This window comes from Micromonospora sp. NPDC048170 (genome assembly GCF_040652795.1).
Lineage (GTDB): Bacteria > Actinomycetota > Actinomycetes > Mycobacteriales > Micromonosporaceae > Micromonospora.
Genome location: NZ_JBEZMR010000003.1, coordinates 215,605 through 442,861 on the forward strand (window position 1 = coordinate 215,605; position 227,257 = coordinate 442,861).

Annotated in this window: 204 protein-coding genes, 3 pseudogenes and 1 riboswitch (1 of these 208 cut by a window edge); of the genes and pseudogenes, 104 read left to right on the top strand and 103 right to left on the bottom strand. The window is 73.5% G+C overall.

Annotation, left to right across the window (positions count from 1 at the left end; translation table 11 throughout):
• Positions 1-201 precede the first annotated feature (201 nt).
• The 3 genes from AB0D32_RS07515 to AB0D32_RS07525 all read right to left on the bottom strand — a co-directional run bounded on the left by AB0D32_RS07515 (position 202) and on the right by AB0D32_RS07525 (position 3,409).
• Complete coding sequence (locus AB0D32_RS07515) at positions 202-1,530, bottom strand: solute carrier family 23 protein (RefSeq protein ID WP_357086119.1); 1,329 nt, start codon at positions 1,528-1,530, stop codon at positions 202-204.
• Between the two features lie 119 nt (positions 1,531-1,649).
• Entirely contained in the window at positions 1,650-2,285 is a 636-nt protein-coding gene (locus AB0D32_RS07520; protein WP_357086121.1) for an alpha-ketoglutarate-dependent dioxygenase AlkB, read from the bottom strand.
• 80 nt (positions 2,286-2,365) lie between these two features.
• Positions 2,366-3,409 carry a hypothetical protein gene (locus AB0D32_RS07525; protein ID WP_357086123.1) on the bottom strand — a complete coding sequence of 348 codons (1,044 nt, stop codon included), beginning with the start codon at positions 3,407-3,409 and terminating at the stop codon, positions 2,366-2,368.
• Positions 3,410-3,763: 354 nt separating this feature from the next.
• Between AB0D32_RS07525 and AB0D32_RS07530 the strand changes: the two genes are divergently transcribed.
• The 3 genes from AB0D32_RS07530 to AB0D32_RS07540 all read left to right on the top strand — a co-directional run bounded on the left by AB0D32_RS07530 (position 3,764) and on the right by AB0D32_RS07540 (position 7,383).
• Complete coding sequence (locus AB0D32_RS07530) at positions 3,764-4,984, top strand: acyltransferase (RefSeq protein WP_357086125.1); 1,221 nt, start codon at positions 3,764-3,766, stop codon at positions 4,982-4,984.
• Positions 4,985-5,321: 337 nt separating this feature from the next.
• Positions 5,322-5,462: riboswitch (cyclic di-AMP (ydaO/yuaA leader) on the top strand.
• A gap of 230 nt (positions 5,463-5,692) precedes the next feature.
• Entirely contained in the window at positions 5,693-6,532 is an 840-nt protein-coding gene (locus AB0D32_RS07535) for a C39 family peptidase (protein ID WP_357086127.1), read from the top strand.
• Positions 6,533-6,639: 107 nt separating this feature from the next.
• Positions 6,640-7,383 (top strand): alpha/beta fold hydrolase, encoded by a 744-nt coding sequence (locus AB0D32_RS07540; protein ID WP_357086130.1) that lies wholly within the window; start codon positions 6,640-6,642, stop codon positions 7,381-7,383.
• A 57-nt stretch (positions 7,384-7,440) separates the two neighbouring features.
• On the opposite strand, the gene AB0D32_RS07545 is transcribed toward AB0D32_RS07540, so the two are convergent.
• From AB0D32_RS07545 to AB0D32_RS07560, 4 genes are all read right to left on the bottom strand, one after another.
• Positions 7,441-9,147, bottom strand: coding sequence for a CDP-glycerol glycerophosphotransferase family protein (locus AB0D32_RS07545; protein ID WP_357086132.1), 1,707 nt, complete (start codon positions 9,145-9,147; stop codon positions 7,441-7,443).
• The gene (locus AB0D32_RS07550) at positions 9,137-10,708 is read right to left on the bottom strand and encodes a bifunctional cytidylyltransferase/SDR family oxidoreductase (protein ID WP_357086134.1); all 1,572 of its coding nucleotides are present in this window, start codon (positions 10,706-10,708) and stop codon (positions 9,137-9,139) included. Before AB0D32_RS07550 ends, AB0D32_RS07545 begins: the two co-directional genes overlap by 11 nt.
• Positions 10,709-10,814: 106 nt before the next feature.
• Positions 10,815-11,672 carry an ABC transporter ATP-binding protein gene (locus AB0D32_RS07555; protein WP_357086136.1) on the bottom strand — a complete coding sequence of 286 codons (858 nt, stop codon included), beginning with the start codon at positions 11,670-11,672 and terminating at the stop codon, positions 10,815-10,817.
• Positions 11,629-12,525, bottom strand: a complete 897-nt coding sequence (locus AB0D32_RS07560) for an ABC transporter permease (RefSeq protein ID WP_357086138.1) — start codon at positions 12,523-12,525, stop codon at positions 11,629-11,631. Before AB0D32_RS07560 ends, AB0D32_RS07555 begins: the two co-directional genes overlap by 44 nt.
• A gap of 190 nt (positions 12,526-12,715) precedes the next feature.
• Here AB0D32_RS07560 and AB0D32_RS07565 point away from each other — a divergent pair, with 190 nt between their 5' ends.
• The 4 genes from AB0D32_RS07565 to AB0D32_RS07580 all read left to right on the top strand — a co-directional run bounded on the left by AB0D32_RS07565 (position 12,716) and on the right by AB0D32_RS07580 (position 18,281).
• Positions 12,716-13,351 (top strand): TetR/AcrR family transcriptional regulator, encoded by a 636-nt coding sequence (locus tag AB0D32_RS07565; RefSeq protein ID WP_357086540.1) that lies wholly within the window; start codon positions 12,716-12,718, stop codon positions 13,349-13,351.
• 85 nt (positions 13,352-13,436) lie between these two features.
• On the top strand, positions 13,437-14,549 hold the full coding sequence (locus AB0D32_RS07570) for a DegT/DnrJ/EryC1/StrS family aminotransferase (protein ID WP_357086140.1): 1,113 nt from the start codon (positions 13,437-13,439) through the stop codon (positions 14,547-14,549).
• The gene (locus AB0D32_RS07575) at positions 14,546-15,580 is read left to right on the top strand and encodes a Gfo/Idh/MocA family oxidoreductase (RefSeq protein ID WP_357086142.1); all 1,035 of its coding nucleotides are present in this window, start codon (positions 14,546-14,548) and stop codon (positions 15,578-15,580) included. The genes AB0D32_RS07570 and AB0D32_RS07575 overlap by 4 nt, the downstream gene beginning before the upstream one ends.
• A 94-nt stretch (positions 15,581-15,674) precedes the next feature.
• On the top strand, positions 15,675-18,281 hold the full coding sequence (locus AB0D32_RS07580; RefSeq protein WP_357086144.1) for a glycosyltransferase: 2,607 nt from the start codon (positions 15,675-15,677) through the stop codon (positions 18,279-18,281).
• 86 nt (positions 18,282-18,367) lie between these two features.
• Here AB0D32_RS07580 and AB0D32_RS07585 read toward each other — a convergent pair whose 3' ends face one another.
• The 8 genes from AB0D32_RS07585 to AB0D32_RS07620 all read right to left on the bottom strand — a co-directional run bounded on the left by AB0D32_RS07585 (position 18,368) and on the right by AB0D32_RS07620 (position 26,320).
• On the bottom strand, positions 18,368-19,003 hold the full coding sequence (locus AB0D32_RS07585; protein WP_357086146.1) for a hypothetical protein: 636 nt from the start codon (positions 19,001-19,003) through the stop codon (positions 18,368-18,370).
• Complete coding sequence (locus tag AB0D32_RS07590; protein WP_357086148.1) at positions 19,000-20,394, bottom strand: glycosyltransferase; 1,395 nt, start codon at positions 20,392-20,394, stop codon at positions 19,000-19,002. Before AB0D32_RS07590 ends, AB0D32_RS07585 begins: the two co-directional genes overlap by 4 nt.
• 32 nt (positions 20,395-20,426) lie before the next feature.
• Positions 20,427-20,978 carry a hypothetical protein gene (locus AB0D32_RS07595; protein WP_357086150.1) on the bottom strand — a complete coding sequence of 184 codons (552 nt, stop codon included), beginning with the start codon at positions 20,976-20,978 and terminating at the stop codon, positions 20,427-20,429.
• Positions 20,978-22,219, bottom strand: a complete 1,242-nt coding sequence (locus AB0D32_RS07600; RefSeq protein ID WP_357086152.1) for a glycosyltransferase family 4 protein — start codon at positions 22,217-22,219, stop codon at positions 20,978-20,980. Before AB0D32_RS07600 ends, AB0D32_RS07595 begins: the two co-directional genes overlap by 1 nt.
• A gap of 123 nt (positions 22,220-22,342) precedes the next feature.
• Positions 22,343-23,431, bottom strand: coding sequence for a UDP-N-acetylglucosamine 2-epimerase (non-hydrolyzing) (gene wecB, locus AB0D32_RS07605; RefSeq protein ID WP_357086154.1), 1,089 nt, complete (start codon positions 23,429-23,431; stop codon positions 22,343-22,345).
• Positions 23,432-23,653: 222 nt separating this feature from the next.
• Positions 23,654-24,436, bottom strand: coding sequence for a hypothetical protein (locus AB0D32_RS07610; RefSeq protein ID WP_357086156.1), 783 nt, complete (start codon positions 24,434-24,436; stop codon positions 23,654-23,656).
• An 11-nt stretch (positions 24,437-24,447) separates the two neighbouring features.
• Entirely contained in the window at positions 24,448-25,089 is a 642-nt protein-coding gene (locus AB0D32_RS07615; protein ID WP_357086158.1) for a methyltransferase domain-containing protein, read from the bottom strand.
• Positions 25,090-25,186: 97 nt separating this feature from the next.
• Positions 25,187-26,320, bottom strand: a complete 1,134-nt coding sequence (locus AB0D32_RS07620) for an acyltransferase family protein (RefSeq protein WP_357086160.1) — start codon at positions 26,318-26,320, stop codon at positions 25,187-25,189.
• Positions 26,321-26,638: 318 nt separating this feature from the next.
• Here AB0D32_RS07620 and AB0D32_RS07625 point away from each other — a divergent pair, with 318 nt between their 5' ends.
• The 4 genes from AB0D32_RS07625 (at position 26,639) to AB0D32_RS07640 (ending at position 32,772) form a co-directional block, all read left to right on the top strand.
• The gene (locus AB0D32_RS07625; protein WP_357086542.1) at positions 26,639-28,192 is read left to right on the top strand and encodes a glycosyltransferase family 4 protein; all 1,554 of its coding nucleotides are present in this window, start codon (positions 26,639-26,641) and stop codon (positions 28,190-28,192) included.
• 160 nt (positions 28,193-28,352) lie between these two features.
• Positions 28,353-29,930 (top strand): glycosyltransferase family 4 protein, encoded by a 1,578-nt coding sequence (locus AB0D32_RS07630; protein WP_357086162.1) that lies wholly within the window; start codon positions 28,353-28,355, stop codon positions 29,928-29,930.
• Positions 29,927-31,483: a glycosyltransferase family 2 protein gene (locus tag AB0D32_RS07635; RefSeq protein WP_357086164.1), complete on the top strand. Its 1,557-nt coding sequence runs from the start codon at positions 29,927-29,929 to the stop codon at positions 31,481-31,483. Before AB0D32_RS07630 ends, AB0D32_RS07635 begins: the two co-directional genes overlap by 4 nt.
• A gap of 5 nt (positions 31,484-31,488) precedes the next feature.
• Complete coding sequence (locus AB0D32_RS07640) at positions 31,489-32,772, top strand: nucleotide sugar dehydrogenase (RefSeq protein ID WP_357086166.1); 1,284 nt, start codon at positions 31,489-31,491, stop codon at positions 32,770-32,772.
• A 60-nt stretch (positions 32,773-32,832) separates the two neighbouring features.
• Here the strand turns inward: AB0D32_RS07640 and AB0D32_RS07645 are convergent, their stop codons facing one another.
• A complete protein-coding gene (locus AB0D32_RS07645) occupies positions 32,833-33,384 on the bottom strand; it encodes an acyltransferase (protein ID WP_357086168.1) in 552 nt (183 codons plus the stop codon).
• A gap of 279 nt (positions 33,385-33,663) precedes the next feature.
• Between AB0D32_RS07645 and AB0D32_RS07650 the strand changes: the two genes are divergently transcribed.
• From AB0D32_RS07650 to AB0D32_RS07660, 3 genes are all read left to right on the top strand, one after another.
• Complete coding sequence (locus AB0D32_RS07650) at positions 33,664-33,975, top strand: hypothetical protein (protein WP_357086170.1); 312 nt, start codon at positions 33,664-33,666, stop codon at positions 33,973-33,975.
• Between the two features lie 129 nt (positions 33,976-34,104).
• Positions 34,105-34,773, top strand: coding sequence for a response regulator transcription factor (locus AB0D32_RS07655; protein ID WP_357086172.1), 669 nt, complete (start codon positions 34,105-34,107; stop codon positions 34,771-34,773).
• A 7-nt stretch (positions 34,774-34,780) separates the two neighbouring features.
• Positions 34,781-36,289, top strand: a complete 1,509-nt coding sequence (locus tag AB0D32_RS07660; protein ID WP_357086174.1) for an ATP-binding protein — start codon at positions 34,781-34,783, stop codon at positions 36,287-36,289.
• A gap of 294 nt (positions 36,290-36,583) precedes the next feature.
• Here AB0D32_RS07660 and AB0D32_RS07665 read toward each other — a convergent pair whose 3' ends face one another.
• The 4 genes from AB0D32_RS07665 to AB0D32_RS07680 all read right to left on the bottom strand — a co-directional run bounded on the left by AB0D32_RS07665 (position 36,584) and on the right by AB0D32_RS07680 (position 40,919).
• Positions 36,584-37,549, bottom strand: coding sequence for a TAXI family TRAP transporter solute-binding subunit (locus AB0D32_RS07665; RefSeq protein ID WP_357086176.1), 966 nt, complete (start codon positions 37,547-37,549; stop codon positions 36,584-36,586).
• A 109-nt stretch (positions 37,550-37,658) separates the two neighbouring features.
• Positions 37,659-38,333: a hypothetical protein gene (locus AB0D32_RS07670; protein ID WP_357086178.1), complete on the bottom strand. Its 675-nt coding sequence runs from the start codon at positions 38,331-38,333 to the stop codon at positions 37,659-37,661.
• Between the two features lie 101 nt (positions 38,334-38,434).
• Complete coding sequence (gene yaaA / locus AB0D32_RS07675; protein ID WP_357086180.1) at positions 38,435-39,232, bottom strand: peroxide stress protein YaaA; 798 nt, start codon at positions 39,230-39,232, stop codon at positions 38,435-38,437.
• Positions 39,233-39,299: 67 nt separating this feature from the next.
• Positions 39,300-40,919, bottom strand: coding sequence for a hypothetical protein (locus tag AB0D32_RS07680; protein WP_357086182.1), 1,620 nt, complete (start codon positions 40,917-40,919; stop codon positions 39,300-39,302).
• A gap of 136 nt (positions 40,920-41,055) precedes the next feature.
• On the opposite strand from AB0D32_RS07680, the gene AB0D32_RS07685 reads away from it, so the two are divergent.
• Entirely contained in the window at positions 41,056-42,096 is a 1,041-nt protein-coding gene (locus AB0D32_RS07685; protein ID WP_357086184.1) for a phosphatase domain-containing protein, read from the top strand.
• 486 nt (positions 42,097-42,582) lie between these two features.
• The gene (locus AB0D32_RS07690; protein ID WP_357086186.1) at positions 42,583-44,607 is read left to right on the top strand and encodes a family 10 glycosylhydrolase; all 2,025 of its coding nucleotides are present in this window, start codon (positions 42,583-42,585) and stop codon (positions 44,605-44,607) included.
• A 161-nt stretch (positions 44,608-44,768) separates the two neighbouring features.
• Here AB0D32_RS07690 and glgB read toward each other — a convergent pair whose 3' ends face one another.
• The 3 genes from glgB to glgA form a co-directional block, all read right to left on the bottom strand.
• The gene (gene glgB, locus AB0D32_RS07695; protein ID WP_357086188.1) at positions 44,769-46,871 is read right to left on the bottom strand and encodes a 1,4-alpha-glucan branching protein GlgB; all 2,103 of its coding nucleotides are present in this window, start codon (positions 46,869-46,871) and stop codon (positions 44,769-44,771) included.
• Entirely contained in the window at positions 46,859-48,952 is a 2,094-nt protein-coding gene (locus AB0D32_RS07700) for a maltotransferase domain-containing protein (protein ID WP_357086190.1), read from the bottom strand. Before AB0D32_RS07700 ends, glgB begins: the two co-directional genes overlap by 13 nt.
• A 105-nt stretch (positions 48,953-49,057) precedes the next feature.
• The gene (gene glgA, locus AB0D32_RS07705; protein ID WP_357086192.1) at positions 49,058-50,260 is read right to left on the bottom strand and encodes a glycogen synthase; all 1,203 of its coding nucleotides are present in this window, start codon (positions 50,258-50,260) and stop codon (positions 49,058-49,060) included.
• A 71-nt stretch (positions 50,261-50,331) separates the two neighbouring features.
• Between glgA and glgC the strand changes: the two genes are divergently transcribed.
• Entirely contained in the window at positions 50,332-51,564 is a 1,233-nt protein-coding gene (gene glgC, locus AB0D32_RS07710) for a glucose-1-phosphate adenylyltransferase (RefSeq protein WP_357086194.1), read from the top strand.
• Positions 51,561-53,207 carry a phosphoglucomutase (alpha-D-glucose-1,6-bisphosphate-dependent) gene (gene pgm / locus AB0D32_RS07715; protein WP_357086196.1) on the top strand — a complete coding sequence of 549 codons (1,647 nt, stop codon included), beginning with the start codon at positions 51,561-51,563 and terminating at the stop codon, positions 53,205-53,207. The genes glgC and pgm overlap by 4 nt, the downstream gene beginning before the upstream one ends.
• A 30-nt stretch (positions 53,208-53,237) precedes the next feature.
• On the opposite strand, the gene AB0D32_RS07720 is transcribed toward pgm, so the two are convergent.
• The 4 genes from AB0D32_RS07720 to AB0D32_RS07735 all read right to left on the bottom strand — a co-directional run bounded on the left by AB0D32_RS07720 (position 53,238) and on the right by AB0D32_RS07735 (position 58,880).
• Positions 53,238-54,167, bottom strand: coding sequence for an NAD(+)/NADH kinase (locus tag AB0D32_RS07720; RefSeq protein WP_357086198.1), 930 nt, complete (start codon positions 54,165-54,167; stop codon positions 53,238-53,240).
• 9 nt (positions 54,168-54,176) lie between these two features.
• Positions 54,177-55,544, bottom strand: a complete 1,368-nt coding sequence (locus AB0D32_RS07725; RefSeq protein WP_357086200.1) for an O-antigen ligase family protein — start codon at positions 55,542-55,544, stop codon at positions 54,177-54,179.
• Between the two features lie 161 nt (positions 55,545-55,705).
• Positions 55,706-56,140, bottom strand: coding sequence for a hypothetical protein (locus AB0D32_RS07730; protein ID WP_357086202.1), 435 nt, complete (start codon positions 56,138-56,140; stop codon positions 55,706-55,708).
• 268 nt (positions 56,141-56,408) lie between these two features.
• On the bottom strand, positions 56,409-58,880 hold the full coding sequence (locus AB0D32_RS07735; protein ID WP_357086204.1) for a Tex family protein: 2,472 nt from the start codon (positions 58,878-58,880) through the stop codon (positions 56,409-56,411).
• A 135-nt stretch (positions 58,881-59,015) separates the two neighbouring features.
• Between AB0D32_RS07735 and dgt the strand changes: the two genes are divergently transcribed.
• Positions 59,016-60,527: a dGTP triphosphohydrolase gene (dgt, locus tag AB0D32_RS07740; protein ID WP_357086206.1), complete on the top strand. Its 1,512-nt coding sequence runs from the start codon at positions 59,016-59,018 to the stop codon at positions 60,525-60,527.
• 13 nt (positions 60,528-60,540) lie between these two features.
• Here the strand turns inward: dgt and AB0D32_RS07745 are convergent, their stop codons facing one another.
• From AB0D32_RS07745 to AB0D32_RS07770, 6 genes are all read right to left on the bottom strand, one after another.
• Positions 60,541-61,686 carry an MBL fold metallo-hydrolase gene (locus AB0D32_RS07745; protein ID WP_357086208.1) on the bottom strand — a complete coding sequence of 382 codons (1,146 nt, stop codon included), beginning with the start codon at positions 61,684-61,686 and terminating at the stop codon, positions 60,541-60,543.
• 109 nt (positions 61,687-61,795) lie between these two features.
• The gene (locus AB0D32_RS07750; protein ID WP_357086210.1) at positions 61,796-62,797 is read right to left on the bottom strand and encodes a serine hydrolase; all 1,002 of its coding nucleotides are present in this window, start codon (positions 62,795-62,797) and stop codon (positions 61,796-61,798) included.
• 58 nt (positions 62,798-62,855) lie between these two features.
• Positions 62,856-63,311 (bottom strand): hypothetical protein, encoded by a 456-nt coding sequence (locus AB0D32_RS07755; protein WP_357086212.1) that lies wholly within the window; start codon positions 63,309-63,311, stop codon positions 62,856-62,858.
• Between the two features lie 303 nt (positions 63,312-63,614).
• Positions 63,615-64,379, bottom strand: a complete 765-nt coding sequence (locus AB0D32_RS07760; protein ID WP_357086214.1) for a succinate dehydrogenase/fumarate reductase iron-sulfur subunit — start codon at positions 64,377-64,379, stop codon at positions 63,615-63,617.
• A complete protein-coding gene (locus tag AB0D32_RS07765; RefSeq protein ID WP_357086216.1) occupies positions 64,376-66,313 on the bottom strand; it encodes a fumarate reductase/succinate dehydrogenase flavoprotein subunit in 1,938 nt (645 codons plus the stop codon). The genes AB0D32_RS07760 and AB0D32_RS07765 overlap by 4 nt, the downstream gene beginning before the upstream one ends.
• Position 66,314: 1 nt before the next feature.
• Positions 66,315-66,998, bottom strand: coding sequence for a succinate dehydrogenase cytochrome b subunit (locus AB0D32_RS07770; RefSeq protein WP_357086544.1), 684 nt, complete (start codon positions 66,996-66,998; stop codon positions 66,315-66,317).
• A gap of 83 nt (positions 66,999-67,081) precedes the next feature.
• On the opposite strand from AB0D32_RS07770, the gene AB0D32_RS07775 reads away from it, so the two are divergent.
• Positions 67,082-68,011 carry a LysR family transcriptional regulator gene (locus tag AB0D32_RS07775; RefSeq protein ID WP_357086218.1) on the top strand — a complete coding sequence of 310 codons (930 nt, stop codon included), beginning with the start codon at positions 67,082-67,084 and terminating at the stop codon, positions 68,009-68,011.
• 64 nt (positions 68,012-68,075) lie between these two features.
• Positions 68,076-69,413, top strand: coding sequence for an FAD-dependent monooxygenase (locus tag AB0D32_RS07780; RefSeq protein ID WP_357086220.1), 1,338 nt, complete (start codon positions 68,076-68,078; stop codon positions 69,411-69,413).
• Here the strand turns inward: AB0D32_RS07780 and hrpA are convergent.
• Positions 69,380-73,396, bottom strand: a complete 4,017-nt coding sequence (gene hrpA / locus AB0D32_RS07785; RefSeq protein ID WP_357086222.1) for an ATP-dependent RNA helicase HrpA — start codon at positions 73,394-73,396, stop codon at positions 69,380-69,382. The two genes, AB0D32_RS07780 and hrpA, sit on opposite strands and share 34 nt — an antisense overlap.
• Positions 73,397-73,563: 167 nt before the next feature.
• Between hrpA and AB0D32_RS07790 the strand changes: the two genes are divergently transcribed.
• A complete protein-coding gene (locus AB0D32_RS07790) occupies positions 73,564-74,007 on the top strand; it encodes a cytidine deaminase (RefSeq protein WP_357086224.1) in 444 nt (147 codons plus the stop codon).
• Positions 74,008-74,011: 4 nt separating this feature from the next.
• Here AB0D32_RS07790 and AB0D32_RS07795 read toward each other — a convergent pair whose 3' ends face one another.
• Complete coding sequence (locus AB0D32_RS07795; RefSeq protein WP_357086226.1) at positions 74,012-74,371, bottom strand: YciI family protein; 360 nt, start codon at positions 74,369-74,371, stop codon at positions 74,012-74,014.
• A 154-nt stretch (positions 74,372-74,525) separates the two neighbouring features.
• Between AB0D32_RS07795 and AB0D32_RS07800 the strand changes: the two genes are divergently transcribed.
• From AB0D32_RS07800 to AB0D32_RS07815, 4 genes are read left to right on the top strand one after another with little or no spacing between them, the layout of a single operon-like run.
• Complete coding sequence (locus AB0D32_RS07800; RefSeq protein ID WP_357086228.1) at positions 74,526-75,572, top strand: iron ABC transporter permease; 1,047 nt, start codon at positions 74,526-74,528, stop codon at positions 75,570-75,572.
• Positions 75,569-76,654: an iron ABC transporter permease gene (locus AB0D32_RS07805; RefSeq protein WP_357086230.1), complete on the top strand. Its 1,086-nt coding sequence runs from the start codon at positions 75,569-75,571 to the stop codon at positions 76,652-76,654. Before AB0D32_RS07800 ends, AB0D32_RS07805 begins: the two co-directional genes overlap by 4 nt.
• Before the next feature lie 25 nt (positions 76,655-76,679).
• Complete coding sequence (locus tag AB0D32_RS07810) at positions 76,680-77,645, top strand: ABC transporter ATP-binding protein (RefSeq protein ID WP_357086232.1); 966 nt, start codon at positions 76,680-76,682, stop codon at positions 77,643-77,645.
• On the top strand, positions 77,645-78,589 hold the full coding sequence (locus AB0D32_RS07815; RefSeq protein WP_357086234.1) for an iron-siderophore ABC transporter substrate-binding protein: 945 nt from the start codon (positions 77,645-77,647) through the stop codon (positions 78,587-78,589). Before AB0D32_RS07810 ends, AB0D32_RS07815 begins: the two co-directional genes overlap by 1 nt.
• Before the next feature lie 153 nt (positions 78,590-78,742).
• Here the strand turns inward: AB0D32_RS07815 and AB0D32_RS07820 are convergent, their stop codons facing one another.
• The 4 genes from AB0D32_RS07820 to AB0D32_RS07835 form a co-directional block, all read right to left on the bottom strand.
• A complete protein-coding gene (locus AB0D32_RS07820; RefSeq protein ID WP_357086236.1) occupies positions 78,743-79,834 on the bottom strand; it encodes a glycosyltransferase family 2 protein in 1,092 nt (363 codons plus the stop codon).
• Between the two features lie 60 nt (positions 79,835-79,894).
• Positions 79,895-81,682 carry a hypothetical protein gene (locus AB0D32_RS07825; protein ID WP_357086238.1) on the bottom strand — a complete coding sequence of 596 codons (1,788 nt, stop codon included), beginning with the start codon at positions 81,680-81,682 and terminating at the stop codon, positions 79,895-79,897.
• Between the two features lie 193 nt (positions 81,683-81,875).
• On the bottom strand, positions 81,876-82,520 hold the full coding sequence (locus tag AB0D32_RS07830; protein ID WP_357086240.1) for a hypothetical protein: 645 nt from the start codon (positions 82,518-82,520) through the stop codon (positions 81,876-81,878).
• Positions 82,521-82,561: 41 nt separating this feature from the next.
• Positions 82,562-83,212, bottom strand: a complete 651-nt coding sequence (locus tag AB0D32_RS07835; protein WP_357086242.1) for a TetR family transcriptional regulator C-terminal domain-containing protein — start codon at positions 83,210-83,212, stop codon at positions 82,562-82,564.
• 60 nt (positions 83,213-83,272) lie between these two features.
• Between AB0D32_RS07835 and AB0D32_RS07840 the strand changes: the two genes are divergently transcribed.
• Entirely contained in the window at positions 83,273-83,995 is a 723-nt protein-coding gene (locus AB0D32_RS07840) for a CPBP family intramembrane glutamic endopeptidase (protein ID WP_357086244.1), read from the top strand.
• A gap of 6 nt (positions 83,996-84,001) precedes the next feature.
• On the opposite strand, the gene AB0D32_RS07845 is transcribed toward AB0D32_RS07840, so the two are convergent.
• Both AB0D32_RS07845 and trmB read right to left on the bottom strand, forming a co-directional pair.
• A complete protein-coding gene (locus AB0D32_RS07845) occupies positions 84,002-86,506 on the bottom strand; it encodes a DUF3516 domain-containing protein (protein ID WP_357086246.1) in 2,505 nt (834 codons plus the stop codon).
• A 112-nt stretch (positions 86,507-86,618) separates the two neighbouring features.
• On the bottom strand, positions 86,619-87,251 hold the full coding sequence (gene trmB, locus AB0D32_RS07850; RefSeq protein ID WP_357086546.1) for a tRNA (guanosine(46)-N7)-methyltransferase TrmB: 633 nt from the start codon (positions 87,249-87,251) through the stop codon (positions 86,619-86,621).
• 228 nt (positions 87,252-87,479) lie between these two features.
• On the opposite strand from trmB, the gene AB0D32_RS07855 reads away from it, so the two are divergent.
• Together AB0D32_RS07855 and AB0D32_RS07860 are read left to right on the top strand one after the other, a co-directional pair.
• Positions 87,480-88,076, top strand: coding sequence for a hypothetical protein (locus AB0D32_RS07855; RefSeq protein ID WP_357086548.1), 597 nt, complete (start codon positions 87,480-87,482; stop codon positions 88,074-88,076).
• 8 nt (positions 88,077-88,084) lie between these two features.
• Positions 88,085-88,768 (top strand): class F sortase, encoded by a 684-nt coding sequence (locus AB0D32_RS07860; RefSeq protein ID WP_357086248.1) that lies wholly within the window; start codon positions 88,085-88,087, stop codon positions 88,766-88,768.
• 91 nt (positions 88,769-88,859) lie between these two features.
• Here the strand turns inward: AB0D32_RS07860 and AB0D32_RS07865 are convergent, their stop codons facing one another.
• The 3 genes from AB0D32_RS07865 to AB0D32_RS07875 form a co-directional block, all read right to left on the bottom strand.
• Positions 88,860-89,174, bottom strand: a complete 315-nt coding sequence (locus AB0D32_RS07865) for an antibiotic biosynthesis monooxygenase (RefSeq protein WP_357086250.1) — start codon at positions 89,172-89,174, stop codon at positions 88,860-88,862.
• Between the two features lie 28 nt (positions 89,175-89,202).
• Entirely contained in the window at positions 89,203-90,000 is a 798-nt protein-coding gene (locus tag AB0D32_RS07870; protein ID WP_357086252.1) for an exodeoxyribonuclease III, read from the bottom strand.
• Between the two features lie 155 nt (positions 90,001-90,155).
• Entirely contained in the window at positions 90,156-91,076 is a 921-nt protein-coding gene (locus tag AB0D32_RS07875) for a PAC2 family protein (protein WP_357086254.1), read from the bottom strand.
• A gap of 420 nt (positions 91,077-91,496) precedes the next feature.
• Here AB0D32_RS07875 and AB0D32_RS07880 point away from each other — a divergent pair, with 420 nt between their 5' ends.
• The 3 genes from AB0D32_RS07880 (at position 91,497) to AB0D32_RS07890 (ending at position 93,386) form a co-directional block, all read left to right on the top strand.
• Complete coding sequence (locus tag AB0D32_RS07880) at positions 91,497-92,342, top strand: peptidase M23 (protein ID WP_357086256.1); 846 nt, start codon at positions 91,497-91,499, stop codon at positions 92,340-92,342.
• Positions 92,343-92,445: 103 nt separating this feature from the next.
• Positions 92,446-92,589 (top strand): hypothetical protein, encoded by a 144-nt coding sequence (locus tag AB0D32_RS07885; protein WP_357086258.1) that lies wholly within the window; start codon positions 92,446-92,448, stop codon positions 92,587-92,589.
• Between the two features lie 38 nt (positions 92,590-92,627).
• A complete protein-coding gene (locus tag AB0D32_RS07890) occupies positions 92,628-93,386 on the top strand; it encodes an EcsC family protein (RefSeq protein ID WP_357086260.1) in 759 nt (252 codons plus the stop codon).
• Between the two features lie 103 nt (positions 93,387-93,489).
• On the opposite strand, the gene AB0D32_RS07895 is transcribed toward AB0D32_RS07890, so the two are convergent.
• Complete coding sequence (locus tag AB0D32_RS07895; RefSeq protein WP_357086262.1) at positions 93,490-94,341, bottom strand: GDSL-type esterase/lipase family protein; 852 nt, start codon at positions 94,339-94,341, stop codon at positions 93,490-93,492.
• 172 nt (positions 94,342-94,513) lie between these two features.
• On the opposite strand from AB0D32_RS07895, the gene AB0D32_RS07900 reads away from it, so the two are divergent.
• Genes AB0D32_RS07900 through AB0D32_RS07910 form a run of 3 tightly spaced genes read left to right on the top strand, consistent with a single transcriptional unit; the run spans position 94,514 to position 97,224 of the window.
• Complete coding sequence (locus AB0D32_RS07900; protein ID WP_357086264.1) at positions 94,514-94,777, top strand: DUF6343 family protein; 264 nt, start codon at positions 94,514-94,516, stop codon at positions 94,775-94,777.
• A 12-nt stretch (positions 94,778-94,789) separates the two neighbouring features.
• Positions 94,790-96,202, top strand: coding sequence for an NADP-dependent succinic semialdehyde dehydrogenase (locus tag AB0D32_RS07905; protein ID WP_357086266.1), 1,413 nt, complete (start codon positions 94,790-94,792; stop codon positions 96,200-96,202).
• Between the two features lie 56 nt (positions 96,203-96,258).
• Positions 96,259-97,224, top strand: coding sequence for a TIGR03885 family FMN-dependent LLM class oxidoreductase (locus AB0D32_RS07910; protein ID WP_357086268.1), 966 nt, complete (start codon positions 96,259-96,261; stop codon positions 97,222-97,224).
• A 23-nt stretch (positions 97,225-97,247) separates the two neighbouring features.
• Here the strand turns inward: AB0D32_RS07910 and AB0D32_RS07915 are convergent, their stop codons facing one another.
• The 3 genes from AB0D32_RS07915 to AB0D32_RS07925 form a co-directional block, all read right to left on the bottom strand.
• The gene (locus tag AB0D32_RS07915) at positions 97,248-97,787 is read right to left on the bottom strand and encodes a GNAT family N-acetyltransferase (protein WP_357086270.1); all 540 of its coding nucleotides are present in this window, start codon (positions 97,785-97,787) and stop codon (positions 97,248-97,250) included.
• A gap of 438 nt (positions 97,788-98,225) precedes the next feature.
• The gene (locus AB0D32_RS07920) at positions 98,226-99,353 is read right to left on the bottom strand and encodes a hypothetical protein (protein WP_357086272.1); all 1,128 of its coding nucleotides are present in this window, start codon (positions 99,351-99,353) and stop codon (positions 98,226-98,228) included.
• A gap of 197 nt (positions 99,354-99,550) precedes the next feature.
• Positions 99,551-102,163, bottom strand: coding sequence for a glycoside hydrolase family 9 protein (locus tag AB0D32_RS07925; RefSeq protein WP_357086274.1), 2,613 nt, complete (start codon positions 102,161-102,163; stop codon positions 99,551-99,553).
• A 230-nt stretch (positions 102,164-102,393) separates the two neighbouring features.
• Here AB0D32_RS07925 and AB0D32_RS07930 point away from each other — a divergent pair, with 230 nt between their 5' ends.
• On the top strand, positions 102,394-103,119 hold the full coding sequence (locus AB0D32_RS07930; RefSeq protein WP_357086276.1) for a protein phosphatase 2C domain-containing protein: 726 nt from the start codon (positions 102,394-102,396) through the stop codon (positions 103,117-103,119).
• 11 nt (positions 103,120-103,130) lie between these two features.
• Here the strand turns inward: AB0D32_RS07930 and hrpB are convergent, their stop codons facing one another.
• From hrpB to AB0D32_RS07945, 3 genes are read right to left on the bottom strand one after another with little or no spacing between them, the layout of a single operon-like run.
• Entirely contained in the window at positions 103,131-105,752 is a 2,622-nt protein-coding gene (gene hrpB, locus AB0D32_RS07935; protein WP_357086550.1) for an ATP-dependent helicase HrpB, read from the bottom strand.
• A 30-nt stretch (positions 105,753-105,782) separates the two neighbouring features.
• Positions 105,783-105,983 (bottom strand): DUF397 domain-containing protein, encoded by a 201-nt coding sequence (locus AB0D32_RS07940; RefSeq protein WP_357086278.1) that lies wholly within the window; start codon positions 105,981-105,983, stop codon positions 105,783-105,785.
• A 39-nt stretch (positions 105,984-106,022) separates the two neighbouring features.
• Positions 106,023-106,865, bottom strand: a complete 843-nt coding sequence (locus tag AB0D32_RS07945; RefSeq protein ID WP_357086280.1) for a helix-turn-helix transcriptional regulator — start codon at positions 106,863-106,865, stop codon at positions 106,023-106,025.
• A 113-nt stretch (positions 106,866-106,978) separates the two neighbouring features.
• On the opposite strand from AB0D32_RS07945, the gene AB0D32_RS07950 reads away from it, so the two are divergent.
• Genes AB0D32_RS07950 through AB0D32_RS07960 form a run of 3 tightly spaced genes read left to right on the top strand, consistent with a single transcriptional unit; the run spans position 106,979 to position 109,788 of the window.
• The gene (locus AB0D32_RS07950; RefSeq protein WP_357086282.1) at positions 106,979-107,632 is read left to right on the top strand and encodes a GPP34 family phosphoprotein; all 654 of its coding nucleotides are present in this window, start codon (positions 106,979-106,981) and stop codon (positions 107,630-107,632) included.
• A 39-nt stretch (positions 107,633-107,671) separates the two neighbouring features.
• On the top strand, positions 107,672-109,198 hold the full coding sequence (locus AB0D32_RS07955; protein ID WP_357086284.1) for an APC family permease: 1,527 nt from the start codon (positions 107,672-107,674) through the stop codon (positions 109,196-109,198).
• Complete coding sequence (locus tag AB0D32_RS07960; protein ID WP_357086286.1) at positions 109,195-109,788, top strand: GNAT family N-acetyltransferase; 594 nt, start codon at positions 109,195-109,197, stop codon at positions 109,786-109,788. Before AB0D32_RS07955 ends, AB0D32_RS07960 begins: the two co-directional genes overlap by 4 nt.
• Positions 109,789-109,909: 121 nt before the next feature.
• Here AB0D32_RS07960 and AB0D32_RS07965 read toward each other — a convergent pair whose 3' ends face one another.
• A complete protein-coding gene (locus tag AB0D32_RS07965) occupies positions 109,910-110,734 on the bottom strand; it encodes a SigB/SigF/SigG family RNA polymerase sigma factor (protein ID WP_357086288.1) in 825 nt (274 codons plus the stop codon).
• Between the two features lie 376 nt (positions 110,735-111,110).
• Between AB0D32_RS07965 and AB0D32_RS07970 the strand changes: the two genes are divergently transcribed.
• On the top strand, positions 111,111-111,848 hold the full coding sequence (locus tag AB0D32_RS07970; protein ID WP_357086290.1) for a hypothetical protein: 738 nt from the start codon (positions 111,111-111,113) through the stop codon (positions 111,846-111,848).
• A gap of 49 nt (positions 111,849-111,897) precedes the next feature.
• Here the strand turns inward: AB0D32_RS07970 and AB0D32_RS07975 are convergent, their stop codons facing one another.
• Complete coding sequence (locus AB0D32_RS07975) at positions 111,898-113,487, bottom strand: phospholipase D-like domain-containing protein (RefSeq protein ID WP_357086292.1); 1,590 nt, start codon at positions 113,485-113,487, stop codon at positions 111,898-111,900.
• 144 nt (positions 113,488-113,631) lie between these two features.
• On the opposite strand from AB0D32_RS07975, the gene AB0D32_RS07980 reads away from it, so the two are divergent.
• Positions 113,632-113,760, top strand: a complete 129-nt coding sequence (locus AB0D32_RS07980) for a hypothetical protein (RefSeq protein WP_357086294.1) — start codon at positions 113,632-113,634, stop codon at positions 113,758-113,760.
• Between the two features lie 69 nt (positions 113,761-113,829).
• Here the strand turns inward: AB0D32_RS07980 and AB0D32_RS07985 are convergent, their stop codons facing one another.
• Both AB0D32_RS07985 and AB0D32_RS07990 read right to left on the bottom strand, forming a co-directional pair.
• Positions 113,830-114,825, bottom strand: coding sequence for a pirin family protein (locus tag AB0D32_RS07985; RefSeq protein ID WP_357086296.1), 996 nt, complete (start codon positions 114,823-114,825; stop codon positions 113,830-113,832).
• Between the two features lie 10 nt (positions 114,826-114,835).
• Complete coding sequence (locus AB0D32_RS07990) at positions 114,836-115,318, bottom strand: MarR family transcriptional regulator (RefSeq protein WP_357086298.1); 483 nt, start codon at positions 115,316-115,318, stop codon at positions 114,836-114,838.
• Between the two features lie 144 nt (positions 115,319-115,462).
• On the opposite strand from AB0D32_RS07990, the gene AB0D32_RS07995 reads away from it, so the two are divergent.
• Positions 115,463-115,996 carry a GNAT family N-acetyltransferase gene (locus AB0D32_RS07995; protein ID WP_357086300.1) on the top strand — a complete coding sequence of 178 codons (534 nt, stop codon included), beginning with the start codon at positions 115,463-115,465 and terminating at the stop codon, positions 115,994-115,996.
• A gap of 165 nt (positions 115,997-116,161) precedes the next feature.
• Here the strand turns inward: AB0D32_RS07995 and AB0D32_RS08000 are convergent, their stop codons facing one another.
• Positions 116,162-116,743 carry a general stress protein gene (locus AB0D32_RS08000; protein ID WP_357086302.1) on the bottom strand — a complete coding sequence of 194 codons (582 nt, stop codon included), beginning with the start codon at positions 116,741-116,743 and terminating at the stop codon, positions 116,162-116,164.
• Between the two features lie 86 nt (positions 116,744-116,829).
• Positions 116,830-117,624: a helix-turn-helix transcriptional regulator gene (locus tag AB0D32_RS08005; protein ID WP_357086304.1), complete on the bottom strand. Its 795-nt coding sequence runs from the start codon at positions 117,622-117,624 to the stop codon at positions 116,830-116,832.
• Between the two features lie 205 nt (positions 117,625-117,829).
• On the opposite strand from AB0D32_RS08005, the gene AB0D32_RS08010 reads away from it, so the two are divergent.
• On the top strand, positions 117,830-118,045 hold the full coding sequence (locus tag AB0D32_RS08010; protein WP_357086306.1) for a hypothetical protein: 216 nt from the start codon (positions 117,830-117,832) through the stop codon (positions 118,043-118,045).
• Between the two features lie 84 nt (positions 118,046-118,129).
• Here the strand turns inward: AB0D32_RS08010 and AB0D32_RS08015 are convergent, their stop codons facing one another.
• Complete coding sequence (locus AB0D32_RS08015) at positions 118,130-119,512, bottom strand: glycoside hydrolase family 6 protein (protein ID WP_357086308.1); 1,383 nt, start codon at positions 119,510-119,512, stop codon at positions 118,130-118,132.
• Positions 119,513-119,682: 170 nt separating this feature from the next.
• On the opposite strand from AB0D32_RS08015, the gene AB0D32_RS08020 reads away from it, so the two are divergent.
• Positions 119,683-120,198 (top strand): metallophosphoesterase, encoded by a 516-nt coding sequence (locus tag AB0D32_RS08020; RefSeq protein ID WP_357086310.1) that lies wholly within the window; start codon positions 119,683-119,685, stop codon positions 120,196-120,198.
• Here the strand turns inward: AB0D32_RS08020 and AB0D32_RS08025 are convergent.
• A complete protein-coding gene (locus tag AB0D32_RS08025; RefSeq protein WP_357086312.1) occupies positions 120,192-120,407 on the bottom strand; it encodes a DUF3072 domain-containing protein in 216 nt (71 codons plus the stop codon). The genes AB0D32_RS08020 and AB0D32_RS08025 overlap by 7 nt on opposite strands.
• Before the next feature lie 139 nt (positions 120,408-120,546).
• Between AB0D32_RS08025 and AB0D32_RS08030 the strand changes: the two genes are divergently transcribed.
• The gene (locus AB0D32_RS08030; RefSeq protein ID WP_357086553.1) at positions 120,547-121,482 is read left to right on the top strand and encodes an FAD-dependent oxidoreductase; all 936 of its coding nucleotides are present in this window, start codon (positions 120,547-120,549) and stop codon (positions 121,480-121,482) included.
• 73 nt (positions 121,483-121,555) lie between these two features.
• On the opposite strand, the gene AB0D32_RS08035 is transcribed toward AB0D32_RS08030, so the two are convergent.
• From AB0D32_RS08035 to AB0D32_RS08045, 3 genes are all read right to left on the bottom strand, one after another.
• Positions 121,556-122,845: a cation:proton antiporter gene (locus tag AB0D32_RS08035; RefSeq protein ID WP_357086314.1), complete on the bottom strand. Its 1,290-nt coding sequence runs from the start codon at positions 122,843-122,845 to the stop codon at positions 121,556-121,558.
• A gap of 105 nt (positions 122,846-122,950) precedes the next feature.
• A complete protein-coding gene (locus AB0D32_RS08040; RefSeq protein ID WP_357086316.1) occupies positions 122,951-123,628 on the bottom strand; it encodes an HAD family hydrolase in 678 nt (225 codons plus the stop codon).
• Between the two features lie 41 nt (positions 123,629-123,669).
• Entirely contained in the window at positions 123,670-125,796 is a 2,127-nt protein-coding gene (locus AB0D32_RS08045) for a SpoIIE family protein phosphatase (protein ID WP_357086318.1), read from the bottom strand.
• Positions 125,797-125,986: 190 nt separating this feature from the next.
• Here AB0D32_RS08045 and AB0D32_RS08050 point away from each other — a divergent pair, with 190 nt between their 5' ends.
• Positions 125,987-126,856, top strand: a complete 870-nt coding sequence (locus tag AB0D32_RS08050; protein WP_357086320.1) for a hypothetical protein — start codon at positions 125,987-125,989, stop codon at positions 126,854-126,856.
• 110 nt (positions 126,857-126,966) lie between these two features.
• On the opposite strand, the gene AB0D32_RS08055 is transcribed toward AB0D32_RS08050, so the two are convergent.
• Positions 126,967-127,344, bottom strand: coding sequence for a DUF6401 family natural product biosynthesis protein (locus AB0D32_RS08055; protein ID WP_357086322.1), 378 nt, complete (start codon positions 127,342-127,344; stop codon positions 126,967-126,969).
• A gap of 162 nt (positions 127,345-127,506) precedes the next feature.
• Between AB0D32_RS08055 and AB0D32_RS08060 the strand changes: the two genes are divergently transcribed.
• Entirely contained in the window at positions 127,507-127,956 is a 450-nt protein-coding gene (locus AB0D32_RS08060; protein WP_357086324.1) for a hypothetical protein, read from the top strand.
• Here the strand turns inward: AB0D32_RS08060 and AB0D32_RS08065 are convergent.
• Positions 127,953-129,731: an ABC transporter ATP-binding protein gene (locus AB0D32_RS08065; RefSeq protein WP_357086326.1), complete on the bottom strand. Its 1,779-nt coding sequence runs from the start codon at positions 129,729-129,731 to the stop codon at positions 127,953-127,955. The genes AB0D32_RS08060 and AB0D32_RS08065 overlap by 4 nt on opposite strands.
• 74 nt (positions 129,732-129,805) lie before the next feature.
• Here AB0D32_RS08065 and AB0D32_RS08070 point away from each other — a divergent pair, with 74 nt between their 5' ends.
• Positions 129,806-130,369: a TetR/AcrR family transcriptional regulator gene (locus AB0D32_RS08070; RefSeq protein ID WP_357086328.1), complete on the top strand. Its 564-nt coding sequence runs from the start codon at positions 129,806-129,808 to the stop codon at positions 130,367-130,369.
• Between the two features lie 40 nt (positions 130,370-130,409).
• Here the strand turns inward: AB0D32_RS08070 and AB0D32_RS08075 are convergent, their stop codons facing one another.
• Complete coding sequence (locus tag AB0D32_RS08075) at positions 130,410-130,622, bottom strand: hypothetical protein (protein ID WP_357086330.1); 213 nt, start codon at positions 130,620-130,622, stop codon at positions 130,410-130,412.
• A 146-nt stretch (positions 130,623-130,768) separates the two neighbouring features.
• On the opposite strand from AB0D32_RS08075, the gene AB0D32_RS08080 reads away from it, so the two are divergent.
• On the top strand, positions 130,769-131,977 hold the full coding sequence (locus AB0D32_RS08080; protein ID WP_357086332.1) for an MFS transporter: 1,209 nt from the start codon (positions 130,769-130,771) through the stop codon (positions 131,975-131,977).
• Positions 131,978-132,017: 40 nt separating this feature from the next.
• On the opposite strand, the gene AB0D32_RS08085 is transcribed toward AB0D32_RS08080, so the two are convergent.
• From AB0D32_RS08085 to AB0D32_RS08100, 4 genes are all read right to left on the bottom strand, one after another.
• Positions 132,018-132,275: a hypothetical protein gene (locus AB0D32_RS08085; protein ID WP_357086334.1), complete on the bottom strand. Its 258-nt coding sequence runs from the start codon at positions 132,273-132,275 to the stop codon at positions 132,018-132,020.
• A gap of 131 nt (positions 132,276-132,406) precedes the next feature.
• Positions 132,407-132,868 carry an SRPBCC family protein gene (locus tag AB0D32_RS08090; protein ID WP_357086336.1) on the bottom strand — a complete coding sequence of 154 codons (462 nt, stop codon included), beginning with the start codon at positions 132,866-132,868 and terminating at the stop codon, positions 132,407-132,409.
• Between the two features lie 52 nt (positions 132,869-132,920).
• Positions 132,921-133,337: a DUF2795 domain-containing protein gene (locus AB0D32_RS08095; RefSeq protein WP_357086338.1), complete on the bottom strand. Its 417-nt coding sequence runs from the start codon at positions 133,335-133,337 to the stop codon at positions 132,921-132,923.
• A 71-nt stretch (positions 133,338-133,408) separates the two neighbouring features.
• On the bottom strand, positions 133,409-134,386 hold the full coding sequence (locus AB0D32_RS08100; RefSeq protein WP_357086340.1) for a YihY/virulence factor BrkB family protein: 978 nt from the start codon (positions 134,384-134,386) through the stop codon (positions 133,409-133,411).
• 162 nt (positions 134,387-134,548) lie between these two features.
• Here AB0D32_RS08100 and AB0D32_RS08105 point away from each other — a divergent pair, with 162 nt between their 5' ends.
• On the top strand, positions 134,549-134,950 hold the full coding sequence (locus AB0D32_RS08105; RefSeq protein WP_357086555.1) for a ChaB family protein: 402 nt from the start codon (positions 134,549-134,551) through the stop codon (positions 134,948-134,950).
• 81 nt (positions 134,951-135,031) lie between these two features.
• On the opposite strand, the gene AB0D32_RS08110 is transcribed toward AB0D32_RS08105, so the two are convergent.
• A complete protein-coding gene (locus tag AB0D32_RS08110) occupies positions 135,032-136,465 on the bottom strand; it encodes an aldehyde dehydrogenase family protein (RefSeq protein WP_357086342.1) in 1,434 nt (477 codons plus the stop codon).
• Between the two features lie 70 nt (positions 136,466-136,535).
• On the opposite strand from AB0D32_RS08110, the gene AB0D32_RS08115 reads away from it, so the two are divergent.
• Positions 136,536-138,140 carry an NAD(P)/FAD-dependent oxidoreductase gene (locus tag AB0D32_RS08115; protein ID WP_357086344.1) on the top strand — a complete coding sequence of 535 codons (1,605 nt, stop codon included), beginning with the start codon at positions 136,536-136,538 and terminating at the stop codon, positions 138,138-138,140.
• Positions 138,141-138,831: 691 nt separating this feature from the next.
• Here AB0D32_RS08115 and AB0D32_RS08120 read toward each other — a convergent pair.
• A complete protein-coding gene (locus AB0D32_RS08120) occupies positions 138,832-139,599 on the bottom strand; it encodes a polyprenol monophosphomannose synthase (RefSeq protein WP_357086346.1) in 768 nt (255 codons plus the stop codon).
• Positions 139,600-139,741: 142 nt separating this feature from the next.
• Positions 139,742-140,188, bottom strand: coding sequence for an SRPBCC family protein (locus tag AB0D32_RS08125; protein ID WP_357086348.1), 447 nt, complete (start codon positions 140,186-140,188; stop codon positions 139,742-139,744).
• A 265-nt stretch (positions 140,189-140,453) separates the two neighbouring features.
• On the opposite strand from AB0D32_RS08125, the gene AB0D32_RS08130 reads away from it, so the two are divergent.
• The 8 genes and pseudogenes from AB0D32_RS08130 (at position 140,454) to AB0D32_RS08165 (ending at position 149,123) form a co-directional block, all read left to right on the top strand.
• Positions 140,454-142,091: an HAD-IIIA family hydrolase gene (locus tag AB0D32_RS08130; protein ID WP_357086557.1), complete on the top strand. Its 1,638-nt coding sequence runs from the start codon at positions 140,454-140,456 to the stop codon at positions 142,089-142,091.
• A complete protein-coding gene (locus tag AB0D32_RS08135) occupies positions 142,091-143,068 on the top strand; it encodes a glycosyltransferase (RefSeq protein WP_357086350.1) in 978 nt (325 codons plus the stop codon). Before AB0D32_RS08130 ends, AB0D32_RS08135 begins: the two co-directional genes overlap by 1 nt.
• On the top strand, positions 143,053-144,270 hold the full coding sequence (locus AB0D32_RS08140; RefSeq protein WP_357086352.1) for a glycosyltransferase: 1,218 nt from the start codon (positions 143,053-143,055) through the stop codon (positions 144,268-144,270). Before AB0D32_RS08135 ends, AB0D32_RS08140 begins: the two co-directional genes overlap by 16 nt.
• Positions 144,267-144,923 carry an SIS domain-containing protein gene (locus tag AB0D32_RS08145; RefSeq protein ID WP_357086559.1) on the top strand — a complete coding sequence of 219 codons (657 nt, stop codon included), beginning with the start codon at positions 144,267-144,269 and terminating at the stop codon, positions 144,921-144,923. Before AB0D32_RS08140 ends, AB0D32_RS08145 begins: the two co-directional genes overlap by 4 nt.
• Positions 144,924-144,936: 13 nt before the next feature.
• A pseudogene (locus AB0D32_RS08150) lies at positions 144,937-146,334 on the top strand (PfkB family carbohydrate kinase); the annotation flags it as partial.
• A gap of 170 nt (positions 146,335-146,504) precedes the next feature.
• Positions 146,505-147,206, top strand: a complete 702-nt coding sequence (locus AB0D32_RS08155) for an SDR family oxidoreductase (RefSeq protein ID WP_357086354.1) — start codon at positions 146,505-146,507, stop codon at positions 147,204-147,206.
• Positions 147,203-148,156, top strand: coding sequence for a glycosyltransferase family 9 protein (locus AB0D32_RS08160; protein ID WP_357086356.1), 954 nt, complete (start codon positions 147,203-147,205; stop codon positions 148,154-148,156). The genes AB0D32_RS08155 and AB0D32_RS08160 overlap by 4 nt, the downstream gene beginning before the upstream one ends.
• Positions 148,140-149,123, top strand: a complete 984-nt coding sequence (locus AB0D32_RS08165; protein WP_357086358.1) for a DNA topoisomerase IB — start codon at positions 148,140-148,142, stop codon at positions 149,121-149,123. The genes AB0D32_RS08160 and AB0D32_RS08165 overlap by 17 nt, the downstream gene beginning before the upstream one ends.
• Before the next feature lie 178 nt (positions 149,124-149,301).
• Here the strand turns inward: AB0D32_RS08165 and AB0D32_RS08170 are convergent, their stop codons facing one another.
• Both AB0D32_RS08170 and AB0D32_RS08175 read right to left on the bottom strand, forming a co-directional pair.
• Positions 149,302-150,327: a helix-turn-helix domain-containing protein gene (locus tag AB0D32_RS08170; RefSeq protein WP_357086360.1), complete on the bottom strand. Its 1,026-nt coding sequence runs from the start codon at positions 150,325-150,327 to the stop codon at positions 149,302-149,304.
• Positions 150,328-150,446: 119 nt separating this feature from the next.
• Positions 150,447-151,205, bottom strand: a complete 759-nt coding sequence (locus AB0D32_RS08175; protein ID WP_357086362.1) for a TetR/AcrR family transcriptional regulator C-terminal domain-containing protein — start codon at positions 151,203-151,205, stop codon at positions 150,447-150,449.
• 93 nt (positions 151,206-151,298) lie between these two features.
• On the opposite strand from AB0D32_RS08175, the gene AB0D32_RS08180 reads away from it, so the two are divergent.
• Positions 151,299-152,264 (top strand): ATP-binding cassette domain-containing protein, encoded by a 966-nt coding sequence (locus AB0D32_RS08180; protein ID WP_357086364.1) that lies wholly within the window; start codon positions 151,299-151,301, stop codon positions 152,262-152,264.
• Complete coding sequence (locus AB0D32_RS08185) at positions 152,257-153,030, top strand: ABC transporter permease (protein ID WP_357086366.1); 774 nt, start codon at positions 152,257-152,259, stop codon at positions 153,028-153,030. Before AB0D32_RS08180 ends, AB0D32_RS08185 begins: the two co-directional genes overlap by 8 nt.
• Before the next feature lie 131 nt (positions 153,031-153,161).
• Here the strand turns inward: AB0D32_RS08185 and AB0D32_RS08190 are convergent, their stop codons facing one another.
• Positions 153,162-153,665, bottom strand: coding sequence for a hypothetical protein (locus AB0D32_RS08190; protein ID WP_357086368.1), 504 nt, complete (start codon positions 153,663-153,665; stop codon positions 153,162-153,164).
• 67 nt (positions 153,666-153,732) lie between these two features.
• The gene (locus AB0D32_RS08195) at positions 153,733-155,364 is read right to left on the bottom strand and encodes a RecQ family ATP-dependent DNA helicase (protein WP_357086370.1); all 1,632 of its coding nucleotides are present in this window, start codon (positions 155,362-155,364) and stop codon (positions 153,733-153,735) included.
• 162 nt (positions 155,365-155,526) lie between these two features.
• Here AB0D32_RS08195 and AB0D32_RS08200 point away from each other — a divergent pair, with 162 nt between their 5' ends.
• The 3 genes from AB0D32_RS08200 to AB0D32_RS08210 all read left to right on the top strand — a co-directional run bounded on the left by AB0D32_RS08200 (position 155,527) and on the right by AB0D32_RS08210 (position 157,949).
• The gene (locus tag AB0D32_RS08200) at positions 155,527-156,357 is read left to right on the top strand and encodes a class I SAM-dependent methyltransferase (RefSeq protein WP_357086372.1); all 831 of its coding nucleotides are present in this window, start codon (positions 155,527-155,529) and stop codon (positions 156,355-156,357) included.
• A 38-nt stretch (positions 156,358-156,395) separates the two neighbouring features.
• The gene (locus tag AB0D32_RS08205) at positions 156,396-157,031 is read left to right on the top strand and encodes a helix-turn-helix domain-containing protein (RefSeq protein WP_357086374.1); all 636 of its coding nucleotides are present in this window, start codon (positions 156,396-156,398) and stop codon (positions 157,029-157,031) included.
• Between the two features lie 75 nt (positions 157,032-157,106).
• Positions 157,107-157,949 (top strand): hypothetical protein, encoded by an 843-nt coding sequence (locus AB0D32_RS08210; protein ID WP_357086376.1) that lies wholly within the window; start codon positions 157,107-157,109, stop codon positions 157,947-157,949.
• A 56-nt stretch (positions 157,950-158,005) separates the two neighbouring features.
• Here AB0D32_RS08210 and AB0D32_RS08215 read toward each other — a convergent pair whose 3' ends face one another.
• Positions 158,006-158,956, bottom strand: coding sequence for a TIGR03557 family F420-dependent LLM class oxidoreductase (locus AB0D32_RS08215; RefSeq protein ID WP_357086378.1), 951 nt, complete (start codon positions 158,954-158,956; stop codon positions 158,006-158,008).
• 96 nt (positions 158,957-159,052) lie between these two features.
• Positions 159,053-159,175, bottom strand: coding sequence for a hypothetical protein (locus tag AB0D32_RS08220; RefSeq protein WP_255474757.1), 123 nt, complete (start codon positions 159,173-159,175; stop codon positions 159,053-159,055).
• A gap of 180 nt (positions 159,176-159,355) precedes the next feature.
• Here AB0D32_RS08220 and AB0D32_RS08225 point away from each other — a divergent pair, with 180 nt between their 5' ends.
• Complete coding sequence (locus AB0D32_RS08225) at positions 159,356-160,852, top strand: glycoside hydrolase family 3 N-terminal domain-containing protein (RefSeq protein WP_357086381.1); 1,497 nt, start codon at positions 159,356-159,358, stop codon at positions 160,850-160,852.
• Between the two features lie 20 nt (positions 160,853-160,872).
• On the opposite strand, the gene AB0D32_RS08230 is transcribed toward AB0D32_RS08225, so the two are convergent.
• Entirely contained in the window at positions 160,873-161,160 is a 288-nt protein-coding gene (locus AB0D32_RS08230) for a GNAT family N-acetyltransferase (RefSeq protein ID WP_357086383.1), read from the bottom strand.
• The gene (locus tag AB0D32_RS08235; RefSeq protein WP_357086385.1) at positions 161,157-162,383 is read right to left on the bottom strand and encodes a cysteine desulfurase-like protein; all 1,227 of its coding nucleotides are present in this window, start codon (positions 162,381-162,383) and stop codon (positions 161,157-161,159) included. The genes AB0D32_RS08230 and AB0D32_RS08235 overlap by 4 nt, the downstream gene beginning before the upstream one ends.
• Positions 162,384-162,473: 90 nt before the next feature.
• Here AB0D32_RS08235 and AB0D32_RS08240 point away from each other — a divergent pair, with 90 nt between their 5' ends.
• The 7 genes from AB0D32_RS08240 to AB0D32_RS08270 all read left to right on the top strand — a co-directional run bounded on the left by AB0D32_RS08240 (position 162,474) and on the right by AB0D32_RS08270 (position 167,070).
• The gene (locus tag AB0D32_RS08240; protein WP_357086387.1) at positions 162,474-162,839 is read left to right on the top strand and encodes a hypothetical protein; all 366 of its coding nucleotides are present in this window, start codon (positions 162,474-162,476) and stop codon (positions 162,837-162,839) included.
• Positions 162,840-162,900: 61 nt separating this feature from the next.
• Entirely contained in the window at positions 162,901-163,722 is an 822-nt protein-coding gene (locus tag AB0D32_RS08245) for a DUF1206 domain-containing protein (protein WP_357086389.1), read from the top strand.
• Between the two features lie 83 nt (positions 163,723-163,805).
• On the top strand, positions 163,806-165,002 hold the full coding sequence (locus tag AB0D32_RS08250; protein WP_357086391.1) for a mechanosensitive ion channel domain-containing protein: 1,197 nt from the start codon (positions 163,806-163,808) through the stop codon (positions 165,000-165,002).
• A 524-nt stretch (positions 165,003-165,526) separates the two neighbouring features.
• Positions 165,527-165,961 carry a phage holin family protein gene (locus AB0D32_RS08255; protein WP_357086393.1) on the top strand — a complete coding sequence of 145 codons (435 nt, stop codon included), beginning with the start codon at positions 165,527-165,529 and terminating at the stop codon, positions 165,959-165,961.
• Positions 165,958-166,308, top strand: a complete 351-nt coding sequence (locus tag AB0D32_RS08260) for a DUF3618 domain-containing protein (protein WP_357086395.1) — start codon at positions 165,958-165,960, stop codon at positions 166,306-166,308. Before AB0D32_RS08255 ends, AB0D32_RS08260 begins: the two co-directional genes overlap by 4 nt.
• Positions 166,305-166,577 carry a DUF4235 domain-containing protein gene (locus AB0D32_RS08265; protein WP_357086397.1) on the top strand — a complete coding sequence of 91 codons (273 nt, stop codon included), beginning with the start codon at positions 166,305-166,307 and terminating at the stop codon, positions 166,575-166,577. The genes AB0D32_RS08260 and AB0D32_RS08265 overlap by 4 nt, the downstream gene beginning before the upstream one ends.
• A gap of 289 nt (positions 166,578-166,866) precedes the next feature.
• A complete protein-coding gene (locus AB0D32_RS08270; protein WP_350922632.1) occupies positions 166,867-167,070 on the top strand; it encodes a cold-shock protein in 204 nt (67 codons plus the stop codon).
• 169 nt (positions 167,071-167,239) lie between these two features.
• On the opposite strand, the gene AB0D32_RS08275 is transcribed toward AB0D32_RS08270, so the two are convergent.
• The gene (locus AB0D32_RS08275) at positions 167,240-167,434 is read right to left on the bottom strand and encodes a hypothetical protein (protein WP_357086400.1); all 195 of its coding nucleotides are present in this window, start codon (positions 167,432-167,434) and stop codon (positions 167,240-167,242) included.
• A 141-nt stretch (positions 167,435-167,575) separates the two neighbouring features.
• Between AB0D32_RS08275 and AB0D32_RS08280 the strand changes: the two genes are divergently transcribed.
• Both AB0D32_RS08280 and AB0D32_RS08285 read left to right on the top strand, forming a co-directional pair.
• Positions 167,576-168,373 carry a trans-aconitate 2-methyltransferase gene (locus AB0D32_RS08280; RefSeq protein ID WP_357086402.1) on the top strand — a complete coding sequence of 266 codons (798 nt, stop codon included), beginning with the start codon at positions 167,576-167,578 and terminating at the stop codon, positions 168,371-168,373.
• Positions 168,370-169,395 (top strand): adenosine deaminase, encoded by a 1,026-nt coding sequence (locus AB0D32_RS08285; protein ID WP_357086404.1) that lies wholly within the window; start codon positions 168,370-168,372, stop codon positions 169,393-169,395. Before AB0D32_RS08280 ends, AB0D32_RS08285 begins: the two co-directional genes overlap by 4 nt.
• Positions 169,396-169,712: 317 nt before the next feature.
• Here AB0D32_RS08285 and AB0D32_RS08290 read toward each other — a convergent pair whose 3' ends face one another.
• Together AB0D32_RS08290 and AB0D32_RS08295 are read right to left on the bottom strand one after the other, a co-directional pair.
• Entirely contained in the window at positions 169,713-171,101 is a 1,389-nt protein-coding gene (locus AB0D32_RS08290) for a HAMP domain-containing sensor histidine kinase (RefSeq protein ID WP_357086406.1), read from the bottom strand.
• A gap of 29 nt (positions 171,102-171,130) precedes the next feature.
• On the bottom strand, positions 171,131-171,820 hold the full coding sequence (locus tag AB0D32_RS08295; RefSeq protein ID WP_357086408.1) for a response regulator transcription factor: 690 nt from the start codon (positions 171,818-171,820) through the stop codon (positions 171,131-171,133).
• Positions 171,821-171,893: 73 nt separating this feature from the next.
• On the opposite strand from AB0D32_RS08295, the gene AB0D32_RS08300 reads away from it, so the two are divergent.
• Positions 171,894-172,814 (top strand): ADP-ribosylglycohydrolase family protein, encoded by a 921-nt coding sequence (locus AB0D32_RS08300; RefSeq protein ID WP_357086410.1) that lies wholly within the window; start codon positions 171,894-171,896, stop codon positions 172,812-172,814.
• A 205-nt stretch (positions 172,815-173,019) separates the two neighbouring features.
• Positions 173,020-175,020: a threonine--tRNA ligase gene (gene thrS / locus AB0D32_RS08305; protein ID WP_357086412.1), complete on the top strand. Its 2,001-nt coding sequence runs from the start codon at positions 173,020-173,022 to the stop codon at positions 175,018-175,020.
• 64 nt (positions 175,021-175,084) lie between these two features.
• Here the strand turns inward: thrS and AB0D32_RS08310 are convergent, their stop codons facing one another.
• Complete coding sequence (locus tag AB0D32_RS08310) at positions 175,085-175,822, bottom strand: D-Ala-D-Ala carboxypeptidase family metallohydrolase (protein WP_357086414.1); 738 nt, start codon at positions 175,820-175,822, stop codon at positions 175,085-175,087.
• Positions 175,823-176,044: 222 nt separating this feature from the next.
• Between AB0D32_RS08310 and AB0D32_RS08315 the strand changes: the two genes are divergently transcribed.
• The gene (locus AB0D32_RS08315; protein ID WP_357086561.1) at positions 176,045-176,557 is read left to right on the top strand and encodes an HIT domain-containing protein; all 513 of its coding nucleotides are present in this window, start codon (positions 176,045-176,047) and stop codon (positions 176,555-176,557) included.
• Between the two features lie 119 nt (positions 176,558-176,676).
• A complete protein-coding gene (locus AB0D32_RS08320; RefSeq protein WP_357086416.1) occupies positions 176,677-177,735 on the top strand; it encodes an aldo/keto reductase in 1,059 nt (352 codons plus the stop codon).
• A gap of 43 nt (positions 177,736-177,778) precedes the next feature.
• Here AB0D32_RS08320 and AB0D32_RS08325 read toward each other — a convergent pair whose 3' ends face one another.
• A complete protein-coding gene (locus AB0D32_RS08325; protein ID WP_357086418.1) occupies positions 177,779-179,941 on the bottom strand; it encodes an elongation factor G-like protein EF-G2 in 2,163 nt (720 codons plus the stop codon).
• A 252-nt stretch (positions 179,942-180,193) separates the two neighbouring features.
• On the opposite strand from AB0D32_RS08325, the gene pgsA reads away from it, so the two are divergent.
• From pgsA to AB0D32_RS08360, 7 genes are all read left to right on the top strand, one after another.
• Positions 180,194-180,826 carry a phosphatidylinositol phosphate synthase gene (gene pgsA / locus AB0D32_RS08330; protein WP_357086420.1) on the top strand — a complete coding sequence of 211 codons (633 nt, stop codon included), beginning with the start codon at positions 180,194-180,196 and terminating at the stop codon, positions 180,824-180,826.
• A gap of 43 nt (positions 180,827-180,869) precedes the next feature.
• Positions 180,870-181,814, top strand: coding sequence for a phosphatidylinositol mannoside acyltransferase (locus AB0D32_RS08335; RefSeq protein WP_357086422.1), 945 nt, complete (start codon positions 180,870-180,872; stop codon positions 181,812-181,814).
• 3 nt (positions 181,815-181,817) lie between these two features.
• Positions 181,818-182,978 (top strand): glycosyltransferase family 4 protein, encoded by a 1,161-nt coding sequence (locus tag AB0D32_RS08340; RefSeq protein WP_357086424.1) that lies wholly within the window; start codon positions 181,818-181,820, stop codon positions 182,976-182,978.
• 2 nt (positions 182,979-182,980) lie between these two features.
• The gene (locus AB0D32_RS08345) at positions 182,981-183,484 is read left to right on the top strand and encodes a hypothetical protein (protein ID WP_357086563.1); all 504 of its coding nucleotides are present in this window, start codon (positions 182,981-182,983) and stop codon (positions 183,482-183,484) included.
• Between the two features lie 257 nt (positions 183,485-183,741).
• A complete protein-coding gene (pdxS, locus tag AB0D32_RS08350) occupies positions 183,742-184,659 on the top strand; it encodes a pyridoxal 5'-phosphate synthase lyase subunit PdxS (RefSeq protein WP_357086426.1) in 918 nt (305 codons plus the stop codon).
• A 76-nt stretch (positions 184,660-184,735) separates the two neighbouring features.
• Positions 184,736-185,344 carry a pyridoxal 5'-phosphate synthase glutaminase subunit PdxT gene (pdxT, locus tag AB0D32_RS08355; protein WP_357086428.1) on the top strand — a complete coding sequence of 203 codons (609 nt, stop codon included), beginning with the start codon at positions 184,736-184,738 and terminating at the stop codon, positions 185,342-185,344.
• Positions 185,345-185,683: 339 nt separating this feature from the next.
• A complete protein-coding gene (locus AB0D32_RS08360; RefSeq protein ID WP_357086430.1) occupies positions 185,684-186,433 on the top strand; it encodes a YebC/PmpR family DNA-binding transcriptional regulator in 750 nt (249 codons plus the stop codon).
• Positions 186,434-186,661: 228 nt separating this feature from the next.
• Here the strand turns inward: AB0D32_RS08360 and AB0D32_RS08365 are convergent, their stop codons facing one another.
• Positions 186,662-187,681 (bottom strand): hypothetical protein, encoded by a 1,020-nt coding sequence (locus AB0D32_RS08365; RefSeq protein ID WP_357086432.1) that lies wholly within the window; start codon positions 187,679-187,681, stop codon positions 186,662-186,664.
• A 255-nt stretch (positions 187,682-187,936) separates the two neighbouring features.
• Here AB0D32_RS08365 and AB0D32_RS08370 point away from each other — a divergent pair, with 255 nt between their 5' ends.
• Entirely contained in the window at positions 187,937-188,512 is a 576-nt protein-coding gene (locus AB0D32_RS08370; protein ID WP_357086434.1) for a helix-turn-helix domain-containing protein, read from the top strand.
• 149 nt (positions 188,513-188,661) lie between these two features.
• On the opposite strand, the gene AB0D32_RS08375 is transcribed toward AB0D32_RS08370, so the two are convergent.
• The 8 genes from AB0D32_RS08375 to AB0D32_RS08410 form a co-directional block, all read right to left on the bottom strand.
• Positions 188,662-190,470 (bottom strand): carbohydrate binding domain-containing protein, encoded by a 1,809-nt coding sequence (locus AB0D32_RS08375; protein WP_357086437.1) that lies wholly within the window; start codon positions 190,468-190,470, stop codon positions 188,662-188,664.
• Positions 190,471-190,657: 187 nt separating this feature from the next.
• Positions 190,658-191,719 carry an ABC transporter permease gene (locus tag AB0D32_RS08380; RefSeq protein WP_357086439.1) on the bottom strand — a complete coding sequence of 354 codons (1,062 nt, stop codon included), beginning with the start codon at positions 191,717-191,719 and terminating at the stop codon, positions 190,658-190,660.
• On the bottom strand, positions 191,716-192,609 hold the full coding sequence (locus AB0D32_RS08385; protein ID WP_357086441.1) for an ATP-binding cassette domain-containing protein: 894 nt from the start codon (positions 192,607-192,609) through the stop codon (positions 191,716-191,718). The genes AB0D32_RS08380 and AB0D32_RS08385 overlap by 4 nt, the downstream gene beginning before the upstream one ends.
• An 81-nt stretch (positions 192,610-192,690) precedes the next feature.
• Positions 192,691-193,410 carry a response regulator transcription factor gene (locus AB0D32_RS08390; protein ID WP_357086443.1) on the bottom strand — a complete coding sequence of 240 codons (720 nt, stop codon included), beginning with the start codon at positions 193,408-193,410 and terminating at the stop codon, positions 192,691-192,693.
• A complete protein-coding gene (locus AB0D32_RS08395; RefSeq protein WP_357086445.1) occupies positions 193,407-194,693 on the bottom strand; it encodes a sensor histidine kinase in 1,287 nt (428 codons plus the stop codon). Before AB0D32_RS08395 ends, AB0D32_RS08390 begins: the two co-directional genes overlap by 4 nt.
• Positions 194,694-194,808: 115 nt before the next feature.
• Complete coding sequence (locus tag AB0D32_RS08400; RefSeq protein WP_357086447.1) at positions 194,809-195,759, bottom strand: permease prefix domain 1-containing protein; 951 nt, start codon at positions 195,757-195,759, stop codon at positions 194,809-194,811.
• Positions 195,756-196,097 carry a PadR family transcriptional regulator gene (locus tag AB0D32_RS08405; protein ID WP_357086449.1) on the bottom strand — a complete coding sequence of 114 codons (342 nt, stop codon included), beginning with the start codon at positions 196,095-196,097 and terminating at the stop codon, positions 195,756-195,758. The genes AB0D32_RS08400 and AB0D32_RS08405 overlap by 4 nt, the downstream gene beginning before the upstream one ends.
• A 135-nt stretch (positions 196,098-196,232) precedes the next feature.
• Positions 196,233-196,853, bottom strand: a complete 621-nt coding sequence (locus AB0D32_RS08410; protein WP_357086452.1) for a hypothetical protein — start codon at positions 196,851-196,853, stop codon at positions 196,233-196,235.
• Between the two features lie 196 nt (positions 196,854-197,049).
• Between AB0D32_RS08410 and AB0D32_RS08415 the strand changes: the two genes are divergently transcribed.
• Positions 197,050-198,441 (top strand): serine/threonine-protein kinase, encoded by a 1,392-nt coding sequence (locus tag AB0D32_RS08415; protein WP_357086454.1) that lies wholly within the window; start codon positions 197,050-197,052, stop codon positions 198,439-198,441.
• A 10-nt stretch (positions 198,442-198,451) separates the two neighbouring features.
• Here the strand turns inward: AB0D32_RS08415 and AB0D32_RS08420 are convergent, their stop codons facing one another.
• Positions 198,452-199,009 carry a hypothetical protein gene (locus AB0D32_RS08420; RefSeq protein WP_357086457.1) on the bottom strand — a complete coding sequence of 186 codons (558 nt, stop codon included), beginning with the start codon at positions 199,007-199,009 and terminating at the stop codon, positions 198,452-198,454.
• A gap of 122 nt (positions 199,010-199,131) precedes the next feature.
• Entirely contained in the window at positions 199,132-199,695 is a 564-nt protein-coding gene (locus AB0D32_RS08425) for an RNA polymerase sigma factor (RefSeq protein ID WP_357086459.1), read from the bottom strand.
• Between the two features lie 226 nt (positions 199,696-199,921).
• On the opposite strand from AB0D32_RS08425, the gene dnaE reads away from it, so the two are divergent.
• On the top strand, positions 199,922-203,452 hold the full coding sequence (dnaE, locus tag AB0D32_RS08430) for a DNA polymerase III subunit alpha (RefSeq protein WP_357086461.1): 3,531 nt from the start codon (positions 199,922-199,924) through the stop codon (positions 203,450-203,452).
• Between the two features lie 46 nt (positions 203,453-203,498).
• Here the strand turns inward: dnaE and AB0D32_RS08435 are convergent, their stop codons facing one another.
• The gene (locus AB0D32_RS08435; RefSeq protein WP_357086463.1) at positions 203,499-203,924 is read right to left on the bottom strand and encodes a hypothetical protein; all 426 of its coding nucleotides are present in this window, start codon (positions 203,922-203,924) and stop codon (positions 203,499-203,501) included.
• A gap of 150 nt (positions 203,925-204,074) precedes the next feature.
• Here AB0D32_RS08435 and AB0D32_RS08440 point away from each other — a divergent pair, with 150 nt between their 5' ends.
• From AB0D32_RS08440 to AB0D32_RS08455, 4 genes are all read left to right on the top strand, one after another.
• On the top strand, positions 204,075-204,710 hold the full coding sequence (locus AB0D32_RS08440) for a DUF998 domain-containing protein (protein WP_357086465.1): 636 nt from the start codon (positions 204,075-204,077) through the stop codon (positions 204,708-204,710).
• A gap of 42 nt (positions 204,711-204,752) precedes the next feature.
• Positions 204,753-205,124 carry a YciI family protein gene (locus AB0D32_RS08445; RefSeq protein ID WP_357086467.1) on the top strand — a complete coding sequence of 124 codons (372 nt, stop codon included), beginning with the start codon at positions 204,753-204,755 and terminating at the stop codon, positions 205,122-205,124.
• A gap of 68 nt (positions 205,125-205,192) precedes the next feature.
• The gene (locus tag AB0D32_RS08450) at positions 205,193-206,614 is read left to right on the top strand and encodes a DUF6596 domain-containing protein (protein WP_357086469.1); all 1,422 of its coding nucleotides are present in this window, start codon (positions 205,193-205,195) and stop codon (positions 206,612-206,614) included.
• Between the two features lie 14 nt (positions 206,615-206,628).
• On the top strand, positions 206,629-207,666 hold the full coding sequence (locus tag AB0D32_RS08455; protein WP_357086472.1) for an aminotransferase class V-fold PLP-dependent enzyme: 1,038 nt from the start codon (positions 206,629-206,631) through the stop codon (positions 207,664-207,666).
• A gap of 40 nt (positions 207,667-207,706) precedes the next feature.
• On the opposite strand, the gene AB0D32_RS08460 is transcribed toward AB0D32_RS08455, so the two are convergent.
• Positions 207,707-208,567 (bottom strand): SPFH domain-containing protein, encoded by an 861-nt coding sequence (locus AB0D32_RS08460; RefSeq protein WP_357086474.1) that lies wholly within the window; start codon positions 208,565-208,567, stop codon positions 207,707-207,709.
• 281 nt (positions 208,568-208,848) lie between these two features.
• Positions 208,849-209,448, bottom strand: a complete 600-nt coding sequence (locus tag AB0D32_RS08465) for a hypothetical protein (RefSeq protein ID WP_357086476.1) — start codon at positions 209,446-209,448, stop codon at positions 208,849-208,851.
• 1,012 nt (positions 209,449-210,460) lie between these two features.
• Here AB0D32_RS08465 and AB0D32_RS08470 point away from each other — a divergent pair.
• Together AB0D32_RS08470 and AB0D32_RS08475 are read left to right on the top strand one after the other, a co-directional pair.
• Positions 210,461-212,029, top strand: a complete 1,569-nt coding sequence (locus tag AB0D32_RS08470; RefSeq protein ID WP_357086478.1) for an MFS transporter — start codon at positions 210,461-210,463, stop codon at positions 212,027-212,029.
• 11 nt (positions 212,030-212,040) lie between these two features.
• A complete protein-coding gene (locus AB0D32_RS08475; RefSeq protein WP_357086480.1) occupies positions 212,041-212,649 on the top strand; it encodes a TetR/AcrR family transcriptional regulator in 609 nt (202 codons plus the stop codon).
• Positions 212,650-212,731: 82 nt separating this feature from the next.
• Here AB0D32_RS08475 and AB0D32_RS08480 read toward each other — a convergent pair whose 3' ends face one another.
• Positions 212,732-214,651, bottom strand: coding sequence for a helix-turn-helix domain-containing protein (locus tag AB0D32_RS08480; protein ID WP_357086565.1), 1,920 nt, complete (start codon positions 214,649-214,651; stop codon positions 212,732-212,734).
• A gap of 14 nt (positions 214,652-214,665) precedes the next feature.
• Positions 214,666-215,448 carry a 3-hydroxybutyrate dehydrogenase gene (locus AB0D32_RS08485; RefSeq protein ID WP_357086482.1) on the bottom strand — a complete coding sequence of 261 codons (783 nt, stop codon included), beginning with the start codon at positions 215,446-215,448 and terminating at the stop codon, positions 214,666-214,668.
• Between the two features lie 193 nt (positions 215,449-215,641).
• Between AB0D32_RS08485 and ruvC the strand changes: the two genes are divergently transcribed.
• The 10 genes and pseudogenes from ruvC to AB0D32_RS08535 all read left to right on the top strand — a co-directional run bounded on the left by ruvC (position 215,642) and on the right by AB0D32_RS08535 (position 226,031).
• Positions 215,642-216,169 carry a crossover junction endodeoxyribonuclease RuvC gene (gene ruvC, locus AB0D32_RS08490; RefSeq protein WP_357086484.1) on the top strand — a complete coding sequence of 176 codons (528 nt, stop codon included), beginning with the start codon at positions 215,642-215,644 and terminating at the stop codon, positions 216,167-216,169.
• Positions 216,166-216,768: a Holliday junction branch migration protein RuvA gene (ruvA, locus tag AB0D32_RS08495; protein WP_357086486.1), complete on the top strand. Its 603-nt coding sequence runs from the start codon at positions 216,166-216,168 to the stop codon at positions 216,766-216,768. The genes ruvC and ruvA overlap by 4 nt, the downstream gene beginning before the upstream one ends.
• A pseudogene (locus tag AB0D32_RS08500) lies at positions 216,765-216,971 on the top strand (Holliday junction branch migration DNA helicase RuvB); the annotation flags it as partial. The gene ruvA and the pseudogene AB0D32_RS08500, both read left to right, overlap by 4 nt.
• A gap of 177 nt (positions 216,972-217,148) precedes the next feature.
• Positions 217,149-217,787 (top strand): annotated as a pseudogene (locus AB0D32_RS08505) (LAGLIDADG family homing endonuclease); the annotation flags it as partial.
• 15 nt (positions 217,788-217,802) lie between these two features.
• Complete coding sequence (gene ruvB, locus AB0D32_RS08510) at positions 217,803-218,843, top strand: Holliday junction branch migration DNA helicase RuvB (RefSeq protein WP_357086567.1); 1,041 nt, start codon at positions 217,803-217,805, stop codon at positions 218,841-218,843.
• A gap of 138 nt (positions 218,844-218,981) precedes the next feature.
• Positions 218,982-219,323: a preprotein translocase subunit YajC gene (yajC, locus tag AB0D32_RS08515; RefSeq protein WP_357086488.1), complete on the top strand. Its 342-nt coding sequence runs from the start codon at positions 218,982-218,984 to the stop codon at positions 219,321-219,323.
• 256 nt (positions 219,324-219,579) lie between these two features.
• Positions 219,580-221,502: a protein translocase subunit SecD gene (gene secD / locus AB0D32_RS08520; protein WP_357086490.1), complete on the top strand. Its 1,923-nt coding sequence runs from the start codon at positions 219,580-219,582 to the stop codon at positions 221,500-221,502.
• 1 nt (position 221,503) lies between these two features.
• The gene (gene secF, locus AB0D32_RS08525; protein ID WP_357086492.1) at positions 221,504-222,688 is read left to right on the top strand and encodes a protein translocase subunit SecF; all 1,185 of its coding nucleotides are present in this window, start codon (positions 221,504-221,506) and stop codon (positions 222,686-222,688) included.
• A 101-nt stretch (positions 222,689-222,789) separates the two neighbouring features.
• Positions 222,790-223,356: an adenine phosphoribosyltransferase gene (locus AB0D32_RS08530; protein ID WP_357086494.1), complete on the top strand. Its 567-nt coding sequence runs from the start codon at positions 222,790-222,792 to the stop codon at positions 223,354-223,356.
• Positions 223,357-223,550: 194 nt separating this feature from the next.
• Positions 223,551-226,031 (top strand): bifunctional (p)ppGpp synthetase/guanosine-3',5'-bis(diphosphate) 3'-pyrophosphohydrolase, encoded by a 2,481-nt coding sequence (locus tag AB0D32_RS08535; protein WP_357086569.1) that lies wholly within the window; start codon positions 223,551-223,553, stop codon positions 226,029-226,031.
• A 240-nt stretch (positions 226,032-226,271) separates the two neighbouring features.
• Here the strand turns inward: AB0D32_RS08535 and AB0D32_RS08540 are convergent, their stop codons facing one another.
• Both AB0D32_RS08540 and AB0D32_RS08545 read right to left on the bottom strand, forming a co-directional pair.
• On the bottom strand, positions 226,272-227,111 hold the full coding sequence (locus AB0D32_RS08540; protein WP_357086496.1) for a peptidylprolyl isomerase: 840 nt from the start codon (positions 227,109-227,111) through the stop codon (positions 226,272-226,274).
• Positions 227,112-227,175: 64 nt separating this feature from the next.
• On the bottom strand, positions 227,176-227,257 hold the 3' end of the coding sequence (locus AB0D32_RS08545) for a peptidylprolyl isomerase (RefSeq protein WP_357086498.1). The gene runs 806 nt beyond the window's last position; only the last 82 of its 888 coding nucleotides appear in the window; its start codon lies beyond the right edge, outside the window — the gene reads right to left on this strand; its stop codon occupies positions 227,176-227,178.

The window sequence follows — 227,257 nt, forward strand, 5'->3', positions numbered from 1 at the left end:
GCCGGCTGCTGACGCAGCCGGCCCCTCCCCGTCTTCTGCCTCTCCCTCCCAGCCCCGCCCCTCCCCGCCTGGCGCCGGTCGAGGCGCCCTCACCCTGGCATGTTGATCATGAGGTTGACCGGCAGGAAACGGACCTTTCGCACCGCTAACCTCATGATCACCGGGGCGGGGCGGGGCGGGGCGGGGCGGGGCGGGGGTGGGTCAGGGGGTGGGGGTGGGGGTGGTGCCGCGGAGGTGGGCCACCAGACGCATGCCGTGGTAGACGGCGAGAGCGGCGGCGGTGCCCAGGGCGATGCCGTTGAAGGAGAGGTCGCCGGCGGTGAGGGTGTAGTTGGCCGCGCCGACGATCACCGCGACGGCGGCGGTCATCAGGTTGACCGGGTCGTGGAAGTTCACCCGGTTCTCGATCCAGATCCGCGCGCCGAGGATGGCGATCAGGCCGTAGAGGGCGGTGGTGGCGCCGCCGAGCACGCCGGCCGGCACGGTGAGGATCAGCGCGCCGAACTTCGGGCTGAGCCCCAGCAGCACCGCGGTCAGGCCGGCCACCCAGTACGCGGCGGTGGAGTAGACCCGGGTCGCGGCCATCACGCCGATGTTCTCCGCGTAGGTGGTGGTGCCGGACCCGCCGCCGGAGCCGGCGAGCACCGTGGCCAACCCGTCGCCCATGAACGCCCGACCCATGTCCCGGTCCAGGTTCCGGCCGGTCATCGCGGCGACCGCCTTGACGTGCCCGGCGTTCTCGGCGATCAGCACCAGGATCACGGGGATCACCAGTACGACCGCGCGCAGGCTGAAACTGGGTGCGTGGAACTCGGGCAGGCCGACCCAGGCGGCGTCCCGCAGCCCGTCGACCGCCTTCGGGTCCAGGTCGCCGAGCGCGGCGGCGAGAGCCCAGCCGACCACCACCCCCAGCAGGATGGACAGCCGGGCCAGGAACCCCCGGAAGACCACCGTGGCGAGCAGGATCGCGGCCAGGGTCACCACCGCGATCAGCGGCTGCGCCTTCACGCCGGTGCCGCTGCCGTCGCCGTCCCAGGCGACCGGGGCGAGGTTCAGGCCGATCAGCGCGACGATGGCACCGGTGACCACGGGCGGCATCAGCGCGTCGATCCAGCGCGAACCGGCGACCTGGACGACCAGCCCGACGGCGGCCAGGGCGACGCCGGCGACGACGATGCCGCCGAGCGCCGGGCCGATGTCGCCGCCGGCCTTGGCCGCCAGCACCGGCGCGATGAAGGCGAAGGACGAGCCGAGGTACGAGGGCAGCCGGTTGCCGGTGATCAGCAGGAACAGCAGGGTGCCGAGCCCGGAGAAGAAGAGTGTGGTCGCCGGCGGGAAGCCGGTGATGAGCGGCACCGTGAAGGTGGCGCCGAACATCGCCACGACGTGCTGCACGCCGATGCCGAGGGTGCGCGGCCAGGAGAGGCGTTCGTCGGGGTGGACCACGTCGCCGGGGCGTACGGACCTGCCGTCGCCGTGGACCGACCATCCGGACCATCGGGAGCGGGGCTCGGTGGAGGACTGGGTCATGGCACGCCCTTCGCGTCGTCAAGAGGTGACGGGGGCGCAGGTGAGACCCAGGAGTCGTTTCTAGCAGAGCACCGGTACGGCTCGGCGGGTGACCCGGGTGGGTGTGACCCTCGCCGGCCTCAGGCGACGCCGGCGGGGCGGAACTGGACGCTGACCCGGGGCCCGACGGAACGGCTGGTCTTGGGTACGGCGTGTTCCCAGGTTCGCTGGCAGGAGCCGCCCATCACCACGAGGTCGCCGTGGCCGAGGGGGAAGCGCAGGCTGTCGCCGCCGCCGCGGGGGCGCAGCAGCAGCGAGCGCGGCGAGCCGAACGAGACGATGGCGACCATGGTGTCGGTGTGCGCGGAGCGGCCCTGGGTGTCACCGTGCCAGGCGACGCTGTCCCGGCCGGAGCGGTAGAGGCACATGCCGGCGGTGACGAAGGGCTCGCCGAGCTCGGGGGCGTAGTGCCGGGTGAGGGCGGCGCGTGCCTCGGTGAGCAGCGGGTGCGGCAGCGGGCGATGCCCGGCGTACCAGCAGAGCAACCGGGGCACGTCGACCTCGGCGTCGTACATGGTGCGGCGTTCGGCCCGCCAGGGCACGTCCCGCAGCAGGACGTCGAAGACCTGGTCGGAGCCGGTGACCCAGCCGGGGAGATGGTCGACCCACGCGCCGCGGGTGAGCGGGTGCCGGCGCAGCCCGCCGGCCAGCGGGCCGAGCGACGGTGCGGTGGCGGTGAGGTCGAGCATCGACGGCTGGTAGGCGGCCCCGGTCATCCGCCCAGCGTACCGGCAGGTTTGGTACAGGTGTGCGACACGTGGGCGTGGTGGGTCGACCGGGGCGCCGGCAGCGGGCGTCAGTAGTTGATGAAGCTGTACAGGGCCAGGTGGTTGGACTTGGTGCCGCTCACCGTGTGGTCGACCGGCGACGGCTGCACGCCGCCCTTGACGAAGAGATAGTCGATCTTGCTGGAGCCGCTGGTCGCCTTCGATCCGTAGCCGGTCATGCCGAAGCCGCTCAGCGTGCTCGACGCGATGCCCGTGCGGTTGGCGTCGATCCCGACGATCCGGATGGTCGAGGCGTTCATCAGGCTGGTGGCGTCCGCTCCGATGTGGATTCCGGTGTCGGCGATGCCGGTGTAGCCGTCGCCCGCGCAGGCGTTCTGCCGGTTCTCCTGGGGCAGGTGCATGGTGGCGGCGAACACGGTGGTGCCGGTCGCCTTGACGGTGAACCGGGCCGCGATGGCGCTCGTACGCTTCCACTTGTGGTAGTCGGTGGTGTCCGGGTCGCTGTTCGGCGGCTTGTACAGGGTGCACCCGGCCCCGCCCTGGTAGGCGGTGCCTGGCTTCAGCCAGCCGGCGCTCCAGTACTTCGAGATGTCGCCGGCGGCGAGGCTGAGCCTCCTGGTGTTCCAGATGATCCCGTTGGTCTGCTTCTTCTTGAGGTCACCGAGTGCCTGCGAGCTGCACTTGTGCGTGCTGCCCCACGGCTCCGGGTCGCTCCAGGCCACGATCGCCCCGTAGGTGCCCGCCGGGTAGCCGAACTTCGCCGAGAGCTGGTCGGCGTACGCCTCGGCCTGCCCGGTGCCGCGAACCTGCTGCACGATGAGGATGTCGGGCGCCACCACGTCGGCGGTGCCCGTCCGGCCGCTGTCGTCCACCAGCATCGAGGTCAGGTGGTCCGGCCCGGAGATCCGGGTGCACGTGCCGTCGGCGTTGTTCCTGACGAGGTTCTCGATGTTGTTGTTGTAGACCCGCAGGACCCGGTCCTCCGCCGCGGCAGCCGCGACGGTCGTGTCGCCCGGGCCGGCGGCCAGCGCCGACGCCTGCGACCCCGGGAACGCGGTGAGCCCGACGAGCACGAGTGCCGCCAGCTGTGCCGACCGATGACTCCGACGCACGGAACGCTCCAATCAGGACCCGCTCGACGGGCGGGTTCGCCAGTTCCAGACGTCGGACTCTACAACGATCAGGAATTCTTCGATGTACCTCCTGCGGGATGGAGCGGACCGGAAGCGGCGGCTCAGTGATCCATCTCCCGGGTCGAGACGGGCGGCTGCCCTGGGCAGGACTTCTTGCGAGGCTCGGCAAGCGCGGCCCCGGCCCGCATGGGCGGTACGTACAGGGTCGCCCCGTTCGCCGGGTAAGGTGCCCGGCGGGGCGATCCCGACCGGGGGGTCGCCGAGGCCGAGCGCCGACGCGGCCGAGGAGGAGACGTACGTGCTGGTGACCCTGCGGACCGTCCGGATCCCGGCGTGACGGGCGTCGCGACCACCGAGCCTGCCGTCCGGCCGGCGTCGCCGGCCAACCGCCTGCCGTCGCTGACCGGGCTGCGCTGGGTCGCCGCCCTGCTCGTCTTCGGGTTCCACGCCGGGACGATGGGCATCATCGCCGAACCCGGCCACAAGGCCGTGGTGGACTGGGTCTTCACCCTCGGCCTGTCCGGCGTGCAGTTCTTCTTCATCCTCAGCGGCTTCGTGCTGGTCTGGTCGGCCCGGCCCAGCGACACCCGGCGGGCGTTCTGGCGTCGCCGGGTGGCCAAGATCTGGCCGAGCCACGTGGTGCTGTGGGCGGCGGCCCTGGCGGTCGCGGCCTGGTTCGCCGACCCCGTGGACCGGGCCGTCTCGCTGGAGAACCTGTTCCTCCTCCAGGCCTGGGACCCCCGGCCGGGGCATTTCTACAGCGTCAACACGGTCAGCTGGTCGCTGTCCTGCGAGTTCTTCTTCTATCTCTGCCTGCCGTTGGCGCTGCCGCTGATCCGCCGGGCCCGGCCGTGGGCGCTGTGGGCCGTCGTGGTCGTGGTGCCGCTGCTGATCCTGGCGCTCTGGCCGGCCCAGGCCCTGGTGCCGGAGGAGAGCCGCTGGTGGTTCACCCAGGTCTTTCCGCCGGTGCGGTCGCTGGAGTTCTGGATGGGCGTGGCCGCCGCCGAGTTGATGCGGCGCGGCCGGTGGCGGGGGCCGGGCCTGCCGGTGGCCAGCCTGATCTTCGTGGCCACCTGGGTGGTCGCCGCGCAGTGGGTCCGCGCCGAACTGTGGGCGGCGCTGCTCTCGGTGGCGTACATCCTGGTCATCGCCGCCGCGGCGGACGCGGACGTGCGCGGGCGGCGCTCGCCGTGGCGGTCCCGGCCGATGATCTGGCTCGGCGAGGTCTCCTTCGCCTTCTACCTGGTGCACGTCCTGGTGATGATCACTGTCCTGCGGCTCACGGGCGACTGGGGCGTCGGCTTCCCCGGCTGGTGGGGGGTGGCGGTGGTGCTCGGGTTCCTGCTGGTCAACCTGGCCCTCGCCGGGCTGTTGCACCGCTTCGTCGAGACGCCGATGATGCGACTGCTCACCCCGCGCCGGCCGACCCCGGAGGCGCCGCGGGACGGGGGCGACGGGAACGGGCCCCCGGGGGAGCGCGGCAACGTCGTGCCGCGCCCCCGGTCCGCCGACCCGCAGGCCGGCCACCGGCCGGCGTACGTCGACTCGCGCTGAGCCCGGCCGCGCGGCGTCCACCGGTGTACGTCGACCCGTGCCGCCGAGAAAATCGCGACCATTTGGGTGACGCCGGTCACCTCGCCGCCGAACCGGTCATCGGGAGCGGGGCGGTCGATTCCCGCCGGGGTTTCGACGCCGATGCCCGCCACTTGTCCCGTTGTCACCCGGAGGCGCTCTCGGAAACGGTCGTCCTATTGAGTCACGTCAGTGGCGAAGTGCCCGCAAAAATTGTCTTCCGATCAAGGTTTAAGCAGGTGGGACGGGGTTGGCAGGGTGTTGGCCGGCCAGTAGTGTCGGCGCGTCCGGTGCGGTAACCGATCGCAAGAGGCGACGCCGCGCCGACCCGCCTAATCGTGAAAGACGAGCCGGGGACCCAGTGCTTTGTGGGGTGAATCCGTGGGCCGCAGGCCCGTGGTAGGGCGTTCTTCCCGCCCGAATCCGTCAGCTAACCCGGTCGGCGGTGTCGGAAGGAGTTCCATCCTCGTGCAGCACCCACCCACCTCTCGGTTGTTCCGCCGTCTCCACGGCACCACGGTGCCCGCGCTCGTACGCCCGCAGGCCACGAGCTGACCCACCGGTCACCGTCCGTCGCCCGGCATCCCGGGCACATCCCCTGAGTGGTCCAGCACCCGCCCGGACGCCCGTCCGCGCGGTCGGTCCGTCTCGCCCTCGGCGCGGACCGACGGCCGCTCACCCCCCGAGCCCGTGGAGGAAACCGTGAAGCACACCCTCAGGCGACAGCTGCGTCGTCTCACGTCCGAACGTCCGTACCAGCTGGCCGCCGCGTCCGCCGCGGCGCTCGTGCTGGCGTCGGGCACCGGCGCGCTGCTTGCCGGAGCCGACGACGCCCCGGCCGCCGCGCAGGCCCCGGTGGCCGCGACCGAGCTGCGGGACGACACCGCCGCCTCGCGGGCCCAGGCCCGGGTCGCCCCGTCCAGCGCCGCCCCGTCCGCGTCCAGCGCCGCCCCGTCGGCCAGCGCCACCAGCACCGCCCCGGACCCGGACCTGACCCGCAAGCCGGAGCCGCCGAAGCCGCCGTCGGCCAAGACCCTGGACTACGACTACCAGGCCCAGAGCACCTTCTACAACTGCGGCCCGGCGGCCGTCCGCAACGCCCTCAGCGCCGCCGGCATCGAGCGCAGCCAGGACGCCCTCGGCGCCCAGCTGGGCACCGACGAGATGGGCACCGACTCGGCCCAGGACACCACCCGCGTGCTGAACGCGACGGTGCCGGGCGACCCGTACCGGACCCGGATGATCCCGGGTGGCGCCGCCACCCCGGCCCAGATGGACCGGCTCCAGGCCGACGTCGTCGCGGCCATCGGCGACGGGCGGGGCGTCGTGGTGAACGTCGCCGGCAGCGCCACGGACACCGGCGGCGGCTGGCACTCGTTCCCCGGCGGCCACTACGTCGCCGTGGTGGGCTACAAGGACGACGGCCGGCTGGTGAAGATCGCCGACTCGGCGAACCCGGCGACCGCGTCGTACTGGATGTCCACCATCGCCCTGGCGAACTGGGCCGCCACCCGCGGCTACTCCGCCTGATCGACGACCGTCGGGCGTCGGCTCCCCATCCCGGGGGACCGGCGCCCGATGTCGTGTCCGGGTCACGGACCTCGCCCGTGGCGCCCCGCGGGTGGCACACTGCGCCCATGGTCGATGAATCGGGTGGCCGGGACGACCGGCGGGTGCTCCTGCTGCTGCACGGCATGGGCGCGACCGGCGACGTGTGGCTGCCGTGGGCGCCGCTGCTCGAGCGCCGGTGGGCGGGGCGGTGGCTCGCACCGGACCTCGCCGGCCACGGCTGGTCGCCGCCGCTGCCGGAGTACTCGTTCCCGGCGCTGGCCGCGCGGATCGCCACCGGGGTCGCGGCGGGGGACCGGCTCGTCGTGCTGGGGCACTCCCTCGGCGGGGTGGTCGGGTTGGCGCTGGCCGCCCGGAGCGCCGGGCTGCCCGTCGACGCCGTGGTCGGGGTCGGCATCAAGGCCGTCTGGTCGCCGGCCGAGCTGGCGAAGGCCGGGGAGTTGGCCGCCCGGCCGGTGACCTGGTTCGCCAGCCGGGACGAGGCGGCCCGCCGCTACCTGCGGGTGGCCGGGCTGACCGGGCTCTTCGCCCCGGAACATCCCGTCGTGGAGGCCGGGCTGCGGCAGGTCGACGGCCGGTGGCGGCTGGCGATGGACCCGGCCGCGTTCGGCGTGGGCGAGCCGGCCCTGCCCGCCCTGCTGGCGGCGACCGACGTGCCGGTGCTGCTGGCCCGCGGCGAGCACGACCCCATGGTCACCGACGCGCAGCTCAAGGAGTTGGGCGTGCCGGTCGCCACCCTGCCCGGCCTGGGGCACAACGCGCACGTCGAGGATCCCGAGGCGGTCCTGGATCTCGTCGACCCGTACCGCTGAGGCCCGTCCCGTCGCCCTCGCGTGCGGCGGCGGGGGCGGGCAGGTCGACCGCCGGGCTCAGGGCGTGGGGGAGAGCGCGGCGGTGTTCGGCCCGGCCGGTCGGGGCGCGGGCACCGGGAGGCCGGCGTCGAGTTCGCGGCGGGCGGCGCCCAGGAACCCCTCGGCGTACGAGTCGGTCGGGAAGTCGCCCAGGTAGCGGCTCCGGGTGGCCCACCGGGTCCCGGCCAGCGGATCGCTGTCGAGCAGCAGCCCCAGCACCTCGTCCACGTTCGACATGTCCCGGTGCAGGACGTAGCCCGACGCGGCGAGCGGGAACTCCTCGGGGAACCGGTCGCCCGAGCCCACCATGTCGGTCACCGCGTACGGCTTGCCCGAGTAGAGGTAGTCGGAGATGACCCCGGAGACGTCGGAGACCAGCGCGTCCGAACGGTTGACGCACTCGGTGAGGGTCAGTTCCCGGCTGGCGGCGACGCCGAAGACGTGCTGCCGGCCGGTGCGGGCCCGGTCTGCGGCGAGCAGTTCGGTCAACCGGCCCAACTGCCGGGCCGAGGCCGGGTTCTGCGAGGTGTACGGGTGGGCCCGCAGGATCACCGTCGCGCCCCGGTCGAGCAGCCGGCGCAGCAGGGTCTCCGCCACCGGCAGCGAGCAGTAGTTGGCGTCCGCGTTGTGCCCGGTCCAGGTCGGCGTGTAGAGCACGGTCGGGTTGGTCGGCCCGGGCACCGGCTCGGGGCGTACCTGGATCGACTCGACCTGGGGGCGGCCGACGATGACGAACTTCTCGGCCGGGATGTCCACCCCGGCGCGCGCGTACCGGTCGATCGCGGCACGACCGGCGACGAAGATCCGGTCGAAGATCGCCGAGACCGGGTTGGCGCTGGGGGCCTTGTCGCTGTCGCCGTGGTGCAGCTGGACGTGGGTCAGCTGGGTGAAGCGGATGCAGTGGCTGTTCTTCGCGCCGTGGTTGACGTAGAACGCGACCCGCAGGCTCGGCACCAGGGCCTCGTCCATCGCCTTCGTGGTGGGGCAGTAGACCACCGGCGCGCTGGTGGCCGCCGCGACGGCGGGCAGGAAGTCCGGCTCGCGCAGCATCACCAGGAACGGCCGGCCGATCCGCTCCAGGTACGGCAGCCACATGGTGACCTGGTACTCCGAGCCGGGCGGCGCGGAGAAGTGCAGGAGGAACTCGGGCTGGTGCCGGCGCAGCGCACGGGAGACCGCCGAGCCACCGGCGGCCGGCCGGAACCGTCGCCGCGCCAGGTCCAGCGCGACCGCGCCGGCGGCGGCGCCCACCAGCAGGACGGCCGCGAGGGCGACCCCCGCCGGCAGGGTCGCCGCGGCCGCCACCGCCACCACGGCGAGCAGCACCGACAGGGCTTCGCCCAGCCACGCGGCGACCAGCGGGGTCCAGGATCGTACCGGCAGGTTGGCGGTCCGGATCTCCAGGTTGGCGGCCTCGCGCACCGGCCCCACGAGCAGGATCAGCCCCAGCAGCACCAGCGCGGTGAGGGTCAGCACGGGGTCGAACCCGGCGTCGAGCCGGCGCGCGTATCCGACCAGGATCCCCGCCGCGACCAGGACGGTCTCGGCGACGCCGTCGGCGCCCGGGCGGACCCGGCGCTCCCAGCCGGCCGCACCGAGGGCGGCCACCGCCAGGCCCAGGCCCCAGCCGGTCGCCCCGGTCAGCGCGAGGACGAGGAAGGCCGCCACGGCCAGGCCTGCGGCCAGGCCCCGGGCGGCCAGCTTCCGGACGAGGTCACCACGCATACTGTTCCGCTCCCGCCGCTGCCGTGCCGGTGCCGGCCCCGTCGGCGGGGCCGGCCGGGGCGCCGCGCTCGGCGTCGGGCTGCGCGGGGACCACCGCCGCACGCACCTCCCGCGCCGGGTCGTCGGCGGACCGGCGTACGTCGATCACCTGACCGGTGAGATCGGACAACAATACGTCCAGGGACGCCTGCGCCACCGCCTCGGCCGACAGCAGGGTGTCCGCCGGCTCCGCCCCGAACGCCCGGGTGCGCATGGGCGTCGCGGTCCGTTCGGGGTTGACGCAGTTGACCCGTACGCCGAATTCGCTCCACTCGTCGGCCAGCGCCTGCGTCAGGTTGACCAGGCCCGCCTTGGTCGCCGAGTAGAGCGCGTAGTGGGCCCGGCCCCGGGTGTAGGAGCTCGACGTGTAGAGCAGGAGGTGCCCACGGGTCTGCTGGAGGTACGGCAGGGCGCGCCGGGCGACGGTCACCGGGCCGACGACGTTGACCCGGATCAGCCGGTCGATGGTCTCCTCGTCCATCTCGGCGAGGGTGCCCTTCTCCAGGATCCCGGCGGTGACCACCACGTGGTCGATCCGGCCGGTCGCCTCGTAGGCGGTGCGCAGCGCCGCCTCGACGTCCTCGGCGTTCTCCACGTGGGTGCCGGTGGCCGATCGGCTCACCGGGAAGACCCGGGCGCCGAAGCCGGCGGCCAGCTCGGCCAGCTCGTGGCCGATGCCGTAGCTGCCGCCGAAGACCACGATCGTCCGGCCGGCCAGCTCCTCGGTGTAGCCGCGGTGGTCGGCCAGCTGGTGCGACTGCGCGGCGGCGAGCTGGAAGAGCTTGTCCGCCAGGTGCACGTCGACCGGGTGGGTGACCTTGATGTTCTCGTCGGCGCCGTCGATCACCTTGATCGGGGTGCCGGGCAGGTAGCGCAGCACCACGCCGCAGTCGTCCGTGGCGGCGAAGTCCGGGTCGCCCTCGGCCCGCCGGTACGCCTCCCGGATGGTGCCGGAGCGGAACGCCTGCGGGGTCTGTCCCCGCCGCAGCCGGGAGCGCACCGGGATGCCGGTGATGCAGTCGTCCGCGTCGACCTCGATGATCGTGTCGGCCGACGGGATGGCCACGTCGACGGCGGCGTACGTCCACAGCGCGTTCACGCACTCGCGGACGATCCGGCCGCTGACCAGCGGGCGGACCGCGTCGTGGAAGAGGATGTTGCAGTCGGCGGGACCGATCGCGTCCAGGGCGAGGCGGGTGGTGGCGTTGCGGGTCTCCCCGCCCTCGACGATCGTGGTGACCTTGCGGAAGCCGGCCCGCTCGACGATCCGCTCGGCGTCGGCGACGTGGCCGGCGGCCATCAGCACGATGATCTCGTCGATCTCCGGGGCGGCCTCGAAGACCGCGAGGGTGTGCTCGATGATCGGCTTGCCGGCGATCTTGAGGAGCTGCTTGGGGATGCCCAGGCCGAGCCGGGTGCCGGTGCCGCCAGCCAGGATCACCGCCACCGTGCGTTCGGGGCGCCAGGGTGTCGGGGCGTTCGCCGGCCCGGTGTCTCCGACGGTGGCGGGGTCCTGCGTCATTGCCGATCCTCACTGATCCACTGGTGGTGCCGCCGGCCGATGGTGCGACGGCCGGCGGGCGTCCCGACACCGGTTTCCCGGTGCCCGGACGCCGCCGGCCGGTCGGTCACGCGCGGCTGGCCATGTAGTCCTCGTACGCCTTGGTCACCTCGGCGGTGGGGCCGTCCATCCGGATGAGGCCGGACTCCAGCCAGATCGACCGCTCGCAGGTGTCCCGGATCGAGCTGATCGAGTGGCTGACCAGGAACACCGTGCCGGCGTCGGCCCGCAGCTGCCGGATCCGCTGCTCGCTGCGGCGGCGGAACCGGGTGTCGCCGGTGGCCAGCGCCTCGTCGATGAGCAGCACGTCGTGCTTCTTCGCCGCCGAGATGGAGAACCGCAGTCGGGCCTGCATGCCGGAGGAGTACGTCCGCATCGGCAGCGTGGCGAAGTCGTCGCGCTCGTTGATCCCGGAGAAGGAGAGGATCTCCGGGGTGGCCTTGCGGACCTGCTCCGGGGTCATGCCCATGGCCAGGCAACCGAGGGCCACGTTGCGCTCGCCGGAGAGGTCGCCGAGCAGCGCCGCGTTGACCCCGAGCAGGGAGGGCTGCCCCTGGGTGTAGATGCCGCCCTGGTTGGTCGGCATCAGGCCGGCGATGGCGCGCAGCAGGGTGGACTTGCCGGAGCCGTTGCTGCCGATCAGGCCGATCGCCTCGCCCCGGTAGGCGGTGAAGCTGACCCCCTTGACCGCGTGCACCTTGCGCAGCGTGGGCCGCTGGGGTTGCCGGGTGACGATCCGCTTCAGCGCCGCCACCGGGGACCCCGCCGCGCCCGAGCCGGCGCCGTAGACCCGGTAGATCAGGTGGACGTCGTCCACGATCACCGTGGGGATGCGCTCGCCGACCGCGGTGGTGGTCGCGTCCGCGGGCGTCGTACCGAGGTCAGCCACGTCCGTACTCCTGCTCGCCGCGCCAAAAGTAGACATAACCGCCAATTCCCATCACCAGCGCCCACGCAGTCGCGAGGAGCCAGAGCCGCGGCACCGACGAGGTCAGCGGGGCGTTCTCCAGCAGCGCGTGCCGCACCAGCTCGATGTAGACCAGCAGCGGGTTGAGGTGGATCAGGGTGGCCACCACCCCCGGCAGGTTGTCGGAGAACGCCTTCACGCTGTAGAGCACGCCGGAGCCGTACATCCAGGCCCGCATCACGAACGGCATGACCTGCTTCAGGTCGGTCATCTTCGAGCCGAGCCGGGCCAGCATCAGGGCCAGGCCGACGCTGAAGATCGACTGGAGCAGCAGCGCCGGGACCACCAGCAGCCACTCCAGCTTGATCGGCTCGCCGGTCACCAGGACGATGCCGACCAGCACCACCATCGCCGAGAGCAGGTGCTGGAACTGGGTCAGGGTGATCGCGAACGGCAGCGACGCCCGGGGGAAGTGCAGGGCCCGGATCAGCCCGAGGTTGCTGGTGATCGCCGTGGTGCCGCCGAGCGCCACGCTCTGGGTGAACGTGAAGACGAAGAGACCGACGCAGAGGTACGCGATGAAGTTCGGGACCCCGGACCTGGTGTCCAGGATCATCCCGAAGATCAGGTAGTACACCGCGGCGTTGGTCAACGGTGTCAGCACCTGCCACAGCTGGCCCAGCCGGGCCTGGCTGAACGACGCGGTCACCTTGGCGTTGGCGTACGCCGCGATGAAGTGCCGGTAGGACCACAGCTTCCGCGTGTAGGCAGCCAGGGTGGGCCTCGCGCCGGCGACGCTCAGGCCGTACCGGTCGGCGAGCTGCCTTCCGGTAAGTCCTGAATCGGCATCGGCCACCGCCGTGTTGGCCATGGTAGGGCGCTCCGATCTATTGGCGTAAGAAGGTGCTCGACGGCAGAGAGCGCGGCCGCACGAGGGGGAGCCGGCGCTCCGTCGATGCGTGGACGGTAGTGGAAAACACGTCGGGACGCAACCGTACCGTCGCTGCGGTACATTGTCCCACGTGACGACCGAGAAGAGGCGTGCTCCGGCTGGTGCCGCGGTGCTCCGTGGCGAGATCACCACGGCCATCCGCCGTGCTGTAATGCAGGAACTCGCCGCGGTCGGGTACGGCCGGCTCTCCATCGAGGCGGTCGCCCGGCGGGCCGGGGTCAGCAAGACGGCGATCTACCGCCGGTGGAGTTCGAAGCTCGAACTGGTCCTGGAGATCGTTTCGGCGGCGGCCGGGCAGCGGTTCCCCCTGCCCGACACCGGTGATCTCCACAGCGACCTGGAACTGCTCTTCCTGCTGATGACCCGGGCCCTGCGGCACCCCCTGGCCGCGCAGATCATTCCCGATCTGCTCGCCGAGGCTGCCCGCAACCCGCAGATTGCGCAGACCCTCGAACGGGCCCTGCGCACGAACCAGCGCGACATCGGTGGTCAGGTGGTCGGCCGGGCCATCGCCCGGGGTGAACTCGCTCCCGACACCGACCTCGACATCGCGGTCGACCTGATCGTCGGCCCGCTCTACTGGCGGCTGGCGGTATCCCGTACTCCGGTGACCACGGAGGACCTGCCGCGGTTGGCGACCGCTGTCGCCGCGGCGTTGGAGGTAGCATGCCAACCGACCGTCCGCACCAAGTCGGACATCAATCTCACCGGCGTGACCACAAGTGCCGAGCCCGGCTTGTCATGACCGATTCTGTACCGCCCGTCCTGACCACATCTGCACCCGTTAGCATCGCGTCCCGAACGAACTCCCTGTCGACAGGAGGAAGCCCATGCCTGGGCTGAACGCAGAATTCATCCCGCCCGCGAAGCCGGTGATCGGTGAGGCCGAGATCGAAGCGGCCGTGCGGGTGCTGCGCAGCGGCCGCGTTGTGCAGGGGCCGGAGGTCGCCGCGTTCGAGGAGGAGTTCGGCGAGCTGGTCTCGGGTCGGCACTGCGTCGCGGTGAACTCGGGCACCTCCGCACTGCAGCTGACCCTGATGGCCCTCGGGTTCGGCCCGGGTGACGAGATCATCGTCCCGTCGTTCTCCTTCGCCGCCAGCGCGAACTCCATCCGGCTGGTGGGCGCGGAGCCGATCTTCGTCGACATCGAGCCCGGCAGCTTCTGCCTCGACCCGCAGGCGGTTGCCGCGGCCGTCACCCCGCGCACCGTGGCGATCATGCCGGTGCACCTCTACGGACACCCCGCCGCGATGGACAAGATCATGGCGATCGCCGAGCAGCACGGCCTCGCCGTGGTCGAGGACGCGGCGCAGGCGCACAGCGCGGCCCTCGGCGGCCAGCCGGTCGGCGCGTTCGGCACCGCCGGCTGCTTCAGCTTCTACCCCACCAAGAACATGCACGCCCTGGAGGGCGGCATGGTCACCACCGCCGACGCCGAGCTGGCCCGCACCCTGCGGCTGCTGCGCAACCAGGGCATGGAGCAGCGGTACGCCAACGAGATCGTCGGCGCCAACATGCGGATGACCGACGTGGCCGCGGCCATCGGCCGGGTGCAGCTGCGCCAGCTGCCGGACTGGACCGAGCAGCGGCGGGCCAACGCCAAGTTCCTCGACTCCCGGATCACCGGCATGGTCACCCCGCCGGTGGCCGACAGCGCCCGGCACGTCTACCACCAGTACACGGTGCGGGTGCAGGGCGGTAACCGCGACGCCGCCCAGCAGCGCCTCACCGAGCTGGGCATCGGCAACGCCGTCTACTACCCGACGCCGATCCACCGCCTCAAGCCGTACCTGGGTGCGGACGGCAAGCCGGGCCCGTGGGACCTGCCGGAGACCGAGCGGGCAGCCGCCGAGGTGGTCTCGCTGCCGGTGCACCCGGCGCTGAGCCCGGAGGACCTGGAGCGGATCGCCGAGGGCGCGAACCTCGCCGGTGGTGCCCGATGAGCGAGGGACGCAAGTTGCGCGCCGGTCTGATCGGCCTCGGCGCGATGGGCCGCAACCACGCCCGGATCCTGTCCGGACTGGACGGTGTCGAGCTGGTCGGCATCGTCGACCCGGCCGGCGACACGACCGGGACGCTGCGCGCCCCGGTCGTGCCCGAGCTGGGCGACCTGCTCGAGCTGGGCATCGACTACGCCGTGGTGGCCTGCCCGACGGCCCTGCACGAGCCGGTCGGCCTGGAGTTGGCCGCCAACGGGGTGTCCGCGCTGATCGAGAAGCCGCTCGCCCAGTCCGTGGAGGCGGCGACCCGCCTCGTCGAGGCGTTCGAGTCCGCCGGCCTGGTGGCCGGTGTCGGCCACATCGAGCGGTACAACCCGGCGCTGCAGAACCTGCGCAGCCGGCTGGAGTCCGGCGAACTGGGTGAGGTCTTCCAGGTCGTCACCCGTCGGCAGGGCCCGTTCCCGCACCGGATCGCCGACGTCGGCGTGGTGATGGACCTGGCCACCCACGACATCGACCTGACCAGCTGGGTGACCGGCCGGGAATACACCTCGGTGTCGGCCCGGACGGTCTCGCGCAGTGGCCGGCTGCACGAGGACATGGTCGCGGCTGTCGGCCAGCTCTCCGACGGCACGATGGTCAACCACCTGGTGAACTGGCTGAGCCCGCTCAAGGAGCGGTCCACTGTGATCACCGGTGACCGGGGCTGCTTCGTCGCCGACACCCTCACCGCCGACCTGACCTTCTACGCCAACGCCGCCATCGACACCGAGTGGGAGGCGCTGCGCGCCTTCCGGGGCGTCGCCGAGGGCGACATGGTCCGCTACGCGATCCCGAAGCGCGAGCCGCTGCTGGTGGAGCACGAGCGGTTCCGCGACGCGGTCGAGGGCAAGGAGAGCGACATCGTCACCCTCCGGCAGGGCCTGCGGACAGTGCAGGTCGCCGCCGCGCTGCTGCGTTCCGCGGCCGACGGCAGCACCATCGACGTGGGCCGTGGCGCGTCGGACCGGGCGGAGGCCGTTCTCCCGTCCTGACGGGACCCACCGGGCAACCGGAGAGTACGACCGGCGCGGGCCATGTGCGGAGCCGGACATCAGTGTCAATGTCTTGCTACAGAAGGGACCGTGCATGGCACCGCCCGCTCGTCGACCCCGGCTCGCGGTGATCGTCGCCAACGGCATCACCGGGGACTCCCGCGTCCAGAAGATCGCCATCGCCGCCGCCCGGGACGGCTGGGACGTCACCCTCATCGGTGCCGGCGGCACCCGGATCAAGCGCACCCGGATGGGCCCGATCGAGGTCGTCCGGTTGCCCGTCCGGTCGCACATGCGCCAGCAGTTGACCGGCAACCCGTTGCGGCGCAGGGTCACCCAGTTCGGGATCAGCGACAAACAGGCCCTGGCCCGACGCCGGGCGATCCACCAGGCCTGGGTCCGGCAGGTCACGGCGGAGATCGGGTGGCTGCGCGACGACCAGGCCTCCGGTGCCCGCAAGCTGCTGGGAATGCCGCCGAGCCGGGCACTCGGCGCGATGGTCCGGGTCCGCCGCGCCGCGCACAAGTTCCGGGAGCGGGCGTTCGGCTGGGAGCAGGCGCAGTCCCAGAAGCCCAAGCCGACGGGGAACTGGCGTCGGGACTGGCCGCAGCTGCTCGATCTGGACCTCGCCTTCGGTCCGTTCATCGAGGAACTCAAGCCGGACCTGATCCACGCCAACGACATCACGATGATCAACACGGCTGCGCTCACCGTCGCCCGGATGCGGGCCCGGGGCGAGAAGGTCGCCTGGATCTACGACGCCCACGAGTACGTCCCGGGCGTCGACTGGCCGAAGCCGGAGATGAGCACCGCCTTCCCCGGTGTCGAACGGGAGTACATCCGCCGTGCCGACGCGGTGGTGACCGTCTCCCCGGAGATCGCCGAGCGGCTGCGCGCCGACTACAAGCTCCCCGAGCTGCCGCTGGTGGTACGCAACACCCCCATCCGTGAATCCGTCGGGGCGCTGCACGAGCGCCCGTCGGTCCGCGCCGCCGCCGGTGTCGGTGACGACGTGCCGCTGCTGGTCTACTCCGGCTGGCTCTCCGCCGAGCGGGGCCTGGGCACGGCGGTGAACGCGCTCACCGCGCTGCCGGAGTTCCACCTGGCGATCGTCTCCGGCCGCACCAGCCCGGAGCTGGAGTTCCTGCTCAACCGGGCGGAGGAGATCGGGGTACGGGAACGGATCCACGTGGTGCCCTACGTGGCGCAGCACGCCGTCCCGGACTACCTCTCCACCGCGGACCTGGGTCTGATCTGCTCGAAGCGCACCCTCAACTACGAGCTATCCCTGCCGACGAAGCTCGCGGAGTACCTGCACGCCGGGATCCCGGTCATCGCGAGCGACGTCAAGACCCTCGGGGAGTTCGTCTCCCGGCACGGCGTCGGCGAGGTGTTCCGCTCCGACGACCAGGGCACCTTCGTCGAGGCCGTCACCCGGGCGATGGCCGACCGGGCGGGGCTGCGGGCCCGGATCACCGAACCGATCCTCCAGGACCTCAGCTGGGAGGAGCAGAGCGCCGCGCTGATGCGCCTCTACCGCAAGGTCTCCCTGGTCTCCCCGACCGAGCTCCGCCCGGAGGTGCCCTGGAACGTCGACGAGCACGCCGCTCCGGCGCCGATCGACACCGCCGGGAACCGTCCCCTCGACGCCTGGCGCCCGCTGGGCCAGACCCGTGTGCGGCTCGGCCTCGGCCCGGCCAACTACGCCGGGCAGGCCGCCGCGTTTGCGCAGGCCATCTGCCGCGACAACGCCGACGTGTCGGCGGAGGTCGTGATGCGCAAGGGGCCGAACACCTTCGTCTACCCGGCCGACGTCTACCTCGACCTGTCCCGGATCAACGAGGTGGACTTCCAGGTCGAGCAGGTCCAGCGGATCGTCGGCCGGTACACCCACCTGGTGGTGGACGCGTTCCTGCCGGTCTTCGGCTACCTCAACGGCGACAACATCGAGGGTGACCTGCCGGCGCTGCGCCGCGCCGACATCAAGGTCGCGCTGCTGGCGCACGGCAGCGAGATCCGCCACCCGGGCCGGCACCTGGAGCGGCACGAGTTTTCCCTGTTCCGGGACGCGCCGGAGGGTGTGCTGGAGCGGTTGACCATCCGCGCCGAGCGCAACCGCCGGGTCGCCGAAGCCAGCGGACTGCCGCTCTTCGTGACCACTCCGGACCTGCTGGAGGACCTGCCCGGGGCGACATGGGTGCCGCTGGTGGTGGACGTGGCGAGCTGGGCCAGCGACCATCCGGTGATGCAGCGGCGGCGGCCGGTCGTGCTGCACGCGCCGTCGGCACGCTGGACGAAGGGCACCGACCGGATCCTGCCCGTGCTCAACGAGCTGCACCAGCAGCAGGCCATCGAGCTCAAGCTGGTCGAGGGCGTGCCGTGGGAGGAGATGCGGGAACTGGTCCGCACCGCCGACATCGTCCTGGACCAGTTCGCCACCGGCGCGTACGGCACGTTCGCCGTCGAGGCGATGGCGGCCGGCCGGCCGGTGGTGGCGTTCCTCAACGAGCCGATGCACGCCCGCTTCGGCGCCCACCCGCCGATCGTGAACGCCACTCCGGGCTCGCTGCGGAAGGCCATCGAGTCCCTGCTCGACGACCGGGCCCGGGCGGTGGAGATCGGCGCGGCGTCGGCGAACTACGCCCGCGACTTCCACGACGGCCGGCGCACGGCCGCCGCGTTCGAGGAGTTCCTGGCCTGATCCGGCGGTAGCAGGTCACGGCCACGGCACGGACGAGGGCGGCCAGCGGAGACGCTGGCCGCCCTCGGGCGTACGTACGGCTCGGGTCAGAGTTCCATGGCGGTGGTGACCCGGACGCCCGGGTACCGCCGGGCCAGCCGGGCCGCCGCCGTCACGGTGAACACGTCCGTGGCCACCACCAGGTCGACGCCGCTGAAGTCGATGTTCCGCAGGCCCTGGTCGAACCGCCGCGCCAGCAGTCGGGGCCGGAACGCCCGGTAGGGCGGCATGAAGATCCGCTTGTGCACGGCACCGGAGACCTTCGCCTGCGCCCGGGAGACGACGTCCGCCGGGCGCCGCAGCGGGCCGCCCCACGGCTGGTCGGCCGCCCGCTTCACGGCGGTCGCCACGGCCTTCGGCCCGCGGAACACCAGCGCCCGCTCCACCCGGCGGACGAACAACTGCTCCTCCGGGCGGTCCAGGGCGTACAGCCGGATCCGCGGGTCCAGATCCTCCACCTCGTGCCAGTGGTCGAGACGGGTGGTGAAGAGTTCCACCTCGTCGCCCCGACCGGCCAGGCTCTGCACATAGCTGATCAGGCGGGGGGACGGTCGGTGGATCAACGAGAGCACCACGACGTGCTTCGGCGTGTCCGTGGGGGTCACGTCCGCCCGTCCGTTTTCGTCGACCGCCGTCACCACCGTCTCGACCCCTTCCACCTGCTCGTCGTCGGACGTGCTCACGCCGGCACCCCTTCCGGACCGGCCGTCTCGCGGGGGGCGCCCGCGAGACGGCGAAGCTCGGACTCCAGCGGGGCGAGGACCCGGTCCCTCGTGTAGGTCGCGGCGTGCCGCTTGGCGGCCTCCCGGGCCTCCGGGGTGAGGTCACGCGCCATCTTGCCGGCCGCGATCATCGTCTGGGCGATCCGTTCCGGCTCCAGGCTGTCGGCGTTGAACCACAGTGGATAGCCGGCCAGCACCTCGGTCGCGGCGATGCCCGGGGCGTGCACCGAGACGATCGGTTTCCCGCTGGCCATGTACTCGAAGATCTTGCCGGAGGTGACGTAGCGGGCGCCGCCGGCCAGGAAGACCAGGACGTCGCTCTCCGCGTACGCCGTGGCGACGTCGGTCTTCGCGACGGGACCGCGGTAGCGCACCCCGGTGGCCGCGTCGTCGGTCTGCCCGCGCGCCGGGTCGAGACCGAGCCGCTCCAGCAACTGGACGTCGCTGCCCCGGAAGAAACCCAGGTGACCGTAGACGTTCAGCGTCGAGTCGGCGATGTCGGGATGCTGCCTGGCCGAGGCGAACGCCTCCACCAGGGCCTCCACGGGCTGGGCGGCGGTGACCGTGCCGAGGTAAGAGAAACGCAGTGGCGCGGCGGCCTCCCGCGACGCCTCCGCCGGGGGCGCCTCGACCACCGACAGCAGGTCCCGGTCCCAGCCGTTGGGCACGACCATCATCCGGTCCGCCACCTCGGGATAGCGCTCGGCGTGCCAGCCGCGCAGGGCGTCGTTGACGAAGGCGGCCCGAGAGGCGCCGCGCAGGACCCGCCGCTCCCAGGCCCAGACCGGGTGGTCCGGCTCGTAGTGCGGCTCGTCGGCGAACAGGTCCAGCGTCCACGAGTCCCGGTAGTCCAGCACGTACGGCACACCGGTGATCTTGTTGAACAGCCAGGCGGCGGCGAACGAGGCGAACGGGTTGCCCGTGGCCAGGACGACGTCGAAGGGACGGCGGGCGTGCAGCCGCAGGGCCCGGCGGACCGAGGCCCAGCCCCACGAGGCGTAGTGCTCCGGGAAGACCCGCTGCCCCAGGTCGTAGAACCACCGGGCGGTGACCGGCATGGCCTGGCGGAACCGGGAGAACTTCCGGACGTCGCGTTCCCAGACGAACTGGTTGAGCCGGGGGCGCTCGACGTGGATCCGTTCGTCGACGGTCTCGGCGAGCTTCTCGTCGACCGACCCGATCGCCTCGTGCAGGAACTTCAGCGGCGCTGCCGCGACCGTGACGTCCCAGCCCTCCTCGGCGAGGTGGTTGGCGGTGGCGCGGGCGCGGTAGACGCCGCTGGCGCGCGACGGGGGGAAGTAGAACGACAGGTAGAGCACTCGCGGCTGTCGTCCCCGGTTTCTGGTCGTCATTGGGGCCCTTCTCGCGAACTGGTCGGGCGCTCTCACGCCGGCTGCGCCACGCTGCCGGGGGAGACGGAATCGAGGCCGTACGCGACGTTCGGGAACATCCGACCGTCGGCGGCGAGTCGGGTGGCCATGGGGATCGAGACCGGGTCGGCCACCACCAGCAGGTCGAACGGCCCCCGCCGGGCGGCCTCCCGGTGCAGGAGCCGGTAGCGGGCGTCGCCCCACAGGCGTTCGTAGACGGGGAGGAAGACGCGCCGGTGCACCCGGCTGGCGACCCGGCGCTCGTACGCCCGCGCGGCCCGCTGCGACCACGGTGCGAGCCGCCCGCGGCCCAGCATCCGCAGGGCCTTGCGGGGCGCCCGGTGCACCACCAGCTGCTCGGCAGCGACGGGAAGGTGGGCCCGTTGCAGGCGGGCGAGTTCCACCACCCGCACGCCCGGGGCGAAGCGCTGGCCTCGCCACTGGGCCACGTCGTCAACGACCACGGTGGCGCGACCGCCGGCGGCGGCCAACCGGGCCGCCTCCTCGACGACCACCCGGGCGCGGTTGCCGCCCAGGGCGAGGAAGAATACGCGTTGTTCAGACATCAGATCCCATGCTCCTGGCCCGACTCGGCCGAGCCGGCGCCGACGTGCTCCGGGAACCAGATCCGCCGGTGCGCCTCCGCCACCGCCTCGTAGCCGTAGCGGGCGGCGAGCTCCCGCCGGGCCAGCGCCAGATCCATGCCGGCGGCGAACCGGTCCCGCAGCCGACGGTAGCCGGCGGCCAGCGACTCCGGGTCGTCGGCGACGGGTACCAGTTCGCCCGCGGCCTCCTCGATCCCGGCCAGGCTCTCCTCCGGCCCGCCGCAGCGGGTGACCAGGACCGGCATCCCGGCGGCGGCGGCTTCCACCACCGTCATCCCGAACGTCTCGAACTGACTCGGGTGGACCAGCAGGTCGTGCTCCCGCATCAGCCGCAGGGCCTCCGCCGGCGCGACGGCGCCGGTGAAGCGGACCGCCTCGGCCACCCCGAGCGCGGTGGCGCGACTGACGAGCTGGTCCTGCAACGGGCCCTCGCCGACGAACGTCAGGGTCAGCGCCGGATCCTCCGCCCGACAGGACGCGAAGGCCTCCAGCAGGCGCAGCACGCCCTTGCGCGGGATCAGCCCGCCGACGAAAAGCCACCGGCGCAGCGCGGTGACCGGGGTGTCCCGGGTCTGCGCGAAGGAGACCGGGTTCGGCACGAACCGCACCTTGTCGGCGTGCTCCGGGAAGGCCGCCACCAGCGGGTCGCGTACCGCCCGGCCGACCGCGAGCACCCCGGCGCAGCGGCGCAGCAACTCGGCGTACATCTCCCGGGCCGCCGGCTGGTCGAGGACCGCGTCGAGAAAGGTGGCGTGCTCGGTCACGAAGACCCGGGCGTCGGGGCGGGCGTTGCGCAGCGCGGCCCAGCCGCCGGGCAGTCCGACGTGGGCGTGCACCACCGGCGCCTCGATCGGCCGCCCGCCGAGCGCGGCCCGCAGCGTGGCCGAGTGCCGTTCGGCGATCTCGGCGTACGAGAGCCCGACGGGCAGCGGGACCGGCAGGTGCAGCCGGGACGCGCCGCCGACGGTGGGTAGCGGGCTCAGCGTCCGGGGAAGCAGCTCGTGGTGCGCCCGGGTGATCTCGGCGTCCTCCGCCGCGGAGTAGCGACCGGCCCACTCGTCGCAGTGGTAGACCAACGTCGGTGCCTCGCCGGGCGCCGTCGCCTCGACCATGGCCTTGACGAACGCGCCGAGGAAGGGCCGTTGCGTGCTGGGGTACCAGGGTGTGACGATGGCGACGCGGCTGGGGAAAGCGGTCGTCACTCGAGTCATTCCTCCCTGAGGCACGGCGGCGCCGTGAATGCTACCAGCGTGACCTGGCGGGACGGCCGGTGCGCGTCGCGGCGGCGAGCTGCGCCCGCTGGACATCGGCACGTCACCGGCGGTTCAGCCGAGGCGTTGCGCCAGGATCTCGACGACCCGCTCGGCTGCCCGGCCGTCGCCGTACGGGGTGCCCTGCCCGCTCCGTGGCGCCGGGCGGGTGGCCGTCGCGATCCACGCGTCGCGGCTCAGCGCCTCCGGGTTCGGGACGAGCCGGTTCCAGTCGCCTTCGAGGGTCTCCACCCACTCCGTCTCCGGGCGCAGCGTCGTGCAGGCGCGCCCGAGCAGGTAGGCCTCCTTCTGCAGGCCACCGGAGTCGGTGACCACCCCGACCGAGCTGAGGACGGCGGCCACCAGCCCGGCGTAGCCGAGCGGCTGGCCGGCGTGCAGGGCACCCTGGTCGAGCTTCAGGCCGTGCTCCTCCGCTCGTGCCCGCAGGCGCGGGTGGGCCAGCAGCGCCACCGGCACGGGCAGGTCGGCGAGCGCGGCCAGGATCGCCGCCAGCCGGGCCGGGTCGTCGGTGTTGTCCGGCCGGTGCAGGGTCGCCAGCAGGTAGGGCTCGTCGGGGTCGATGCCGTCCGGCAGGGTCGGCCGGGCGTGCTCGCCGGCCAGCACGGCGTCACGGACCCGCAGGCAGACGTCCACCATGACGTCGCCGCTGAGCACCGCACGGTCGGCCAGCCCCTCGTTGGCGAGGTGCCGCAGCGCCTCCTCGGTCGGGGCGAGCAGCAGGTCGGCCGCGTGGTCGGTGAGCACCCGGTTGTGCTCCTCGGGCATCCGGCGGTTGAACGACCGCAGTCCCGCCTCGAGGTGGGCCACCTTCAGGTGCTGCTTGACGGCGGAGAGGGCGCCGGCCAGCGTCGAGTTGGTGTCGCCGTAGACCAGGACCCAGTCCGGCTGCTGCTCGGCCAGCACCGGGTCGATCGCCGCGAGCACGCCGCCGGTCTGTACGCCGTGGCTGCCGGACCCGATCCCTAGGTGCACGTCCGGGGCGGGGATGCCGAGCCCGGTGAAGAAGACGTCGGAGAGGTTGACGTCGTAGTGCTGGCCCGTGTGCACGATCACGTGTTCGTGACCGGTGCCGGCGAAGGCGGCCGCGATCGGCGCCAACTTGACCAGCTGGGGGCGGGCTCCGACAACGCTGACGACCTTCACTGAGACATCTCCTGCACGTCGTGGACACGGGCATGGCGGCGGGACCGGGAACCGGACGCCGAGGGCGGCTGTCGGGCCGCGCGGCTCTGGCGACGAACCCTACGGTACGGGGTCCCGAACGGACGAAACGCCCCGGAGTGTCGGGAGAGCGGCAGGAGCGGAGGCCGAAGCGGCGTGGTGCCGTGTGGCGGCGACCACGGCCGCCGGGACGCGGTCGTGGGGTCAGCGTGGCGTCCGCTGCCGTCCGAGCACCCTGCGCAGGCCGGCGCCGGCACCCTGGCCCACCTGGCGGGGCCCGGCGAGCAGCAGCCGACCCATTCGCAGGGCGGGTGAGGACTCGACCGCGGCGAGTCGGGAGCGGCACCCGGCCAGCTCCCGTTCGGTCTCGGCCAGCCGGGCGTCCCGCTCGGCCAGTTGCCGGTCCAGCTCCGCGACCCGGTCGGCGAGTTCCGCGAGGCGCCGTCGTGCCGGCCGGGTGACCAGGTCGGTGAGCACGTACTCGTTGGCCATCCGCAGCAGCGGGACGGGGGACTGCCCGGCGTCGGTGGCCCTGGCAGAGCCGGTCAGGTGGGGCCGGGGCGTCACCACCGTGTCCACCCGCTCGACGAGCAGCGTGGCGTGCACGCCACGGATGGCCACCCGGTCGAGCGGCGTCGCGGCGATGACCTGGCAGGAGGCGGCGCCCAGCGGGTCGAGCAGCCGGTGGACGGGCAGGTCCGCCACCGCCCACCCGGCGAGCAGCAGCAACCGCGCGCCGGGACGGAGGCGGTGCAGCAGCGGCGCCAGCGCGTCCGGGTCGGTGTGCGCGGGCGGGTTCGGCCCGGTGAGGGCCAGCACCAGCACGCCCTCGTCGAGGTCGCCCTCCGGCTCGGCGGTGCCGGCGCGCCGGTACCGCACCTGCGCGGGCATCCGCAGGTGGCGGGCGAGCGTCACCTCCGGGTGCGTGACGTCCACCACTTCGTGTACGCCGTCGAACAGTCGCTCGTCGACCTCGTGCAGTCGCATCTGTCCTCCGATCAGCCGATCCGGGTGAAGGCGTGGAACCCGATCGGGCTGCCCCGGAAGCGGTACGGGCGCCAGCCCTCGGCGTGGAACCGGTCCGGGGCGAGGAGCGCCCGGTACCGGTCCGGGCCCCGGACCACCTGGTAGTCGCCGTGGATCCGGTCGCCCGGCTCACCGTGGTCCGAGACGATCAGCCGGCCACCGAGCCGGACCAGCGAGGCGAGGTTGCGCAGCGACGACTCCCACTCCGCGTCGTCGAGGACGTGGAACAGCACGTCGACCGAGGTGACCACGTCGTACAGCCAGGGGCTGCGCCATCCGGAGAGGGTTGACTCGTGGTAGCGCGGGCCGCCACCGGCGGCGCGGCAGTGCGCCACGGCAGCGGGGCTGGCGTCGATGCCGTCGACCTGGTGCCCGAACCGGGCCAGCGCCCGGCTGAACCACCCCTTGCCGCAGCCCGCGTCGAGGACGAACAGCGGGGCGACCGGGTCGCCGTGCTCGCCGACCAGGTCGAGCAGGAGGGCCAGCCGGCGGACGTGAAACATCTCGTTCGTGGGCTCGTCGAAGGAGACGTCGCCGCCAGAGCGCAGCTCGCCCTCCCGGCGGTGCCGGGCGTCCCAGTACTTGCCGGCTTCGGCGGCGGAGAGCAGTCCCATTGCGGATCACCGTCCTCGGCGCGGGGCGGGGGCAGCATCCGCCACGCTAACACGTACCGCGTACATTGCCCGGTTTAGCGGCTTCCGCCCGGCTGAGTCAGAAGATGGCCCGCAGGTACGGCACCCGTGCCGCGCCGAGCGACACCGCGAAGCTCGCGACGACCACGAAGGCGCAGGTGGCCAGCGTCACCCCGAGGGACTCGCCGACGGGCAGCCCGGGCGCCGCCCACTGGACCACGGCGAGGATCAGCAGGTGCACCAGGAAGACGCCGAACGACGCGTCCGAGAGCCGCACCAGGATCCGGGCCGCCCCGGGTGACGGCCGCAGCCGCTCGCCGAGGGCTAGCCCCACCAGGAACACGCAGACGGAGGCCACGGCGACGCCGGCACCCAGGTAGCCGACCGGGACGAGTGCCTGCACCAGCGGCAGGTCCGGGCGGCTGCCCCACCGCCAGACCCCCTCGGCCAGCAGCGCCACGGCCAGCAGCGCCGCGAGACCGAGCCGCCAGCCCCGCAACCGCACCCGGCGCAGGGCCCAGCCGGCGAGGAAGTAGCCGACGTAGGGCCACCACATGGTCCAGGCCCCGAGGTGGATCGGGCGCGGCGCGTCCAGGAAGGTCATGACACCGGCGAGCATGAACGCGGCGAGGGTCCAGCCCATCGCCACCCCGGCGGTGATCCGCGCCCGCCGGTCGCCGCCCCCGGCGAGGAAGGCGGCGAGCACCGGGGCGACCACGTAGAGCCCGGCGATCAGCCAGAGGAAGTACAGCGCGGTGTAGACCCGCGCGTCGATCAGCTGCTGGACCAGGGCGCTGCCCCGCGGCTCCTCCTGCCGCAGCAGGAACCGGACGCCGATCAGGTAGATCAGGTGCCAGGCGACGAGAGCAGGGAGGATGCGGGGAAACCGCTTCCGGTAGAAGGCCGCGGGGCCGTCCCGGTGGGCGCGTGGCGCGAGGACCAGCGCACCGCTGATCATCACGAACACCGGCACGGTCCAGACGGCGCCGATGTTGACGGCGGTGGCGATCCACCAGTCGCGGCTGCCCCGCAGGTCGTCGTTGGCGACGTACGTGCCGAGCACGTGGATCGCCACCACCCCGCAGATCGCCACGATCCGCAGGACGTCGAGCGCGTACTGCCGTGGCGGGCGGTCAGCGGGCGCGGGCGGGACGGGGATGGCCGGAGCTGGGTCGGCCGGCGGGTCGCACCGGGTCGGGGGAGGAACGGTCACCGGCGCGACCCTAGCCGGCCCCACCTGCCCCCGCCCATCGCGTGCGTCGACCGGTGGGCGCGAGGGTGACGGCCGACACTCGACCGCCCGGACGGTGGGATACCGTAGCCCCCGGTGACGGCGGCCGATGGAGCCGGACGGCGGGTGACGGACCGGCCGGGTCACCCCCACACGGGCGCGGTCCGCCCTGGTCAACGGCGTCCGCCGATGGCTGGCGGGGCACTGGCCGGCACGGCGCAGACAAAGGTGAAAGGCAGCGGACGCAGCATGGGGTTCGACGGCGGAGCAGCGACGCCAGATTCCCGGGGCCGGGTGGTGATGCTGGTCGACAACGGGGTGAACGGTGACTCCCGGGTGCAGAAGGCGGCCCGCTCGGCCGCCGACGCGGGGTGGGAGGTCATCCTGCTCGGCCGGGCCCCGGGCGGGCAGACGCAGACCTGGCAGCTCGGCCGGGCCGAGGTGCGGCTGATCGAGGTCGCCGATCCGCTCGCCCGCCGTCGGCACGAGTTCCGCCGGGTGCTCCGCCGAGGCCCTCTGGCCTATCCGCCCAACGGCATCGCCCCGCACCGCGCCCAGGCCGTCAAGGCCTGGCAGACCGACCTGCGGTTGCGCGAAGCCGAGCTGACCCTGGCCGCCCGGGCCGGCCGCCCGGTGCCGGGACGGCAGCACCGGGCGCTGGCCGCCGAGCGGCTGGCGGCGCGGGTGACCGGCAAGTGGGTGTCGTTGCGCTACTGGCAGCTCACCCGGGGGCAGCAGGCCCGGCGCAAGCTGGCCGGGCCCGTCGACCGCTTCTACACCTGGTTCTGGGAGGCCGTGCGCGGCGACGGCGCGTGGCGCCGGCTGGAGCCGTCGCTGTGGGACTGGGAACTCGCCTTCGGCCCGGTGATCGACGCGCTGCGACCCGACCTGATCCACGCCAACGACTACAAGATGCTCGGCGTCGGCGCCCGGGCGACACTGCGCGCGCGGGCCGCCGGGCGCCCGGTGAAGCTCGTCTGGGACGCCCACGAGTTCCTGCCCGGGCTCAACCCGGCGCTCAGCCGGGGGCGTTGGCTGCGTGCCCAGTGCGCCCACGAACGGGAGTACGCGCCCGTCGCGGACGCGGTGGTGACCGTCTCGCCGAGCCTCGCCGAGCTGCTCGTGCGGGAACACCACCTGCCGGAACGCCCCGCCGTGGTGCTGAACGCGCCGAACGCGCTGCCGCCCCGGTCGGCGGAGAGCACGCCCGCCCCCGACCTGCGGGCGCTGTGCGGGGTGGGGCGGGACGTGCCGCTGCTGGCGTACTCCGGGGCGGTGGCGCCGGTGCGCGGGGTGGACATCCTGATCGAGGCGCTGCCCGCGCTGCCCGGCGTGCACGCGGCCCTCGTCTCGCTGCCGCCGGGGCGCGGCTCCACCCCGTCCATCGACGCGCTGCGCCGGCGGGCGGCGGAACTGGGCGTGGCCGACCGGGTGCACGTGCTGCCGTACGTGCCGCACCACCAGGTGGCGGCGTTCCTCTCCGCCGCCGACGCGGCGATCAGCCCGCTGCACCACCTGCCGAACCACGAGATCGCGCTGAGCAACAAGTTCTTCGAGTACTCGCACGCCCGGCTGCCGATCATCGTCAGCGACGTGCGGACGATGGCCGAGACGGTCCGCGAGACCGGCCAGGGCGAGGTGTTCCGCGCCCAGGACGTCGACGACTTCGTCCGCGCCGCCCGCACCGTGCTCGCCGATCCCGACCGCTACCGGGCCGCGTACGACCGGCCGGGCATGCTGGAGGAGTGGACGTGGGAGCGTCAGGCGGAGGTGCTGGACGGCGTCTACACCCGGCTGCTGGCGGGCGAACCGGCGGCCACGCCGGCCCCGTCGGTGTCCGGTGCCATCGGCTGAGTCGGCGGTGGGGGTGGCCCGCGCCACCAGCGAACATGGATCAGTCGGGCGTTACCGTAAACTCGCCGGGTCATCGGGGAGCAGGCCCGCAACAGCGGAGAGGCGGATGATGGAGCGCGACGGTGCTTCCGGGGCCCCGGGCGGTCGTGGACGGGTTGTCATGCTGGTCGACAACGGCGTCAACGGTGATTCCCGGGTGCAGAAGGCGGCCCGTTCGGCGGCCGACGCCGGGTGGGATGTCGTGCTGCTCGGCCGGTCCCCCGGCGGTGTGCCGCAGACCTGGCGGCTCGGCGGCGCCGAGGTGCGGCTGCTCGCGATGCCTGACCCGTTGGCCCGCCGGCGGCACGAGTTCCGCCGCGCCTGGCTGCGGTGGCCGCTGGCGTACCCGCCGAGCGGGATCGCACCCCACCGGCAGCAGGCCGTCAAGGCCTGGCACGCCGACCTCACCGTGCGCGCGGCGCAGCTCGCCCTCGCCGCCCCGGCCACGCCCCGGCTGGGGCTGCGGCGACGGGCGCTGAGGGCTGAGCAGCTCGCCGCCCAGGTGACCGCGAAGTGGGTCTCCTTCCGCTACTGGCAGCTCACCCGGGCCCGGACCCGCCGCAGGTTCCGCAACCCCTGGGACCGGGCGTACACGCTGTTCTGGCAGAGCGTGAAGGGTGACGGGGCCTGGCGGCGGCTGGAGCCGTCGCTGTGGGACTACGAGTTGGCCTACGGGCCGGTGGTCGACGAGCTGCGCCCCGACCTGATCCACGCCAACGACTTCCGGATGCTCGGCGTCGCCGCCCGCGCCAAGACCCGGGCCGCGGTCGACGGCCGCGAGATCAAGGTGGTCTGGGACGCGCACGAGTTCCTTCCCGGCCTCAAGCCGTGGCAGGACAACGCCCGGTGGCTGCCGGCGCACCGCGCCCACGAGCGGGAGTACGCACCCCACGCCGACGCCGTGATGACCGTCTCCGACGGCCTCGCCGAGCTGCTGCAACGCGAGCACGGGCTGGCCGTCCCGCCGGACGTGGTGCTCAACGCCCCGTCGGCCGGGCACGGCGACCTCGACCCGGACACCCCGGCACCCGACCTGCGCGCGCTCTGCGGGATCGGCGCCGATGTGCCGCTGCTGGTCTACAGCGGGGCCGCCGCCCGCCAGCGGGGCCTGGACATCATGGTCGACGCCCTGCCGCAGCTGCCCGGCGTCCACGTGGCGCTGATCGTCAACAAGCCGGCCGGCCCGTACGTCTCGGGGGTGCTGGCCCGGGCGGCGAAGCTCGGGGTGGCCGACCGGGTGCACGCCATGCCGTACGTCAAACACTGGCAGGTGGTGCCGTTCCTCTCCGCCGCCGACGCCGGGGTGATCCCGATCCACCACTGGCCGAACCACGAGATCGCGCTGATCACCAAGTTCTTCGAGTACTCGCACGCCCGGCTGCCGCTGATCGTCAGCGACGTGCGGACGATGGCCGGCACCGTCCGCTCCACCGGCCAGGGTGAGGTGTTCCGCGCCGAGGTCGTGGCCGACTACGTCCGGGCGGTACGGGCGGTGCTGGGCGACCCGGAGCGCTACCGGGCCGCGTACGACCGTCCGGGTCTGCTGGAGAGCTGGACCTGGGAGGCGCAGGCCGAGGTGATGGACGCGGTCTACAGCCGGCTGCTGCCCGGCCGGCCGCGCGGCACGGCGACGCGGGCCGCCACGGGGCCTGGAACGCTGCCCGGCGACCCGCAGCCGGCGGTCGGGGTCGGCACGTGACTTCACCCGACGTCACCGTCATCACCGCCGTCTACAACACCATGCCGTACCTGACCCGCTGCCTGACCTCCCTGGTGGAGCAGACGATCGGCCGGGACCGGCTGGAGGTCATCGCGGTCGACGACGGCTCGACCGACGGCAGCGGTAGGGAACTGGACCGGTTCGCCCGGCTCCACCCCGGCACGGTCAAGGTCATCCGGCAGCCCAACTCCGGCGGCCCGGCCGCGCCCAGCAACCGGGCCCTGGAGCAGGCGACCGGGCGCTACGTCTACTTCATCGGCTCCGACGACTACCTCGGCCCCGAAGCGCTGGAGCGGCTCGTCACCGCCGCCGACCGGTACGACTCCGACGTGGTGCTCGGCCGCACCGTCGGGGTGAACAGCCGCTACATCCACCAGGCGATCTTCGCCGAGTCCGCGGTCGACGTCGACCTCTTCGACTCGGCGCTGCCCTGGTCGTTGTCGAACACGAAGCTGTTCCGGCGGGACCTGATCGAACGCCACGGGCTGCGCTACCCGGAGGACATGCCGGTCGGCAGCGACCAGCCGTTCACCATCGAGGCGTGCCTGCGGGCGCGGCGCATCTCCGTGCTCGCCGACTACGACTACTACTTCGCGGTCCGCCGGCTCAACGCCCGCAACATCACCTACAAGAGCCGGCACCTGGAACGGCTGCGCTGCGCCCGGGAGATCGTCGAGTTCGTCGCCGGGCTGATCGAGCCGGGCCGGCGGCGCGACGCCGTGCTGGTGCGGCACTTCACCTGGGAGGTCGCCAAGCTCCTGGAGGACGACTTCCTGCGGGTGGACCGGCAGGCGCAGGAGCAGGTCCGGGCGGGCGTACGCGAGCTCGCGGAGCGCTACCTGACCGACGACATCCGCGACCGGCTCCCCGTCGAGGCGCGGGTCCGGCTCGCCGCCGCCCGGTACGCGGACCTCGACCACCTGCTCGCGGTCATCCGGCAGGACGCCGAGCAGGGCATCCCGTCCGCCGTCGTGGACGGCGACCGCTGGTTCGCCGGCTACCCCGGCTTCCGTGACCCGCGCTTCGACATCCCGGACGCCTGGTTCGACGTCACCGGCAGCGCCGCCGACTGGATCGCCCGGCTGGAGACCGTCTCGGTGGCCTTCGACGGGACCCGGGCGCTCGCCGTCACCGCCCGCAGTCCGCGCCCGGACCTGTCCACGCTCGCCACCGGGATCGAACTTGCCGCCGGCGACGCCGTCGGGGTCACCACGGCGGTCACCGCGGACGCCACGGGCACCACCGTCCGGGCCCGCATCCCGGTCGGCAGGTTGCTCGCCGACATCGCCCCCGGCGGTGAGCTGCGGATCATCCAGGCCCGGTTGACGGCCTTCGGCGCCACGGGCGCGGCAGCACTGCGCGGCCCCCGCCGGCCCGTGCCCCAGCGGGCCCTGGTGCGCCTGGGCGCCCGCCTGCACGTGCTCACCACCACCACCAACCACAAGGGTCAGCTCGTCATCGCCGTAGCGCCTGTGACGCCGCGCCGGTTGATGGCCCGCCTGCGGCGCAGGCTCCCACTAGGAGGAAAGTAGTAGCCATGAACATCTGCGTCGTCGCACTCGGAAAGATCGGGCTGCCGCTGGCCGTGCAGTTCGCGTCGAAGGGGCACCGGGTGATCGGTGCCGACGTCTCCGAGCGGGTGGTAAGCCTGGTCAACGACGGGGCGGTACCGTTCCCGGGCGAGACCGACCTGGACGTCAAGCTCAAGGAGGCGGTCGCCGCCGGCCTGCTGTCGGCCACCACCGACACCGCCGCAGCCGTCGCCGAGTCCGAGGCCGTCGTGGTGGTCGTGCCGCTGTTCGTCGACGGCGAGGGGGTGCCGGACTTCGGCTGGATGGACGACGCCACCCGTGCGATCGCCGCCGGGCTCAAGCCGGGCACGCTGGTCAGCTACGAGACCACCCTGCCGGTGGGCACCACCCGCAGCCGCTGGGCCCCGATGCTGGAGCAGGGCTCCGGGCTGACCGTGGGCAGTGACTTCTCCCTGGTGTTCAGCCCCGAGCGGGTGCTGACCGGTCGGGTCTTCGCCGACCTGCGTCGCTACCCCAAGCTCGTCGGCGGCGTCGACGAGGCGTCGGCCGCGCACGGTGTCCGGTTCTACGAGGCGGTGCTCGACTTCGACGAGCGGCCCGACCTGTCCCGGGCCAACGGGGTGTGGGACCTCGGCTCGGCGGAGGCGTCGGAGCTCGCCAAGTTGGCCGAGACCACCTACCGGGACGTCAACATCGGGCTGGCCAACCAGTTCGCCCGCTTCGCCGACACCGTCGGGGTGGACGTCACCAAGGTGATCGAGGCCTGCAACACCCAGCCGTACAGTCACATCCACCAGCCCGGCATCGCCGTCGGCGGGCACTGCATCCCGGTCTACCCGCGGATGTACCTGTGGAACGACCCGACCGCCACCGTGGTCCGCTCGGCGCGGGAGGCCAACACGCAGATGCCGCAGTACGCCGTCGACCTGCTCGCCGCCGCGTACGGCGACCTGACCGACGTCGAGGTGCTGGTGCTCGGTGCGTCGTACCGGGGCGGCGTGAAGGAGACGGCCTTCTCGGGCGTCTTCCCGACCGTGGAGTCGCTGCGCGCCCGGGGCGCCAAGCCGTACGTGTCGGACCCCATGTACACCGCCGAGGAGCTGACCTCGCTCGGGCTGCCCGCGTACGACGGCCAGGAGGTCACCGCTGCGATCGTCCAGGCCGACCACGCCGAGTACCGGACGCTGGCCCCCGCCGACCTGCCCGCGGTGCGGGTCCTGGTCGACGGCCGGCGGGTGACGGACCCGGCCCGCTGGGCCGACGTCCGCCGGGTGGTCATCGGCGGCTGATCGTCCCCTCGACGCGCAACGGGTCCCGACCGGCGGTCGGGACCCGTTGGTGTGTCCGGGTCAGCCCTGGACCAGGCCGGGCGGCGGGTTCTCCACGTCGCGGGAGACCACCTCGCCCTTGGCGTCGACCCAGCCCTTCGGCCGGGCCGGGTTGCCGGCGACCAACTGGTACGGCTTCACGTCCCTGGTCACCACGGAGCCGGCGGCGATCATCGCGTACTCGCCCACCTCGATGCCGCAGACCAGGGTGGCGTTGGCCCCGATCGAGGCGCCCCGGCGGACCAGGGTCGGGGTGATGGTCCAGTCCGGGTTCTGCGCGCGGGGCCGGAAGTCGTTGGTGAAGACCGCGCAGGGGCCGACGAAGACCTCGTCCTCGATGGTGACGCCCTGGTAGACGGAGACGTTGTTCTGGATCTTGACCAGGTCGCCGACCGTCACGCCGGCGTCGACGTACACGTTGCGGCCGATGACGCAGCCGGCGCCGACCTGCGCCGAGGACCGCACGTGGGCAAGGTGCCAGACCTTGGTGCCGTCGCCGACGCGGGCACCCTCCTCGACGTCGGCCGTCGGGTGGACGAAGACGGAGGGGGACAGCGAACTGTTGTCAGTCATCCTTCAACTCGCATGGCTCGGGGCGCGGCGTCGCGCCGTCGGTGATCCGCGTCGGCGTACGCCGGGCGGGCGTCGACCGCGCGGATCGGGTCTGCCACACCCGCCCCGGGCGCGGAGGCGAGGCCGGGGGAGCGGACTCGGCGTAGCATAGCGACCCGTCAGCCGGGTAGCGCCGCCACCGCAGCCGTCCTGGCCGGCCGCCGTCCCGGTTTTCCGGTACCGCCCCGGCGGTCGCCTCCGCCCGGCATGCTCGGGGCAGCGGGTCGCGGAGGGACGGCGATGGAGAACTACGACGAGGACTGGACCGACAGCCAGCGGGCACTGTACGACGAGTGCCACCGGGCGGGCGGTGAGTGGGCGGGTGACCCGGACACCCCGCCCGAGGACGTGCAGCACGTGATCAACCTCGGCCAGGCGGACGACGACACCCTCCCGGACGCCGAGACCGACTATCCGCCCCTGGTCGACGCGGTCACGCAGGCCACCGGCGAGAACGTCACCAGCGTGCCCGCCAGTCACCACGACCCCGGTTTCCGGGGCTTCGTCGACGGGGTCCGCGACGCCACGGCCGACGAGGTCTTCGGGCTCTGACCTGCCGGTCGGGCCGCCGACCGGGGGCCGGCACCGGGCGGCGACCGCGGCGGGCAACCGGTCGGTTTGGGACCGGCCCTCCCGCAGCGCGCGGACTTCTGCCACCATTCGGGGTCGACAGACCGATGAATGGGGGCCCGGGTGCGCATCCTGCTGGTCGAGGACGACCTTCGGGTGGCCGCGGCGCTCTCCTCCGCCCTGACCCGCCGGGGGTACGAGGTGGAGCACGCCGCGACCGTCGCCGCGGCGCTCTCCGCCGCCCCCTGCGACCTGGTGCTGCTGGACCTGACCCTGCCGGACGGGGACGGCACCGACCTGTGCCGGGAGCTGCGGCGGCGCAGCAGCCAGCTCGGCATCATCGCGGTGACCGCCCGGGGCGAGGAACGGGACCGGGTGCTCGGCCTGCGGCTGGGCGCGGACGACTACGTGGTCAAGCCGTTCTCCATGACCGAGTTGCAGGCCCGCATCGAGGCGGTGCTGCGCCGCGCGGCGCACGCCGTACCGGAACGCAACCTGATCGAGGCGGGGCCCGTACGCGTCGACGTGGCCGCTCGGACGGTCACCGTCGACGGCCGGCCGGTGGCGCTGACCCGCAAGGAGTTCGACGTCCTGCTCTCCCTGGCCCGGCAGCCCGGCGTGGCGGTGACCCGGGAGCGGATCCTGCTCGACGCCTGGGGCACCACCTGGGGCGACGGGCACACCGTCGAGGTGCACGTCGGGTCGCTGCGCGGCAAGCTGGGCGACGCCCGCCTGGTGGAGACCGTACGCGGGGTCGGCTACCGGCTGCGCGGCGAGTGAGGACGCCGTGCGACGTCGGTTGGTGATCAGCTATCTGCTGCTGATGGTGCTGGTCCTGATCGCGTTGGAGACCCCGCTGGCGATCACGCTGGCCACCCGGGAGACCGACCGGGTACGCGCCGACCGGCTCGCCGACGCCACCCGGTTCGCCTCGTTGGCCGGCCCGGCGCTGCGGAACGGCACCTCCGGCCCGCTCGACAACGAGCTGCGCAGCTACGACGCCCTGTACGGCATCGGTGCGGCGGTGGTCGACCGGGACCGTCGTACGGTGGCCGCCTCGAACAGCTGGCATCCGGCCTCGGGAACCCGCGAGGCGCTGGACATCGCGCTCTCCGGCCAGCAGGCCAGCGGGCCGGACTCGGTCTGGCCCTGGGTCGACGCGCCGATCGTCGTGGCGGTGCCGATCAACGACGGCGGGGAGGTGCTCGGGGCGGTGGTCATCGCCACCCCGGCCGACGCGGTACGACGGGCCGTCACCGTCTGGTGGCTGGCGCTGGCCGGGACGGGCCTGCTCGTCGTGCTGGCCTGTGTGCTGACCGCGTTCTGGCTGGCCGGTTGGGTGCTGCGCCCGGTCACCGAGCTGGACGCGGTCACCCACGAGATCGCCGAGGGCGACCGCGGCGCCCGGGTGCAGCATCGGCTCGGCCCGTCGGAGCTGCGCCGCCTGGCGATCAGCTTCAACCACATGGCAGACGTCGTCTCCGACGTGATGGACCGGCAGCGGGCGTTCGTCGCGCACGCCAGCCACCAGCTGCGCAACCCGCTGACCGCGCTGCGGCTGCGGGTGGAGGAGTTGGGGCCGAGCCTGACCGACGAGGACGGGCGCGCCGAGCACCAACTAGCGCTGGAGGAGACCGACCGGCTGGCCCTGGTGCTGGACGCGCTGCTGACCCTGGCGCGCGCCGAACGGCGGGAGAACCAGCGGGTCACCGTCGACGCGGCGGCCGTCGCCGCGTCCCGGGTCGCGGCCTGGGAGCCGCTCGCCCGGCACCGCCGCATCGCGCTGCGGCTGGTGGTCCGGGACGCCCCGGCGTACGCGCTGACCGTGCCGACCGCCATCGACCAGGCACTGGACGCGCTGATCGACAACGCGGTCAAGTTCAGCGACGCCGGCGGGGAGGTGACGGTGACCGTCCGGCACCACGACGACGGCACCGCGCTGGAGGTCCGGGACACCGGCCCGGGCATGACGGCGAGCCAACTCGGCCAGGCGACCGAGCGCTTCTGGCGGGCTCCGGAGGTGCAGAACGTCGACGGCGCCGGGCTGGGCCTCACCATCGTCGCCGTGCTGGTCGACGCTTCGGACGGGCGGCTCACCATGCGCCGGGGCGAGCCGCGCGGCCTGGTCGCGGGCCTCTGGTTTCCCGCTCCCGCCGACCCCGCTTCCGCCGACCCTGGCGCGTCGCCCCGCGACGACGCTACGGCGTCGCCCCCGGAGGAGTCCGCCGCACCGATCTCCGCCGGGCTCCCGTCGGCCCGTCGGCCAACGCAGCCGGCGCGGGCGGCCGAGCGCTGAGCACAAGCCGGGTGCGGGCCGCGCTCGGTGCCGTAGCGCGTCCCGCAGCGCTGAGGCTTGGCCGGTGTGGGCCGCGCTCGGTGTCGCAGCGCGTCCCGCAGCGCTGAGGCCGAGCCGGTGCGGTCGCGCTCGGTGCCGCAGTGCGTCCCCTGTCGAGCTGCCCCATCGGGCGGACCTGTCCCGCACCCGGACCTGCCCCGCACCACGGGGCAGCTCGACAGCGGAGCCAGGGCGGGTGGCTCAGGGCTTGGCGGTGCGGTGCGGTGCGAGTCGATGGTGTCAGGCGGCGCGCGGTCAGGGCTTGGCGGCGCGGTACCAGTCGGCGGCACCGGGGTGCAGTGGCAGCGGGGCGGTGGCGATGGCCGAGCGGGGGCTCATCCGACCGGCGGCCGGGTGCGCGGCGGCCAACTCCTGGCGGCGTTCCATCAGCAGCCGGGTCACCTCCCGGATCAGCGGCGCCGGCAGGTCGGCCCGGACGATCAGGAAGTTCGGGTTGGCCACGGTGGTCACCGGATCCGTGCCGTACACCGAGCGGGGGATGTCCCGGGCGACGTAGACCTCCGGATTGCTCTCGCGCAGCGGCCCGGTCCACTCGCCGAGGTCGATGATCCGGGTCGCGCTGCCGTCCGAGAGCTCCTTCACCGCCCGCACGGGCAGCCCGCCGGAGAAGAAGAACGCGTCGATCGTGCCGGCCCGCAGCGCCGCGACCGAGTCGTCGAGGCCGAGCCGCTCCTGGCGTACCCGGTCGCCGCCCAGGCGCGCCACCTCCAGCACCCGGATGGCGGTGATCTCGGTGCCGGAGCCGGGCGCGCCCACGGACACCCGCCGTCCATGCAGGTCGGCCAGCGTGCGCACGGGACCACCGGCAGTGGTGACCAGGTGCAGCAGGTCGTCGTAGACCCGGGCGACCGCGACCACGGACGGGTGTGCCGCCGGCGCCGCCGGAAGCACGTCGGCCTGGGTGAATCCCAGCTCGGCCTCGCCGGCGCCGACCAGCCGGACGTTCTCCGCCGAGGCGGCGGTGACCACCACGCTGGCCTGGACGTCCGGCAGTTCCCGGTTGAGGATGGCGGCCAGCGACTCACCGAAGGCGTGGTAGACCGCCGTCGGGCTGCCGGTCGCGATCCGGATCCGCACCGGTGGATCGGGGGCGTCCTGGCAGGCGGCAAGGCCGGGCAACGTCACCACCAGCAGCAGCGCCAGCAGCGCCGGCGGGCGGACGGGGTGCGTGCGGACACGGCGGAACCGAGTGCGACTCACGGGCTGCACTCTGCGCCGCGCGGGGCGTCATCGCAACCCGCAACCCACCCGTGGGCGTCAGGGCCTCGGCGACGGGTCGATGGTGGGGGTCAGCTCGGTGACCCGGTGATCATGCCCGGTCGGCCGCCTGGCTGGGATCCAGCGCGGTGCTGTGCAGGATCCGCTGACGGTCCGGGCCGTCGGCGACACAGACCAGATAGCAGCCGGTGCCCGGGCGTAGCAGCGCCGGAACGTCCAGCAGGGCGGCCCCGCGCACCAGGATGGCAGCCAGTTCCCGGTCGGTGATCCGAACACCGAGGATGTGCCGGCGAACGTGTCGGCCGCCCGCGAGCAGAGCGGCCCGCCAGGCCGCCGCGGCCAGCCGGGGACGCCACGCCCGCCGTGCCGTGGACGCGCCAGGGACCGGACCGCCCAGCAGCTCACGCCGGCCCTGCCGCCAGCCGGCCTCCAGCGTCCTCGCGTACGCCGGCCGGTGCGGGCGGGGCACGGAGAGCCGGTGCAGCTCGTACCGGCGGCGCAGCCCGCCGACGGTCACCTCGTGATCGAGAGGGACGTCCAGCCGGCCGAGCAGCTGCCGCATCCGGTGCGCCGCCTCCTGCCGGTTGAACTCCACCGACGGGGGCCGGGGGTCCGGCACCAGCCGGCGGGCACCGGCGACTGCCGGCGGGGGCGTGCAGCGCAGCAGGCAGGCGGCCTCGAACGCGTCGGCCAGGGTCGACCAGTCCAGCGGCGGCGGGGTCGAGGGCAGGCGCGGCCGGTCGAGCAGGATCTGTTCGGGAGCCAACTCAGGCACTCCTTGTCGGCGTCGGGGTCCCTATACCGTGGCCCGTCGACGCCGAGGGGGAAACCGATCCGCCCCAGCCTTGAGGAAATCTTGCGGCTGTCTCACAGCTCCGTGACGATCACGTCGACCGGACGTGGTCGGCCGGGCGGGGCGGGCTGCTCCAGCACCGGATACTTCAGGTCACGCAGCGCGGTCAGCAGCCCGCCGACGGTGCGCGGCCGGGCGCCCTCGGTCAACAGGTCGCGGACCAGCCGCCCCTTGGTCGCCTTGTTGAAGTGGCTCACCACCGACCGGACGGGCACGCCGTCGACCTCCCGCTCGTGCAGCACCCGGACGGTCACCGTGCGGTCGGCCACCTCGCCCCGGGGCGCCCAGGTGGCCGCGTACGCGCCGGAGCGCAGGTCGAGCACCGGCCCGTCGCCGGCCGCGGCGGCCATCGCCGGCGCGAGCGCCCGCCGCCAGTACGCCGACAGCGCGCCGACCCCCGGCAGCCGCGCCCCGATCGGGCACCGGTAGGGCGGGATCCGGTCGGTGAGGCGTACCGCGCCCCAGAGCCCCGAGCTGATCAGCACCGACCGGCGGGCCGCCCGCTGCGCGGTCGCCGGCAGTGAGGCGAGGTCGAGCGCCTCGTAGAGCACCCCGGTGTAGACGTGGCCGGCGGGCGCGGTGGCCGCCGCCCGCAGCCGGGCGTTGCGCCGCAGCTCGCCGCGCTGGCCCTCGCTGAGCCCCAGCGCCGCCCGGGCCGCCTCCTCGTCGCCGTCGGCACCGAGCGCCACGAGCGCCGTCAGCACCTCCTCCCGGGCGGCGGTCAGCTCCGGCAGGGAGAGCCGGGCGAGGTCCAGCCGCCGGCCCGTGCCGGTGTCGGCCTTCCCCTCGGAGGGCGGCAGCAGGATGAGCATCGGTGGACTCCTCGGCTGGGCACGGCGCGGCGTCCGCGCGCCGGTCCGGCCAGCGTACGGGCCGGCCCTACCGCCACGGCCGCACCGGCGTCTCCGGGTGGTACACGCGATACCCGGCCACCTCGGTCACCAGCGCGGCGTCGGCCCGGTCGCCCAGCAGCCGGCGCAGCCGCCGCTCCGCCGCCGAGCCGGCCTCCAGCACGTACCCGGGTCGGGCGGCCCGCCCCACCTGCCGCCAGTACGCCCGGTAGCGGTTCTGCCCGGGGGTGAGCCCGTCGTCGAGCACCGCGCACACCACCTCCTCCCCGGTGTTGAAGACCAGCCGGTTGCAGGTCCAGTAGTCCCCGTACACCTCGTGTGGGCCGCCCGCGCGAAGCGTGTCGGCCAGCTCGCGGGCCTGCCGCTCCTCGACCCGGGACGCCTCGGCGCCGGTGATCGCGAACAGCACGGTGACCACCAGCGTGGTCGCGGCCAGCGCGGCGAGCACGGCGGTGGCCAGCGCCCCGGCCAGCCGGCCGAGCACCCCCACCGTGCCCCGCCAGCAGGCCACCGCCGCCACCCAGAGCGGCCAGAGCACCGCCGGCAGGGAGAGTTGGAGCACCGACAGGTAGCGGGCGTTGTCCAGCGGGCTGGTGGCGGCGAGCGGGCTGCGCACGTACGACAGCAGGGTCAGCGCCGCGCCGACGACCAGCGCGAGGTGCACCACCGGGCCGACGCGCTCGCCGCGCGGGGCGCCCGCGGCCCGCCGGTACGCGAGGACGGCGAGCGCGGCGGCGACCGCCAACAGCACGGGGTAGAGCAGCCCGAACCAGCCCTGCCATCGGGCGCAGCCGTCCACCGGGCACAGGCCGGCGGCGAGCGGCACCCCCTCCAGCAGCCCGCCGTCCAGCCGCTGCGACCATGACGGGGTCGGCCCCTCCCTGGTGCTGATCTCGCGGAACACCGACAGCGAGTCCTCGCCGGGCGGGGCGACCAGGTTGTCCCGGATCATCGGCGCGATCCCGACGGCGAACCCGGCCAGCAGCAGCGCCCCGGCCGCGCCGAGCAACTCCCGGCGGGCCGCCCACGCCAGCACCAGCGCGGCCACCAGCAGGTAGGGCAGGATCAGCCAGTCCGACCAGGCGGCCACCCCGGCGAGCAGGCCGAAGAGCCCGACGGCCAGCCGGCGGTGCCGCACCGTGCCCCGGGCCAGTCCCACCGCGATCAGCAGCATCAGCAGCACCGCGACCTTGACCTCCGGGCGGCCGCCGACCACGGTCAGCTGGTCCCGGACCACCCGTTCCCCGCCGAGCGCCAGCAGGCCGACGACGAGCGTGGCGAACCAGGGCGAGCAGATCCGCCGGGTCAGCCGGTGGATCAGCCAGAGGAAGACGGCGTAGAGCAGCAGCAGCGGCAGGCGCAGCAGCGGCCAGCTCGGCCCGGCCACCGCGATCAGCGGCGCGGCCAGGTACGACTCCAGCACCCCCATGTAGCGCTGCCCGTAGAGGAAGACCGGCAGCTCGCGGCCCTGCGCGATGTGCAGCGCGGCCAGCCCGAACGTCGCCTCGTCGCTGTTGGAGACGGGCACCGTGTGCAGGGTCAGCACCAGCCGGTAGCCGACCCCGGCGAGCCCGAACAGCAGCGCGACGAGCGCCGGCCGGTCGAGCCGCGGGCGCCACCGCCCACGCCTGTGCACTGTCTGCGACACGACCAACGCCCCCGTCGTCGTCCCGACCGGAGTGTTTCACGCCGCCCGGGCCGGGCGGGGCGGATCGGCGCAGCCCGGGCTCCGGGAAGATCGCCTCGCGTGGCCGAGGTGGCCGGCTTGTGGCAGGGTTGCTGGCGTGTCCCCCACTCCCGCCGGCCAGCTGGCCGTACCGAACCTGCACCGGGCCGCGCGGATCGAGGACGCCGTGCACTCGCTGGTCGAACGCCGGCTGCGGCGCACCGGTTGGCGGACGAACATCATCGCGTACACCGGCTACGGCGCGCCCGGTTGGGTGCGGGTGATGTGCCGGGTGCTGCTGGGGCGGCCGGACACCCGGCAGCGGGGCCGGCTGGAGAAGGTGCGCGGGTGGCGCAGCTTCACCACGCTGCCGGCCAAGCACGTCACCGTGAACATCGAGGCCGGCGGGGTGCGGCACGAGGCGCGGGCCGACCGCAGCGGGTTCGTCGACGCCGTCGTCGAGGCGGATCTGCCGCCCGGCTGGGGCTCGGTGCGGATCAGCCTGCCGGACGTCGAGCCCGTCGAGGCGCCGGTGCGCATCCTCGACCCGGAGGTGCGCTTCGGCATCCTCTCCGACATCGACGACACGGTCATGGTCACCGCGCTGCCCCGTCCGCTGCTCGCCGCCTGGAACACCTTCGTCCTCGACGAGCACGCCCGCACCGCCGTGCCCGGCATGGCGGTGCTCTACGAGCGGCTGGTCACCGCGCACCCGGGCGCCCCGGTCTTCTACCTCTCCACCGGCGCGTGGAACGTGGCGCCGACGCTGACCCGGTTCCTGTCCCGGCACCTCTACCCGGCCGGGCCGCTGCTGCTGACCGACTGGGGGCCGACCGCCGACCGCTGGTTCCGCAGCGGGCGGGAACACAAGCGGGTCACCCTGGCCCGGCTGGCCCGGGAGTTTCCCGGTGTGAAGTGGCTGCTGGTCGGCGACGACGGGCAGCACGACCAGGAGATCTACCGCGAGTTCGCCGCGGCCCATCCGGAGAACGTGGCGGGGGTGGCGATCCGCCGGCTGTCGCCGACACAGGCGGTGCTGGCCGGTGGCCTGCCCGCCCCGGGCGGTGAGTCGTCGGCGGGGCCGGTGGGGCAGAAGTGGCTCTCCGCGCCCGACGGTGCCGGGCTGTGGAAACTGCTGCGCGACGCGGGCCTGGTCTGACTCCTCCCGCCGTGCCAGGACGCGCTGCGGGGTGACCTGGCGCCCCCGGGATCTTCGAACCGCGACGGCCTTCCCGTTACCGAAAGTGACGGACCCCAGTTCTTGGTCCACCTCGGTCTGGTCCCTTTGCTCTGCAGCCATATCGGCACCGGGCACGCTGCGTCAGCGTTGCGTATCTGGCTGCAGAGCAAAGGGAGCGTGGAGGCGTCAGGGTAGGTCACGTATGTCGAGACGAAGTGCCTGGTCGCTGGGCAGGTGGCAGTGGAGGCCGAGGTCTGGGTTTTCTGGAGGAAAGAATGCCAACTACGCTCAGTCAGGAGGGGTCGTCTTTGCAGGAATTGACACTCCGTAATCGAAGAAGAAGGCGTAAGGCTGACGCTCGGGGTGCCTGGCCCGATCTGCACGGTGGTGCGCGAAGGCGACCTCGCACGGTGAAAGTTGTGAAGGATACTTGCGTAACTATCCGGCAGCGCTGAACATATTTTCGTGCGCAGAGACTATGGTCGATTCCTTCCCGGGCTGGCGCTGGCAGCGGCGCTGGCGCTCGGCGCGGCCGTTCCCACGGCCGCCCCCGCATCCTCACCCACCACCCCGGAGACCGTTCCCGTGGCCGCCCAAGCGGCCTGCGTGACCGATCCGGCCACCCCCAAGCGGCAGCTGCGTGGCATGTGGATAGCCAGCGTGGCCAACATCGACTGGCCCAGCCGCACCGGTCTCACCCCCGCCGCCCAGCAGGCCGAGTACCGGGGCTGGCTCGACCTGGCCCAGCAGCGGCGGATGAACGCCGTCGTCGTGCAGATCCGCCCCACCGCCGACGCGTTCTGGCCGTCGACCTTCGAGCCGTGGTCGCAGTGGCTCACCGGCACCCAGGGCGGCAACCCCGGCTACGACCCGCTGGCCTTCATGGTGGCCGAGGCGCACGCCCGCAACCTGGAGTTCCACGCCTGGTTCAACCCGTACCGGGTGGCCAACCACACCGACCTCACCAAGCTGGCGGCCAGCCACCCGGCCCGCAAGAACCCGGGCTGGGCGGTCGCCTACGGCGGTCAGCTCTACTACAACCCCGGCATCCCCGCCGTCCGCGCCTTCGTGCAGGACGCGATGATGGACGCCGTCCGCCGCTACGACATCGACGCGGTGCACTGGGACGACTACTTCTACCCGTACCCGGTCAGCGGGGTGGCCTTCCCCGACCAGGCCACCTTCGCCCAGTACGGTGCGGGCTTCAGCAACATCGCCGACTGGCGCCGCAACAACGTCAACCTGCTGGTCAGGGAGATGCGTGACCGGATCCGGGCGGCCAAGCCGTGGGTGAAGCTCGGCGTGAGCCCGTTCGGCATCTGGCGCAACGCCGGCACCGACCCGCTCGGCTCGCGCACCACCGGCCTCCAGTCGTACGACGCGATCTACGCCGACACCCGACGCTGGGTGCGTCAGGGTTGGGTCGACTACATCGCCCCGCAGATCTACTGGCACATCGGCCACCCGGCGGCCGACTACGCCGAGCTGGTCCGCTGGTGGTCCGAGACCGTGACCGGCACCGACGTGCAGTTGCTCGTCGGGCAGGCCACCTACCGTGCCGGGGCGTCCGGGCAGGACGCGGCCTGGCAGGACCCGGCCGAGCTGACCGACCACCTGACGCTGAACCGCAGCCACCCGCGCGTCGTCGGCGACATCCACTTCAGCGCCAAGGACGTCCGCGCCGACCGCATCGGCGCCGTCTCCCGGGTGGCGACCGACCACTACCGCCGGCCCGCGCTGGCGCCGGCCGGGGTGGGCGGCGCCGCGCCCGCCGCGCCGAACCTCACCTCGGCGGTACGCGGCACCGGCGGCGTGACCCTGAACTGGCAGCGCGGCGCCACCGGCAGCACGGCCGCGTACGCGGTGTACCGGCTGCCCGGCGACGGCGCGGTCGACGCCTGCGACCTGGCCGACGCCCGCCACCTGCTCGGCACGGTCCGCGCCTCGGGTGGCACCGGGACGTTCACCGACGCCACCGCCGCGGCCGGCTCCACCTACCGTTATCTGGTGACCGCGCTGGACCGGCTGCACCACGAGAGCCTGGCCAGCAACGCGCGGGTGGTCACCGGCACGGGCGGGACGTTCAGCGTGATCGTGGACAACGCCACCGCCGGCGGCTTCACCGCTGCCGCCACCTGGGGCACGTCGTCGTACCTGCCGGCCCGGTACGGCGCCAACTACCGGTTCGCCAACCCGGAGGCGGTCAGCGACCCGGCCTGGTTCACCGCGACCCTGCCCGCTGCCGGCTCGTACCGGGTGGAGGTCTGGTATCCGGCCGACCCCGGCTACAACAGCGCCACGCCGTACCTGGTGGCGACGGCGAGCGGGACCGTGACGGCCAGGGTCGACCAGCGCACCGGCGGCGGGCAGTGGCGGGTGCTGGGCACCTACGACCTCGCCGCGGGGACGCGCCAGGTCGTCGGGGTCAGCCGCTGGACCAGCACCCAGGGGTACGTCGTCGCCGACGCCGTCCGCATCACCCGACTCTGAGCCGACAGAGAAATCCTGTCGGTACGGCCGAAGCCGCGCCGGTCTGCCGATCTTGCAGTTTCAGCCCCGACGTTTTGGTCTTTCGGGACATAGCTGGGGCAGAAACTGCAAGATCGCGGCGGCTGGCGGCTGGCGGCTGGCGCTGGCGGCTGGGCGGCGGATCAGTCGCGGCGCAGCCAGAGGACGCCGAGTGGGGGCACCCGCAGCGCCGCCGAGGTGGGCATCCCGTGCCAGCGCACGTCCTCGGCTCGCACCGCGCCCAGGTTGCCCACCCCGGATCCGCCGTAGTGGTGGGCGTCGGTGTTGAGCACCTCCGCCCAGGTGCCGCCGGCCGGCAGCCCGACCCGGTAGTCCTCCAGCGGCGTGGCGGAGAAGTTCGCCACGCACACCAGGGTCGCGCCGTCGGGGGCGATCCGGACGAACGAGACGGTGTTGTTGGCGACGTCGTCCCCGGCGATCCAGCGGAAGCCGGCCGGTTCCGTGTCCTGCGCCCACAGCGCCGGGGTGTCCCGGTAGACGGCGTTGAGGTCGGCGACCAGCCGCTGCACACCGGCGCGGGCCGGGTCGTGCAGCAGGTACCAGTCGAGGCCGCGTTCCTCGCTCCACTCCCGGTCGTCGGCCAGCTCACAGCCCATGAAGAGCAGTTGCTTGCCCGGGTGGGCCCACATGTAGGCGAGCAGGGCACGGACGTTGGCCAGCCGCTGCCAGGTGTCGCCGGGCATCTTGCCGGCCAGCGAGCCCTTGCCGTGCACCACCTCGTCGTGGCTGATCGGCAGCACGTAGTTCTCGCTCCAGGCGTACGCCAGCGAGAAGGTGAGCTGATGGTGGTGGTGCTGCCGGTAGACCGGGTCCTTCGAGGTGTAGAGCAGGGTGTCGTGCATCCAGCCCATGTTCCACTTGAACCCGAAGCCGAGCCCGCCGGTGTCGGTCGAGCGGGTGACCCCCGGCCAGGCGGTGGACTCCTCGGCGATCAGCACCACCCCGGGGTGGTGCTTGTAGACGGTCGCGTTCACCTCCTGCATGAACGCGATGGCCTCCAGGTTCTCCCGGCCGCCGTACCGGTTGGGCAGCCACTGCCCCTCCTGACGGGAGTAGTCCAGGTAGAGCATCGAGGCGACCGCGTCCACCCGCAGCCCGTCGACGTGGAACTGCTCGAACCAGTAGAGCGCGTTGGCGACCAGGAAGTTGCGCACCTCGGGGCGGCCGAAGTCGAAGACGTACGTGCCCCAGTCGGGGTGCTCGCCCCGGCGCGGGTCGGGGTGCTCGTAGAGGGGGGTGCCGTCGAAGCGCGCGAGGGCCCACTCGTCCTTGGGGAAGTGCGCCGGCACCCAGTCCAGGATCACCCCGATCCCGGCGGCGTGCAGGGTGTCCACGAGGTGCCGGAAGTCGTCCGGGTTGCCGAACCGGGACGTCGGCGCGTAGTAGCCGGTGACCTGGTAGCCCCAGGAACCGCCGAACGGATGCTCCATCACGGGCAGGAACTCCACGTGCGTGAAGCCCATCTCCGTGACGTACGCGGTCAGCTGCTCGGCCAACTCCCGGTAGCCCAGCCCGGGACGCCACGAGCCGAGATGCACCTCGTAGACGCTCATCGGTTCCTGGTGGGGCTGCCGCCGGGACCGCCGCTCCAGCCAGGCGGCGTCGTCCCAGCCGTACGTCGAGTGGTGCACCACGGAGGCGGTGGCCGGCGGCACCTCCGCGTACGCCGCCAGGGGGTCGGCCTTGTCCCGCCACTGCCCGTCGGCGCCCAGGATCCGGTACTTGTAGCGGGCTCCCGCCGCGGCGTCGGGGACGAACAGCTCCCACACGCCGCTGCCGCCGAGCGAGCGCATCGGCCAGCCGTCGTCGGGCGCCCAGCCGGTGAAGTCGCCGACCACCCGGACCCCGCGCGCGTTGGGCGCCCACACGGTGAACGCCACGCCCTCGTCGAAGACCCGGGCGCCGAGCGCCTCCCAGAGCCGCTCGTGCCGGCCCTCCGCGATCAGGTGCAGGTCCAGCTCGCCCAGGGTGGGCGGGTAGCGGTAGGGGTCGTCGTCGATCCGGCCGTCGACCTCGACGCGGTAGTCGAGCACCTCGCCCGGCAGCGCCGCCTCGAACACGCCGACGTCGTGCACCCGCCGCATGGGATGCCTTTCGCCGTCGACCAGGACGGCGACGTCGGTGGCGCCCCGGCGCAGCGTCCGGACGAAGGTCCGCCCGTCGGCCGGGTGCGCGCCGAGGACGGTGTGCGGGTCGTGCGTGGCGCCGGCGATCAGCTCGTCCATCGGGCGTCGTCCTCCTGGGCCGCAGCGGTGGGGGCGGTACCGCCCGACAGGTGGTCGGGAACGTTCTCGACGGTCAGGTCCCCAGCCACCGTCGCCGACGCCGGGCCGGCGCCGGGGGCGGGCCGCCGCACGGTCAGCACGTGCGCCGGTTGCAGGTACGGGTCGAGGCGTACGGCGTTGCGCTGCCCCCAGTCGTAGCTGGCGCCGGTCAGCTCGTCGTGCACGGTGAACCGGTCGTGCCAGTCGAATCCGAGCGCGGGCATGTCGAGCGTGGTGTTGCCCCACTGCACCTCCCGCGAGTCGAACGAGCAGACCACTAGCACCGTGTTGCCCGTCTCCGGGTCGTGCTTGGACCAGCAGAGCAGCGCCGGGTTGTCGATCTCGTGGAAGCGCAGGTTGCGCAGCTGGTGCAGGGCCGGGTTCTCCCGGCGTACGCGGTTGAGCACGGCGACGAACGGTGCGAGGGAACGGCCCTGCGCCTGCGCGTCGGCCCAGTCCCGGGGGCGCAGCTCGTACTTCTCGTTGTCCAGGTATTCCTCCGCGCCGGGGCGGGCGGTGTGTTCGAAGAGTTCGTAGCCGGCGTACATGCCCCAGGAGGGGGAGAGCAGCGCGGCCAGCACCGCCCGGATCTTGAACATCGGCGGGCCGCCGTGCTGCAACGACTCGTGCAGGATGTCCGGCGTGTTCGGCCAGAAGTTCGGCCGCATGTAGTCGGCCGCCCCGACCAGTTCCTCACAGTACGCCCGCATCTCCGCCGGCGACGTACGCCAGGTGAAGTACGTGTACGACTGGGTGAAGCCGATCTTGCCCAGGCCGTGCATGATCGCCGGCCGGGTGAACGCCTCGGCGAGGAAGAGCACGTCCGGGTCGACCCGCTTCACCTCGGCGATCAGCCAGTGCCAGAAGTCGAACGGCTTGGTGTGCGGGTTGTCCACCCGGAAGATCCGGATGCCCTCGCCGACCCAGTGCAGCACCACCCGCAGCACCTCGGCCCGGATACCCTCCGGATCGTTGTCGAAGTTCAGCGGATAGATGTCCTGGTACTTCTTCGGCGGGTTCTCCGCGTACGCGATGCTGCCGTCGGCCCGGGTGGTGAACCACTGCGGGTGCTCCGTCACCCACGGGTGGTCCGGCGCGCACTGCAACGCCAGGTCCATCGCCACCTCCAGGCCCTGCCCGGCAGCGGCGGCGACGAAGTCCCGGAAGTCCTCCGCCGTACCCAGGTCGGGGTGGATCGCGTCGTGGCCGCCCTCGGCGGCGCCGATCGCCCACGGCGAGCCCACGTCGTCCGGCCCGGCGGTCAGCGAGTTGTTGGGGCCCTTGCGGTTGACCCGGCCGATCGGGTGGATCGGCGGCAGGTAGAGCACGTCGAAGCCCATCGCCGCGACACCCGGCAGGCGTTCGACGGCCGTGGCGAACGTGCCGGAACGGGCGGGCGCGTCGGCGGTCGCCGCGACCGCGCCCTCCGAGCGGGGGAAGAACTCGTACCAGGCGGAGAAGAGCGCCCGCCGGCGGTCCACCCAGAGCCGGTGCTCCTCGCCCGTGGTGACGAGTTCCCGGACCGGGTGCGCCCAGAGCAGCCCGGCCAGCTCCAGCGCCGGGGCGACCCGCCGGGGCAGCGGCAGCCGCTCCTCGCCCAGCGCCCGCACCGCCACCGCCACCCGGTCGGCGTCGGCCGCCGGCACCAGCTCGGCGGCGGCCCGGAGCACCCGGACGCCCTCGGCGAGGTCGTTGGCCAGCTCCTCCGGCCCCTGACCGGCGGCGATCTTCTTGGTGACGGCGTTCTGCCAGGTCAGGTACGGATCCTGGAACGCCTCGACGGCGAAGACCCACTCGCCGACCGCGTCGGGGCGGATCACCGCGTGCCAGCGGTCCTGCCCCGGCTCGCCGGGCCGCATCCGGGTGAACGGCCGGGCCCGCCCGTCGGGGCCCAGCCAGACCACGTTGCAGCCGAGCGCGTCGTGCCCCTCGCGGTAGGCGCGGGCCGACACCGGCACCGGTTCGTCGACCACCGCCTTGGCCGGGTAGCGACCGCAGGAGACGACGGGGGAGACGTCTTCGATCGGGAACCGTCCAGTCACCGGTTCAACCTACTGCGCGAGATCCTTTCGCGCGCGGCCAAGCGTGCCTACTGCCGACCAGAGGGGCCTGCGACGATCAGGTGCCGGATCGACGACCTTGCTGGCTCACCCCAGCAGCGAGCGGTAGAGGTCGAGGGTGCGGGCGGCGATGGCGTCCCAGGAGAAGTGCGCGACGGCGCGGCGGCGCCCGGCCCTGCCCCGCTCGGCGGTCTTCACCGGGTCGGCCAGCATCTCGTTCATCGCCGCCGCCAGGTCGGCCACGAACCGCTGCGGGTCCAGTGGCCGGCCGGAGCCGTCGGTGGCCTGCTCGATCGGCACCAGCAGCCCGGTCTCGCGGTCGGCGACCACCTCCGGGATGCCGCCGGTCGCGGTCGCCACCACCGCCGTCTCGCAGGCCATCGCCTCCAGGTTCACGATGCCCATCGGTTCGTAGACCGAGGGGCAGACGAAGACCGTGGCGTGGGTGAGCACCTGGATCACCTCGTGCTTGGGCAGCATCTCGGCCACCCACACCACCCCGGAGCGGCTCGCCCGCAGCTCGCCCACCAGGCCCTCCACCTCGGCGGCGATCTCCGGGGTGTCCGGCGCGCCGGCCAGCAGCACCAGCTGGGTGTCCGCCGGCAGGTCGCGCGCCGCGCGCAGCAGGTAGGGCAGGCCCTTCTGCCGGGTGATCCGTCCCACGTACACGACGCTCGGCCGGGCCGGGTCGATGCCGAGCCGGTCCACCACGTCCGTGCCGTGGTCCGGGGCGTACTGCGCCGTGTCGATCCCGTTGTGCACCACCCGGACCCGGTCGGGGTTGACCGCCGGGTAGGCCGTCAGCACGTCGCGCCGCATCCCCTCGCTGACCGCGATGATCGCGTCGGCGGCCTCGAACGCCGTGCGCTCGCACCAGGAGGAGAGCGTGTAGCCGCCGCCGAGCTGCTCGGCCTTCCACGGCCGCAGCGGCTCCAGGCTGTGCGCGGTAACCACGTGCGGCACGCCGTGCAGCAGCTTCGCGGTGTGCCCGGCCAGGTTCGCGTACCAGGTGTGGCTGTGCACCACGTCGGTGCCGGCGCACGCCGCCGCCATCTCCAGGTCCACGCCCATCGTCCGCAGCGCGGCGTTCGCGCCGGTCAGGCCCGCCGGCTCGGCGTACGCGGTGACACCCGGCTCGGTGCGCGGCGCGCCGAAGCAGTGCACCCGCACGTCGACGAGCCGGCGCAGCTCGCGGGCCAGGTACTCCACGTGCACCCCGGCCCCGCCGTACACCTCCGGCGGATACTCCCGGGTCAGCAGATCGACGCGAAGCGGTGCGGATGCCGTCATCCCCCGCACCCTAGTGCAGAAGTGTGCCCGTACGAGTGGTGAACTCCCACGGGGATGGATAGCGTCTGGACATGGCTGCCAAGGTGCTCGCGATCGTCCTGGCCGGCGGAGAGGGCAAGCGCCTGATGCCGCTCACCACGGACCGGGCCAAGCCGGCCGTCCCGTTCGGCGGGATGTACCGCATGGTCGACTTCGTCCTGTCCAACCTGGCGAACGCCGGCTATCTGAAGATCGTCGTGCTGACCCAGTACAAGTCGCACTCCCTGGACCGGCACATCACCAAGACGTGGCGGATGTCGACCCTGCTCGGCAACTACGTCACCCCGGTGCCGGCGCAGCAGCGCCGCGGCCCGTGGTGGTTCGCCGGTTCCGCCGACGCGATCTACCAGAGCTTCAACCTGATCAACGACGAGCAGCCGGACCACGTGATCGTCTTCGGCGCCGACCACATCTACCGGATGGACCCGCGGCAGATGGTGGAGGACCACATCGCCTCCGGCGCGGGCGTGACCGTGGCCGGCATCCGGCAGCCGCTGTCGACGGCCGACCAGTTCGGCGTGATCGAGGTCGGCGAGGACGGCCGGCGGATCCGGGCCTTCCGCGAGAAGCCCACCGACGCGGTCGGCCTGCCCGACGCACCCGACGAGATCTACGCCTCGATGGGCAACTACGTGTTCAGCACGAAGGCGCTGTGCGAGGCGGTCGAACGCGACGCGGAGGACAAGTCCAGCAAGCACGACATGGGCGGCAGCATCATTCCGATGCTGGTCGAGCGCGGCGAGGCCAACGTCTACGACTTCCGCGACAACGAGGTGCCGGGCAGCACCGACCGGGACCGCGGCTACTGGCGCGACGTGGGGACGCTCGACTCCTACTACGACGCCCACATGGAACTGATCAACGTGCACCCGGTGTTCAACCTCTACAACTTCGACTGGCCCATCTACACCGAGCAGCCGCCGTACCCGCCGGCGAAGTTCGTGCACCAGTGGGGCGAGCGGGTCGGCCGGGCGGTCGGCTCGATGGTCTCGCCCGGCGCGGTGATCTCCGGCTCGCTGGTGGAGAACTCGGTCGTGTCGCCGAAGGTGAAGGTGCACTCCTGGGCGCACGTGGACGGCGCGGTGCTGATGGAGGGGGTCGACATCGGCCGGCACGCGGTGGTCCGCCGGGCCATCCTCGACAAGAACGTGATCGTGCCCGAGGGCGCCGAGATCGGCGTGGACCTGGAGCGGGACCGGCAGCGCTACACGGTCTCCGACAACGGCATCGTGGTGATCGGCAAGGGACAGAAGGTGGAGCCGTGAGCAGTCATCCCCGGGCCGGCCAGCCCGCCCAGCCCGCCGACCTGGTCGACGTGCCGCGACTGGTGACCGCCTACTACGCGGAGCACCCGGATCCGCAGGACCCGGCGCAGCAGGTCTCCTTCGGCACGTCCGGGCACCGCGGGTCGAGCCTGCGCAACGCGTTCAACTCCGACCACATCCTCGCGGTCACCCAGGCGCTCTGCGACTACCGCCGGGAACGGGGCCTGGACGGGCCGCTCTTCCTCGGCCGGGACACCCACGCGCTCTCCGCCCCGGCGGCGGTGGACGCGCTGGAGGTGCTCGCCGCCAACGAGGTCACCGTGCTGCGGGACAGCCGCGACGGCTACACGCCCACCCCGGCGGTGTCGCACGCCATCCTCGCCCACAACCGGGGGCGCACCAGCGGGCTCGCCGACGGCATCGTGATCACCCCGTCGCACAACCCGCCCGACGACGGCGGGTTCAAGTACAACCCGACCCACGGCGGCCCGGCGGACACCGACGCCACGAGGTGGATCCAGGACCGCGCCAACGCCATCCTCGCCGACGGCATGAACGAGGTCCGGCGGATCCCGTACGCCCGGGCCCGCGCCGCCGAGACCACCGGGTCGTACGACTTCCTCGCCCGCTACGTCGACGACCTGCCGGCGGCGATCGACGTCGACGCGATCCGCGACGCCGGGGTGCGCATCGGCGCCGACCCGCTCGGCGGGGCGAGCGTGGCCTACTGGGGCGAGATCGCCGAGCGGCACCGGCTGGACCTGACCGTGGTCAACCCGACCGTCGACCCGACCTGGCGGTTCATGACCCTGGACGGCGACGGCAAGATCCGGATGGACTGCTCCTCGCCGAACGCGATGGCCTCCCTGATCGCCGCCCGCGCCGACTACCAGGTCTCCACCGGCAACGACGCCGACGCCGACCGGCACGGCATCGTCACCCCCGACGGCGGCCTGATGAACCCCAACCACTACCTCGCGGTGGCGATCGCCCACCTGTTCCGCACCCGGACGCAGTGGGGGCCGGCCGCCGCCGTCGGCAAGACCCTGGTCTCCTCCTCGATGATCGACCGCGTCGCCGCCGACCTGGGCCGCCCGCTGCTGGAGGTGCCGGTCGGCTTCAAGTGGTTCGTGCCCGGGCTGCTCGACGGCGCGGTGGGCTTCGGCGGCGAGGAGAGCGCCGGCGCGTCCTTCCTGCGCCGCGACGGGAGCACCTGGACGACCGACAAGGACGGCATCCTGCTCTGCCTGCTCGCCGCCGAGATCATCGCCACCACCGACCGCACTCCCAGCCAGCACTGGGCGGAGTTGGCCGAGCGTTTCGGCGCACCCGCGTACGCCCGGATAGACGCGCCGGCCACCCGGGAGGAGAAGGCCGTGCTCGGCAGGCTCTCACCGGAGCAGGTGACCGCCACCGAGCTGGCCGGCGAGCCGATCGCCGCCATCCTCACCACCGCTCCGGGCAACGACGCGCCGATCGGCGGGCTCAAGGTGACCACGGAGTCCGGGTGGTTCGCCGCCCGGCCGTCGGGCACCGAGGACGTCTACAAGATCTACGCCGAGTCCTTCCAGGGCCCGGAGCACCTGGCCCGGATCCAGCAGGAGGCGAAGGACCTGGTCTCGGGAGTCCTCGCGCAGGCGTGATCGCCGGCCCCGCCGCTCCACCCGGCCGGGTCAGCGGGGCGGGGGCAGCTCGCGGCGGTTGAGCCGGTCGCGCAGGCTCTCCGGGAGCAGCTCGCGAAGCTGGTCGGGCAGCAACGGCAGGTCCAGCAGGCTCAGCTTGAGCTGGTTGCGTTCCTGGTAGCGGCGCGGGTCGAGGCGGACGACCAGGCCGGCGTCGCGGCGGTAGCGCACCTCCACGGCGCCCTGGGTCGAAGCGTCCCGGATCACCAGGCCGTCCATCTCCACCGCGATCGGCCCGGAGCCGTCGCGCAGCTCCAGCCGGATCGTCTCGTCGGGGGAGAGCACCACCGCGCGGGAGATGCCGGCCATCGGTGCGGACGGGGACACCACCACCACGTCGGCGGCCGGCGAGACCAGCGGGCCGCCAGCGGCGTAGCTGTAGGCGGTCGAGCCGGTCGGGGTGCTTATCACCAGCGCGTCGCAACGGTAGTAGCCGTACTGCTGCCCGTCGACCGCGAGCGAGGCGTCGACGAAGCCCGAGCCGGGTTGGCGGATCAGCACGACGTCGTTGAAGGCGACGAGGTCCTCCCCGCAGAGGTCGCACACCAGGCAACTGTGGCTCTCCACCGTGAAGTCGTGCGCGACCAGTCGGTCCAGCGCCGTCGACAGCTCCGGCGGTTCCACCTCGACCAGGAAGCCGAGCTTGCCCACGTGTACGCCGAGCACCGGCTTCGGGTCGTGGACGGCCGCGCGTAACGCGCCGAGCATCGTCCCGTCCCCGCCGATGGCGATCAGGGCGTCCGACCGGGCGGCCACCTCGCCAACCGGCAGCGGCTCGACCGTGGCCGGCACCCGGTACCGGTCCTCCGCGCGTACGGCCAGGGCGATCCGGTGCCGGGCAGCCCAGGTCACGATGGTGTCGACCACCGCGGAGACGTCCCGGGTGGGGTGCAGCACCAGCCCGAGCCGGCTCCGGTCCATGCCTACAGCTCACCACATCCGCCGGGCTTCGTACGGCCGTACGCGAAGGTGCGCCGGCGACCGCGCGCCGTCCGCCCCGCGGGCCGTGGGCCGCCTCAGCTGAGGCGGGGCCGAGCGTCTACGCCTGCGTCGGCCGCTGGGTGGCGGGGCCAGCGCCACGGGCAGCCGGGACCAGAGCGCGAGCACCATCCACGCGAGCGGCGAGATCTCCCAGTGCCCGGTCAGCCAGATGGGAGTCCACCCGACGACCAGGACTCCCACCAGGAGGGCACTGCGGCGCGCGGACGTCGGTTCAGCGCCCCGGATCACATACGTGATCATCGCGATGAAGATGGCGATCCCCACCAGGCCGACGTCGTTGCCGAGGGTGAGCAGCAGCGAATGCGCGCCGATCCCGAAGTAGGGGTTGATGCCCGGGAACGCTCCCGCCCCGATCCCCACCAGCGGCGACTCCCAGAAGGACGCCTCGGCGATCGGCCAGACGAGCAGCCGCCCGGAGAGGTCGTCCAGCGGTCCGTTGAAGACGCTGTCCAGCCACTCCGGACGGTACGGGGTGAGATGCCCGAACGGCACGGCCACCAGCAGGAGGGCCGACAGCACCACCGACCAGGCCCAGGCGTGCCGGTGCGCCAGGGTGACGAGCAGGTAGCCGGCAACGGCGGCGAGGGCGATGAGGCTGGCGCTGGTTCCGGTCAGCACGGTCGCGTGGACGAACAGTGGGAACAGTGTCCAGAGCCCGGCGCGGACGGGTCGGTTCCCGACCCGGGCGACCAGCAGCATCACGCACACGAGAGTGCCGCTGGTCAGCGCGTACGAGGTGTGGTTGACACCCATGTCGTCCAGACCGACGCGTGGTGCGGGTTCCCCGGTGCCGCCGGCGAGGACGATCCGGACCGCCGTCCAGACCGTGCCGGCGAGCAGAGCACCGGCCACCACCAGCAGCCGTCGCCGAGTGGTCAGCACGTGTCGGGCGGCGACAAGGAGCAGCGCGACGGTCCACCAGGCCTGCACCGCGACCTGACTGGCGGCCGCGTCGCGGGTCCACATCAACGACGCGGTGACCCAGCCGCAGAGCAGCAGCGCCAGATGGTCCAACGGCCCGAGCCGGGGAAGCCGGCCGTTGCCGAGCAGCGCAAGCCCGGCCAGCCACAGCCCGAATCCGAACACCAGGTCGGGGTCGACAGGTGCGAGGGCAGCGGCGAGGCCGAGCGGCGGTACGCCGAGCCAGGTCAGCCTCCACCGCGTCTCCTCGGGCGCGGCGTGTGCGGGTCCGGCAGTGCGGGCCGGATGGAGGGGATCCCGGGGCACCGGGGCGGCGGACATCCCCGTCGCCGAATGGTCCAGCACGGACCCGTGCGCGTCGTACCGTCGACTCACGGCGCTCCTCCTCCCGCAGGCGGCGGCCGGCCGCCCCCCGCCCGGTCCGGGCAGGGGCGTACGGGCCATGGGCGCACCGCCGCGTCGACCGGCGGGCCGCTGTCGGCCCTGTCCGTCTCGGGAAGGTCAACGACGCAGAGGATTCGAGGTGGTGCTCACGGTCAGGGCGCCTCGTGGCCCGCGTCCAGCCGGCGGGTGAGCAGGGTGCGCAGCGGGATCGACTCGCCGTCCCGACCACCCGCACCGATGACGAGCGGCGGCGGACTGGGCTGCGGCTCGGCCCCGAACAGCCGGGCGCGCAGGCCGCCCGCCACCGTCAGCAGGTGGAACCGCCCGTCGACGTCGACGGCCCGGGTGCGGGCCCGGTCGACGTACCAGCCGCGCAGGCCCGTCCGGTAGCTCCCGCGCCCGTCGAGCCCCCGCGCGGTGAGCCGGTCCGTGGGCAGCCCGCGCCGGGTCGCCTCGGCGACGAACCAGGCCACGAGCTCCGCCGCCTCGGCGTGCTCGGCGGCACGTCGGCGCTCGTCTGCCGCCGCGTGCGCCCGCACCGCTCGCCGCTGCCGCTCCCGCCACTCCAGGCCGTCGCCCTCATCCACGACGGCGACGGTACGCCCCCCCGCCCGCCATCGGGAAGCGTCCAGCCGACGGCCAGCCGTGCCGCCGGGCGAGGTGTTCCCTCGCGGGCGCTGTCGAGCTGAGTCGTCCACGACATCAGGCTCGTGCCTGAATCGTCTGCGACATCAGCTCGACAGCGTCCCGCGGGTGCATACGTCGGGCCGGCCGGCACCGTCCGAACCGATACCGGCCACGCTCATAGCCAGGCCAGGCCAGGCCCCGTCCGGGCCTAGCCTGGCCTGGGTGGCGTCAGGCCAGCCCGGCCCGGCGCAGAGCGTCGGCCATGGCGTCGTTGGCCGGCGCGGACCCCGCTCCGCCACGGCCCTGCCGCTGCGCCCCGCCGCGCCCGCCGGTCTGCCCGCCGCGCCCGCCGCTCTGGGCGCCCCGGTCGCCGCGCCCGCCGCCCTGGCCGGTCTGGCCGCCCCCCTCGCCGCCCTGACCGCCCCGCGCGGCGCCCCGGTCGCCGCGCGGTCCGCCCTGCCCGCCGCGCTCGCGCCGCCCGCCGTCCGGGCCGCCGCGCCCCGTGCCCGCCTCCGCGTCGTCCTCAAGCCGGAGGGTCAGCGAGATCCGCTTGCGGGGCACGTCGACGTCGAGCACCTTGACGCGGACCACGTCGCCGGACTTGACCACCTCGCGCGGGTCCTTCACGAACGTCCGGGACATGGCCGAGACGTGCACCAGCCCGTCCTGGTGTACGCCGACGTCCACGAACGCGCCGAACGCGGCCACGTTTGTCACCACACCCTCCAGCACCATGCCGGGCACCAGGTCGCCGATCTTCTCCACTCCCTCGACGAAGGTGGCCGTGCGGAACTCCGGCCGTGGGTCGCGCCCCGGCTTCTCCAGCTCGGCGAGGATGTCGGTGACGGTGGGCAGGCCGAAGGTGTCGTCGACGAAGTCGCTGGCCCGCAGCCCCCGCAGGATGGCGCTCCTGCCGATCAGCGACCGCAGGTCCTGCCCGGTGGTGGACAGGATCCGCCGCACCACCGGATACGCCTCGGGGTGCACGCTGGAGGAGTCCAGCGGGTCGTCGCCACCGGGGATGCGCAGGAAGCCGGCACACTGCTCGAACGCCTTCGGGCCGAGCCGGGCGACCTTCTTCAGCTCCGCCCGGCTGCGGAACGGGCCGTTGGCGTCGCGGTGCAGCACGATGTTCTCCGCCAGGCCGGCGCCGATGCCCGAGACCCGGGTCAGCAGCGGCGCGGAGGCGGTGTTGACGTCGACGCCGACGCCGTTGACGCAGTCCTCGACCACCGCGTCCAGCGACCGGGAGAGCTTCACCTCGGACAGGTCGTGCTGGTACTGGCCGACCCCGATCGAGCGCGGGTCGATCTTGACCAGCTCGGCGAGCGGGTCCTGTAGGCGGCGGGCGATGGAGACCGCGCCGCGCAGCGAGACGTCGAGCCCGGGCAGCTCCTGCGAGGCGTACGCGGAGGCGGAGTAGACCGACGCGCCGGCCTCGGAGACCACCACCTTGGTGAGGTTGAGCTGCGGGTACCGCTTGATCAGCTCACCGGCGAGCTTGTCGGTCTCCCGGCTGGCGGTGCCGTTGCCGATGGCGACCAGCTCGACGCCGTGCGCCCCGGCCAGCCGGGCGAGGGTCTCGATCGAGGCGTCCCACTGCCGGCGCGGCTCGTGCGGGTAGATCGTCTCGGTGGCCACCACCTTGCCGGTCGCGTCCACCACGGCGACCTTCACCCCGGTACGCAGGCCCGGGTCCAGGCCCATGGTGGGCCGGGTGCCGGCCGGCGCGGCGAGCAGCAGGTCCCGCAGGTTCGTGGCGAAGACCCGCACCGCCTCCTCCTCGGCCGCCTGCCACAGCCGCATCCGCAGGTCCGCCCCGAGGTGGATGAGAACCCGGGTGCGCCACGCCCAGCGCACCGTGTCGGCCAGCCAGCGGTCCGCCGGCCGGCCCTTGTCGGTGATGCCGAACCGCCCGGCGATCGCCGCCTCGTAGCGGCTCGGCCCCGTGGCCACCGCGTCGGCCTCGCCGGCGTCCTCGGGCTCCATGGTCAGGTCGAGCATGCCCTCCTTCTCGCCCCGGAACATGGCCAGGATCCGGTGCGACGGCAGCTTCGGGTACGGCTCGGCGAAGTCGAAGTAGTCGGCGAACTTCGCGCCGGCCGACTCCTGCCCGTCGCGTACGCGGGACACCAGCCGGCCCCGCGACCACATCTGCTCGCGCAGCGTGCCGATCAGGTCGGCGTCCTCGGCGAAGCGCTCGATGAGGATGGCCCGGGCGCCCTCCAGGGCGGCGGCGGCATCGGCCACGCCCTTCTCCGCGTCGACGTAGCCGGCGGCGGTCTGGCGCGGATCCTGGCCCGGGTCCGCCAGCAGCGACTCGGCGAGCGGCTCCAGCCCGGCCTCGCGGGCGATCTGCGCCCGGGTCCGGCGCTTGGGCTTGTAGGGCAGGTAGATGTCCTCCAGGCGGGACTTCGAGTCGGCCGCCATGATCTGCGCTTCCAGGGCTTCGTCGAGCTTGCCCTGGCCGCGGATCGACTCCAGCACCGCCGCGCGTCGCTCGTCCAGCTCGCGCAGGTAGCGCAGCCGCTCCTCCAGGGTGCGCAGCTGGGTGTCGTCGAGCAGGCCGGTGGCCTCCTTGCGGTAGCGGGCGATGAACGGCACGGTCGCGCCGCCGTCGAGCAGCTCCACGGCCGCTCGTACCTGGCGCTCGGCGACGCCGAGCTCCTCGGCGATCCGCTGATGAACAGAGAGGGTCACGATCTCGATCCGCCTTCGGTGTGGGTTCCGCTCTGCATTGTGCCGGCCCGCACCGACGCCCGTCGCCGCCCCCGGCCCGGCGTGCCGGCGGTGACCCGTCGGCGCTGCCGGCCGCGCTGCGCTAGCGTGGCGATCATGGAACCTCCCGCGGACCCGCGCGCCCGGCGGCTCTTCGGCGGCAGCGCCCGGGCGCTCGGCGACCTCGCCACCAGCCCGTTCCGGGCCGACCGGGACCGCATCGTCGCGTCGCCGTTCTTCGCCCGGCTGAACGGCGTGACCCAGGTGGTCAGCCCCGGCGGCTCCGGCCTGCTCGTGCACAACCGGCTGACCCACAGCCTCAAGGTGGCGCAGGTGGCACGCGCCGTCGCCGAACGGCTCACCGCCGACGACCGGCACCGCGACCTGCTGGAGACGCTGGGCGGCTGCGACCCGGACGTGGTGGAGGCCGCCGCGCTCGCGCACGACCTCGGGCACCCGCCGTTCGGGCATCTGGGGGAGCGGGTACTGGACCGGCTGGCCCGGCAGCGGCTCGGGCTGACCGACGGCTTCGAGGGCAACGCCCAGTCGTACCGGATCGTCACCAGCACCGAGATCCGTGGCGCGGCGACCACCGGCCTGGACCTCACGGCGGCGGTGCGGGCGGCCATGCTGAAGTACCCGTGGACGCGGCTGGACCATCCCGACCCGCACCCCCGGCTGCTGGACCCGCCGCCGCGCGGCGCCACCGCGCCGCCGGACGACCCGGGTAGCGGCTCGTCGAAGTTCGGTGCGTACCGGACCGAGGTCGACGACCTGCGGCAGGCCCGGGAGCCGTTCGTCGGCCGGATTCCGGACTGGCAGCAGACCGTCGAGGCGTCGGTGATGGACACGGCCGACGACATCGCGTACGCGATCCACGACGTGGAGGACTTCTATCGGGTCGGGGTGCTCCAGGAGGGCGCGGTGGCCGCCGAGCTGATGGCCTGGCAGCGCGAGAGCGGGCACTTCCGGGCCATCACCGACGCGGCCCTGACCGCCGCCGCCCGGCGACCCGGCTCGGCGATCGAGCGGCTGCGCCGGCAACTGCACCGCAAGGACGCCTGGATCGCCGACGACGGGGCGTTCGCCGCCGCCGTCGAGCACGTCCGCGAGGAACTGGTGGAGGGGCTGCTGGCCATGCCCTTCGACGGCTCCATCGAGGCGGAGCAGTACGTGGCCAGGTTCTCCGCCCGGTGGACGACCCGCTTCGTCGACGCGATCACGGTGGTCGAACAGCCGGCGGTGCGGTCCGGCCACGTGCTGCTCGCCCCGGCGCAGTGGCACGAGGTGCAGGTGCTCAAGTTCGTCCACCACCGGTTCGTGCTGGCCCGGCCGGACCTGGCCCTGCACCAGCGCGGGCAGGCCCGGCTGTTGGGCACCCTGGTGGAGGCGCTGCTGGAGTGGCTGCTCGACCCCGAGGAGGAGTCCCGGCTGCCCCGCCGCCTGCACGACCTGGTGGAGCTCGCCGAGGCGGAACTGCACCCGCGTACGCCGGACCGGATCGGCAAGGCCCGCGGGCGGGCGATCGTCGACTTCGTCGCCCAGCTCACCGACGGCCAGGCGGTCGCCATGTTGGACGCCCTGTCGGGCCGCTCCGGGGCACTCTGGACCGACGCCTTCGTCCTCTGAGCCGGCACACTTCTCAGGCGACGGCCTGCCACCAGCCGTCGACGGGCGGCGGGTCGTCCACCACCACCCGCTCCCCGGGGCGGGGCACGGCGAGCCGCACGTCCCGGGCCTTCGTCTCGGCCCAGATCCGGTCCACCGGCTCGGACCAGTCGTGCAGGGCGAGGTTGAACGTCGCCCAGTGCACCGGGAGGAGCAGCCCGCCACGCAGGTCGAGGTGGGCGGCGACGGCCTCCTCGGGAAACATGTGGATGCTCGGCCACGCCCGGTCGTACGCCCCGATCTGCATCAGCGTGACGTCGAACGGCCCGTGCCGGGAGCCGATCTCGGCGTAGCCGTCGAAGTAGCCGGAGTCGCCGGTGTAGAAGACCTTCCGGTGCGCGCCGGCGACCACCCAGGAGCTCCAGAGCGTGCCGTCGCGGCGCAGCCCCCGGCCGGAGAAGTGCTGGGCGGCGGTGGCGGTGATCTCCAGCCCCGCCACCCGGTGGCTCTCCGACCAGTCCAGCTCCACGATCCGCTCCGCCGGTACGCCCCAGCGGTCCAGGTGCGCGCCCACCCCCAGCGGCACCAGGAACGGCGCCGACTGGGTGGTCAGCAGCGCCCGGACCGTCGCCATGTCGAGGTGGTCGTAGTGGTCGTGCGAGATCAGGATCGCGTCCACCGGGGGCAGTTCGTCGAGGCGTACCGGCGGCTCGTGCAGGCGGCGCGGGCCTACCAGGGCTGACGGCGAGCACCGGTCGCTCCACACCGGGTCGAGCAGCACCTTGTGGCCCTCGATCTCGATCAGCGCGGAGGCGTGGCCGTACCAGACGACGTTCAGCTCGCGTGCGACGTCGGCGGCCGGGGCGGCGCCCGGGCGCAGCAGCGGAACGGCCGAGCCCGGGCGGCGCTTCTGCTTGCCGAAGATCAGCTCACGTACCAGATCGCGGTCGGGGGCGCCGGCCATCGAGCGGCTGCCGCCCGGGTTGTGGAAGGTGCCGTCGCGGAACCGGGGCGAGCGGGCGGCCCGCTCCGCGCGGGCGCCGGTGAGCCGACCGCCGAGGGCCGCCGGCACGTCCCGGGCCACCCACGCGAGCCCGGCCAGCGCGGCCAGTCCGGCCGCCCCGCGTAGCCGCCGCCCGAGCGTCCGGTCGAGTCCCGCGCGTTCCGCTGGTGCGCCCATCGTCGTCCCTCCGCCGTGTCCCGTCGTACACGGTAGCCCGGTGGTCGAGGGACCGCCGGAAGGTCGGAAGGCCCGCCGGGACGGCGGGCCTTCCGCGTCGCGGGGCGGCTCAGCCGCCGTTGCTGGGCCGCTGCACGGCCGGCCGGTGGGTGACGCCGGTGCCGGTGAGGCGGTCGACCGCGGCGAGGAAACGCCGGCCCATCCGGGCCCGGGCCTCGACGGCGGGGTGCGTCGCGCCGTAGTCGTCCGGCTCGGCCTGCCCGTCCGCGAAGAGGGCGTACGTCAGCACGGGCGCGCCGGCGGCGTCGAAGATCACGCCGGCCTCGTGCCGGGCGTCGGCGAACCAGCCCGCCTTCGTGGCGACCCGGGCCCGCTCGGCCGAGGACATCACGCGCCGGATCCCGTCGGTGTACGCCACGGGGGCGCGTAGCTGCCGGAGAAGGAACGCCGTGCCGGACGGCGACAGCAGCGTGCCGCCCACCAGCGCGCGCAGCAGATCGTGCGTCTCGCGGGGCGTGCTGGTGCCGAGGAAGAACCGGTTGGGGTTGGCCACCGGCTGCACCTGCGTGTTCGGGAAGCCCTTGCCGCGCAGGATCTCGTTGAGCTCGGCGGCCGGGCAGACCAGGCCGCACAGCCGAACGGCCGTGTCGTCGGAGACGGTCAGCAGGTTGGCGAGCACGTGGCCGAGCGTCACCGAGCTCGGGTACGCCGCGTCCAGGCTGAAGATGCCGTCGCCGCCGGGCACCACGATCGCGGCGGTCACGTCGACCCGCTGGTCGATCGTCAGCAGCCCCCGGTCGACCTTGTCGAGCACCGCCGCGGCCACCGCGATCTTGTTGACGCTGTAGGCCTCGATCCGCCGGTCCGGCTCGTCGGACACCGCCACCACCGGCTCGCCGGCCGGGTCGGCGACGCTGACGTACGCCTGCCAGTTGCCGCCGGCACGCTCGATCTCCCGGGCGTACTTCGCGGCCACCCGACTGGCGGCCTGCGAGGGTGTCCTCGGAGCCGGCTCGTCGACCTCCGGGGCGGCGGACGCCGGCGCGGCGGCGCCTAGCACCGTTCCCGCCGTCGCCACCGTGCCCAGTCCCAGCGCGGTCCTGCGGTTCACCCGGATAGTCAATCGTCTCTCCCGTCGTGTGGCCCGGAGCGCTCTCCGGCCCACCACCCTAGGCGAATCGATCGACGCCGGTGACCCGGCGAAGGCCCACCACCTTGACGCAGCCGTCCTCCTTCTTCCGGAACATCTCGTACGCCTGCGGCGCCCGCGCCCGCGGCACCCGGTGGGTACGCAGGTCCGCCACGCCCAGCGGGTCGTCGTCGCCGGAGAGCAGCGGGATGATCTCGTCGGTCCACCGGCGCACGTGGCACTGTCCCATCCGCAGCTGGATGCCCCGGTCGAACATCTCCATCAGCGGCATCGGGTCGACCTCCCCGCCGCACACGCCGGAGACGGAGACGGTGCCACCACGCCGGACGGCCCTGAGCGCGGCCCTGAGCGCGGCCTTGAGCACCACCAGCCGGTCGGCACCCGCCCGGTCGGTCATGGTCCTGGCGAGATTGTCGGGCAGCAGCCCGGCGGCGGTCTGGGCGAGCTTGCCGGCGGGCGCGCCGTGGGCCTCCATGCCCACCGCGTCGTCGAGTCGAGTTGCCCCGTGGGATGGGGCGGCGGTTCGACCGGTAGGGCCGGCTTCCCCTGTCGAGTTGCCCCGTGGGATGGGGCACGCGGGAACAGGAGGCGCCGCGCGCCGGGCGGTGGGCGGTGGGCTGGTCTCACGGACGGGGCAGCTCGACAGGGGCCGCCGAGTCCTGCCCCGTCACCTCGACGGCCGTGAGGCCCGGTCGTCGGGCGGGCTGCCGGAAAGCGGACGGGCCGCCGTACCCGCAGGGGTACGGCGGCCCGTCCGTCCGCTCCGGTTTTCCGGTTCTCAGGAGCCGGGGGTGTTGTCGCCCCGCTTCGAGGTGGCCATCAGGAAGTCGCGGTTGAGCCGGCCGATGGTGTTCAGCGGGATGCCCTTCGGGCAGACCACGGTGCACTCACCGGCGTTGGTGCAGCCGCCGAAGCCCGCCTCGTCGTGCGCGTCGACCATGCCGATCACCCGGGTGTAGCGCTCCGGCTGGCCCTGCGGCAGCAGCGAGAGCTGGGTGACCTTCGCCGCGGTGAAGAGCATGCCGGAGCCGTTCGGGCAGGCCGCCACGCAGGCGCCGCAGCCGATGCACTCCGCCGCCTCGAACGCGGCATCCGCGTTGGCCTTGGCGACCGGGGTGGAGTGCGCCTCGGGGGCGCTGCCGGTCGGCGCGGTGATGTAGCCGCCGGCTGCGATGATCTTGTCGAAGGCGCCCCGGTCGACCACCAGGTCCTTGATGACCGGGAAGGCCCGGGCGCGCCACGGCTCGATGTCGATCGTCTCGCCGTCGGAGAACTGCCGCATGTGCAGCTGGCAGGCGGTGGTGCCGCGCTGCGGCCCGTGCGCGTCGCCGTTGATCATCAGGCCGCACATGCCGCAGATGCCCTCGCGGCAGTCGTGGTCGAACGCCACCGGCTCCTCGCCGGAGAGGATCAGGCGCTCGTTGAGTACGTCGAGCATCTCCAGGAAGGACATGTCCGGGGAGACGTCGTCGACCTTGTAGGTCACCATCCGACCCTTGTCCTCGGGGCCGCTCTGGCGCCAGATGCGCAGGGTCAGGTTCACTTGTAGCTCCGCTGCGTGGGGTGGACGTATTCGAACTTCAGGTCTTCCTTGTGCAGCACCGAGGGCTCGCCCGTGGCGGTGAACTCCCAGGCCGCCACGTACGCGAAGCGCTCGTCGTCGCGCTCCGCCTCGCCGTCGGGAGTCTGGTGCTCGGCGCGGAAGTGACCGCCGCAGGACTCCTCGCGGTGCAGGGCGTCGATGCACATCAGCTCCGCCAGCTCGAAGAAGTCGGCCACCCGACCAGCCTTCTCCAGCGACTGGTTGAGCCCGTCGCCGCTGCCGGGCACCTTGACCCGCTGCCAGAACTGCTCACGCAGGGCGCGGATCTCGTCGATCGCCTTGCGCAGCCCGGCCTCACTGCGCTCCATGCCGCAGTGCTCCCACATGATCTGGCCCAGCTCGCGGTGGAACGAGTCGACGGTGCGGTCGCCGTCGACGGCCAGCAGCCGCTGGATCCGGTCCTCGACGTCGGCACGGGCCTGCACGGCCGCCGGGTGCGTGGCGTCGACCTGCTCCAGGGGGCTGGACGCCAGGTAGTGGGCGATGGTGTTCGGCAGCACGAAGTAACCGTCGGCCAGGCCCTGCATCAGCGCCGAGGCGCCGAGCCGGTTCGCGCCGTGGTCGGAGAAGTTCGCCTCGCCGATCACGAAGAGACCCGGGATGGACGACTGGAGGTCGTAGTCGACCCAGAGGCCGCCCATCGTGTAGTGCACGGCGGGGTAGATCCGCATCGGCACCTCGTACGGGTCCTCGCCGGTGATCCGCTCGTACATCTCGAAGAGGTTGCCGTACTTGGCCTCGATGGCCTTGCGGCCGAGCCGGTTGATCGCGTCGGCGAAGTCCAGGTAGACGCCGAGCCCGGTCTGGCCGACGCCGCGCCCCTCGTCGCAGACGTTCTTCGCGGCGCGCGAGGCGATGTCCCGGGGGACCAGGTTGCCGAAGGAGGGGTAGATCCGCTCCAGGTAGTAGTCCCGCTCGTCCTCGGGAATGTCCCTCGGGCTGCGGGTGTCGCCCTTGGCCTTGGGCACCCAGACCCGGCCGTCGTTGCGCAGCGACTCGCTCATCAGGGTCAGCTTCGACTGGTGGTCGCCGGAGACCGGGATGCAGGTCGGGTGGATCTGCGTGTAGCAGGGGTTGGCGAAGTACGCGCCCTTGCGGTGGGCCCGCCAGGTGGCGGTGACGTTGCAGCCCTTGGCGTTGGTGGAGAGGTAGAAGACGTTGCCGTAGCCGCCGGAGGCGAGCACGACCGCGTCCGCGAACTCGGTGGTGATCTCGCCGGTGACCATGTCCCGGACGACGATGCCCCGCGCCCTGCCGTCGACGACGATCAGCTCCAGCATCTCGTGCCGGGCGTTCATCTCGACGTTGCCGAGGCCGATCTGCCGCTCCAGCGCCTGGTACGCGCCGAGCAGCAGCTGCTGGCCCGTCTGGCCCCGGGCGTAGAAGGTGCGCTGCACCTGCGCGCCGCCGAAGGAGCGGGTGTCCAGCAGGCCGCCGTACTCGCGGGCGAACGGGACGCCCTGGGCGACGCACTGGTCGATGATGTTGACCGAGACCTCGGCCAGCCGGTGCACGTTCGACTCCCGGGAGCGGAAGTCGCCGCCCTTGACGGTGTCGTAGAAGAGCCGGTGCACGGAGTCGCCGTCGTTGCGGTAGTTCTTGGCGGCGTTGATGCCGCCCTGCGCGGCGATGGAGTGCGCCCGGCGCGGGCTGTCCTGGTAGCAGTACGACCTGACCCGGTAGCCCTGCTCGGCGAGCGTGGCGGCGGCCGAGCCGCCGGCCAGGCCGGTGCCGACCACGATCACGGTCATCTTGCGGCGGTTGGCCGGGTTGACCAGCTTGGCCTCGAAGCGGCGGCGTTCCCAACGGGTCTCGACCGGGCCGTCGGGAGCCTTGGTGTCGGCGATCGGGTCGCCCTCGGTGTAGAGATCCATGTCAGGACACCAATCCGGTGAGTACGGCGAACGGGACCACCAGGTAGCCGACGCAGAGCGCGACGGCGAAGACCAGGGCCACGGCTCGGGCCCGCCGCTCGCCGCGCGGGCTCTGCTGGCCGAGGCTGCGCAGGGCGCTGAACAGGCCGTGCCGCAGGTGGAAGCCGAGGGTGACGATCGCCAGGGTGTAGAAGAGCGTCACGTACCAGCGTTCCGGGGCGAAGTCGGCCACCACGTTGGCGTACGGCCGGCTGGGGTCGCCGACGGGGTTCAGCGTGCCGGTGGTGAGGTCCAGGATGTGGTAGATCACGAAGAGCAGGATGATCACGCCACCCCAGCGCATCGTGCGGGCCGCGTAGCTGCCCTTGACCTTCTTGCGGTGCGCGTACCGCACGGGGCGGGCGGCGCGGGCGCGCACGGCGAGGACGGTGGCGGCCCAGATGTGGCCGAGCACCGCCACCAGCAGGCCGATCCGCATGATCCACAGGAACCACACGTCGGGCAGGATCGGGGCGCCGATCTCGCGCAGCCAGTGCGCGTAGTGCTCGAACGAGGCCGCCCCCGTGAAGACCTTCAGGTTGCCGAGCATGTGCGCGATGAGGAACGACACCAGCACGATGCCCGTCACCGCCATGACGGCCTTCAGGCCGACGCTGGAGCGGATGGGCGACCGAGTTTTCGTGATTACCACGCGATCGACGCTAGGAGTACTTGATTCAGTCGTCCAATGCATCGAACTCGCAGTCTTGATAGCCGTAGGCTATGTAGATGCAGCTCCATCAGCTCAAGTACTTCGTGGCGGTGGCGGAAGTACGACATTTCACCCAGGCCGCCGACATCGTCGGCATCACGCAGCCGTCGTTGAGTAAGCAAGTTCACGCTCTGGAGGAGGCCCTCGGGGCCCCGCTCTTCGAGCGGGTAAGGGGAAACATCACGCTCACCGCGGCCGGCGAGGTGCTGTTGCCCCTGGCCAAACGGATCCTGGCCGACGTGGACACCGCGACCCGCGAGGTGCAGGAGCTGGTCGGCCTGCGCCGCGGCCGGGTCCGGCTCGGCGCCACCCCCAGCCTGGCCACGTCGCTCGCCCCGCCGGTGCTGCGCCGGTTCCGCGACGCCCACCCCACCATCGACCTGCGGGTCGAGGAGAGCGGCTCGCAGGACCTGGTCCGCGGCCTGCTCCGCGGCGACCTCGACCTGGCGCTGATCATCATGCCGGCCCAGGGCACCGATCCCGGGCTGCGCGCCGACCCCATCCTGCGGGAGAGCCTGGTGGTCGCCTCGGTCGAGGCGCTGCCGGCGGCCACGGACACCGGCCAGCTGCGCGTCACCGACCTGCGCGACCAGCCGATGGTGATGTTCCGGGAGGGCTACGACCTGCGCGATGCCACCATCCAGGCCTGCCGGGAGGTCGGCTTCGAACCGACCATCGCCGTCGACGGCGGTGAGATGGACGCGGTGCTGAGCTTCGTCGAGGCCGGGCTGGGCGTCGCGCTGGTCCCCGGCATCGTGGTGGCCCGACGCCCGGGCGTGCGCGTCACCCGGCTGGCCCCGCCCGGCGTCCGGCGCACCATCGCGGTCGCCCGACGGCGCGACGTGGTGCCCACCCACGCAGGCCGGGAGCTGCGCCGGATACTGCTGGACTACGTCCGCGACGCCACCACCGACGGGGACCTGCCGCCGGGCGTCGAGCCGCTCTGACCCTGCCGGCGGGTGCGCACGACGGAAGACGACCGACCCCCGCCGGCCTGCCTACGCTGCCCGCATGGCAACGGGCAGCGCCGTGGTGATCGGCGCCAGCATGGGTGGCCTGCTGGCCGCCTGCGCTCTCACCGAGGCGTACGACCGGGTCACCCTCGTGGACCGTGACCTGCTGCCCGAGCAGGCGGACAGCCGCCGGGGCGTACCGCAGGGGCGGCAGTTGCACATCCTGCTGACCCGGGGCCGGCAGGCGTTCGAGGAGTTGCTGCCCGGGATCACGGCGGAACTGACCGCGTGCGGCGTGCCCACGGTCGACCTGCACGAGCAGGTCCACTGGTACAACAACGGCCACCGGATGCGGCGCGCGCCGTCGCCGCTGCTCGCCCTCGGGGTCAGCCGACCGCTGCTGGAACAGGTCGTCCGGGAACGGGTGGCCGCCCTGCCCGGGGTGCGGATCGTGGCGGGCTGCGAGGCGGAGGGCCTGACCACCACCGCCGACCGGGGGAGGGTCACCGGCGTACGGCTGCGTCCCCGCGACGGCGAGCCGATCACCGTCGCGGCCGATCTCGTCGTGGACGCCGGCGGCCGGGGCACCCGCAGCCCGGTGTGGCTGGCCGATCTCGGCTACCGGCCGGCGCCGGAGGAACGGGTCAGGGTCGGCGTCACCTACCTCACCCGCACCTACCGGCGCGAGCCGCACCATCTGGAGGGGCTGCTCGGCGCGCTCGCCAACGCCGTCCCCGGCCAGCCCCGGGGCGGCATCGTCGCCGTGCAGGAGCAGGGCCGCTTCGCGGTGGCGCTCAGCGGCATGCTCGGCGAGGAGCCGCCGGCCGACGACGAGGGGATGGCCGCCTTCGCCGAGGCCCTCGCCGCCCCGCAGATCGCCGACCTGCTGCGTACGGCCCGGCCGGAGAGCCCGCCGGCGACGATGAGGTTCCCGGCCAGCGTGCGGCGGCGCTACGAGCGGCTGCGCCGGTTCCCGGCGGGCTACCTGGTGGTGGCGGACGCGGTGTGCAGCTTCAACCCCGTCTACGGGCAGGGCATGACGGTCGCCGCGCTGGAGGCGCTGCTGCTGCGCCGGCTGCTCCGGCGATCGGCCGACCGGCTCGCCCGGCGGTTCTTCCGGGGCGCTGCGCGGCTGATCGACGGGCCGTGGTCCATCGCGGTCGGCACCGACCTGCGCTTCCCCGAGGTGCCCGGCCGGCGGTCGCCACGGGTACGGCTCGTCAACGCGTACGTGGGTCGCCTGCACGCCGCGGCGACCCGGGACCCGGCGTTGGGCGCGGCGTTCCTGCGGGTGGTGAACCTCGTCGACCCGCCGACGCGGCTGCTCTCCCCGCCGGTGCTGCTGCGGGTGCTGCGACGCCGCTACCGGGCCTCGGCGTCGTCCATCGCCCGGTAGATCCGCTGCTCCGACACCGGGTACGGGGTGCCCAGCGCCTGGGCGAAGACGTTCACCCGCAGCTCCTCGATCATCCAGCGGATCTGCCGGACCGCCGCCGACTGCCGGCGGCTCGGCGGCAGCGCGGCGAGCATCTCCCGGTACTCCTTCTGCACCACCTCGACCCGGTCCTGCTGCTGCTTGTCGCGCTGCGGGTTGCCCGCCAGCCGGTCCAGTCGCCGCTCGACGGCGGTGAGGTAGCGCAGCAGGTCGGGCAGGCGCGCGTACCCGGTCTCGGTGACGAACCCGGCGTGCACCAGGCCGTTGAGCTGCGCCCGGATGTCGGCCAGCGCGGCCACCACCGCCAGGTCCCTCGTGGCGCCGAGCCGCTGCTCCACCGCGTGGGCCGCGGCGAGCACCCTGCGGACCCGGTCCATCACCTCGACCACGGTGTCCACCAGGTCGGCCCGGACCTTCTCCCGTAGGGCGGCGAAGCCCTCGGCGTCCCAGGCCGGGCCGCCGGCGTCGCCGATCAGCTTGTCGATCGCCGCCCCGGCCGCGTCGGAGATCAGCTCCTGCACGCCGCCGTGCGGGTTGCGGCTCAGCGCGAGCTTCGCCTCGTTGGACAGCCGCCCCTGGAGGAACTTCGCCGGCGACGGCACGGTCAGCCGCAGCAGCCGCCTCGTGCCGGCCCAGTGCGCGGCCTCCTGTTCGGCCGGCGAGTCGAAGACCTTCACCCCGACCGTGTCGCCCTCGTCGACCAGGGCCGGGTACGCGGTCACCGCGTACCCGGCGCGGACCTGCTCGATGGTGCGCGGCAGCGTGCCGACAGCCCACTCGCGCAGCCCGGTGCGGGCCACGTCCGGGGCGGCGGCGGCCACGACCTGGCGTACCTCCGCCTTGAGCTGGCGTTGCAGGGCCGGCAGGTCCTTGCCCTCGGCGACCGGTTTGTTCTCCTCGTCGAGCACCCGGAAGCTGACCCGCAGGTGCGCGGGGAGCCGCTCGGTGTCCCAGGCGTCGCGGGGCACGGTGACGCCGGTCATCCGGCGCAGCTGCCGGGTGAGCGCGTCCAGCAGCGGCTCCTCGCCGGCGGGCATCGCGGCGAGCGCGGCGCGGGCGTAGTCCGGCACGGGGACGAAGTTGCGGCGTACCGCCTTGGGCAGCGAGCGGATCAGCGCGACGACGAGTTCCTCGCGCAGCCCCGGCACCTGCCAGTCGAAGCTCTCCGCCGGCACCTGGTTGAGCAGCGGCAGCGGGATGTCGACGGTCACGCCGTCGGTCGCGGTGCCCGGCTCGAACCGGTAGGTCAGCGGCAGGGCCACCCCGTCGGCGGACCACTCGTCGGGGTAGTCGGCCTCGTCGACCCCGACCCGGCCGGCGTTGACCAGCAGCTCGCGGGTGAAGGTGAGCAGGTCGGGCTGCGCCCGGCGGGCCTGCTTCCACCAGGCGTCGAAGTGTCGCCCGGAGACCACGTCGGCGGGGATCCGCGCGTCGTAGAAGTCGAAGACGGTCTCGTCGTCGACGAGGATGTCGCGGCGCCGGGCCCGGTGCTCCAGCTCCTCGATCTCCGCCAGCAGCCGCTTGTTGTCGGCCCAGAACCGGTGGTGGGTCTGCCAGTCGCCCTCGACGAGGGCGTGCCGGATGAACAGCTCCCGGGACAGGGCCGGGTCGATCCGACCGAAGTTGACCTTGCGCGAGGCGACGATCGGGACGCCGTAGAGGGTCACCTTCTCGTAGGCCATGACGGCCGCCTGCTTCTTCTCCCAGTGCGGCTCGCTGTAGCTGCGCTTGACCAGGTGCGTCGCGAGCGGCTCGACCCACTCGGGCTCGACCCGGCCGGCCACCCGCCCCCAGAGCCGGGAGGTCTCCACCAGCTCGGCCGCCATCACCCAGCGCGGCGGCTTCTTGAACAGCGCCGAGCCGGGGAAGAGCGCGAACTTCGCGCCCCGGGCACCCAGGTACTCGTGTTTCTGGGCGTCCTTGAGCCCGACGTGGGACAGCAGCCCGGCCAGCAGCGACTGGTGGACCTTCGGGGTGTCGATCTCCTCCGGCAGGTCCGCGCCGCCCCGGCGTCCGCCGCCGGCCTCCCGCCCGCCGCCCTGCTCGGTGGTACGGCTCAGCTGGCTGACGATGTCCTGCCACTCGCGTACCCGCAGGTAGTTGAGGTACTCGGCCTTGCACATCCGCCGGAACGCGCTGGAGGAGAGCTCGCGCTGCTGCTCGCGCAGGTGCCGCCAGAGGTTGAGCAGCGTCACGAAGTCCGACTCGCGGTCGGTGAACCGGGCGTGCGCCTGGTCGGCCTGGGCCTTCTTCTCCGCCGGCCGCTCGCGGGGATCCTGGATCGACAGCGCGGCGGCGATCACCATGGCCTCGGTGGCGCAGCCGTTGCGCTCGCCCTCGACGACCATCCGGGCCAGCCGCGGGTCGACGGGAAGCTGGGCCAGCCGCCGGCCGAGCGGGGTGAGCCGCTTCGCCGGGTCGGCCTCGGTCGGGTCCAGCGCGCCGAGTTCGTGCAGCAGGTTGACGCCGTCGGTGACGTTGCGCCGGTCCGGCGGGTCGATGAACGGGAACGCGGCGACGTCGCCGAGCCCGATGGAGGTCATCTGGAGGATGACCGAGGCGAGGTTGGTGCGCAGGATCTCCGGGTCGGTGAACTCCGGGCGGGAGAGGAAGTCCTGCTCGTCGTAGAGGCGGACGCAGATGCCGTCCGAGGTGCGCCCGCACCGGCCCTTGCGCTGGTTGGCCGACGCCTGCGAGACCGGCTCGATCGGCAGCCGCTGCACCTTGAGCCGGCTGCTGTAGCGGGAGATGCGGGCCGTGCCCGGGTCCACCACGTACTTGATGCCGGGCACGGTGAGCGAGGTCTCCGCGACGTTGGTCGCGAGCACCACCCGGCGTCCGGTGTGCGGGGCGAAGACCCGGTGCTGTTCGGCGGTGGAGAGGCGGGCGTACAGCGGCAGGATCTCGGTGCCGCGCAGCGCCGGCTTCTTCTCCACCAGCTTGCCCAGCGCGTCGGCGGTGTCCCGGATCTCCCGCTCGCCGCTGAGGAAGACCAGGACGTCGCCCGGCCCCTCGGCGGCCAGTTCCTCGACGGCGTCGCCGATGGCCTGGATCTGGTCCCGGACGTTCTCCTCGTCCTCTCCGTCGTCCTCGCCGTCGGCGACCTCGACCAGCGGCCGGTACCGCACCTCGACCGGGTACGTCCGCCCGGAGACCTCGACCACCGGGGCCGGGACGCCGTCCGGCTGGTCGTCGGTGGGCGGCCCGGCGAAGTGCCGGGCGAAGCGGTCGGTCTCGATGGTCGCCGAGGTGATGACCACCTTGAGGTCGGGCCGGCGGGGGAGGAGCTGCCGCAGGTAGCCGAGGATGAAGTCGATGTTGAGGCTGCGCTCGTGCGCCTCGTCGATGATCAGCGTGTCGTACTGGCGCAGCATCCGGTCGGTCTGCAACTCGGCGAGCAGGATGCCGTCGGTCATCAGCTTGACCAGGCTGCGGTCGCTCACCTGGTCGGCGAAGCGCACCTTGTAGCCGACCACGTCGCCCAGTTCGGTGCCGAGTTCCTCGGCGATCCGGTCCGCCACCGTACGGGCGGCCAGCCGGCGCGGCTGGGTGTGCCCGATCAGCCCGGTGATCCCGCGCCCCAGCTCCAGGCAGATCTTCGGCAGCTGGGTGGTCTTGCCGGAGCCGGTCTCGCCGGCCACGATCACCACCTGGTGGTCGCGGATCGCGGCGGCGATGTCGTCGCGGCGCTCGCTCACCGGCAACTGGGCCGGATAGGTGATCACCGGCACGGCGGCGCGCCGGCTCTCCAGCACCGCCTCGGCCCGCGCCACGTCGGCGGCGATCTCGCCCAGCGCCGACTCGCGGCGCTGCGGGTCGCGCAGCCTGCGGATCCCGTCCAGCCGCCGTTGCAGGCGGCGCTGGTCGCGGAACATCAGGGGACGGAGGCGGCGGTGCAGCTCGCGGACGGGGTCGGTCGCGGCGGGTGCGGCTGGATTCTGCATGTCGTCGCCAAGGATAGGCAGCCGACGGCCGGACCGCCCCCGGGTTACCGCCGCCGCCGCCCCCACCGCCCCGGGCGCGCCCGTCGACGGCTGCGGGCAGGGGGAGCGCGACGTCGGTCCGCCGGTCTAGAGTGGGGCGCCGACCGACCTTGGCCACGGGGGATGGGATGACGATGCGCGACACCGACCGGGCCCTGGTGCAGGCCGCCACGGCGGTCGCCAAGCTGCGCTGCCGCAGCGACAACCACACGGTCGCCGCCGCCGCGCGCACCACCGACGGCCGGGTCTTCACCGGGGTCAACGTCTACCACTTCACCGGCGGTCCCTGCGCCGAGGTGGTCGCGGTCGGCGCCGCCGCCACCCAGGGCGTCACCGAGCTGGAGACGATCGTCGCGGTGGGCGACCGCGGGCGCGGGGTGATCCCGCCCTGCGGGCGCTGCCGGCAGGTGCTGCGCGACTACTTCCCCACCGTCCGGGTCATCGTCGGCCCGATGGACGCGCTGCGCGTGGTGCACGTCGCCGAGCTGCTGCCGGAGACGTACGTCTGGGCCGACCAGCAGCTCGACGGGGGTCCGTCGCTGCCAGGGGCCCGCACGGGCGGGGACGGCTGACGCGTCAGTCGCCGGCGGCGGCCTCCAGCATCGACCGGGGCATGGGCACGCTCTCGAACCGCACGTTGCCCTCCGGCACCATCCAGCTCATCACCTGTACGGCCAGCCGCCCGGCCCGCACGGCCGGGTCGTTGTGATACAGCTCGCGGGCCTCCTCGGCGGAGATGGAGAGCACGACGAACCCGCGCAGCCGGTCGTCGTCGGTGTCGACGAACGGGCCCGCGGCCAGGACGAGCCCCTGCTCCACCAGCCCCGCGTGGTGGGCCAGGTGGGCGTCCTGCAACCGGTCGGCCGCGTCCAGCGGCAGGTCGGGGGCGTCCGGCGGACGGACCAGGAGCACCACGGTGTGCCGGTCGAATCGCATGTCCCACACCCTAGGGCGGCCGGGGCCGCCGCCCGCCCGGATTCGGCGCTGTCCGCCCTGGTCAGCGCCGGTCGGATCGACAACCGCGAGTTAGGTCAGGCTAATGCCGTCCGCTAAGGTAAGGCGACCCTAAGCGCGAACGTGCAGGAGCCTCGTGACCACCCTCGCCACCCGACCGGCCCCGGCCGGCACCCGGCCCCGGGCTCGTGGAGGCCGTCGGCTCGCGGTCGTCGTGGCCGCCGCGCTGGTGCTGCTGCTGACCGTGCTGGCGAGCTTCGCGCTCGGCAGCCGGGCGCTGGCCGTCGACGAGGTGTGGCGCGCGCTGGTCGCCCCGGACGGCGGCGAGGCCGCCACCATCGTCCGGGAACTGCGGATGCCGCGTACCGCGCTGGGCCTCGCCGTCGGGCTGGCGCTCGCCGTCGCCGGGGTCCTCTTCCAGGCGCTCACCCGCAACCCGCTGGCCGAACCGCGGATCCTCGGCATCAGCGCCGGGGCCTCGGTCGGCGTGGTGCTGGCCGTCTCCGTCTTCGGCGTGGGCACCCTCGCCGGGTACGTCTGGTTCGGCATCGCCGGCGCGCTCCTCGCCGGTCTGCTGGTGTTCGCCGTCGCGGCCAGTGCCCGCGAGGGCGCCAGCCCGGTCACCCTCGCGCTGGTCGGCGCGGCCCTCGACGCCAGTCTCGCCTCCATGGTGTACGCGCTGCTCAGCATGGACGCCCGCACCTTCGAGGAGTACCGGTTCTGGGTGGTCGGCGGGCTGACCGGCCGGGACCTCACGGTGGCCGTCCAGGTGCTGCCGTTCGTGCTCGCCGGGCTGCTCATGGCCGCGCTGGTCGCCCGGGGCCTGGACGCGCTCGCCCTCGGCGACGACGTGGCCCGGGGCCTCGGGCACCGCATCGGGCTGGTCCGCGTCGGCGGCGGTGGCGCCGCGGTGCTGCTCACCGGGGCGGCCGTGGCCGCGGCCGGGCCGATCGCGTTCGTCGGGCTGGCGGTGCCACACCTGGCCCGCGCCCTGGTCGGTGCCGACCACCGGTGGACCCTCGCGGTCTCCGCGCTGCTCGGGCCCGCGCTGCTGCTCGGCGCCGACGTCGTCGGCCGGCTCGTCGCCCCGCCCGGGGAGGTGCCCGCGGGCATCGTCACCGCGCTGATCGGTGCCCCGCTGCTGGCCTTCCTGGTCCGTCGCGCGAAGGTGGTGACCGCGTGAGCGCCCCCGCCGTCCCGGCCGCCGGACGATCGGCGGATCGGGTGGGCGTCTCCGCGCTGCCCGGGCGTTCGCTGGTGCGGATCGGCCCGGTCAGTGTGCAGATCCGCCGCCGCCCGGTGCTGGTCGCCGCCACGCTCGTCGTGCTGCTGCTGGCCGCTGGGGTGCTCAGCCTCTCCCTGGGCACCCCGTACGTCGCCCCGGTCGACGTGCTGCGTGCCCTCTCCGGTGCCGGCACGCCGTACGACCTGGTGGTGCTCGACCTGCGGCTGCCCCGGCTGGTGCTGGCGGCGGTGGCCGGCGCGGCCTTCGGGGTGGCCGGCACGCTGATCCAGAGCGTGGCCCGCAACCCGCTCGCCAGCCCCGACGTCGTCGGCATCACCCAGGGCGCCGGTCTCGCCGCGACGGTGGCCCTGACCAGCGGCGTCGCCGCCGTGCTGGTGGCGCCGGCCGCGCTGGTCGGCGGGCTGCTGGCCGCCGTGCTGCTCTTCGTCCTCGGCGCCCGGCACGGGCTGGCCGCCCAGCGGTTCGTGCTCGCCGGGGTGGCGGTCGCCTTCGCGCTGCGGGCGCTGATCGAGGTGGTCATGCTCACCGCCGACCCGATCGACGGGCTGCGCGCGCAGATCTGGCTGATCGGCACGCTCGCCGGCAAGGGCTGGACCGAGAGCCTGTGGATCGCCCTCACCCTGGCCGCGCTCCTGCCGGTGCTGGCCTGGGCCGGCTGGGCGCTGAACAGCACCGCCCTGGACGACGACACCGCGCGGGGGATCGGCCTGCGCCCGGTGGCCCGCCGGGTCGGCCTCGCCGGCACCGGGGTGCTGGCCGCCGCGATGGTCACCGCCCAGGTGGGCGCGGTGGACTTCGTCGCCCTGGTCGCCCCGCAACTGGCCCGCCGGCTGGTCCGCGCGGAGCGCCCGCCGCTGCTGTGCGCCGCGTTGCTCGGGGCGCTGCTGCTGGTCCTGGCCGACCTGGGTGGCCGGCGGCTGTTCGCCCCCACCCAACTGCCCGCCGGCGTGCTGACCGCCGCCATCGGCGGCCCGTACCTGATCTTCCTGCTGCTCCGTGGGCGGCGGCGGTCCTCGTGATGTCCCACCCTGGCAAGGAGGCGTGATGCTCTCCACCCGCGACCTGGTCGCCGGCTACGACGAGCGGACCGTGCTGGACGGGCTCGACCTGGAGCTGCCCGGCGACGCGTTCACGGTCATCGTCGGGCCCAACGCCTGCGGCAAGTCCACCCTGCTGCGCACGATGGCCCGCCTGCTCACCCCCCGCCGCGGCGCCGTGCTGCTGGACGGCACCGCCATCCGGGACCTGCCGACCCGCGACGTCGCCCGCCGGCTCGGCGTGCTTCCGCAGAGCCCGCTGGTGCCGGAGGGGGTCACCGTCGCCGACCTCGTCGGGCGGGGCCGGCAGCCGTACCAGCGGTGGTGGCGGCAGTGGTCGGAGTCCGACGGTGTCGCCGTCGACCGGGCCATGGCGCTCGCCGACGTGGCCGGGCTGGCCGACCGGCCGGTGGACACCCTCTCCGGCGGCCAGCGCCAGCGCGTCTGGATCGCCATGACCCTCGCCCAGGACACCGAGGCGTTGCTGCTGGACGAGCCGACCACCTTCCTCGACCTCGCCCACCAGGTGGAGGTGCTGGACCTGCTGCACCGGCTGCGCGTCGAGCGGGGTCGTACGGTCGTCGCCGTCCTGCACGACCTCAACCAGGCCGCCCGGTACGCCGATCACCTGATCGCCATGCGCTCCGGCGCCGTGGTGGCCGCCGGGCCGCCCCGGGAGATCCTCACCGCCGACCTGGTCCGGGACGTCTTCGGCCTCGACTGCGTGGTCGTGCCCTGCCCGGTGACCGGGGCGCCCATGGTGGTGCCCGCCCTCACCAGTCCCTCGCTGGCCCGGCCGTCCGGCACGGCCAGCCCGGACCGCTCCGCTGACGCGGCCGCCCCGGTCAGCTCCGCTGACGCGGCCGACTCCGTCGGCTCTGCTCCGGCGGGCGCGCGGACACCTGCGCCCCGCCCCTCCGCCGGTCCCGCGGCTACGCCGCTGACCGGCTCGTACCCTTCGAAAGGAATCTGATGCGTCGTCTCGCCGCCGTCCTCACCGCGGCGTTGGCCCTCGGCGTCGGTCTCACCGCTTGCGGTGAGAGCGACCCGGTCGCCGACACCACCACCGGGGAGACCCGGGAGATCACCCACGCCATGGGCACCACCAAGGTGCCGGCGGAACCCAAGCGGGTCGTCGTGCTCGACACCGACAAGATCGACACCGCGCTGTCCCTCGGCGTCACACCGGTCGGCGCCGCCACCGCCGGCGAGGCGAAGAGCTGGCCGACCTACTTCGGCGAGGAGAAGCTCGCCGGCATCAAGGAGGTCGGGGTGCTCACCGAGCCCGACCTGGAGGCCATCAACGACCTCAAGCCGGACCTGATCCTGGGCAGCAAGTTCCGCCAGGAGAAGTTCTACGACGAGCTGGCCGCGATCGCACCGACCGTCTTCACCGAGAAGGTCGGCATCACCTGGAAGGAGAACTTCCTCTTCGACGGCAAGGCGCTCGGCAAGGAGCAGCAGGCCAAGGACCTGCTGACCGCGTACGAGACCCGGGCCAGGGAGTTCGGCGGCAAGCTCGGCGACGCCGCCACCCGCAAGGTCTCCATCGTCCGCTTCATGCCGACCGAGATCCGGGTGTACGGCCCGGACTCGTTCTCCGGCATCGTGATCGGCGACACCGGGCTGGGCCGCCCCGAGCGGCAGCAGCTCACCGGCAAGGAGGACCGGCGGATGGACCGGGTCAGCCCGGAGCGGATCAGCGAGGTCGACGGCGACGTCATCTTCGTGACGGCGTACGGCGAGAAGTCCGCCGCCGAGCAGGCCAAGGTCACCGGCGGGACCCTGTGGAAGGGGCTGTCGGCGGCGAAGGCGGGCAAGGCGCACGTCGTCTCCGACGAGATCTGGATGACCGGCATCGGCGTCGGCGCCGCCAACAGGATCCTCGACGACCTGGAGAAGTACCTCACCGCCTGACCCCGCCCCCGGGAACCCCGGCACACCATCCAGGATCCGCGCAACGTGACCGTAGGCGCCGCTCGACGACCCGTCGAACCGGCACCCGCCCGGGCGTCGCGCGGATCCTGGCGTTGCGGCCCGCGTCCCGGCGGAGCGCCCGCCGCGCCGCCCCTACTGCTGCCGCGCGTCGCCCGCCACCGACTCACCGGCGGCGCGACGCAGCGAGCGGTACCGGGAGAGGTCCTCGCGGGCCGGCCCACCCCGCCCGACCCGCTCGGCCGGCCGCACCGCCGGCTGGTCCGGCACCCGGGGCGCCTCCCCGCTCTCCGTGACCAGGTCCTCGGTCTCCTGGACCAGGTAGTGCGGCCGACGCTTGGTCTCGTAGTAGATCCGGCCGATGTACTCGCCGATCACGCCCAGGATCGTCATCTGGATGCCGCCGAGACCGATCACGCTGACGATGATGGTGGTGTAGCCGGGCACGTCGATGCCCTTGCTGACGGCGTCCGCGACCACCCAGGCCATGTACACCACCGCGATCAGGGTGAGGAACAGGCCCGCGTAGATCGCCAGCCGCAGCGGCCGGTTGTTGAACGACAACAGCCCGTCGAACGCGTAGTTGAACAGCTTGCCGAACGTCCACCTGCTCCGGCCCGTCTGGCGGGTCTCGTTGGCGTGCGCGACCACCACCGTCCTGAACCCGATCCAGGAGAACAACCCCTTCGAGAACCGGTTGTACTCCGGCATGGCCAGCACCGCGTCCACCGCGAGCCGGGACAGCAGCCGGAAGTCACCCGCCCCGTCCAGCAGCCGCACGTCGATCCACCAGTTGACCACCCGGTAGAAGGACCGGGAGGCCAGCATCCGTACGAACCGGTCGCCACGCCGGTCCCGGCGGGCGATCACCTGGTCGAAACCCTGCCGGTACAACGCCACCATCTCGGGCAGCAGCCGTGGCGGATGCTGGAGGTCGGCGTCCATGATGACGACCGCGTCCCCGGTGGTCCGCTCCAGGCCGGCCAGCATCGCTGCCTCCTTGCCGAAGTTCCGGCTCAGCGACGTGTACCGCACACACGGATCGGCGGCCGCGAGCCGGCGCAACGCCACGAGGGTGTCGTCGGAGCTGCCGTCGTCGACGTACACCACCTCGATGTCGACGTCGGACAGCTCCGCGACCGCCGCCGTCACCGCCGTGTGCAGCCGCTCCACCGAGGCCTCCTCGTTGAAGCAGGGCACCACCACCGACAGGCGCACGTCCGTCACCCCGCCCGGCTCGTGCCCGTGGATGCCCGAGCCGCGCCGCGCCGACCAGGGCGGACCCGGTCACAGGCGGTAGACCAGCACACCATCGATCTCCTCCCGGGTGATGCCCAGGCCGTCGAACGGCCGGTCCGCGATGCCCTCCCACGGGGTACCGGCGGCCCAGCCCGGCAGGGCCACGACGGACCGCACCCCGATGCCGCGCAGGTAGGCCACGCTGACCGGATCGGGGAAGGCGGCCGTGGCGGCCCGGGTCTGCGCCTGGGTGACCGGCTCGAAGCCGCCCAGTCCGTTCGTCACCCGGGGGAACCCGTCGGTCGTCCACAACATGAAGATCAGGTCGAGCGCGCCGCCGGCGGGCAGCACCAGCACCGGCTCCGCCGCCGTACGCATCGCGGCCGGTGGCGTCGGCACCACCGGGTGCGCCGTCCGGTTGATCCCCTCCAGCCCGACCACGGCCAGCGGCACCAGCAGGACCACCGGCGCCAGGAGCCTGGCCCAGCCGCGCGTCGACCACTGCCGCACCGCTTTGGCGAACACCGTCAGCGCGCCCGCCGCCAGCAGCGCCATCAGCAGGCTGGTCCAGTGCATCATCCGGCCCGGCGTCCGCAGCGCGTCCCACCCCGGCAGGTGCTTCGACAGCGTCAGGTAGCCCGGGTCGCCGTCACCGCCGAGGGTGGCGCCCAGGCCCAGCAGCACCGTGCCGAGCACGCCGAGCCCCAACACGACCCGGTGCCGGGCCGGGTACACCGAGACGAACAGCCCCGCCGCGGCCAACGCGAGCAGCGCCATTCCGGGCAGCAGCGCCATCTCCGGCGGCCAGGACAACTGCTCCCGGGCCGCCGCGTGCCGCTCGCCCCACAGCCACGAGGTCGCCGGCGCGGTGGCGAACCCGATCAGCGGCGGCGAGAACATCTCCGTCCAGGCCAGCGACCGTTCGGCCTGCGGATTGAGGTCGACCACCCGCAAATAGACCAGGCCCAGCAGCAGCGTCACCGTGCCGAAGACGGCCCCACCGGCCACGTCCGCGACCAGCAGCCGCCGGCCGAACGCGGGTCGTCGCCCGCGCCGCCACCACGACCAGCCGTAGCCGCCGGCCCCGACCAGCACGGCGGCCAGCAGGAAGTAGACCAGGGGCAGCCCGATGCCGAAGCCCAGGCTGATCTGCCAGGCGGCGACGAGCCACCCCGCCAGCGCCCAGCCCGGTCGCCGTCGCTCGGGCCGGTAGCCGTGCCGCAACGACCAGCCGTGACCCCGGGCCAGCATCGCGAGGCACAACGCGATCCCGCCGCTCGACAGGATGTTCAGGTGACCGGCGTGGGCCAGCCGCCAGGGCGCGTACGCCCATGCGGCCCCGGCGACCACTCCGCCCAGCCGGCCGGCCCCCAACTGCCGGACCAGCGCGTACGCCCCGACGAACGCCAACGCGTGCACCAGCACGTACATCACGTTGTACCGGACCAGGGCGGCCTCGAAGCCCGAGCCGAGCATGCCGATCGGGGCATATCCGAGCAGGGTGTCGCTGTAGGCGTACGTGTACTTCTCGGGGAAGAACGTGTTCGAGTGCCAGAGGCCGGCCGGGTCGCTGAGCACCGCGTGCCCGGCCCAGGCCATCTGCCACGCCTGCAACGTGGGGTCGCCGATGTCGCCGGGGACCGTGCTCGCCGGATGCCGCATGGTCGGCCAGGTCAGCACCACCGCCAGCAGCAGCCCGCCGAGCACCGCCAGCGTCCATTCGTGTCGTAGCCAGCCCCACCAGGCACGACTGCCGGGATCCCCGGTGGCGGCGGGGGCCTGGTCGTGGTCGGTGATTTCGGCGGGCGGTCGGGCGTCGGTGGACCCGGTGGTCATGAAGATAGATGATCCACGATGCTGGTCGTCGTGTCGATCCGCCGCCCGGGATGTGGGCTCCCGCGTAGGTCGGGCGACCCGCCCGGGCCACCGGTTCCCGGCCTGGCCGGCGGCGTTCCGGAGATCCCGGTGGCGCCCGGCCCGGCCGTGGCGGCCGGACCGGGCGAGCGGGTCGGGTGGGCGGGTGGAGGGATCAGGCGGCGGTGGCCCAGATGGCCCGGAAGGCCGCCGCCTCGCCGGCCAGCCAGCGTTCGATCTGCTCGGGGCGGGCATCGGCGGGCATCCGGTGCGCCTCGCCACGGCGGATGTCGACCAGGACCGGCTCGGCGTGCGGAAGCACCCCGTCCATGTGCCGGGCCATCAGGTGCAGGGTGGCGAGCACCGCCTCCTCGCTGGGCGGGGCCTCGTCGAAGTGCAGCCGGACGGCCTCGACGCGGCCGTCGGCGTGGCGTACGCCGAATTGGGGGTTGATCTTGACGGGCAGGTCACCGAGCATCGCGAGCGCGTCGCGGGTCTGGGCGAGGTCGACGGCCCTCGGCTCGCCGAGCGAGTGCAGCCAGGTCTTCGCGCCGGGAACGAGGGCCTGGTAGAGCGGGCGCCAGCGGGGCTTGACCACGTCGACCACCTGGTCGAGGTGGGTGCCGCCGGTGTGGAAGGCGATGTCGGCCTTGAGCGCCTTGACGAACTGGCCGTGCGGGTTGAAGCCGGAGCGGCTGGCCCGCTGCTTGCGCAGGCCCCCGACGAAGGTGGCCTTCGTCGGGCCGGTGCGGTCGACGTAACGGGTGAAGACGAGCAGGGTGGCGTACGGGGTGGGCGGCGCGGAGGCGGGCGTGGTCACGGGCGTCCTCCCAGGTCAGGACCTCGATTAGTACACACATTCTAATCGACCGGTGTGACATCTCCCAGGGGTTGGCGGAGGCGGTCCTGCCCTATCGGGCGCCCCTGTTCCGGCGCCAGCCGGACGAGGTGGGCGTCGATCTCCTGGCACGCGTCGACGTGGCTCAGGCCGGTGGTCAGGATCCGCAGGGTGAGGCCGTCCATCAGGGTGGTCAGTGCGGCGGCCTCGGCTCGCGCGTCCACCTGGGCGCCGATGTCGCCGCTCGCCTGGCCGAGCGCGAGCAGTCGCTCGAGGTTCGCGCGCAGCTCCACCTCGCTCTCGGCGAGAACCACCGCGATCTGGTCGTCGACCAGTGACTCCGCGGTGAGGGCCAGCCAGACTCGCGCTTCGAAGGTGCGCTCCTCGTCCAGCGGGACGAGTTGTCGTACGGCCTGCCCGATGACTTCCACGGTGATCGACTCGGCGGGGATCTGGCGCGCCCGACGCACGACGCGGTCCGCCAGGTGGTCGATGGCGGCCCGGACCATGTGTTCCCGGGTCGGCAGGTAGTGCTGGGCGGTGGCAAGAGCCATGCCCGCCTCGTTGGCGACGGCCCGGACCGTCATTCCGGCCGAACCCGTGCGCCCCAGTACGACGCAGGCGGCCCCGCCCAGGTGTCGCCGCCGCTCCTCGTGATCCACAATCTTCGGCACGCTGCGATCATAGATGACCGGTCATTTGACCGATATAGGTCGTCAACCTAATCTTGCTGCATGAGCACCCTTCGCCCCGGCCAGCGCACCCTGGAGGGCCGCACCTCCCGGTTCAGCTACCTCGATATGGCCCTCGTACTCCTGGTCGGCATCGGCCTCGCCAACTCCGCGGTGGCGGACTTCCTGGCCCAGGGGCCGACCCGACTGGGCATGTCGGAGATGGCCGCGTCGAGCATCGCCTGGGTCCTGATCAACGGCACGCAGTTGGCCGTCGGCCTCGCCGTCGTCCGGCACCGCTTCGGCGCCATCCGACGGCCCCTCATGCTGTCCCGCCCTCGATCGGGCCAGGTCCGTGCCGCGGTCGGCTGGGGCCTGGCCAAGGCGGCCCTCACCCTCGGCCTGCTGCTGGTGCTACCCGCGGCGGTCGTCGAAGGCGGTGGCGGTGAAGGCGGTCACCCCGCCGGCAGTCTGCTGGCCCAGTTCACCTTCGCGTTCGCCTTCGGCGCCGTCGCCTCCCCCCTGTACGAGGAGGTCCTGTACCGGGGCGTGTTCTACCAGGGACTGGCCGCACGGATGCCGGCTGCCGCCGCCATCCTCCTGTCGGCAGGGTTCTTCGCCGTGGTCCACCTGCCCCGCGTCTTCAACACCGTCAGCGCGCTCTTCGCCGGCCTGCTCTTCGCCTGGCTCCTGCACCGCCATCGGAATCTCTGGGTCCCGATCCTCGCCCATGCCGTGAGCAACGGGACCCTGGTCGCCCTGGCCTTCGCCGCGGAAGCCGCGTGACCCGCCCTAGAGTTGGCCGACCGAGGTGACCCGGACGACCGCCGCGCCGGCCTCGTCCGAGGCCGCCAGGTCGATCTCGGCGCTGATCCCCCAGTCGTGGTCCTCCTCGGGGTCGTCGAGGATCTGCCGGACCGTCCACCGCTCCCGACCCTGCTCGATCATGAGCAGCGCCGGGCCGCGGGCGTCCGGCCCCACCCCGATGGAGTCGTACGCCTCGAAGTACGGCTCCAGCGCGTCGGCCCAGGCGTCCGCGTCCCAGCCCGCCGCGGCGTCCAGCTCGCCGAGCTCGTACCAGCGGCGCAGGGCGGCCAGCTCGACCCGGCGGAACAGGGCGTTGCGCACCAGCACCCGGAAGGCCCGGGCGTTGCGGGTGACCGCCGGCACCCGGTCGTCGAGCGCCTCGGCGGCCTCGGCGGCGTCCGTGGGGTTGCGCAGCCGCTCCCACTCGTCGATGAGGCTGGAGTCGACCTGCCGGACCAGCTCGCCGAGCCACTCGATGAGGTCGACCAGTTCCTCGGTCTTGGCGTCCTCGGGCACCGTCTGCCGCAGCGTCTTGTACGCGTCCGCGAGGTAGCGCAGGACCAGGCCCTCCGACCGGGTCAGACCGTAGAACTGCACGAACTCGGTGAAGGTCATCGCCCGCTCGTACATGTCCCGGACGACGGACTTGGGGGAGAGCTGGTGGTCGGCCACCCACGGGTGCCCCTGCCGGTACATCTCGTACGCCGAGTCCAGCAGCTCCGCCAGCGGCTTCGGCCAGGTCACCCCGTCGAGGAGTTCGAGTCGGGCCTCGTACTCGATGCCCTCGGCCTTCATCGCGGCGACCGCCTCGCCGCGGGCCTTGAACTGCTGCGCGGAGAGCACCTGGCGCGGGTCGTCCAGGATCGACTCGATCACCGAGAGCACGTCGAGGGCGTACGCGGGGGACTCGACGTCGAGCAGCTCGATCGTGGCCAGCGCCAGCGGGGAGAGCGGCTGGTTGAGCGCGAAGTCGAGCTGAAGGTCGACGGTGAGGCGGACCCGCCGCCCGGCCTCGTCCGGCTCGTCGAGCTGCTCGACGACCCCGCCGGCGCGCAGCGCCCGGTAGATGGCCACGGCGCGCCGGATGTGCCGGCGCTGGGCGGCGCGGTCCTCGTGGTTGTCGGTGAGCAGGTGCCGCATCGCGGCGAACGCGTCGCCGGGGCGGCCGATGACGTTGAGCAGCATCGAGTGGCTGACCTGGAAGCTGGACGTGAGCGGCTCCGGCTCGGCCTCGACGAGGCGGTCGAAGGTGGGCTTCCCCCAGCCGATCGAGCCCTCCGGCGGCTTCTTGCGCACCACCTTGCGCCGCTTCTTCGGGTCGTCGCCGGCCTTCGCCAGCGCCTTCTCGTTCTCGATGACGTGCTCGGGTGCCTGTACGACGACCCGGCCGACGGTGTCGAACCCGGCCCGCCCGGCGCGGCCGGCGATCTGGTGGAACTCGCGGGCCTTGAGCAGCCGGGTACGCACCCCGTCGTACTTGGACAGGCCGGTGAACAGCACGGTGCGGATCGGCACGTTGATCCCGACGCCGAGGGTGTCGGTGCCGCAGATGACCTTGAGTAGACCGGCCTGGGCCAGGGTCTCGACCAGCCGGCGGTACTTGGGCAGCATCCCGGCGTGGTGCACGCCGATGCCGTGCCGCACCAGCCGGGACAGGGTCTTGCCGAAGCCGGAGGTGAACCGGAAGTTCCCGATCGCCTGCGCGATCATGTCCTTCTCGGCGCGGGTGCAGACGTTGACGCTCATCAGGGCCTGGGCGCGCTCCAGGGCGGCAGCCTGGGTGAAGTGCACCACGTAGACGGGTGCCTGCTTCGTCTCCAGCAGTTCCTCGAGGGTCTCGTGCAGTGGCGTCATCGCGTACGAGAAGATGAGCGGGACCGGCCGCTCGGCGGAGCGGACGACGGCGGTGGGCCGGCCGGTACGCCGGGTCAGGTCGTCGACGAAGCGGGTGGTGTCGCCCAGCGTGGCGGACATCAGGACGAACTGCGCCTGCGGCAGCTCGATCAGCGGCACCTGCCACGCCCAGCCACGGTCGGGCTCGGCGTAGAAGTGGAACTCGTCCATGATCACCTGGCCGACGTCGGCGCGGTCGCCCTCGCGCAGCGCGAGGTTGGCCAGGATCTCGGCGGTGCAGCAGATGATGGGCGCGTCGGCGTTGACGCTGGCGTCGCCGGTCAGCATGCCCACGTTGTCGGCGCCGAAGACCTCGCAGAGGGCGAAGAACTTCTCCGACACCAGGGCCTTGATCGGGGCGGTGTAGAAGGTCGTCCGGTCGTCGGCCAGGGCCGCGAAGTGCGCCGCGATCGCGACCAGGCTCTTACCGGAGCCGGTCGGCGTGTTCATGATCACGTTGGCGCCGGAGACGATCTCGATGACCGCCTCCTCCTGGTGGGCGTAGAGGTCGAGGCCGCGCTCCTTCGCCCAACCGGCGAACGCGTCGAAGAGGGTGTCGGGGTCGGCGCTTGTCGGCAGCGCGGCGGTGAGCGTCATAGCTTGTCCATGGTGCCTGGATCATGCCCCTGAGCGCCAACCGGCTCCGGGCGGGTGAAGGTTTAGGAAGGGGCCCTTGTACAACGGAATCCGTCAACAGGGGCCCTTCCGTTCACGGGCGGTGGCGGTAGAGCAGGTCGAAGATCGGGCGGCCGGCCCGCAGGGCGCGACGCTCGAACTTGGTCACCGGGCGGTGGGCGGGCCGGGGCGCGAAGCCGTCGTGCGCGTTGACCAGCCCCGGGTCGGCGTCCAGGGTCTCCCGCATCGCCTCGGCGTACTCGGCCCAGTCGGTGGCGCAGTGCAGGGTGCCGCCGGCCACCAGGCGGGAACGCAGCAGCGCGACGTGGGCCGGCTGGATGATCCGCCGCTTGTGGTGCCGGGACTTGGGCCAGGGGTCGGGGAAGAAGACGTGCACGGCGTCCAGCGCCGCCGCCGGCAGGCCCGCGACGAGGTCCAGGGCGTCGCCCTGCGCGACCCGCACGTTGCGCAGGCCGTACCGGTCCACCAGGTCCAGCAGGTTGGCGATTCCGGGCGTGTGCACCTCGACCGCCAGATAGTCTCGGTCGGGATCGGCGGCGGCCATCTCGGCCGTGGTGTCGCCCATCCCGGAACCGATCTCCAGCACCAGTGGGGCCGCGCGGCCGAACAGGTCGGTCAGGTCCACCGGCGTGCCGGGTCGGTCCGGGACGTGCAGGCCGTAGACCGGCCAGAGCCGGTCCAGGGCGTCGGTCTGGCGGCTGCTCATCCGGCCGCGGCGCGGATGGAAGGTTCGGATCGTCCGGGCGGCGGGCGGCGCGGGGACGGCGGCGGCGGGGGAGTCGGTGAAGGTCACAGCGACCTGAGCGTACGCGACGACCGCGCCGAACCGGATGTGATGTTCGCCCGGGGATGAGAGGATCCATCCCGTACGGCAGACCGGGTGTCTGGTGTTGCCCGGCACTGCCCCAACGCGCCGGGAGGGGGCGTCGTGTCGGTGCACCGCGGCGGTGTGGCGCTGGCGATCGCGACCGTGTTCGTCGGGCCCCTGCTCGCGGCCGCGCCCGCCCGAGCCGCCCTGCCGACCACCGCCGCTCCGATCGTCCGGGCCGCAGCCCCCGGTTGGTGGGCGGAGCCCGCGCCCGTGGGCGCGCCCCAGCCTGAGCCGCCGGGGCCGAGAGTCTTCGTCGAGGTCAGCCCGAGCACGGTGGAGCCCGGTTTCCTGGTCGGGATCCGGGCCAGTTGCCGGGACAACTCCGTGCCCGCCACCGTGGTCTCGGACGCCTTCGGCCGGGTGCAGGCGCAGCCGCAGCACGGCATGCTGACCGCCGCGCCGATGGTGCGGGAGCGCACCCGGCCCGGCAACTACCGGATCAAGCTGGAGTGCCGCGACGGCGAGACCGCCTCGACCATGCTCCAGGTCGTCAAGGCCGTGAAGCCCAGCCGCGGCCCGGCGACCGGGTTCGGCGGGGGCTCCGGCGGCATCAGCGGCGGGCTCCTGCTTCCGGCTGGCCTCGCCCTGACCGTGGCCGGCATCGTGCTCGCGGTCCGGGCACGCCGCCCGCGTACCGCCCGTGGCGCCGGCCGACGCTGAGCCCGATCATGGCCACCACGTCCGCCCCGCAGCCGGCCGCCACGGCGGCCCGGGGCCTACGGCCGCCCGGACGCCGCCCCTGGTCGGTGCCGCTGGCCGTGGTGCTGGTGCTGGCCGGGGTCTTCGCCACCGGAGCGGGGCTGGGGAGCACCGCCGGGCCGTTCGACTGGGCTGCCGGCGGCGGGCAGGAACGGCCGGCCCGCAGCGAGCGCGGAGGGCTGTCGGCCAGCCGGCCGGTGCGCCTGTCGCTGCCCGCGATCGGGGTGTCCGCCCCGGTGGCTCCCGTCGGTCAGGCGCGGGACGGGTCGATCGCCGTGCCACCGCTGGAGCGGGCCGACGAGACCGGCTGGTACGACCGGGGTCCCACCCCCGGTGAGCCGGGCCCGTCGGTGATCGTCGGGCACGTGGACACCAGGCGCGGGCCGTCGGTCTTCTACGACCTGCACAAGCTGCGCCCGGGCGACACCGCCGAGGTGGCCCGGGCGGACGGCTCGGTCGTGGTGTTCCGGGTCGACTCGGTGGAGCGCTTCCCCAAGGACCGGCTGCCGGCGGAGCGGGTCTACGGCGACGAGGGGCCCGCGGGCCTGCGCCTGATCACCTGCGGCGGCGACTGGCTCGGCGGCCGGACGGGGTACGCCGACAACGTCATCGCCTTCGCCACGATGCTCTCCTCCCACCCCCAGCCCCGTTGATCATGGAGTTGGCGGCAGCTGTGGAGATCGAATTCCCTGCCAACTCCATGATCAACACGTTGGGGGTCGGGTGGGGGTGGGGAGGGAGGGGTTAGGGGCGGCCCGGAACCTGCTGGACCACCTCGAACTCCAGGAGGGTGGCGCCGGAGGCGACCGGGGGGCGCTTCTCGCCCGTCCCGGCGTGGGCGGCGCGGGAGGGGCCGGCGGCCCACGCCTGGTAGGCCTCCTCGGTCTCCCAACGGGTGTAGACGAAGTAGCGGTTCTCTCCGGCGACCGGGCGCAGCAGCTCGAAGCCGAGGAAACCGGGGGAGTTCTCCACGGCCCCGGCCCGGGCGGCGAACCGCTTCTCCAACTCCTCGCCGGCACCGGGAGGAACGTCGATCGCGTTGATCTTCACGACTGCCATGGCTCCACCCTAGCGACGACGCCGGGGCTCAGAACGACTCGACCGCCGGAACCAGGTCGGCGTCGACCACGATCGGCGCGTGGTCGGAGGGGCCCTTGCCCTTGCGCGCCTCCCGGTCCACGTACGCCGAGCGGACCGCCCGGGCGAACGGCGCCGAGGCGTACACGAGGTCGATCCGCATGCCCTTGTTCTGGTGGAACATCCCCGCCCGGTAGTCCCAGTAGGTGAACGGGTGCGGGCCCTTCATCGGGGTGGGCACCACGTCGGAGAGCCCGAGGTCGCGCAGCGCCGCGAGGGCCGCCCGCTCCGCCGGGGTGACGTGCGTGGAGTGGGCGAACAACGCCGGGTCCCAGACGTCGGCGTCGGTGGGGGCCACGTTGAAGTCGCCGCAGACCACCAGCGGCAGGCCCCCGGTCAGCTCCGCCTCCACCGCGTCCCGCAGCGCCGCGAACCAGGCCAGCTTGTACGCGTAGTGCGGGTCGTCGGGGGCCCGGCCGTTCGGCACGTACACCGACCAGACCCGGACCCCGTCGCAGGTCGCCGAGATGGCCCGGGCCTCCGGAGCGGGGAAGCCCGGCTCGCCGGGGAACCCCACTGTCACGTCGGCCAGGCCGACCCGGGACAGGACGGCCACCCCGTTCCACCGGCCGTCGCTGTGGCTGGCCACCGTGTAGCCCAGCTCGCCCACCTCGGCCACCGGGAAGGCGCCGTCGGGGCACTTCGTCTCCTGGAGGCAGACGACGTCCGGCCCGGTGCCGGCCAGCCAGTCCAGCAGCCGGGGCAGGCGGGCCTTCACCGAGTTCACGTTCCAGGTCGCCAGGCGCATGGGACCAGCCTGCCCCATCCCGGGCCGCGCCGCCGCGTCAGCCGACCGGGTGTCGCGCGCCGGGACCGCTTCCCGGCTCCGGCCCGCACCGGGCGCGCTCCCGGCTGCCGGGACGCCGGGCCGGCCGGGCTCGGCTGCCCCGGGACGCCGGGCTCTCAGCTGCCCGGGGCGTCGCCCGGGCGGGTCTGCTCGGCCAGGAACCGCTCCAGTTCGGCGCCCAGCTCGTCGGCGGTGGGCAGCGGCCCGGCCTCGGCGGCGAGCAGGTTCTTCTCGCCCCGGCCGCGCGCGAACGCGTCGTACTGCTCCTCCAGGGCCTGCACCAGCTGGGCGGCGTCGTCGGTCTGGGCGACCTGCCGGTCGATCTCCACGCGGACCACCTCGGCCGCCGAGCGCAGCCCGTCGCGGGGCAGCAGCAGCCCGGTGCTGCGGGACACGGAGGCGAGCAGCACCTCGGCGGCGGCCGGGTACTCCGTCTGCGCCACGTAGTGCGGCACGTGGGCGGCGAAGCCGAGGGCGTCGCCACCCCGCTCGCCGAGGCGGTACTCCAGCAGGTGCCCGACGCTGCCCGGCACCTGCACCCGCTGCAACCACGGCTCGTAGCCGGCGATCAGCTCGCGGCGGGTGGCGTGCGCGGTCACCCCGGCGGGCCGGGTGTGCGGCACCGCCATCGGTATCGAGTTGAGCCCGACGGTGAGCCGGACGTCCAGTCGCGCGGCGATGCCGGCCAACGCGGCCACGAAACGCTCCCACTGCAGGTCCGGCTCCGGGCCGGTGAGCAGCAGGAAGGGGGTCTCGTCGTCGTCGTGCAGCAGGTGCAGCTCCAGCACCGGGGCGTCGTACGACTCCCAGTGGTCCTCGACGAAGGTCATCACCGGTCGGCGCGAGCGGTAGTCGAAGAGCTGGTCGACGTCGAACCGGGCGATGGGGCGGGCGTCCAGCGAGGTGAGCAGCTGCTCCCTGGCCAGTCGGGTGGCGCTGCCGGCGTCGACGAAGCCGGTGAGGGTCTGGATCAGGACCGGCTGACCGAGGTCGGGCAGATCGTCGGTGAGCTCGTAGAGCTCGTGTGGGTCGAGCACCGGTGCGGACCTCCCTGGTCGTGCGTACGGGTCGCCGCGCAGGGACGGCACCCGGTTCGGGGAACGTACCCGCCATCCTCGTGCATTCCTCTCCGCGCCCCGCCGCGGGTCGTTACGTGACCAGTAATCGGGCGTATGCCCGCAAGCCCGCCGTTGGGCGACGAAGGATGGCCGTCAGGGCGACCTGGATATCGGCCGAACGGATGAGTTTGCGGATCATGGGCCGGGCGTCGGGGGTTTGTCCCCAATTCGGGCCGCGTGGTGGCGTCCCGGGGCGACCCGGAGGTCTGACCGGTCCGCGAGGTTCGTCCCCCGGGCTGGGCGGGGCGGTGGGAGCGTCCGGTCGGCCTCGTTCATATCGTGAGGAAAGCCACAGATCACCCCGGGGGATCGGCGAATCTGCCTGCCTAGCCTCGGCTGATGCGTGACGACCGCACCCTCGACCCTGAGGGCACCCCCGGTGACCTGATCGACCGTTCGGACGATACCCCCTCGCCCGATCGGCCAACCATCCTCCGCTCCGTCGGGGCGTACGCCCAACTGCTGACACGCGGGCCGGCCCGGGCCCGGATCGCCCTCGCCACCGGCGTGGTGTTCTGCCTCGCACTGACCGCCGCCGCCCAGGGCGCGCGGGGCGGGTCCGCCGACCCGGCCCCCGCCGCCGTGCCCTCCGCCCTCGCCGAGCGCGCCGAGCCGGACCCGGCCTCCCGCGACGCGGAACGCGCCCCCGCCCCCGCCTCCGCCAGCCCCACCCGCGCCGCCGCCGACCCGGACACCACCACCCCCGCGCCGAAGCAGACCACGCGCAAGCCGGTCGACCCCGCTCCGGTCGCCGGGCTCGACAAGGCCCAGATGAAGAACGCCCAGGCGATCGTGCGGACCGGACGCAAGATGGAGATGCCCCGGCGCGCGCTGGTGATCGCGGTGGCCACCGCGATGCAGGAGAGCAACCTCTACAACGTCGCCAGCGGGGTGCTCCCGGAATCCCGCAACTACCCGCACCAGGGCATCGGGTGGGACCACGACTCGGTCGGGCTGTTCCAGCAGCGCTCCAGCAGCGGCTGGGGCGAGGTCGGTCAGCTGATGGACCCGGAGTTCGCCACCCGGCAGTTCCTCTCCGCCCTGCTCCGGGTGCCCGGCTGGCAGCAGATGCGGCTGACCGACGCCGCCCAGGCGGTGCAGATCTCCGCCTACCCGGAGCACTACGCCAAGCACGAGTGGCGCGCCACGACGGTCGTCGGGGCGATCCTGGAGGCCGGGCAGTAGGCTTTCGCCGACCACAGTGGACGGTTGCGGTTCGGGCGTCCGGGGTACGCATGTTGTCACTCCGAGGTACACATGGAGCAGGAACCACCGACTGGAGGACGACATGTCTCTTATGCAGCGGATCAGCACCTTCCTGCGCTCGCCCAAGGGTCAGCAGCTGGTCGACCGCGGCCGGCGCGAGCTGGCCAAGCCGGGCACCCAGCAGAAGCTGAGGGGCCTCGCGGCAAAACTCCAGAACCGCCGCTGACCGTCACCGACGACCTCTCCGACCCCCGGGAGACCCCTGTGACCGAATCCGCGCCCGCCGACGGCCAGCCCGTTGCCGGAAAACCGCAGCCGCCGGCCGTGGTTCCGGCATCGACACAGGGGGCCACCGAGGCGCCACCACTGCGGCTCTGGGACCGGATGCGGGAAGACCCGCAGTACGCCCCGGAGCACCTCGCCCTGGAGGCCGTACGCCGGCTGGGGCCGGAGGCGGCGCAGTGGGCCGCGCGGATCCGGGCCGAGCAGCCCAGGTCCTCCGCCGAGGCTCTGGCGGAGCAGGCGGTACGCAAGTTCGTCAACCACGCCCGCCTCTCCGGGGCGGTCTCCGGCGCCGCCGGGCTGCCCGGCGCCGTGATCGACGTCGGGGTGCTCGCCTGGACCCAGGCCCGGATGGTGCTGCACATCGCCGCCGCGTACGGCGTCGACCCGCAGCACGGCGACCGGGCCACCGACCTGCTGGTCCTGCAGAAGGTGCACAAGGTCGCCGAGAGCGCCCGGCTCGCGCTCGGGGTGGCCGCCGGCCGGGAGCGCGCCGGGGCGCTCTTCGGCAGCGGCGGGCAGAACCCGCTCGGCAGGGTGATGCTGCGCCTCGGCGTACGACTGGCCCAGATGGCCGGGGTGCGCGCGGCGAAACGGGTCTTCGCCAAGGTGGTGCCCGGAGCGGCGATCGTCCTCGGCACCTGGGCCAACTCGTCGGCGACCAAGGATCTCGCCGTGCGCTCCCGCGCCCTCTACCGCCAGTACGGCACCGCCGCCGTCCCCGAACCCCGCCGTCCCTGACCCGCACTGACGCACGCTGCCCTCGCCGTCGACCCGGCGAGGGCCGGCGCGGCGGGCTGCCCCGGCCCCGTGCCGCCGGAGGTGTGCCGGTCCGGCCGGTGGGTCAGGAGCGGAGGCCCGAGGCGCGCCACGCCACGTCGGCCAGGCGGTCCTGCCCGGCGGCGTTGGGGTGGAACCAGTCCAGCGGGTTGACCAGGTTCAGGTCGAACCGCACCCGGTGCACGGCCCCGCCGTCGTACCGGCAGCGCGAACCGTACGCCTTGCAGGCGGCGGCGAGTTGGGCGTTGTAGTCGGCGATCCGTTCCCGGACGGCCGCCCGGCGGGCCCGGTCGAGCGGATCCGTCGAGGTGGGGTTGGCCAGCAGAGCCGGGCAGACGCCCCGCTTCCAGGCCCGGACCGCCCGCGCGTCCGTGTGCCCGACCTCCCAGAGCCGGTGCAGGTTCGGGACGCTCACCACCAGCACCCGCGCCTTCGGCCGGCCCTGCCGCAGCACCCGCAGTCCGCGGTCCACCTCGGCGCGGAACTGCTTCACCGGGGTCATCGCCTCGATGCCGCCCCGGCACACGTCGTTGGCGCCGATCAGCACGGTGGCGTGGTCGACGCGGTCGCGTACGGCCCGCTGGGCCTGCCCCTCCAGCGACGCCGCTCGGGCCCCCGGGCTGGCGTGGTTGTACGCCCGGCCCCGGATCGCCGGGTTCCGGTCGAGCAGCCGCCGGTAGAGGCTGTCGACGCGCAGCCCGTCCCCGGTGGACCAGGAGTTGCGCTCGCACGAGAGGAGCACCAGGCAGGAGCCGAAGCCGGTGCTGATCGAGTCGCCGAGGGCTGCGATGCCGCCGCGTGAGCCGGGCGAGGGCGTCTCCCGTGGTGGGCGGGAGCCGGGCTCCCCGCCGCCCTCGCAGGCGAGCGCGACCAGCGCCAGCAGGCAGGCGGCCACGGTGACCCAGCGTCGAGGCATACCATCCCCAGTCCCGCGGCGGAGAGCAACAGCGCGGTAACTCTAGGCGTGGATGCGGTGGGGCAACCCGCCGCTGTCGGCTATGCGGCAGAGGCCTGTCCCGGCGCAGGTTGGCGTGCTAGATCGAGGCGGTCGTCGGGTTAAGCGGGCCGATCGGGGGTAGGTCGGTGAGATGACGAGATCGCAGCCCCGGCGTGCCCGTGGCACGGTCGGCCATGCCTACAGCGCCCTCAACCTGCGGCTCCTGCTCGCCGGGTTCGGGCTGGTGACCATGGCCGTCTTCGCGGTGCTGGCCTTCAACGCCGACCTGGTGTGGCTGGGGGTCCTCTGCGTGGTCTTCGCGGTGGTCGCCGTGGTCGATCTGATCATCATCCAGCGCCGCCGCGCCGCCCGCCGCCGGGAGGAGCCGGGTGCCCGCCACTCACTCTTCGAGTGACAGGAGTACGAGATGCCCATCGCGACCATCAACCCCGCCACCGGACAGCTGCTCAAGAGCTACGACCCGATGTCGGCGGAGCAGATCGACGCCGCGATCGAGCGGGCCGACCTGGCGTACCGGCAGTTGCGCGGCACCACGATCGACCAGCGTGGGCGCTGGCTGAACGCGGCGGCCGACCTGCTGGAGGCCGAGCGCGACGAGACCGCCCGGCTGATGACCACCGAGATGGGCAAGACGTACACGGCGGCGAAGGCCGAGGTCACCAAGTGCGCCTCGGCCTGCCGCTTCTACGCGGCGCAGGCGGCCGGGTTCCTCGCCGACGAGCCCGCCGACGCGGGGGCGGTCAAGGCGACCCGGGCGTTCGTCCGCTACCAGCCGATCGGGCCGGTGCTCGCGGTGATGCCGTGGAACTTCCCGCTGTGGCAGGTGCTGCGCTTCGCCGCGCCGGCCCTGATGGCGGGCAACACCGGCCTGCTCAAGCACGCCTCCAACGTGCCGCAGACCGCGCTGCTGCTGGAGGACCTGTTCCGCCGCGCCGGTTTCCCGGAGGGGGCGTTCACGACCCTGCTGGTCGGCTCGGGCGAGGTCGACCGGGTGCTCAGCGACCCCCGCGTGCGGGCGGCGACGCTGACCGGCAGCGAGCACGCCGGCCGGTCCATCGCCCAGATCGCCGGCCGGGAGCTGAAGAAGACGGTGCTGGAGTTGGGCGGGAGCGACCCGTTCGTGGTGATGCCGTCGGCCGACCTGGACCGGGCCGCCGAGGTCGCCACGACCGCCCGCTGCCAGAACAACGGCCAGTCCTGCATCGCCGCCAAGCGGTTCATCGTGCACGCCGACGTCTTCGACGCCTTCGCCGAGAGGTTCGCCACGAACATGGCGGCCCTGCGGGTCGGCGATCCGATGGACCCGGACACCGACGTCGGCCCGCTGGCCAGCGAGGGTGGGCGCGACGAGATCCACGCCCAGGTGCGGGACGCGGCCGACCAGGGCGCCACCGTGCTCTGCGGCGGCGAGCCGCCCACCGGCCCCGGCTGGTTCTACCCGCCGACCGTGGTCACCGACCTGAGGCCGGAGATGCGGATGTGGTCCGAGGAGGTCTTCGGGCCCGTTGCGGGCCTCTACCGGGTGTCGTCGTACGACGAGGCGATCGAGGTGGCCAACGGCACCTCCTTCGGCCTGGGCTCCAACGCCTGGACCCGCGATCCGCAGGAGCAGGAGCGCTTCGCCACCGACCTCGACGCCGGAAACGTGTTCGTCAACGGCATGACCACGTCCTATCCGGAACTGCCCTTCGGCGGGGTGAAGAACTCCGGCTACGGCCGTGAGCTGTCCGCGCTCGGCATGCGCGAGTTCTGCAACACCAAGACCGTCTGGGTGGGCGAGGGGGCCGCCTCGGCCGGCGCGGGGGCGCACGCCGAGTAGCCCGCGCCCGGGTCCGTCGGCGTAGCCGGACGCCGTCATGGGTACGGAGTGACGCCATGACGGTGTTCGGCTTCCACGCGTCCCACGAGCAGATCCATCCCCGCGCCCTGCTGGAGGCGGTGATCCACGCCGAGCGGGCCGGTTTCGATGCCGCCATGTCCTCGGACCACTTCGCGCCCTGGAGCGAGCGGCAGGGCCAGTCCGGCTTCGCCTGGTCGTGGCTGGGGGCCGCGCTCCAGGCCACCAACCTGCCGTTCGGGGTGGTCAACGCCCCCGGGCAGCGCTACCACCCGGCGATCGTCGCGCAGGCGATCGGCACCCTGGGGGCGATGTACCCGGGCCGGTTCTGGGCCGCCCTCGGCACCGGAGAGGCGAGCAACGAGCACGTCACCGGCGACGGCTGGCCGCGTAAGGACGTGCGCAGCGCCCGGCTGCGCGAGTGCGTGGACGTGATCCGCGCGCTGCTGGCCGGCGAGGAGGTCAGCCACGACGGCCTCGTCCGGGTGGACCGGGCGAAGCTGTGGACCCGGCCGGAGCAGCCGCCGGCCCTGATCGGGGCGGCGGTCAGTGTCGCCACCGCGCGCTGGTGCGCCGAGTGGGCGGACGGGCTGATCACCGTGAACGCCGCACCCGCGCACCTGCGGCAGATGATCGACGCGTACCGGGACGCCGGCGGGCGCGGACCGCTGCACCTCCAGGTGCACGTGAGCTGGGCGCCGGAGCAGGCCGAGGCCGAGCGCCTCGCGTACGACCAGTGGCGCAGCAACGTCTTCGCGCCGCCGGTCTGCTGGGACCTGGAGACCCCGGAGCACTTCGACGTGGTCTCGCGGGACGTGCCGATGGAAAGGGTCCACGAGGTCGTCAACGTCTCGGCCGACCTGGGCCGGCACGTCGGCTGGCTGGAGGAGTACCTCGACCTCGGCTTCGACCAGATCGCCCTGCACCACGTCGGGCAGGAGCAGCGGGCCTTCATCGACGCCTTCGGCGCCGAGGTGCTGCCGAAGCTCCGCCGCGCCGGCTGAGGGCGCCGGCTGAGCGGTGCCAGTCAGGGGCAGGGCAGGCGGCGGGCGAGAACCTGCCCGGGCCACGGGTCGCGGCCGGGGCGCTCGACCGTGAACGGGTCGGTGGCGGTGAAGCCCTGCCGCTCGTACCAGCGGACCAGCGCGCCGTCGCCGCCCGCGTAGCAGTCCACCCGGAGCAGGCCGAGCCCGCGCTCCCGGGCCAGGTCCGTGGCGTGCGCCAGCAGTCGGCCGCCAATTCCCGATCCGGCGTACGCCCGGTCGGTGACCAGTAGGTTCACGTACAACTCGGGTTCGGTGGCGGGCGGCACGTACCCGGTCGCCGCCCCCACCACCAGCGCGCCGACGGGCCGGTCGGCCAGCATCGCCAGCCACAGCCCGCCGCCGGTCGCCCACGCGTCGGCCTGCGCGATCCGCCGCGGGTCGGTCGAGGCCGGCTCGGTGCCCCACTGGCCGGTGCGGCCCCGCGCCACCAGCCAGGCGGTGGCGTCGTCGAGCAGCCGCAGGACGGCGGGCGCGTCGGTGGGGCCGCCGGGACGCAGGGTCGGAATCCGCTGGTCGGTCATGGCGGACATGCTGCTACAGCGGCACACCTCGATGCCTGGCGATGTCTGCCGACGCCCACCGTCGGGGACCCTGGCCATTGGACGCCCCGCCTGCGATCGGGTGGGCCCGCGTGTGGTCAGCGCGCCCCGTGTTGTTGCTGGGCCCTTGTTGTCGGTGGGCCGCATGTTGTCAATGGCCGCCGGTAGGCGCGGCGGCCGGTGGTCGGTGGCCCTGTGTCGTCGAGTGGGTCTGCTTGGAGAGTCGCACGGGGCTGCCTGTTCATCGACGCGCTGTCGAGCTGCCCCGCTGATAGGACCAAGAGTCCCTGGGCGCGGCAGCGAACGAGACCATCCCGAACCCCAACGCGCCCGAACCCCGAAGCGTCCGGGCCGGCCTCTGCCCCGTCTGTGCGGGCAGCTCGACAGCGCGTGGATGGGCATGCGCCGGGAATCTTCGGATCAATCGACGACCGACGCCCGAGTCCCGTGCCAGCGCGGGGCGACGTCCCCGCCGCTACCGCTACCGCTGCCACTCTCACGGCCGCCGCCGCTGCCGCCGCTGTCACTGTCGCGGTCGCTGCCGCTGCGGTCGCTGCCGCTGCGGTCGCTGCCGCTGCGGTCGCTGCCGCTGCGGTCGCTGCCGCTGCGGTCGCTGCCGTCGCTGTCGCCGAGGGCCTCGGTCAGCGCGGTGAGTCGCTCCGTGGCCAGGCAGGAGACCAGGCAGCGCTCCTTGCCGTCGCTGGTCAGCCGGGCCGTCCAGTCCGTGAAACCGCCGTCGCCGAGCTCGACCTCGTCCGCGTCGTGCCCGGCGGTGATCCGCAGCGCCGCGTCGACGTAGTAGCCCCGGCCGCGACGGCGCGCCGGGTCGTCCACCAGCGGTACGCCCGCCCGGCCGAGCACCGGCCGGACCGTGTCCTCGATCCGCTCCCCGACGACGGGGCTGTCGAGCACGGTCAGGTGCACCCGTGCCGCCGCCGACGGTGGCAGCAGGGCGGCGAGCACCCGCCGCCAGTACGCCAGGTGCAGGGTGAGCAGCCGCGCCTCGGTGCGCCCCGAGCCGCCGTCGCGGGCGCTGGAGACCAGCGTGAAGAGCCGGAAGTGCGCCGACCAGGTCGGCCCGAAGTCCTGCGCCCGCAGCACCCGGTGGCAGGCGGCCAGGTGTACGGTGCCGTCGGTGGGCTGTCCCCGGCGGCGTACCGCGGCCTCGACCGCGAGGGCGTTGGTGGGGTCGCTGAGCACCTCGGTCGCGCGCAGGGTGGTGACGATCCGGTTCTGGCTCACCGGCGCGACCGCCGAGCAGGTGCCGAGCGGCACGACGGGGGAGAGGTCGACGCCGGCGAACTCGGCGGGCAGCAGCTGCCACAGGCGGGCCTCGACGGCGGCCAGCGCGCGCGGGTCGGCCGCCGCCGGCCGGGTGAAGCGGTCCGACCGCCAGCGGCGGACCAGGTCCGCGGGCCGTACCGCCGCCGCCCGGTCCCGGGCCACCGCCAGCAGCAGCGTGCGCAGGTCCGCCGGGGCAAGGCCGGCCAGGGCGGTCCGGGTGCCGTCCGGCAGCCGCGACCACACCCGTTGCTCCGCGTCGTCCATACCGGCAACCCTGTCGTACGCCCCGAACCCCGTCCACCGAAATCGGCGGCGGCTGTCCCGCCCCACGGGTCGTGTTCCGCGGCGTGCGACAGCGTCCGGAAAGTGGTGGACCCCCCGCACTCGGGGAGGCCACCACTTCCCGGTGACGGCGCGATCATCGCCGGGCCGGGGCGCCGGGGCGCGCCGGGCCGTACGGGTCAGGAGAGCGTGCAGGCGGCGCCGTTGACGGTGATCAGGCCGGGTTCCGGGTTGGCGCCGCCGCCGGTCAGCGCGTTGAAACCGAAGGTGACCGTGCCGCCCGGGGCGATCCGGGCGTTGTACGACTCGTTCCTGGCGGTGACCGTCGCACCGGCCTGGGTCGTCCTCGCCAGCCACGCCTCGCGCACCTTCTGGTCGCCGGTGAAGGCGAAGCGGGCCGCCCAGCCGTCGATCGCGCTGGTGCCGGTGTTGCGGATGGTCACCTGGGCGGTGAACCCGGTGCCGCCGTGCCAGGCGCCGTGGTTGGTGTACGTGGCCGCGCAGGTAGGCGCCGGTACCGCCGCCGAGTCACCCTGGTCGGCCAGGAACGAGGCGATCCAGGCGAGCGCCGAGTTCCAGTTGATCGCCACCTCGTTGGTCGCGTACGAGTTGATGTCGTCGACGTAGCAGAACATCGGCTTGCAGCCGGCGAGCAGCTTGGCGGCGAACGGGTCCTGGAGGGCGGCGTTCGGGCCGCCGGCCAGCGAGCCGGCGGGCGGCTTCGACATGGTCGGGTCGAGCTGGTGGCCGAAGATCCGGCTGTGCTGGTTCTCCGCCGCGTGCTCGCCCCACCCGGTCACGTACGAGATGTTCAGCGCGTTGCGGCCGAGGACGTAGTCCATCGCCTGCACCGCGCCGTCCCGGTACCTCGCGTCCCGGGTCAGGTCGAAGGCGGTGGCCAGCACGATCGCGTTGTTGACGACGTTGCTGTTGCCGCCCCAGAAGTAGCTGTCCGGGTCGCCGGGCATCGGCAGCCCGTAGGCCTGCCGGTTCGCCTCGGCGAGGTGGGCGTCGGCGGCGGCGGTCACCGAGGCGCGCACGCGGGCCAGGTCGGCGGCCGGTAGCCCGTTCGGCACGGTGGCCAGGTCGAGCCGGCCCAGCGCGGCGACGCCCTGCCAGCCGAAGCCGCGTGGGTCGAAGACGTCCCCGGTGTGGTGCGGCGACGCGGCCAGGTCCGTCAGGTACGCCTGCTCCCCGGTGCTCAGGTAGAGCTCGACGGCCGCCCAGTAGAACTCGTCGGTCACGTCGGTGTCGTCGTACGCGCCGCCGCCGGTGCTGTCGGCGGGGCTGGCGTACCGCGTCGGGTTGGCCCGCGCGGCGGCGTAGGCCGTCCGCGCCGCCGTGCCGCAGCGTGTCGCGAAGGCCGCGTCGTAGGGGGCGAACAGCCGCGCGCACTGGGCGGCGACGGCGGCCAGGTTGAGGGTGGCGGCGGTGGACGGCGGGTGCAGCTCGCGCGGCTCGGGGTCGGCGTGCGGGGCGAGCGGCAGACCGGTCCAGTTCCGGTCGTGGATCTTGTGGTGGGCCATTCCGGCGAGCGGCCTGCCGGCCGGCACCTGCATGCGCAGCAGGAACTCCAGCTCCCAGCGGGCCTCGTCGAGGACGTCCGGCACGCCGTTGCCGCGCTCGGGCAGCCGCAGGGTGCTGTCGCCGAGGGCGGCGCCGTGCCCGGCGGTGGCGGCTGTCCTGGTCCGCTCAAAGGTGTTCAGCAGCTGGTAGGTGGCGATGCCGCCGTTGACCACGTACTTGCCGTGGTCGCCGGCGTCGTACCAGCCGCCGCGCACGTCGAGGGAGTAGTCGCAGACGCCCGGCTGGCAGGGCACGGAGGTGTCGCCCCGGTTGGGTGCGACGTCGAGGTGGCCGGCCGGGCGGGCGTACTCCGCGCCGATCAGGTCGCCGTCGATGGCGATGCCGCTGCGCTGGGCGTAGAAGAACTGGAGGGAGTCCGAGCGCAGCCGGTCGTAGAGGGCGCCCGAGATGTCGAAGGGGTGGCTGGTCTCGCCGTCGACGACCAGGGTCAGTCCCGCCCCCGGGGTCCGGTACGACGAGAAGTCGAGCGTCTGCACGTTCTGCCCGGAGGCGGCGTCGACGCCGCGCGGGGTGGTGGTGCCGGCGGCCAGGACCGCGCCCGTGGCCGACCTGAGCTGCCAGGGCAGGGCGCCGGTCGCCGAGGTCACCACGGTGGCGTTCTTCGGCCCGCCGGGCAGGTAGCCGACCTGGTTGACCCGCACGCGGGGCCCGGTGTCGGGCACGTACGGCTCGGGCGGGTCGCCGCCGCGCAGCGAGACGTCGTCCAGGCAGACGGTCTGCTCGGCCGCGCTGCCGCCGACCTGGAAGATCAGTTGGGCGGCCGGGTTTCCCTCGGTGACCGTGAACGTCTTCTCGAACCGCTGCGCGGTGCCGACGGCGGTGGCGTCCACGCTGGCGTACGTCGTGTAGGGGGCGGTGCCCAGTTGCAGGACGGCCTTGACGGCGGTGCCCGGGGTGGCGGAGACGTCGAATCCGAGGGTGTACTCGGCTCCGGCGACCAGCGGCACGCCGTCCTGGCCGATGCCGGCGTCCCACGGGTTGGCCAGGCCACCGGGCACGGTGGTGCAGAGCCGGCCGTCGGTGACCCCGAGCGCGCCGGTGCCGTAGGAGAACCAGGGGGACACGCCGGCGCTGAAGTCGCCGTTGTCGATCTGTTCGGGGGCGTCGGGGGGCGGTTCGGCGTGGGCGCTGCCGGCGGTGCCTGCGGTCAGGGCGATGGTGGTGGCGGCCGCGAGTAGCGCGAGGCGGCGTCGGGATGGCGTCACGGGTGTTCCTTCCGGACGACTGCGGGGGACGGGGAGTGCGAGGTGGCAGACCTGGGAGCGCTCCCAGTTCTGCTCGATGGTGGCAGTGGTCCCCGGCCCTTGTCAATCGATCCGACTGGATGGCGTGCAGGCCCGCCCGGCGGCTCGCGGCAGTGAGATTCGCCGCGCGACGCGCCGAGGTGGTGATCTCCTAGAGACAACTGCACCCTTCGCCTGGCAGGCTGCCACCCATGACCCTGAAGCTGCGTTCCGTCGGAACGAGCGACCGTGGGCTGATCCGCAGCGGGAACCAGGACGCCCTGCACGCCGGCACCTGGCTCGTCGCCGTCGCCGACGGCATGGGCGGGATGGCGGCCGGCGACCTGGCCAGCGCGATCGCCATCGACGCGGTCGCTCCGCTCGACGTGGAGACGCCGGAGCACGCGCTGGTGGCCGCCCTCCAGACCGGTATCCAGCTCGCCACCACACGGATCCACCAGGCGGTCGCCGAGGATCCGGAGCGACAGGGCATGGGCACCACCCTGACCGCCCTGCTCTTCGCCCGGACGGGCAGCTGCCTGGCCCTCGCCCACGTCGGCGACTCCCGGGCCTACCTGTTCCGGGAGGGCGTGCTCAAACAGATCACCCGGGACGACACGTTCGTGCAGATGCTCGTCGACCAGGGGGTGATCACGGCCGACCAGGCCAGCAGCCACCCCCGCCGCGCCGTGGTGACCCAGGCGTTGCAGGGCGAGGACGTCTCACCGGCGTACGCGACGATGGTGCCGTGGGCCGGGGACCGCTGGCTGCTGTGCAGCGACGGGCTGTCCAACGTCGTCCGCCCGGACACCCTCGCCGAGGTGCTCGCCGAGCAGCCGGACCGCGCGGACTGTGCCCGCCGGCTGATCGACCTGGCGCTGCGGGCCGGCGGACCGGACAACGTCACCGTGGTCGTCGCCGACGTCGTGGAGGAGTGAGCGAGCCCGGCTCAGCGGCGGCGCGGGGTGGTGTGCCGGGTGGGCGGGGCCGTCGTCGGGTCCTCCGGCCACGGGTGGCGCGGGTAGCGCCCGCGCAGCTCTCCCCGCACCTGCGGGTAGCCCGTACGCCAGAAGGAGGCCAGGTCGGCCGTGACCGCCACCGGCCGCCCGGCCGGCGAGAGCAGGTGCAGCAGCACCGGCACCCGGCCGTCGGCGATCCGTGGCGCGTCCCGCCAGCCGAAGGTCTCCTGGAGCTTCACCGCGAGCACCGGCGCCGCGGGGTCGGCGTAGTCGAGCCTGATCCGCGACCCGCTCGGCACGGTGATCCGCTCCGGCGCCGCCTCGTCCAGCCGGGCCGCCAGTGCCCACGGCAGCAGCCGGCGCAGCGCCCCGGCCACGTCGAGGCGGGCCAGGTCGGCGCGGCGGCGGGCATTGGCCAGTTCCGGGCCCAGCCAGGCGGGCGCGGCGGCCAGTAGCGCCTCGTCGCCCACGTCGGGCCAGTCACCGCCGAGCGCGTGCCGGCAGAACGCCAGCCGCTCGCGCAGCGCCCGCGCCGCCGGGGTCCAGGTCAGCAACCCGAGGCCGGTACGACGCAGGCCGGTCAGCAGCGCCCCCGCCACCTCCGCCGGGTCGGGGCGGGCGAGCTGCCGCCCGACCAGCTCGATCGCGCCCAGCCTCACCACCTCCCGGGCCACCACGTCCTCGCCGGACCAGCCGACCTCCCGCTCGGTGCGCAGCAGCGGCCCGCCCGCCTCCCTGGCGGTCGCCTCGTCGAGCGGGGTGGCCAGGCGCACCCGGGCGGTCGGCGCGCCGGGGGAACGGTCCGCCACCGCGACCGCCAGCCAGCCGGCGCCGGCCAGCCCCGACCCGGGCGCCAGCTCCGCCGCGGTCCCGCCGCTCATCAGGTACGCCGAGCCACCCGGCCGTCGCGCCCGGGCCAGCCGCTCCGGGTGGGCCAGCCCGACCAGCAGCCCAGCGGCCAGGTCGTCGGTCAGCCGGTTCCGGCCGACGTCCCCGGTCGCGTCGAGGTCGCCGGTCGGCCGAGCCCGGCCGGTGCGCACGGCCGTCGCGTCGGGGGCGCCGGTGGGCCGTGTCCGGCCGGTGCGCACGGCCGGCGCGGCGGGAGCCTCGGGCAGGGCCGCGCGCAGTCGGCGTACCTCCGCACGCCACCGGGCGGTGGCACCCGGGTCCGCGCCCGCGCGGAGGCGGCGCCAGGCGGCGGTCAGATCGTCGCCCGGCCCGGCGACGGTGTCCTCGGCGAGAACCGCCACGACCTCCGCCGCCCGGTCCGCTCCCACCCGGCCGGCCCCGTCGAGCAACGCCCGGGCCAGCCGGGGATGCGCCCCGACGGCGGCGATAGCCCGGCCCCGACCGGTGATCCGGCCGTCCGCGTCGAGCGCGCCGAGGGTGGTGAGGGTGTCCCGGGCCACCGACATCGACGCGGGCGGGGGCGGATCCGGCAGGGCCAGCCCGGTCCCGTCCGGCGATCCCCAGGCGGCCAGCTCCAGGGCGAAGCCCGTCAGGTCGGCGGTGGCGATCTCCGGCTCCGGTTGCGCGGCCAGCCGCTCGTGGCTGGCCGCCGACCAGCAGCGGTAGACGTGACCGGGCGCCTCCCGGCCCGCCCGGCCGGCCCGCTGGGTGGCCCCCGCCCGGGACACCGGGACGGTGACCAGCGCGCCCAGCCCACGGGCCAGGTCCATCCGGGCCACCCGGGACAGCCCGGCGTCCACCACCACCCGGACGCCCGGCACGGTCAGGCTGCTCTCGGCAACCGCCGTGGCCAGCACCACCCGCCGCCGGTCGGCCGGGCGCAGCGCCGCGTCCTGGTCGGCGCCGCGCTGCCGGCCGTGCAGCGCCAGGACGGCGACCGCGTCGCGCAGGTCGGCCAGCCGGCCGGCGACGGCGCCGATCTCGCCAGCCCCGGGCAGGAAGACCAGCACGTCCCCGTCGCGTTCGCGCAGCGCCCGGCGCACCGTCGCCGCGACGTGGTCGAGCAGGCCCCGGTCGACCGGGCCGGCGCCGGGTGCGGCCACCGGCCGGGGCGGCGGCGCCCAGATCCGGGCCACCGGATGCAGGGCCGAGGACGCCCGGACGATCGGCGCGGGACCGCCCCCGCCGCCGAGCAGCGCGGCGAACCGGTCCGCCTCGGGCGTGGCCGACATCGCCAGCAGCCAGAGGTCGGGGCGCAGCGCGGCCCGGGCCTCCACGGTGAACGCGAGCGCCAGGTCGGCGTCGAGCTGTCGCTCGTGGCACTCGTCGAGCAGCACGGCGCCGGTTCCGGCCAGCTCGGGATCGCGGTGCAGCCGCCGGACCAGCAGCCCGGTGGTGACCACCTCGACCCTGGTCCGCGGCCCGCTGCGGCGCTCGCCGCGCACGGCGTACCCGACCCGTTCGCCCACCGGCTCGCCGAGCAGCGATGCCATCCGGCGCGCCGCCGCGCGGGCGGCCACCCGACGAGGCTGGGCGACCAGCACGCGACCGGAGACCTCGTCGGCCACGGCCAGCGGGGCGAGGGTCGTCTTGCCGGTCCCCGGCGGGGCCACCAGCACCCCGGCGCCGGTCCCGCGCAGCGCCGCGACCAGCTCCGGCAGCACCGGCCGTACGGGCAGGTCGAGGTGTACGTCCGAGAGCACGGCCCAGTCTCGCACCGTTCGGGGAGTGGCTCAGTCGGGGCGTACCCCGTCGATGCCGGCGACGAAGGCGCGCCAGGCCGGCGACGGGAAGGCCAGAACCGGGCCGGGCCGGTCTTTGCTGTCCCGGACGGCGACCCGGTCCCCGGCGGCGGCGACCTCGACACAGTTGCCGTTGCCCACGCTGCGGGTACTGGTGCGCCACTGGGCCAGGGTCAGGTCGAGCGCGGTCATCGCGGTACCCCCGTTTGTGCCGGCGCGCCGCGTCAACGGTCACGCAAAGTAACGAGAAGCTTCCGTCAGGCGCGTCAGGGACGCCTCCGGACCGAGTGCCATCCGGCACAACTCCTCGTGCACAAGGCTATACCCGCGCACCTGGCCGACCTCCTCCAGAGCCAGCCCCATCGTGAGGTTTTCCAGGTAAACCACGGCCGCGTCGGCGGCGTCGGCGAACGTCAGCACGACGTACGGGGCGTTCATCGCCGGGTGCCCGCCGGCCGAGAACGGAAGTACCTGCACCGTCACGTTCGGTAGTTGAGAGACCTTCGCCAGGTGGGCCATCTGGTCGGCCATCACGGCGTCGCCGCCGACCGGGCGGCAGAGCACCGCCTCGTTGAGCACCACGGACAACTCGACCGGATTGTCGCGGTGCAGCACGTTCTGCCGGTGCAGCCGCGCGGCGACCTTGCGCTCGATGCCGTCCTCGCCCGCGGTGCGCCGGAAGACCTCCCGCGCGTACGCCTCGGTCTGGAGCAGCCCGGGCACCGCCTCGACCTCGTACGTCCGCAGGGTCGCCGCCTCCGCCTCCAGCCCGACGTAGAACTCGAACCACTCGGGCAGGACGTCGCTGTAGCTCTGCCACCAGCCGCGCTGCTGCGCCCCGCGGGCTATCTCGATCAAAGCCTCGGCGTCGGCCCCGGTCACCTCGTACAGCGCCAGCGCGGCCCGGACGTCGCGCGGCTTGATGCCGATCAGGGCGTTCTCGATGCGGGACAGGTTGCTCTTGGACATGTCCAGTTGCCGGGCGGCGACGTCCAGGGTCATGCCCGCGCGTTCGCGCAACTGGCGGAGTTCCCGGGCGATTCGGCGGCGGCGGACGGTGGGGCTCGCGGTCACCCTCCGAGTCTGTCACGACAAGATCCGCAGGTCGCGTCTGTACGGAGTGCAACTACCGGATACGGGAGTTGCGTTGCAGTGACGGCCGGTGCATCCTTGCCCGGTTGCGATCAATGTGGACAACCCGTGGGGAGGACCGGTTGCTCATCGCCGACGAGTTCTTCCTGATCATCCACAACGACAGTCGGGGCAAGGCGAAGCTGCACCCGACGGCGGCCGGCCTCGGCCTCGCCGGGGGACTGCTCGGCGAACTGGTCCTGCACGGACACGTCGCCGTCTCCTCCGGGCTGGTCACGGTGGTCGACCGTCGCCCACCCGCGGACGCCCTGGCGCACACCGTGCTCGACCAGTTGGTCGGCGAGGCGCAGCAGCATCCGGTGCGCACCTGGTTGAGCTTCCTGGCGCAGACCGCCACCGCCTCGGTGGGGGAGCGGCTGGTCAGGGCGGGAGTGCTGCGCCGGCAGGAGAGCCGGCGGCTGCTCCGCACCACCGTCAGCTACCTGCCGAACGACCTCAACGCCGTGGCCTGGCCGGCCACCCGGCTGCGCGCCCTGCTCGACCGGCCGACCCCGCCGAGCGTGCCCGACGGTCTGCTGCTGGGTCTGGTCGTCGCCGCCGGGCTGAGCCGCGAGGTGCTGTGGAGCGCCGGTCCCCGGGCGCACCACCGGCTGGGCGTGCTCATCCCGGCGCTGCCCCCGCCGCTGCGGGAGCTCGTGGCGCACACCGAGGCGGCGGTCGGCGCCGCCGTGCTGCGCGGCGCCGGCTGACCGCCTCCTCCACTCCTCCCCTCGAACCGGAGTCCGCGTATGTCGACACCCACGCTCGACCGACCGAGCAACGTTTCCGAGGCCCTGGCCCGTGGCCGGCTCGGCGTCCCGTCGGTGATCTTCTTCGTCCTCTCCGCCGCCGCCCCGCTGACCGTGGTGGCCGGCGTCGTCACCACCGGCTACGGGGTCGTCGGCGTGCTCGGCATCCCGGTGGCCTTCCTGACGGTGGCCGCGGTGCTCGCCCTCTTCTCCATCGGGTACGTGGCGATGGCCCGGCGGATGACCAACGCCGGCGCGTTCTACGCCTACGTCGCCCGGGGGCTGGGCCGACCGGCCGGCGTCGGTGCGGCCTGGGTGGCGTTGATCGCCTACAACGCCCTCCAGGTGGGGCTCTACGGCACCATCGGCGCGGCGGCGGAGCCGGTGCTGGACCGCCTGTTCGGGGTGGCTCCGGCGTGGTGGGTGGTGGCGCTGGTCGCCTGGGCGACGGTCGGCGTGCTCGGCCTGCTCCGGATCGACCTCAACGGCCTGGTGCTGGCGGCGCTGCTGGTCGCCGAGATGGTGGTGATCGTCGTCTTCGACCTCGGGCAGCTGACCCACCCGGCCGGCGGGGAGGTCAGCTTCGCCGCGCTGTCGCCGGAGAACCTCGTCGTGCCCGGCGCCGGCGCGGTGCTGGTGCTGGCGATCCTGGGCTTCGTCGGCTTCGAGTCCGCCGTGGTGTTCAGCGAGGAGAGCCGGGACCCGCGGCGCACGGTGCCGCTGGCCACCTACTTCTCCATCGCGATCATCGCGGGCATCTACGCGCTGTCGTCGTGGAGCATGACCGTCGCCGTCGGGCCGGACCGGATCGCCGCCGAGGCGGGCGAGCAGAGCATCGGGCTGATCTTCAACCTGGCCGAGGCACACCTCGGGGGCACCGCCGTCACCATCGGCCAGGCGCTCTTCCTGACCTCGGTGCTCGCCGCGATGATCTCCTTCCACAACACCACCGCCCGGTACGCCTTCGCGCTCGGCCGGGAGCGGGTGCTGCCGGCCGTGTTCGGGCAGACCTCGCCGCGCACCGGGTCGCCCCGGGCGGCCTCCCTCGCGCAGAGCGCGCTCGGGCTGGTGGTGATCGTGCTCTACGCGGCCAACGGCTGGGATCCGGTGGTGCGGCTGTTCTACTGGGTCGGCACGGCCGGCGGCTTCGGGGTGCTGCTGCTGATCGCCACCACCTCGGTCGCGGTGATCGCCTTCTTCGCCTGGGGCCGGGCGACCGAGACGCTGTGGCGCGGTGCGCTCGCCCCGGGCCTCGCCGCGGTGGCCCTCGCCGTGGTCGTCGCGCTGGCCGTGGTCAACTTCGCGGATCTGCTCGGGGTGGCGGCGGACTCGCCCCTGCGCTGGGCCGTCCCGGCGGTCTACCCGGTGGCCGCGCTGCTCGGTGTGCTGTGGGCGCTGGTGCTGCGCGGCAGTCGTCCCGACACGTACGCCCGGATCGGTCTGGGCGCGGAGAGCGTGGCGGCGACGGCGCCAGCACCCAGGCACGCAGGCGGGCACGAGCCGAGCGGGACGGGGGCGCGGCGGTGAGCGAGGAGGTACGGGTCGAGCGGCTCGGTCCGGCGGAGACGTCCCTGGTCGCCGGCCGGATCGCCGAGGCGTTCATGGTCCTCGACGCTCCCCGCTGGCTGGTGCCCGACGCCGGGCGGCGGCAGTCCGTGCTGGCCGGCAACTTCGCGATCCTGGTGGACCACGCGATGCGGCACGGCCTGGTGCACGCGACCGCGGACCGGGCGGGAGTGGCGGTCTGGTTCCCGTCGGTGGGCGACCCGGCCCCGCCGCCGGAGGACTACGACGCCCGGCTGGCTGCGGCGTGCGGCCAGTGGACCGACCGGTTCGCGCACCTGGACAAGCTCTTCGCGGTCCACCACCCGCACCCGGCCCACCACCACCTGGCGTTCCTCGCGGTCGCGCCGGACCGGCAGGGACAGGGGCTGGGCAGCGCGCTGTTGCGGCACCACCACGCCGTCCTCGACGCCGAGGGGATTCCCGGTTACCTGGAGGCGGCCAGCGAGATCGGCCGCGACCTGTACGCGCGGCACGGCTACCGGGTCGCCGAGCCGTTCCACCTGCCCGACGGCACGCCGTTCTGGCCGATGTGGCGGGAGCCCGCGCGCTGAACGACGGCGCCCGGGTCACCCCGCGAAGGGTGCCCGGGCGTCGGTTCTCCGGTGATGGTCTCGCCCACACCGGACATGGTGATGGCCGGGCCCCCCGACCCGGCCATCACCCCACCACCCCCTAGTACGTGCCGTCGAGTTGCCCCCGCAGCTTGGTCAGCGCGCGGGCCAGCAGCCGGGAGACGTGCATCTGCGAGACGCCGACCTGCTCGGCGATCTGCGACTGCGTCAGGTTGCCGTAGAACCGCAGCGTGAGGATCTTCTGCTCCCGCTCGTCGAGCGTGGCCAGCGCCGGGCCGAGGGCGACCCGCAGCTCGGCCAGCTCGAACTCGTTGTCGTCGCCGCCGAGCATGTCGCCCAGCTCGGTCGCGCGGTCGCCGTCGCCGGTCGGCGTGGAGAGCGACACCGCGTTGTAGGCGCGGGCCCCCTCCAGGCCCTCCAGCACCTCTTCCTCGGTGAGCTTGAGGTGGGCGGCGATGTCGGCGACCGTGGGCGAGCGGCCGAGGGTCTGGAGCAGCGTGCTGTTGGCGTCGGAGATGGCCAGCCGCAGCTCCTGGAGCCGGCGCGGAACCCGGATGTCCCAGGTGCGGTCACGGAAGTGCCGCTTGAGCTCACCGATGATGGTGGGAATCGCGTAGCCGGCGAAGTCGACGCCGCGGGACGGGTCGAACTTGTCGATCGCCTTGATCAGGCCGACGGCGGCGGTCTGGGCCAGGTCGTCGGTGGGCTCGCCCCGGCCGCTGTAGCGGTGGGCGAGGTGGTTGGCGAGCGGCAGCCAGGCCTCGATCGCCCGGTCTCGTAGGGCGGCGCGGGACGGGTGGTTGGCCGGCAGCGCGGCCATCGCGTTGAGCAGATCGGCGGCGCTGTCGGTGAGCGCCCGCGGGTCGAGCTTGCGGGTGGTGCCCGGTGTCGTGGTGGCCTGTTCACTGATCGTTGGCGCGGTCATGGGTGGTCCTCCCTGCACCTCGTCCGCGGATGAAAGACGTGACGCTTAGGTTTAGTTTCAGATGTCCGTTCGGAAGCCACCTTAGCCCGATCGGCTCGACGAAATCTAGCCGAAAGTACGATGTGCTTAAGTAATTTTCCATCATCAAGGCCGCAAACTGGACGATCGCTCCTCGGATTGTGGCCCGTCTTACGTCGGGCGTACGGTCAGCCACCCCGGGCCGGACATCGACGAACCCGCATCCGGGCGGGTCGGGCCGGGCGGCCGAGCGGTCAGGGCCCCCGGATGACAGGGCGTCGAATGTCGGCTTTCCGTCGTTGTCCCGTCGGCGGGACAGGCCGTAGCGTGCGGGTACATCCCCCGCCCCGGAGGTGCCGTGCTCGACCCCGCCGCTCCCCACCTCGTCGTCGACAGCCGCACGCTCTACTTCGGCTGGCTGCCGGCGGATCCGGACGCGGTCGCCGCACTGGTCCCGGCCGGGCTGCGCCCGTCGGCCGACCGGCTGGTCTTCATGAACCAGTACGTGGTCGACGACGAGAGCCAGACCTCCGGCTTCGGGGCCTACTCGATGACCTACCTCGGGGTGGCGCTGGCCGGGGTGGACGCGCCCGGCGGAGCCGGCCCCGGCGGCTGGTGGACGCACTACGTGACCTGTAGCGAACCGGTCCGCGCCTACGCCGCCGCGCGGGGCGCGCCCGCCGTCGTCGGCCGCACCCGCATCGAACGCCGCGACGGGGAGATCGTCGCCGAGACGGACATCGACGGTGTGCCGGTGATCCGCGCCCGGTGCCAGGTGGGGGAGACGAGCCAGACGATCAACAGCGGCCACCACCGCTACTTCACCGCCCGCGACGGGAAACTGCTCAGCTCCATGTACCCGTTCATCGCCGAGCCGGTCAACCCGTTCGTCATCGAGTCGGTGGAGTTCCTGGAGCCGGGGCACCCGATCTACGCGCTCCGCCCGGAGAACCCGCTGACGATCGGGTTCGGCTTCTACTCCCCGCGCACCGCGTTCGCCTATCCCGGCGGCCTGACCGTCCACGCCGGGGACTCCGACCCCGACGGGGCCGCGCCTGCCCGTCGCAGGACCGACGCCCTCTCCGTGCCCGCCTGAACGCTCACCACGCCCGGGCCGAACGCTCACCCGTGCCGGGACCGGACGCTCACCACGTGCCGGACCGCCGGGCCCGCAGCGGACGACCGTCGGGGTCGTAGACCAGCCGGTACGCCGGCAGCGCCCAGACCCGGGTGTACCAGGGCAGCCGTTCCGCCCGGTGCGGCAGCAGCCGGCCCGGCGGCCGGGGGCCGACCCGCCCGGCGTCGTACCACCGGCGCAGCGCGTCGGCCGCGGCGGTGATCGCCGCGACGGCGTCGGCCGGGTCGATCAGGTCGGCGTCCTCGCCGCCGGCCGGATCGCGGTCCAGGTGCTCGCGCCACAGCCGCAGCCGCAGGTCCCGGGCGAAGACCCGGGCCCCGTCGCCGAGACCGGCCGGGTCGGTCGGCGCCCGCCCGTCCCTGGTGCCGTCCAGCACCGCGCAGGAGAGTTCGCTGTCGTGGGTCCAGGACCGGCGGTTGAAGTTGTCGCTGCCCACACTGGCCCACACGTCGTCCACCACGCAGACCTTGGCGTGCACGTACACCGGGGTGCCGGCGTGGTTCTCCACGTCGAGGACGTGCACCCGCTCCGGGGCCGCCCGCTCGCAGAGCGACAGCGCCTGCTCGCGGCCGACCGTGTTCGGTGGCAGCGCCAGCCGGCCGTCCACGTCCGGATACCGGGGGACCACGGCGACCAGGTGCAGGTCGGGATTGTCCCGCAGGGCCCGGGCGAACAGGTCGGCCACCTCGGTGGACCAGAGGTACTGGTCCTCCAGGTAGATCAGCCGCCGGGCCCGCCGGACCGCCTTGGTGTAGCCACGGGCCACGGTGCGCTCGCCGTCGGGGGCGAAGGAGTAGCGGGGCCGTACCGCCGGGTAGGTGCGCAGCACCTGGACGTCGTGCGGGCCGCAGGGCGGCGGGTCGGGCGGCTGCGCCGGCAGCGGATCGGGCCTCAGGTCGGCGCCGCGCAGCCGGTCCCGCAGGTAGGCGAGGGGGTTCTCCGAGTCCAGCGGCATCGGGTCGTTCCACCGCTCCCGGAAGCTCGTGTCCAGCGCGCCCACCACCGGCCCCCGCACGGCGAGCTGCACGTCGTGCCAGGGCGGGTGCTTCCCGTAGCGGGCGGACATCTGCACGGCCTGCGGGTCGCCCCGGTGCGTGGCGTCGTCCCGCCGGCTGTGGCACAGGTCGATGCCACCGGCGAAGGCGACGTCCCGTTCCGGCGCGCGGAGGTGTCGCAGCACCACGAGCTTCTGGTGGTGTGAACCGCCCCGGCGGACCCGCTGGTCGAGCAGCACCTCGCCACCGGCGGCGGAGACCGTCTCGCTCAGGTTGCGGTTCTCCACCTCGCTGTAGGCCAGGACGTCGAGGTGGGAGCGCCAGATCAGGCCCTTGACCACCACGCCCCGCTGCGCGGCCCCCGCGAAGAGCTGTGCCACGGTCGGCCCGTCGGGGCGCAGCCGCTGGTCCGGGTCGCCCCGCCAGTCGGTGAAGAAGAGGTGGTCGCCGGACTCGAGGGCCTCCACCTCGTCGACCAGCCGGTCAAAGTACGCGGCGCCGTGAATTATCGGCTCGGCGAGGTTTCCCCCGGCCCAGACGGGTAACTCTGACACCGGGTTGGCGCGTTCCCGTGCGCTGAGGAACCAGTTGTGTGGTGCCACCGTTCCAGCCCCCCGAGGTCGACAACGTCCTCACGGTAGGACCCCCGTCGTGGGTCCGCATCCCGGCCGGCACCCCGGTGACCAGGTCGGCCCGGCCCCCGACATCCCGCCCGACCACGACGCGAACACCGAGGAGGCAACACCATGCCCGGCGAGACGATGAACTCCGTGACCGAACACCGCGAGCAGGCGGTCGAGAGTGAGCGGGGTGCGCTGGTTACCGTGTTGCTCATGGTGATCCTGGGCGTCGCGGGCATCTTCGCCGTCTCCTGACGCCACACCCCGACGCACAGGCGGGCGCCGCCGGCCGTGCCGGAGGCGCCCACCCGTCCGCGCGTGGGCTCAGGGCCTTGAACCCTGGCCGTCGGTGTGCGGCAGCCGCTCGGCGGGGACGACGCCGAGCCGGCCGGCGTTGAAGTCCTCGAACGCCTGGATCAGCTCGTCGCGGGTGTTCATGACGAACGGGCCGTAGTGCGCCACGGGCTCCCGGATCGGCTCGCCGCCCATGATGTAGAGGTCCAGTGCCGGGGTGTGGCTGTCCTGGCCGCCGTCCGCGGCGAAGGTCAGGGCGTCGCCCGGGCCGTGCACGGCGAGCTGGCCCGTGTGCACCGGCCGCCCGTCGGTGCCCACCGTGCCCCGCCCGCCCAGCACGTAGACCAGGGCGTTGAAGTCCGGCCGCCACGGCAGGTCGACGCGGGCCCCCGGCTGCACGGTCACGTGGGTGATGGTGATCGGGGTGTGGGTGGAGCCCGGGCCCCGGTGCCCGGCGATCTCGCCAGCGATCACCCGGATCAGCGCGCCGCCGTCCGGCGTGGTCAGCAGCGCGGCCTCCTTGCCGCGGATGTCCTGGTAGCGGGGCGGGTTCATCTTGGCCGCCCGGGGCAGGTTGACCCAGAGTTGGGTGCCGTGGAACAGCCCGCCGCTCATGACGAGGTGCTCCGGCGGCGCCTCGATGTGCAGCAGTCCGCTCGCGGCTGTCATCCACTGGGTGTCGCCGTTGGTGATCGTGCCGCCGCCGCCCTGCGAGTCCTGGTGGTCCATGATCCCGTCGATCATGTAGGTCACCGTCTCGAAGCCGCGGTGCGGATGCCAGGCGGTGCCCTTCGGCTCGCCCGGGGCGTAGTCCACCTCGCCCATCTGGTCCAGGTGGATGAACGGGTCCAGCTCGGTCACCGGCACGCCGGCGAACGCCCGGCGCACCGGGAAGCCCTCGCCCTCGTAGCCGCTGGGCGCGGTGGTCAGCCGGCGGACCGGGCGGAACGCGGTGGACCCGTCGAGCCGGGGCAGGCGGGGCAGGCGGGGCAGGACGAGCACGTTGTCGACGGTGATGGCGGGCATCGGGAACTCCTCAGTTGTCGGGGTGGGCGGGCGACTCGTCGCGGTCCGCGCGCAGGCGGCGGCCGAGTCGCTCGAAGATCCGGGTGAGACAGGCGACCTCGGCGTCGTCGAGGTCGTCCATCAGGTGGGTACGCACCGAACGCAGGTGGCGCGGGGCCGCCTCGCGCAGGGCCAGCAGCCCGGCCGCGGTGAGCACGGCCTCGCTGCCGCGCCGGTCGTCCGGACAGGACTCCCGGGCCACCAGGCCGCGCCGCTGCATGGTGGATATCTGGTACGTCAGCCGGCTCGGCGAGAAGATCAGCCGGCTTGCCAGCTCGCCCATCCGCAACCGCTGGCCGGGCGCTTCGGAGAGCAGGACGAGCACGTGGTAGTCGGCGAAGGTGAGTGCGCTGTCGGCGCGCAGGTCGTCCTCCAGCCGGGTGTAGAGCCGTTGGCTGGCCTCGATGTAGGCGCGCCAGGCGGCGAGTCGGGCACTGTCCAGGCTCTCGGTCACGCCACCACGATAGCACTACTTCAAATTTTAACTAGTGCTTGGTGAGTGCGGTCACCTGTTGCTGCGGGCCTGTCTTACAGCTTTGAAGGACATGCCCGGAAAACACCAGCGGCGGTGCGGCGGGGTGTGCCAGACTCCGGCCTCGTGGACCCTCTCGAACTCGCCGCCCCGGGCCTGCTGCTGCGTCCCTGGCGGGAGGAGGACGCGCCGGCGGTCCTCGACGCGCTGCGCGAGCCGGCGATCGCCCGATGGAACCCGCACGCCGGGCCGCTCGACCGGGAGACGGCGCTGAACTGGGTCCGCCGCCGGGCCGACTGGTCCGCCGGCGACCACGTCTCCCTGGCGGTCGTCGACCCGGCCGCCCTCGGCACGCTGCTCGGCTCGGTGTCGCTGCACCGCATCCACGACGGGGACGCCTCGATCGGCTACTGGACGGTCGCCGGGGCGCGCGGACGCGGGGTCGCCTCCGGGGCCGTCATCCGGCTCACCGGGTGGGGATTCGCGGAACTCGGGCTGCACCGGATCGAGCTGTGCCACGCGGTGGCCAACCCGGGCTCCTGCCGGGTGGCCGAGCGGGCCGGCTACCGCGCCGAGGGGACGCTGCGGGAGTCCTACCGCTACGGCGACGGCCGGCGCCACGACGAGCACCTGCACGCCCGCCTCGCCACCGACCGCTGACCGGCGGATCGCCGACCCGATGGCCGCTGGGCCGCTGATCCGCGGAACCGTCGACCGCAGCCGGTGTCCGCCGACCCCGGCCGCTGGCCCGCCCGGGCGGACGCCCGCCGGTGCCGGACGACGAGGCCGGGCCGGGTTCCGGCCCGACCCCGCCCCGGCGGTCCGTCACCGGGCGGGCGGTGCCGCCATGTGCATCCGGCCGAGCAGTTGACGGGCCTGCTCGGCGAACTGCGCGTCGACGATGACGGCGTACTGGCCGGCACGCAGCGAACTGGCCGAGGTGAAGTCGCGTCGCCCGCCGGTCATCGCGTGCGCGACCGCGCCGAACACGGCTCCCCAGATCGCGCCGACGACCAGCCCGACCAGGATCACCGCGATCCAGTTGCCGGCGGTGAAGATGCCGAACAGCAGCCCGATGAAGAGCCCGAACCAGGCGCCCGTACCGGCACCCGCCAGGGCCGCCCGCCCGGTCGTCATCCGGCCGAGCACGGTCTCCACCAGGGTGAGGTTCGTGCCGACGATGGCGCTGTGCTCCACCGGGAACCGGTTGTCCGCCAGGTAGTCGACGACCCGCTGGGCGGACGGATAGTCCGGGTACGAGCCGATCGTCACGTTGGGTGGGCCGGTCTCCGGGCCGTGTCCGTCGTGGCCGGGGGCCGAGGGCCGGCCGGCGGGGCCGGACGGGAGGGTGTCGGCGCCCGGCATTCCGGGCCGCCATGCCGAGGTGGGACTCGACGGTGTGGTCATGAGTTCCTCCTTCGTCAACCGTCCGGGTTCCCGCCGCCGTCGCGGGGTAACGCCAGGCACCGGAGCGGATGCCCGCAGGGCGGTGCTCAGCGGCCGGCGGCGCGCAGGTGGGCGGCGGTGGCGTCGTCGGCCGGGAAGAAGGACTCGATCGAGAGCTCCTCGACCGTGACGTCGAGGGGGGTGCCGAAGGTCGAGACGGTGCTGAGGAAGGCCAGCTCGCCACCGGCGTGTCGCAGCCGCAGGGGCACCACCACGTCCCCGGCGCGGGGCAGCCCGGCGTCCGGCCCGCCCGGGTAGCCACGCAGCTCGTCGTGGAGCGCGGTCAGTTCGGCGTCGGCGGTCAGCCCCAGGTGCCGGCGCAGCCGGCCGAGCAGGTGGGCCCGCCACTCGGCGAGGTTCGCGATCCGGGGCGCCATGCCCTCGGGGTGCAGGGTCAGTCGCAGCGCGTTCGCCGGCGGCCGGAGCAGGTGCGCGGCCACGCCCTCGGTGAGCAGCGGCAGGGCGGCGTTGCCGGCGACCAGGTTCCAGCGGCGGTCCACCGCCACCGCCGGGTACGGCTCGTGCGCCCGCAGGACCCGGCGTACCGCGTCGAGGACCCGACGCAGCTCGGGGGAGTCCAGCGGGGCGTGGGAGTAGACCGGGGCGTACCCGGCGGCCAGCAGCAGCCGGTTGCGGTCCCGCAGCGGCACGTCGAGATGCTCGGCCAACCGCAGCACCATCTCCCGGCTCGGCGCCGAACGCCCGGTCTCCAGGAAGCTGAGGTGCCGGGTGGAGACCTCCGCCCCGACCGCGAGGGCGAGCTGGCTGAGCCCGCGCCGTCGCCGCCACTGCCGAAGCAGCGCTCCCACCGGCGCCCGCCGCTCCTGCACCGCCGTGCCCACGCGCCGATCCTAGGCTGCCCCACAAACCAATCGGTGCCCACCGGCACCGCGGCGCGGGACGGCGGGGCTGCCGCCGTGCGTGGCGGGCGGGCGACCAGACCGATCAGGAATCGAGAAGCTTCGGCCATCGAGCCGCAACTAGCGTGGCCGCCACGGGCATCCCACCCGCCTGGAGCCCGGGTCGGCGTCTCCTGAGGAGGTCCCTTTGAACTGGAACAAGTGGATTCGGCAGATCCACCGCTGGCTGGCCATCGTCTTCACGGTGACCGTCGTCGTCACCTTCGTCGCCCTGGCACAAGAGGATCCCGTCGTCTGGGTGTCCTACCTGCCGTTGCTCCCGCTCGCCCTGCTCATGTTCACCGGTCTGTACTTGTTCGTGCTGCCGTACGCCGCCAGATGGCGCGTCGTTCGTGGGAGATGACCCGGTGCGCTCACCGGCCGCCCGTCCCGGCGGGTGCGCGGTCACGCCTCGCCCGCCCCGGCCGGGACGGGCGAGGCGTGGGGGTCAGGAGCAGGCGGTGCCGTTGAGGGTGAACCCGGTCGGGGTGGGCAGGGTGCCGCCGGGCCAGGTGCCCTGGAAGCCGAGCGAGACCGTGCCGCCCGTGGGCAGGCTGGCGTTCCACGTGGCGTTGCGGGCGGTGATCCGGTCGCCCGACTGGGTCCAGTCGCCGTTCCAGCCGTTGGTCAGCCGGACCCCGGCGCCGGGGGCGAACGTGACGGTCCAGCCGGTCAGCGCGGCGCCGTGGTTGGTCACCCGCAGTTCGGCGGTGAAGCCGCCGGACCACGAGTTCGGGGTGTACGACACCGCGCACCCGCCGGTCGGCGGGGGAGTGGTCGCCGGGGGCGTCGTGGGCGGGACGGTGGTCGGTGGTGTCGTCGTGGGCGGGGTGGTGGTCGGCGGCGCGGTGGTGGGGGCCGGGCCCGCCGCCACCGCCAGGTCGTACGCCCGCTGCGGCACGAACTGGCCGGCCGGCGCGATACAGCCGTCGGCCTCGCCGGGCAGCTTCACCCAGAGGTACGCGTCGATCGCCGGGTCGCCGGTGGCGGTGGTGCTCGGGGTGCCGATCGCGCGCCCGGCCGGGTCGCACCACTCCGAGCCGGCCGGCCCGTTGCCGTTGCGGCTGGTGTCGACGACCGCCTTGAGCCGGGGCACCCCGGTCGCTGCGATCACGGCCTTGGCGTAGGCGACCTCGTCGGCCGTGCGCCGGTAGTTGGAGACGTTGAGCGCGATGCCGTCCGCGCTGTTGGCGATGTCCGCGCCGAGCAGCCGGGAGGCCGCCTCGCCGGGGGAGAGCCACGCCGAGTGCCCGATGTCGAAGTAGACCTTCGCGGTGGCCGATCCCGCCTTGAGCTTCCTGCCGGCGTACGCCATGGAGGCCTTCGTCTCGGCCTGCTGGGCGGCGGTCTGGCAGTTGGTCATCAGCGGCAGCACGTCCGGTTCCAGGACGATGGTGGCCGGCCGCCCGGCCAGGCCGGCCGCGACCTGGTCGACCCACTGCCGGTAGGTGGCGTGGTCGGGGGCGCCGCCGCCGCTGGCCCCGCCGCAGTCCCGGTTGGGGACGTTGTAGACGACCAGGATCGGCACCTTGCCGACGGCAGCCGCCGCCCCGACCAGCGCGTCCACCTCGGACCGTACGGTGGAGGTGTTGGTCCGGGTGAACCACCGGGCCTGGGGGACGTTCGCGATCCGATCGGAGATCACGGCGGCACGGGCGTCGCCGGGGTTGGCGGCGACCCAGGCCGCGGCGGCCGTCGCCGGGTCGACGTAGAACGCCGAGTCGGCGGCGACCGCGGCGGGAGCTCGGACGATGCCGACGGCGACGGTGGTGGCGACGGTGAGCGCGACCGCGGCGGCGGTCACCGTGGCGAGTGCGGGTCTGCTTCTCACGTGATCTCCCATTCCATCGAGGGGCACCCCTGGAAGCGCTCCCATTCGTCGCCGTCAAACTACGTCCTGATTGCGGCGCTGTGAAGGGTTCGCGTCGCGACCGGTGACTTTTCCGCCCCGGCAGGCCCGCCGCGCCGACCCGGAAGGCGGCGCGCGGGGAGAATGGCGGGATGCGCCTGGTGATCACCGCCGACACCCATGTGCCGAAACGGGCCACGGACCTGCCGGAGCCGCTCTGGGCGGCGATCGACGACGCCGACGTGGTGCTGCACGCGGGGGACTGGGTCGACGAGGCGCTGCTGGACGCGTTGACGGCCCGGGCCCGCCGCCTCGTCGGGGTGTACGGCAACAACGACGGACCGGCGCTGCGCGCCCGGCTGCCGGAGGTCGCCCGGGTGGAACTCGACGGGCTACGGGTCGCCGTCGTGCACGAAACCGGCCCGAAGGCGGGACGGGAAAGCCGCTGCGCGGCCCGCTTCCCCGACACCGACGTGCTGGTCTTCGGTCACTCGCACATTCCCTGGGACACGGTCGCCCCGGTCGGCCTGCGGCTGCTCAATCCGGGCTCGCCCACCGACCGCCGCGCCCAGCCGTACGCCACGTACCTGACGGCGCGGGTGACGGCGGGGCGGCTCGACGAGGTCGAACTGCACCGCCTGCCACCGCGCCGTACGCCCGGTCACTGACCGCGGCCGGTCTCCTCCTGGAGTTGGTCGATCCGCTTCGAGGCCTCGGCCTTGGTCAGCCCCTCCGGCGGCTGTTCGCCGGCCTCCCGGGCCAGGGTCGCCAGATAGGACTCCTGGGCGGCGGTCGGCGGCTCCTCGCCGGTGACCCACTCGTCCGGGTCCTTGATGGCGCCCCGCGGGTCGGCCTGCCTGCTGGTGCGGTCCGTCATGATCTCCACCTTCCCTCGAACAGACGTGCCAATACCCCGCGCGACGCCGATCCATGCGGCCCTCCGGCGCGTCGTGCGCACCGGCCGCCCGTGGCGGCGCGCATACGATCACCGGATGACTGCGGAGGAGCGGGCGGGCGTGGTGGTGGTCGGCGCGGGCATCGCCGGGGTGGCGTGCGCGACCGAACTGGCCCGCGCCGGCATCCCGGTGGAGATCCGGGAGCGCGCCCGGATGCCCGGCGGCCGGATGGCCAGCCGGCGCTTCGACGGCCGGCCCGCCGACACCGGCGCCGCGTACTTCACCGTCAGCGATCCGGGCTTCGCCGAGGTCGCCGAGGGGTGGCGGTCGGCCGGCCTGGCCCGCGAGTGGACCGGCACCTTCGTCGCGTACGGCGCCGACGGCCGGCGCGAGGTGCCCGGCCCGACCCGTTGGGCGGCGACCCGGGGACTGCGGTCACTGGTGGAGCACCTGGCCCGCGAGCTGCCGGTGACCGTGGACCGGCTCGTGCTCGGCGTAGAGCCGGGGCCGGTGGTGGACGGGCGGCCCTGCGAGGCGGTGGCGCTCGCCATGCCGGGGCCGCAGGCGGCCCTGCTGCTCGACCCGGCCCTGGACGCCGCCACCCGGGCCGCGCAGGCCCAGCGCTGGTCGCCGTCGCTGGCCGGGGTGCTGCGTTTCCCGGCCCGCCGGTGGGCCACCTTCCGGGGCGCCTTCGTCAACGACCACCCGCTGCTCAACCTCGTCTGCGACGACGGCGACCGGCGCGGCGACGACGCGCCGGTGCTGGTGGCCCACACCACGCCCGAGTTCGCCGCCGGTCACCTCGCCCAGCCCACCGGGGCCGGCCCGGCGATCGAGGAGGCCGTGCGGGACCTGCTGGGGCTGCCCGAACCGGCGGAGCACGTGCACGTGCACCGCTGGACGTACGCGAAGCCGACCGCCGGCCTGAGCGGGACGTACCACCTCGACGCCGACGGCGTCGGGCTGGCCGGCGACGCCTTCGGCGAGCCCAGGGTGCAGAGCGCCTGGCTCTCCGGCCACGACCTGGGCCGCGCCCTGGTCGCCCGCCTGAGCTGAGCCCACCGCCCCACCCCAACCGACCACGATGTGAGGAAGGGGCCCTTCCTCACCCTTCGAAGGGGCGAGGTGGTCAGCCGGTGGCGGCGACGGGCTCGTCGGCGCGGCGGCGTTCGGACGGGTCGGCGGTGCGTTCCCCCGCCCGGTCCAGCAACTGCATCACCGGGGTCGCCGCGACGCCGTGCACCACCACCGAGACGACCACCACGAGGCCGACGGTCGCCCAGATCAGGCCCGCCTGGGGGAAGTCGGTCTTCGCCGTCGCGTACGCGACGTAGTAGAACGAGCCGACGCCCCGGATGCCGAACAGGGCGATCACCCAGTGCTCGGCCGGCCGGCCGGGCGCGCCCCGCAGCGACAGCCAGCCGACCAGCGGACGGACCACGAAGACCAGCGCCAGCCCGACCCCGGCGGCCGTCCAGGTCAGCGGGCCCAGCAGGCCGCCGACCACCGCGCCGCCGAAGAGCAGCAGCAGCATCACGGTGAGCAGCCGCTCGACCTGCTCGGCGAAGCCGTGCAGCACGGAGTGGAACTCGTGGGTGCGTTCGGCGGCCCGGATCGCCCGGGCGGCCACGAAGACCGCCAGGAAGCCGTACCCGCCCACGACCTCCACCAGCCCGTACGCCAGGAAGGTCGCGGCCAGCGCGAGAAAGCCCTCGGAGTGCCGGGCCAGCCGCAGCTTGCTCGGTGCCCGGAAGAAGAGCTTGCCGAGCAACCAGCCGATCAGCCACCCGCCCGCCACCCCCGCCGCCACCTTCCAGAACACGTCCACGCCGAGCCAGCGGCCCAGCCAGTCGCCGGGGGCCAGGCTGGTGGTGGCGATGGCGATGGCCGCGTACACGAAGGGGAAGGCCAGCCCGTCGTTCAGCCCGGCCTCGGACGTGAGGGCGAAGCGGACCTCGTCCTCGGAGTCCTCGACGTCGGTGGGCTCGCCGACCTGCACGTCGGCGGCGAGCACCGGGTCGGTCGGGGCGAGGGCCGCCCCCAGCAGCAGTGCGGCGGCCGGCACCAGCCCGGCCCACCACCAGCCGAGCAGCGCCACCGCCGCGATGCACAGCGGCATGGCGATGGCCAGCAGCCGCCAGGTCGACGACCAGCGGGCCCAGCTCAACGGCCGGTCGATCTTCAGACCGGCACCCATCAGCGCGACGATGACGCCGATCTCGGTGAGGTGGGTGGCCAGCTGCGGGTGCGCGAGCGGATCAGGATCCGGCAGCCCGACGGGGAGGAGGAAGACCAGCATGCCGAGCCCGAGGAAGGCGATCGGCATGGACAGTGGCCGGCGTTCGAGCACCCGGGGCAGGATCCCCGCCAGCAGCGCGCCGAGACCGACCACCGCGAATGCCACGTCTACCGGCTCCACGACTCCACCTCTCCGCCTCGCCCACGGCGTGCGGGCAGGTGGTGCAAGTCCTTGCCCCCGGAAGACTCCTCGTATTCCTGTTCGGAACGACGGGGCCGGCGCCGGTCACCTCGCCCTGGTGACCGGCGAGTCGTCGAGCGCGGCGAGCAGCGCGGCGGGATCCTCGTAGACGGCCACCGCGCCGGCCCCGGCCAGCTCGCCCCGGCCGGTGCCGCCGCAGGTCAGCCCGACGCAGGGGACGTCCAGTTCGCCGGCGGCGGCGACGTCCCACACCGAGTCGCCCACGAAGACCACCCGTCCGGCGGCGAGACCGGACTGCTCCAGAGCGGCGACCAGGATGTCCGGCGCCGGCTTGCTCTCCCGCGCGTCCGCCGAGCAGGTGACGGTGTGGATCACGTCGTCGGCGGCCAGCGCCCGGCGCAGCGCGGTCACCTCGTGCTCGGCGGCGGAGGTCGCCAGCACCACCCGCAGCCCCCGCTCCGCGCAGGCCCGCAGCAGGTCGGCGGCGCCGGGAAGTGGGACGAGCCGCTCCCAGTACTCGGCGAAGAGGGTGTCGTGGGCGTCGCGCAGCCGCTGGTCCGCGTTCCGGTCGCGTTCCGGGCCGAGCAGGTGGTCGAGCAGCTTGTCCGAGCCCATCCCGATGGCGCGGTGGATCGTCGCCATGGGCACGGGCCGGTCGGTCTGGCGCAGCGCCTCCCACCAGCTCACGGTGTGCAGGTAGGTGGTGTCGACCAGGGTGCCGTCCACGTCGAAGAGGACACCGGCGGGCTTGTCGCTGGGCATGCTGTCCTCCTACCCCCTACCGGCCGTACCGATCCCACCGCTCATCCGGACGGGATCAGGATCTCGAACCACACCGTCGAGCCGCGTACGGTCGGGTCCGTCCCCCACGCGTCACTCAACTCCTCGATCAGCCCGAGCCCCCGGCCCCGGCTGCTGAGCATGTCGGTCTGGGCGCGGGTCACCGTGCCACGGGTGCCCGAGTCGGCGACCGACACCAGCAGCCGCTCCGGGCTGAGGTCGATCTCCACCCGGGCGGCGGTGCCCGCGTGCAGCAACGCGTTGGTGGTCAGCTCGCTGGTGCAGAGTACCGCCGCGCCGATGATCGACTCGGGCACCTGCCACTCCGTGAGCTGCCCGGTCATCCAGTGCCGCACCCGGCTCGGCGCGGTCGGCTCGGCCGGCACCTCCATGCTCGTCGACCGGGACGGCCGCAGCGCGTGCTCCACCGCCAGTACGGCGACGTCGTCCTCGGTGGCGCCGGGCACCGCCGCGGTGGCCACCGCGCACAACGCGCGAGGGTCGCCGCTGCCCGCGCCGGCGACGGCGTCGGCCAGGGTGTCCAGGCCGGTCGTCAGGTCCTGCCAGCGCCGCTCCACCACGCCGTCGCTGAACAACAGCAGCGTGTCGCCCGGGGCGAAGCGCACCGTGACGACGGGCGGCCGGCAGCCCAACCCCAGCGGGGCGCCCGCGGGCACCTCCACGTACTCGGCTACCGGCTCGCCGTCAGGGGCGCACCGGCGGATCAGCGGTGCGGGGTGACCGGCGCTGGCCAGGGTGAGCCGCTGCCGGTCGGCGTCGACGACCCCGAAGACCACCGTCACGAAGAGCTCGTGCGTGTCGCCCTCGGCGCCCAGGCTGGTGACCAGCCGGTCGAGCCCGGTGAGCACGGCGTCGGGGCGGGGATCGGTCAGCGCCAACGCCCGCAGCGCGGCGCGGACCTGACCCATCCGGGCCGCGGCCTGCACGTCGTGGCCGGCGACGTCGCCGAGCACGACGCCCAGGCCGCCGTCGGGCAGCAGGAAGGCGTCGTAGAAGTCCCCGCCGGCGGCGTTGCCGTCGACGCCCGCGTCGTAGCGGGCGGCGATCCGCATCCGGGGCAGGTCGGGCAGGTGCTCGGGCAGCATGCTGCGTTGCAGCAGCTGGGCGGTGCCGTGCTGGGTCTCGAACCGGCGGGCCCGCTCGGCGGCCTGACCGACCAGCTCGGCCGAGGTGGCCAGCAGCGCGCGCCGGGCGGCCGTCCAGACGTGCGGGACCTGGTAGCCGACCGTCAGGCCGCCGCGCACCACCGAGGCCCGCAGCGGCACCGTCGCGAGCGAGCGGACCTTCTGGTCGTGCCGGTCCACCGCGATCTCCCGCAGGGGCTGCCCGTCGTCGACGTAGAGCGGCACGCCGCCGCGGGCGGCGGTCACCACCGACCCCTGCCACTCCGCCGGGATGCGTCGCCACAGCGGGGGGAGCCGCTCGTCGGCCTCGTCCACCAGTTCGCCACGGATGCGCCGGACCATCCGCCAGCCGCCGCCGCCCTCGTCGACGGCGAACGAGACCCGGTCGGCGTCGAACGCGGTGATCGCGTAGCGCAGCGCGACCCGGGCCACGTCGTCCAGGGTGAGGGTGCCGGCGAGCGCCGCGGCGAAGTCGCTGAGGCTCTGCAACTGCTGGGTGACCTGGGTGGTCTCCGCGGCCACGGTCAGCACGCCGACGATCCGCCCGGCGCTGTCGCGTACGGGGGAGTAGCCACGGGTGAAGACCGACTGCTCGACCAGGCCGGGGCGGCGGTGCAGCGGGAGGGCGCCCTCCTTCTCCAGGAACGGCTCACCCGTGCGGTAGGTGTGCTCGATGGCGTCGCCGACGCCGGGCAACGGCCAGGACTCGGCGAACACCTCGGCCGCCGGCCGGCCCACCGCGTCGGGGTGCCGGTCGCCGATCAGCTCCGCGTACGCGTCGTTGTAGACGAGTCGGTGTTCGTCGCCCAGGGTGAGGGCCATCGGCACGGGCGAGGCGAGGAGCAGTTCGGTGGCCGACCGGACCGCCGGATCCCACGCCCGCCACGCGCCGAGCGGGGTGCCGCCCCAGTCGTGGCGCAGGACGATGGCCGCCGTGCCCGACGCGACGGGTGCTCTCGATACCGGAGCTGGTGGGTTCGGGACCCGTCCGACCGTTCCTGGCATGAACGCAGCCTAACCGGAGGGTATGCCGCCCATTTCCGATCATGCCCCGCGCGTCGCCGACGTCGAAACGTCCGGGCAGTTCAGGGCCGTTCTGCGGTGACATGTCGGGAAAAACTGGGGGACCGGTACGGCGTGCCGCGTCGGCGACCGGGTATGCGCGCGGAGCAGTCCATGCGACAGGAGGGACATCATGCCGGAAACCCTCGCGGTCAGGCAGGTCGACATCGGCAACGCCGTGGCCGACATGTGGAGGTCGGTGCTGCTGTTCATACCGCGGGCCATCGCGTTCATCGCGATCCTCGTGGTCGGATGGCTCATCGCCAGAGCCGTGCTCAAGATCGTGGACGCGGCGCTGGAACGGGTCAACTTCGACAGGGCGGTGGAACGAGGCGGCATCAAGCGCGCGCTGGAACGCACGAAGTACGACGCCAGCGACATCCTGGCGAAGCTGGCGTACTACGCCGTGCTGCTGTTCACCCTGCAGTTCGCCTTCGGGGTGTGGGGACCCAACGCGATCAGCGCCCTGATCGGCGGAGTGGTCGCGTGGCTGCCACGGGCCTTCGTGGCGATCGTCATCATCGTCGTGGCCGCCGCGATCGCCAACGCCGTCCGGGACCTGGTCACCGGGGCGCTGGGCGGGCTCTCGTACGGCAAGATCCTGGCCGACCTGACGGCGGTCTTCATCATCGCGCTGGGTGTGATCGCCGCGCTGAACCAGGTGGGCATCGCCACCACGGTGACCACGCCGGTGCTGATCGCGGTGCTCGCCACGGTGGCCGGCATCCTGATCGTCGGCGTCGGCGGTGGTCTGGTGCGACCGATGCAGAACCGCTGGGACGGCTGGCTGAACCGGATGGCCGAGGAGTCGCGCGCGGTGCAGGAGCACCGCCGGGCCCGGGAGGCCGGACAGACCGACGTCGGTCGGCAGATGGCCGACCGGACGGGGGCCGAGCGCACCGAGGTCATGCCCCGCGGGCAGGAGTCCGCGACGATGGCCGGCGGGCGCGGCACCTACCAGTCGGGGAACGTGGGTGACGAGACCCAGCAGTTCCGCCGCTGACCGGGCCGATGAGGCGAGACGGGGAGGGGTGTCCGCGGATGTGCGGACGCCCCTCCGGCGTGTCGGCCGCCGGTGATCGCGGTGGCCACCGCGACGCGGGAGAGGTGCGCTCAGACCAGGGGGAGCGGAGCGGTCGCCGGGGTCCCGAGCGAGCGGGTCAGCGCGCAGACCGCGAGCAGCCGGGTGAGCAGCCAGTCCGGCGCGGACCAGTCCACCGGCGCCACCGGCGGCTGCCAGCCGTGCTCCAGCGCGGCGGCGCGGACACCCTCCGCGTAGCCGGCGAGCGCGGCGGCGCTCAGCGGCCGGCGGTCGCCGTCCAAGCTCTCCCGCACCGCCGCGGCATGCTGGTCGACCAGGGCGAGCAGGCTCGGCCGCGCGGCGGCGGCGGTCAACCCTTCGGCGCCGACCGAGGCGGACAGGAGAGCGAGGGTGGCTCGCGCCGAACTGGCGGCGGAACGGGCCTCGACCCGGTTGAACGGCACACGCATGGTGACCGAGGCTATCCGGCCGGTCCCCGGGTCGACCTCGGCCACTCGGCGGGTTTTTGACCCTCCCCCGAACGGTCAGCGGGCCGACGCGGGGTTGAGCCCACGCGGGCGGGGCAGGAGGAGAAACGCCCGGACGGGCGCAGCCGGATCCTGGAGGAACGGATGGGACGACACGAGGACGGGCCGGACGAACGGCACCGCAGGCCCGCCGGGGTCAGCGACGAGACGGTGGCGGCGCTCGGCAGGCTCAGCGAGGCGCTGGAGTGCGTCGAGCGGGTCCGCGGCCACCTCTACTCGCTGCACCAACTGGTCGGGCACGCCGACCTGATGCTCGACGACGCCGTGGAGATGTTCCGCGCCGCCGGGCACGACCGGATCGCCGAGCGCATCGACACCGAACTGCTGGGCCGCAACGTCATCGCCGGGCGGTGGACGTTCCAGATCGTCGAGGACTTCGACGACGGGTACTACGCCCTCTTCCGCGACCTCGACCGGAGCGCCCGCGAGGAACTGGTCGGCGGTCGCCGGCACCTCTACGAGGCCGAGATGAAGGAGCGGCGACGCAGCCGGGGCCGCCCCGGGCACGAGGCTCGCCCCGGCGGCGTGGGCTAGCTGCGGAGACCAGCCGGGACCGCGTGCTCCTCGGCGGCGATGCGCAGCGCCTCGACGAGGCGACGGTAGAGGTCGTCGCCGGCCAGCAACTCGGAGTGGGTGCCCTGGGCCCGGATCCGGCCGTGCTCCATCACCACGATCCGGTCGGCGTCGAGCACCGTGGAGAGCCGGTGCGCGATGGTCAGCACCGCGCCGACCTCCGCGCGCTGCCGGACGCACTCCTGGAGGGCGGCCTCGGTCAGCCCGTCGACCTGCGCGGTCGCCTCGTCGAGCATGAGGACGTCGGGGGTGCGCAGCATGGCCCGGGCCAGGGCGATGCGCTGGCGCTGCCCGCCGGACACCTCCGTCGACGACAGCGACGTGTCCAGTCCGTCCGGCAGCGAGTCGACCTTGTCATCGAGCCGTACGGCGCGCAGCACCGCCCGGATCTCCTCCTCCGTGGCGTCGGGGTGGGTGAAGCGCAGGTTGTCGCGGATGGTGCCCGGCACCACCGGCGTCTCCTGCTCGACGTACGCCAGCCGGGCCCGCACCTGGTCGTGCCCGTGGTCCGCGTACGGGCGACCGTCGAGCAGCAACTGCCCCCGCTCGGGCTCGAGGAAGCGCAGGATCAGCGAGAAGAGCGTGGTCTTGCCGGCTCCCGACGGTCCCACGATCGCGGTGTGCCCGCGCCGGGGGACGACCAGGTCGATGTCCTGCACCGCCGGGGACGCGTCCGGCCCGTACCGGGCGGTGACCCCGCGGAACACCAGCACCGGCTGCTCCGCGTCGGGCGTCGACGGGTGCCCCGCCGGGGCGGGCGCCGGCCCCGCCGGCTCGGTGGCGATGGTCTCGATCTCGCGGATCCGCCCCGCCGCGGCGATCCCGGCCTGCAACGCCGTGGTGTTCTGCGTCAGCTCGGTGATCGGCCCCATCAGCTGGAACGTGTACAGCAGGAAGGCGATCAGGCTGGAGATCTCCAGCAGGTCGCGCTCGGCCCGCCAGGCGCCGATGCCCAGGATCGCGATCACCGCGAGCTGGATCCCCGTCCAGGCGATCGTCCAGACCGACGCGGTCACCCGTGCCGCCCGTACGCTGTGCGCCGCCGTCTGGCGGGCGTCGGCGACGATCCGCTCGGTCAACCGGGCCTCCGCCCGGCTGGCCTTGACCGTCCGGATGGCGCGCAGCGCCCCCTCCAGCGCGCCGCCGAGGGCGCCCATCGACTCCTGCGCCGCGGCCTGCGCCTTCGCGATGCGGGGCATCAGCGCGCCCATGATCGCCGCGACGACCAGCACGGCGGCCACGGTGCAGCCCAGCAGGAACAGGTCGAGCACCCCCATCAGCACGAGTGTGCCGAGCAGGGCGATGCTGGCGTTGACCAGGCCGACGATGCTGCCGGACGCCTCACGCAGCAGTTGCGTGTCGGAGGTGGCCCGGGTGACCAGTTCGCCGGCGGGCCGGCGTTGCAGCTCGCCGACGCGGGCCCGGAAGTAGTGCCGGACGATCGCGGACCGCGCGTCGAGCACGATGTGCTCGGCCAGCGTCCCGAGTAGCCGCCACTGCCACAGCGAGACGGCCGCGCCGACGACGACGAGAGCCAACAGGGCCCCGATCGGACGCGCCATCGACTCGCCGGCGCCGAGGGTGTCCAGGACCCACTTGGTGACCATCGGCGTCGCCAGCCCGGCCGCGTTGGCGACGAGCCCCAGCGCGAGGCCGAGGAACATCGTCCGCCGGTGCGGGGCGAGAAAGGAGGCGAGCGTACGCAGCCGCGGGAGCGTCGGAGGGGGAGAGTCCATGCCCTTTATGGAACAGCGATGTTCCAAGACAGTCAATCAGTATCCTGAAACGGGTATGTTGCTATCCTCGCGAGGTGACCGACGCGCAGGTGACCGGCAGCCGGGCCCGGACCCGCCAGGCCATCGTCGACGCGGCGATCGAGGTGCTGGGGCGTAACCCCGCCGCGTCCCTCGGCGACATCGCCGCCGCCGCCGACGTGGGCCGTACGACACTGCACCGCTACTTCGCCGAGCGCGCCGACCTGCTGGCCGCGGTCGGCACGGAGGCCGGCGCCCGGCTGGACCGCGCGACCGCCCAGGCGCGGATGGCCGAGGGCACCGGCGCCTCGGCCGTGCACCGGCTCTGCCAGGAGTACTTCGACCTCGGCAGCCTGCTCTCGCTGATCTTCACGGAGCCGGGGATCGGGACCGGCTCGACCGGCGGCGGGTGCGATCCGGAGTTCACCGCGATGGTCGAGCGCGGCCACCGTGACGGCACCATCGACCCGGAGCTGCCGGTGGACTGGGTGCAGAGCCTGATCTGGTCCCAGCTGTACGCAGGATGGGCCTACCTCGCCGAGACCGCCGCCTCCCGGCACGAGGTGCTGCGCCTGATCCTGCGTACCGTCGACGGCGCGATCGCGGTCAAACCGGGCTAGCCAGGTCGGGTGTTCCGAAGCGCCGCTGCCGGGTGCGGCACTAGTCCGTCGAGCGGGCGTCGGCCGGGCGGCGCCGGGCCGCGTCGTCGGCGATGATCACGGTCGCCACCATCAGCGCGACGCAGAGGCTGAACAACCAGGAGTCGTCCGAGGCCAGCTTGGCGGAGACGGGAGCCTGGAGCGCGGCGAGGAGAAAGCCGAGCCATGCCAGGCGGCGTTGACGCGTGGAGAGGAAGCCGGAGCCCTGATGCATTCCGAAAGTCTTGCGCGCGAGCCGGGGCTTGCCGTCAGCCGAACGGCCGATTCTGGATGAGCTGTCCGTTTTCCCACCTGTCCGTACCGTAATTCTCGTCCCACGGAGGGAGGCCGGACCGTCGACGGAGGGCAGGATGATCCTCCGTGTCCACTGCCTCGCCCCGCCCCTCTCTGCTCCTGCTGGCCTACCTGGCGTTCGTCAGCCTCGGTCTGCCCGACGGCCTGATCGGCGTGGGCTGGCCGTCGATCAGGGCCGACTTCGGCGTACCCACCGAGGCCGTCGGGCTGGTGCTCACCGCGGGCACCGCCGGCTACCTGACCTCCAGCGTGCTGGCCGGCTTCACGCTGGCCCGGCTCGGCGTCGGCTGGCTGCTCGCCGGCAGCACGCTGCTGGCCAGCCTCGCGCTCACCGGCTACGCCCTGACTCCCGGGCTCGCCCTGATGGTGGGCTGCGCCCTGGTGCTCGGGCTGGGCTCCGGCGCGATCGACTCCGGCCTGAACGCGTACGCCGCCGGAGCCTTCGGGCCCCGGCACATGAACTGGATGCACGCCTTCTTCGGTCTCGGCGTGGCGCTCGGGCCGCTGATCATGACCGGTGCGCTGAGCGCCGGGCTGTCCTGGCGCTGGGGTTACGGCCTGGTGGCGGCGGCCCAACTCGTGCTGGCCGTCGCGTTCGCGGCCACCGTGCGGGCCTGGCGGGAACGTGCCCCGGGCCGCGAGCCCGCCGGGTCCGCGCCGGGCCCGGCGACCGTCGCCGGGCCGACCGCCGTGCCGGTACGCGAGACGCTGCGCCTGCCGGCGGTCTGGCTCGGCGCGTCGGCCTTCGTCGTGTACGTGGCGATCGAGGTGGCCGCCGGGCTCTGGGCGTTCCTGCTGCTGACCGAGGGACGCGGCCTCGGCGTGGCCGTCGCCGGCATCTGCGTCTCGGGCTACTGGGGAAGCCTGTTCGTCGGGCGCGTCGTACAGGGGGTGGTCGCCGAGCGGCTGAGCGCGGCGGTGGTGCTGCGGGGCAGCCTCCTCGGGATGGCGGCCGGCGCGGTCCTCGTCGCGCTGCCCGCACCGGCGTGGGTCGCCGTCGCCGGACTGTTCGTCGTCGGCTTCGCCGCCGCCCCGGTCTTCCCGCTGCTCACCCTCACCACCGCCGAGCGGGTCGGCGCGGCGCACGCGGACCGCACCATCGGGCTCCAGATCGGCGCGGCCGGGCTGGGCGCCGCGCTGGTGCCGGCCGGGATCGGGGTACTGCTCGGCAACACCTCGGTGGAACTGCTCGGGCCGTCGCTGGTCGTACTGGCGCTGGGTCTGATCGCCCTGCACGCCGCCGGCACCCGCCGGCCGGCCCCGGCACCCCGCTGACCGGCGCGGCGCGCGGGCCGGAACGGGGTCCGCGCGCCGGTCACATGTTGTCGGGCCCGGTCCGCCCGGTCGTCGAGGGCCGGTACGCGCGCTCCGGGTCGGTCGGCTCCCGGCCGGCCCCGGCGGCCTGCCCGCTGCGGTCCACCGGTTCCGGGCCGTGCCCGAAGGCCGCCTCCTCGCCGGCGTCGTTCGCCGTCACGTCGTCGGCCTGGCCGTCCAGGCTCGACCGTGCGACGGCCCGGTCCAGTTCCCGCATCGAAGTCCGTTCCTCGTCCCGCCACACCCTGTCGTCGGTCATGCCTGTGGCGGTACCCGGGCCCGGGGCCCGCAAACGAACTGCCGCCGGTACCCGGGGCGGGGCCCCCGCACGACGACGGCCGCCGGGGGAGCCGGCGGCCGTCGGTGGTTCGTGACCCGGGGGTCGGGGGATCAGGGCTGCGGACGGTCGACCTTGCCGCGCCAGGCGCCGGTCTCCTGACCGCGCCGCTCGATGTACTGCTTGAACCGCTCCAGGTCGCCCTTCGCGCGCCGGTCGACGATGCCCAGCTTGTCGCCGGCCTGCTCGACCACGCCGTGCGGCTCGAACTCGAGCTGGAGCATGACGCGGGTGGTGTCCGGGTCCAGCCGGTGGAAGGTCACCACGCCGGCCTGCTGGGTGCCGCCCGTCGAGCGCCAGGCGACCCGCTCGTCGGGAAGCTGTTCGGTGATCTCGGCGTCGAACTCCCGCTTCACCCCGGCGATCTCCACCGTCCAGTGGGTCATCGTGTCCGACAGTTGCCGGACCTCCTGCACCCCCTCCATGAAGTGGGGGAACTCCTCGAACTGGGTCCACTGGTCGTACGCGGTGCGCACCGGGACGGAGACGTCCACGTGTTCGGTAACGCCACTCATCAGGCATCCTCCTTCTTCCGCCGGTGACGGGCCGGATCGTGCGGGGATCCGGTCACCAGCGGGTCGTCTCGTTCCTGTGGCCGAGCGCCGCCCACACCTCGGAGACCGTCTGGTAGACGGTGCCCTCGGGCAGCCGCTCCAGTGCGGCGAGGATGTCCGCCGGCGCGTCGTTCTCCTGCGCGTTGGCGATCAGCGTCTCCCGGTCACCGGGCAGGGCGGTCATCGTGATGAACCGTCCGAGACGGCTGCGCCGCTCGACGTCCTCGGAGCTCATCCCCTGGGGCGCGCCCGAACGAAGTTCGCCGGCCGGTGCCGTGGTCGGCTCCGGCTGGTCCTCACCCGCCGGCTCCGGCACACGGGACTCGTCGACCCGCGAGCCGCCGGTCCCCGGCCCCTGCACGAGGCCGCTGACCTCCCGGCTCATCTGCTCGTCGACCCTCGGTCCGTGCTTGCTGCTGCCACGTTCCATACCTTCTGCGCTACCCGACGGCACCGGCGGTAAACCGGCGCCGGCGGCCCGGGCGGCGAAACCCGCGCGGTTCACGTGGCCGCCGGCGTCTTCGGGGGCAGGACCGGCTCGGCGGGGTCCGCCTCGCCGGCCTGGAGCACCCGGCCGCGCTGGAGTTCCGCGTTGATCTGCACGCCGAGCATCAGCGCCGAGTTGGACAGGTAGAGCCAGACCAGGAACGCGATGACCGCACCGAGGCTTCCGTAGGTGGCGTCGTACGAGCCGAAGTTGGCCACGTAGAGGCCGAAACCGAAGGAGACGAGAGCCCAGGCGAGCAGGGCGACCGCGCCACCCGGGGTGAGCCAGCGGAAGCGCGGCTGCCGGACGTTCGGCGCGATCCAGAACAGCAGGCTCAGCAGCCCCATCATGATCAGCGCGAGCACGGGCCACTTGGCGACGCTCCACGCCGTACGCGCCAGCCCGCCCGCGTTGACCAGGTCGCCCACCGCGTCGGTGACCGGTCCGCTGACGATCAGCCCGGTGGCCACGATCGCCAGCAGCACCAGGCAGACCGCCGCCAGGCCGATCTGCATCGGCCGCAGCTTCCACACCGGCCGCCCCTCCTCGACCCCGTAGACGGCGTTGGAGGCCCGGGTGAACGCCCCGATGAAGCCGGAGGCCGACCAGAGCGCACCGAGCAGACCGAAGCTCAGCAGTACGCTCGCCGAGTCGTTCTGGTCCACCACGCCCCGGACCACGCCGACGAAGCCCTCGTTGGCCACCACCGAGCCCGCACCCATGTCCCGGGCCAGGTCCAGCACGGTGTCGACGGTCTGCTCGCCGTTGGACACCAGCCCGACCAGGGCCACCACCACGATGGTGGACGGGAAGAGCGCCAGCACCCCGTAGTAGGTCAGCGCGGCGGCCCAGTCGGCGCAGTTGTCCTTGACGAAGTTGCGCACGCTGCGTACCAGCACTCCGCGCCAGGTCCGCCAGCTCAGCTGCCGTACCCGGCGGGGGATCCGCAGTCGCCCACCGGTGAGCGCCGCGCGGGGCTCCGTCGTCGTCATTGGCCCGCTCCCTGTGCCCCGGCCGCCGGATGACCGGGTGCATCCGGCTTCGCCTGGCCCCGCCGGTACCCCCGGACGGAAAACGACAAACTCGGCCCCCGGTTTGCCTCGCGGTGGCGGGGGAACGGTCAAGTGGAACCCATCGACGCGGAGGAGGACGAGATGCCCGGGCGCGAGGTACTGCCCAGCACGCTGCGACGCTCCCCGGAGAAGGCGCAGCGCACGTGGGAGAAGACGCACGACTCGGCCGTGGAGACGTACGGCGAGGGGGAGCGGGCGCACCGCACCGCCTTCGCCGCCGTGAAGCACGAGTTCGAGAAGGTGGGCGACCACTGGGAGCCGAAGGGCCGCAAGGGGCCGAGCGACCGCCAGGCGGCCGGCGGCGGACCGGAGCGCCGCGCGCCCACCGCCGGCGGGGTGGACGCCAACGCCACCAAGGACCACCTGATGAAGGTGGCCCGCAAACTGGACGTACCCGGCCGTTCGTCGATGACGAAGCCGGAACTGGTCAAGGCCATCGAGAAGGCGAACAACCGCCAGACCGCCAAGGCCCGCGGTCGCTGAGCCCGTCATCGGGTACGCGACGCCCGTCATCGGGTACGCGACGCAGAGGCTGTCCGCTCGCGGGCAGCCTCTGCGCGTGTGTCACCAGTGCCCACCGCCGGGCGCCTCGATGTGCACCGCCTTCGTCGCGGTGAACTCGTCGAGCAGTTCCGGCCCGTAGCCGAAGCCGTGCCCGCTGCCCCGGCGCGGATGCGCGGCGCCCCCCGGCGCTCCGCCGAACACCGCGTTGACCTTCACGGTGCCCACCGGCAGCTCCCGCCAGGCGCGCTGGGCGTGGCTCATCGACCCGGTCAGCACCGTCGCGGCCAGCCCGTACGGGGAGTCGGCGGCGCACCGCAGCGCCTCGGAGAACGAGTCGACGGTGACGATCGAGGCGACCGGGCCGAACGTCTCCTCGCGTACCACCGTCATGTCGTGGCGGCAGTCGGTCAGCACGGTCGCCGGATAGAAGGCCCCCGGACCGTCGGGCAGCGTGCCGCCGGTGCGGATCCGGGCGCCCTCCGCCACCGCCGCGGTCACCTGCCCGTGCACGTGGTCGCGGTGCCGCCGGTCCACCAGCGGCCCCAGCTCGGTGCGCGGGTCGCCGCCCGGACCCACCCGCAGCTGCTCGGCCCGCTCCACCAGTGACTCCGCGAAGTCCTCCGCGACGTCCCGGTGCACGTAGATCCGCTCCACCGCGACGCAGATCTGCCCCGCGTTGGCGAACGCGCCGACGGCCGCCTGCCCGGCCGCCCACACGGGATCGACGTCGCCGTCCACGACGAGCGGGTCGCTGCCGCCGTTCTCCAGCAGCATCTTCGCCCCGGTCCGCGCCGCCGCGGCGGCGATGGCCCGCCCGGTGCCGGTGGATCCGACGTGGGCGACCACGTCCACCTCCTGCGCGGCCAGCGCCGCGCCCACCTCGGGCCCCCCGGTCAGCAGCGACAGCACCCCGGCGGGCAACGCGGAGTCGAGTGCCTTCGCGAGCAGCCAGCCGGTCGCCGGGGTGCGCTCGCTCGGCTTGTGGAGGACCACGTTGCCGGTGACGAGGGCAGCCCCGAGCAGCCCGCAGGAGATCGCCACGGGATCGTTCCACGGGGTGATCGCGGCGACCACGCCGCGCGGCTGCGGCACCATGAAGTCGAGGGCGTGGGTGCCCCCGTGCAGGGTCCGCCCGCCGCGCACCGGGGCGAGTTCCGCGTACTGTCGCAGCGTGCCGATTCCCGCCTCCACGCCGCCCCTGGCGTCCGCGAGGGGCTTGCCCATCTCGGACGTCGTCGCCCGGGCCAGGTCGTCTGCCGCCGCCGCCACGGCGTCCGCCGCCCGGTGCAGGGCCGCCGCGCGTTCCGCGGGGGCGGTCGCCGCCCACTCCGCCGCGACGCCGCGCGCCGCCTCGACGGCCTTGCCGACCTCGTCCGCGGTGGCCACGGGCACCGAGCTGACCGGGGATCCGTCGGCCGGATCGTGTACGACCAGCTCGCCGCCTTCGCCGCCCGCGCCCCACACTCCGCCTATGAGCTGCGCAACCGTGTACATGGCAGTGCATGCCCCGGTCCCGGCGCGGCAAACGCGTTTCGCCCGGTTGCTGGCCGGGTAGGCGGGTCCGATGGGTTCGACCGGCGCGGAGAGCGCGGACGCCGTCGTCGTCGGAGCCGGCCACAACGGTCTGGTCGCCGCCAACCTGCTGGTCGACGCCGGCTGGGACGTGCTGGTGTTGGAGGCGACGGCCACGCCGGGCGGGGCCGTGCGTTCCGCCGAGGTGACCGCCCCCGGCTACCTGAGCGACCTCTACAGCTCCTTCTACCCCCTCGGTTACGCCTCGCCGGTGCTGCGAGGGCTGCGGCTCGACCGTTACGGGCTGCGCTGGCGGCACGCCCCGGACGTCCTGGCCCACCTGCTGCCCGACGGGCGGGCGGCGGTGCTCCACCGCGACCCGGAGACCACCGCGGCCTCGCTGGAGACGTTCGCGCCGGGAGACGGCGAGCGCTGGCTGCACGCGTACGACGACTGGCGTCAGGTGGCCGAGCTGATGCTGGAGATCATCACCACGCCGTTCCCGCCGGTGCGTGCGGGCCTGGGCCTGCTGCGCCGGCTGCGCGTGTCCGGGGCGCTGCGGCTGGCCCGGCGGCTGGTGTTGCCGGCGCGCAAGCTCGGCGACGAACTCTTCGACGGCCAGGGGGGCCCGGCGTTGCTGGCCGGCTGCGCCCTGCACACCGACCTGTCGCCCGAGGAGGCGGGCTCGGGCGTGTACGGCTGGCTGCTCGCCATGCTCGGCCAGCAGGTCGGCTGGCCGGTGCCCGACGGCGGCGCACAGAAGATCACCGACGCGCTGGTGGCCCGGCTGACCGAGCGGGGCGGCCGGATCCTCTACGGTGCCCGGGTCGACCGGGTGCTGACCGCCCGCGGCCGGGCGATGGGCGTGCGTACCGCCGGTGGCGCCCTCTGGCGGGCCCGCCGGGCGGTGCTCGCCGACGTCCCCGCCCCCGCCCTCTACCTGGACCTGGTCGGCGCGGCGGCGCTGCCGCCGAAGCTGGTGGAGGACCTGGCGCACTTCCGCTGGGACGGCTCGACGCTGAAGGTGGACTGGGCGCTGTCGGCCCCCGTGCCGTGGACCAACCCGGCGGTCGCCACCGCCGGCACCGTGCACCTGGGCGCGGACCTGGACGGGCTCACCAGCTACGCCGCCGCGCTGGCCCGTCGGGAGATCCCCCGCGACCCGTTCCTGCTGGTGGGGCAGATGTCGGTGGCTGACCCGAGCCACTCGCCGCCGGGCACGGAGTCGCTCTGGTCGTACACCCACCTGCCGTTCCGCCGGCAGTGGCGGGCCGAGGAGATCGCCGCACACGTCGAGCGGATGGAGGGAGTGCTGGAGGAGGCCGCGCCGGGCTTCCGCAGCCTGGTCGTGGGACGGCACGTGGCCGGGCCGGCCGACCTGGAGGCGGGCGACCCGAGCCTGGTCGGCGGCGCGCTCGGCGGCGGCACCGCCGCCGCGTACCAGCAGCTGTTCCTGCGCCCGATCCCTGGCCTGGGCCGCGCGGACACCCCCGTGGACCGGCTCTTCCTGGCCAGCGCGTCGGCGCATCCGGGCGGCGGGGTGCACGGCGCTCCCGGCGCGAACGCCGCCCGCGCCGCCCTGGCCCGCGACCGCGCCCTCACCGGCCCGCTGTACGCGGCGGGGATCGACGCCGCGCACGCCGCGGTCTACGGCTGAACCTCCACCTCGCCGGTACGGCCTGCGCCACGGCACGGCCCGCGCGACCAGTCCGACCCCGACGACTGTCGCCCGCCGGGCGGCTCAGCCAGGCGGACGAGGTCTTCCCGCCTGGGCCGGCGGACGTGTCTTGCTGCCTGGACCGGCGGACGTGTTCCGGCGGGCCGGTCGACGCGGACAAGATTGTTCACGCAGCGTGATCTGGCGGCGGCGAGGACGGGTCACCTGCTCCGCCCTTTGCTCTGCATCCATATACGCAACGGTTGCTGTGGGTGATCGTGCGCGAGCAGGGTCGTCAGGTTGCCGCCGGCCCATCCCCAGGTCAGCGAACTGGTGCGTCGGTGGCTGCAGAGCAAAGGGCGGACCGAGTCAATCCCTGTCCCGAGCCGCCAGTTACCCGGAGTGAGGTAGCGCTGCGTAGTCGTGGGGTCGAGGGATCCGGTGCTCTGCCTGGTAGGGAGGCCGCAAACGCCCGGCCCGACCCACGGGGCGCGCCCCACCAACCCACCAACCCACCAACCCACCAACCCACCGGCCCGCCGGTCGCCGCTGGCGATCGCGCCGACAGGGCCGGCAGGACGGGCGGGACAGAACAGTGCGGGCGGGACAGGGCAGGGTGGCCCGGACAGAGCAGGGCAGGCACGATGGAGCAGGCAGGCGGGGCGGGAAGGACGGTGCCGCGTAGGGCGGCTCAGGTGCCGATGTGGCGGTGCTTGCTGCGCAGCTTGAACGGCATCAGCGCGCTCTCGACCTTGGTCGCGGTGGTCATCTTGGACGCGCCGTCGCGCCGCTCCTCGAAGCGGATCGGCACCTCCAGGATGGTGTGCCCCAGCTTGGTGGCCAGGTAGTGCATCTCCACCTGGAAGCTGTAGCCGTTGGACTGCACCCGCTCGAGGCCGATGTCGTGCAGCGCGTCCGCCTGCCAGATCTTGAAGCCGGCCGTGAGGTCGCGGATCCGGACCCGCAGCAGCGTGTGCACGTAGAGGTTGGCCCAGCCGCTGAGCGCCCGCCGGTAGAGCGGCCAGTTCTCGTCCAGCTCGCCGCCCGGCACGTAACGGGAGCCGATCACCACACCGGCCTGGGTCGACAGGAGCGCGCCGAGCATGCCCGGCAGCGCCTCCGGCGGGTGTGACAGGTCGGCGTCCATCTGCGCCACGTACTCCGCGCCGCCGTCGAGGGCACGCCCCATGCCGTCCACGTACGCCCGGCCGAGACCCTCCTTGCCGGCCCGGTGCACGACCTCGACCCGGTCGGGGTGCTCGATGGCCAGCTTGTCCGCCACCTCACCCGTGCCGTCCGGCGAGTTGTCGTCGGCGACCAGGATCTTCAGGCCCGGCAGCGGCAGCGCCAGCAGACGCTCGACCAGCACCGGGAGGTTGCCCGCCTCGTTGTAGGTGGGAACCACGACGGTCAGGCGTGCGTCCCGCCACGGCACGGGCAACTGCACGGGTTCGATCATGTCGGACATCCTCGGTCGGCGGACAGGGCTCCCTCAGAGCGTAGCCAGTTGCCACATCCGGGTCGAAAAGGCCACCCCTACCGCCCCGTCTTCCACCGTGGCCAGGGGCGAACTCCGGCTCGACCCCGGCCGAACCCCACGGTCAGCCGCCCGCCTTCTGCCGCGTGGCGATGTCGGCCAGCCGGGACAGCGTCTCCTTGTTGCGCTGGTGCAGCACCAGGTCGTTGAGCTTGTTGCGCACCCTGCGCAGCGGGCCGGCGGCGAAGTCCTCGCCGAGGCGTACCCGGGTCGCGCCCGCGCCGCCCGGTTCGAGGGTGAAGACCACGACGGCCTCCCCGGCCGGCCAGAGCCCGGCGCGGATGACCAACCGGTGGGGCGGCTCGCAGGCCAGCACCGTCGAGCAGTCGTGCAGGGAGACCGGCCACGGCCCGGCCTTGTGGTGCAGCCGGCTGCCGACCCGGGGCCAGGCGTCGTCCACGTCGCGGACGTGCACCGTGCCGACGACCCAGTCGCTGTACGTCCAGCCGTCCGCCAGCACCGCCCAGACCTGCTCCGGGAGCGCCTCGATCACCTTCTCCACGATCGCCATCGACCTCCCGTACCCCCGGCGCGACCGGGGTTAACGATCCGGCGGTTAGCTTCTCCCGGGCGACGGGTATCGCCACCTGCGGGCCGGCGTGTCGACGCCGCCGGCGTACGACGCGTCGGGCGCGTCGAAGATGACGTTTACTCCCCCGGGCGCCGGGAACCCGCCGGCTGTGCGACAGGACCAGGTGGAGCCGGATCAGCGCAGGTCAGCCCGGGTTTTTGCCGGCGCTGGCGTGACCGTTTCCGGGCCGGTCCTGTTCGACGCGGTGCTGTTGGACCGGGACGGCACGCTGATCGAGGACGTGCCGTACAACGGCGATCCCGAGAAGGTGCGGGCGGTGCCGGGGGCCCGGGCCGCCCTGGACCGCTTGCGGGCGGCGGGCCTGCGGCTGGCGGTGGTGACGAACCAGTCCGGCCTGGCCAGGGGGCTGTTCACCGAGGAGCGGATGCGGGCGGTGCACGCCCGCGTCGAGCAGTTGCTGGGGCGGTTCGACGCCTGGCTGGTGTGTCCACACGACGACGGCGACGGATGTGGGTGCCGCAAGCCGGCGCCGGGGCTGGTGCACGCGGCGGCACGGGAACTGGGCACGGTGCCGGCGCGGTGCGTGCTGGTGGGAGACATCGGCCGGGACATGACCGCGGCGCTCGCCGCCGGAGCCTCGGGGATCCTGGTGCCCACGCCGGTGACCCGACCGCAGGAGGTGGCAGCCGCGCCGCAGGTGGCCCCCGACCTGCCGGCGGCGGTCGCGGAGATCCTGCGCCGCCGGGCGGCGGTCGACCCGGCCAGCCACCGGCACGCCGACGGCGGCCCCGCCCGGCAGGTGGGGACGGTGCTGGTGGTGCGTGCCGACTCGGCCGGGGACGTCCTGGTCACCGGGCCCGGCATCCGCGCGGTCGCCGCCGCCGCCGAGCGGGTGGTGCTGCTGTGTGGACCCCGGGGACGCGCCGCGGCGGAACTCCTGCCCGGCGTCGACGAGATCATCGAACACCGGCTGCCCTGGATCGACCCCGCACCCGACCCCGTCGACCCCGCCGACATGCGTCAGCTCGCCGACCGCCTCGCCGCCGTGGGCGCCGACGAGGCGGTCGTCTTCACCAGCTTCCACCAGTCGCCCCTGCCCCTGGCCCTGCTGCTGCGCCTGGCCGGGGTGCGCCGCGTCAGCGCCATCAGCGACGACTACCCGGGCAGCCTGCTCGACGTCCGGCACCGCGTGCCGGCCGGCGTACCCGAACCGGAACGCGCGCTGTCGCTCGCCGCCGCCGCCGGTTTCACCCTCGCCGCCCACGACGGTCCCGCCCTGCGCCTGCGCCCGGCGCCGGCACCTCCGCCGGAGGTCGGCGCGCCGGGCTACGTGGTGCTGCACCCCGGCTCGGCGGCGCAGGCCCGGGGCTGCCCGCCGGAGCTGGCCGCGCGGATCGCCCGCGCACTGGCCGCCGCCGGCCACCGGGTGGTGGTCACCGGCGACCCCGGCGAGCGGGAGCTGACCGCCGAGGTGGCCGGCGACGTCGCCGTCGACCTCGGCGGGCGGACCTCTCTGGCCGGGCTCGCCGCGACGGTCGCCGGCGCCGGCGCGGTCGTGGTCGGCAACACCGGCCCCGCCCACCTCGCCGCCGCCCACGGGGTGCCGGTGGTCAGCCTGTTCGCCCCCACCGTCCCGTTCGGACAGTGGGGGCCGTGGCGGGTGCCCACGGTGCGGCTCGGCGACCCGGAGGCGCCCTGCCGGGACACCCGGGTCGCGCGCTGCCCGGTGCCCGGCCACCCCTGCCTCAGCGGCATCGAACCCGGGCAGGTCCTCGACGCGCTGCGGCTGCTCGGGGTGACCCCACCGGTCCGGCCGGAGCCACCCGCGGTCAGCCGGGGAACCGGCGTGCCGGCGGGGGCCAGCATCGGCGGGAGCGGCTGATGAACCTGCTGCTCTGGCACGTGCACGGCTCCTGGACCACGTCGTTCGTGCACGGTAAGCACCGGTACCTGGTGCCCGTCACCCCGGACCGTGGGCCTTACGGCCTCGGCCGGGCCCGCACCTACCCGTGGCCCGACACCGCCGTCGAGGTGACCCCCGAGCAGCTGCGTACCGCCGACGTCGACCTGGTGGTGCTGCAACGCCCCGAGGAGGTCGACCTCGCCGAGCAGTGGCTCGGTCGCCGGCCCGGCCGTGACCTTCCCGCCGTCTACGTCGAGCACAACACCCCCAAGGACGGCGAGGTCCCGCACAGCCGGCACCCCATGGCCGACCGGGACGACCTGCTCATCGCCCACGTCACCGGGTTCAACGAGCTGTTCTGGGACACCGGCGCCACCCGCACCACCGTGGTCGACCACGGCATCGTCACCCCCGCCGCGGAGTACACCGGCGAACTCGAACGGCTCGCGGTGGTGATCAACGAGCCGGTACGCCGCTGGCGGGTCACCGGCACCGACCTGCTGCCCCGGTTCGCCGAGATCGCCCCGCTGGACGTCTTCGGCATGAAGGTGGCCGGGCTGGCCGAGCACCTGGGTCTGCCGCCCGACCGGCTCACCAGCCACGACGACGTCCCCCAGCACCGGATGCACGCGGAGCTGGGGCGGCGGCGGGCGTACCTGCACCTGTGCCGGTGGACCTCGCTGGGGCTGAGCCTGATCGAGGCGATGTCCATCGGGATGCCGGTGGTCGCGCTGGCCACCACCGAGGCGGCGATGGCGGTGCCACCCGGCGCGGGAGCGCTGTCCACCCGGCTCGACACCCTGCTCGACGCCGCCCGTCGGTTCGTCGACGAGCCGGCGCAGGCACACCTGGCGGGGGCGCAGGCCCGCGCCGCCGCCCGGGACCGCTACGGCCTCGACCGTTTCCTCGCCGACTGGGACCGGCTGCTGGAGGAGGAAGTATGCGCATCGCGATGATCTCGGAGCACGCCAGTCCGCTCGCCATCCTGGGCGGCGAGGACGCCGGCGGTCAGAACACGCATGTCGCCGAGCTCTCCGCCGCCCTCGCGGCCGCCGGACACGAGGTGCGGGTCTACACGCGCCGCGACGCCGTGGACCTGCCGGTGACGGTACGCAGCCCGGACGGCTACGACGTGGTGCACGTGCCGGCGGGGCCGGCCGAGCCGGTCGCCAAGGACGCCCTGCTGCCGCACATGAAGGAGTTCAGCCGCTGGCTTGTCGACCGGTGGCGGGGCGGCGACTGGATGCCCGAGGTGATCCACGCGCACTTCTGGATGAGCGGCCTCGCCGCGCTGGCCGCCAGCCGGCAGACCGGGGTCCCGGTCGTACAGACGTACCACGCGCTCGGGGTGGTCAAGCGGCGGCACCAGGGCGTGCAGGACACCAGCCCGGCCCGCCGGATCGGCTACGAGCGGGAACTGGGCCGTGCCGTCGACCGCGTCATCGCCCAGTGCCGGGACGAGGTCGGCGAGCTGGTCCGGATGGGGGTGCCCCGGTCCCGGATGACGGTCGTCCCGTCCGGCGTCAACCTGGGCACGTTCGCCCCGCTGGGGCCGGCGGCCGAACGGGAGGACGACCGGCCGCGGATCCTGACCGTCGGCCGGCTGGTCGAACGGAAGGGCTTCCAGACCGTCGTCCGCGCGATGGCGTACGTGCCCGAGGCCGAGTGCGTGGTGGTCGGCGGCCCGCCCGCCGGACTGCTGGAGACCGACCCGTACGCCCGCCGGCTGCGCGCCCTCGCGGTCACCTGCGGGGTGGCCGACCGGGTGCGGCTGGTCGGGGCGGTGCCCCGCGAGGAGATGGGTCGCTGGTACCGCTCGGCGGACGTCCTCGTGGCCGCCCCCTGGTACGAGCCGTTCGGGCTCACCCCCCTGGAGGCGATGGCGTGCGGCGTGCCCGTGGTGGGCACCGCCGTCGGCGGGATCAAGGACACGGTGGTCGGGGGTGTCACCGGAGACCTGGTGCCGGCCCGGGACCCGCGTGCGCTGGGCACCGCGATCCAGCGGCTGCTCGACGACCGGATCCGCCGTTTCGCGTACGCGACGGCGGCGCGGGAACGGGCCCGGCGGCGGTACTCGTGGGCGGCCACCGCGGAACGGCTGGTGGAGGTCTACGGCGACGTGGCGGCGGTCCGCCGGCCCACCCGGGTGGTGGCCTGATGGCGGCGACCACGCCGCTCGACACACACCTGACGAACCTGGCGGCGGCGCTGGTGCCGTACCGGCGGCACGAGACGCTGCTGGCCCGGTGGGGGGAGGCCCTCGCGCGCCGGCTGGTCGACGGCGGCCGGCTGCTGGTGGCCGGCAACGGCGGGAGCGCCGCCGAGGCCCAGCATCTCACCGCCGAACTCGTCGGGAAGCTCCGCGACGACCGCCAGCCCCTGTCCGCCATCGCCCTGCACGCCGAGACCTCCGCGATGACCGCCATCGGCAACGACTACGGATACGACGAGGTCTTCGCCCGCCAGGTACGCGCCCACGGCCGCGACGGCGACGTCCTGCTGCTGCTGTCGACCAGCGGCACCAGCGCCAACCTGCTCACCGCGGCCCGGGCCGGCCGTGGCAGCGGACTCACCTGCTGGGCACTGACCGGGCCCACCCCCAACCCCCTGGCGGACCTGTGCCACGACGTCCTGTCCGTCGACTCACCCGACAGCCAGGTCGTCCAGGAACTCCATCTCGTGACGAGCCACCTCCTCTGCGAGTACGTCGAGCGGGCCCTGCCGGGGGCGCTCGCCGTGCCGGGGGCGCCCGTACGGACCGGGGTCGAGGTGGTGCTCGACGGCGGTGCAGGTCAGCAGGTCCAGGCGTGATGAGGAGGGAAGCGTGAGGGGACCCGTCGTGGTGGTCGGTGACACCCTGCTGGACCGGGACGTCGAGGGGGTGGTGAACCGGCTCTGCCCGGACTCGCCCGTGCCGGTGCTGGACGAGACGGCGCACGTGGACCGGCCCGGCGGCGCCGGGCTGGCCGCGGTCTTCGCCGCCGGGCGGGGTGTCGACGTGGTGCTGGTGACCGCGTTGGCGGACGACGCGGGGGGCGCCCGGCTCAGTTCGTTGCTCACCGACGCCGGGGTGCAGGTGTATCCCCTCGGGCTGTGCGGCGGCACGCCGGAGAAGGTCCGCCTGCGCGCCCGGGGCCGGGTGCTGCTGCGTCACGACCGGGGCGGGGCGGCCGGTACGCCGGGCGAGCCGTCCGAGGCGGTGCTGCGGGTGATCGCCAGCGCCTCCGCCGTGCTGGTCAGCGACTACGGCCGGGGCGTGGCCCGGCAGCCGGCGCTGCGGGCGGCCCTCGCCGCGACCCGGGCGCCGGTGGTCTGGGATCCGCATCCGCGGGGACCGGCGGCGGTGCCGGGGGCGCACCTCGTGACGCCCAACGAGTCCGAGGTGCGGGAGCTGTTCCCGGTCGCGCCGGGGGCGACCCGGCTGGCGGCGGCCTCCCGGGGGGCGCAGGGGCTGCGCCAGCGCTGGCGCGCCGGTGCGGTCGCGGTGACGCTGGGCGGGGACGGCGCGCTGCTCTGCCACGCCGGTGCGACCCCGATGGTGGTGCCTGCCCCGGCCACCGCCGAGGGGGACACCTGCGGCGCGGGGGACCGGTTCGCCGCCACCGCCAGCCTCGCCCTGGCACGGGGAGCGCTGGTCTCCGAGGCGGTGCAGGAGGCGGTGGCCGAGGCGTCGGCGTACGTGGCCGGCGGGGGAGTGGCGACGGCGCTGCCCCGGCCGGTGCGTCCGCTGCCGTCGGTGGTCTCCGGCCCCGGCGGCGAGCGCGTCGGGGTGGCCGCGGCCTCCGGCGCGGTGTCGGCGGTACGCGCGTCCGGCGGCACGGTCGTGGCCACCGGCGGCTGCTTCGACCTGCTGCACGCCGGGCACGTGGCGACGTTGCAGGCCGCCCGGCAGCTCGGCGACTGCCTGGTGGTGTGCCTGAACTCCGACGCGAGCGTGGCGGGGTTGAAGGGCCCGGACCGGCCGGTGATCCCGCAGGGCGACCGGGCCCGGCTGCTCGCGGCGCTGAGCTGCGTCGACGCGGTCGTGATCTTCGACGAGTCCACCCCGCACGCGGCGCTGTCGTGGCTGCGGCCGGACGTCTGGGTGAAGGGCGGCGACTACGCCGGAGACGGCGGCGAACCCGCCCTGCCCGAGGCGGAGGTCCTCAGCCGGTGGGGCGGGAACACCGTGGTGGTGCCGTACCTGGACGGCCGCTCCACCACCGGGCTCATCGCCGCCGCCCGTTCGTCGGCCGGTACGGCGGTCGGGTCGCCGCTCACCGACACGGTGCCACCGGCCTGTCCGCCACCCGGCCCCGCGCCCGGCGTCGCGTCGGCGGGTCCCGGCGAGCCGGCACGGGCGCGGGCCGGCCGGCCCCTTCTCGGGGGGCCGGGCGCGGCGGAGGACGCCCGATGAGCGGCGGGCCGCCCGGGGTGGGGCGGACGGTCCTGGTCACCGGAGGATCGAGCGGCCTGGGTGCCGCCGTGGTCACGGCCGTGGCCCGGGCGGGCGGCCGGCCGCTGGTGCTGGACCGGCAGGCGCCCGCCGACGGGGTGCCGTGGGTGGAGTGCGACCTGGCCGACACCCGCGCCGCCGAGGCGGCCACCCGGCAACTCGCCGAACGGTCGGGCGGGCTGGACGCGGTGGTGACCGCGGCCGGCATGGATGTGCCGGGGAAGCTGGCGGACATCCCCGGCGAGACCTGGGACCGGATCGTGACGGTCGACCTGCTCGCCACGGCGGCTGTGGTCCGGGCCGCCCTGCCCTTCCTGGAGACCTCCCGGGGAAGCATCGTCACCGTCGCCTCCACGCTGGGGATCAAGGCGGTCGCCGACGCGACCGCGTACTGTGCCGCGAAGTTCGGGGTCGTCGGGTTCACCCGTGCCCTCGCCGCCGAACTCGCCGGCAGGGTCGGCGTCACCCTCCTCGTGCCCGGCGGTATGCGCACGGCCTTCTTCGACGACCGCGACGCCGCGTACCGGCCCGGGCCCGACGCCGTCCTCAACGACCCCGCCGACACCGCCGCCGCCGTCATGTTCGCGCTGTCCCAACCCGCCGGCTGCGCCGTCCGCGAGATGGTCGTCTGCGCCGACCAGGAAACCTCCTACCCGTGATCCTCGCCCTGCGCGCCCTCGGCGTCGGCGACCTGGCGACGGTCACGCCGGCCCTGCGCGCCCTGCGGGCCGCCCATCCCGACCGGGAACTCGTCCTCGCGGCACCCGGTTGGCTGGCGCCCCTGGTCGACCTGGTCGGCGGCGTCGACCGGCTGGTGCCCACCGACGGGCTCGGTCGACCCCACCCGGCCGTGCGGGCGCCACACGTCGCCGTCAACCTGCACGGCCGTGGCCCCGAATCCCACCGGCTGCTCGCCCGCACCCGCCCCGGCCGGCTGTTCGCCTACGCCAGCCCGGAGGCTGGCCACCACGACGGCCCCGACTGGCACGCCGACGAACACGAGGTCGACCGCTGGTGCCGGCTCCTCGACTGGTACGGCATCCCCGCCGACCGCACCGACCTGGGCCTGCGGCGCCCCGCCCCCGGCGGCGTCCCGACCGGCGTGACCGTGCTGCATCCGGGCTCGAAGGTCCCGGCGAAGCGCTGGCCGCCCGGACGGTTCGCCGCGTTGGCCCGGAACCTGGCCGCCGGGGGGCACCGGGTGGTGCTGACCGGCAGCCCCGACGAGCGGGCGACGGCCCAGCGGATCGCGGACGCCGCGGGCCTGCCCGCCGACGCGGTGCTGGCCGGCCGGACGGACCTGGGCGGGCTGGCGGCGCTGGTGGCGTACGCCCGACTGGTGGTCAGCGGGGACACGGGCGTGGCGCACCTGGCGACCGGCTACCGCACGGCGTCGGTGGTGCTCTTCGGCCCGGTCTCCCCGGCGGAGTGGGGACCGCCGCCGGATCGTCCCCGGCACCGGGCGCTGTGGGCGGGCGCACGGCAGATGGCCAGGTGGGAAGGGGTAGGAACCCATCCGGCGTTGGCGGCCATTGGCATCGACGAGGTGCTGGCCGCCGTGGACGAGGCGGAACGGGCGGTGCGGGTCTCCGGTGCGGTTGCGGCGTAGCGACCCGGGCAGGCCGGGGTACGGGCGACGCCGGCGCGGCCGGGGTTGGCTGTTCCTCGACCCGTCCGGGCAGGCGGTCCGCGACCCCGACCAGCTCGGCCGGCTGCGCGAGCTGGTGATCCCGCCCGCCTGGCGGGACGTGTGGATCTGTCCCCACCCGAACGGACACATCCAGGCCACCGGCGTCGACGCGGCCGGGCGTAAGCAGTACCTCTACCACCCGAAGTGGCGCGAGAAGCGTGACGAGGCGAAGTTCGACCACGTGCTGGAGGTGGCCCGCCGGTTGCCGGTGTTGCGCGAGCGGGTCGGGCGGGACCTGTCCGGCCGTGGGTTGCACCGCGACCGGGTGTTGGCGACGGTGACCCGGCTGCTGGACATGGGGATGTTCCGCGTCGGCAGCGACCAGTACGCGGCCGGCGACGACCCGACGTTCGGGGTGTCCACCCTGCGCCCCGAGCACGCCCGGTCCCGGGGCGGCTGCGTGGTGTTCGAGTTCCCCGCGAAGGGCGGCGTCGAGCAGGTGCGCCGCATCGATGACCCGGAGCTGTGCCGGGTCCTGGTCAACCTGCGCCGCCAGCGGCGGGCGGCCGACCGGCTGTTCGGCTACCGGGACGGCGAGGACTGGCGCGACGTGCGCAGCGACGAGGTCAACGAGTACCTGCGCGACGCCAGCGGCGGGGAGATGACGGCGAAGGACTTCCGGACCTGGCACGCGACGGTGCTGGCGGCGACCGGGCTGGCGACGGCGGGGTCGCCGCGTTCGGCCACGGCCCGCAAGCGGGCGGTCGCGGGCGTGATGCGCGCGGTCGGGGAGCTGCTCGGCAACACTCCCACGGTGGCCCGCACGTCCTATGTCGACCCGCGGGTGGTCGACCTCTTCCACGACGGCACGGTGGCCCCGGTGGACCCGGGAACGCCCCGGGAGAAGGCCGAACGGATCGTGCTCGAACTGCTCGAGGACGCCTGAGTCAACCCCCGCGTCGATCGCTGACCGGGCCGGGCCCTGGGAGGCCGGGGTGGTCACCGGGCGCCGCCCACCGCCGCCGCGGGCGGCGGGCGCTCGCCACGGCCCCCGTTCGCGGTCCGATCCCGACGGCGCCGCTGGCGGGAGAGGGATCGGGCCGCTGCGGTGTCAGTCTGCCCCGTCAGGGTTGACCGTGGACGCCGTCGGGTTGACTTTGCGTGCCGTTCCCGTCCTGCTGGCCGGCCCGCCAGGTCTGCGGCCCGACGCCGTGCGCCTTGCGGAAGACCCGGCTGAAGTGCGCCTTGTCGGGGAAGCCCCAGCGGGCCGCGATCGCCTGGATCGGCTGGCCGCGCAGGCCCGGGTCGGCGAGGTCGTGCCGGCACCGCGCCAGCCGTAGCTCACGGATGTACGACGCGGCCGTCGACTCCTCGGCCTCGAAGAGCCGGTGCAGGGTACGCAGCGAGACGTGGTGCGCGTCCGCCACCACCTGCGGGCTCAGCGTGGCGTCCCCGAGGTGCCGCTGGATGTACGCCCGTACCTGGGTGACGAGCGCGCGCCGGCGGGCCTCGGTCGGCACCGCGTCCTCGGCCGCCAGGTGCCGGCCGAGCATGGTGGACGCCAGGTCGAGCCCGACGTTGCCGAGCCGGGCGGCATCGGTGGCGTGGTACTGCTCGGGATGGTGGGCGATCTGGAGGAGGAACTGGGCCAGCAGGGCGCCGATCCCCTCGGTGCCCGACATCCGTCCGCCGAGCAGGGGCGCCAGCCGGTCCGGCGGCAGCGGCAGCGCGGCGTGCGGGATGAGCGCCACGACGGAGCGGGCCGGCTCGCGGCCATGGTCGTCGCCGAGGTGCCGGACCCCGTGCGGACGCGACCCGTCGTAGAAGATGAACTCCTCGGGCCCCAGCACGCTGCTCCGACCGGCCTGGCTGGCCGCGCCGTCGCCGTCGACGGTGAGCGCCAGCGTGTAGATCTCGGGGGCCGACTCGCGTCCATGCCGCGGCGCCCGGACGCCCTCCAGCGACGGGTACCGGTAGTTGACCACCTGGATCGGGCCGAGTGCGATGATCTCCGCCCGGGCGGCGAAGTCGTGCGCATGCTCGCTGCGGATCCGCAGCGGCGACGCCGTACGCGCCACCAGGTCGAGCCACATCCCGAAGCGTTCGGCCGCAGGCACCTGCTCGGTGTCGACGGTGGTCCGCAACAGCATCCGCGCCCTCCGCCCCCGATCGTTCCGGTGGCCATTGTCCATGGTGGCCGGCCAGCTCTCCACGGCGTTTTCCGGCAACGGGCGGCGACGAGGCAGGACGGCGCGGGGCGCTGCCCGGCTCAGTCCGCCGCCGCGCGGCTGCGGATCAGCGTTTCGACACCGTCGAGGATCCGGTCGAGGCCGAAGCGCCACTCCGCCTCGAACTCCTCGTCGTCCCCGCCCTCGGCGCCCTCGGCCAGGAGCTCCCGGATCGCGGGGTAGGGGCCGTGCCGGGTCAGCCGGGCGAGCTGCTGCCAGTACCGCATGCCGACGTCCTCCGGGCTGAGCTGCTCGCGTGCCGCCGCCTCGGTCATGTCGGCGGTGAGCGTGGCCCAGTACCGGGCGTACCCGCTGACCAGCAGGATGGCCGAGAGCCGTTCGGTGCCCCGCAGGGCGGTGCCGCGCAGGGCGGCCAGCCCCGCCTCCATCCAGCGGACCCCGTTGGGGCCCATCGGCGGGCCGCTGACCGGGACCTGCCGGATCCACGGGTGGCGGTGGATCGCCGTCACGTTGGCCAGTGCCCAGCGGGCGAGTGCCGGCCGCCAGCCCTCGTCCGGGCCGCGTGGCGCCGGCGGGTCGCCGTACGCGGTGTCGGCCATCAGTTCGAGCAGGTCGCTCTTGGCGGAGACGTAGCGGTAGAGCGACATGGTGGCCACGCCCAGTTCGCCGGCCACCCGGCTCATCGACACCGCCGGCAGCCCGTCGCCCTCGGCGACCCGGATGCCGGCGGCCACCACCTGCTCCATGGTGAGGCTGCGCCGGGGCCCCTTGCCGGGCCGTTCCCGCAGACCCCAGGCGAGCTCGATGCTCTCCGGCAGTTCGACGTCGGCGTCGCTCATCCTCACCTCCCGGTGTTGACCGCCATCCTATCTTCTGCGTATGGTGCACGCAGAATAGCGTATGCAATACGCAGAACACGGAGGGTAAGGGTGATGGAGGCGACAGCCCTGGCGGTGGAGACCGTCGACCTACGCAAGTCCTACGGCCCGGTGGCGGTGCTCGACGGCCTGACCATGCGGGTGACCCGGGGCAGCGTGTACGCCCTGCTCGGCCCCAACGGAGCCGGCAAGACCACGACCGTGCGGATCCTGGCCACGCTCGCCACGCCCGACGGGGGCGTGGCCCGGGTGGACGGCCACGACGTGGTCCGCGACCGGCGCCGGGTACGGCGGGCGATCAGCCTCGCCGGCCAGCACGCGGCGCTCGACGACCAGCAGACCGGCACGGAGAACCTGCACATGATGGCGCGGCTGGCCGGGCTGGCCCCGGCCGCCGCCCGGCGACGTGCCGCCGAGCTGGTGGAGCGCTTCGACCTGGTCGGCGCCGGCGGGCGGCAGGTGGTGACCTACTCCGGCGGGATGCGCCGCCGCCTCGACCTCGCGGCCAGCCTGGTCGGCGAGCCGTCCGTGATCTTCCTCGACGAGCCGACCACCGGCCTCGACCCGCGCAGCCGGCAGGGCCTGTGGGAGGTGGTCGCCGAGCTGGCCGGCCGTGGGGTGACGGTGCTGCTCACCACGCAGTACCTGGAGGAGGCCGACCGGCTCGCCGACCGGATCGCCATGCTGCACCGGGGGCGGCTGGCCGCCGAGGGGAGCGCGAGCGAGCTCAAGCGTCGGTTCGGCGCCCACCGGCTGGAGCTGACGCTGCGTGACGCGCAGAGCTTCGCCGAGGCGGCGCGTCGGCTCGGCGACCGGGTCACGCACCGGGAGCCGGCCCGGCTGGAGCTGGCGGTGGCCACCGACGGCGGCGCGCCGGAGGTCCGCGACCTGCTCGACGAGGTCGACCCCGACCGGCGGGGGCTCGCCCGCTTCACCGTGCGCGAGGCGACCCTGGACGACGTCTTCCTCACCCTCACCGGCGACCCGGTGGCCGGCCGCCGGGAGGTGGCCGGTGTCTGAGCTGACCCTGCGACCGTCCCGTGCCGGCGAGGCCCTCGTCATGGTGGCGCGCTGCCTGCGGCTGTCCCGGCGCAACGTCGACGCGCTGCTCACCTCGCTGCTGCTGCCGGTGATCCTGATGCTGCTCTTCGTCTACCTCTTCGGCGGCGCGATCGACACCGGCACCCGGTACGTCACCTACGTCGTGCCCGGCGTGCTGCTGCTCTGCGCCGGCTTCGGCGCGGCAGGCACCGCCGTCAGCGTGACCACCGACCTGACCAACGGGATCGTCGAGCGGTTCCGCACGATGGACGTCAGCGCCACCGCGATCCTCGGCGGGCACGTCGCCGCCAGCCTCGTCCGCAACACCGTCTCCACCGTGCTGGTGCTGGCCGTCGCCGTCGCCATCGGCTTCCGCCCGGCCGTGGCCCCGCTGCGCTGGCTGGCCGCGTTCGGGGTGCTGCTGCTCTTCCTGCTCGCCGTGTCCTGGCTGTCGGCGGCGTTCGGCCTGCTGGCCCGCACGCCGGAGGCCGCCAACGGCTTCACCTTCATGGTGATGTTCCTGCCCTACCCCAGCAGCGCGTTCGTGCCGGTGGAGACGATGCCGAGCTGGATCCGCGGCTTCGCCGACCACCAGCCGGTCACGCCCGTCATCGAGACGCTGCGGGCCCTGCTGCTGGGCACCCCGGCGGGCTCCGCGCCGGCCGTGGCGGTGGCCTGGTGCCTCGGCATCCTGGCCGTCTCGGTGCTGCTGGCCGCCGCGCTGTTCCGCCGCCGCGTGGCCTGACCGCCCGCGCGCCCGACGCCGCCATCCGATCACCACCCGGCCACGCCTCCGCCGGGACGCGGCCACGCCTCCGCCGGGACGCGCGACGGCGGCACCGGACCTCGTCCGGTGCCGCCGTCGTGGTCGTCGCGTCAGTCATTGAGCACCTGGGCGAGCCGGTCGCGGAAGCGCCGCTCCGAGTCGCTGACGACGTCCCCGCCGAGGCCCAGGATGCCGCCGCTGGACGCCGCGCCCACCACCTGCTCGGCGATCTCCACCAGCCAGTGCTTGTACGCGCCGGCCTCGCCCTCGTCCGTCCGGGCGGCCAGCAGCGTCGCCGCCTGCTTGGCCCGGCCCAGCACGTCCTCCAGGTAGGCGCGCGGCTCGGAGGGCGCGATGACCGGCAGTTCCTCGCCGGCCTCCGGGTCGCCCACCTGCGCGACGATCTCGCCGGCCACGGCCGCGACCAGCGGGCTGGCCGACTCCCGGCCGGCGGCGATGGTCTCCAGCCCGGCTGCGTTCTCGGCCCTGGTGCGCCGGGTGCCGTCGGACTCGGCGGCACTCGCCGCGGTCAGCACCGACTGCGGCAGGCCGACCAGCAGCCCCCACTCCTCGTCGGAGAAACCGAATCCGGTGTACGCCGGCTGCTCGATCACGGCAACGCCCCTTTCCGCACTGATGTCGATCGTCGTCCACGGCCCCGCCAGCGGTGCCCGGCTCAGGCTAGTCGAGGGTCAGCAGGCCCTGTTCGGACACCACGCTGACGGACAGCGTCTTGTACCCCACCTCGTCGAAGAGAACCGTCATCCGGTCCTCCTCGTAGCTCAGCACCAGGCCGGGACCCCACTCCGGGTGCCGGACCTGGCTGTGCACGGGGAAGGGCCCGACCGCGCCGTCGTCGGGGGTGCTGGTGCCGGCGTGGCAGTTGTCGCAGTGCCCGCAGACCTGGGTCATCCGCTCGCCGAAGTAGGCCAGCAGCGTCTGCCCCCGGCAGGCGGTGGTCTCGGCGAAGGCCCGCATCATGTCCGTACGCGACCGCGTCACGGCCTGCTGCCGCTCGGCCTCCGCCAGTGCCGCCGCGGCGGCGTCCACGGGGGTCGGGGAGTAGCGGGGGGCGCCGATGCGCTGCTTCGCCCTCGGCTCGGCCGCGCCCACCTGCTCCAGGAGGGCGAGGTACTGGCCGAGTTTGCGCGGGCCGAGGCCGGTGAGCTCGCGTAGCTCCTTCTTGTTGCGCGCCTTCCCGCGCAGCAGTGCGGACAGGTCGCGCAGCTCGCCGGGGTCCGGCAGGCCGCCGCTGAAGAACCGTTGTAGCCCGACGTCCTCGGCCTGCCACAGCAGCAGCACCCGGGCCGGGTCGCCGTTGCGGCCGGCCCGCCCGATCTCCTGGAAGTAGCTGTCCGGCGAGTCCGGCAGTGCCATGTGCACCACCCAGGCGATGTTCGGTTTGTCGATGCCCATGCCGAAGGCCGAGGTGGCCACCATGATCGGCACCTGGTCGGCGAGGAACGCCTCGTGCAGGTCGGCGCGGGCACCGGCCGCCATCCCGCCGTGGTAGTGCTGCGCCGGGAAACCGGCGTCGGTGAGCCGGGCCGCCAGTTCCTCGGCGGAGCGCCGGGTGGGAACGTAGATGATGCCGGGCCGGGTGTCGTCGCGCAGCAGGGCGATCAGCCGCCGCCACCGGTAGTCCTCGGTCGGGCAGTGCGCCACCTCGAGGAACAGGTTCGGCCGGTCCAGCCCGGAGACCACCACCTCGGGCTCGCGCAGCCGCAGCCGGGCGATGATGTCGTCGCGTACGGGCGGGGAGGCGGTGGCGGTCAGCGCCACCACCGGCGGCCGGCCGAGGCCGTCGATGAGGTGGCCGAGCGCCAGGTAGTCGGGGCGGAAGTCGTGCCCCCAGGCGGAGATGCAGTGCGCCTCGTCGATCGCCACCAGCGCCGGCCTCAGCGACTTCACCTCGGCCATCCGGGCGGGGTTGGCGAGCTGCTCCGGGGTGATGAAGAGGAACTCGGCCCGCCCGTCGCGGATCTCGGCGATCGCCTCCGCCTGCTGGGCGGCCGACTCGTTCGAGCTGATCCGCACCGCGCGCAGTTCGGGTCGCTGCCGCTCGTTGAGCGCCGCGATCTGGTCCTGCTGGAGGGCGAGCAGCGGGGAGATGACCACGGTCGGGCCGGGGATCAGGCTGGCCGGGATCTGGTAGATCGCCGACTTGCCGGCGCCGGTGGGCAGCACCACCAGGGCGTCGCGGCGCTTCATCACCGCCCGCATGGCGGCCAGTTGGTGGGGCCGCAGCGCCGTCCAGCCGAAGAGGCTCCTGGCCGCGCGGCGCAGTGTCGTCGAGTGCGTGGACAGTTTCATCGAGAGCCGGAGGTACCCGGCCCGTACAGCGGCGAAACCGGGGGTTCCGGTGGCTCGGAGTGCCGGTGCGACGCCGGCCCCGTTGACAGGGGAGAGCCGTCGAGTTCATTATGAACACACGCTCATGAACGTTTGTTCATTTAACCGATCGGAGGCCGGCCGGTGCTCGTCAACCAGCAGCAGTCGCAGGCGTGGAACGGCTACGAGGGGCGGCACTGGGCCCGGCACCACGACCGTTACGACGCGGTGAACAGTGGATTCAACGACGTACTGCTGGGCGTCGTCCGCTCCGGTGACCGGGTCCTCGACGTGGGCTGCGGCAACGGCCAGCTGACCCGGCTGGCCGCGCGCCGCGGCGGCGTCGGCGCCCTCGGCGTCGACCTGTCCGCGCCGATGCTGCAACGGGCGCGGGCCGTCGCCGCGGCCGACGGCCCGCCGGACGTACGGTTCGTCCAGGGCGACGCCCAGGTCCACCCGTTCCCGCCCGCGGCGTTCGACGTGGCGTTGAGCCGGTTCGGCGTGATGTTCTTCGCCGACCCGGTGGCCGCGTTTGCCAACGTCGGGCGGGCGCTGCGGGCCGGCGGTCGGCTCGCCTTCGTCTGCCTGGACGACTTCCGTCGCGGCGACCTCGGGTCGGTGCTCGCCGCGTTCGCCGCCCGGCTGCCGCAGCCGGAGACCGACGGGACGGGCGTCGCGGGTCCGCTGTCCCTGTCCGATCCCGCGGTGGCCCGCCGGGTGCTCACGGACGCCGGTTTCCTCGACGTCGACTGCGTCGCCGTCGAGGCGTCGCAGAACTGGGGACGGGACGCCGTCGAGGCCGCCGACTTCCTGGCCGGCTGGGGCCCGCTGCGCCACCGGCTTGACCAGGTGGACCGGGCGACCGCCGAGCGGGCCACCGCCGCGTTGACCGACGCGCTGCGCCGCCACCAGCAGCCCGACGCGGTACGCCTGCGTGGCACCGCCTGGCTGGTCACCGCCCGACGGGCCGGCTGACGGGCGGATCCGGCGGCGGGTTCTCTACGATGCGGGTGATGTCACCCAGGAGAGCGGCGGCGCTGCGCGGCGGCGACCAGAGCCTGCGCGACCACCTGATCGCCGCGGCGCGACGGCTCATCGCCGCACGGGGCACCGGTGGGTTGACCGTCCGCGACATCGCCCGGGAGGCCGGTGTCGCCGACGGCGTGCTCTACAACCACTTCGCCGACAAGGAGGAGTTGCTCGCGTACGCGCTGCACGCCCACGTCGGCTCGGCCGCGGCGGGTGGCGGGCCGCTGCCGGAGGCGGGCACCGCCACGGTGGAGGCCAACCTGCGCACCCATCTCACCCGCGCGCTCGCCCTGCACGCGGCGATCCTGCCGGCCCTCACCGGCCTGCTGCACCAGCCCCGGGTCCTCGCCCGCTTCGCCGAGCTGGCCCCGTCGACGGCGGACGGCTCGTCGGTGCGCTCCACGCTGGTCGACTACCTGCGGGCCGAGCAGCAGCTCGGACGGGTCGCCCCGGATGCCCGGGTGGACGCCGTCGCCGCGCTGGTCGTCGGGGTCTGCCACGACCTGGTGCTCAGCCGCCTGCTCGACCCGGCCGGCCAGCTGCCGCCCGAGTTCTCCGAGCAGGCTGTCGACGACCTGGCCGACACCCTGTTGCGCGGCATCGCCCCGACCGCCGGCTGACCCACACCCGGCCACGGATGCCGGCCCCCGACGCTCGGGACGGCGTGACTGGACGGCGCGGGCCATCCTGTGACCATGCATCCCATCGTCCCCGGGCCGACCGCCCCCACCCGGGCGTCGCGTGTCACAGCCATCGGCGTTCCCCGGCTGCTCGTCGCCGCGGCTTTGGCGATCGCGGTGGCCTGGACAGCCACGGTCACCACGTGGGATTTACCCGGCTTCTGGGCTGGCCTGCTGCTGCACTCGGTGCCGTTCGGGCTGGCACTGCTGGCTTTCTGCCTGGCGGCGCTGGCCGCGCGGCACCCGTGGCAGCGGCCGACCGAGCTGACACTGACGAACGGGCCCCGGCTTCGGGTGCCGCCGGTCTCCGGCTTCGGCTGGTTCGTCGCCGGGCAGGTGCTGGTGATGACGAGCGCCACCGTCCCGGTGGCGGACTTCGACTGGCTGGACGACCCCGACGCCCCGTCGGCCCCGCTCCGGTACGCGTTGGTGCTGCCGCCGGCCGTCATGGTGGCGGTGGCCGCGCTGCTGATCGGGGCGTTGGTCGCGGCGGTGTTCAGCGGGAGTCCACGGGTCGACCTCACCCCTTTGGGGATCGAGATCCGGGAGCCGTTCGGTCGCCGGACGATCCCCTGGGTGGCGCTGTGCCCCGGCACCCCGGCCCGGCAGTGGGACGGGGACCGGTTGATACTCACCGTGACCCGTCCCGAGTTGGTCGAGCGGCGTGGTCTGCTGCGCGGCTCGCGCACCGCGCCCCGCCTGGCGCTCACCTGGCTCCGGGTGCACCCGTGGTTCCTCACCGACGCGATCCGCTACCACGTCGACCACCCCGACGAGCGCGAAGACGTCGGCACGCCCGTCGGGTATGCGCGACTGCGCCGAACCTTGACCTGCGCCGCGCCGGGGCAGCCCCACTGACGGGGGATGCCCGGGCCTGGGCAGTCCCACTGGCGGGAACATGGGCCCGGCGCTGGTCAACGCACGAGGGGGAGCACCTCGCGCTGGTAGAGGTCGAGCAGGCCCTGCCAGTTCGGGCCGGTGTTGGCCACGTAGACCTCGTCGAAGCCGGCCTTGGCGTACTCGTCGATCTTCGCCAGGTGCGCGTCGGCGTCCCGCCCGCAGACGAAGGCGTCCTTCATCATCTCCGGCCGGACCAGCTCGGCGGCCTGCTCGAAGTGCCGGGGCGAGGGCAGCACCTGGGACAGCTCGCCCGGCACCCCGGCGTTCGGCCAGCGCTCGTACGCGATCCGTACGCCCTCCTCCTCGGTCGGCGCGTACGCCGCCTTGAAGCCGGCCTGGCACGGCTTGTCGCCGCCGCCGCCCTCCCGGAACCGCCGGACCAGTTCGGCGTCGGGGGACGTGTTGACGAAGCCGTCGCCGATCCGGGCCGCCAGGTCGACCGCCTTGGGGCCGAAACCCGAGACGTAGACCGGCGGCGGAGTGTCCGGCAGCGTGTAGATCCGGGCGTGCTCGACGGTGTAGTGCCTGCCGTGGTGGTTGACGAAGCCACCCCGCCACAGCTCGCGCATCACCTCGACGGCCTCCGCCAGCATCTCCAGCCGGACGTCGGTCGGCGGCCAGGCGTCGCCGAGGATGTGCTCGTTGAGCGCCTCGCCGCTGCCCACCCCGAGCACGAACCGGCCGGAGTGCATGACCGCGCTGGTGGCCGCCGCCTGCGCGACGACGGCCGGGTGGATGCGCACTGTCGGGCAGGTGACGGCGGTGGTGACCGGGAGCCGGCAGACCTGGCTGAGCGCACCGATCACCGACCAGACGAAGGGGCTCTGCCCCTGCGCGTCCGTCCACGGGTGGTAGTGGTCGGAGATCCAGAGCGACCCGAACCCGGCCCGCTCCGCACCGCGCGCCTGTTCCAGCAGCTCGGCCGGCGGGTACTCCTCGGTGGACAGAAAGTAGCCGATCCTCATCGTTCCCCCTCGCCGCGTCTGATCGTCCCAACGAGGCAGGCGGTACCCCGGTGGCCGCCGCCGAACCGTCGGCGTCGCGGCGGGGCCGTGACGCGCTCAGCGCCGGAACATCGCGCGGATCGCGGCGAGCAGCAACAGGCCGCCGACCACCAGGCCGAGCAGGCGTACGCCGGGGATGTCGGCCGGGCTCGTGGCGTCGGCCAGCAGCAGGGGATCCATCCCCGAACTGTCCCCAGCTCCGGGCCGGACGGCAACTGTAAGGTTTATTGACTATTCCTTCGTGCGATGTGACCATGGCAGCACCGCCGCCGGTGGCGGGCCGCCCGGGGGCGGAGAAAACGGGGGTACGACGACCGCGATGATCGAGCGACACATCAGCCACCACGCGGGCGGGCCGGCGTGAGCGCCCCCGGCGGAAGCCTGTCGGCCCTGGCCGCCGCCGTCCTGCAACCGGGGTTCGTCGGCGTCACGCCGCCGCCCTGGATCTGCCGCTGGCTCGGCGAGGGCCTCGGCTCGGTGGTGCTCTTCGCCCGCAACGTGGTCACGCCGGAGCAGGTGGCCGCCCTCACCGCCACGCTGCGCGCCGAACGCCCCGACGTCATCGTCGCCATCGACGAGGAAGCCGGCGACGTCACCCGGATCGAGTCGGTCCGGGGCAGCTCCCGGCCCGGCAACTTCGCCCTCGGCGCGGTGGACGACCCGGCGCTGACCGAGGGGGTCGCCCGCGACCTGGGCGCCGACCTCGCCGCGCTGGGGATCACCCTCAACTACGCCCCCGACGCGGACGTCAACTCCAACCCGGCCAACCCGGTGATCGGCGTACGCGCCTTCGGCGCCGAGCCGGCCCTGGTCGCCCGGCACACCGCCGCCTGGGTGCGCGGCCTCCAGGCCGGTGGGGTCGCCGCCTGCGCCAAGCACTTCCCCGGGCACGGCGACACCAGGGTCGACTCGCATCACGACCTGCCCCGGATCACCGCCGACCGGGCCCGCCTCGACGCCGTGGAGCTGGCCCCGTTCCGGGCCGCCGTGGCCGCCGGGGTGCAGGCGGTGATGACCGGCCACCTGCTGGTGCCGGCGCTGGACCCGGAGCTGCCGGCCACCCTCAGCGGGCGGATCCTGGGCGGGCTGCTCCGCGACGAGCTGGGCTTCTCCGGCGTCGTGGTCACCGACGCGGTGGAGATGCGGGCGGTCGCCGACCGGTACGGCTTCGCGGGCGCGGCGGTGCGCGCCCTCGCGGCCGGCGCCGACGCCATCTGCATCGGCGGGGAGCGCGCCGACGAGGACTCGGCGCGACTGCTGCGCGACGCCATCGTCGCCGCGGTCGTCGCCGGCGACCTGCCCGAGGAACGCCTCACCGAGGCGGCCAAGCGGGTGGGGCAGCTCGCCGCCTGGACGGTGGCCGCCCGGGCCGACCGGCCGCTCCGACCCCGCCCCAGCGCCGCCGGCTCGGCCGTCGGGCTGGCTGCCGCCCGCCGGGCGCTGCGGGTCACCACCGCGCCCGCCGGCGTCGGCGCGCTGCCGCTGACCGGTCCCGCGCACGTGGTCGAGTTCGAGCCGCCCCGCAACATCGCGATCGGCCCGGAGACCCCGTGGGGGCTCGCCGCCCCGCTGGTCGACCTGCTCGCCGGCACCAGCACCGTCCGGTACGCCGAGGCCGACGTGCCCGCCGACCCGACCGCCGGGGCAGCCGGCCGGTGCGTGGTGCTGGTGGTGCGCGACCTGCACCGGCACGACTGGATGCGGGCGGCGGTGACCCGCGCGTTGGCCGCCCGCCCGGACGCGGTCGTGGTCGAGCTGGGCGTGCCCGCGCTGGTCACCGGCGCGGTCCACGTCGCCACCCACGGCGCCACCCGGGCCGCCGCCCACGCCGCCGCCGGGCTGCTGACGGGTCGCTGACCGGCCCGGTCGCCCCCGCGCTACGGCTCGGGGGTGACCAGGTCGGCGTACTCGGGGTGGCGGTCGATGAAGGCCGCCATGAACGGGCAGCGCGGCACCACCGTCGTGCCGCGATCGCGGAGCTGGTCGAGGGTGCCCCGGATCAGCGCCGCGCCGACGCCCATGTTCTGGAACCTCGAGTCGACCTCGGTGTGGGTGAAGACCAGCACCTCGCCGTGCGGCAGGTACGCCGTGAACCCGGCCAGCGCGTCGTCGACCAGGATCTCGAAGCGGTGCTTGGCGGGATTGTCCTCGACCAGGGTGCTCACCCGGCCATTCTGCCCCCGCCACCGGCGAGCCGGTCCAGTTCGCCGAGCAACCGGTCCACCTCGTCGGCCGTGTTGTAGTGGTAGAGGCTGGCCCGCACCGCCCCGCCGCTGTCCCGCAGCCCCATCGCCTGGAAGTACTCGTACGCGTAGTAGTCGCCGGCGGAGAGGCAGAAGCCGGCCGCACCCAGCTTCTCCTGGGTCTCCTGCGGGGAGAGCCCCGCCAGCCGGAAGGACACCGTCGGGCAGCGCCGGGCGGGGGAGCCCAGCACCGTGACCCCGGGCAGGGCGGCCAGTCCGGCGAGCAGCCGGTCCAGCAGCGACTCCTCGTACGCCCGCGCGGCCGTCAGCCCGGCGAGCAGCCGCTCGCGCCGGCTCCCGGTGGCCGTCGGGTCCAGCCCGGCCAGGTGGTCCACCGCGGCGGCCACGCCGGCCAGCAGGGGAAAGCTCGGGGTGCCGTACTCGAAGCGCTCCGGCACCGCGTCGGAGGACGGCAGCAGCTTCGCCGGGCGTAGCCGCTCCCAGACGGCCGGGTCGGCCACCATGGCGGCCAGGTGCGGCCCGGACCACTTGTAGGCGCTGGTGACCAGGAAGTCGGCGCCCAGCGCGGCGACGTCGGTGGGGCCGTGCGGCACCGAGTGCACCCCGTCGACGCAGACCAGCGCGCCGGCGGCGTGCGCGGTCGCGGCGATCGCCGCCACGTCCGGGACGGTGCCGGTCGCGTTGCTGCCCGCGGTCACCGCGACCAGGCGGGTCCGCTCGCCGACCAGCTCCGCGTAGCGGGCCGCCGGCAGGTCGGCGGTGTCCCGGTCGAACTCGGCCCAGCGCACCGTCGCGCCGGCCGCCTCCGCGGCCTGCACCCAGGGGCGCACGTTCGCGTCGTGGTCGAGCCGGGAGACCACCACCTCGTCGCCGGGGCGCCACCCGGCACCCAGCGTCCGGGCCAGGGTGTACGTCAGCGCCGTCGCGCTCGGGCCCAGCACCACCCCCTCGGGCCGCGCGCCGAGCAGGTCGGCCACCGCCGAGCGGGCGTCGGCCACCATCTCCAGCGACCGGCGGCCGGGCCCGAAGGCGGCGCTGCGGTTGCCCACCGCCGCGCGCATGGCGGCGGTGACCGCGTCGATCACCGGGGCGGCGGTCTGCGTGCCCCCGGCGCCGTCGAGGTGGACGAAGCCCTCGGCGAGGGCGGGGTAGGCGGCCCGGGTACGGGCGATGTCGAAGGGCATGACCGGGACCCTAACCCCCGCCACCGGCGCCCCACCTCGGCGGATGATCACGTGCTGCCACAGTGGCCGGCGTCTCGTACCCTTGCCCGGGTGACGAATCGACGTGTTGACTTCCCGCTGACCCCCACCCGCCGGGCTGCCGGTCTGCTGGCCGGCCTGGCGCTCGGCGTCGCCGTGCTCGCCGGCTGCAGCTCCGAGGGCGCCAGCACAGACTGCGGTCTGGACGCCTGCACGGTCACCTTCGACCGGGGCGTGGAGGCCAGCACCACCATTCTCGGGGTCGAGGCCAAGCTGGTCGGCGCGCAGGGCGACCAGGTGACCGTCGAGGTCGCCGGCGAGAAGTTGTCGCTGACGACGGGCCAGCAGGCCACCGAGGTCGGCGGCCTCGCGGTGACGCTGGACAGCGTCACCGACCAGGAGGTCAAGATCCGGGTGTCGAGGAACCCGGGGAACTGAGTCCGCCCGGGGTGGCGGTGGCCGACGTTTGGAAATCTTCGTATTCGGTGATTGTGGCGCCATGTCACTCACCCGGAACGCCGAAGCCACCGCCTCCCGCACGGCGAACAGCAGGTGGCTCGAACTGTTGGCCCGAGTCGGTTTCATCGGCTACGGCATCGTGCACCTCCTCTTCGCCTGGTTGGCGTTGCAGATCGCGTTCGGCAAGCCCGCCGACGACGGCGACCAGTCCGGCGCGCTGCGCACCCTCGCCGCCCAGCCCCTGGGCAAGTTCCTCGTCATCACGATCGCGGTCGGCCTGCTCGCCATGGCGATCTGGCAGGCGCTGGAGGCGGCCGTCGGGCACCGCGCCGAGCGCGGCAAGGAGCGCGTCTGGGAGCGGCTCGCCTCGGCGGGGCGGACCCTGGTCTACCTCTACTTCGCCTGGACGGCCTTCAAGGTCTTCCGGGACGCCGGCTCCAACAGCGCCGACCAGCAGGAGGCACTGACCGGTAAGGCGATGGAGACCTCCGGCGGTCGCTGGCTGGTCGGCCTGGTCGGGCTCGGCCTCGCCGCGATCGGCGTCGGCCTGGTGATCTACGGGATCATCAAGCGCTTCGAGAAGCACCTCAGGACCGGCGAGATGAGCCCGAAGACGCGCCAGCTCACCCGCCGCCTGGGCATCGCCGGCTACGTCTCCAAGGGCGTCGCGTACGGCATCTCCGGCCTGCTGGTCATCCTGGCCGCCGTCAACTACGACCCGGAGAAGGCCCGCGGCCTGGACGCGGCGCTGCGCACCCTGCGCGAGCAGTCGTACGGTCAGTTGCTGCTCACCCTGGTGGCGCTCGGTATCGCCGCCTTCGGTCTCTTCTGCTTCCTCCAGTCCCGGTATCGCAAGGTCTGAAACCTGGTCGATTTCGGTGATGCCGGGCACCATTGGGCCTTTGTCCGAAGCAGGTGCCCGGCGCAAGGAGGAGGAAACAACCCGTGCAGAGCTACCTCGGGACGATCGTCGCCACGCTCGCCGCGGCGGCGATCGCCCTGTTCGCGGTCGAGGTCACGCACCGCGTGGTCCGGCGGGTCGGCCGGCGCTCGCTGCTGTTGACCGAACTCACCGACCACGCGCACCGGTCGATCCAGGTCGCCGCCACCGTCCTCGCCGTCCAGTTCGGCGTGCGCTTCAGCACCGGCTACGCGGTCGGCGAGCAGTGGCGGCAGGTGCTGCTGCACCTGCTGGTGCTCGGTGTGATCGCCAGCGTCGCCTGGCTGGTCGCCTCGCTGCTCGTCGTGGCGGAGGACACCGCACTGGCCCGGTTCCGGGTGGACGTGCCGGACAACCGGCACGCGCGGCGGGTGCGGACCCAGGTGGTCATGCTGCGCCGGTTGACGATCGCGGTGATCGTCGTATTGGCGCTCGGCGTGATGCTGATGACCTTCCCGGCCGTACGCGGCATCGGCGCCGGCGTGCTGACCAGTGCCGGTGTGGCCGGTGTGGTCGCCGCGCTGGCCGCGCAGAGCCTGCTGGGCAACGTGTTCGCCGGCCTCCAGCTCGCCTTCAGCGACGCGGTCCGCCTCGACGACGTGGTGGTGGTCGAGGGGGAGTGGGGCCGGATCGAGGAGCTGACCCTCAGCTACGTGGTCGTGCAGATCTGGGACGACCGGCGGCTGATCCTGCCCACCTCGTACTTCACCACCAAGCCGTTCCAGAACTGGACCCGGACCGAGGCGGCGGTGCTGGGCACCGCCGAGTTCGACGTCGACTGGGCGATCCCGGTGCAGGCCATGCGGGAGGAGTTGCGGCGGCTGGTGGAGAGCACCGACCTGTGGGACGGCCGGGTCTGCGTGCTCCAGGTGACCGACGCGACCGGCGGGACGGTCAAGGTGCGTGCCCTGGTCAGCGCCGCCGACGCCGGCAGCCTCTTCGACCTGCGCTGCCTGGTCCGCGAACACCTGGTCTCCTGGATCCGGGACCACCAGCCGACCGCCATGCCCCGGATGCGTACCGAGATCGGCGACGCCGAGAGCAGCCTCGCGTGGCAGCGGGTACGACCCCGCCGGCCGGTCCGTCGCCTCACCGACGTCGAGGTGCCCGACGACGCCCGGCTCTTCGGTGGCAGCGACGACGGCGACGCCCGCAGCGAGGCTTTCGTCGGCCCCGACGAACCCGCCGACTCCCGCCGCTGACCCTCTCCCACCCGCCCCCCTCCCTCCCTCCCCCCTCCCTCCCGCCCCCTCCCTTCCTCCCGCCCCCTCCCCACCCCTCCCTCCCCTCCCTCCCTCCGCGCCTGCCCGAACCCTCATCAGCCCGCGATCTTGCAGTTAGTGCCCCCGGGTTGCCCGGAGCACCCGGATTGTCCGGGCGCAAACTGCAAGATCGCGCACAGGGGGGCGTGGCGCGCGGGCTCGCGGGCGCGGGTGGGGCGGGGGTGGGGCAGGGCGGGGTGGGGCAGGGCGGGGGCGTGACTCTTTGGGGGTGGGGGCGGTTGGAGGGGGGCGGGGTGTGTTTTCGGGGTGGGTGAGGGGAGTGGGTGGGGCGGGAAGTTTGACCGGGCGTTTCGTGGGGACGTGCTGCGCGACGCTTCTGCACCTTCTTCCGTGCCGTCCGGCGGCTCGGGGGACTCGGCGGTCCGGTGCACCGGCCGCCGCGCGAAGGATTGACGGGCGGCGACTCCGGGCATACAGCGCGGTGATGATGAAAGGAGGACAGCATGGCTGACGTGGCGAACGCCCGCACATCCCGTAACGGGAGCGAGCCGTCCACCGCCGAACTGGTGCAGCGGGCCACGGAGCAGGTCTCCCGCCTGGTCCGTGACGAACTGGCCCTGGCCCGGGCGGAGCTGACCCAGAAGGGCAAGCACGCCGGGATCGGCCTCGGCCTCTTCGGCGGTGGCGGGGCGCTGGCGTTCTACGGCCTGGGTGCCCTGATCGCCACCGCGATCCTGCTGCTCGCACTGGTGCTTCCCGCCTGGGCGGCGGCCCTGATCGTGGCGGTGGTGCTCTTCGCGGTGGCCGGCGTCCTCGCCCTGGTGGGCAAGAAGCAGGTCAGCCGGGCGGTCCCGCCGGTGCCGGCGGCTGCGGTGCGCAGCGTCCGGGCGGACGTGGACACGGTCGCCGCCGCCGTGAAGGACAGGGGGCGGGCATGACGACGGGCAACGGCCGGGGCAGTGGCGACACCGAGGCGCTGCGGGAGGAGATCCGGCGGACCCGGGTCGAGTTGGGCGAGACGATGGAGGCGTTGGCGGCCAAGGCCGACGTCAAGGCGCGGCTGAGGTCCTCCGCCGACCAGGCGAAGGAGCGGATGCGGGAGCAGGCCGCGCAGACCGTGGCCCTGGTGCGCGGGCAGGCGGCGCAGAAGGCACAGCTCGCGCGGGGGCAGGCGCAGGAGAAGGGCGCGGTGGTACGGCGTAACCCGGCGCCGTTCGTCGCCCTCGCGGCCGGGGCGGTGGCCGCAGTGGTCGTGCTGATGATCGTTCGGGGGAGGCAGCGGTGAGCAGGGGTATCGGGAAGGCCGCGTACAAGCCGGTCGGCGTGTTGATGGGCATCGCCGCCGGTACGATCGCGGGCGCGATCTTCCGGCAGGTGTGGAAGGCGACGGCGGGCGACGGCGACGCGCCGAGCGCGACCGACGAGGACCGCGGCTGGGGCGAGATCCTGGCGGCGGCGGCGTTGCAGGGCGCCATTTTCGCGGTCGTCCGGGCCGCCGTCGACCGGGGTGGCGCGGTGGGCGTACGCCGGATCACCGGAAGCTGGCCGGACTGACCGGATGACGACAGAAGGCCCCCGCACCGTGGCGACGGTGTGGGGGCCTTTCGCCTGGCGGTAAGGGCCCACCCAGCGGATCTTCGGCGTCCGTCAGGTCACATGTCGGAGAATTTCGTCCGGTAGGCTGTGCAGAGTTTTCGCTACGTGGTTTGCTGTTCCACGCTGTTGAGAGATGGCGTGGGTTGAGATAAGTCTCCTTCGTGGGGGCCGCCTCAGGCACCGCTGCTCGAAAACGGCCAATCGGCCGCACGGCGTGCTCGGCCGCCAGTTTTAGAAGGAGATAGACATGGCGCAGGGAACCGTGAAGTGGTTCAACGCAGACAAGGGCTTCGGCTTCATCACCGTCGACGGCGGGGGTGCTGACGTGTTCGTCCACTTCTCGGCCATCCAGACCAGCGGCTACCGCACGCTGGAGGAGAACCAGCGGGTGGAGTTCGAGATCGCCCAGGGTCAGAAGGGTCCGCAGGCCGAGCAGGTCCGCCCCGTCTGAGCAGTGCCGGTCGGCAGTCGCCGGCCAGTTGCTGTGGTCCGGCGCCCGGATCACAGCGAAGCCCCGTATCCCGTCCGGGATGCGGGGCTTTCCGCGTACGGGGGGCCGGCAGGAGTGGCGTGCGGTGGGCCGGGGCGGGGTGGCGACGCCGAGCGAGGGCCGGGCGCGTTCAGCGGCGCCTGCGGGTCCGCAGGCCGGACCAGAGCACGACCAGCCCGACCAGGGCGACGAGGGGCCCGAGCGCGGCCCAGATCCGTTGGTCGGTCATCACGCTCCCCTCGACGTAGCCGAGGCCCTGCACCGTCCACAGCGCACCGGCGACCACGGCGAGCAGGCCGAGGGCGAGCGGCAGCCAGCCCTTCATCGCGATTCCCCTCCGTCGGTCTTCGTGCCGGCCGCCCGACTCACCACCTGCTGCATGGCACTGAGCCTAGTGATCGGCTTGTCCGGTCCTGCGACGGGCCGTATCTTGCAACAAGACGGACGTACGGTTTGGGAGGCAGTGATGTGGGATCCGACGACGTACCTGCGCTACGGCGACGAGCGCTCCCGGCCCTTCTACGACCTGCTCGCCCGGGTCCCGGCCGAACGGCCGCGCGCGGTGGTCGACCTCGGCTGCGGACCCGGCAACCTGACCGCCGCCCTCGCCGCGCGCTGGCCGGACAGCCGGGTCGCCGGTCTCGACTCCTCGCCGGAGATGATCGCGGAGGCCACCGCCACCGCCGTCGGAGTCGACTTCGCCGTGGGCGACGTCCGGCACTGGCACCCGGAACCCGACGTGGACGTGGTCGTCAGCAACGCGGTGCTCCAGTGGGTGCCCGGCCACCGGGAGCTGCTCACCCGCTGGGCCCGGGAACTGCCCGCCGGGGCCCGGCTGGCCGTGCAGGTGCCGGGCAACTTCGACGCGCCCTCGCACCGGGCGCTGCGCGAAGTCGCCGGCCGGCCGGCGTGGCGCGCCGACGTCGCGCCGCTGCTGCGTCAGCCTCCCGCCGACGACACCGCCGTCGGCTACGCCGAGCTGCTGACCGGTGCCGGCTGCGCGGTGGACGCCTGGGAGACTACCTACGTGCACCTGCTGCCGGCCCGCGCCGACGCGGACCACCCCGTGCTGAGCTGGCTGGAGGGGACGGCGCTCCGGCCGGTCCGCGCGGCCCTGGACGCCACCGGCTGGTCCGACTTCCGAGCCGAGCTGGGGGTACGCCTCGCCGAGGCGTACCCGGTGCGGCACGGTCAGGTGCCCTTCCCGTTCCGCCGCGTCTTCTTCGTCGCCCGCACCGCCGCCCGCGCAGAGGAGAATCTGTGATCGACCTGCAAACCTTCATCGCCGGACTGCCCAAGGTGGAGCTGCACGTGCACCACGTCGGCTCCGCGTCGCCCCGGATCGTCGCCGAGCTGGCCGCCCGGCACGAGGGCCGCAGCCCCGTACCCGCGGACCCGGCCGCCCTCGCCGACTACTTCGCCTTCCGCGACTTCGCGCACTTCATCGAGGTCTACCTGAGCGTCGTGGACCTCATCCGCGACCAGGAGGACGTCTGGCTCCTCACCCACGAGGTCGCGCGGGAGCTGGCCCGCCAGCAGGTCCGCTACGCCGAACTGACCGTCACGCCCTACTCGCACGTGCACCGGGGGATCCCCGCGCCCGCGTTCTGCGAGGCGATCGAGGACGCCCGCAAGCGGGCCGAGGCGGACTTCGGCATCGAGCTGCGCTGGTGCTTCGACATCCCCGGCGAGGCCGGCCTCGCGGCGGCCGAGGAGACGCTGCGGATCTCGCTGGAGGAGCGCCCGGACGGGCTGATCAGCTTCGGCCTCGGCGGCCCGGAGATCGGGGTGCCCCGGCCGCAGTTCAAGCCGTACTTCGACCGGGCTCGGGCCGCCGGGCTGCGCTCCGTGCCGCACGCCGGCGAGACCACCGGCCCGCAGACGGTCTGGGACGCGCTGCGCGACCTGGGCGCGGAGCGGATCGGCCACGGGATCTCCGCCGCGCGGGATCCCGAACTGCTGGCGTATCTGGCCGAGCACCGGATCGGCCTGGAGGTCTGCCCGACCTCCAACGTGCGCACCCGGGCGGTCGCCAGCATCGAGGAGCACCCGCTGCGGCAACTGGTCGAGGCCGGCCTGCTGGTGACCATCAACTCCGACGACCCGCCGATGTTCGGCACCACCCTCAACGACGAGTACGCCGTCGCTGCCCGGCTGCTCGACGCGGGCCCGGACGGACTGGCCGCGCTGGCCCGCGACGCGGTGACGGCTTCGTTCCTGGAGCCGGCGGCCAAGCAGCGGATCACCGCCGAGATCGACGCCCACCTGGCCACCGCGGCCCGCTGAGCGGATGGTGGGGCGGCGCGCGGCGGGAGCAGGTGTGGGGGGACCATTTCTCCCGCCGCGCGCCAGGCTCCACCGGCCGGGTGAAGCCCCGAGGCATCGGCCGGTGGAACTGATGGGTTCGCATTCGATCCTGTCAGCGCCGGAGCCGTCCGGCGCCGTGGTTAACCTCGATCTAAGGAAGACTTGCGCTGCCCCACAACCGGTCGTACGGTCGGGCAGGCCGTCACGGCCGGACCGGCCGCAGCGGGGAGCCCTCTGTCCGGCAGCGCGTCAGGTGGGGGCGCCAGGGCGGCGACCGGGAGGTTTCCGGTCGCCGGTCAGCCGTCGGCGGGCCGCTGGCGGGACCAGCGCCGGCTGGCGGTCTTCTGCTCCCGGGCCATCCGGCCGACCAGACCGAACCGGCTGACCTGCCGGGGCGTGGCCTCCGGGTCGGCGAGCAGCATCACCACGCTCGCCCCGCCCAGCCGGGCCCGGTCGATGCTCACCGAGCCGTTGGCCTGCAACGCCACCCGCTTGGCGATGTCCAGCCCCAGCCCGGTGGAGCCCTGGTCGCTGGCGCCCCGACGCAGCGCCCGGTCCGGGTTGGCGATTCCCGGGCCGGCGTCGTCGATCCGAATGGCCACGTACCCGTCGCGGCGGGAGACCGCCACCTCGAACGCGGTGCCCTGCGGGGTGTAGCGGAAGACGTTGCCGATCACCGCGTCCAGCGCGGCGGCCAGCTCGGCCCGGGGCACCGGCGCCGGGATGCGCAGCTGGGCGCCGCTGACGCGGTGCGGGCGGTTCTGGTCGCCGGCCAGCGCGGCCCAGAACACCATCCGGTCCCGGACCACCTCGCTGACGTCGCACATCGCCGGCCCCGCCTCGTGCGCGACCGTCTTGCGGGTGGTCTTGATCAGCACGTCGATCTCGCCCTCGAGGGTGACGATCGCCTGCCGGATCCGCCGGATGCCGCGCCGCCGGTCCAGCTCCGCCTCGCTGAACGAGCCCACGCTGGTGTCGTCGGACTCCAGCGCCTCCGCGTCCAGCCGCAGCACGGTCAGCGGGGTACGCAGCCGGTGCGACAGGTCGGCGACCAGCTCCCGTTCGTCGGTGCGGGCCGCGTCCAGTCGGTCCGCCATCCGGTTGAAGGCGTGCCCGGCCTCGGCGAGTTCCCGTGGGCCGCTCGGGTCGACGCGTACGCCCTGGTCGCCGTCGCCGATCGCGAGCGCCGCCCGGACCAGGCCCCGGGCCGAGTCGACCGCGCGGGCGGCGACCCGGTCGACCACCAGCACCGCCGCGCCCACCAGCGCGGCGGCGACTCCGAGCAGCAGCGGCCACCGGCTGCCGCCGCCCAGCGCCGAGGCGGGCACGAAGACCTCGACCACGGCCGTCCGGTCGCCGAGCACCACCGGGTCGAGCCGGAGCACACCGCCCTCGACGTCGACGACCACCGAGCGCCGCTCGGCTCGCGCCCGCTCCAGGCTTCCGGCGTCGGCCCGGGCCGACGACTCGTCCACCCCCAGGCCGTGCACGACCGGCCGGGTGGCCGGATCGTCGCCGCTGGCCGCCACGGCACGCTGGACCACGGCGGGATCGGTGCTGACGGCGAGCGCGCCGGTCACCAGCGCGCTGCGCCGGGCGGCGTCCGCGATCGCCTCCTCGCGTGCCCGGTCCCCGAGGCCGACGGCGAGCGGGACGAGGAACGCGAGCGCGACCAGGGCACACATGCCGGCCGTGAGCAGGGCCAGCGACCACCTCAGTCCGGCGCCACCAGCCGGAAGCCGACCCCCCGCACGGTGCGCAGGTAGCGCGGCTTCGCCGCGGACTCGCCCATTTTGCGGCGTAGCCAGTACAGGTGAACGTCGATGGTCTGGTCCTCGCCGACCGATGGCTGGCGCCATACCTCCTCCAGAAGCTCCCGGCGGGACACTACCCGGCCCGGTCGCGCGGCGAGATAGGCCAGCAGGTCGAATTCCTTGCGGGTCAGCGCCAGCGGCTCGCCGTCGAGGATGGCGCTGCGCTCCCCGACGTCCACCCGCAGCCCGCCGACGCTGTGCACCGCCGGTTGCACCGCCCGGCTGGCCCGGCCGACCCGGCGCAGCACGGTGGTGATCCGCGCGTCGAGGTGCGCGCCGGTGAACGGCTTGACCATGTAGTCGTCGGCGCCGGCGCGCAGCAGCCGGACCACGGACTGCTCGTCGTCGCGGGCGGTGGCGATGATGATCGGCACGTCGGTGATGCCGCGCAGCATCCGCAGCGCGTCCGAGCCGTCGAGGTCGGGCAGCCCGAGGTCGAGCACCACGAGGTCGGGGGTCTCGGCGGCCACCCGGCGCAGCGCGTCCAGCGCGGTGCCGACGGCGTGCACGGCGTGCCCCCGGTCGGCGAGGGATCGCAGCATCGCGCCGCGTACGACGTGGTCGTCTTCGACCAGGAGGACGGTGGCCACAGCAAGACCGTACCCGCGGTGGCAAGTTGATCGCGTTGCGGCGCACGCGGTAACAGGGCAAGCTGGCACAACGATGTCCTTCACGCTCTTTCCCGACACCCGCCTCGCGCTCGCCCGGGACTCGCTCGCCGGCCTGTCGGTCGGCGACGCGCTCGGCTCGCAGTTCTTCGTTCCCGGCCGGCACCCGGCCGACCTGGCCGCCGGGAGGCTGCCACCACCGCCGTGGCAGTGGACCGACGACACCGAGATGGCCTGCTCGGTGGTCGCCGCGCTCGCCGACAGCGGCCGGATCGACCGGGACGACCTCGCCGCGGCCTTCGCCGAGCGCTGCGAGCCCTACCGGGGGTACGGGCCGGAGGCCGTGACCATCCTGCGGCTGATCCGCACGGGCACGCCGTGGCCGGTGGCGGCGGCCTCGGCGTTCGACGGCCAGGGTTCCTGCGGCAACGGCGCGGCGATGCGGGTCGGCCCGCTGGGCGCGTGGTTCGCCGACTCCACCGCGCGGGCGGCGGCGCAGGCCCGCGCCTCGGCCGAGGTGACCCACGCGCACCCGGAGGGCATCGCCGGTGCGGTGGCGGTGGCGGTGGCCGCGTCGCTGGCCGCCCGTGCCCGGCTGGACGGCCACCGGCCCGCCCCGGACCGGCTGCTGGCCGGCGTGACCGCCGCGCTGGACCCGGCCAGCGAGGTGCACCGGGGCGTACGCCGGGCGGCCGGCCTGCTCGACCGGTCGGTTCCGGAGGTCGCCGACGTGCTCGGCAACGGCTCCCGGGTCACCGCCCAGGACACCGTCGCCTTCACCTGCTGGGTGGCCGCCGTGCATCTGGACGACTACCCGGCGGCGGTTCGCGCCTGCGTCGAGGCCGGCGGGGACGTCGACACCACCGCCGCGATCGCCGGGGCGGTGGTGGCCGCGTACACCGGGGTCGGCACCCCGGGCGGGGTGCCGACGGAGTGGCTGGCCGCCCGGGAGCCCCTGCCGGACTGGGCCGGTTGAGCCGGGCCACCGGCATGGCGGTTGGGAAGGGCACCTTCCTGTGCACCAGGCGTTAGGAAGGTGCCCTTCCTTTCCGCGGCCCCGGCTCTGGCGTTCCACGCGGCGCGGGGCGGAGGCGTCGGCGACCGTCCCGACGGAGGCGACCGATAGCATCGCAGGAGCCGAACGTTCGGCGTCATCCGTACCGTCTGCTGGAGGAGTCACCGTGTCCGCACCCCGTAACCCCGCCGTGGCCGACCCCGTCGTCGTCGCCGCCGGGACCACGGCGGCCGACGCGGTGACCGCGGCCGGTCTGCCCGCGTCCGGCCCGAAGGCGATCGTGGTGGTCCGCGACCCGCAGGGCCAGTTGCGCGACCTGGACTGGACGCCGCAGGCCGACACCGAGGTCGAGCCGGTCAGCCTCGACTCGCCGGACGGGCTCGACGTGCTGCGGCACTCCTGCGCGCACGTGCTCGCCCAGGCCGTGCAGGACGTCTTCCCGGAGGCCCGCCTCGGCATCGGCCCGCCCATCCAGAACGGCTTCTACTACGACTTCGCGGTCGACAAGCCGTTCCAGCCGGACGACCTCGGCAAGCTCGAGAAGCGGATGCAGGAGATCATCAAGTCCGGCCAGCGGTTCCGCCGCCGCCGCTTCGACAGCCTGGACGAGGCGAAGGCCGAGCTGGCCGCCGAGCCGTTCAAGCTGGAGCTGATCGACGTCAAGGGCGAGGGGCTGGACACCTCCGAGGTGATGGAGGTGGGCGGCGGCGAGCTGACCATCTACGACAACCTCGCCGCGAAGGAAGACAAGGTCTGCTGGTCGGACCTGTGCCGGGGCCCGCACCTGCCGAACACCCGGCTCATCGGTGCGTTCAAGCTGATGCGCTCGGCGGCCGCGTACTGGCGTGGGTCGGAGAAGAACCCGCAGCTCCAGCGGGTGTACGGCACCGCCTGGCCGACCCGGGACGAGCTGAAGGCGTACCTGAAGCTGCTGGAGGAGGCCGCCCGGCGCGACCACCGCAAGCTCGGCGTGGATCTGGACCTGTTCAGCTTCCCCGACGAGCTGGGTTCGGGGCTGGCGGTCTTCCACCCCAAGGGCGGCATCATCCGTCGCGAGATGGAGAACTACTCGCGGATCAAGCACGAGCAGGCCGGCTACGCGTTCGTCAACACGCCGCACATCACCAAGGGCCACCTGTACGAGGTTTCCGGGCACCTCGACTGGTACGCCGACGGGATGTTCCCGCCCATGGAGGTGGAGGGCGCGAACTACTACCTCAAGCCGATGAACTGCCCGATGCACGACCTGATCTTCCGGTCCCGGGGGCGGTCCTACCGTGAGCTGCCGCTGCGGATGTTCGAGTTCGGCACGGTCTACCGGTACGAGAAGTCCGGCGTGGTGCACGGCCTGACCCGGGTGCGCGGCATGACCCAGGACGACGCCCACATCTTCTGCACCGAGGAGCAGATGGCGGGCGAGCTGAAGTCGCTGCTCGTCTTCGTGCTCGAACTGCTGCGCGACTACGGCCTGGACGACTTCTACCTGGAGCTGTCCACGCGTAACCCGGAGAAGTCGGTCGGCACCGACGAGAACTGGGAACGGGCCACCGAGGCGCTGCGGTCCGCCGCCGAGGAGTCCGGCCTGGACCTGGTGCCCGACCCGGGCGGCGCGGCCTTCTACGGCCCGAAGATCTCCGTGCAGGCCAAGGACGCGATCGGCCGGACCTGGCAGATGTCCACCATCCAGGTCGACTTCAACCTGCCGGAGCGGTTCGGCCTGGAGTACCAGGCCGCCGACGGCACCCGGCAGCGGCCCGTGATGATCCACCGGGCGCTATTCGGCTCGATCGAGCGCTTCTTCGGGGTGCTGACCGAGCACTACGCGGGCGCTTTCCCGGCCTGGCTGGCGCCGGTGCAGGTGGTCGGCATCCCGATCCGCGAGGATCACACCGACTACCTGCACGGCTTCGTCGCCGCGCTGCGTGCCGAGGGCATCCGCGCCCAGGTCGACGCGGGCGACGACCGGATGCAGAAGAAGATCCGCACCGCCCAGCAGCAGAAGATCCCGTTCATGGTGATCGCCGGCGACGACGACCTGGCCGCCGGCACGGTCTCGTTCCGCTACCGGGACGGCTCCCAGCGCAATGGGGTGCCGGTCGCCGACGCGGTGACTCACGTGCTCGACGTGGTCGGCTCCCGGACCAACGTCGGCCCGTCCGCCGCCTGACCCGCGACGCACCGAAGGCCCCCCGCCGCGCGGCGGGGGGCCTTCGTCGACGAGTCGTCGGGCGTCAGATGCCGCAGGACGGCGCGGACCAGCCGCCGACCGCCCCGACGTGGGTGTGGTCGTTGTGGCCCGGGTAGCCGGGGCCGAGGATGTTGCCGAAGCCGTGGTAGCGGGCCTGCTGGGCGAGCCGGCAGAACGAGGGCGACCCGACCAGGTCGACGCCGTCGCCGTAGAGGTGCCGGCTGTTGGAGGCGCCGCCGACCGCGCTGTTGCAGGAGTAGCTGCGGAAGCCGCTGCTGATGTTGATCGACACGCTGCCGAGGGCCTTCCGCATGGCCTGGAGCTTCCACATCGACACGAGGGCGTTGAACCGGGCGGTGCTCGCGGAGACCGCGCCACCGGCCCAGGTGCTGTTGCACCGGTTCAGCTCCGCGTAGGTGAAGTTGACCGGCGTGCAGTCGTTGTCCTGCAACGCGTAGAGCTGGTTGAAGGTCTGCGGGCCGGCCGCGCCGTCCGCGCTCAGCCCGTACGCCTGCTGGAAGCGGATGAGGGCGGAGCGGGTGGCCGGGCCGAACGCCCCGTCGAGGGCGAGCACCCCGCCGTATCCCGGGTAGCCGGCGAGACGGATCTGGAGCTGCCGGACGTCCTCGCCCGCCGCCCCCTGCGTCAGGACGCGTCCCCAGGTGTAGCAGCCGTCGGCCTGTGCCGCGCTGCTGGTCGCCACCACCCCGACGAGGGAGGTGGTCGCGGCGAGCGTGAGGGCGGCGAGGGCCCGACCGATCCGGCGGAATGTGGTTCTCACGGTGACTCCAATCGACGGGCGGCGATGCGTGTGGCTAGATTCTTCATTTGTGTTCATCACTTCGTCAAGAACCTTCGCCCCCTATCCGTCCCCCAGAACGCGGCCCGGCCCGCCCGGAGCGTCGGTGTCGGGCGGAGGCCGGCGTACGGTGTCGGGGGCGCCGGCCGCCGGGAACGTAGGATCGGTGGCGTGACTGGGGTGGAACGGCACATGGACAGCGGCATGGCCGACGGCCTGGAGCGGCTCTGGACACCGCACCGGATGACCTACGTCTCCGGGGAGGACCGGCCCGAGGGTGGCTACGAGCGGCCCGCCGGCTGCCCGTTCTGCCGGGCGCCGGGGCTGCCGCCCGAGGAGAGCCTGGTGGTGGCCAGGGGCGAGCACGTCTTCGCGGTGCTCAACCTCTACCCCTACAACCCGGGGCACCTGCTCGTCTGCCCCTACCGCCACGTGGCCGACTACACGGAACTGGACCTGGCCGAGACCACCGAACTGGCGGCGTTCACCCAGACCGCCATGCGGGTCGTACGCAAGGTCAGCAACGCACACGGGTTCAACCTGGGCATGAACCAGGGCGGCGTGGCCGGCGCGGGGATCGCCGCGCACCTGCACCAGCACGTGGTGCCCCGCTGGGGCGGCGACGCCAACTTCATGCCCGTGATCGGGCGGACGAAGGTCCTGCCGCAACTGCTCACCGACACCCGCGACCTGTTCACCCGGGCCTGGCCGACCTGACCGACCCGCGCGCCGCGCGTACCCCCGCTCCCGCCCGGGGTCGACCGGCGGCGGGCACGTCGCCGCATTGCCGAACTTTCCCACCCCCGGGCCGGGGCACGAGGTGACACGATCTGGCGATGGCAGTGACGACGCGGACGTTGGGCCGCAGCGGCATCGAGGTCAGCGCCCTCGGCATGGGGTGCTGGGCGATCGGTGGACCCTGGGCCGAGGGCACCCAGCCGTTGGGCTGGGGCGCCGTCGACGACGACGAGTCGATCCGCGCCATCCGGCACGCCCTCGACCTCGGGGTGACGCTCTTCGACACCGCCGACACGTACGGGGCCGGGCACGGGGAACGGGTGCTCGGCCGGGCCCTCGCCGGCCGGCGCGACGAGGCCGTGATCGCCACCAAGTGGGGCTACACCTTCGACGAGGCCACCCGCCAGGCCACCGGTGCGGACGCCTCGCCGGCGTACCTGCGGCAGGCCGTCGCGCACTCGCTGCGCCGGCTGGACACCGACCGGATCGACCTCTACCAACTGCACCTCGCCGACCTGCCGGTGCCCCGGGCCGAGGCGCTCGTCGGCACCCTGGAGGACCTGGTCGCCGAGGGGCTGATCCGGGCGTACGGCTGGAGCACCGACCGCCCCGACCGGGCCGCCGCGTTCGGCCGGGGCGCCCGGCACGCCACCGCCGTGCAGCACACGCTGTCGGTGCTCCGCGACGCCCCCGAACTGCTCGCCGCCTGCGACAAGTACGACCTGGCCAGCATCAACCGGGGACCGCTGGGGATGGGGCTGCTCTCCGGCAAGTACACGGCCGGCTCCACACTGCCCCGCGACGACGTGCGGGGGGTCGCCCCCGGCTGGATGGAGTGGTTCCGGGGCGGCCGGCCGGCGCCGGAGTGGCTGCGCCGCGTCGCCGCCGTACGGTCGGCGTTGACCGCCGACGGACGCACCCTCGCCCAGGGCGCGCTCGGCTGGCTCTGGGCGCGCAGCGACCGCACCGTCCCGATTCCCGGCTGCCGCACGGTGGCCCAGGTGGCGGAGAACGCCGGCACCCTGCACCGCGGCCCGCTGCCGGCCGACCAGTTCGCCGAGGTGGAACGCCAGTTGGCCGCGCTGCGCTCAGCGGCCCTGCGCGACGCCGACCGCCCCCACCGGCCGAGCCCGATGCTCCCCGGCGCCCGCCCCTGACCCCGCCCCGCCGGGCGTCGGCCAGGGGTGCGGGGGCCAGTGGTCAGGGGTGGGTGGGGTGCTCCTTGCGGATCTGGTCGGCCAGGTGGGTGGGCATCGGGTCGTAGCGGACGAAGTGGCGGCGGAAGGTGCCGGTGCCCGACGTCATCGAGCGCAGCTCGACCGCGTAGCGGAGCAACTCCGTGGCGGGCACCTCGGCGCGCACCAGGGTGCGTCCCTCGGCCTCCGGGTCGGCCTCGGTGCCGAGCACCCGGCCCCGCCGGCCGGACAGGTCGCCCATCACCGCGCCCACCGAGGAGTCGGACACCCGGACCACCACCTCGTCGACCGGCTCCAGCAGCGCCGGCTGGCCCTTCTCGGCGGCGTCCCGCAGCGCCAGCGCGCCGGCGGTCTGGAAGGCCGCGTCGGAGGAGTCGACACTGTGCGCCTTGCCGTCGACGAGGGTCACCCGCAGGTCGACCACCGGGTGGCCGGCGACCAGGCCCCGCTCCATCTGGGCGCGTACGCCCTTCTCCACGGAGGGGATGTAGTTGTGCGGCACCGCTCCGCCGACCACCCGGTCGAGAAACTCGAATCCGGCGCCGGGCGGCAACGGCTCGACCTCGATGTCGCAGACGGCGTACTGACCGTGGCCGCCGGACTGCTTGACGTGCCGGCCGTGCCCCTTCGCGGGGACGGTCAGCGTCTCGCGCAGCGCGACCCGCACCGGCTCGGTGTCCAGCTCCACCCCGCCGGCGCGCAGGCGCTCCAGCACCACGTCGGCGTGCGCCTCACCCATGCACCAGAGCACGAGCTGGTGGGTCTCCGGGTTGCGTTCCAGCCGCATCGTCGGGTCGCCGGCGACCAGGCGGGCGAGGTTACGCGCGAGGGCGTCCTCGTCGGCGCGGCTGCGGGCCGCGACGGCCACCGGCAGCAGCGGCTCGGGCATCTCCCAGGGGGCGATCAGCAGCGGGTCGTCCTTGGCGGAGATGGTGTCGCCGGTCTCCGCGCTGCCCGACTTGGTGATCGCGCAGATGTCGCCGGCCACGCAGGCACCCACCTCGCGCAGGCTCGCGCCCAGCGGCGTGTAGATGTGGCCGACCCGCTCGTCGGCGTCGTGGTCGGGGTGGCCCCGCTCGGCCATCCCGTGCCCGGAGACGTGCACGGTCTGCTCGGGGCGCAGCGTGCCGGAGAAGACGCGGACCAGGGAGACCCGCCCGACGTGCCGGTCGACGGTCGTCTTGACCACCTCGGCGACCAGCGGGCCGTCGGGGTCGCAGGTCAGCGGCGGGCGGGGGGAGCCGTCCACCCCGGCGACCGCGGGCAGCTCGTGCTCCAGCGGCGACGGGAAGCCGGCGGTGAGGACCTCCAGCAGCGCGTCCAGGCCCACGCCGGTCCCGGCGCAGACCGGCACCACCGGGTAGAAGTGGCCGCGGGCGACCGCCTTCTCCAGGTCGTCGACGAGCACGTCGCTGCCGATCTCCTCGCCGTCGAGGTACCGGTCCATCAGCGACTCGTCCTCGCTCTCGGCGATGATCCCCTCGATCAGCTCGTTGCGGGACTCGGCGATGGCGGGCAGGTGCTCCGGGTCCGGCTCGCGTACCTGCGCCGGCAGGCCGGCGGTGTAGTCGAAGACCCGGCGGGTGATCAGGCCGAGCAGGCCGGCGGTGGACACCCCGTCGTCGCCGAGCATCGGCAGGTAGAGCGGCATCACGTTGTCGCCGAAGACCCGCTGGCACAGCGCCACCGCCTCGTCGAAGTCGGCGCGCGGGTGGTCCAGCCGGGCCACGGCGACCGCCCGGGGCATGTCCACCGCCGCGCACTCCTCCCACAGGGCGGCGGTGGCGGCGTCCATCCCGTCGACGGCGGAGACCACGAACAGCGCCGCGTCGGCGGCCCGCAGCCCCGCCCGCAGCTCACCCACGAAGTCGGCGTAGCCGGGGGTGTCGAGCAGGTTGACCTTGATCCCGTCGTGCAGCAGCGGCGCACAGGCCAGACTCACCGAGCGCTGCTGGCGTACGGCTGCCGGGTCGTGGTCGCAGACGGTGGTGCCGCTGGCGACGTCCCCGGCCCGGCCGATCGTGCCGCTCGCCGCGAGCAGCGCCTCGACCAGGGTCGTCTTGCCCGCCCCGGAGTGCCCGACGAGCACCACGTTGCGGATCCTGTCGGGCTCGGTCACCACCGGCGCGCCGCCGGCGGCCCCCTTCTCCTGACTCCTCTGCGCCATGGGGCGCACCTCCCTCAGCCGTGGTTGGTGGCGACCGCCGCGCGCGACGGGGAAGCGGCCCGGGCGGGTTCCGCGGCGACATCCTCCGGTGCTGTGCCGGGTCGCGGGTAATCAACGGGCGGGTGGGTGAGCTGGCTCACGTCCCTGCCCCGATCTCACACCCGATCCGGGGCCGGCACAAGACTCCACTGCGCGGCTCGCCTGACCGGCCGTACCGCCGCGGCTACGCGGACCGTTATCGTGGGGACCGCCATGGCGAAGATCTTCCAAGTGTCGGCCCGCGCGGGGATGACCCGCGTCGTCGAGCCGGTCGCACGCCGCCTGCTACGAGCGGGCGTAACACCCAACGCGGTCACCGTGGCGGGCACCCTCGGGGTGCTCGTCGGCGCACTCGGCTTCGGTGCCCGCGGTCATCTGGTCGCCGGGGCCCTGATAGTCACCGTCTTCGCGCTCACCGACCTGCTCGACGGGACGATGGCCCGGATGAGCGGCGGCTCCACGAAGTTCGGTGCGTTCCTCGATTCGAGCATGGACCGGGTCGCCGACAGCGCGGTCTTCGGCGCGGTGGCGTACTGGCTGGCCACCCAGCACAATTATTCCGGCGTCGCCGCCGCCCTGCTCTGCCTGGCCGCCGGCGGGCTGGTCTCCTACGTCAAGGCCCGGGCCGAGGGGCTCGGCATGACCTGCAACGTGGGCATCGCCGAGCGCACCGAGCGGCTGCTCATCGTCGGTGTCGGCGGGGTGCTCACCGGGCTCGGCGTCGACCCCGCGCTGGAGATCGCGCTCTGGCTGCTCGCCGCCGTGTCGATCTTCACCGTCGGCCAGCGGATGACCCACGTGTACCGCCAGGCCCAGCGGGTGCACACCCCGGGCGGGCAGGGGTGAGCGTGGCGGGCGCCGGCCGGCCGCAGTCGGAGGGCCGGCGCCGGTGAACCTCACCGAGCTCGGCTACGTCGCCGGGTGGCGCGTGATCCGCGCGCTGCCCCGGCCTGTCACGGCCGCGGTGTTCCGGGCGGGCGCCGACCGCGCCCACCGTCGCGGCGGCGGGGGTACGGCCCGACTGCGCGCGAACCTGCGCCGGGTGGTCGGCCCCGACCTGCCGGAGGCCGAGCTCGACGAACTGGTCCGCCGCGGCCTGCGTTCGTACGCCCGGTACTGGCTGGAGGCGTTCCGGCTACCAGCTCTCGGCCGGACGGAGATCCTGGCCGGCTTCCGGCTCGACGGGGAGGAGAAGCTCGCCGCCGACGTGGCCGCCGGCCGGGGCGCCGTGGTGGCGCTGCCGCACGCCGGCAACTGGGACGCGGCCGGCGCCTGGGTCGCGGCGACCGGCTGGCCGATCACCACCGTCGCCGAGCGGCTCAAGCCCGAAGGCCTCTACCAGCGATTCCTCGCCTTCCGCCGCAGCCTGGGCATGGAGATCCTGCCCACTCACGGCGGCGAGCGCAACGCGTTCGACGTGCTGGTCGACCGGGTCCGGGCCGGTACGGTGGTGCCCCTGCTGGCCGACCGTGACCTCTCCGCGCGGGGCGTGGAGGTCGACTTCTTCGGCCACCGGACCCGGATGCCCCCGGGGCCGGCCCTGCTCGCGCTGCGTACGGGAGCGCCCCTCTACGTCGCCTCGATGTGGTACGAGCCGGACGCCGCCTGTGCGTCGATCGAGGGACCCCTGCCGCTGCCCGGCCCGGAGGAGGGCCCGCTCGACCAGCGGGTCCGGTCGCTGACCCAGCGGATCGCCGACGGTCTGGCGGCGGGCATCGCCCGGCATCCGGAAGACTGGCACATGTTGCAGCGGATGTGGCTGGACCAGCACGGCACGGGTGGCGGCGCGGCCCCATCCTCCCCGGCTGCCGGGATCGCGAACGAGAGGCGTTGAGGCGTGCGCATCGGCATCGTGTGCCCGTACTCCTTCGACGTGCCCGGCGGGGTGCAGAACCACGTCATGGACCTCGCCGAGGCGCTGATCGGGCTCGGGCACGAGGTGAGCGTGCTCGCCCCGGCCGACGAGGACTCCCCGCTGCCGCCGTACGTGGTGCCGGCGGGGCGGGCCGTGCCGCTGCCGTACAACGGCTCGGTGGCCCGGATCGCCTTCGGCCCGGTCTCCACCGCGCGGGTGCGACGTTGGATCATCCGGGGCGAGTTCGACGTGCTGCACGTGCACGAGCCGCTGACCCTGAGCCTGTCGCTGCTGGCCGTGCTCTCGGCCCGTGGTCCGGTGGTGGCGACCTTCCACACGGCGATGACCCGCTCGCGGGCGCTGGCCGCCGCGCAGGGCGTGCTCCAGATCGTGCTGGAACGGATCACCGCCCGGATCGCGGTCAGCGCGCTGGCGCGCAAGGTGCAGGTCGAGCACATGGACGGCGGCGCGGTGGAGATCCCGAACGGGGTGGCCGTCGCGAAGTTCAGTAACGCGCGGCCCCTGTCGGGCTGGCCGGGGGAGTGCCCGCCGGGCACGGGCGGCGCGATCGGGTTCCTCGGCCGCTTCACCGAGGCCCGCAAGGGCTTCCCGATCCTGCGCGACGCCTTCGTGGAGCTGGCCCGGCAGCGGTCCGGCCTGCGGCTGCTGGTGGCGGGCCCGGGTGACGCGGACGACCTGTTCGGGCGGTTTCCGGCCGAGCTGCGGGACCAGGTGACCTTCCTCGGGCTGGTCTCCGAGGAGGACAAGGCGCGGATGCTGCGCAGCGTGCACCTCTACGTGGCGCCGAACACCGGCGGCGAGTCCTTCGGCATGATCCTCACCGAGGCGCTCGCGGCGGGCACGACCGTCGTCGCCAGCGACCTCGACGCGTTCCGCCGCGTGCTCGACGGCGGCCGGGCCGGCCGGCTGTTCCCGACCGGGGACCCGGCCGCGCTGCGTACCGCCCTGGCCGACCTGCTCGACGACCCCGCCGGCCGGGCCGCGCTGACCGAGTGCGGTGACCAGGTGGTGGGCACCTTCGACTGGCCCGTGGTCGCCCGGCGGGTGCTGGAGGTGTACGCGGCGGCGATCGAGGCCACCGACGGGCGGGTCATGGACACCGAATGGGTGGGGCTGGACTGACGATGTCGGGCTTCTGGTGGGTGGTGGCCGCGACCCTGGTCGTCGGGCTGGTCGCGGCGTACCTCGTCTGGACCGCCGGCCGGGTCGGCCGGTTGCACGCGCGGGCGGAGCTGGCGGCCCGCGCCCTGGAGGCCCACCTGCTGCGCCGGGCGGCGGCTGCCGCGGTCCTGGCCGAGCGCCGCTACGGCGTCGAGCTGTACGCGGCGGCACGGATCGCACTGGACGCCGAGCCGGACGAGCGGGAGGCCGCCGAGAACGACCTCACCCGCCAGTTGCGGGCGGTGGAGCTGGACCCGACGGATCCGGACTGCGAGGCGGTGGTCGCCGCCAGCCGGCGGCTCGCCCTGGCCCGCCAGGTGCACACGGACCTGGTCCGGGACGCCCGCGCGGCGCGTGGCCGCCCGCTGGTGCGCCTGTTGCGGATGGGGCGCCGCCGCCCCTGGCCGCGCTACTTCGACATCGACGACCCCACCCTGACGACCCCGGCCGACGTCCCCGCCACCTGAGAGCGGGGGACGATCGTGATCAGGACCCCATGGACGTCATCCGGCCGCTTTGAGGCCCATGACGCCCTGATCACCGGGGCGGTGCCCTGGGGGTTGGGGCGGGGTGGGTGGGGTGGGGGCGGGTGGGGTGGGTGGGGGGGTGATGGTTGCCACAGGGCAGGCCACCGTGGGTCTGATTGGCTGTCGGATCGGCGTTGGGACCGTCGTAGCATTTCCGCAGCCACCCCCCCCCGAGCACGTTCGAGGAGCGATGACCCGTGCCCGAAACCACTGCCCAGAACGCCAGCGCCAGCCCCGTCACCGGCACCGCCCGCGTCAAGCGCGGCATGGCCGAGATGCTCAAGGGTGGCGTGATCATGGACGTGGTCAACGCCGAGCAGGCCAAGATCGCTGAGGACGCCGGCGCCGTCGCGGTGATGGCGCTCGAGCGGGTGCCCGCCGACATCCGTGCCCAGGGCGGGGTGTCCCGGATGAGCGACCCCGACATGATCGACGGCATCATCAACGCCGTCTCCATCCCGGTCATGGCCAAGGCCCGGATCGGCCACTTCGTGGAGGCCCGGATCCTCCAGGCGCTCGGCGTCGACTACGTCGACGAGTCCGAGGTGCTGACCCCGGCCGACTACGCCAACCACATCGACAAGTGGGCCTTCACCGTCCCCTTCGTCTGCGGGGCGACCAACCTCGGCGAGGCCCTGCGCCGGATCACCGAGGGCGCGGCCATGATCCGCTCCAAGGGCGAGGCCGGCACCGGTGACGTCTCCAACGCCACCACCCACATGCGCAAGATCCGCCAGGAGATCGCCCGGCTGGGCTCGCTGCCGGCCGACGAGCTCTACGTGGCCGCCAAGGAGCTCCAGGCGCCGTACGAGCTGGTCAAGGAGGTCGCCGAGAGCGGCAAGCTGCCGGTGGTGCTGTTCACCGCCGGCGGGATCGCCACCCCGGCCGACGCCGCGATGATGATGCAGCTCGGCGCCGAGGGCGTCTTCGTGGGCTCCGGCATCTTCAAGTCCGGCAACCCGGCGCAGCGCGCCGCCGCGATCGTGAAGGCCACCACCTTCCACGACGACCCGGACGTGCTGGCGAAGGTCTCCCGGGGCCTCGGCGAGGCGATGGTCGGCATCAACGTCGACGACATCCCGCAGCCGCACCGCCTGGCCGAGCGCGGCTGGTGATTGTAAGGAAGGGCACCTTCCTGACGCCTGAGGTAGAGGAAGGGGCCCTTCCTGACGTCCAGGAGAGGAGCGGCAGATGAGCGACGCACCCGTGATCGGTGTGCTCGCCCTCCAGGGGGACGTCCGTGAGCACGTCGCCGCGCTGGCGGCGGCCGGCGCGGACGCCCGCCCGGTACGCCGTACGCAGGAGTTGGACGCGGTGGACGGGCTGGTCATCCCCGGCGGGGAGTCCACCACGATCAGCAAGCTCGCCGACATCTTCGAGCTGCGCGAGCCCATCGACAAGCGCATCGCCGACGGGATGCCGGTCTACGGCTCCTGCGCCGGCATGATCATGCTCGCCACCGACGTCCTCGACGGCCGCCCCGACCAGCGCGGCTTCGCCGGCATCGAGATGACCGTACGGCGCAACGCGTTCGGCCGGCAGGTCGACTCGTTCGAGGCGTCGGTGGGGATCACCGGCGTCGAGGGTGGGCCGTTCCACGCGGTGTTCATCCGGGCACCGTGGGTCGAACGGGTCGGCGACGGCGTCGAGGTGCTCGGCACGGTGACCGAGGGCCCGGCGGCCGGCCGGATCGTGGCGGTGCGGCAGGGCAACCTGCTGGCCACCTCGTTCCATCCCGAGCTGACCGGCGACCTGCGCGTGCACGCGTACTTCGTGGAACTGGTGCGGGCCGCCCGCTGAGCGGTCCCGACGTACGGGCGACGGGGTTCCTCCGACCGGGAGGGGCCCCGTCCCGCGTCCGGGGGCGCCTGCGGACCAGGCCAGTCCGGGGCGGTCGTCGTCGAACGGGCCTGGGGCGTTTTCGCCTGGTCTGTCCTCTCTGCGGGCGGCCGGAACGAACCGGCGGTGCGCCGTGCGTGACAGCCGCCGGCCAAGCGTCGGTAGGATTGCCGAGATTCGGCGGGGCCAGCTGCCCGTCACGGCTTCCCGCAGGGCTGACCGGCACCACCGAGTGCGCCGGCGGGAGCGGGGCGTGCGCGGTCGGTCGATGCAGACGGCGGGTAGCAACGGAGGTAACAGATGTCCGGCCACTCAAAGTGGGCGACGACCAAGCACAAGAAGGCGGTCATCGACGCCAAGCGCGGCAAGATGTTCGCCAAGCTGATCAAGAACGTCGAGGTCGCCGCGCGGACAGGCGGCGGTGACCCGGCCGGCAACCCGACGCTCTACGACGCCATCCAGAAGGCGAAGAAGAACTCGGTCCCCAACGACAACATCGACCGTGCCGTCAAGCGCGGCTCGGGTCTGGAGGCCGGCGGCGCCGACTGGCAGACCATCATGTACGAGGGCTACGGCCCCAACGGCGTGGCAATGCTGATCGAGTGCCTCACCGACAACCGCAACCGGGCGGCGACGGAGGTGCGCACCGCGCTGACCCGTAACGGCGGCTCGCTCGCCGATGCGGGCTCGGTGTCGTACATGTTCTCCCGCAAGGGCGTGGTGATCGTCCCCAAGGCCGGTACGACGGAGGACGACGTCATGATGGCGGTCCTCGACGCGGGCGCCGAGGAGGTCAACGACCTGGACGAGGCGTTCGAGGTGGTCTCCGAGCCGACCGACCTGATCGCGGTCCGCACCGCGCTCCAGGACGCCGGCATCGAGTACGAGTCGGCCGAGTCGTCGCTGATCCCGAGCGTCAACGTCCCCCTCGACGAGGACGGCGCCCGCAAGATCTTCAAGCTGATCGACGTCCTGGAGGACTGCGACGACGTGCAGAACGTCTACGCGAACTTCGACGTCAGCGACGAGGTGATGGAGGCCGTCGGCTGAGCCTGACGCCTCCGGTGCGCAGGCCGTGACCGCGTGGACCGCCGTCGGCCGTCGGCACGGGCCGGGCCGGGCCGACGGCGCTCTACGCGGTCGACCGCGGCGCCCGACCTGCTGTGCGGGCTGGAATGTGCCGCGCCATTCGGGACACCTTCGTGCGTCGGCCCGCCGGGGGCGACGCGGTGCCGACCGTCCGCTGAGGACCGGCGGCCGACGGCCGAAAACCGTGCGTCAGCCGCCGGGCAGCGCCTCGACCAGGAACACCTGGTCCGTGCCGCCGGTGCACGGCTCGGCCACCGCCTCGGCCGACACCTCGGTGTCGTCGTTACGGAGACCGACGCAGAGATCGGTGCGGGCCGGCCGGATGCGGTAGGCGGTGGGTGCCGACCCGGCCGGCTCGAAGCGGAACAGCTGCGACCACCTGTCCGCGCGGCAGTCCTGCCAGGGTTCGAGCATGCTCCGGCCGGGATTGCCGTCGCGGACGGTGAGGCAGCCCGGCCCGTGCACGGGGTGGTGCCACTTGATGAAGTACAGCCCGTCGGCCACCGGCTCCAGGTAGGTGTCCGGCGGGGTCGCCTCGGCGCAGGGAAGCTGGACCGCCACCTGGCTCCGGTACTGGCCGGTGCGGTCGTGCCCCTCGGTGAGGCAGAGCTGCGGCGTGCGGGCGGGACGGATCTGGCTCCGGCCGCCGCTCGGGGCGGTCGTCGGGCTGGCACTGCCGTCCGGTGTGGTCGAGGGGCCGCCCGCTAGGGCGGCCGGTGCGCGTTCCGTCGCCTCTCGCCGCTCGTCGTCGGGTCGCAGCAACCATGCGCCCGCACCGAGCGCGGCCAGCAGGGCGCCGATGACGGCCAGCGCCAGCGGTGCGGGGCGGGTGAACCGGCGCGGGCGGGTCGCGTCGGGTCGCGCCGCCACCGGGGCCGGGGTGGCGTCGCCGGCTGGCGGGTGGTCGGGCGTGGGCGGTATCGCGGCGAACGGTCCGGCGGCGAGTCGGTCCCGCGCCCGTAGCCACACCTGTACCTGATCCGCCGCTCCGCAGGCGCGGACGAAGGCGGCCAGGACCTCGGGGCGCGGCAGGGTGGACCGGCCCAGGACGTCGGCGGCGGTGCTGCGGGCCAGCACGTCACCGGCTGCCGCCGCGCGTTGCTCCAGTTGTCGGTAGGTGAGCCGGGACCGATTCTTGAGCCGGCGTAGCAGCTCGATGAACTCCGCCGGATCGGTCGCCTCGTCAGGTCGTGGTTCCCCCGTGTCCATCGCCCGATTCTCCAGACCCCCGGGGCGGTAGGGCAACGGCGCCTGCGCCGACTGTCCGAGTTGGCCGGACAGAACCCGGACAAGCCCCGCTGAGCTGCCCGGATGCCGTAGGGCCGAGGCCAGGGCATTGTCCCTGCCGACGCGTCTGTCTAGCGTCATTCCTCGATGGCCGCGCCGTCGACCGGCTGGCGGTCGGCGGGCCCCCGGACCGGCACCGGTCCGGGCTCGGCCACGTCGACGACACGGGGAGTTCCGATGGATGATGGTGCCCGGCATCCGGTGCCGCAGGCCCCGACGGCGGGGGAGTACGTTGCGCTGCTTCGGGGCGTACGGCTGCGTTCCGGCCTGACCTACCGCGAGATCACCCGGCGGGCCTCGGCGGCTGGGCACTGGCTGCCGCCGAGCACCCTTGCCACCATGCTGGGGCGGACGACCCTGCCCCGCGAGCGGACCGTCGTGGCGCTGCTGACCGCCTGCGGCACGTCGGCGGGGGAGATGGAGCGGTGGGTCAGGGCGCGGCGGGAGATCGAGGCGCGCCTGACCGAGCAGGCGCGTGGGGACGGCGCGGCGCGGACCGGCGAGGTGGCCCCCGGTGGCCCGGGCCCGGCCGCCGAACCGGTCACGCCGGATCGGCCACCGGCCGAGGTGCGCCGGCCGGCCCGGTCGGCCAGGCGGCTTCGGCTGGGGGTGCTCGCGCTGCTCGGCGTGCTGTCGGTCGGGGCGTCCGGGGCGCTGTTGCCGCGGGCCGCACGGTGGGTGGGGCGGACGGTCCGTCGACCCACGGCCGGCCGCTCGTGCTGTGGCAGGACATGTACGGCCCGTGCGTGCTGAGTCTCCAGGAACGGCTGGCGGCCGGCGGCACACCGGCGGACGGGCGGGTTCCCGGCGAGGCGCCAGGAGCATCGTCGCCGTGACGTACGCGACTCCCCGCCCGGTCCGTGGACCGGGCGGGGAGTCCCCCCGTTACGCCGGCTGACGACTCACGGTCGCAGCCGGTTGGCGTAGACGTACGCGCCCACGGAAGCACCGGTGGCGAGGCCGGCGTCCGCGTCGAACCGGTAGTGCACGCCGAGGTAGATCCGGCTCAGCGCGTTCTCCTGGGCGGCCTGGTCGAAGCCGCTCATGTGCCGGACCACGCCGACGGCGTTCGGGTCGTCGGTGGTGGCGTCGAAACCGATCGCGTTGGTGCCGAAGAAGCCCTTCATCACCGCCGCCCACGCACCGGCGAAGGTGGCGTGCCCGGAGATGTAGGCCGGGAAGGGCGGCGTGTACGGCACGCCGTTGCGGTCCTGCGACAACGGCTGCCAACCCGGGCCGTGCAACGCCTCGATGGCGCTCACCGGCCGCCACAGGTCGATCGGGGTCCGGTACTTGGCGTCCCAGGCGGCGATGGCGGCGTCGGCGAGGGCGAGAGCGACCAGCCCGAAGAGTCGGGCGTTGGCCAGGATGCCGAGTTGCCGCTGCTCCGCGACGATCCGGGTGTGCGTGAAGAGCTGGCCCGGCGGCTTGTACGTGCCCGCCAGGTCGTTGGCCCAGAAGAACGCGATCTGCGTCTGCTCGGGGGTACGCAGCGCCGACGCCGTGCCGCCGTAGTCGCGGACTTCCTGGACCTGGTTGTGGTACTCCTGCTTGCCGAGCAGGTCGGCGTATCCGGTCGCGCCGGCCGGCAGGCCGGGCCGGAACTGCCGGCCGGAGGTGAGCGCGAACGGGGTGACCAGGCCCCAGTTCGGGCCGACCGCCGCCTTGCCGTTGGTCGGCCGCCACGAACCGGGCACCCCGTCGAGCTGGTACGGCGTGTTGTTGCCGGAACCGTCGTTGGCGCGGGCCTGGAGGTTGGCGGCTGCGGCAGCGGCGCCGACGGTGTCACCCCGCGCGGCCTCCGCGGCGTTCACGCCGGACGGTCGGCGGGCGACGGCGTCGGCGAGGGCCTGGGAGTAGGAACGACCCTGACCGCCGTACAGGGCGGTCAGCACGTCGTGGGCCGCCCGGTCGATGGCCGCGTGCAGGGACGGCGCCACGACGTTGTCCAGGGTGCCCGGGTAGCTCACCGGCACCCTCACCCGGTAGGGGTTGCCGACGCCGGTGACCGAGACGGCGGCGTCGTGCATCGCCGCGTGCAGGATGGCCGCCTCCCGGGAGGACGCGGTGGGTGGCAGGTCCAGCGCCTTGTAGGTGTCGATCAGGATCCCGTTCCAGTACAGGATCGGGTCGGTGGCCGGGTCGACGGCCAGCGGGGTGAGCGAGATGTCGTCCAGCCGGACGGTCGAGGCCGCGTGCGCGCCGAGGTGGAACAGGAGCACCGCCTGCGGGTCACCGAAGGGGGACACGAAGTCGAAGGTGAACCGGCGCATCGTGGACGTCAGCGCGACGGTCTGGTCGACGGCGGAGGTGAAGGGCGTGTTCACCCGGGAGACCGAGACGCGCAGCGAGCGGTTGACGTCGGCGGAGGCGTCGAACTGCAACCGGTACGGCTGGCCGGCCGTCACCCCGAACTCGAAGTGGCCGACCAGGTCGTCCCAGGTGGGCTTGGTGGCCGGTCCGGCGGTGCGGATGCGCAGTTGCCCGGCGTCGACGGTCGTGCTGGTCGCGGCGAGCCGGGTCCACCAGGGCGCTGTGCTGCCGTTGTCGAACGAGCCGTTGAGGATCAGGTTGCCCGGGGCGGCAGCGGCCGGCGCGGGCCGGAGGACGGCCGCGAGAGTGCTGGCGAGCACGACCGCCAGCACCGCGCTGAGCAGCCGCCGGAGCCGCCGTGGATCGTCGTGGTGTCGCAGGCCGATCGATGGGGTCATGGAGAGCCTTTCCGGTCCGGGACCGGCGACGACCGGGCCGTCGCCGTGAGGATCGGCTCACCGTAGGCGCGTTCGACCTGTTCGCAGCCGCCGAACAGGCGTTCGGGCCGGTGCCGTACGGGCTGGTGGACGGCACCGGGCGCCGGCGTCCGATCAGGACACCGGCGCCCGGCGGGCCGACCAGCGGTCAGCCGATGCTCTTCCGCTCACCCCAGGCGGTGCGCAGGGAGGTGCGCCCGTTGGTCCGCAGCAGCGAGCCCTCGTACACGCGGGCTCCGGCGACCACGAACGCGGCGGCGGCGACCAGTAGCAGGGCCAGCGACACCAGCGGCTCCCAGCCGGCCGCGTCCCCGTTGAACAGCCGCAACGGCATCGCCGTCGGCGCGGAGAACGGCAGGTAGGACAGCACCTTCATGGCCGTCGCGTTGTCGTTGAGGAAGATCACCGCGAAGAACGGCAGCATGACGGCGAGCTGCACCGGTGTCGACACGCCGGCGATGTCCTCCTGGCGGTTCACCAGGGCCCCGGCCGCCGCCCACATGGCCGCGATCAGCACGAAGCCGAGCAGGAAGAACGGCAGGAACCAGCCGATCGCCGGGGCCAGCAGCGAGAGCAGCCCGCCGCTGTCGCCGAACTGCACACCGACCACGGCGACGAGGGCGACCAGGGCGATCTGCCCGAGAGCCAGCAACGTGCCGGCGATCATCTTGCCGGCCAGCAACGCCCGTACGGGGACCGCGGCCACCAGGATCTCCACGATCCGGGTCTGCTTCTCCTCGACGATGCTCTGCGCGATCTGCACGCCGAAGGTCTGCGAGGTGATGAAGAAGATGAACGCGAAGGCGAACGGCACCAGGAAGGCCACCACCGGGTCCACGGCGTCGGGATCCAGCAGCCGGACCGTGGGCTGCGTGCTCAGCGCCGCCACCACGTCGTCGGGAGCCTCGTCCATGGCCAGCACCGCCGGCCCGGAGATCACCGCGGCGTCGGCGTCGCCGTCGCGTACGGCCTGCTCGGCGGCGCGGTCGTCGGGGACCGTACGCACCTCCAGCCCCGCCGCGCGCAGCGGGCCGGCCGCCGCCTCGGTCACCGCCACGCTCGACGGGCCGCCGGAGAGCAGCGGCGGAAGGATGGTCGCGGCGGCGGCGATCAGCAGGAAGAACAGGGTGCTGAACAGGAAGGTCCGGTCGCGCAGCTTGACCCGGATCTCCCGGGCGGCGACCAGCCGGGTGGCCTGCGTGGTGTTCACTGGGCGACCTCTCGGAAGATCTCGGTGAGGGACGGGCTGACCGGGCGGAACGCGCGCACCGGGCCGCGGGCCAGCGCCGCGTGCAGCACCGGCTGCTCGTCCGTGCCGGGCGCGAGGTCGAACACGGCGCGGGCACCGTCCAGGTCGACCAGCGTCACCCCGGGCTGGTCCCGCAGCCAGCCGGCGTCGGTCTCCACCACCAGCTCGTACCGGGGCACGGTGTACGTCGCGCGGAGTTCCTCCCGGCTGCCGGCGGCCCGGATCACGCCGCCCCCGATGATCACCAGGTCGTCGCAGAGCCGCTCGACGACGTCCAGTTGGTGGCTGGAGAACAGCACCGGCGCGCCCGTGGCGGCCCGCTCCCGCAGCACCGCCACGACCGTGTCCACGGCCAGCGGGTCGAGGCCGGAGAACGGCTCGTCGAGCACCAGCACCTCGGGGTCGTGCACCAGGGCGGCGGCGATCTGCGCCCGCTGCTGGTTGCCCAGCGACAGCGTCTCCAGCAGGTCGTCGCCGCGCTCGGCGAGCCCGACCCGCTCCAGCAGCGCGTCCGTGTTGCGCCGCGCGTCGACGGCGGTCATCCCGTGCAGCCGGCCAAGGTAGGACACCTGGTCCCGGACGCTCATCTTCGGGTAGAGGCCGCGCTCCTCCGGCATGTAGCCGAAGCGCCGGCGGGCATCCCGGGTCAGCGGCGTCCCCTGCCAGGTGACCTGGCCGGCGTCCGGGGCGAGCACCCCGAGGATGATCCGCATGGTGGTGGTCTTGCCGGCGCCGTTGCCGCCCACGAAGCCGGTCATCCGGCCGGCCGCCACGTCGAAGGACACGTTCTGGAGCACCCGACGGTCGCCGAAGCTGCGGTCGACGCCGTCGAGGCGGAGCACATTGGTCACAGCGTTCACGCTAGATCGTCGCCCGCCGCCCGCCGTCCGCCCCGAGATCGAGCGTGCCGTCCCCCTCGCGACGGAGGACGGTCAGCCGCCGGGCCGCACAACCTCGTGTTCGTACGCGAAGACCACCGCCTGCACCCGGTCGCGCAGGCCCAGCTTGGCGAGCACCCGGCTGACGTGCGTCTTCACCGTCGCCTCGCCCAGGTGCAGCTCGGCGGCGATCTCGGCGTTGCTGGCGCCGCCGGCGACCAGGACCAGGACCTCCCGCTCGCGGGGGGTGAGGTCCCGTAGCGCGGCCTGGGGCGTCGTCCTCGGGCCGCCCGGCGCGACGGTCCCCCCGGGGCGGGCGAAGGTGGCGATCACCCGCCGGGTGAGTTCCGGGGCGAGCAGGCCGTCGCCCCGGGCGAGCACCCGGATCGCCTCGATCAGGGCCTCCGGGGTGCCGTTCTTGAGCAGGAAGCCGCTGGCCCCGGCACGCAGCGCGGCGAACAGGTAGTCGTCCCGGTCGAACGTGGTGAGGATCAGCACGGCCGGCCCGCCGGGCCCCGCGTCCTCGGCGGTGATCCGCCGGGTCGCCTCCAGCCCGTCGACCCCGGGCATCTCCACGTCCATCAGCACCACGTCCGGGCGCAGCACCCGGGCCATGCTGGCGGCGCGTTCGCCGTCGGCGGCCTCCCCGACGACCTCGATGTCGTCCTCCACCTCCAGGATGACCCGGAAGCCGGTGCGGACCAGGTGCTGGTCGTCGGCGAGCAGCACCCGTACGGGACGGTCCGTCCCGGGCACCTCGTGGTCGGCGCTCACGCCGGCCGCCCCACCGGCAGCGGCAGCGGGAACCGGGCCCGTACCCGCCAGCCACCGCCGGCACGCGGGCCGACCTCCAGCACGCCGCCGTGGGTGGCGACCCGCTCGCGCATCCCGACCAGGCCGAGCCCGTCGGCGTTGGCCGGGCGGGTGGCCCGTCCGTCATCGGTCACGTCGACCTCCACCTCGTGCGCCAGGTAGCGGATCCGCACGTCGAGCGCGGTCGCTCCGGCGGCGTGCTTGAGCGCGTTCGTCACGGCCTCCTGGACCACCCGGTACGCGGCCTGGGAGACCGACTCCGGCAGCGGCGCCGGGTCCCCGTACACCCCCAGGGCAGCCCGCAGCCCGGACTCCCGGGCCCGGTCGACCAGCGCGGTGACCTGGTCGATCCCGGCAGGCCCCGGCTGGTCCGCGAGGTCCGGGGCGCCGTCACGGGCGCGCAGCAGGCCGAGCATCCGGCGCAGCTCGTCGACGGCCGTGCGGGCCGTCTCCTCGATCGCGCTCAGCGCCGTACGGGCCTTGACCGGATCCTTGTCGAACACCCGCCGGGCGGCCGCCGCCTGCACCCCCATCACCGACACGTGGTGGGCCACCACGTCGTGCAGTTCCCGGGCGATGCGGACCCGCTCGCCCACCACGGCGTGCTCGCGGACCTCGGCCTGCGAGTGGCGCAGCTCCTCGGCCCGCGCCTGCACCTCGTGCTGGCGCCGGGCGGCCAGCCACGCGGTCTCCCCGAAGAAGTACGCGAACCCGAAGAAGAGGCCGTTGACCAGCACCCCGTTCACCATCGCCGCGAGCACCGGGGGCACCGGCCCCACCGCCTGGGCGAACGCGTCCCCCGGGATGCTGTCGAGGGTGACCGCGTAGTACGCCCCCAGCCAGACGAACATGGTGGTGATGACGCCGATGCGCAGCCGTCGGGCCAGCCGGCGGTCGGGGCCCCATGCGCCGAGCGAGTAGAGGGCCGCGAACAGCGCCCACGAGGCGAGCTGTGTCTCCGGTGCGGAGCGCGCCTGGGCGGCGATGAATCCGACCGAGACGACCAGGGTGACGGCGGCGGGAAACCGGCGCCGCCAGATCAGCGGCAGCGTCAGCGCGACGGTCCAGAAGACCTGCTCCGGCCCGGACGGCGGCGGCCCCAGCAGGAACGCCCCGGTGCTGCGGGCCAGGGTGAGGCTGACCAGCGCCAGGAGTGTCGCCGCCAGCCCGACGTAGACGTCGAACCGCTGCTGTTCCGGGGTGAGCCCCGGCCGCCGCCAGTCGTCGTCCGTCACGGTGTTCATCCTGGTCAGGATCTCATCCCGCCGGCCTGTGCCGGTCGGGCACCCGGCCCGGCGGCCGGGGCCACGGCGACGGGGCCCGGCACGCGGTTGCGTGCCGGGCCCGTCGTGATGTGCGTCAGCCGCGGCTGCGGCGCGCCTTGACGATGCTCTCAACGATGTCCCAGAGCGTCACCAGCACGGTGCCGACGACCACGATGGTCGCGACGACGTTCAGGTTGTCGCCCTCGCCGAGCCACTCGAAGCGGGCCACCAGGTCGGGGTTGAGCAACCGGTCGGTCGACATCAGCCAGACCACCGGCACCGCGAACGCCAGGTCGAGCACCGCGTTCACCACGACGATCGGCCAGGACCAGCGCCCGACCCGGTACTTGGCGATCTCCAGGCCGATCGTGGCCACCAGGACCGCCATCAGGAACGGCAGCCAGAAGCTCCACAGCGCCGGGTCGAGGATCGGCAGGTTGCCGTCACCGTCGGTCGGGACGAACGACCGGAAGTGCTGCAGCGGCAGGTAGACGACGAAGAGTGCCAGGAAGACGATCGAGGCGGCGATGTCGGTCAGGGTGATCTGCCGGTGGACCGGGCCCTCCGGAAGCTGGTCGACGCTCCACCGGGGCAGGCTCAGGGGAGTGTTGGTGCGCTCCAGCATCGCGAAGACCAGGGTGACCCAGAAGGCGATCTGGACCGCCACCTGGATGGCGGTGGCGATGCCCTCGCCGATCCCCTTGCCGACGGTGCCACCGTCGGCCGCCTCGGCCAGGCCGACCAGCACACCGACCGTCGCCGGCACGAAGCTGAGCAGCAGCTTCAGCAGCCGCTCCCAGGCCAGGTAGTAGGTCGGGCCGATGAGCTGCAACCGGCGGTCGGCGTAGCGGGCGGCGAGCTGTGCGGGGTCGCCCAGTTCGGTGAGCACCTCCCGCTCGGCGGAGGCGGCGTCCTGCCCACCGGCCGTGCGCCCCTCGACCATGTCCTCGATCGAGGCGCGCAGCTCGGTGGCGATCCCCTCGCGGCGGGCGACCGGCACCGAGCGCAGGGTCGCGGCGAGGTATCGGTCGGTCAGGGTGGTCATCGGTCGGCTCCTTCGATCAGCCCGGTAAGGGAGGTCTGTACTGCGGCGAGGTCGGCGAGGAGTCGGCTGAGCAGCGACTCGCCCTCCTCGCCGGTCCGGTAGAACTTGCGCGGCCGGCTCTCCTCGGTGTTCCACTCGCTGGTCAGCAGCCCCTGCTCCTCCAGGCGCCGTAGCAGCGGGTAGAGGGTGTTGGCGTCGACCGGGAAGCCGTGGTCGGAGAGGCGTTGCAGCAACGCGTACCCGTAGTCGGGGCGGCGCAGCGCGACGAGGCTCGCCACCACCACGGTGCCCCGACGCAACTCCTGGAGGTGCGTTCGCAGGATCTCATCGCTAACCATGCGTCACACCATACTGTGCGCCACACACTATTGTCCATCGCTGCATCGTCGTGTGCGCCACATCAGTGTGTTCCGGCGAAGCGGACGGCGGCGAACCCCGCGAGGGAGTCCGCCGCCGCCCGGGCCGGGCGGCGATCAGCAGGACGGGCCCTGCCGGAAGCCGCGCTCGACGAAGGAGGCCGGCCCGACCTGGAGGTAGCCGACCCCGGGCCGGATCGGGTGACCGGTGAACAGCTCCACCCGGGAACCGATCCGCACCAGGTACGCCGAGGCGTCACCCGCGTCGTTGCGGATCATCGAGCCCCGCGGGCCGTAGATCTCCTCCAGGGCGGCGAAGGACATGCCTACCGCCGCGCCGGCGGGAGTGCGGGGCGGCGCGGTGGCGGTGCCCACCTCCACCAGCCGCCCGTCGCGGAAGGACACGATGATCTTGCCCGCCCAGGCTCCGGTGACGCCGGCATGGACCACGCCGTCGCAGCCGGGAGCGACCCAGTCGACGAGGCCGGCCGCCGACAGCCGCGCCAGGCTGGCCCCGATCCGAAACGGTCCGGCACCCCGGACGCTGATGACCCGGACCTCGTCCCGCTCGGCGGCGGCGAGCGTTGTCGCCCCGGAGCCACCGCCGGAGCGGTCGGTCTGTGGCCCGGCGACGACGTCCGGCCGGGGCGCGGCGGCGGCCGGGGCCGCCACGGTGATCGGCACGAGCCCGGCCGTGACCAGCAGGGCGGTGACGACGGTGTACGAGATACGACGCACGGGAATCTCCTCCTGGCGGAGTGCGGGTGTCCTTGTCCTCTTGGTCGCCCCGCCGACGGGATCGGTTCGTCGGGTTCCCGACCGACGCGCTGCCGGCTCCGCTGGTCGCGGTGCCGAGGGGCTGCCGCCGAGCAGGAGCGCCGTCTACTGTCAAGGCGGAACGGCGGCCGGCGGTGCCGGTGTCGGGGGTGGTGCGGTGACCAGTCCGGAGTGGATCGGGCCCTACCGGATCGAGCGGCTGCTGGGCACGGGGTCGTTCGCGACGGTCTGGCTGGGCCACGACCCGGTGCTCGACTCCCCGGTGGCGATCAAGGTGCTGGCCGAGAACTGGCACCACGACCTGCGGGTGCGGGAGCGGTTCCTCGACGAGGCCCGCCTGCTGCGCCGGCTCGACGACGAGCGGCTCGTCCGCGTCCACGCCGCCGGCGAGCTGGCCGACGGCCGGCCGTACTCGGTCATGGCCTGGGCCGACGGCGGCAGCCTGCACGAGCGGCTGGCGGCCGGCCCGATGCCCGCGCCGGCCGCCCTGGACCTGCTGGCCGAGATCGCCGCCGGTGTCGCCGTCCTGCACCGCCACGGCGTGGTGCACCGCGACCTGACCCCGGGCAACGTCCTGTTCCGGTCCGGCCCGGACGGCGAGCGGGTGCTGATCGCCGACCTCGGGCTGGCCAAGGCCCTCGCCGCCGCCTCCGGCCTCACCGCCCGGGCCGGCACCCCCGGCTACATGGCCCCGGAACAGGACGACCCGTTCGCCGTCGTCGACACCCGCGCCGACGTGTACGGCCTGGGCCGCCTCGGCCTCCGGCTCCTCGGCCGGGACGCGGAGCGCGTGCCGGACGGCCAGCCTCCTCCGGGCGGCCAGACACACCCGGGCAGGGCGATCCGACTGCGTGAGGGCGTGTCGCCGCAGGTGGCGGCCGTGCTGCGCCGGGCCACCGCGTCCCGACCGGCCGACCGCCACCCGGACGCCGAGGCCTTCCGCGCCGCCCTGCGACACGCCACCACCACGCCCGCACCAGCCCCTCCCGCCGACCGGCCGGCGGGCCGGCGGCGGTTCGGGGCCGGGTGGCTGGGTGTCGTGGCGCTCGTCGCGGCCGGGGCCACGGCGGGCGACGCCGCGCCCGCGGCGCGGGACGTCGGCACGTGGACGAGCGGGCCGGTCACCGTCGTGCTGCCGCCCGGCTGGCGGGCCACCGGCACCGGCTGGGCCGGCCGGTACGGCGACGACGGACGGCTCGAACCGGCCCTGGTGATGTCGCCCGACCCGCACCGGTGGGCAGCGGACCCGACCGTGCCGGGTGCCTTCGTCGGACTGTCGGCCAGCATCGCCGCGCGGACCACCCCGGCGGGGTTCGTCGCCGAGCGTGCGCACGCGGCGTGCGTCGCCGCGCCGGTACGCCACACCCGGCAGGCGGGCGTGGACTGGGTGGTGGCCCGGTTCACCTGCGACCAGGGCCGGCCGGAGGTCGTCGAGGCCGCCGGGTTCGCGCCCGGCCACGTCGGGCTGATCTACGCGCAGGTGGTGCCGCCGGCAGGCGCGGGACCCGGCTTCGTCGACACGCTGCTGGCCGGGGTGCGGGTGCGGTGAGCCCCGCAGGTCACCGCACCACCACGGTGACCGTGTGCGTCGTGCCGCCCTGCGGGATCAGCACGTCCACGGTGCCGGGGCGGACGAACCGGATGTCCACCACCCCGGCCTCGTAGCTGCGGGAGACGAGGTCCTCGCGGTCCACGCTCACCTCGCCCGGCCCGATGCCGATGATCCGCAGCATCCCACCGGTGGCGAAACAGAGGGAGCGCAGCAGCGCCAGCTCGTTCTCGGCCAGCACCAGGTCGTAGCGAACCGCCCCGTAGCAGGTGCCGGGCGGTGCGCTCGGCGACCGCGTCGCGGGCGGCGTACGCCCGGCGTCGGTCGTCGGGGGCGCAGCCGGCGGGGAACGCCGGACCGGCGGAACGGCGGACGACGGGCCGGGTGCGGACGGTGCGGCGGACGGCGGGCCGGGTGCGGACGGTGCGGCGGACGGCGGGGAGGCCGACGGTGGCCGGGGGGAGTGACCCGTCGTCGCGGCCGGCGGCTGTACGGGCAGCGGCGAGACGGGCGAGTCCTCGCCGCCGCCGCAGGCCGCGATCGACCCCGCCACGGTCGCGGCGATCATCGCGGCGGCGGCGAGCCGCGACGCGGTCGTCCGAGCGCCACCGGCCTCTGCCCTGTCCCGAGCGCGCAGTGGCCGAGGTGGGACGGGTCGACGGCGGGGGCTCGCCGGCCGGCCCGCCACCGTCACCGCCGTCCCTCGCCGGCGGCGGGCTCCCCGGACAGCCGGTGCCGCAACTGCCGGCGGGCCTCGTGGATCCGCGACTTGACGGTGCCCTCGGGCAGGCCGAGCAGGCCGGCGATCTCCCGGTAACCCAGCCCGAGGACGTCCCGCAGGATCACCGCCTCCGCGAGTTCGGGGCGGATCGCGTCGAGCGCGTCGAGCAGATCCAGCCGGGTGCCGGCGACCACGCTCGTCCGGCGCGGGTCCACCGGGTCCGGCAGCGGCACGCCGCCGGCCTCCACCAGCCAGCGCCGGCGCAGCACCCGGTACGTCGAGCGGGCCCGGTTGGCGGTCAGCCGGTACAGCCAGGTGTGCAACGACGACCGGCCCTCGAACCGGCCGATGCCCCGGGCCAGCGCGAGCAGCGCGTCCTGGCAGGCCTCCTCGGCGTCCTCCCGGTTCGGCAGCAGGCGGGCGCAGAGGCGCAGCACCTCCGGTCGGACCGCGACCAGCAGCGCGTCGAGCGCCGCCGGGTCGCCGCGCGCCGCCGACTCGGCCAGCTCCTCGACACCGTCCGGGAGGGGCATCAGGTCGTCCAATGCTCGCCGGATACCGTCCGCGCCCAGGCTACGGCCGCCGCCGCCGGACGGGTCGCCACGAGTCCGGGAACCGACTGTCCCCGGCGGCCGAGGAGATCCACGACACCCCCGCCCGCTCCGCCCCGCGCGCCGTCTGGAGCCGGCTTTCGTGGCGGCGATAGGGTAGGCCGACCGACCTCGACCATCCCATGATCCGACCCGGGGGGCGCCACGCATGGGCGATTCGTTCGCGCATCTGCACGTGCACACGGAGTATTCGATGCTCGACGGGGCGGCCCGGCTGAAGGACCTCTTCGCCGAGGTCAAGCGGCAGGGCATGCCGGCGGTGGCGATGACCGACCACGGCAACATGCACGGCGCGAACGACTTCTACAAGCAGGCGATGGCCGCCGGCGTCACCCCGATCCTCGGCATCGAGGCGTACGTGGCGCCGGAGTCGCGGTTCCACAAGCAGCGGGTGCGCTGGGGCCGGCCGGAGCAGAAGAGCGACGACGTCTCCGGCAGCGGCGGCTACACCCACATGACGATCTGGGCGAAGAACAAGACCGGCCTGCACAACCTCTTCAAGCTCACCAGCCGGTCGTACACCGAGGGATTCTTCGTCAAGTGGCCGCGGATGGACGCGGAGCTGCTCGCCGCCAACGCCGACGGGTTGATGGCCACCACCGGCTGCCCCTCGGGCGAGGTGCAGACCCGGCTGCGCCTGGGCCAGTACGACGAGGCGCTCAAGGCCGCGGCCAGATACCAGGAGATCTTCGGCAAGGAGAACTACTTCCTGGAGATCATGGACCACGGCATCAGCATCGAGCGCCGGGTCCGCCAGGAGCTGCACGACATCTCCCGCAAGCTGGACATCCCGCCGGTGGTCACCAACGACTCGCACTACACGCACGAGGCCCAGGCCGAGGCGCACGACGTGCTGCTCTGTGTGCAGACGGCGGCGAACGTCGCCGACCCGAACCGGTTCCGGTTCGACGGCAGCGGCTACTACATCAAGTCCGCCGACGAGATGCGCGCCGTCGACAACTCCGACCTCTGGCTGGAGGGCTGCCGCAACACCCTGCTGGTGGCCGAGAAGGTCGACCCCGCCGGAATGTTCGAGTTCCACAACCTGATGCCGCGCTTCCCGGTCCCCGAGGGCGAGACCGAGGAGTCCTGGTTCCGCAAGGAGACCTTCGCCGGGCTGGCCCGGCGCTACCCCGGCGGCATCCCCGACGGGCACGTCACGCAGGCCGAGTACGAGCTGGGCGTCATCACCCAGATGGGCTTCCCGTCGTACTTCCTCGTGGTCGCCGACTTCATCCAGTGGGCCAAGAACCAGGGCATCGCGGTCGGCCCCGGGCGTGGCTCGGCCGCCGGCTCGCTGGTGGCGTACGCGCTGGGCATCACCGACCTCGACCCGATCCCGCACGGCCTGATCTTCGAGCGGTTCCTCAACCCCGAGCGTGTCTCGATGCCCGATGTCGACATCGACTTCGACGAGCGTCGGCGCGGCGAGGTCATCAAGTACGTCACCGACAAGTGGGGCGAGGACAAGGTCGCCCAGATCGCCACCTTCGGCACGATCAAGGCGAAGGCTGCGATCAAGGACTCCGCCCGGGTGCTCGGCTACCCGTACGCGGTGGGCGACCGGATCACCAAGGCGATGCCCCCGGCCGTGATGGGCAAGGACATCCCCCTGGAGGGCATCTTCGACCCCAAGCACCCCCGGTACGCCGAGGCCGGCGAGATCCGGGGCATGTACGAGGCCGAGTCGGACGTCAAGAAGGTCATCGACACCGCCCGCGGCATCGAGGGGCTGATCCGGCAGACCGGCGTGCACGCCGCCGGCGTCATCATGTCCGCCGAGCCGATCATCGACCACATCCCGCTGATGCGCCGGGACTCCGACGGGGTCATCATCACCCAGTTCGACTACCCGACGTGCGAGTCGCTCGGGCTGTTGAAGATGGACTTCCTCGGCCTGCGCAACCTGACCATCATCGACGACGCGGTGAAGAACATCCAGCTCAACCACGGCAGGGAACTGGACCTGCTGGCGCTGCCGCTGGACGACAAGCCCGCGTACGAGCTGCTGGGCCGGGGCGACACCCTGGGCGTGTTCCAGCTCGACGGCGGGCCGATGCGCTCCCTGCTGCGGATGATGAAGCCGGACAACTTCGAGGACATCTCCGCCGTCCTCGCGCTCTACCGCCCCGGCCCGATGGGCGTGGATTCGCACACCAACTACGCGCTGCGCAAGAACAACCTCCAGGAGATCACCCCGATCCACCCGGAGCTGGAGGAACCGCTGCGGGAGATCCTGGCGCCCACCTACGGCCTGATCGTCTACCAGGAGCAGGTGCAGCGCGCCGCGCAGATCCTCGCCGGCTACAGCCTCGGCCAGGCCGACCTGCTGCGCCGGGCGATGGGCAAGAAGAAGAAGGAGATCCTCGACAAGGAGTTCATCCCGTTCCGCGACGGCTGCCGGGAGCGGGGCTACTCGGACGAAGCGATCCAGAAGGTCTGGGACGTGCTGGTCCCGTTCGCCGGGTACGCCTTCAACAAGGCGCACTCGGCGGCGTACGGCCTGGTGTCGTACTGGACCGCGTACCTGAAGGCGCACTACCCGGCCGAGTACATGGCGGCGCTGCTCACCTCCGTCGGCGACGACAAGGACAAGATGGCGCTCTACCTCTCGGAGTGCCGCCGGATGCGCATCCAGGTGCTGCCGCCGGACGTGAACACCTCCGCCGGGCCGTTCACCCCGGTCGGCAAGGAGATCCGGTTCGGCCTCGGCGCGGTGCGCAACGTCGGCGCGAACGTGGTCGCGGCGATCATGCGCTGCCGCGACGAGAAGGGCGAGTACGCCGACTTCTACGACTTCCTGTCCAAGGTCGACGCGGTGGTCTGCAACAAGAAGACCATCGAATCGCTGATCAAGGCCGGGGCGTTCGACTCGCTCGGACACTCCCGCAAGGCGCTGCTCACGGTGCACGCGGAGGCGATCGACGCGTACGCCGACGTCAAGCGCAAGGAGGCCGTCGGCCAGTACGACCTCTTCGGCGCCGGCTTCGGCGACGCGGAGACCAACAGCACCACCGTGATGCCGGTGATCGGCGACGGGGAGTGGGACAAGCGCGACAAGCTCGCCTTCGAACGCGAGATGCTCGGCCTGTACGTCTCCGACCACCCGCTCTTCGGCCTGGAGCACGTCCTCGGCGCGGCGGCGGACTGCACCATCGCCTCCCTGTCGGAGGAGGGCACCGTTCCGGACGGGGCCGTGGTCACCCTCGCCGGCATCCTCTCCGGGGTGCAGCGGCGGGTCACCAAGCAGGGCCGGGCCTGGGCGTCGGCCACCCTGGAGGACCTCGCCGGCGGCGTGGAGACCCTCTTCTTCCCCAACACGTACGAGGTGATCGGGCAGTACATCGCCGAGGACGCCATCGTGGTCGTCAAGGGCCGGGTGGACCGGCGCGACGACACCCCCCGGATCATGGCGATGGACATGTCCATGCCGGATGTCAGCAGCAACCCGGCGAACAAGCCGATCACCCTGACCATCCCGGTGCACCGGTGCACCCCGCCGCTGGTGGAACGGCTCAAGGAGACCCTGGTGCTGCACCCGGGCGACACCGAGGTGCACGTCAAGCTGCTCAACGGCGGGCGGACCACCACCCTGCGGCTGGGACCGTTCCGGGTGGCGGCCACCACCGCGCTGATGGGCGACCTGAAGAGCGTCCTCGGCCCCGCCAACGTCAGCTGACGCCGCCACCCCGCCGGCCGGGTCTGGCCGGCGGGGCGTGCCGAGGTCAGACCCGGGTCATGGTCGAGGGGTAGCCGCCCCCGCCGGGGTAGACCCACTCGCCGGCCACCGTCGTGCCGTCGGCGCTGAACGTGCCCCGGTAGTACGCCGGGCTGCCCTTCGCGCCGCCCCAGATGGTCAGCGTGTCCCCGGCCAGTTCGTAGACGTAGTCGAGGGTGTTGCCGGTCGAGTCGTAGAACCGCGACACCACGTCCGCGCCCGCGGGCTCGCCGAACGGGCGCAGGTTGCCGATCACCTCCAGGCCGGTGACAGGCTGGCCGAACTGGGTGAGCGCGACGCGCTGGAGCAGGAAGAACCGGCCCTCCATCCACTCGTACGTCACGGTTCCCTCGGCGCCGCCGGTGACCGTCCAGGTGCCGACCAGGCGGTCCAGGGCCTTCAGGTCGGCGCTCGGCTGGTGGGTCTCAGACATCTCGTCCTCCTTGATGGGTCGTTGCCGTTACCTCGGAGGCGACCGGTGGGTCTCGACACCGCCGAGATATGACCCCGATCACCGGGTCGCCGTGTCGAGATGCCGGGCCCGGCCACGAGGTAGCGACAGGAACCCACCAAGGAGGAACCCGTGGCCACTCTCGCCGCCCCCGCCGTCCGCCGCTCTCCCGACCACCTGCTGCTCGCCGGCGCCCTCGCCGGGCCGGTCTTCTTCACCTCCGCAGTCGCCCAGATGCTCACCCGGGAGGGGTTCGACATCACCCGGCACCCGATCAGCCAGCTCGCCACCGGCGGACTCGGCTGGATCCAGATCGCGACCTTCGTGCTCGCCGGCCTCGGCGGGCTGGCGCTGGCCGCCGGGATCAGGCGCACCCTCACCGAGGGGATTGGCCGGCGGGCGCTGTCGATCCTCGTCGGGATCTTCGGTGCCGGGCTGGTCGCCGCCGGCCTCTTCACCATGGACCCGGAGAACGGCTTCCCGGCCGGCACCCCCGACCGGCCGATCGCGCAACTGTCCTGGCACAGCGTCGTGCACTCCGCCGCGGCGGCCGTCGCCTTCGCCGCGCTGGCCGTCGCCGCCGTCGTGCTGGCCGTCCGGCACGCGCGCCGGCGGGCCGTGCTGCCGGCCGTACTGAACGGCGTCGCCGCGCTCGTCCTGCTGACGCCCATGTCGCCGGAGCGGATGAGCATCCAGATCGCCGTGAACGGACTCGTCGCCTTCACCTGGACGACCGTCCTCGCCCTGTCCCTGCGCCGCTCCGCCTGACCCCACGTACCGTCGACCCACGCCCGACCAGGAAGAGGACCCATGAAGTACCTGCTGCTCAGCTACACGCCGACCGCCGCCTGGGACGCCGCGACCGCCGACGAGCCGTCCGAGGAGGCGATGGCCGCGTTCGCCGCGTACCAGAAGTTCGAGCGGGAGCTGACCGAGACCGGCGAGTTCGTCGGCAGCGAGGGCCTCGGCCATCCGGTGGTCAGCGCCACCGTCCGTCGGACTCCGGCCGGCGTGGTCGCGACCGACGGGCCGTTCGCCGAGCTCAAGGAGGTCCTGGCCAGCTTCGCCGTGATCGATGTGGCGAGCCGGGAACGGGCCGTCGAGATCGCCTCGCGGATCGTCGAGGTGCTGGGTGAGCCGATCGAGATCCGGCCGATCATGGGCGAGGACGTCACGGCATGACCCACCCGCGCGGGCCCGCACCCGGCGCGAGCGCAGGCCCGAGCGAGGGTACGAACGGGGGCGCCGGCATGCCCGCGGACGTCGAGCACCTGCTGCGCACCGAGGCGCCGCAGGTGCTCGGCGCGTTGGTGCGGCGCTTCGGCCACTTCGACGTCGCCGAGGACGCCGTGCAGGAGGCGCTGCTCACCGCGAGCCGGGCGTGGCCGGTCGACGGCGTGCCCGAGAACCCGTGCAGCTGGCTGATCCGGATCGGCTACCGGCGGATGGTCGACCTGCTCCGCTCCGACCAGGCCCGGCGCCGACGCGAGCGGGACGCCGGAACAGCCGAACTGGCCATGCGGGAACCGGCCCGGACGGCATCCCCTCCGCCGGAGACCGACGACAGTCTCACCCTGCTGCTGCTCTGCTGCCATCCGGCGCTGAGCAGCACCTCCCAGGTGGCGCTCACGCTGCGCGCGGTGGGCGGCCTGACGACCGCCGAGATCGCGCACGCCCACGGGACGACCGAAGCCACGATGGGTACCCGGATCAGTCGCGCCAAACAGCAACTGGCCCGCGCCGGCGCCCGCTTCACCCCGCCGACCGACGCCGACCGGCACACTCGGATGACCGCGGTGACGCAGGTGCTCTACCTGGTGTTCAATGAGGGCTACACGGCCTCCGCCGGTGACGATCTCGCCCGCGTGGACCTGACCCGCGAGGCGATCCGGCTGACCCGGATGCTGCACGACCGCCTGCCGGACGACGCCGAGGTGACCGGCCTGCTCGCCCTGATGCTGCTCACCGAGTCGCGGCGCGCCGCCCGTACCGGCCGCGACGACGAACTGGTGCCGCTGGAAGAGCAGGACCGGACACGGTGGAATCCCGACCTGATCCGCGAGGGCACCGCGCTGATCGACAGCGTCTGGCACCGGCGCGAGGTGGGCCCGTACCAGTTGCAGGCGGCGATCGCGGCCGTGCACGCCGGCGCCGCGTCGCCGGAGAGCACCGACTGGCCACAGATCGCGGCGCTGTACCTGTGGCTCGAACGGCTGAACCCCGCAGGGCCGGTGCGGCTGAGCCGGGTGGTGGCGGTGGCTCGGGCGTACGGGCCGGGCCGGGGACTGGCCCTGCTCGACGACCTCAACCGGCGCTTCCGGCTGGACCGGGAACCGCTGACCCGGCAGCGGGGAACGCGCGGTGCGGGCCCACCTGCTCGAGACGACCGGCGGCGCGACCGGCGCGGCGAGGCTGTACCGCGAGGCGGCCACCCTGACGGAGAACCAGGTCGAGCGGTGCTACCTGCTCCGCCGCGCCGACCGCCTCGCCTGACACGTGCCCCGTCGACGGGGCAGCTCGACAGCGTCCACACCGCTCTGCTCCAGGCGGGCCTGCGGCGGATGCGGCATGACCGCAGGCATGACCGTGCCGCCGGCGAGGCCATCGCGCGCAGCCACAGATGCCGGGGCCGCGAGCACAGGATTGGCCGTCCCGGTACGCGGCGCGGGTGACTAGCGTCGGTGGGGTGGAGATCGCACAGGCGCAGAAGTTGTGGCAGCCGCAGCCGGGTTGGCTGAACACCGCCAGTTTCGGGCTGCCGCCCGAGCCGGCGTGGGACGCGGTGCAGGAGGCGTTGGCCGACTGGCGGGCCGGGCGTACGTCGTGGGAGGGCTGGGGCCAGGCCACCGAGCGCTCCCGGGCCGCCTTCGCCGGCCTGGTCGGGGTGCCGGTCGCCGACGTCACGGTCGGCAGCACGGTCTCCCAGTTGTTGGCCCCGGTGGCCGCAGCCCTGCCCGCAGGCGCGACCGTCGTGGTGCCGGAGGTCGAGTTCACCTCCAACCTCTTCCCGTGGCTGGTGCAGGCCGAGCGGGGCGTCCGGGTGCGCACCGTGCCGATGGCCGGGCTGGTCGACGCCGTCGACGCCGGCACCGACCTGGTCGCGTTCAGCCTGGTGCAGTCGGCCGACGGCACGATCGCCGCGTACGACGAGATCGTCGCGGCGGCCCGGGCGCACGGCGCGCTCGTCGCCGTCGACGCCACCCAGGCGTGCGGCTGGCTGCCGTTCGACGCGGGCCTCGCCGACGTGGTCGCGGTCGGGGCGTACAAGTGGCTGATGGCTCCCCGCGGCTCGGCGTTCGCCTACCTCGCGCCCGCGCTGCGCGAGCGGCTGCGCCCCGACGCCGCCGGCTGGTACGCGGGGAAGGACCCGCACGCCTCCTACTACGGCCCGCCGCTGCGCCTGGCCGACGACGCCCGTCGGTTCGACATCTCGCCGGCCTGGTTCAGCTGGGTCGGCACGGCCCCCGCCCTGGAACTGGTCGCCGAGATCGGCGTGCCGGCGGTGCACGCGCACGACGTCGCGCTGGCCAACCGGTTCCTCGCCGGGCTGGGTCGGCCGACGGGGGAGAGCGCCATCGTCACCGTGGAGGTGCCCGGCGCGGCGGAACGGCTGGAACGGGCCGGCGTCCGGGCGGCGGTCCGCGCCGGCCGGGTCCGGGCGTCCTTCCACGTCTACTCCACCGAGGAGGACGTCGACCTCGCCCTGGACGCGCTCACCGGCTGAACCGGGGCGCGTCCCGGGGCGGGTCGGCGCCCGTCGCCTGTCACTTGGTGCCGGTGACGATCCCGGGGTTGATGCAGAGGCCGGGGTTGCTGCCGTTGCGTTCGGCGATCTCCAGGCACCGCGACACCTTGTCGACCTTGGCGTTCGTCTCGGTGATCTGCTTCTGGATCGCGGCGTTCTTCCGGTCCTGCTCCAGGTTGCGGGTCTGGGCGAGCTTGTCCTGGAAGGCCTTGATGTTGCCCTCGGTCTTCTCGTCGTGGTTGACCCGGGTGATCGTGACCGACAGGATGTCGACGTCGCTGGAGAGCCGCGTCTCCGCGCTGGTCTTGATGCTCTCGGCGAAGGGCTTCAGGTCGACGTTCAGGCTGCCGGTGTTCGAGTCGATCTTCTCCAGCGGGTTGTACGTGGCGAAGGCGTCGTTGACGGCGCTGTCGAGCTGGACGCCCACCCGCTGTCCCCGGAAGCTGTCGAAGTCGCCCTTGTAGTCCATGAACTGCTTCGGCGCGTTCTCCGGCTTGACCTGCCACTCGACGAGCACCTCGACGCAGGCGTCGGCGAGCGTGCCGGTGCGGACCCGGACGCAGTGGTCGCCGCCGATGTGGTCGTACTTCTGCCGGCCCGCGTCCCACTCGCCGACCTTCTGCCAGGGGGCGACCCACTTCAGGCCGGAACCGGTGACCTTGCCCGTCGGCTTGCCGAAGCTGGTGACGATCCCGACCGAGCGGATCGGCACGGAGTGGGCGCTGGAGCCGACGGTGAACACCACCGTGCCGACGAGGCAGCCGAGCGCCGTCAGGGTGGCCATCCGCTTCGTCTGCGTGTTCGAAGCGGCCAGCGCGAGCAGGCCGGAGATCGCCAGAGCGACGGCAAAGATGATCGCAACAGTGAAGCCGAAGGGCATTCTCTCGGCACCTTTCGAGGGGAGTGGGCCATCACCCTAGGGGCACCGGTCAAGACAGGACGCAGGCGGGTCCGAGCTGTTTGGGCTGGCCACCGCCCTGCCGATCGTGCCCTCGCCCCACGCGTCGGCGCCCGCGTGGCATGCCCACGGCCGGCGTTCCGTGATGTGCCGACGGCCGGCGCCCCGTGGCGGGGCGCCGGCCGATGGGTGTGGACGTGCCGCCGGCCGACACCGAGTCATCGGTGCCGGCCGGCGATCCCCCTTGTGGTGGAAAGTCTGTGTCAGCTGTTCCAGTGTTCGGCGACCAGGTCAGCGGCCTGCTGCTCCCACTGCGCGTAGTGATCCGGGTACGCCGACACCTGCACCGTCTGCGCGGCCCTCGTCAGCGGCATGTCCTGCCACCCGTCCACCTGCTTCAGACCCTTCAGGAACGCGGTCGTGGAGTACTCGGGGTCGGTGATCTGCTCCACCGTGCCCCAACCACTGGACGGGCGCTGCTGGAACAGACCCTGCGAGTCATGATCGTTACGGTCACCCAGATGACCCAGGTTCTCCAACTTCGACTCCTGCAGGGCGGTCGCGATCGACACCACCGCGGCCCGCTCGTCCATACCGGCCTTCTTCGTGGCGGCGATGATCGCCTTGGTGCTGGCAACCTGCTCGTCGGTCAGGTCGATCCGCGACTGCGCACCCTGCACACCATGCGGAACCAACTTCGCCTTGTCCACGGCAGGCTTGTCAGCCCGCACCGCCGCGGCAACAGGCGTGGCGTCGACCGGAGCCGCCGTGACCGCGGCGTCGGTCATCGGGCCGGCAGCCACACCACCGGCGAACGCGAGACCCGCAATACCCAGAACACTGTTACGGATGATCGTCTTCATGATGATGCTCCATTCGGGGGTTGGCACCCACACACACCCGAAAGGGGAACCGGGCACAACAACGTGCGGATGCAAGCACCGTCCGGCGCTCAACAGACAAGGGGGGGAATCTCCGGCAACACGCCGAAGCAAAGACTCAGACCGACCCGTAAGGCCAGACAGAAACTGGGGGCCGGTAGGGGATCGGGCTGCCGGCGGGGCGGGGGATGCCCTCACGTCAGCCGCGACCATGTGTAACGACCGCCGACCCACCAACATTCCCGAGCCCGCCACACCAACCCTGTAGGCGGCGCGGCTATCAGCACACCAACCCAGGGGCGGCGCGGCTATCACTCGGCCCTACGTGCGGTGCTCGGCCGGTCGCGAGATACCAACGACCACCGACCCACCATCATTCCGGGGGGCCCGGCACACCAACCCCGTGGGCGGTGCACCCATCACTCGGTCCTGCGGTGCTGCTCGGCCGTACGCATGGTGTAACGACCCCAACCCGGCCACGATTCCGCCCCCACAATGCCCCCGGCCACACCCCCAAACCGGACACCCCACCCGACCATGCCTGACCGGGGCGACACCTCAACCAACAATCGTGCGAGATCCGGACAATGAGCACAGGGTTCACGGTCAGACGAAAGAGATCTTGGCAGGAAACAGCCCCGGCAGCCCCGCCCCGCACCCCGCGCCCAGCGCCCCGCGCCCAGCGCCCCGCGCCCCGCGATCTTGCACTTTGTGCCCGCAACTTGCGGCGCATGTCGGTTTTGTCCGGGCAGGAAGTGCAAGATCGCGGGGGAAGGCCCGGAAGAGGCTCGGAGGGGCCACCAGCGACGACCCCGACCCGCACGGCATCGCGAAGCATCGACCGCCAGCCGCCCCAAGGCGATCGAGGAGCACAGGTGGCCGCTGTCACATAAGATACGAACCTGTTCCGTATCGATAATCGCCCGCCTACGCTGACACCCGCAATACGAGTCTGACCCGTTTCGGAACGGGGCCGGGGGGAGAGCGCGAAAAGATGTCACCACACGAGAACACGGGACACCCGAGGAGGTGGGCGATCCTCGGGGTGCTGGTGATCAGCCTCCTCGTGGTCGTCCTGGACAACACGATCCTCAACGTCGCGCTGCGGACGCTCGCCGACCCGGTGCACGGCCTCGGCGCGAGCCAGGGCGAGCTCGAGTGGTCGATCAACTCCTACACGCTGGTCTTCGCCGGCCTGCTGTTCACCTTCGGCGTGCTCGGCGACCGCGTCGGGCGCAAGCGTTTCCTGCTGATCGGCCTGGTGCTCTTCGGACTGGCGTCGCTGCTGTCGGCGTACGCGCAGAGCCCCGCGCAGCTGATCGCGGCCCGCGCGCTGATGGGCCTGGGCGGTGCGGCCATCATGCCGGTCACGCTCTCGATCATCTCCAACGTCTTCGACCCCCGGGAGCGGGGTCGGGCGATCGGCGTCTGGGCCGGTGCGGTCGGCCTGGCCGTGGCCATCGGCCCGATCCTCGGCGGCGCGCTGCTGGAGCACTACTGGTGGGGCTCGGTCTTCCTGATCAACGTGCCGGTGGTGGCGCTCGGCGTGGTGCTGGTGGCGCTGCTGGTCCCCGAGTCGCGGGATCCGAACCCGGGGCGCGTCGACGTCGCCGGCGTACTGCTGTCGGTGGTCGGGCTCGTCGCGTTGACGTACGGCATCATCGACGGCGGCGAGCACGGCTTCGGCCGCCCGACGGTCTGGGCCGCGATCCTCGGCGGCCTGGCGGTGCTGGTCTGGTTCGTGGCGTACGAGCGGCGCAGCGACCACCCGTCGCTGGACGTGCGGCTGTTCCGGGTGCCCCGTTTCGCCGCTCCGGTGGCCATCGTAGGGCTGATCTTCTTCGCCGCCATGGGCGTGATGTTCTTCAGCTCGTTCTACCTGCAACTGGTGCGCGGCTTCAGCCCGCTGGAGACCGGCCTGCTCTATCTGCCCTTCGCCGTGGCCCAGCTCATCTTCGCCCCGAGCAGCGCGACGATGGTCCGCCGGTACGGGGGCAGGGCCGTCGCGGCGGCCGGGCTGGCGCTGACCGTGGTCGCGCTCGGCGCGTTCGCCTTCGTCGACGCGACCACCCCGATCTGGGTGGTGCTGGTCGTCTTCTTCCTCCAGGGCACCGGGATGGCCAACATCATGCCCCCGGCCACGGAGTCCATCATGTCCGCACTGCCCCGGGAGAAGGCCGGCGTCGGCTCGGCGGTCAGCAACACGGTCCGGCAGGTGTCCGGCGCGCTCGGCGTGGCGGTGCTCGGGTCGGTGCTCTCCGCGGTCTACCGCGCCGACGTCGACCCCACACTGCGGGACCTGCCCGCCGTGGCGCGCGAGGCGGCCGGCGAGTCCATCTCCGGCGCGTACGCCGCGGCGGGTCAGCTCGGGCCGGCGGCGCCGCAGCTGATCGCGGTCGCCGACGACGCCTTCCTGGCCGCGATGCACTGGGCGGCGGGCCTCGCCGCCGCGGTCGCCGCGCTCGGCATCCTCGTGGTGCTGCGCTGGATGCCCGGCCGCACCGCCGCCCTGGCGGGAGGGCCGGCGGCGGTGGGTGAACCCGAGTTGGCCGGGACCGCCTAGCTTCGGGAACAATGTCCGACATGACTTCCACCGCCGACGCTCCTCGGCCGCCCGGCCGGCCGAGGAGCGTCCGCGCGGACGAGGCGATCGTCGAGGCGACCCTCGACCTGCTCGCCGAGGGCAGCACGATCGAGGCGATCTCGATGGAGGCCATCGCCACCCGCGCCGGGGTCGGCAAGGCCACCATCTACCGGCGCTGGCCGGGCAAGGAGGCGCTGCTGCGCGACGCCCTGCGGACGCTCAAGGGCACCCCGCCGGAGCCCACCGGCGGCTCGGTCCGCGACGACCTGATCCTGCTGGTCGGCGCGGTCGGCCACCACATCGACCCGCGGGCGGCGCGGATCATGCCGTGCCTGGTGCCGGAGGTCAACCGCAGCCCCGAGCAGTACCAGCTCTACCAGAACATCATCGAGCCCCGGCGGGAGGTGATGCGCGAGGTGCTGCGGCGCGGGATGCGCTCCGGCGAGCTCCGCGCGGATCTCGACGTCGAGGTGGCCATGGCGATGCTGAGCGGACCGATGCTGGTGCAGCGGGTGATGCGCTGGCATCCCGACCTCGACGAGGCGACCCTGGCCGAGCGGATCGTCGACGGCGTCCTGGACGGCCTCCGCGCCCGCTGACCGGTCTCCGCGCGCACGACCCGACACCCCGACACCCCGACCGCCCGGGCGACGGGGTCGTCCGCCGGGCAGCCGCCAGGGCTCAGCCGGCCGGCGTACGCAGGCGGTGCAGGCGCAGGGCCAACTGCACCTCCAACGCCCGCTCCGGCTTCTGCCAGTCCGCGCCGAGCAACTGCCCGACCCGCTCCAGCCGCTGGGTGACCGTGTTGACGTGCACGTGCAGCAGCTCGGCGGCCCGGGCCAGGCTGCCGCCCACCCCGAAGTACGCCTCCAGGGTCCGCACCAGCGCGGTGCCCCGCCGGGCGTCGTAGTCGACCACCGGGCCCACGGTGGCGGTCAGGAACCGGTCGACGTCCTTGTCGCCCCCGTCGCCGACCGCGCCCAGCAGCAGCCCGACGAAGCCCAGCTCGGCCGTGCTCGCCCCCTGCCCCGAGCGGCCCAGCGCGCCCAGCGCGGTCAGGCAGCGCTCCGCCTCGGCGAACGTCACCGCCAGCGACGCCGGCCCCGTCGACGGGCCGCTCGCCCCGGCCGTCACCGGCCGGGCCGTCACCCGGGACAGGTCACGGGCCACCGCCCGGGCGCTGCCGCCCGCGTCCCGGCCCGGCAGCATCAGCACCACCCGCCCGTCGCGCGCCGCCGCCAGCCCACCACGGGTCGAGGCGTACGTGGTGGCCCAGGAGAGCACCCGTTGCCGGGCCGAGCCGGTCGCGGCGATCGCGTCGTCGCCGACCGCCACCAGCACGTGCGGCGCGTCCAGGTCCACCCCGAGCCGGCGGGCCCGGCTGCGCAGCGCGTCGGTGTCCCGCAGCGGCCGGGCGATCAGGTCGTCGAGCAGTTCGCCCCGGACCCGCCCCTCCGCCTCGGCGACGGTCCGCCGGAACAACAGCAGCAGGGCGGTGACCAGCGCCGCCCGCTCCAGGATCCGCTGGTCAGCGTCGACCAACTCGTCGTCGGGGCGCAGCACCAGCGCGCCCATGTTCTCCGCCCCGGCCACCACCGCGGCATACCAGAGCCGGCCCCGGCGCACACTGCGCCCCTCCGTACGCGACGCGGCCACCGCCTCCACCATGTCGGCCCGGTCCGGCTCCTCGATCTCGCCGACCCGGGCCAGCAGCCGGCCCTCCGCGTCGAGCGCCAGCAGCGCCCCGCCGAGCACGTCGGTGACCGCCGCGGCGACGTCCTCCACGCCGCCGCCCCGCAACACCAGTGCGGTCATCCGGTCGTGTGCCGCCGCGGCCCGCTCCACCGAGCTGCTGTGCGCCCGGATGGTGGTGTTCGCCGTCGACAGCTCCTCCAGCGCCGCCCGCGTCTCCGCGAGCAGCCGCGCCGTGTCGATCGCCACCGCCGCGTGCGCGGCGAGGGACACCAGCAGCGCCACCTCCTCCCGGACGAACGGGCGGGCCGAGCGGTTGGCCGCGTAGAGCACCCCGATCGAGGTCGAACCGAGTCGCAGCGGCACCCCGAGGATGGCCACCAGGCCCTCCTCGCCCACGCCGGCGTCGATCTCACCGGTGTGGTGGAAGCGCTCGTCCTCCGGGTAGTTCGCGGTGACGTACGGAGCGCCGGACTGGGCCACCAGGCCGCCGAGGCCGGCGCCCATCGGCAGCCGCAGCCGCTGGAAGCGGGCGGAGACCGAACCGTCGGTGACCCGCATGTACGTGTCGCCGCGGTCCTCGTCGTCGAGGGTCATGTAGGCGACGTCGGCATCCAGCAGGTTGCGCGCCCGGTGCACGATCGCGCGCAGCACGTCGTCGAGGTCGCGCAGCCCGGCCAGGTCGCTGACCGTGTCGTACAGCCCGGAGAGCTCGACCTCCCGGCGGCGGCGGCGTTCCAGCAGCGCGCGGACCCGCAGCGCCACCGTCCTGGCCTGCTCCAGCTCGGCGAGCCGCTCGGCCGGCAGGCCGGCGGCGCGCGCGGCGACGAGCGGCCCCTCGAACTCCACCGCGGCGGCCTCGCGGGCGAGCAGCTCCAGGAACTCCACCGGTGACGACATGACCGACATTGTGCGGTGTGCCACTAGTTCGCCGTCCAGCCCCCGTCGAGCGCGATGGACGCGCCCGTGATGAACGCCGCCGGCGGGGAGCAGAGGTACGCCACCAGCTCGGACACCTCCTCCGGCTCGATCAACCGCTTGATCGCGGCCCGGGCCAGCATGATCTTCTCGACCACCTCGGTCTCGGGGATGCCGTGGCTGGCCGCCTGGTCGGCGATCTGGCTCTCCACCAGGGCGGTGCGCACGTACGCCGGGTTGATGCAGTTCGCGGTCACGCCGTGCGGGGCGCCCTCCAGCGCGACCACCTTGGACAGCCCTTCCAGAGCGTGCTTCGCGGAGACGTACGCCGACTTGTACGGCGAGGCCCGCAGCCCGTGCACGGAGGAGATGTTCACGATCCGCCCCCAGCCCCTGGCGTACATGTGCGGCAGCGCCCGGCGGATGATCAGGAACGGCGCCTCCACCATCACCCGGTGCAGGTGGGAGAAGCGCTCGGGGGAGAACTCCTGCACCGGCGCCACGTGCTGGAGGCCCGCGTTGTTCACCACGATGTCCACGTCGGCGTCGAGGCGGTCCACCGCGTCCGGGTCGGCCAGGTCCACGCCCTCCGCCCGACCGCCGGCCTCCGCCGCCACGGCCTTGGCCGCCTCGATGTTGCGGTCCACCACCAGGACCTTGGCGCCGGCCGCACCCAGCCGCAGGGCGCAGGCCCGGCCGATGCCGCCGCCGCCCCCGGTCACCAGGGCGGTACGACCGGCGAGGTCGACGTGTACGACGTGGGGGACCGCCACGGGTTCTGCCGTCATGGCGCAAGAAGTTACGAGCTGGGTGTCCGGGGGCACATGGGCCGGCGACACATACTCAACGGTCGGAGTGTGTGGCCGTCGCGTGCCCCGGGCGGCGTGTCGGCGCGTCCGGCGTGTCCCCGGCGGCGGGGTGTCGCCCGGCTCGGTAGGGTGTCGAACACACGTACTGCTGGCGGCTGGGGGAGGAGGCGGCGTGCGCGTGCTCGGCGTCGACCCGGGGTTGACCCGGTGCGGGGTCGGCGTGGTCGAGGGCGTGCCGGGGCGGCCCTGCACGCTGGTCGCCTACTACGTCGTCCACACCGATCCGGGTGACGATCTGGCGCTGCGCCTGCTGCACCTGGACCGTTCGCTCACCGACCTGGTCGCCGAGCACCGGCCCGACAGCGTCGCCGTCGAGCGGGTCTTCAGCCAGCACAACGTCCGCACCGTGATGGGCACCGCCCAGGCCAGCGGGATCGCCGTGCTCGCCGGCGCCCGCGCCGGGCTGCCCGTGCAGACCTACACGCCCAGCGAGGTGAAGGCGGCCGTGACCGGCTCCGGTCAGGCCGACAAGGCGCAGATGACCGCCATGGTCACCCGGCTGCTGCGGCTGGCCGAGCCGCCGAGGCCGGCCGACGCCGCCGACGCCCTGGCCCTGGCCATCTGTCACGTGTGGCGCGGCGGGACGCGCTCCAAGCTGGCCGCCGCGGCCGACCGGGTACGACGAGGAGGAGCCAGATGATCGCCAGCGTGCGCGGGGTGGTGACCGCGACCGGTCCGGACCACGCCGTGGTGGAGGTCGGCGGGGTGGGCCTGGCGGTGCAGTGCGCCCCGGGCACCCTCGCCGACCTGCGGGTCGGCCAGCCCGCCCGGCTGGCCACCAGCCTGATCGTCCGGGAGGATTCGCTCACCCTCTACGGCTTCGCCGACGACGACGCCAAGCAACTGTTCGAGCTGCTCCAGACCGCCAGCGGCGTCGGTCCCCGGCTGGCCCAGGCCGTGCTCGCCGTGCACACCCCCGACGCGGTGCGCAAGGCGATCGCCAACGCCGACACGGCCGCGCTGACCCGGGTGCCCGGCATCGGCAAGAAGGGCGCGGAGCGCCTGGTCCTGGAGTTGCGCGACCGCGTCGGCCCGGTGCCGGTCGGCGCCGACGGCGCGGCCGGGGTCACCGGCGGGGCCTGGCCCGAGCAGGTCCGGCAGGCGCTGGTCGGGCTCGGCTGGACGGCGGGTCAGGCCGACCAGGCGGTCGCCGCGGTCGCGGAGAGCGTCGACGGTGAGGTGCCGCCGGTGCCGGTCCTGCTCAAGCAGGCCATCCGGCTGCTGGGCCGCACCCGATGACCGGCCCCGACAACGGCCTGGTCTCCGCCTACGTCCACGACGCCGACCTGGACGCGGAGGCCAGCGTCCGGCCCAAGCGGCTCGACGAGTTCATCGCCCAGCACCGGGTCCGCGACCAGCTCGACCTGCTGCTCCAGGGCGCGATGCGGCGCGGCTCCCCGCCCGACCACATCCTTCTCTCAGGGCCGCCAGGACTCGGCAAGCCCGTGTCCATCGATGCCCTGGTGCTGCTCGAGGACGGCTCTCGACGCCGCCTGGGCGACATCGTCGTCGGTGACCGGGTCATCACCCGCACCGGCGAGGGCGCGACGGTGACCGCCGTCCACGAGCAGGGGCAGCTGGACTCGGTCCGGATCCGGACCGCCAGCGGCCGAGAGGTCGTGGCCGCGCCAGATCATCCGTTCTGGACCACGGAAGGGTGGACGAAGGCCGGGGATCTCACCGAGAAGGACTTCCTCGCCAACGTGCTCTGCCCGGACCTGATCGCCGACGGCACCGAGGAGGTCGACGAGTACAAGCTCGCCGGTTACCTGGTCGGGGACGGCTGCACGACCAACCAGGTCACCTTCACGGGCGGCGACGAGGACGTCCTCGCCGACTTCCGCTCGACCTGTGACCGGCTGGGGCTGGCGCACAACACCAGGCCCAACAGTGCCCGGAGCTCGCTCGTCCGCATCTCGGGCCTCCGGCCCTGGTTGGCCGAGCACGGCCTGTTGGACAAGAACGCCTGGCAGAAGCGTGTGCCCGAGTTCGTCCACCGGGGCGACGCGTGGCAGGTGGCCGCATTCCTCGGCGCCTACTTCGCCTGTGACGGCACGGTCAGCCGACGTGGCCGGGACCGCTACGACCTGGTCGTCGAGTACTACAGCGTCTCGAGGGACCTGCTCGCGGACGTCCAGCACCTCCTGCTGCGGGTCGGCGTCCAGTCACGCCTGAAGCTCAAGCGGGGCCGTTACCAGGGCAGGCCGCACGAGTCGTGGCGGCTCAGCATCACGAGCCAGGACGACGTCGCGAGGTTCGTGCAACGCGTCACGGTGATCGGCGAACGAGGCCTGAGACTCGCGGAGTGGGCCCCTCGGCGTGATCGCTTCGAGGAGCGGCTCGCCGCCGATCGCGTCGCCTCTGTGGAGCCGGCGGGCCTGCACGAATGCCGGTGCCTGACGGTCGACGGCGACCACACGTTCACCGTGAACGACCTCGTCGTCCACAACACCACCCTGGCCAACATCGTCGCCGCCGAGCTGGGCTCGGGCATCCGGGTGACCAGCGGGCCGGTGATCGAGCGCTCGGGCGACCTGGCCGCGATCCTGACCAGTCTCGGCGAGGGCGACGTGCTCTTCATCGACGAGATCCACCGGATCGCCAAGCCGGCCGAGGAGCTGCTCTACAGCGCGATGGAGGACTTCCGGGTCGACGTGATCGTGGGCAAGGGGCCGGGGGCGACGGCGATCCCGCTGGACGTCGAGCCGTTCACCCTGGTCGGCGCGACCACCCGGTCCGGCCTGCTCACCGGGCCGATGCGGGACCGGTTCGGCTTCGTCGCGCACCTCGACTTCTACTCGCCGGCCGACCTGGAGGTGCTGCTGCGCCGCTCGGCCCGGATCCTCGGGGTGCCGATCACCGACGACGGCGCCGTCGAGGTCGCCGGCCGTTCCCGGGGCACGCCCCGGATCGCCAACCGCCTGCTGCGGCGGGTCCGCGACTACGCCGAGGTCCGGGCCGACGGGGTGGTCACCCGCGAGATCGCCCGGGCGGCCCTGACGGTGTACGACGTCGACGCGCTGGGTCTGGACCGGCTGGACCGGGCGGTGCTGACCGCGCTGGTCGACTCCTTCCGGGGCGGGCCGGTCGGCCTGTCCACGCTGGCCGTGGCGGTGGGGGAGCAGCCGGACACGGTCGAGGAGGTCTGCGAGCCGTTCCTGGTTCGGGCCGGTCTGCTGGCCCGTACGCCGCGCGGCCGGGTCGCCACCGAGGCGGCCTGGCGACACCTGGGCCGTACCCCACCGAATGGTACATTTGGCACGGATGCCCCTCCTGCGCCCGATCTGTTCTCCGTGGACGCCGATCAGCCGTGATGTGAACGTGATCTGTGCCGCAGTCGGCGTTCCCAGGTGCAGGGATTAGACTCGCGCCGGTCTGTACAGGACGTGAGAATCCGCCTCCGCTCCGGCGCGCCCGCGCCGGACCGGCGGCCAATGGGAAGGTATTACACCGTGCTTTACGCAGCAGAGGGCGGCGGGGGTGCCGGCAGCCTGACGCCGATCCTCATGATCGCTCTGCTCTTCGGCGTCATGTACTTCATGATGATCCGCCCCCAGCAGAAGCGCCGCCGCGAGGCGGAGTCCATGCAGCGCGCCCTCGCCCCCGGCGACGAGGTGGTCACGATCGGCGGGCTCTACGGCACGGTCACCGGCGTGGACGACGACACCGTCCTGCTCGAGGTCGCGCCCGGTGTGCAGACCCGGTACGCCCGTCCGGCCATCGCCCGGGTGGTCAGCCAGGCGGAGCGCCCCGCCGAGCCGGCCGCCGAGGACGCGGACGTCGTCAAGGAGTGACGGTCGCTCCCGTCCCGCACGGGTGGTGGTCGCCGGCCTCCGGTGACCACTTCACCCGACGGGGCAGCGGAGTCGACGTGAAAACTGGATAGTTGGGCCCGACGTCGGAAGCCGTCCCGTCCCGTTCCGCCCGGTGCCTCGCGCCGGGCCGCGGGGCCGGGTGTCGGCCTCCGACGCCGGCCCGTCGGAACCGCCGGCCGGACCGGCCGACCCCCGCCGCACCAGCGGCGCGACCGTACAGGGAGACAGGACAGCCGTGGCACCACCTCAGGGACAGATGCGCCCCGGACGGCAGTTGGCCGTGCTCGGGCTCATCTTCGTCGTCCTCTATCTTTTGGTGTTCTTCGCGGGCGGCGCCAGCGGCGGCTTGAAGGAACGGCTCGAGCCCAAGCTCGGTCTGGACCTCGTCGGCGGCACCCGGCTGACGCTGGAGGCGACCAACAGCGTCGACGGCCGGCCCCCCACGGCGGAGAACCTCGAAGAGGCCCGCCAGATCATCGAGAGCCGGGTCAACGCCTTCGGCGTGGCCGAGGCCGAGGTGGTCACCGAGGGCAACCGCAACATCGTGATCTCCCTGCCCGGTGAGAACCGTGACATCACCGAGGTGGGCAGCGCCGCCGAGTTGCGCTTCCGCAAGGTGCTCAAGGCCGCCGACGGCAGCGGCGCGGCCGCCGCCCCGGCGCCCGTCCCGAGCCCCTCCGGCAGTGCGGCCCCGGCCCCCTCGGGCAGCGCCGTCCCCTCGGGCAGTGCCGCTCCGTCAGGCAGCGCCGGGCCGAAGGTGACCCCGTCGGCGAGCGGTGGTCAGGGCGGTATGGCCCCGGCCCCGAGCGCCAGCGCGTCGGCCTCGCCGAGCGCCGCCCCCTCCGGCGCCGCGACGCCGACGCCGGGTGCCAGCGGGGAGCCGGCACCGCAGAGCGTCGAGGACCAGCGCAAGGCCGTCGAGCAGAAGGTCGGCGCTCCCGCCTGGGCCGCCGCGAGCGGCCTCCAGGCCCCGGCCGACCTGACCACCGACCCGTCGCTGGCCGAGAAGCTCAAGCCGTTCGCCACCCTGGAGCCCCGCGAGGTCGCGGTGCTGCCGGCGACGATGCAGTTCAACGTGCCGCAGATCAGCTGCGCCCAGCTCGACAAGCGCCCCCCGGCGTCGATCTCCGCCCCCGACCAGCAGGTGGTGGCGTGCGAGGACGGCGCCGCGAAGTACCTGCTCGACCAGGCGAAGGTGCTCGGCACCGACGTGAAGGGCGCCAGTGGGGTCATGGACCAGACCAGCCAGTGGGTGGTCAGCCTCGACTTCACGGGCGACGGTCAGACGAAGTGGACCAACCTGACCCGCGAGGCGTTCAACAACGAGGGCCAGGCCTGTGACGCCACCGCCCTCGGCCAGGACGGCAAGTGCCGGGTGGCCGTCGTGCTGGACAACGAGATCGTTTCCTCGCCCGAGATCCAGGGCGTGCTGACGGGCAACTCGCAGATCACCGGCAACTTCAACCAGCGTGACGCCAACACGCTGGCCGGTCAGCTGCGTTACGGCGCGCTGCCGGTGACCTTCGAGGAGCAGGAGCAGCAGAACGTCACCGCCACCCTGGGCGCCAGCCACCTGCGGGCCGGCCTGCTCGCGGCGGGCATCGGCATGCTGCTGGTCATCATCTACTCGTTCTTCTACTACCGTCTGCTCGGCTCGGTCATCTTCCTGAGCCTGATCCTCTCGGCGCTGCTGGTCTTCGGCGCGCTGGTGGTGCTCGGCCGGCAGATCGGCTTCACCCTCACCCTCGCCGGCATCGCCGGCATGATCGTCTCACTCGGTGTGGCGGCGGACTCCTTCGTCATCTACTTCGAGCGACTGAAGGACGAGATCCGGGATGGGCGCAGCCCGCGCAGTGCGGTGCCGCGCGCCTGGATCCGGGCCCGCCGCACGATCATCTCCGCCAACGCGATCACGCTGATGTCGGCGGTGGTGCTCTACGTGGTCTCGGTCGGCGCGGTGAAGGGCTTCGCCTTCGCCCTCGGCCTGGCCACGGTGCTGGACCTCGTCGTGGTCTTCCTCTTCCGACACCCGATCATGACGATGTTCGCCCGCACCTCCGCGTTCCTGTCCCCGCGGGTCAGCGGTCTCGGCCGGGCGCTGCCGCCCCGGACGGCCGAGCCGGCCAAGCCCCGCAACCCGCGCGTGAAGGAGGCCTGAGATGGCAAAGAGTGGTCTCGCGAGCCGCCTCTACCGCGGTGAGGCCGGCCTCGACATCATCGGCCGGCGCAAGGTCTGGTTCGGTGTCGCGCTCGGGCTGATCCTGCTGTCGGTGCTCAGCTTCGGGCTGCGCGGCTTCAGCCTCGGCATCGAGTTCGCCGGCGGCAACTCGTTCCAGATCCCGGCCAGCGTCGGCACCCTGGAACAGACCGAGTTGAAGGTTGAGGACGCCCTCGCCGCTGCCGGCGACGGCGCCCATGTGGTCTCCACGCAGAAGGTCGGCGGCACCGGCGGCGACTTCTACGAGGTGCGCACCACCCAGCTCGACACCGAGCAGGCCAACGCCGTCAAGGTCGAGATCGCCGAGGAGTTCGGCATCGACGCCGCCACCATCAGCGGCAACCAGGTCAGCGAGGCGTGGGGCAGCCAGGTGACCTCCCGGGCGCTGCTCGGCCTGGTCATCTTCGTCGCGGTGGTGATGCTCTACCTGATCCTGCGCTTCGAGTGGCGGATGGCGGTCGCCGCCGTCTCCTCGCTGATCGTGAACCTGGTCCTCACCGCCGGCATCTACTCGTTTGTCGGCTTCGAGGTCACCCCGTCCACGGTCATCGGCTTCCTCACCATCCTGGGCTTCGCGCTCTACGACGTGGTGGTGGTCTTCGACAAGGTTCAGGAGAACACCCGCGGCATCACCGCGAACAACAACCAGACGTACGGCGAGGCCGCCAACCTGGCGATCAACCAGAGCCTGATGCGGTCGCTGAACACCTCGGTGGTCGCGCTGCTGCCCGTCGGTGGTCTGCTCTTCATCGGTGCCGGCCTGCTCGGCGCGGGCACCCTGAAGGACCTCGGCCTGGTGCTCTTCGTCGGTATGGCGGTGGCGTTCCTGACCTCGATCCTGCTGGCCACGCCGCTGCTGGTGCTGCTGAAGAACTACGAGCCGCGGATCCAGGCGCACAACAAGCGGCTGATGGCCCGCCGGGGCGCCATCGCCCGGGGCGAGGTCACCCCGAAGGGCACCGCCCCCCGCGGCGGCGAGCCCGACGCCGAGCCGGTCGACCCCGAGTCGGCCGCGCTGGCGGGCGCCGCGCCGAAGGTGGGCGCCCGGCCGGCCGGGAAGCGGCCGGCGGGCGGCCGACCGGCCGGCGGCGGTGGCAACCGGCCGGGTGGCGGCAAGCGGCGCTGAGCCGGGCCGGGCAGACCCGGTAGGAACCGATCCGACGGCGTCCTTCATGCTGTGCGAGCAGCATGGAGGACGCCGTCGTCGTGAAGGGAAACGGAACTGCCGTGACGGAGACCCACAGCACCGCCGTACGGGGAGACAGTGGCCCGGGCACGGCCGCGCTGGTCGCCAGCCGGGTGCTCGACGTACCCGACTTTCCCAAGCCCGGTGTCATGTTCAAGGACCTGATGCCGTTGTTCGCCGACGGTGACACGTTCCGCGAGGTGATCGACGGCATCATCGCGTACCACGGGCGGGACTCGTTCGACGTCGTGGTCGGCATCGAGGCGCGGGGGTTCGTGGTCGCGGCGGCCATCGCGTACGCGACCGGGATCGGCGTGGTGCCGGTGCGCAAGGCCGGCAAGCTGCCCCGTCCGGCCTACTCGGCCTCCTACGCCCTGGAGTACGGCGAGGCCACGCTCGAGGTGCACGAGGACGCCTTCACGGCCGGGCACCGGGTGCTGGTGGTCGACGACGTGCTGGCCACCGGCGGCACGGCCGAGGCGACGCTGGACCTGGTGGAGCGGGCCGGCGGGACCGTGGCCGGCTTCACCGTCCTGCTGGAGCTCGGCTTCCTCGGCGGCCGGGAGCGGCTGGCCCCGCGTCCGGTCCATGCCCTGTTGACCGTCTGAGGGGACCAACCGCCGGACGGACCCGGTGTGGACCGTCCGGCGGAGCGGCGTGGCACGGTGCGTGCGGGTAGCATTGCCCTTTGCTGACCGGGCGGGACCCGTCCGGGCGGCGCGAGACCAGGCCGGCCGGCCCACGGTCGGTGTTTTCCCGGCGAGCGGTGAGGAGGCCGGTGTCCCACGATGTCGCCCCTCCGGTGGAGGGCACGGTGTACCCGACAGGCGACGCGGACGGCTCGGTGGCCGCACGGAACGGTGACGCGCCAGCCCGGCAGGCGGGCTCCGGCCCGGCCGAGCCCGTACGCCCCGACGGGCCGCGCGCGACGGCGGGTGGCGCGGGCACGGCGGCCGAGGGGGTCGTGCTCCCGTTCCCCGGCGACGGATCCGACGATCCCCTGCCGAGCGCCGGTTTCGCGCTCTCCACCGCGCCCACCGGCCGCAGGGTCCGGGCACGGCTGGCGCGGTTCAACGCGCCGTGGCAGTCCTCGCAGGTCAGCGAGGTGCTGGAGCCGCTGATCTCGACCCATCGGGACGCCCACCCCAAGGCCGACGCGCGGCTGCTCCAGCGTGCCTTCGACACCGCGGCCCGCTGGCACTCCGGGCAGTACCGCAAGTCCGGCGACCCCTACATCACCCACCCGCTGGCGGTGGCCACGATCCTGGCCAACCTCGGGATGGACACCACCACCCTGGTGGCCGCGCTCCTGCACGACACCATCGAGGACACGGAATACACCCTCGACCAGATGCGGGCCGACTTCGGTGGCGAGGTGGCGCTGCTGGTCGACGGGGTGACCAAGCTCGACAAGGTCAAGCTGGGCGACGCGGCCAAGGCCGAGACCATCCGCAAGATGGTCGTCGCGATGGCCAAGGACCCGCGGGTGCTGGTGATCAAGCTGGCCGACCGGCTGCACAACATGCGCACCCTCACCTTCCTGCCCCGCCCGAAGCAGGAGCAGAAGGCGAAGGAGACGCTGGAGATCCTGGCCCCGCTGGCCCACCGGCTGGGTATGAACACCATCAAGTGGGAGCTGGAGGATCTCGCCTTCGGCACGCTCTTCCCGAAGCGCTACGAGGAGATCAACCGGCTGATCGGGGAGCACCAGCCGCAGCGCGAGGCCCTGCTGCGTCAGGTGACCCAGAAGGTGCAGACCGACCTGAAGGCCGCCAAGATCAAGGCGGAGACCACCGGGCGGCCGAAGCATCTCTACTCGATCTACCAGAAGATGATCGTGCGGGGTCGCGACTTCAACGACATCTACGACCTCGTCGGAGTGCGGATCCTGGTCGACACGGTGCGGGACTGCTACGCGGCGCTGGGTGTGATCCACGCCAACTGGCAGCCGGTGCCGGGCCGGTTCAAGGACTACATCGCGATGCCCAAGTTCAACATGTACCAGTCGTTGCACACGACGGTCATCGGGCCCACCGGCAAGCCGGTGGAGATGCAGATCCGCACGTACGCGATGCACCGCACCGCCGAGTTCGGCATCGCCGCGCACTGGAAGTACAAGGAGCACAAGGGCACCCAGATCGTCGGCCCGCCCGCGCACATCGACGAGATGACCTGGCTGCGTCAGCTGCTCGACTGGCAGCGGGAGGCGGCGGACCCGAGCGAGTTCCTCGACGCGCTGCGCTTCGACCTGTCCAGCCAGGAGGTGTACGTCTTCACCCCGAAGGGTGACGTCATCCCGCTACCGACCGGCTCGACGCCGGTGGACTTCGCGTACGCGGTGCACACCGAGGTGGGGCACAAGTGCATCGGCGCGCGGGTCAACGGCAAGCTGGTGCCGCTGGAGTCGACGCTGTCCAACGGCGACGTGATCGAGATCTTCACGTCGAAGTCCGACACGGCCGGCCCGACGCAGGACTGGCTGGGCTTCGTCAAGAGCCCGCGCGCCCGCACGAAGATCCGCCAGTACTTCAACAAGGAGCGGCGCGAGGAGGCGATCGAGGCCGGCAAGGACGCGATCGTCAAGGCGATGCGCAAGCAGGGCATGCCGTTGCAGCGGATGCTCACCTCCGACGCGCTGATGGCGATCGCCCGGGATCTGCACCTGGCCGACGTGGCGTCCCTCTACGCCGCCGTCGGCGACAGCCAGGTCTCCGCCCAGTCGGTGGTGCAGAAGCTGATGGCCGCGTACGGCGGCGAGGAGGGCGCGGCGGAGGACATCGCCGAGACCGCCGTCGCCACCCGGATGCCCCGCAGCCGGCAGAGCAGTGCCGATCCCGGCGTGGTGGTGCGTGGGGTCAGCGACGTGTGGATCAAGCTGGCGCGCTGCTGCACGCCCGTACCGCCGGACTCGGTCTTCGGTTTCGTCACCCGCTCCGGCGGGGTGAGCGTGCACCGGGACGACTGCGCCAACGCCGAGGACCTGCGCGCGCAGGTCGAGCGGGTGGTCGAGGTGAGCTGGAAGCTCACCTCGGCGTCGACGTTCCTGGTCGCCATCCAGGTCGAGGCGCTGGACCGGCACAAGCTGCTCGCCGACGTGACCAGGGTGCTCTCCGAGGAGCGGGTGAACATCCTCTCCGCGACGGTCACCACCACCCGCGACCGGGTGGCGGTGAGCCGGTTCAGCTTCGAGATGGCCGACCCGAAGCACCTGGGCCACCTCCTCGCCGCGGTCCGCAAGGTCGACGGCGTCTTCGACGCCTACCGAGTAACCTCCGGCGCCTGACCCCTCCCTCCCCCTCCCCCTCCTCCCTCCCCACCTCCCTCCCCACCCGACCGCGCTCGCCCCCCCCGCCCGCCCCTCCAGCCGCGTCGATCTTGCACTTTCGGCCCCGGGGATACGTAGATCACCCCTTTTGTCTGGGCGCAAAGTGCAAGATCGACGGGGGCTTGCGGGCGGGGCGGGTGGGATGCGAAGCGCCCGCCGGGGGTTCCGGCGGGCGCTTGTCGTACGTGAGGAAGGGTGTCAGCCCTGTGGGGGGCTCATCGTGAGCTTGTTGATGATGACTTCCTTCTTCGGGTGGCCGCCGCCGGCCTGCTGCGCGAACGCCTTGTCGTCGCCCGCCTCCGCGACCTGCTTGACGATGTCCATGCCGCCCGTGATGGTGCCCAGGACGGTGTAGCTCGGGTCCAGCGGCGAGTCACCGAAGACGATGAAGAACTGGCTGCCCGTGCTGCCCGGCTGGCTGGACTTGGCCATGGCAATCACGCCCTCCGGGTACGGGGGCCGCTTGTCGGTGGGCAGGTTCTCCTCGGCGAGCCGGTAGCTCGGGCCACCGGTGCCGTCGGTCTCCCGCCAGCCCTTGCCCGTCGCGCTCGGGTCACCGCACTGGAGCACCTTGATGCCCTCGGTCACCAGCCGGTGGCACTTGCTGTTGTCGAAGAAGTTCTTCTCCGCCAGGTGGGTGAAGCTGCCCGCGGTGCACGGTGCAGCCGAACGGTCGACCGTGGCGGTGATCGGGCCCAGGTTGGTGTCGAGCGTCAAGGTCTGGGTGCCCGTGCTCGACTGCTGTGCGGGCGGCAGCCCGACGTCCTTGATCTGCTTGGTCCGCTGGTCGGCGGGGACCTCGTTCCAGGCGCACTGCACGTTGCCGGCCGCCGGGCCGGCAGTGTCGGTCTTGTCGTCGTCGCCGCCGAGGTTGGTGGCGAGCCAGACCGTGCCGGCGACGACGAGCACCAGGACCGAAGCGGCCCCCACGATCGCCTGGGTCTGCCGGCGCTTGCGGGCCCTGGCCGCGCGCTCGGCCATCTCCTTCTCGAGCCGGGCACGCGCCGCCGCGCGCTGCCGCTCTCTGGTGGACGTCACGCCTGGATCCTCCTGGGCTGTCTCTGGCGCGGTCGGTGCCGCTGAGGTTGGTGGGGCGGCCGGGTCAGCCGGCGCTCGGGCTGGCCGCCGAAGCGCCCGAAGCGGACGGGGCCGGCGCCGAGGCCGCCTGCGCCACGGGCTCACCG

Excerpts from the sequence above, each read along its gene's own strand:
- AB0D32_RS07515 (WP_357086119.1), bottom strand. The coding sequence starts at position 1,530 with ATGACCCAGTCCTCCACCGAGCCCCGCTCCCGATGGTCCGGATGGTCG.
- AB0D32_RS07520 (WP_357086121.1), bottom strand. The coding sequence starts at position 2,285 with ATGACCGGGGCCGCCTACCAGCCGTCGATGCTCGACCTCACCGCCACC.
- AB0D32_RS07540 (WP_357086130.1), top strand. The coding sequence starts at position 6,640 with ATGGTCGATGAATCGGGTGGCCGGGACGACCGGCGGGTGCTCCTGCTG.
- AB0D32_RS07545 (WP_357086132.1), bottom strand. The coding sequence starts at position 9,147 with ATGCGTGGTGACCTCGTCCGGAAGCTGGCCGCCCGGGGCCTGGCCGCA.
- AB0D32_RS07550 (WP_357086134.1), bottom strand. The coding sequence starts at position 10,708 with ATGACGCAGGACCCCGCCACCGTCGGAGACACCGGGCCGGCGAACGCC.
- AB0D32_RS07555 (WP_357086136.1), bottom strand. The coding sequence starts at position 11,672 with ATGTCTACTTTTGGCGCGGCGAGCAGGAGTACGGACGTGGCTGACCTC.
- AB0D32_RS07560 (WP_357086138.1), bottom strand. The coding sequence starts at position 12,525 with ATGGCCAACACGGCGGTGGCCGATGCCGATTCAGGACTTACCGGAAGG.
- AB0D32_RS07570 (WP_357086140.1), top strand. The coding sequence starts at position 13,437 with ATGCCTGGGCTGAACGCAGAATTCATCCCGCCCGCGAAGCCGGTGATC.
- AB0D32_RS07575 (WP_357086142.1), top strand. The coding sequence starts at position 14,546 with ATGAGCGAGGGACGCAAGTTGCGCGCCGGTCTGATCGGCCTCGGCGCG.
- AB0D32_RS07580 (WP_357086144.1), top strand. The coding sequence starts at position 15,675 with ATGGCACCGCCCGCTCGTCGACCCCGGCTCGCGGTGATCGTCGCCAAC.
- AB0D32_RS07590 (WP_357086148.1), bottom strand. The coding sequence starts at position 20,394 with ATGACGACCAGAAACCGGGGACGACAGCCGCGAGTGCTCTACCTGTCG.
- AB0D32_RS07595 (WP_357086150.1), bottom strand. The coding sequence starts at position 20,978 with ATGTCTGAACAACGCGTATTCTTCCTCGCCCTGGGCGGCAACCGCGCC.
- AB0D32_RS07610 (WP_357086156.1), bottom strand. The coding sequence starts at position 24,436 with ATGCGACTGCACGAGGTCGACGAGCGACTGTTCGACGGCGTACACGAA.
- AB0D32_RS07615 (WP_357086158.1), bottom strand. The coding sequence starts at position 25,089 with ATGGGACTGCTCTCCGCCGCCGAAGCCGGCAAGTACTGGGACGCCCGG.
- AB0D32_RS07625 (WP_357086542.1), top strand. The coding sequence starts at position 26,639 with ATGCTGGTCGACAACGGGGTGAACGGTGACTCCCGGGTGCAGAAGGCG.
- AB0D32_RS07630 (WP_357086162.1), top strand. The coding sequence starts at position 28,353 with ATGCTGGTCGACAACGGCGTCAACGGTGATTCCCGGGTGCAGAAGGCG.
- AB0D32_RS07640 (WP_357086166.1), top strand. The coding sequence starts at position 31,489 with ATGAACATCTGCGTCGTCGCACTCGGAAAGATCGGGCTGCCGCTGGCC.
- AB0D32_RS07645 (WP_357086168.1), bottom strand. The coding sequence starts at position 33,384 with ATGACTGACAACAGTTCGCTGTCCCCCTCCGTCTTCGTCCACCCGACG.
- AB0D32_RS07650 (WP_357086170.1), top strand. The coding sequence starts at position 33,664 with ATGGAGAACTACGACGAGGACTGGACCGACAGCCAGCGGGCACTGTAC.
- AB0D32_RS07655 (WP_357086172.1), top strand. The coding sequence starts at position 34,105 with ATGGGGGCCCGGGTGCGCATCCTGCTGGTCGAGGACGACCTTCGGGTG.
- yaaA (WP_357086180.1), bottom strand. The coding sequence starts at position 39,232 with ATGCTCATCCTGCTGCCGCCCTCCGAGGGGAAGGCCGACACCGGCACG.
- glgB (WP_357086188.1), bottom strand. The coding sequence starts at position 46,871 with ATGGACGAGCTGATCGCCGGCGCCACGCACGACCCGCACACCGTCCTC.
- glgA (WP_357086192.1), bottom strand. The coding sequence starts at position 50,260 with ATGACGGCATCCGCACCGCTTCGCGTCGATCTGCTGACCCGGGAGTAT.
- glgC (WP_357086194.1), top strand. The coding sequence starts at position 50,332 with ATGGCTGCCAAGGTGCTCGCGATCGTCCTGGCCGGCGGAGAGGGCAAG.
- AB0D32_RS07720 (WP_357086198.1), bottom strand. The coding sequence starts at position 54,167 with ATGGACCGGAGCCGGCTCGGGCTGGTGCTGCACCCCACCCGGGACGTC.
- dgt (WP_357086206.1), top strand. The coding sequence starts at position 59,016 with ATGGAACCTCCCGCGGACCCGCGCGCCCGGCGGCTCTTCGGCGGCAGC.
- AB0D32_RS07745 (WP_357086208.1), bottom strand. The coding sequence starts at position 61,686 with ATGGGCGCACCAGCGGAACGCGCGGGACTCGACCGGACGCTCGGGCGG.
- AB0D32_RS07755 (WP_357086212.1), bottom strand. The coding sequence starts at position 63,311 with ATGGAGGCCCACGGCGCGCCCGCCGGCAAGCTCGCCCAGACCGCCGCC.
- AB0D32_RS07765 (WP_357086216.1), bottom strand. The coding sequence starts at position 66,313 with ATGGATCTCTACACCGAGGGCGACCCGATCGCCGACACCAAGGCTCCC.
- AB0D32_RS07775 (WP_357086218.1), top strand. The coding sequence starts at position 67,082 with ATGCAGCTCCATCAGCTCAAGTACTTCGTGGCGGTGGCGGAAGTACGA.
- AB0D32_RS07780 (WP_357086220.1), top strand. The coding sequence starts at position 68,076 with ATGGCAACGGGCAGCGCCGTGGTGATCGGCGCCAGCATGGGTGGCCTG.
- hrpA (WP_357086222.1), bottom strand. The coding sequence starts at position 73,396 with ATGCAGAATCCAGCCGCACCCGCCGCGACCGACCCCGTCCGCGAGCTG.
- AB0D32_RS07790 (WP_357086224.1), top strand. The coding sequence starts at position 73,564 with ATGACGATGCGCGACACCGACCGGGCCCTGGTGCAGGCCGCCACGGCG.
- AB0D32_RS07795 (WP_357086226.1), bottom strand. The coding sequence starts at position 74,371 with ATGCGATTCGACCGGCACACCGTGGTGCTCCTGGTCCGTCCGCCGGAC.
- AB0D32_RS07810 (WP_357086232.1), top strand. The coding sequence starts at position 76,680 with ATGCTCTCCACCCGCGACCTGGTCGCCGGCTACGACGAGCGGACCGTG.
- AB0D32_RS07815 (WP_357086234.1), top strand. The coding sequence starts at position 77,645 with ATGCGTCGTCTCGCCGCCGTCCTCACCGCGGCGTTGGCCCTCGGCGTC.
- AB0D32_RS07825 (WP_357086238.1), bottom strand. The coding sequence starts at position 81,682 with ATGACCACCGGGTCCACCGACGCCCGACCGCCCGCCGAAATCACCGAC.
- AB0D32_RS07840 (WP_357086244.1), top strand. The coding sequence starts at position 83,273 with ATGAGCACCCTTCGCCCCGGCCAGCGCACCCTGGAGGGCCGCACCTCC.
- AB0D32_RS07845 (WP_357086246.1), bottom strand. The coding sequence starts at position 86,506 with ATGACGCTCACCGCCGCGCTGCCGACAAGCGCCGACCCCGACACCCTC.
- trmB (WP_357086546.1), bottom strand. The coding sequence starts at position 87,251 with ATGAGCAGCCGCCAGACCGACGCCCTGGACCGGCTCTGGCCGGTCTAC.
- AB0D32_RS07860 (WP_357086248.1), top strand. The coding sequence starts at position 88,085 with ATGGCCACCACGTCCGCCCCGCAGCCGGCCGCCACGGCGGCCCGGGGC.
- AB0D32_RS07865 (WP_357086250.1), bottom strand. The coding sequence starts at position 89,174 with ATGGCAGTCGTGAAGATCAACGCGATCGACGTTCCTCCCGGTGCCGGC.
- AB0D32_RS07870 (WP_357086252.1), bottom strand. The coding sequence starts at position 90,000 with ATGCGCCTGGCGACCTGGAACGTGAACTCGGTGAAGGCCCGCCTGCCC.
- AB0D32_RS07880 (WP_357086256.1), top strand. The coding sequence starts at position 91,497 with ATGCGTGACGACCGCACCCTCGACCCTGAGGGCACCCCCGGTGACCTG.
- AB0D32_RS07885 (WP_357086258.1), top strand. The coding sequence starts at position 92,446 with ATGTCTCTTATGCAGCGGATCAGCACCTTCCTGCGCTCGCCCAAGGGT.
- AB0D32_RS07895 (WP_357086262.1), bottom strand. The coding sequence starts at position 94,341 with ATGCCTCGACGCTGGGTCACCGTGGCCGCCTGCCTGCTGGCGCTGGTC.
- AB0D32_RS07900 (WP_357086264.1), top strand. The coding sequence starts at position 94,514 with ATGACGAGATCGCAGCCCCGGCGTGCCCGTGGCACGGTCGGCCATGCC.
- AB0D32_RS07905 (WP_357086266.1), top strand. The coding sequence starts at position 94,790 with ATGCCCATCGCGACCATCAACCCCGCCACCGGACAGCTGCTCAAGAGC.
- AB0D32_RS07910 (WP_357086268.1), top strand. The coding sequence starts at position 96,259 with ATGACGGTGTTCGGCTTCCACGCGTCCCACGAGCAGATCCATCCCCGC.
- AB0D32_RS07915 (WP_357086270.1), bottom strand. The coding sequence starts at position 97,787 with ATGACCGACCAGCGGATTCCGACCCTGCGTCCCGGCGGCCCCACCGAC.
- AB0D32_RS07920 (WP_357086272.1), bottom strand. The coding sequence starts at position 99,353 with ATGGACGACGCGGAGCAACGGGTGTGGTCGCGGCTGCCGGACGGCACC.
- AB0D32_RS07930 (WP_357086276.1), top strand. The coding sequence starts at position 102,394 with ATGACCCTGAAGCTGCGTTCCGTCGGAACGAGCGACCGTGGGCTGATC.
- AB0D32_RS07940 (WP_357086278.1), bottom strand. The coding sequence starts at position 105,983 with ATGACCGCGCTCGACCTGACCCTGGCCCAGTGGCGCACCAGTACCCGC.
- AB0D32_RS07950 (WP_357086282.1), top strand. The coding sequence starts at position 106,979 with ATGTGGACAACCCGTGGGGAGGACCGGTTGCTCATCGCCGACGAGTTC.
- AB0D32_RS07955 (WP_357086284.1), top strand. The coding sequence starts at position 107,672 with ATGTCGACACCCACGCTCGACCGACCGAGCAACGTTTCCGAGGCCCTG.
- AB0D32_RS07965 (WP_357086288.1), bottom strand. The coding sequence starts at position 110,734 with ATGACCGCGCCAACGATCAGTGAACAGGCCACCACGACACCGGGCACC.
- AB0D32_RS07980 (WP_357086294.1), top strand. The coding sequence starts at position 113,632 with ATGCCCGGCGAGACGATGAACTCCGTGACCGAACACCGCGAGCAGGCG.
- AB0D32_RS07985 (WP_357086296.1), bottom strand. The coding sequence starts at position 114,825 with ATGCCCGCCATCACCGTCGACAACGTGCTCGTCCTGCCCCGCCTGCCC.
- AB0D32_RS08000 (WP_357086302.1), bottom strand. The coding sequence starts at position 116,743 with ATGACCACACCGTCGAGTCCCACCTCGGCATGGCGGCCCGGAATGCCG.
- AB0D32_RS08020 (WP_357086310.1), top strand. The coding sequence starts at position 119,683 with ATGCGCCTGGTGATCACCGCCGACACCCATGTGCCGAAACGGGCCACG.
- AB0D32_RS08025 (WP_357086312.1), bottom strand. The coding sequence starts at position 120,407 with ATGACGGACCGCACCAGCAGGCAGGCCGACCCGCGGGGCGCCATCAAG.
- AB0D32_RS08040 (WP_357086316.1), bottom strand. The coding sequence starts at position 123,628 with ATGCCCAGCGACAAGCCCGCCGGTGTCCTCTTCGACGTGGACGGCACC.
- AB0D32_RS08045 (WP_357086318.1), bottom strand. The coding sequence starts at position 125,796 with ATGCCAGGAACGGTCGGACGGGTCCCGAACCCACCAGCTCCGGTATCG.
- AB0D32_RS08050 (WP_357086320.1), top strand. The coding sequence starts at position 125,987 with ATGCCGGAAACCCTCGCGGTCAGGCAGGTCGACATCGGCAACGCCGTG.
- AB0D32_RS08055 (WP_357086322.1), bottom strand. The coding sequence starts at position 127,344 with ATGCGTGTGCCGTTCAACCGGGTCGAGGCCCGTTCCGCCGCCAGTTCG.
- AB0D32_RS08060 (WP_357086324.1), top strand. The coding sequence starts at position 127,507 with ATGGGACGACACGAGGACGGGCCGGACGAACGGCACCGCAGGCCCGCC.
- AB0D32_RS08065 (WP_357086326.1), bottom strand. The coding sequence starts at position 129,731 with ATGGACTCTCCCCCTCCGACGCTCCCGCGGCTGCGTACGCTCGCCTCC.
- AB0D32_RS08075 (WP_357086330.1), bottom strand. The coding sequence starts at position 130,622 with ATGCATCAGGGCTCCGGCTTCCTCTCCACGCGTCAACGCCGCCTGGCA.
- AB0D32_RS08085 (WP_357086334.1), bottom strand. The coding sequence starts at position 132,275 with ATGACCGACGACAGGGTGTGGCGGGACGAGGAACGGACTTCGATGCGG.
- AB0D32_RS08090 (WP_357086336.1), bottom strand. The coding sequence starts at position 132,868 with ATGAGTGGCGTTACCGAACACGTGGACGTCTCCGTCCCGGTGCGCACC.
- AB0D32_RS08095 (WP_357086338.1), bottom strand. The coding sequence starts at position 133,337 with ATGGAACGTGGCAGCAGCAAGCACGGACCGAGGGTCGACGAGCAGATG.
- AB0D32_RS08100 (WP_357086340.1), bottom strand. The coding sequence starts at position 134,386 with ATGACGACGACGGAGCCCCGCGCGGCGCTCACCGGTGGGCGACTGCGG.
- AB0D32_RS08105 (WP_357086555.1), top strand. The coding sequence starts at position 134,549 with ATGCCCGGGCGCGAGGTACTGCCCAGCACGCTGCGACGCTCCCCGGAG.
- AB0D32_RS08110 (WP_357086342.1), bottom strand. The coding sequence starts at position 136,465 with ATGTACACGGTTGCGCAGCTCATAGGCGGAGTGTGGGGCGCGGGCGGC.
- AB0D32_RS08115 (WP_357086344.1), top strand. The coding sequence starts at position 136,536 with ATGGGTTCGACCGGCGCGGAGAGCGCGGACGCCGTCGTCGTCGGAGCC.
- AB0D32_RS08120 (WP_357086346.1), bottom strand. The coding sequence starts at position 139,599 with ATGATCGAACCCGTGCAGTTGCCCGTGCCGTGGCGGGACGCACGCCTG.
- AB0D32_RS08125 (WP_357086348.1), bottom strand. The coding sequence starts at position 140,188 with ATGGCGATCGTGGAGAAGGTGATCGAGGCGCTCCCGGAGCAGGTCTGG.
- AB0D32_RS08135 (WP_357086350.1), top strand. The coding sequence starts at position 142,091 with ATGAACCTGCTGCTCTGGCACGTGCACGGCTCCTGGACCACGTCGTTC.
- AB0D32_RS08140 (WP_357086352.1), top strand. The coding sequence starts at position 143,053 with ATGCGCATCGCGATGATCTCGGAGCACGCCAGTCCGCTCGCCATCCTG.
- AB0D32_RS08155 (WP_357086354.1), top strand. The coding sequence starts at position 146,505 with ATGAGCGGCGGGCCGCCCGGGGTGGGGCGGACGGTCCTGGTCACCGGA.
- AB0D32_RS08170 (WP_357086360.1), bottom strand. The coding sequence starts at position 150,327 with ATGCTGTTGCGGACCACCGTCGACACCGAGCAGGTGCCTGCGGCCGAA.
- AB0D32_RS08175 (WP_357086362.1), bottom strand. The coding sequence starts at position 151,205 with ATGAGCGACGCCGACGTCGAACTGCCGGAGAGCATCGAGCTCGCCTGG.
- AB0D32_RS08180 (WP_357086364.1), top strand. The coding sequence starts at position 151,299 with ATGGAGGCGACAGCCCTGGCGGTGGAGACCGTCGACCTACGCAAGTCC.
- AB0D32_RS08195 (WP_357086370.1), bottom strand. The coding sequence starts at position 155,364 with ATGAAACTGTCCACGCACTCGACGACACTGCGCCGCGCGGCCAGGAGC.
- AB0D32_RS08205 (WP_357086374.1), top strand. The coding sequence starts at position 156,396 with ATGTCACCCAGGAGAGCGGCGGCGCTGCGCGGCGGCGACCAGAGCCTG.
- AB0D32_RS08210 (WP_357086376.1), top strand. The coding sequence starts at position 157,107 with ATGCATCCCATCGTCCCCGGGCCGACCGCCCCCACCCGGGCGTCGCGT.
- AB0D32_RS08215 (WP_357086378.1), bottom strand. The coding sequence starts at position 158,956 with ATGAGGATCGGCTACTTTCTGTCCACCGAGGAGTACCCGCCGGCCGAG.
- AB0D32_RS08220 (WP_255474757.1), bottom strand. The coding sequence starts at position 159,175 with ATGGATCCCCTGCTGCTGGCCGACGCCACGAGCCCGGCCGACATCCCC.
- AB0D32_RS08235 (WP_357086385.1), bottom strand. The coding sequence starts at position 162,383 with ATGCCCTTCGACATCGCCCGTACCCGGGCCGCCTACCCCGCCCTCGCC.
- AB0D32_RS08245 (WP_357086389.1), top strand. The coding sequence starts at position 162,901 with ATGTCACTCACCCGGAACGCCGAAGCCACCGCCTCCCGCACGGCGAAC.
- AB0D32_RS08255 (WP_357086393.1), top strand. The coding sequence starts at position 165,527 with ATGGCTGACGTGGCGAACGCCCGCACATCCCGTAACGGGAGCGAGCCG.
- AB0D32_RS08260 (WP_357086395.1), top strand. The coding sequence starts at position 165,958 with ATGACGACGGGCAACGGCCGGGGCAGTGGCGACACCGAGGCGCTGCGG.
- AB0D32_RS08270 (WP_350922632.1), top strand. The coding sequence starts at position 166,867 with ATGGCGCAGGGAACCGTGAAGTGGTTCAACGCAGACAAGGGCTTCGGC.
- AB0D32_RS08275 (WP_357086400.1), bottom strand. The coding sequence starts at position 167,434 with ATGAAGGGCTGGCTGCCGCTCGCCCTCGGCCTGCTCGCCGTGGTCGCC.
- AB0D32_RS08280 (WP_357086402.1), top strand. The coding sequence starts at position 167,576 with ATGTGGGATCCGACGACGTACCTGCGCTACGGCGACGAGCGCTCCCGG.
- AB0D32_RS08290 (WP_357086406.1), bottom strand. The coding sequence starts at position 171,101 with ATGTGTGCCCTGGTCGCGCTCGCGTTCCTCGTCCCGCTCGCCGTCGGC.
- AB0D32_RS08300 (WP_357086410.1), top strand. The coding sequence starts at position 171,894 with ATGTCCTTCACGCTCTTTCCCGACACCCGCCTCGCGCTCGCCCGGGAC.
- AB0D32_RS08315 (WP_357086561.1), top strand. The coding sequence starts at position 176,045 with ATGGCCGACGGCCTGGAGCGGCTCTGGACACCGCACCGGATGACCTAC.
- AB0D32_RS08320 (WP_357086416.1), top strand. The coding sequence starts at position 176,677 with ATGGCAGTGACGACGCGGACGTTGGGCCGCAGCGGCATCGAGGTCAGC.
- AB0D32_RS08325 (WP_357086418.1), bottom strand. The coding sequence starts at position 179,941 with ATGGCGCAGAGGAGTCAGGAGAAGGGGGCCGCCGGCGGCGCGCCGGTG.
- pgsA (WP_357086420.1), top strand. The coding sequence starts at position 180,194 with ATGGCGAAGATCTTCCAAGTGTCGGCCCGCGCGGGGATGACCCGCGTC.
- AB0D32_RS08345 (WP_357086563.1), top strand. The coding sequence starts at position 182,981 with ATGTCGGGCTTCTGGTGGGTGGTGGCCGCGACCCTGGTCGTCGGGCTG.
- pdxT (WP_357086428.1), top strand. The coding sequence starts at position 184,736 with ATGAGCGACGCACCCGTGATCGGTGTGCTCGCCCTCCAGGGGGACGTC.
- AB0D32_RS08360 (WP_357086430.1), top strand. The coding sequence starts at position 185,684 with ATGTCCGGCCACTCAAAGTGGGCGACGACCAAGCACAAGAAGGCGGTC.
- AB0D32_RS08365 (WP_357086432.1), bottom strand. The coding sequence starts at position 187,681 with ATGGACACGGGGGAACCACGACCTGACGAGGCGACCGATCCGGCGGAG.
- AB0D32_RS08370 (WP_357086434.1), top strand. The coding sequence starts at position 187,937 with ATGGATGATGGTGCCCGGCATCCGGTGCCGCAGGCCCCGACGGCGGGG.
- AB0D32_RS08375 (WP_357086437.1), bottom strand. The coding sequence starts at position 190,470 with ATGACCCCATCGATCGGCCTGCGACACCACGACGATCCACGGCGGCTC.
- AB0D32_RS08395 (WP_357086445.1), bottom strand. The coding sequence starts at position 194,693 with ATGAACACCGTGACGGACGACGACTGGCGGCGGCCGGGGCTCACCCCG.
- AB0D32_RS08400 (WP_357086447.1), bottom strand. The coding sequence starts at position 195,759 with ATGACCACCCTGACCGACCGATACCTCGCCGCGACCCTGCGCTCGGTG.
- AB0D32_RS08405 (WP_357086449.1), bottom strand. The coding sequence starts at position 196,097 with ATGGTTAGCGATGAGATCCTGCGAACGCACCTCCAGGAGTTGCGTCGG.
- AB0D32_RS08420 (WP_357086457.1), bottom strand. The coding sequence starts at position 199,009 with ATGATCGCCGCGACCGTGGCGGGGTCGATCGCGGCCTGCGGCGGCGGC.
- AB0D32_RS08425 (WP_357086459.1), bottom strand. The coding sequence starts at position 199,695 with ATGCCCCTCCCGGACGGTGTCGAGGAGCTGGCCGAGTCGGCGGCGCGC.
- dnaE (WP_357086461.1), top strand. The coding sequence starts at position 199,922 with ATGGGCGATTCGTTCGCGCATCTGCACGTGCACACGGAGTATTCGATG.
- AB0D32_RS08435 (WP_357086463.1), bottom strand. The coding sequence starts at position 203,924 with ATGTCTGAGACCCACCAGCCGAGCGCCGACCTGAAGGCCCTGGACCGC.
- AB0D32_RS08445 (WP_357086467.1), top strand. The coding sequence starts at position 204,753 with ATGAAGTACCTGCTGCTCAGCTACACGCCGACCGCCGCCTGGGACGCC.
- AB0D32_RS08450 (WP_357086469.1), top strand. The coding sequence starts at position 205,193 with ATGCCCGCGGACGTCGAGCACCTGCTGCGCACCGAGGCGCCGCAGGTG.
- AB0D32_RS08460 (WP_357086474.1), bottom strand. The coding sequence starts at position 208,567 with ATGCCCTTCGGCTTCACTGTTGCGATCATCTTTGCCGTCGCTCTGGCG.
- AB0D32_RS08465 (WP_357086476.1), bottom strand. The coding sequence starts at position 209,448 with ATGAAGACGATCATCCGTAACAGTGTTCTGGGTATTGCGGGTCTCGCG.
- AB0D32_RS08470 (WP_357086478.1), top strand. The coding sequence starts at position 210,461 with ATGTCACCACACGAGAACACGGGACACCCGAGGAGGTGGGCGATCCTC.
- AB0D32_RS08475 (WP_357086480.1), top strand. The coding sequence starts at position 212,041 with ATGTCCGACATGACTTCCACCGCCGACGCTCCTCGGCCGCCCGGCCGG.
- AB0D32_RS08480 (WP_357086565.1), bottom strand. The coding sequence starts at position 214,651 with ATGTCGGTCATGTCGTCACCGGTGGAGTTCCTGGAGCTGCTCGCCCGC.
- AB0D32_RS08485 (WP_357086482.1), bottom strand. The coding sequence starts at position 215,448 with ATGACGGCAGAACCCGTGGCGGTCCCCCACGTCGTACACGTCGACCTC.
- ruvA (WP_357086486.1), top strand. The coding sequence starts at position 216,166 with ATGATCGCCAGCGTGCGCGGGGTGGTGACCGCGACCGGTCCGGACCAC.
- secF (WP_357086492.1), top strand. The coding sequence starts at position 221,504 with ATGGCAAAGAGTGGTCTCGCGAGCCGCCTCTACCGCGGTGAGGCCGGC.